The following is a 228501-nucleotide window of genomic DNA, read 5'->3' on the forward strand; positions in this document are numbered from 1 at the left end:
TCTGAAGATATCACCAAAAAACTATTTGGAATTGTAGGAGCTGTTCCTGATGCTAAAGTAGTATTCTTCCAGCCGCCAAGTGTACCGGGATTTGGTAACAGTGCAGGTTTTGAAATGGTATTGCTGGATAAGTCAGGTGGAGAATATGCAGATCTGGATGCTAAAACCAATGAATTCATCGGTAAGCTTATGCAGAGACCGGAAATTCAGTTTGCGCAGACTTCATTCAATACTAAATATCCTCAATATCAGATGGAAATTAATGTTCCACTGAGCAAGCAACTTGGAGTTTCTGTCAATGACATCCTGGCAACCATGCAGGGATATATCGGAGGTATTTATACTGCTGACTTTACCAAGTATGGAAAACAGTTCAGAGTGATGGTTCAGGCTCTTCCTGAAAACAGAAAGAACATTGAAAATCTGAATCAGCTCTATGTAAGAACAGGATCAGGTATCATGTCTCCGATCTCTCAGTTTGTAACATTGACAAAAGCATACGGACCACAATCCGTTAGCCGTTATAACCTCTTTACCTCAGTAAAAGTAACAGGAGCAAACTCTGACGGATACAGTTCCGGGGATGCAATTGCAGCGGTACAGCAAGTAGCGGATGAAACCCTGAATCAAAACTATGCCGTAGAATTTACAGGGCTGACCAGAGAAGAATTAAATTCAGGATCTCAGACCCTTCTGATTTTCGGGTTAAGTTTGATCTTCGTTTACTTTATCCTTTCTGCACAGTATGAGAGTTATATCCTTCCGCTGATTGTTATTATCTCTCTTCCTCTTGGGGTAATGGGAGCTTACTTCGGACAGAAAATCATGGGACTGGAGAATAATATTTACTTCCAGATTGCCCTGATCATGCTCGTTGGACTACTTGCGAAAAATGCGATCCTTATAGTCGAATTTGCTGTTCAGAGAAGACACCATGGAGAAACCATTGTAATGTCAGCCATCAATGCAGCGAAAGCAAGGGTGAGACCTATTCTAATGACATCATTCGCCTTTATTTTCGGTTTATTGCCGTTGGTTCTGGCCAGTGGAATCGGAGCAGTAGGTAACAGATCTATTGCTACGGGTGCGGCCATCGGACTATTGATAGGAACTGTTTTGGGGTTATTTGTAATTCCGGTTCTGTATGTGATCTTTGAAACACTGCAGGAAAAAATTAAACCTATCAAAAAAGAAGATATCAATTTAGCAGAATAAAATTAATTAGAGAAGCTGGAAGTTAGATCTTAGACAATTACTCTAAAACCATATCTAACTTCCGGTCTCTTACATCTAATTTCTAATTTTTTATAATGAAGAGTTTATTAAACATCATAAAAGGAATCACTTTTTCAGTTTTCATACTCGGGGCCATCTCATCCTGTATGGCAAGAAAAGAATATGAAAGACCGAAGAACGTGGTAGACGAAAAACTGTTTCGTACAGATATGCTTCCTTCAGACAGTACTAATATTGCGAATGTTTCGTGGAAAGAAATTTTTACGGATCCCTTGCTGCAAGGACATATTTCTAAGGCTTTAGAAAATAATCTTGATATAAGAATTGCATTACAGAACATTAATTCTGCAGAAGCTTATCTTAAGCAGAGTAAAGCAGCATATGCCCCAACTGTTACAGTAGGACCCGGTTATACTTTCCAGACTCAGTCTTTGAATACCCAAACCGGGAGACTATTTGGAGACAGGAGATACATTAATCAGCTTGATATTACTGCAAGTATAGGTTGGGAGGCTGATATCTGGGGAAAACTGAAAGCTCAGGAAAAAGCTCAGTTAGCAACTTATTTGGGAACAGTGGCAGCACATAAAGCCGTTAAAAGTGACCTTGTTTCTTCTATTGCTTCTGCATATTATCAATTGCTGACTTTTGATGCGCAAAAAAGAATCATCAATGAAACGATTGCTGTTCGTGAGAAAAATCTTGAGACCACAAAAGCTTTAAAAGTTTCAGGAACTGTTACAGAAGTAGCAGTACAACAGAGTGAGGCTCTCGTTTTCAATGCGAAATCTATGCTGATTGATATTGATACTCAGATCCAGCTTTTGGAAAATACAATAAGCCTGCTTATGGGAGAGCCATCACATACGATTGAAAGATCAACGTTGGAATCTCAAAATGTTCCGATTGACTTAAAATTAGGATACCCTGCCCAATTACTGGCCAATCGTCCTGATGTAATGAGAGCGGAATATAGCCTAATGAATGCTTTTGAGCTTACCAACTCGGCAAAAGCGCAGTTTTATCCAACGTTGAAGATTACTGGAAGCGGAGGAATTCAGTCTCTTGATATTGATCACTTATTCAGTGTAAATTCATTATTTGCAAGTGTTATCGGAGGATTGGCCCAGCCTATTTTAAACAAAAGAACGATCAAAACAAATTATGAGGTGAGTCTTGCCAATCAGGAAACTGCTTATCTTAACTTCAGAAAGACCGTTCTTACTGCTGGTAAAGAAGTTTCAGATGCTATTAGAGTTTTCTCTGTGCAGGATTCTTTTATTGAATTAAAGCAGCATGAGCTGGATGCCTACAAAAAATCGGTTGACTACTCTCAGGAACTGGTGAACTATGGTATGGCCAACTATCTTGAAGTGTTAAATGCAAGTGTGAATTCATTGAATGCTGAACTTAACATCTCGAATGCGCGATACAGTAAAATGAAGGCTGCCGTAGAGCTTTATCAGGCTTTAGGAGGAGGCTGGAAATAACTGTATTCTGCAGTATAAACGATAAAACGTATGTCAATAATGGCATACGTTTTTTTATTGGGATTTTTAAGAGTTTGTAAATGGCTGTTATAGGGTAGACAGTACTTCCATGGTTCTTTTTTCCTTAGCTGATATTGTTTTGAGAATATCTGAAGCCTGTTGAATAGGTTTCATTTCCTTTGTTTGGCTTATCTTTTCAAATAGCCGAGATACAGTAGTCCAGAGTTCTGCAATTTCAATGAACCCTTCGTACCCTGTTTTTAACTGATCCAGCTGGAGCAATTCATAGCTTTCTTTCAAAAAATCACGGTATAAATTCCTGAACAATGCACCACCTGTTCCTGCTTTTTCCATTAACAGGGCTGCTTGCTTAAATTCTCCTTCAATGTTTTTACTTGTATTGAACCATTTTATGATTTCAGTGCTTGTTTTCAAGATCCCTTTGTAAGATATATTCATAATGGGAGGACTCAGATATTCCACAGCGTTATTTTTGATTGCTGTTAATATTGCTTTTTCCAAATCGAATTTTTTGTTTGTTTTTTGGATTGTGTAATATAGATTTTTAGAAGACATAGGTCCTTTTTCAGCACGTGCCATTGCCAGACTTTTTAAAGAAGTTTGTACCTGGCCGCCCTGTTGTCTGGTATCCACCAGAAAAGCATTTTCACTATCATAACCGTAAATGGCAGCATAGTGTCCTGCAAAATGAAAAGGATTTGAAAAATATTCCAGATGGTAGCAATCCATTTTCAATCCTACTACCTGCTTATTATCAAGAAGTTCTTTTACCTGATCCCAGGCCTTTGATTGTGAAGAAGTCTCTTTAACCGTTAATTCAAGATTTAGATTTTGGGCTAAATTTTTTGTCAGTACATCAGGCTTTACCCGCCCACCAATAAATGGAAAGTCCATTGTTTTCATATTCCAATAGATAAAACCAAGTCCTTCACCCAGTCCGAAAAGCATGGGTTCGGAAAGTTCAATTCCAAGTTGCAGCAATAGAGTTCCTGTGGTTGTAGTTTCGCAATGCTGCCCTTCAAAAGGTTTTAGATTTTCTATTTTCATTTTTAGATTATTAATTTTTGATGAAAGAAAATTGCATAAATGTCATCAAATATAGAAATTCCTGTTTTAGAATTAAGTTGTGTTAAAATTCTTTAAAAATTAAAATCAATTTGCATTTATGTATTCAACTACGTAGTTTTGTACTTTAAAATTCAATCACTATGAAATTACAGATACAACCCATAGGAAATTCTTATTCGGAGCAGGCTATTGACCTGATCCTGATCATCCAGCAGAAGGAATTTAATATTCCGATTACCATTAAAGATCAGCCTGACCTTTTACAGATTGAAAGCTTTTATACGGAAGCAGGAGGCAACTTTTGGGGTGCGTTTGCAGATGATGAGTTGATAGGTTCTATTGCATTGGTTAAATTTGATGAAAGGGCAGGAGCGATCAGAAAAATGTTTGTTAAAAAGGAATTCAGAGGTAAAGAACTGAACATCGCTCAGGAATTATTGGAAGTTTTAATCTCTTTCTGCCGCGAAAACGGAATTGATGATTTATATTTGGGAACCATAACGGTACTGAAAGCTGCACAGCGTTTCTATGAAAGGAATCACTTTGTGAAGATTGAAAAAAGAAATCTCCCTGTAAAATTTCCTTTAATGAGTGCCGATGATATTTTTTACCATTTAAATATTGACTGAATATGAATGTGATCAACGAAGCAGGAATTCTTGCCATATCAACCAGATTGCACCGTTTGAGTGAACAACTGAGGAAAGATGGAGCGCTTATCTATAAAGCCTTCGGAATTGATTTTGAACTGAAATGGTTTCCGGTGATCTTTACCATTTATAAAAAAGAGATAGCAAGCGTTGTCGAAATTGCCAATGAAATAGGGTACACCCATCCATCCACGATCACTCTACTCAAAGAACTCGAAAAGCTGGAATTGATACAGTGGGAAAAGGATAAACAGGATGAACGGAAAAGACTGTTTAAGCTCACCTTGAAAGGCAACGAGCTCATTGAAAAAATGAAACCCGTTTGGGAACTGATGTCTCAGATTTTAGGTGATATTGCTGACAATAAAAACAATCTATTAACTGCTATTGATGAAGCGGAAGAGAAAATTGCAAGCCAGTCTTTTTATCAGAGGGCATTGCAGGTGAAGAATTCAAAATAAGTAGATTTTAGTTATATAAAAAACAGTTGTACTAATGCTATAGCTGTTTTTTATTCTATAATAATATCAAGTGATTCTTTGAAAGGATGTATACTTTTCAGATATTCTTTGTCTTGTTCTGTTAATTCATTTGTTCCAAGAGCAATATCTTCCCACGCTTTTCTATCCTGGCGTTTAAGAACAAATTCAATAGACTCAATTTTGATTTTTTTATTAAGTCCCAGTATTCTCAAATCTATCCGTTGCCCTTCTTTGATTTCACCCTCTATAATTTGTCCTGTTAAGAAAAACTGTCTTTCTGTAATCTGAATAGTATCATTAAGCTTAAATTGGGCAACAGTTAAATGATGCCAGCTATATCCACAAAATCTGCATTGCTTTGCCTGTGGAGTGCGGGCAAGTTTGTTACATTTAGGACAGTTATTAAAAAAAACTTTTTCAGGAGTTTCAGTCATTATACGCGTTACAATGTTTTGTTTAAAGACCTCATAATCATTTTCTAATAGATTTGTGATTTCAGGGTCGGAACTTATCCAGCCTTTATCTATCATTATCTTTCTGAATTGTGGATTTTCATTACTCTTGAAAGAAGATATTTGATGTTTTAGGGCTAACTTTTCATTTTTAGTCATTAAGTTACCAAAATAGTTGATAATATAATCTGTGGTTTCCTGATCCATATCTGATTGAAAAGAGTTAAATGATTTTAAATGTCTAATGTATTATTTATTTCTTTAAAATAATCATATAATACAAAAGAACCCGCCAAATCCTGGCGGGTTCTTTGAATTCATTATTGAAATAATATGATCTTAGAATCTTAAAGTAGCAGCAACAGACCACGTTCTTCCAAAACCAAGGAATCCTGTGTTACCATCGGCAATACCCTGATAAACTCTACCTGTTTCCTGGTATGTTTTTCCGGCATTTGGACCGCTGGCAATTTTGTCGCCTGCAAAAATATTGGAGCTTAATTCAGAAATATAATATTTGTTGAATAAGTTGTATACATTCGCTCTCAATGTTAAAGACTTTTTCGCGTCAAGCGTAAATTTGTAAGAAGCACCTACGTCAAATAAATTATAACTTGGCAATTTTACAATTCCTTTTTCTCTTGCAGCCTCAGTAAGGAAATTGATTGGGTTAAACTGTGCATATAGCTTGTCATAATATTCCCAGTTAGCATCAATACTGAAAGCTTTGGTAATGCTGTAATCAACTCCCAGACTTGCTGTAGTTTGTGCAGCATCCCCAACTTTTAAATCTTTGATGTTGATAACTCCTGTAGCTCCGGCAACTTCCTGATTGTTCTGAACATCAAGAATGTTGAAATTTGCATTTCCTTTGTACTTCCAGTTTCCTAATGATAACATTCCTCTCAGCCTAAGGTTGGCAAATGGTCTTGCCTTCGCTTCCAATTCAACACCCTGGTGTATTTGTCCAACATTCAGAGCGTTGTAGAAATAAGCATTTCCAAGTTGTAATTGAGAGAAGTTAGCTACATCTGCAGCTCCTGCATTGAAGGTTCTTGAAATAAATCTGTCATCCCACTGCGTTCTGTAAGCATTGATATTCACATCTACATAACGGGATTTGAAACCATATCCTAACTCTACAGAGAAAATTCTTTCATTCTTTGCATCGTTGTAAATATTCTGGTTGGAAGGGAACAGCGCGTTGAACAATGGCTGCCTTGAAATAACTCCTGTATTGAAAAATACATTATGATGCTCATCTATATTGTAGTTGGCACCTCCTTTTACAATATACCCCGTTTTGTGATACCATTTTGTTTCCTGGTTTCCTGGCGTATACAGCATATAATCCCTTCTTTTGTAGTATTGTTCAGAAACTGATCCCTGAACAGATGCACTTAGTTTTTCAGAGCTGTATTCAACCATTCCGTATAAACCTGCCCATTTTACAAGACCTTCGTTGTGTACAGATACTTTTTGAGCATCTTTAAGTTTAGTAAGAGGCTCCGGTTTTACTGTATTGTTGATATAGTATCCTTTTGGAGCATTTGCTGTACTGGAAACAAATAGTGCATCAGATCCCAACATATCGGTTACAATATCGTAAAGTGCTCCTTTATAAGTTTTAAGATCAATACCTCCGTTAAAGGTCCAGTTATTTTTTTTGTAATTAAGGTCTGCAATTACTCCATACCAGTCATGAGCATTGATACTTTGCTTTCTTACGATACCGCTGGTTCCGTTCAGAGTAGCTACATATTGTCCGTTATAATCACCAGGAGAACCTGCAGGAGCAGTAAAGGTTGATTTCTGGAAAGTGTTTCCGTTATAATCGGTTACCATACCCCCTCTGTTATATCTGTAAATCATATCCCAGTTGATAGTACCGTCTCCGCCTGCACCGTAATTCATGAAATTCATGGTTTGGCCGCTGCCGTTTTTGATAGAACCGTTCAGTCCGGTACCACCGCCACCGCGTCCCCATGAACCATAAAGAACGGTAGATAGCTTCAGGTTATCATTCATTGTCCAGTCCCAGTTCAATGATGCAATAGGCTTATGATAGAAGTTAGGAGCCAAATTAAATTGAGAACCATTCAACATTCCTGTCTGAGGATTGTATCTTCTTCCATAAGTATCCAATTGCTGTAGAGTAGCCACATTAGCTCCGGTTGCAGAAGACCTTCTTGTATCATGTACCTGAGGTGCTCCGGTTGCGATTAAATTGAATGCATGTTTTTCATTTGGCTTAAATCCTGTTGAGAAAAACCAGGAATAACCTTCTCCTTTAGTTCCATTGATATAACCGTCACCTTGCCAACGGGAAAGCAATACAGTTGTTCCCCATTTGTTTTTTAATCCGGAAGAGTACATCGCAGATATTCTGGAGTAGTTATCATTACCTACTTCTCCTTTGATCATTGCTTTCTGCTCAGAATCGGTAGCTTTGGTCACAATATTGATGGTTCCCCCTACAGAAGGAACTACAAATTTGGATGCTCCCAAACCTCTCTGGATCTGAATGTTGCTCGCAATGTCTGCCAACCCGGTCCAGTTAGACCAGTATACAGTACCTCCCTGCATGTCATTCACCGGCTGTCCGTTGATGATCACAGCAATGTTAGCCCCATCAAAACCTCTCATGTTGATTCTGCTGTCTCCAAAACCTCCGCCCACTTTGGTCACATACACGGATGGAGTAGACTTCATAATCTCAGGAAATTCTCTGTTTCCTAGCTTCTCCTGAATTTCCGCAGCCTTGATGGTGGAAACTGCAACAGGAGTTTTTCTTTCTTTGGCTGTTTGGGAAAGGTTTCTACCTACCAACATCACCTCATCAAGAGATTTTGATTTCTCTAAAGAATCCTTCGTACTCTGCCCATAATAAAGGGCGGCCGTTGGTAAAACAAGCGCTATAAATAGTCGCTTTTTAAAAATAATGCTCATGAAATAAACTAGCGTTTTTGAATTTAAGGCTGCAAAGATGGATATTTATTTTTTAATAAAGTATTAAATCTTTGTTACGTGATTTCATAAAGCATGCGGATGTTCTATTATTGCTCGTTTTTTTGTGTGTATTAATTAATTCAGTTCATTAATTTACAATTTGTTATAGAAGTGAATTATCATAAAACAGAATATATATTTAGATGCATAAAATAATTATGTGTTTCATTATATTTTTCATTACAGCGGCTGTTGTTTGTTTAAAATATTCTAATTATTCATTGATTTGATGACCTAACGTTTGGTAATTGACTAGAGTCATAAACTTTATACTGTTGTTTTGATACCTTGTATTATCATTTATTTAAAACCGTGATTATTATGAAAAATAATTTTTTTGAAAGGTTTTCAGATCGTGTTGTTTATATTACCGGAAGTCCCGGGGCTTTTATCGGTGCAAGTCTGCTTGTTGTTATCTGGGCAGTTTGCGGGCCTATTTTTAACTATTCCGAAACCTGGCAGCTGGTTATCAATACCGGTACTACTATTATAACTTTCCTGATGGTGTTTCTGATTCAAAAGACTCAGAATAAAGATTCAAAAGCAATTCAGATAAAGCTGAATGAGCTTATAGCATCCTATGAAAAAGCCAGCAACCGGCTGGTTGATATTGAAGATTTAACGGAAGAAGAACTGGACCAGCTTCATAAGTATTATGAAAAATTAGGTAAGCTATCCAATAAATCAAAGCCATCTTCTAATTCTGCAGGACAGCAGCACCGATATAAATAATAACAATTTGAACTTTATTGTGAGTATATAGGTAAAGGAATATCAGCCTTAAAATAACTATACTCTTCAAGGATTTTAGATACCACATCTCAGCATTTAAGGCAAAAATGGTCTTATAGTTGCAGATTTATCACCAATCAAACACTAAATTATTATATTATGGAAACTAAAACAGCAGCCAAAAAATCACCGGCTAAAAAGACAACACCTGCGAAAACATCTGCAAAAACTCCGGCTAAAAAAAATGCAGCCAAAAGTTTGGAAGATCTTTTTGAAGATGCACTGAAAGATATTTATTGGGCTGAAAAAGCATTATTGAAAGCATTGCCGACAATGATGAAAAATGCTACCAGTGAAAAACTTAAAACAGCTATTGACAAGCATATTACTGAAACGGAAGGTCATGTTGAAAGACTGGAAGAATGTTTTAAAGCTTTAGGAAAAAAAGCCCAGGCAAAAAAATGCGATGCCATGCAGGGATTATTGGATGAAGGAAAAAGTATCCTGGAAGAGACAGAGCCGGGAGCAGTAAGAGATGCAGGAATCATTGCAGCAGCACAAAAAGTTGAACATTACGAAATTGCCACATACGGTACCCTTGCAGCTTTTGCAAAAGTATTGAAAGAGGAGGATTGCCTTAAACATCTTTTAAGCACATTGGAAGAAGAGAAAAAATGTGACGAGCTGTTAACAAAAGTTGCGGATACCAATCTCAACAGCAAAGCAATGTAAAAAAAGTATGTATTCATTATAAAAAAGGAGACCGGATTTATTTTTGGTCTCCTTTTTTATTGTTGAAATCTCAGGAGATTTTAAAAAAAGCTGTTTTAGCTTTTTGGTTGATTTTGTATCAATTTTAATATATTTGCAGATATTATTTGTATCAATATTATTTTCTCCTATAGCGTACAATTCAAAGAACAATAAAAATTTATCTGGTAGGAAAATCGAACGCGAGTAACAGCTGTTATGCTTTAAAGAGAAATATAATTCAGGTATTTAAAAAATTAAAAAATATGACCCAGCTCAGTTTGTTCGATTCAGAAGACTTGTACGAATTTCCAAAAGATCTTCTGGAATACAGAGAACATTTCCTGACTCAGGAAGAAGCTGACCGGCTTAAGGCTCATCTGCTTGAAACAGCTCTCTGGAAACAAAGAACCCAGAAAATGTATGATAAGATGGTGCTGACACCACGTTTAACGGCATGGTATGGTGACCAGGAGAATGCTTATCCATCCGGTAATGGTGAGCTGGAGACTAATCCATGGACTCCCGAGCTTCTTTCTTTAAGGCAAAGAATAGAAAAAACATTTGGCTATCAGTTTAATTCCGTATTGCTTAATCTTTACCGGGATCATAATGACTCTGTTGCCTGGCATCGGGATAAAGAAAGCAGATATGGAAACCGCCCGGTGATTGCATCAATAAGTTTAGGACAGACCAGAAACTTTGATTTCCGGAAAAAAGATCATCACCAAAGTAAATACAGCCTGCCTCTTCCTCACGGTTCATTACTGATTATGAAAGGAGATCTGCAGGAGAACTGGGAACATCGGATTGCTAAATCTGTAACCTCTATGAAGGAGCGGATCAATCTTACTTTTCGGCTGGTTCGTCAATTGTAGGATGTTAATTCATAATGTTTTATGATGAGTGAAGTGTGTTTGCAATATCTCTTTTGGCAGATAAATTGTTGCATGTATAAAAGAAGTCTTATTGGCTTCATTTATATCACCACTTAAAATTTATTATTATGAAAAATCTTGTAGTAACACTTTTTGCGGTGGCTGCTTTGACGGCCTGCAAAAAAAATGAACCCACATCGTCCAGCCAGTCCCCGGAAAGCACAACAATGTCTCCTCCTGCTGAATCAGGAATGACGGTAAGCGACTCCACCAAGACGGGAGAACCAAAAGACCAAACCACTTCTCTCAGTGATCAGGATAAAAAGTTTGCAGATGCAGCAGCAAAAGGAGGACTGATGGAAGTTATGATGGGAGATCTGGCAGCAACAAATGCTGAAAATTCTGCCGTAAAATCTTTAGGTGCTATGATGGTAACAGATCATACCAAGGCGAATGATGAGCTTAAGAAATGGGCTTCGGGAATAGGTTATACCTTACCTGCAGGTCTGGATGCTGAAAAGCAGAAAATGTATGATGATCTGAAAGCCAAAAAAGGAAAAGACTTTGATAAAAAGTATACTGATCTTATGGTCAGTGATCATAAAGAAGACATAGAAGAATTCAAAAAAGAAGCAGCGGAAGGAAAAGAATCTTCTCTGAAATCCTTTGCAAGTAAGACGCTTCCTACATTGGAGCATCATCTGAAAGAATCAGAAAAAGCTAAAAATGCTGTGAAATAATATGACCTGCATCATAAAACGGACACAGTATATTTGATAATTTTGAAAATGATTAAATATATTATTTGTTCTTGATTAATAAGCTCCTCTTTTGTAAGGGGAGTTTTTTTATTAATTATTCTTTCTTTTTATATTCTTCAATTTTCTTAAACTGGCTGTAAGAGCTTTTTAGATTGCGAAGCTGTTCGGCTACAATTTTATTACTATTTTCACTCAGATTACCACCGCCCAGGGCATTCTGATAAGTTTCTATGGCAGCTTTTTCTCCAAACACTACATTTTCCAATGTAGACTCTACCAGATTTCCCATAGTAAATGAATTTTTAATGTCAATCCATGTTCTGTGTACAGCTCCCGCGATGGAAGATGAGTCCTCCGGAACACCCTTTTTTTCTGTAATCAGATTAACGAGTTCGTTTTTCATGATTTTTGATTGGGAAATCATATGGTCATATTCATCCTTTACATCAGGATACATTTCCCATACTTTTCCTTCAACCTTTTCAAAACCTTCAATTCTGTCATTGGTAATGTGAAGTAAGTCGTTCAGTACCGATATTTCTTGCCGATTGTCCATAATATATACTTTTAGATTAAACATAATACTGCACTAATTTATCATTTACTCAGCAGTATTTTTATAATCCTGGTCATATCGTCAGACGGATGATTTTCTTATATAAGCTTATTTATTTTTTTATAATGAAAAAATGGGTCAACAGGTATAAATAAAAGTCCGATGTTCTTTCTTTTTAAGGAAAAAAACAGGACCTTTGCTCCAACAATGGGGTGCTGCCGGTAACAGTAGCTGAGATGATACCCAGGAATGTACTTCCACACCTGATCTGGATAATACCAGCGTAGGGATTGCTTACTTATCATCTCATCATTTGATTTTTAAATTAATATGATGCAGGAAATTTTAAAACAGATTACCTTGCCTGAATGGTTCGGAGTCTTATTTTCAGTAATTCAGGTCCTACTGGCCCGTAAAAACAATGTCAATAACTATCTTTTCGGAATTGCCGGTATTCTGCTTACATTATATGTGATGCTTGCCTCAAAACTGTATGCTGAATTTACCTTAAACCTTTATTATCTGATCATGAGCATCTACGGATGGCTGTATTGGAAATTTGGGAAGCAGAAATCTGAAATGAAGATCTCTGTCACCTCAACTTCTGAAAAGTGGATTGCCGGAGGGATTGTGCTGGGAACTTTTAGCTTATTCTGGTTTTTTCTTACTCATTTTACAGACTCGGATGTTCCCGTTTGGGATTCTTTGGTAAGTGCTTTTGCCTGGGCAGGAATGTGGCTCATGGCAAGAAGAAAAATTGAAAACTGGATCATCCTCAATATCAGTAATATGATTTCCATACCCTTGCTGCTGCATAAAGAATTGTATCTCTATGCGGTATTAACATCATTCTTATTTTTAGTAGCAATCTCCGGCTATATGGAATGGCAAAAAATCATTAAAACAAAAGCCAATGCTCAATACTAAAGAAATCAGAAAAGAACTTCAGGGTGCTTCAGAAATTTCTGATAAGGTGATAAAGCATATTCGTGAAGAAGGATTGCTGAAGATCTGGGTACCGAAAAAATATGGTGGCTTAGGCTATCGTTTTGAAGAAGGACTTAAAGCATTATTTAGCTGGGCTGAAACCGACGGAAGCTTTGGCTGGATGCTGACCCTCTGTGCTGGAGCCAATTATTTCTCAAGGAATATAAAACCTGAAGTAGCTCAATTACTGTTTACCAATTCTAACACTTGTTTTGGAGGAAGCGGAATGGTGGGCGGAACTGCAGAAAAACAGAATGATAACACCTATATCATTAATGGATTATGGAATTTTGCCACTGGAGCTCCTCATCTGACGCATTTTACACTGAATGCCAGTATTACAGAAAACGGCAAACCTGTATTAGACCATGAAGGCAACGAGATGATTCGTTCTTTCATAGTTCCGAGAGAACAGGCTGAAATCATTCCCAACTGGAAATCTATGGGAATGAAAGCCAGCGGTACCTATTCCTTTACCATTGAGAATGTTGTGATAAGCGAAGACTACAGCTTTGTGTATGACCATTTCTTCACGGATGATATTCTGGACAGCGTTCCGTTTCGGGTTTTTGCTGATCTGACCCTTTTGGTGAATTACCTGGGAATGGCTTCTCACTTTATTGAAGAGTCAAGGCTTATCCGTCCTCATATTCACTTCAAAAGCTTTGCAGAATCTGTTGAAAATCATTTGGAACAGGTCTTAAGTATTGCCCGGAATATTGAAAATATCCTTGCTGATAACAAAGAGATTTCAGCGGATCAGCAAAATGAGATTCATACCTATGGAACAGAACTAACCAAGCAATTATCTCACCAGATACTTACTGTTTACACACAGCTTGGAATCCGGGCAACGGCTATTGATTCTGCAGTTTATCAGGTGTTCTGTGATTATTTTACGGCAGCGATGCATTCTAATTTCAGACCTTCTGCCGATGATTTAGATTTTTCTTTTTGAGGTAGATCTAAGTCTGTCAAAAGTCAAACTGTATTTTGGTCATGAATTTAAACTTAATATGAATTTAATATGATTGACATCCCTTTTAGATACTTTTGCATCATTGAGTTATAGATTCAAAGACATTTAAAGGATGGATCATTTTAAAGAAATATATTCCGGTTACAAGCACAGGGTGTATTTTTTTGTGGCAAAATACCTTTCGGAAGAAGAAGATATTGAAGAAATTGTTCAGGATATTTTTATGCACGTCTGGAAATATTTGTCCAAAACCAACTCACCTTCAGAAATTGAAGCACTCATTTTTAAATCTGCCAAACAGGAAATCTCCAATTTCTACCGTAAGAGGAAAATGATCTACGTTCCGCTGGAAAATTCCCCGGAAAATCAGGATGAAGAAAGCTCTGAAATCGAGAAGCAGCTGCAGCAGGAAGATCAGATCAAAAAGATAGAAAACCTTCTGGAGCAGGTTCCCGAAAAGAGCCGTGAGTTCTTTATCCAAAACAAAATCCAGAATCTCAGCCTTTTTACCATCGCTCAGGAAAATCATATTTCCAAAACAGCCGTTGAAAAACATGTTAATAAGGTGTTGAAATTTCTAAGGACCAACTTGAATTTTTGGTTTTAACCTTGTTTGTTATATTGATAACAAGTTTCATTTCAAATCTCTTTCTGAGGGAGTATATCTAATTGTTTATTGTCATTGACTACGTCGAATCTTCGATGAAGAATCATGTAAAGCCTGGATTCTTCATTTCACTGCGTTACGTTCAGAATGACAGAGTCATAATAATAGATAGCAGGATTAATTTAAAATCGTATATAATTACCTTAATTAATTTAAATAAAATAAATTTCAACTTTAACGGAACATCAACCTATATGAACAAATCGTTAAATCAAAAAAATAGAGGTTGACGATTCTACACTTCCTGCGTATTCTCTAATAAAGATCAAAAAAGAGTTTATGGATTTCGACAATCAATGGAAATCAGTTAAAGAAGAAAACCGGAAAATGAAAGATTCGGCAGATCAGCGAATCTGGAATGGACTTGAGAGCAAAATCAGATTCAGAAAGAATACAAAACGGGTTTTATGGGCTGCGGCTATTCTTTTGCCCTTATTTACACTTATTACTTTGTTTTCTACTGGAAATGAAATGAAATCTCCGGATCATCAGCAAATGGTTTTCAGAACAGAAAAGGGTCAAAAAGAATTTATACTATCTGACGGAAGTATCATTACACTGGAACCTGAAAGTGAATTGAAGCTGACGGCTGATTTCGGAAAGAAAACCAGAAATGTCTCTTTTAAAGGGAAAGCATTTTTCAGTGTTGCTAAAAATAAAGCGCTGCCATTTATCATTGATGCCAATGGATTTAAAGTAAAAGTATTGGGGACCCAATTTTTGCTTGATCAGAGATCTACAGACAAGAAAGTCTATCTGAAAGAAGGGAAAGTAAAAATTGATTACAAAGGGAATACAACATTCCTTCTGCCCAAAGAAACCTGGCTTGCTGACAAAGACGGAGCCGAGAAACATTTCTACGATCAGGATGTGGTAAGAACATTTGATTTTAATGAAATGAAATTCGGGGAGGCCATTTCTCAACTGGAGAAGACCTACAATGTTTCCATCGCCTATCCGCAGCACTACAAAGAGAATGTAATAGATGGAAACATCACCGGAGATCTGAATAAAGTTATTAAAACAATAGGATTTCCATTTAATCTTACCGCAGGAAAACAATCAGCAAATCATATCATTTTAGAAAAATAATGCACCAGTAATTGGGGTTACCGATGCATTGAAAATAAATCAGTCAATAACAACTAATTTCAGCAAAGCTATGAAAAAAACAACAATTAGCATGATGTTGTTGGGTCTTTTGTGTGCGCCACATTTTACCTACGCAGAGGCTAACAAATGTTTTCAACAGTCCGTTATTCAGCGGAAAACGCCTTTGATTAAAATCTTTGAAAAACTTTCAAAAGAGCATGGCGTAAAATTCTTTTATTCGGTTTCAGACCTGAAAGATATCCAGGTGGATGAATCACAGGTCAATTATCAGTCATTATCAGCATCTTTAGACTATCTGAAAAAGAATATCGGTCTGGATTTTAATGTAGACCAAAAAACGGTGACGGTTCGTCTCAATGCAAGAGCGATGGCAAAAATTCAGAGAACCAATGTTCAACAGTCTGCGGAGTATATAAATCCAATTAAAGACACGGTAAAATCAAGAGAGAAAAACATTGATGAGGTTGTTTTGGTAGGGTATGGGAAGCAGAGTAAGAAAAACAATTCCGGTTCTATTTCTTCTATTGATGAGAAGCAGATGAAAGGAGTGGCTTCCAGTAATTTTGGAGATATTATTGCAGGAAAAGCAACGGGAGTTCAGATTACTCAGGCCAATGCAAGTCCGGGAAGTTCGCCTTCAATACGGGTAAGAGGTATCGGAACGCTGACGGCTGGTTCCAATCCTTTGATCGTTGTAGACGGGCTACCATTAACTGAAGGTTCTAATCTGAATGCTATTGACCCTAATTCCATTGCCAAAATTGATATTTTAAAAGACGCCGCTTCAGCCGCAATCTATGGTTCCAGAGGAGCAAACGGAGTGATTATCATTGAAACAAAGCAGGGGAAAAAGGGGAGAATGGCTGTTTCTTTCGATTCCTATTACGGAATGCAGATGAGAAGCGATAATGTGAAATTGGTCAACGCTTATGATATGGCCACTTTTCTGAAGGAAGCAAGAGACAACAATTATCTTTCTAAAGGGAGTAACAGAAGTATTTCCGATAATAATGCCACAAGAATAAGCAAAGGAGCTTCTTTAAGAGAATTAATTCCCGATTATTTAGCACCTTACCTCGCAAAGGAGCCGGGACTAACAGATACCGACTGGTTGAATACTGTCATGAAACCAGCACCCATCAGCCAGACTTCACTGAATATTACCGGAGGAAGCGATAAGAGCAAATATGCTTTTACCATGAGTTATTTTAAACAAAAAGGACTGGTTATCGGGACAGATTACGAAAAGTTTTCTACCAGTATCAATCTTTCAACTGAGCTTACAGATAAATGGAAAATTGGGGTAACAATGACGCCGTCTTATGCAACGGGTACGATCAATGCTGCAGAAAATTCAAGAAGTTATAATCCTTTGCAGATGGCTACAGCGATGTATCCTTTCTTTAAACCTTACAATGATGACGGAAGTCTTGCCATTTCTCAGCAGATCTTAGGAAATACGGCAACGGACGGAGCTTTGGTAGAAAATCCTGTTGCTGTTCAGGAAATGACCAATAGAAAATATACATTATTTAAAACATTCGGAAACATCTTCACTGAACTTGAATTGTTAAAAGGTCTGAAATACAGATTGTCCGTAGGCGGAGATTATTCCAATTACGAATACAATTTCTTCGACCCTTCTTCGGTAGGAGCGTACAGGGCAGCAGCTCCGGATGTGACTTTTGCCAACAGAACAGAATATATCCGCAAAAATTATTTAATAGAAAATTTACTTTCATTTGATCAAAAATGTGGTGCCCACCGGATGGATGCCATTGCCGGGCAGTCTTTCCAGCAGGAAGATAATACACAGCTTTTAACTGAAGCTACCGCATTTCCTGATAACAGCATCCGGAATATTGCAGGCGGAACTTCATTTAAAAATACATTAACGCAATACAAATGGCGGCTGATGTCTTATTTTACCAGAGTTAATTACACGTTTGACAATAAGTATAACCTGATGGCTTCCTATCGTAGAGACGGTTCTTCACGTTTCGGGAAAAACTCTAAATGGGGAAATTTCTATGCATTTTCTGCAGGCTGGACAGTCAGTAATGAAAATTTCTTTCCTGAAAATAATGTCGTGACAGATTTGAAATTTCGATACAGTCTTGGAAGTAACGGAAACAATCAGATTCCTAATTTCGGAGCCCTTTCATTGATGAATCCGGATAATTATAATTTTGGAGGAATGTTAGTGCCGGGATATACAACGGCAACAGCTCCCAATCCGAATATTTCCTGGGAAAAGTCCAGATCAAACAATTTCGGGATCGATTTTTCTTTGTTTAAAAATATCCTGAACATTTCTGCTGACTATTATATCCTGAACAGAGACGGTTTGTTATTGGATGTTCCTGTTCCTCAGCAATCTGGTTTCAGTACCTCACTTCAGAATATCGGTAAGATCAAAAATTCCGGTTTTGAATTACAGATTGCCTCAAAAACGTTTACTATTGCTAAAGATTTTACGTATTCCGGGAGTTTTAATTTTTCCACCAATAAAAATGAAGTGTTAGCGCTTGCAAACGGCCAGAACCAGATTATCACGGGTGAGAATAACTTCTCTGTAACCAAAGTAGGAGGTTCAATAGGTGAAATGTACGGCTACAATATCCTTGGAATCTATAAAACTCAGGATCAGATTAACAATTCGCCACATATTACCGGAACGATGGTGGGGGATTATATTATGGAAGATCTGAATGGTGACGGAAAAATTGACGTCAACGATAAAAGAAGCTTTGGAAGCGGTGTTCCGAAATACATTATCGGCTTTAATAATAATTTCAGATACGGGCTTTTTGAGCTGAGCTTTTCATTGTACAGCGAAATTGGTAAGAAAATCTATAATGCGGATGCCGTAACCACTTTAGAATCAGGAGAAGGCTTCGGAATGGCTTCACAGTATTATTTTGACAACCGCTATAACGCAGTTACCAATCCTGATGGCTTTTTCGGGATGCCGAATATGAACTTCTCCAACAACAGGAAAGAGGCCAGAACATCAAATTTATACTTTAAAAATGCAGATTATGTGAGACTGAGATCGCTTCGACTGGCTTTTAATTTCCCTAAATCTATGCTTGAAAATATCGGGATAGAAAACGCACAGATTTATCTGGTAGGAAACAATCTTTTCACGCTGTCAAAATACAAGGGAATGAACATCGATGCTACTTCGGACAATGTTCTTACACAGGGATTTGATCAGGCATATTATCCGGTCGCTAAAATTTATTCTATGGGCTTTAACCTTAAATTCTAAAATCATGAAAAAAATATTCATTACAATATTCAGCCTTTCGGTGATGTGCTCGTGCTCATCTGATCTTTTGGATGTCAACCCTGAGGCACAGAAAGTTTCATCGCAATTTTATACCAATTCTTCTGAAATTGAGCAGGGTATCATTTCAGTTTACAGCGCTCTTCAGTACACAGGACAATATCAGCTGGCAATGCCGGCTTTGGGTGAATTACCTTCAGATAATACTTATGATGAGGTTCCTGCCAATGATTCTTTTACGTATGGTGAACTTGATTTTTTTACAATTCAACCTAATAACAGTCTTATTGCAAGCGCGTGGAAGGACCATTATATCGGTATTCAGCAGGCGAATATTATTCTGACGAGGATTGGAAAAATTCCTGATATGACGGATGCCCTGAAGAATACAAGGATTGGCGAAATGAAATTTCTTCGGGCGTTGATGTATTTTAACCTCGTAAGAATTTATGGTGATGTTCCGTTGGTTTTAAAAGAAACTACGAATGTTAACGATTATTTCGGGCAGCCAAGAACTCCTGTTGTTGAGGTGTATTCTGCTATAGAAAAGGATTTGAAAGAAGCTATTGATCTTTTGCCTGCAACAACCTCACAAAAGGGGAGAGTAACTAAAGGAGCTGCGTTGGGAATTATGGGTAAAGTGCTTTTAACACAGAAGAAATTTGCTGAATCATTGACTTATTTAAATCAGATTGAATCGTTAGGTTACCAGCTTTTACCGGATGTCAATAAAATTTTTGATGTTACTAATGAAAATAATGCTGAAATTATTTTTGATGTACAGTTTACTTCCGGATTGAACGGAAATTCGGAGGGTAGTACAGCGTTTCAGATGTTCAGCCCTTCCGGATCGGTTTCCGGGGCCAAAGGACACAATCTTCCGACCAAAGAAGTCTACAATCTTTACTCAGCCGGAGATACCAGACGTTCGGCATATATCGGACTTACTTCAAACGGAATTCCTTTTAGTAAGAAATTGGTGAAAACATCGAATACCATTGCAGATGGAGGAAGCAATTTTGTGGTGCTGAGATTAGCCGATGTGTTCCTGATGATGGCAGAGTGTTTTGCAGAGCAGAATGACATTTCCAATGCGAATTTATATCTGAATAAAATTAAAACCAGAGCAGGAATTGCTGCTGTAAACCTTTCAACAAAAGACCTTCTCCTGAATGAAATTGACCGCGAAAGAAGACTTGAGTTTGTAGGAGAGGGCCACCGCTGGTTTGACCTTTTGAGAACAGGAAAGGCTATTTCTGTGATGACTGCTCATTTTGCTAATAATTCGGGTTACAGTACCGCACAGATTAAACCCTATCATCTTCTTATGCCTGTTCCGCAGGGGCAGATTAATACAGATCCTGCCATCAAACAAAATCCCGGTTATTAAAATTAAACATTTGAAATTATGCTAAACAATAAATTATTACAAGTATTTCTTCTGAGTTTTTCTTCACTGTTCATTGCGCAACAAAAGAAAATTTCACTTTCTGAGTTTCCTCATGATAAAGTAATGGTGGTTGCCCACCGCGGTGATTGGAGGGAAGCTCCGGAAAATTCAGTATGGGCCGTAAAAAAGGCTATCGAAAAAGGAGTGGATATGGCTGAAATAGATCTTGCCATGACCAAAGACAGTATTTTGATCCTGATGCACGATAATACGATCGACAGAACGACAACAGGAAAAGGAAGACCGTCTGATTTTACACTGGAAGAAATCAAAAAACTGCATCTGAGAGACGGACTTGGAGTGGAAACGCAAATGAAAGTTCCCACGTTACAGGAAATTCTGGAAATCTCAGACGGAAAAATTCTTCTGAATCTGGATAAAGGTTTTGATTACATTAAACAGGTATATCCCTTGGTGAAAAAACGAAATATGTTTGATCAGATTTTGTTTAAAGGTCATGAATCCTACATGGAATTCAATCAGAAATATGGCGACATTAAAAATGATATTCATTATATGCCGATTATCCAGTTAGGTAAAAGTGAAGATCTTAAAAAAATATCAGATTATATCAAAAACTATAAAATCTACGGCTTTGAATTTACAATAGGAACAACTGAGAAGAATCTGATTGATTTTAAACCTTTAAGAGAAAAAAAGATCAAAGTATGGGTCAATTCATTGTGGCCGCATCATAATGCCGGAAATAATGATGATCAGGTCCTGGATAATCCTGATGTTTATGATTGGTATATTAATAAAGGAGTCAACATTATTCAGACAGACCGTCCGAAAGAGCTTATCAATTATCTGAAACGTAAAAACCTTTATTATTGATTAATAAGGTATGGGACAAAAAGATTATAATATGACAAAAACAAAAGGTGGACTGCAATAGTCCACCTTTCTTTATAATAGGTATGTTCTGTTATTAAGACTGGATAAATTCCAAAAGATCTTTATTGATAGTTTCATGCTCTGTAGTTGGCATTCCGTGAGGAAAACCTGGGTAAGTAATCAGTTTACCGTTCTTTAATAATTTTGCTGATTTTATAGCAGAATTTTCGATAGGAACAATCTGGTCATCTTCTCCATGTAAAACCAAAACCGGAATATCAACGGCTTTCAAATCTTCTGTAAAATCAGTTTCAGAAAATGCTTTAATGCCGTCGTAGTGAGCAACAATTCCACCCATCATTCCTTGTCTCCACCAGTTTCTCTGAATTCCGTCTTTGATGTTGGCTCCTTCTCTGTTGTATCCATAGAAAGGGAAAGTCAGATCAAAATAAAACTGGTTTCTGTTGTTCAGAGTCTGCTCTCTGATACCATCAAAAACTTCCATTGGAACACCGTCAGGGTTGCTCTCACTTTTTACCATTACCGGTGGAACAGCGCTGATTAATACAGCTTTTTTAGCTCTTCCGTTAGAATATTTATTCACATATCGGATTACTTCACCACCACCTGTAGAGTGTCCAATATGAACTACGTCTTTCAAATCAAGAAATTCCACAAGTTCCGCAGCATCAGATGCATATTGTTCAATAGTATGGTTGTAGATATTCTGGCTAGAACGGCCGTGGCCTCTTCTGTCATGGGAAATTACTCTGTAACCTCTCTGTAAGAAAAAGATCACCTGTGCATCCCAATCGTCAGATGATAATGGCCAGCCGTGATGAAACATCAGTACTGGTCCTTCTCCCTGGTCTTTGTAAAAAATCTCAGTTCCGTCTTTTAATGTAAATGTGCTCATAGTTTTAAATTTTTAATGTTAATGATTAATTTATGTGATAATTTTTTGTTGTCTTATTTCTTTAGCAAATGTATGACAGTTTGGGTTCACTGAAATTAATCTAGTTTAATTTCGTTCATATTTAATAAAAAATTTTTATTGGGATATCTGATCTGTTTTTTACCAGCATTCTTTTGGATAGCCAAATTTTTACAGAAAAGGCACTAACCAAAGATAGTTAATGCCTTTTTGTTTGTTATCACTTCAATAGATCGTTCTCCAGAACGGGTTGTTTGACTATTCAGCTTGATTGGGATTATATTATTCTATCCACAGATGTCCCGTGGAATAAGTTTTGGCTTTACCTGCCACAATAACCCTTTCATTTTTATTTTCGCAATAGAGCTGTCCGCCTCTTTCAGACAGCTGACGGGCAAACAGTTTATCTTTTCCTAATTTTGAAGACCAGAACGGAATGAGCGAACAGTGTGCAGAACCGGTTACAGGATCTTCAAGAATAGAAGACTGCGGAGTAAAATACCTTGAAACAAAATCACTGTCTGTACCGGCAGCTGTTACAACGAGACCGCCGGGATCCAGATTGATGAGGTCAAAAACAGATCTTTCAATATTGATATTTTTGATGTCGTTTTCAGAATCATACAGCAGGATATAATCTCTTGATTTGAAAACTTCTTTGGGCTGGATATTGAGCGATCTGGACAGGATTTCCGGAAGAGTCGCTGCTTCAGGCATTCTTGAAGGAAAATCCATATAGTAAACACCATCTTTAACTTCAACTGTTAATTCACCGCTTTTAGTTTCAAAGATGATTGTATTACTCTGGTAGTTTAAGATTGAGATCAGGCAGTGCGCTGTAGCAAGGGTAGCATGTCCGCATAAATCCATTTCTATTTCGGGTGTAAACCATCTCAGGTGAATCGTATTGCCGTTATCGATAAAGAAAGCTGTTTCTGCTACGGCATTTTCTCGGGCAATTTTCAAAAGCAGCTCATCGGGTAACCAGTTTTTTAAAGGAACGACACAAGCTGGATTTCCATGGAAAATTTTCTCAGTGAATGCATCTATTTGATATAATTCTAACTTCATGATTGATAAAAATTTCTCTAACGAAGATACTCTATTTTTCAGATAATTGTTGACAGATTCATCATTCTGCAGTTTTTTCTTTTTTCAGCTGGCTGATAAAATACGAAGGACTTACTCCTGTTTCTTTTTTAAAGATAACTGCAAAAACTTCTCTTGAAGAGAAACCGCAGGCCTCTGCCAGGTAGCTTATTTTATATTCTCTGAAGATAGGAGTGTCATATAACTTGTTCGTAATGAATTGAATCCGAAGCCCGTTAATATAATTATTGAAGCTTTTATTTTTATATTGTTTGATAATCTCTGAAAGATATCTTGGGTTGGTAGCAAGTGAATTGGATAAAGAAGTTAGGGTCAGATCTTTTTTCAGAAACTTTTCAGATTTTTCAAATTTTGAAAGTTTATGTAGTAATAGGGCTGTAGTTTCTTCTGAGATGCTTAGATTATTTTCTGTTCCTTTATTCTCTGTTTTGATTTCAGTGTCTTGTTTTTCAGTAATTTGAACTTCTTTTTTGAGGTTTTCAATAATTGTTTCATATCGTTTGTGAAGTTTGTTCTGATTTCGTTTCCAGTACCACCATCCTCCTGCAGCAAGAATCAAGGCAATGATCAAAAAAATAGCAGCAAACTGTAAGATATTATCCTGATGAATTTTATCTTTTTGCTGGCTTATCTTTTTTATAGTTTTATCAGCAGACATCTTATTTGAATGGGCTAAACTATCGCTGAGGTTTGAATAAAGAGCCATATATTTGATGGTAGAATCTTTATTTTTAAGACTTTCAAAAGAATTTGTCATAGTAGCATACGCAGCCACTCTGCTGGCAGGAGAATGGGTTCTCTTTTCTAATTGTAAGACTTCCCGTGCATACTCAATGGCTTCTTTATCTTTACCCTGTTCCGAATAGAAGTGTCCCAAATAATTTAATATAGGAATTTTATCAACTTTCATCTGGGTAAATTTCCTTTGATTCATAATGTTTAATGATTTCTGCAGGTATTCTTCAGCAATATCCAGTCGTTTGGGCTTTGAGATCATCGCATAGTGCATTCCTATATTCATATAAAGATAGGAGATCATATCATACTTTTCATCTGTCTGTCGTGAATTCTCAACATCACTTATTTTTTCTGCTTCCTGCAGGCTTTTTTTGAAATACAATAAAATAGTGTCCTGATGCGCTTTTTTAGGAATATAATAACCGGCTGTTAAACCTTGGTAAATATGTGCCCTGTTAAAATGTTTTTTGTTCTCATCAGTAAGTTTATTGACATAATATTCTGCCTTATGGAGTTCTTTGTAATTTTCATCAAAAAGACCCAGTACAGAAAGGGCAGTTCCTCTCTCAATATATGCCATAGCAATAGATTCGTTATCGTCAGTTTCTTTGGCTGCCTTTTCTACTTCATATGAGTATTCAATAGATTTTTCATTTTCACCGGTATTATGATAGAGCATCATTAAATTCTTTCCGCTTTGGAGGATAAATTCTCTGTCATTAATATCTTTCGCATCTTTGAATGCCTGTAAATAAAGCTGAATCTTTTGCCTGGGATCAAGAGATGTATTTTTAGCTGATGCTAATTTCTTTTCTATGCTCTGTTTTGTGATGCTCTGGTTGTTGATCTGTGCGTGATAAAAACCGAAAATGATACAGGTGAACAAAAGAATAATGTTGTTTTTCATCCTAATTAAGTTGTTTTTTCTGTTTGCAATTTTAGCGTTATTTTAAGTATTTATCTGTTATTTAAATGTAATTATTTCGGAAATTATAATGCTGTTTTTTAATATAAATATTTGAATATTAATTGCATCCGTATTAATAGATGTTTTTATATATTGTACTTTCCTTTTGTTCTATTATGTGTTTTTAACCTTGGATTTCCCCTGTTCCGATCATGTAATATTTTTTCTTTAACAAATTTCCAGACATTAAAAGTTGCTGAATACAGGAAAAATGAATTGCTGAATTGCTGAAAAAAAAGTGTGATTACTGTTCAAAATATTCTCAGTCATAAAAGTTAAAGAGCATCAAACGCTGTATGATATGAATATTTAAGGCAACATTTTTAAGTAATATAAACCGAATTTCTTACCATATACTCTCATTTGGTCTATGTCAATCATCTACATTTGTGATTGAAGAATTGCTTTATGCTGTGACAAAGATTTTAAAATTGTATCAGTTAAATCTAAATAGATATGGAATAAAACAACCTTTGATTTGAACACAAAACTTTAAACACAAAAACTGAATGATGAAAAAAATAACTGTAAAAGCTTTAGGCCAATGATCATTGATCTTAAGAACATTCATATAGGATCTCTGATAAAACTGCGTATAGAAGAACGGAATATCAATATACTGCGGATATGTAAATTTCTAAAATGTACAGAAGGCGAATTGAATTTCATGCTATCCGAAAAGTCTTTGGATTCTGAAATCATACTGAAACTAAGTACACTGCTGGAATATGATTTTTTCAGACTTTATTCTCAGTACCTGATCCTTTATGCTCCGCAAGCGATTTCAAATGATTCTGAAAAGAAAACCTCTCTTCCTCAATACCGGAAAAACATCTATACAAAAGAGATGGTAGACTTTATTCTGGAACAAATTGGAAATAGAAATAAGACACAAATGCAAATTGTACAGGAGTACAGAATTCCGAGATCTACTTTGTACAAATGGGTGAACAAGTATGCACAATCAAAAAAGAAAAATTAATTGAATGAAAAATACGCCTGATTATAAAAAGATTTTTAATGATATCATCAATATAAAATTCCCTGAAAAAAAAGAAATATGCAGCCATTTATTAGATAAATCCAATTTAACGGTGCTTGATATTATTGACCTTAATGAGCTTCTTTTCAGAAACAGCTCAAAAGAAAACAGCGTTTTTAATCAGAAACACCGCTCTTATAATGAAACCGTGATTTATCAAATATTAGAATATCAAAAGAAAAACAGACTGAACAATTCCCAACTTGCAGGGCATTTTAAATTAAGCAGGAATACCGTTACTAAATGGAAAAATCTCTTTCCTATCTCATAGTTCTCAACCTTCTGAAAGATCTGTCATGGATCATAATTCAATTAAAAATATGCAACAGATGAATAAAAAAATGATTATTGTAATACTGGGTGGCATGCATGGCCTTTTTTCTTCCTTGGAGGCCCAAACAGGTATTGGAACCTCAAATCCTCAGGGTATTTTGCATGTAGATGGTGCCAGAGATAACGCTGTGACCGGAACACCAACAGTTGCTCAGGCCGCAAACGATGTTATTATCAACAAGACTACAGGTTTTTTAGGCTTAGGAGTTCTTGATCCTAAGGTAAAGCTTGATATGAGGTCTGCAGGCCTGGAAAATGCAATGGGTTTAAACACAACCACGATGAGTGCTGCTGAGGCAGGAGCGGGAGCTGTACGGTATGATGTTGTCAATGTACCTGCAGGGCCAAAGATTGAAGTATCAGATGGTTCGGTATGGAGCAAGGCTTATGTTGCTCCTCAGAAGTCGGTTGTTGTGGCGCGTAAAATTACAAGCCAGTCAATAACACAGGGCTCAGCGACCAATATCGGTAACTGGAATGTGGTACGTGATATGAGCAATAGTTTTGATGGTAATTTAGGAGTCTTTACAGCTCCCCGTGATGGTACATATACTTTCTTATTCACCTTTAATTTTAATGGAGTCGTTATAAATGACGGTTCCAGAGTTGAATCCCAATTTTACAATACAACAACAAATACTGTGCTGGCAAGTGTGTACAAAACCTTCGGACAATCGATGACAGGTACTCCGGATGATGCTAATGCAACCCGGTCTACCCAGGCCGGAGGATCAAGTACCGTTACTCTTACATTAAGTGCAGGCACAAAAGTAGTGACGAGGCTTTGGCATAATCTCATCACGAGTGGTGCTGTTACCCTCAGGGTCACAACTAATTCTACAGATCCCACCAATCCGGATGATGGGTTTAATAATTTAACAATTATCGAACATTAAAAAAATCAATATGATGAAAAAGAATAGGAGTATACCCTATACACTGCTTGCATATATTTTATGCTTTTCCTCAGGTAACATTTTTGCGCAGGTAGGTATTTTTACTCATAACCCCGCACAGGCTTTACATATAGATGCTGGAAAAGACAATGGTGATTCCCCGGATGCTTTGAAGACATCTAATGATATTGTGGTAAGTGCAACAGGAAACCTGGGAATAGGTCTGCTGAATCCGGTGACTAAACTTGATCTTCGTTCTGCAGATAATAAAGGAATTATCGGGGTAGGGACAAGTGTACAAACGCCAACTGAGGCTGGTGCCGGTGCTATACGTTATAATACAAGTGGATTTTTAGAATACTCAGATGGTGAACAATGGATTGCGCTTCCCCTTAAAGCTCCAACCAAAGCACTCGTTAATGCCAATAAAACCTCTGCGCAAAGTATTGCAAACAATACAACCACTTTAGTTTCAGGATGGAATGAGACTGTTGATTTAGGTACAGCAGTTCCCAATGGAGACTTTGATCCTTCCAATGGTACTTTTACAGCTCCCCGTGACGGATTCTATCTGGTGTCATTTAATATTACGTTAGCTAATGGCAATATCCCTAAGAATACCTTTATAGAAGCGGCAATAGAAAGTAATCAGAGCACTGAGAATATTCCTGTATTTAAAACAGTAAATTCTTATCCTGCATTTCAGGCAGGAGCCGTAAACAATTTTATAAGCGGAAACTGTAATGCCATTTTCAATCTCAAGACAGGTAACACGATTCAATTCAGTGTTAAACATAATCTGGGTACAGCAAGAAATACCTTAAATGATGGAAAATTAAATAATCTAAGTATTAGTGAGCTATAAAAATATAATGATGACACAGCTATATAAAATCAAAGAAGCACCCTTAATTTTTACTCTTCTGCTTTTAGGAGTGCTCCGTGTTAATGCACAAATAGGATTTGGGGTAGGAAACCCGACCAATCCCGTTGAAATCAATACTGATGCTGGTAAAGTTGTTATAGACAATACAGGAAGGTTGGGAGTTTTGGTTCCCAATCCCAAAGTTGCTGTAGATTTACGCAGTGGAAATAACGGTTCAGTAGCGATAGGCAATACAGATAAAACCGCTAGTCAGGCTGGGGCAGGAGCTTTACGATATGTTGCAAGTCCTGCCATTGGGGTAAAAGGCTATTTAGAATTTTCTGATGGTATAAACTGGGTGAGTTTTTTTCCTAAAGGTAAACCCCGTATTGTCGTAATGGCCAATAAAATAACCCAGGATACCTATGTGTTTGAAAGTGCAACACCCTCAGAAATAGGAACTAAATCCGGTATTGTACAACGTAGATCATCTTATTTAACCAATTGGGTAGAAAAACTTGACTCAGATTCCGGAGTGCCTACAAACAATTTTGACCCGGCGACAGGAGAGTTTATTGCTCCCCGAACCGGTGTATATTTTGCGACCTTTACTTTTGCACTGCAGTCCAGCCAGGTGAATACCGGAGGAAATAATCAGACAGAAGCCATTTGGGAGGTCAGAAATCCGGGAGGCACAATCACTCAAAGGGTAAAAACTAATAACGGATATGCTTCAGATACAGGAGCTAGTCCCAATGCCGTACCAGTGGGTTCTGCATGTACCGTAAGTGTTTATTTGAACAAAGGAGATAAATTAAGGCCATTTACCTGGATCACAGTAGCATTTGATGGTATAATAAGCCAATTTGATGTATCAGGAAGTGGAGCATACAATTCTCTGACGATCGTAGAACAATAATAATGTTGACTCATAAGTATGTTCTGAAAATAATGATCGGGAATCCTTCTGTCTTATTTGACAGACAAAAATTGAGTGGTACTTCAAACTTGTACGAGATACACAAATGTCTTAATATATGCTGGGAAGCTCCCTTTTGAGGGGGCTCTCAGATTTTTATCTGCTACTGAATTCCTGTTTTTTAATAAAATATCTTTCTGTTCTGAACTTTTATTAAATGAGCATTATGCATTTTTTTTATTGTTCTGATAACAGTTTCCACGCGCAACCCGGTTAAATTAGCCAACTGCTATCTCGTGAGAGGAATCTGAAATGAATATTTGTTATTGTCATTGTTACCCTTAAGATAATCCATTACTGTTTTGAGTTTATTTAAGGGATCTGGTTAAGAAACATTAAATAACATCACATACTTATAATATAAACGCTCAGCCAGACATTTAAACATTTTGGAAGAAACTTCCGGATTTTGATCCAGTAAGTTGAAGAAATCCGTTTTGGATAATTTGAGAACAGTACAGGCTGTTTTAGCTGTAGCATTAGTAGGATAGGCTTTTTCATCAAAGAGAAAAGATTCTCCAAAACTTTCTCCGTCATGCAAAATGTTTTGAATAAATTCTTTGCCGTCTTCGTGATAATTGTTTAGTTCAACAATACCATTAATAATCTGGTAATAAAACTTAGGCAAATTTCCTTCATGAAAAACCGTTTGATTTGCTTCAAAACTTTCATAATTTGCACCGTAGGCTAATAATAAATCTTCACTTATTATCATGTCTTCAAATTTTATAAATTATTACTGAATAATTTTTTATAAACTATGAAACGCACAACAAAAAACAAACCATATTAAACAAATTTTATAAAAAAAAGTACCACATTTTTTGATTGTTTTTTAGCTCCTCCACTATTGTATACAATTGAAAACTCCCTGTTAGAAATGGTTTAAGATATTTTAACATAAATTTTATCATCTAAACCGTCATAATAACACTTGTATTTCACTATATTTGGAATAATAAAACTAACCCATGAATAAGGATAACATAAAAACTTGTTAAACTAAAAATTATTAAAGATTATCAAAGGTTATGAAAGACTTATTTTCATTAAAAGGAAGGAGGAAAGATCATATTATGAGGTATTTTAAAAAAAAGATGTACCAATTGATCGAAAAGGGTGACTGGATTACTTTTACAATTAAAAAATGGTACAGGACTATAACTATATCATGTTTGATATATAATGATTTAGTTACTTTAGTTATTGTAAAGGCAAAAGTTACTCCATTTTACGAAAGATATACAGTGTTGTAATGTTTGGTAGGTAGTCCAATACCTCAATGCTACTGGAGAAAAATAGAATATCCATAATTAATATATTAAAGTTTTCCGTTACACCTTGGGTATGGGATGCTTTTTTCGCAGGCTTTGCACTGATTGCTAAAAAATTGTATATTTGCCCAGCAAAAAAAGAAAATGATATTGTCTAACTTAAAAAAAGGAAAGAAACAGTACTTACGCCGAATGTCGTGAGTCATTTTCCTATTGGTTAGAAATCAAATACATCAGGAGCTTGTCATCACGACAGGCTCTTTTTTTTTGAAAAAATTTTAACAATTTAATATATTATGAAAGTATTGAAATTTGGCGGGACTTCGGTAGGAAGCCCGGAACGAATCGAACAGTTATTACCAATTATCAGATCTCAGGTGTCAGACAAACACTTGGTTGTTTTATCGGCTGTTTCCGGTACTACAAATGATTTGGTGAAATTATCGGAGCTATATGAAAGTAAGGATATTGAAGGAGCCTACAAACATATTGATGTGCTATATGAGAAATATAAAAAATTTGTAAATGAATTGTTTAAGACAGAAAAAGGAATCTCTGAAGCCTTGGCTTTTATTGACAAAATTTTTGATCTTTTTTACCAGTTCAAACATAAAAACTTCACTTCCAGTGCAGAGCGTATTATACTTGCGCAAGGTGAGATTATTTCAACAACTCTGTTTCATTTGCACTTAAAGGAAAAAGAAGTTTCTTCTGTACTCTTATCAGCATTAGATTTTATGCTGATTGATGAAGATAAGGAACCCAATATTGATGAAATCAGAAGACTGGCAGCTATTGAAATAGCAAAATATCAGGAAGAAACCTTGTTTATTACTCAGGGATATATATGCAGAAATGCCCAGGGTGAAATTGATAATCTGCAAAGGGGAGGTTCAGATTACACCGCTTCATTACTGGGTGCCGCATTACAGGCAGAAGAAATCCAGATATGGACAGATATTGACGGGTTCCACAATAATGATCCGAGATACGTACAGAATACAAAGTCTATAGCCAGGCTAAGTTTTGATGAAGCAGCAGAATTATCCTATTTTGGAGCCAAAATTCTTCATCCCCAAAGTGTATTCCCTGCAAGAAAATATAATGTTCCTGTAAGATTATTAGATACAATGAATCCTTCTGCAGCGGGAACATTGATCTCAGGAGAAACAACCAATCAAAATCAGATTGTAGCCATTGCTGCTAAAGATGGCATTACAGCAATCCGTATTCAGTCTTCCCGCATGCTGATGGCGTATGGCTTTTTGAGAAAGGTTTTTGAAATTTTTGAACGTTATAAAACTCCTATAGATATGATTACTACTTCTGAAGTGGCAGTTTCGCTTACCATTGACCAAACGGATAATCTTTCTGAAATTGTAAGAGAACTAAGTGCCTTTTCATCAGTTGAAATTGATAGTGAGCAGTCTATCATATGCATTGTTGGGGATTTTAGAAAAAATAATCATGGCTATGCAACTATTGTCTCTGAAGCGGTAAAGCATATTCCAATACGAATGATTTCCTATGGAGGAAGTGAAAATAATATTTCATTATTAATTTCATCTGTTTTCAAGATAGAAGGATTAAGGTCTCTGCATAACAGATTATTTTAGTAAATCAATAGTTAAGGCTGTAAGGTTGTCAAAAGATACCACAAAAAACCGGATTTCTATAGATAGTGATGTATATGGCATGTACATTGTTAATATGAAAGCAGTTTTTAAGAAACTTTGTTTAACACCATATCACTTTTATATAAATTTCATTAATAACCTCCTCTTTTAGGAGGTTTTTTTGTTAAGTAATGAGAGCAATACCATTTAAGCATTATGATTCATTAATAAACCAGTTTTATATTGGCTGGTATGTTTTTCAACCTGTCTATTTTTAAGATAGGTTTTTTCTTTGTCCAGTTGCCGTCTGTGCCTTTATAGTAGGGTGTTAGATACTGTTTAATATAATTATAATTAAAATAAAAATAAAATATAGTTTATTTATAAACTTATATAAGTATATTTGTATACTAATATGTTTGATATGAATTTTGATCTTATAAAATCAGTTGTGGAACTCGTTCAGCAATTTATGGAACAAAATGAAGGTAAAGCTATATACAGTAATGATCTTCATGGTTTTACAGAATGGATCAATGCTGCCCATCAACAGGATCTTGAAAATCCTCATTGGGCAGGGAAAGAATTAGGAAGAAGCTCAGATAGTATTATTAATACTTTATTGATCAGGATGAATAGATATGCAAAATCTTACTCCAGATCAGCAGTCGGCAGTTCTGTTTTTTCCAGTCAGGATGACTTTATTTTTCTTATCAACCTGAAAAGTATGGGAGCTATGTCAAAAATGGAATTGATAAGGCATAATGTACATGAGAAATCTTCAGGTATACTTACTATTAATCGGCTGCTCCGTAACGGCTGGATTGAACAGGCGGTTTCTCCAAAAGATAAAAGAATAAAAAATATACAGATAACACAGAAAGGGCTTGCTGTACTGGATGATCACATGGATGAAATCCGCAGGGCTTCAAGGGCTGTAACAGGGAATCTTACTCATTCTGAACAAATGCTGCTCATTGCGATACTTTCTAAATTGGATGAATTTCATGATTCTTTTTATCGGATGAATCTGGAAACGGAGGATCTGCTGAATGCCATATATAAAAAGTTGAACTGAGTTCCAAATGAAAAGTGTCTCTAAAAAAACTATTAAATAAATGATGATGAATACTGAAAGCTCAAGAAAGAGAATAGCGGTGATAGGTTCCGGATTTTCCGGACTCTCTGCTGCTGCTTATGCAGCAAAGTCGGGACATGAAGTGCATGTTTTTGAAAAACACGATCAGCCCGGAGGACGTGCAAGGCAATTTAAAACTGAAGAAGGATATCTATTTGATATGGGACCTAGCTGGTACTGGATGCCTGATATTATCGAAGGCTTTTTCAATGATTTTGATTGTAAAGCAGCTGATTATTTTAAACTGGTATCCTTAGATCCTCAGTTCGAGATGATTTTTTCAAAAGAAAAGGTTTCAGTTCCGGAAAAAAATGAAGACATCCGAGAGATATTTGAAAAAACTGAACCAGGAGCGGGTAAAAAGTATGATCAGTTTATGCAGTCTGCTCAGTTTAAGTATGAAACAGGGATGAAAGATTTTGTGACAAAACCTTGTTACTGCTGGCTGGAATTTGCTTCTTTAAAAATAGCAGGAAGCGCACTGAAGCTTGATCTTTTAAGTAATTTCAGAAAATATGTCTCAGGATATTTTTCTGATCCGAAACTTAGATCGCTGATGGAATTTCCGGTTATATTTCTTGGTGCTTCACCCCGAAATATTCCCGCGCTTTACAGCCTTATGAATTATGGAGGGTATGTGCTGGGAACAAAATATCCTATGGGAGGATTTTATCAGCTCGTTATGGCGATGAAAGATGTAGCCCAAAAACAGGGAGCCGCTTTTCATTTTAATCATGAGGTCCAGAAGCTCAATACGGAAAACGGAAAAGTAGTCTCATTAACAGTAGATGGTAAAGATTATGAATTTGATGCCGTTATTGCATCATCAGATTATCACCATACAGAAACATTAATTCCCAAATCACTTAGAAATTATAATGACGCCTATTGGAAAACAAAAACCTTTGCCCCTTCATGTCTTATTTATTATCTGGGAATCAAAGGAAAAATTCCTCATTTGAAACATCATACTTTATTTTTTGAAAATGAACTTGATCATCATATAGACTGTATTTATATCAACAAGAAATGGCCGGCTAAACCCCTTTTTTATGCTTGCTGTCCTTCAAAAACAGATCAGGATGTAGCACCTGAAGGCTGTGAAAATCTCTTTTTGCTGCTGCCTCTCGCACCGGGAATACATGATGAGGAGGCTGTAAGAGAAACATACCTGAAGGAAATGCTTGAAAGAATTGAAAAACATACTGGAGAAACCGATCTTGTTTCCAGGATTGAGTACAAAAGAAGCTATTGTGTCAGTGATTTTATTTCGGATTACAATGCTTATCAGGGAAATGCCTACGGATTGTCCAATACTTTATCACAGACTGCCGTCCTGAAACCTAAAATAAGAAACAAGAAGATTAGTAATCTTTTTTATACCGGGCAGCTGACTGTTCCCGGACCTGGTGTTCCGCCGTCAGTTATTTCTGGAAAAATTGTAGCGCAAGAGGTTAATAAACTAAAATAAAATAATATGAAAAAATTGTTTGATGAGTTGTCTTATGAGGTCAGTAAGTACACTACTCAAAAATACAGTACCAGTTTTTCATTAGGAATATTGGCGCTGAAGCCTTCTATCAGACCTGCTATTTATGCTGTTTACGGGTATGTACGCCTTGCTGATGAAATTGTTGACAGTTTTCATGGGTATGATAAAGAGAAGCTTTTGAAAAGATTAAAGTCCGAAACTTACGACGCGCTGCAAGACGGAATATCACTCAATCCGATTCTACACTCATTTCAGGAAACTGTGCGTCAGTATGATATCAATATTCATTTGATAGATCAGTTCCTGCACAGTATGGAAATGGATCTGCAAAAAATAGACTATAATTCAGAACTTTATAACGAATATATCTATGGCTCTGCAGAAGTAGTGGGGCTCATGTGCCTGCAGATATTTACAGGAGGTGATAAGCAGCAATTTGAAAAACTTAAACCATTCGCGATGAAGCTGGGTTCAGCTTTTCAAAAGGTTAATTTTTTACGTGATTTGAAAGAAGATTACCAGATTTTGGGGAGAACTTATTTCCCGTCTCTGAATATGGCTGCTTTTGATAACACCGTCAAAGCTCAGATTGAAAAAGAAATTGAAGAAGAATTTAAAGAAGCACTGCAGGGAATCAAAAAACTGCCGGGTTCTTCTCTGTTTGGAGTATATCTGGCATACAGATACTATCTGTCATTGTTTGAAAAAATAAAGAAAACAAGTTCTCAGCATATTTTACAGCAAAGAATCAGGATTGCTAATTCACAGAAATTATTGGTAGCATTTAAAAGCTATATAAGATACAAATCTGCTTATTTCTAATCGCTTCTTTGTTTTAGAAGGTCGTTTTAGAATTTATAAATCAATAAAAAAATAAATGATGTACAGATTATATAGAGAACAACATTTGAATTGTGATATTGAGACGGCATGGAAATTCTTTTCCTCCCCTCATAATTTATCTGAAATAACGCCTAAGAGTATGAACTTTTTAGTGCTTTCAGATATACAGGATGAATCTATTTTTGAAGGAATGGAAATAGATTATACAGTTTCTCCGGTATTGGGAATTCCGATGAAGTGGAAAACTGTTATCAGTCAGGTGGAAGACTATAAAAGCTTTACGGATTTTCAGAAAGAAGGTCCTTATAAGCACTGGAATCATTTTCATGAGTTCATTCCTGATGAGAATGGTGTATTAATGAAGGATACTGTAGATTATGAACTCCCGTTGGGAATTTTAGGAAGGGTAGCGCACAGGTTATTTGTTAAAGAAAAACTCAGAAGTATTTTCGATTTCAGATACAGTGTATTGAATGATCTTTTTAACCGCAAACACAATTAATATGAATTTTCTGATCGTTCTGCTTGTTTTTATTTCCATGGAAGGAGCCACATGGCTTATTCACAGATATATTATGCATGGTTTTCTGTGGAGTCTGCACAAGGATCATCATGATCACAGCAACGAGGGGAAACTTGAAAGAAATGATCTGTTCTTTTTCATTTTTGCCAGTCCTGCTATTGCATTATTATATGCAGGGGTAAGACAGGAATTCAATTATCTGTTTTTTGTCGGATTGGGAATAAGCCTTTACGGAATGGCCTATTTCTTTGTACATGATATTTTTATTCATCAGAGAGCAAAGATTTTTACAAAAACAAAGAATCCATATTGGCTTGCCATAAGACGTGCTCATAAGCAGCATCACAAGCATTTGGGAAAGGAAGAAGGAGAGTGTTTTGGATTTTTATGGGTACCTGTTAAATATTTTAAAATGTATTTCAATAAAAAATGATGCCTTATACTTACATACTGATTAACTTTTTCACGGTCATTATTTGCTTTTTGGCTTCTTTTGACAGGAGAATACAGTTCAATAAACTTTTCGGGAAGTTTCTGCTGTCATCTACCATCGTGGCAATTCCTTTTATTATCTGGGATGTATGGTTTACTTCAAAAGGAGTGTGGTGGTTTGATCTCAATTACACATTAGGCTTTACAATAGCAGGACTGCCTATTGAAGAATGGCTGTTTTTTTATTGCATTCCGTTTGCATGTGTTTTTACTTATTACTGTCTGGAAAAATTTTTTAGCCTCAGAGGAATTGATGGTTTAAATAATCTTATTGTATTCACAGCTGTTATTGTTCTCAGTGTGACGGGACTTCTTTATCATGAGAGAATATATACTTTGCTCACTGTGATTGTAACAACATTTACACTTTGTTATCTGCATTTTATTGTTAAAAAAGATTGGATAGCACGAGCAAGCTTTGTATATCTGGTATTGATGCCCGGATTTTTCGCAGTGAATGGAATCCTGACGGGATCTTTAATTCCTTCGCCTGTGGTAAACTATAATCCTGATGACTTTTTAGGGATCAGAATGAGAACCATTCCTGTTGAAGATGCTGTTTATGGGTACAGCCAGTTTTTACTCAATATTTATTTCTTTAAAAAAATAACTAAAAATGAAAAATAGAATCATTCTTACATTATTACTAAGCTTCGGACTGTTAAATGGTTTGATTTCTTGCTCTTCTATGCCTGAGAAAGCACGGCCTGTTGGTCAGTTTGATGTCAACAAATATTTAGGGACATGGTATGAAATTGCCAGGTTTGATTATCGTTTTGAGAAAGATCTTGATAATGCAATCGCTCAGTACAGCCTTAATGCGGATGGAAATGTAAATGTAGTCAACAGCGGATATAATTTTAAAAAGAACAAATGGGTTTCTGCTAATGGTACTGCTAAATTCAGGGGAGAGAAAAATGTTGCAGCGCTGAAAGTGAGTTTTTTCGGACCTTTTTATGCCGGATATAATGTAGTTGCACTGGAAGAGTACAAATATGCACTGGTTGCCGGGAAAAATTTAGACTATCTATGGATTCTTTCCCGTGAAAAAACGATCCCTGAGAACATAAAACAGAAATTTATCAGCAAAGCGCAGGAAATAGGGTATGATACCTCAAAATTAATATGGGTGAAACAGGATAAGAAAAGTCCTTTTGATAAATAAATTTTCAAATTTAAATTAAAATCGAAACGTATGCTTACAATACAGGCACAATCAAAAATACCTACAGATTACGGACTATTTACTATATATGCATTTTCAGAAAATGAAAAAGACTGGAGCCCGCATTTGGTTCTGGTAGCAGAAAATACAGATTATAATAAGACTGTTAATGTCCGCTTTCATTCTGAGTGCATTACCGGAGAAGTTTTTCATTCAAAAAAATGCGAATGCGGTCAGCAGCTTGATGCAGCGATGAAATATATGTCTGAAAAAGGAGGAATGATCGTTTATCTCCGCCAGGAAGGAAGAAATATTGGGATCATCAATAAGCTGAAAGCATATGCGCTTCAGGAACAAGGATTAGATACGGTTGAAGCCAATCTCAGACTGGGCTTGCCGGCTGACGGAAGAAACTTTGATGTAGCCGTGGAAATGCTGAATCTGTTGGATGTTAAGGAAATCAATCTGTTAACCAATAATCCTGACAAGCTTAAATCTGTTGAGAACAGCAGAATCATTCTCAAAAGCAGGATTCCTTTGGAAATTGATTCCAATGAGATTAATGCAGGCTATCTTGTTAAAAAGAAAGACTATTTTGGTCATTTTTTAGAAAAAATATAATAGACTTCAGACGGTCAGGATATTTATTGATCCGTTTAATCCAATAATTATGGAAAAAATACTGCTTACAGGAGCTACCGGCTATATCGGTAAAAGAATGATCAGTGTGATTGCCGCGCAGGGATATAAGGTCGTTTGCTGCTGCAGGGATACCGGTCGTTTTACAAGAGACATGGATATCGACGAACAGCTCATTGAAGTTATTGAAGTTGATTTTCTAAAGCCGGAAACACTTAAAAATATTCCGGAAGATATTGCAGGGGCTTACTATCTGATGCATTCCATGAGCAATACTACTGATTATGAAGACTCAGAAAAAAAATGTGCCACCAACTTTTCCGGTTATATCGAGAAGACGCAATGTAAACATATTGTCTATCTGTCAGGGCTGGTGAATGAAAAAGAACTGTCAAAGCATTTGAATTCAAGGTTCGAAGTTGAAAAAATTCTGATGGACTGCAGGGTTCCCACAACAGTTCTTCGCGCAGGAATTATCATTGGGTCAGGAAGTTCATCATTTGAAATTATAAGGGATCTCGTTGAAAAACTGCCTGTCATGGTAGCTCCCAAATGGCTGTATACCCAATGTCAGCCAATAGGAATTGCCAACGTGCTGGATTTCCTGATTTTTGTTTTGTTTCAAGAAGCTGCTTATCAGAAAAATTTTGACATTGGATGTGATGATGTACTGACTTACAAAGACATGTTGTTGCAGTTTGCACAAGTAAGAGGTCTTAAAAGAAAGATTTTTACACTGCCTGTAATGACGCCCAGGCTGTCTTCGTACTGGCTCTATTTTATTACTTCAACTTCTTACAATCTGGCCAAAGCATTGGTTGGAAGCATGAAGGTAGAAGTGGTCTGCCGTCCCGAAAGTCTTGCTGAGGTCAAATTAATTACCGGTGTGCAGCCGTTTTCATATGATACAGCATTGAAGAGAACTCTTGCAAAAATTCAGGCCAATGAAATCATTTCCAGCTGGAAAGACAGTTTCATCAGCAGCCGTAATGATTCAACCTTGAAACAATATCAGGATGTACCGAAATACGGTTGTTTTACGGACCTGCGGAGTGAAGAGTATGATGACAGGGAAGCCTGTATGAGCCGGGTCTTTCAGTTAGGAGGCGATCATGGCTGGTATGGGCAGGATCTTTGGAAAATAAGAGGACTTTTTGATAAACTTGTTGGCGGTCCGGGACTGAGAAGAGGGCGCAGGCATCCTTCAGACCTTAAAGATGGTGATGCATTAGACTTCTGGCGGGTTTTATATGCTGACCGTAAGGAAGGCAAACTTATATTATTGGCTGAGATGAAGCTGCCCGGAGAAGCCTGGCTGATGTTTAAAATTTACAGAAATAAGATCTGGCAAAAAGCTGTATTTCGTCCAAAAGGCCTTTGGGGTAGATTGTATTGGTTCATGGTGCTGCCATTTCATGGCTTTATCTTCAAAGGAATGATCAGAAACCTCAGTGGAAAGGAAAAGTGAAATTCTTATTAACCTTAATTTTAAGAAAATTTTAACATGAGCTTTCTTTTTTAGGCATGAACATTGTTTATTTATATACCAAATACCTAAATATTATATTATGAATAATTCAGATTACAACAAAGCGGAAAATGCAGTAGACCAAACAGAGAACTCTTTAAAAAATGCAGCTGATAATGCCAAGTGGAAGATCAGTGAGTTAGCAGATAAGGCTAAAGATTATATCAATGAAAAAAGAGATAATGATCAGGAGGCAACTCAGGAAGATTGGTTGGATAGAGTAAAATCCAACGTTTCCGATGCATGGGAAGACATTAAGGATAAAGCTGATGAAGCATGGGAAAAAACTAAAGATGCCGCTGAAGATGTGAAGGCAGAATGGAGAAAAAAAACAAATTAAAGTTAGTTTAAAAGCTGGCCGGAATTAAAAATTCCGGCCAGCTTTTTTGTTTTTATAGTTTATTTGTACTCTATTTTTTGAAAAAATAGGATAGGTTTATGAAATGAAATCCTACTTGCATTCTAATATAAAATCCTGCGGCCTTCAAGTTTTATCATTTCATTCTTTACCATTTTTTTTACCGTTCTGATGACCGTTTCAACTCTCAGTCCTGTAAGATCAGCAATTTGCTGGCGGGTAAGTTCTATAGGAAAACAGTGTTGGCAGTCTCCGTCATGATAGCTTTTCAGATAATCCATTACCCCTTTCAGCCTTTGAATAGGATCTGCTAATGCCAGATTCCGGAGCATTAAGTTGTTATAATACAGTCTTTGTGATAAACACATATTCATTTCCAGGGAAAGTTCCGGATTACTTTTAAGCATTTCCATGAAATTATCTTTGGGCATCTTGATGATTTCTGTGGTCTGTAAACTTATCGCATTGGTAGGGTAAAGCTTTTCAATAAAAAGAAGAGGGTCCCCAAAACTTTGATTTTTGCCCAGTATGTTATGAATAAATTCTTTTCCGTTTTCAGTAAAGGTGTTTAGTTTTACTTTTCCACTGATAATCTGAAAATAATACTGTGAATGATCACCTTCTTTGAAAATAAACTCGTGAGCCTTATAGATGGCATTTTCGCCTCCGAATGAGTGAAGGATTTTCTCATCGATGTTCATGCAGCTTATTGTTTTTTTCATAATTATGATTTTTCTGAAAATTATAGAGATTTTTTAAGACTATAAATAATTTCAATCCTTATGCCATTGATGTTTTTCTTGAAAAATGTGGTATGAATTCCTTATGCATAAACCTTTAAAAATTACTGTTTTTTCAAATATTGTGAGTATTTTTGAGGCTAAAGTATCCGTAACTAATTATTGATTTTAACTTCTATGATTTTAATTGTTGATGACAACCAAAGCAATCTTTATTCACTTCAAAAATTGCTTGAATCTAAAGATTTCCAGGTTGAAACGGCCGGCTCCGGCGAAGAGGCTCTTGGTAAAGCATTGAAAAATGACTATGCCTTAATTATTTTAGATGTTCAGATGCCTGATATGGATGGCTTTGAAGTTGCAGAAACGCTTGCAGACTACAGTAAAACCAAAGATGTTCCTATTATATTCTTATCCGCTGTTAATACCGATAAAAAATTCATCACTCAAGGTTACGCTTCTGGGGGTAAAGACTACGTAACGAAGCCTGTAGATCCTGAAATCCTTCTGCTTAAAGTAAAAACTTTCTATAATCTCCAGGAGCAGAATATTGCAATGAAAAAGACACAGCAGAATCTGGAACTGGAAGTGAAAGGAAGAAGGGAATCCCAGGTAACAATGAAATCCCAGATTGATCATTTTCATCTCATGCTGGAATCTCTTCCACAGATTGCATTTACCCTAAATGAAGAAGGAATTGTTGATTTCGTTAACGGTAAATGGTATCAGTATTCTGACAATGAGCAGGATTTCCCTGAAACACATCCCGATGATCATAATATAATCGAAGAACTGGAGAGGTGCAGGAAAAAAGGAAAAGCCCTGGAACTAGAGATCAGAATTAAAAATATTATTTCAGGTCATTACCGGTATCATTTGCTTAGAGTAACCCCTGTATATGATGAACACCGTATTAAAAACTGGGTGGGAACATTTACAGATATCGATGATCAGAAAAAAGTGGAAAAAGAAAAAGATGAATTCTTAAGTATTGCAAGCCATGAATTAAAAACTCCTTTAACCAGCATTAAAGCCTATGTTCAGCTACTGGAAAGAAAACTGAAATTAGATAAAGAAAGTCCCGAAGCAGGATTTGTTACAAAAGTTCAGACGCAGATTGAAAAGCTGAATACGCTGATCACCGATCTTCTGGATGTATCAAAAATTGAAAACGGGAAACTGAAAATCAATAAAAAGCCGGTTAATCTGGAAAATGTGATCAGTAATGCGATTGAAACCATATTACAGACTCATGAGCAACAGGTAAAAATAGAGCGCCACGGAACAAAACCTGATATTTTAATTCCTTTGGATGAGATCCGTATCGAGCAGGTACTGATTAATTTTCTCACCAATGCTGTCAAATATTCACCTCATAATAATCAGGTGATCGTTACCACTTTTGTAGACCATGAAGCTCAGGAAGTGAGAGTCAATGTAACTGATTTCGGGATTGGAATTCCTGATTTTAAGCAGGATGCGGTATTCAAGAAATTCTATCGTGTGGAAGAATCTTCACTGCAGTTCCAGGGGATGGGAATCGGACTGTTTATATGCTCTGAAATCATCAAACAACACCACGGAACTGTTGGTGTTTCCAGTATCGTAGATGAAGGTTCTACATTTTATTTTACCCTACCATTAAATTAATTTTCATGCCGAAAAAAATTATACGAAATCTCCAGTTTGGAATAGGTCTTTCGCTTCTGATATTGATAGCGAGTTCAGTAGCCTCTTACTGGAGTATTCAAAATCAAATGAGTCACCGTGAGAGCCTTTCCAAAAGCAGGCGTTCTGTAACGGCTGTTAAGGATGTTCTGGTAGCATTACTTGATGCCGAAACAGGTAACAGAGGCTATCAGCTGACCGGAAGAGAAGATTTTCTCGAACCTTATAAGCGCGGATTAAGAGAATATTCCAAAGCTTTGGTGCTTGCAGAATCATTAGGGGTGCAGGATAAAAACCAACAGGAAAGACTTGCCGGATTAAAAGTAGCAGTCGGCCAGGTGATGGATAACCTTAAAAACCTGGTGGAAAACAGGCGGAAGGGCGTTGTGATGACCCAACAGCAAATCGTTACCGGCAAAGCTTATATGGACGAATGCCGTAAAATTGTAAAAGATTTTATTCAGTATGAAGAAAGTCAGGTTGAAATCAAAAACAAGGATTTAACACGCTCATCAGAAACAACAGTTCTTTTTATTGTTTTTTCTGCATTGGCTGCGGTAGTAGTTACTACATTTTTCTATTTTAAAATGCGTGCCGACCTGATCAGGAGGGATGAACTGGAGAAAATGCTCAGAGATAAAGATCAGGAAATGACACGCCGTGTCAGCGCCATTCAAAAAATAGCAAACAGAGTAGCCAATGGTGATTACAGTGAGAAAGCCGTGGATAACTCGGAGGATGACCTTGGAGATCTTGTAGAATCCCTGAACCACATGACCGAATCTCTGAAAACATCTTTTGATAAAATTAATAAAAGCGATTGGCGTCAGAAAGGACTTGCTTTACTGAATGAATCCCTTGTCGGAAATAAATCAGTAAAAGAAGTATCTAATAAAGCTTTAAGCCAGCTGATTGAATACGGAAACTGCATCAACGGTTCATTGTATCTTTTTGACGAAGGCATTTTAAAACTTAACAATGCATTCGGGCTGGAAGCGAATATGAAAAAAACGTTTGAGCAAGGGGAAGGAATGGTAGGGCAGGCTTTTAAGAATGCTAAAACGCAGGTATACAATAATCTTCATGAAGATGATTTTGTAGTAACTTTTGCCAGCAGTACCATTAAGATCTATGGAATCATTCTGATACCTGTTTTTGCAGACGGTCATGTGATAGGAGTTATAGAATTAGGGTCTACCTCTAATTTTGAGGAAGACAGAATCAGCTATTTTGAAGAATGCAGCGTGAATATAGGAATAGCCCTGAATGCAGCAAAAGGAAGAGAGAAAGAACAGCAGCTGCTGGAAGAAACTCAGGCGCAGTCTGAAGAACTGCAGGTACAGCACTCAGAACTTGAGAATCTCAATACCGAACTGGAAGCACAAACGCAAAAGCTTCAGGCTTCAGAAGAAGAATTGAAGGTGCAGCAGGAAGAACTGATGCAGGCCAATGCAGAATTGGAAGAACGCTCACGATTACTGGAAGAAAAAAATCATTTGATTGCTGAACGTAACAATGAGATTCAGAAGAAAGTGGAAGAGCTGGCACTCAGTACCAAATATAAGTCTGAATTTCTTGCCAACATGTCTCATGAATTGAGAACGCCTCTTAATTCAATCCTTCTATTATCAAGATTAATGACAGAAAATCCTGATGAGAATCTTAATGAAGATCAGATAGAATCTGCAAGAGTTATTCAAAGCTCAGGAACAAGTTTACTAACGTTAATAGATGAAATTCTTGACCTGGCAAAAATAGAATCAGGAAAAATGACCCTGGAATACCAGGAAGTTATTGTTGAAGATATCATAAAAGATCTGAAAAGTCTTTTCAGTCCTGTATTTCAGGAGAAAACACTTCCTTTCAACATTGAGATTGATTCAGAAGTGCAGCCCGTTATTGAAAGTGACAGACTCCGTATTGATCAGGTACTAAGAAACCTGCTGTCCAATGCTTTGAAATTTACCACAAAAGGAAGCATTGATTTACATGTTAAAAAACACTCTGAAAAACCTGATTTTATTATATTTTCAGTGAAAGATACCGGTATCGGAATAGCAGAAGACAAACAGAAAATTATCTTTGAAGCATTCCAGCAGGCTGATGGATCTACAAAAAGAAAATTTGGAGGTACCGGGCTGGGTCTTTCTATAAGCCGTGAAATTGCGAGACTTTTAGGAGGCGAGCTGACTTTGAAAAGCGAAGTGAATAAAGGCAGTGAATTCAGTTTTACTATTCCTGTACATCCTGTAGCTGAGATTGTTCAGTCTGAAACCGATCCGGATCTGGTAGAAATTATTCGGGAAGATGTTGAGGAAATTCAGAATATCCTTGATGAAGGCGAAAGTAAACATATAAACACTTTAGAAATTCCTGAAGATGTGGCAGACGACCGGGATAATATTCAGGAGGGTGATAAAATTATTTTGATTATTGAAGATGATACCAATTTTGCAAAAGCTTTATTGAAATATGCCCATTTACAAAACTATAAAGGTATTGTAGTGGTAAGAGGAGATTATGCTCTGTCAGCTGCCCGGCAGTATCATCCCCATGCTATTTTACTGGATGTTCAGCTTCCCGTAAAGGATGGGTGGGAAGTGATGGATGAACTGAAGTCTGATACCACTGTAAAAAATATTCCGGTACATATGATGTCTGCCCTGCATGTGAAAAAAGAAAGCCTTATGAAAGGAGCGGTAGACTTTATCAATAAACCTGTTGCTCTGGATAAAATGACCGATGTATTCAGGAAAATTGAAGAAGCATTACAAAAAGGGCCTCAAAAAGTTTTAATTGTTGAAGAAAACGCCAAACATGCCAGCGCATTGTCTTATTTCCTGAGTAATTTTAATATTTCATTATCAGTAGAACATAATGTAGAGGATAGTGTAAAAGCGCTCACTTCAGATCTTGTTGACTGCGTTATTCTGGATATTGGAAGCACAAAAGGAAATGATTACCACGTCATAGAATCAATCAAAAGTTATGAAGGGCTGGAAAATCTGCCGATCATTATTTTTACTGAACATCATTTGTCTAAAGAAGAAGAGCTGAAAATAAAACAGTATGCAGATTCTATTGTTGTGAAAACAGCACATTCCTATCAGAGAATTTTAGACGAGGTAGGTTTATTCTTACATTTGGTGGAAGAAAAAAACAGTTCGGCTGAAACTACCACAAGCAGAATGCTCGGCTCTTTAACAGAAGTTCTGAGTGGTAAAAAAGTACTCATTACTGACGATGATGTCCGAAATATTTTTTCCTTAACCAAGGCACTGGAAAAATATAAAGTTGAAGTCATTGTAGCAATGGATGGAAAGCACGCTTTGGAACAAATTAGCCACCATCCTGACATAGACGTTATTTTGATGGATATGATGATGCCGGAAATGGATGGCTACGAAACAATAAAGCAGATAAGAAAAATGCCGGCCTATAAAAGATTGCCTATTATAGCGGTAACTGCCAAATCTATGATTGGAGAACGTGAAAAATGTATAACAGCAGGAGCTTCGGATTATATCTCAAAACCGGTAGATATTGATCAGTTATTATCACTCCTTCGTGTTTGGTTGTATGAAAGTTAAACAGATAAAATTCTGATGAATAAGAAAGTCTTAATTGTGGATGATGATCCACGCAATATATTTGCATTAAAACTAACCCTTAAAGCCCGTGGGTATGCAGTTGAATCCTGTACAATGGCTCAGGAAGCTTTAGAAATTCTGAAGTCAAACCCTAAGTTTTCTGTTGTTCTTATGGACATGATGATGCCTGGGATAGACGGGTATGAAGCTGTAAGAATGATAAGAGATATTCAGGAAATCAAGCACGTTCCGGTTATTGCTGTCACCGCGCAGGCTATGCCTGAAGACCGCCAGAAATGTCTGGAAGCAGGAGCTGATGATTACGTCTCAAAACCAATTGACGTGGATCTTTTAATAACAGCAATAGAAAAACTATCATAGATGCTGGAACCAAGTATCATAAAAGATGAAGAAATAGAATATCTCATCAGAGATGTTTATGATAGGTATGGCTATGACTTTTCCGGTTATAGCAGAGCTTCATTTAAAAGAAGAGTGAACCGTATATGTCTTTTAGACAGGTTTACCAGCTTTGCAGAGCTCAGATATAAAGTTATGAATGATACTGAGTACTTAAAACGTTTTGTAGAAGAAGTTACAGTAAATGTTACGGAAATGTTCAGGGATCCTTCTTTTTTCAAAACACTGCGGGATCATATACTGCCTCAGTTAGGTACCTATCCGCTGATCAGGATATGGATTGCAGGATGTTCAACCGGAGAAGAAGCATATTCTATAGCCATTCTGCTGAAAGAAGCCGGTCTTTACAGTAAATCTCTGATTTATGGGACCGATTTGAACCCCGCCGTTCTTGAAACAGCCAGAGCCGGTATTTTCCCTTTGCAGCAGATGAAACTGTACTCGGAGAACTATATGCTTTCTGGTGGGTTAAAAGACTTTTCGGATTATTATACTGCTAATTATGATAGTGTAAGATTTGATAAAAGCTTACAGGAAAAATTGATTTTATCAACACATAACCTTGTTTCAGACAGCTCTTTTAATAGTTTTCAGCTGATTGTGTGCAGGAATGTATTGATTTATTTTGACAGAGAGCTTCAGGAAAGGGTGTTCAGGCTTTTTGATGATAGCCTGGAGAATTTAGGTTTTCTCGCATTGGGAGCGAAAGAAACCCTTCGTTTTTCTGCTATTGACAAAAATTATCATCAGGTTGAAGATCAGAAAATCTGGAAAAAAATTGATCACCATTAATAATTACGGAATGAAATCACCAACCAATACAGAATTAATTGTTATCGGAGGATCGGCAGGAAGTTTACAGGTTATTATAGAAATGATCAAAAACCTCGGTAATACCATCCCTGCTCCCATTGTACTTGTGATGCACCGCAAAGCTCAATCCGGAGATATTCTGCGGACTTTACTGCAGCAGTTTACGGAAATACCGGTCATAGAGGTTGAAGATAAAACTGCAGTTGACGATAACACCATATATATTGTTCCTGCAGATTATCATTTGCTGTTTGAGAATACTCAATGGATGTCATTGGACAGCTCGGAAAAAATGAATTATTCCCGGCCGTCTATAGATGTTACTTTCCGGTCTGCAGCAGAAATTTATGGAGACAATCTGATAGGTATCCTTTTATCGGGAGCCAATGCTGATGGGGTAGAAGGATTAAGCTATATTAAGAGGAATAATGGGCAGGTCTGGATTCAGGATCCGGAAACAGCAGAGGTGGAATTTATGCCCAAACATGCCATAGAAGAAATTGAATATGATTTAATTATCACCCCCGCGGATTTAGCGGATTATATAAAACAATTATAATATTTAAGAATAGATAATCTACATAATATGAGTAAAAAGAAAATTTTAATTTTTGATGATGAAGCGGCTATTTTAGAAGTCATTACCATCATATTTGAAGAAAACGGATATGATGTTAAAATCTCAGAGACTTCACACGATATCCTTGAGAAAGTGGCAGACTATCAGCCGGATGTTATCCTGATGGATAACTGGATTCCTAAAATAGGAGGGGTAGAAGCTACAAAACTTCTCAAAAGCACCGAAGAATTTAAACATATTCCGGTCATTTACGTTACAGCTAATAATGATATTGTTGCTTTGGCATCGGAAGCAAAAGCGGATGATTATGTTTCAAAACCTTTTAATCTCGATGATCTGGAAGCAATGGTAGCAAAACATCTAAAAGAACAGGTATAAATCTGATTTATATTAAAATAAAGATCTCTCAAAACCTTTGAGGGATCTTTTTATTTTTCCAATGCTCTAATGATTTGTCCTTTTGTTAAAGGACGGGTATTAATATCATGTATGAGATAAGCCAATAAAAGATAAAGGTCGGGATTTCCCATGATAACCTCTGAAAATGTTTTAACCAGGATTAATTTTCTGGACACAATGTTTTGTGCAGCAATATATTCATTGCTTACATCGATGTCAATATTCAATTCTTTTTTTATAGTTAAACTGAAGTATTTATCAATAAAATTTTTATCTCTTACCAAATCTATTGGTTCAGTTTCTATATGATCCATACGCTTATTTTACTCCTGTTTATTTTCCAACAATTATTATACCGTATTGCATAGGAATATCACAGAACGGATGATCGAAAAACTTTGATTACCAGATGTTCAGATTATCGTCTGTTTTCATTCCAGGCTAGAAAAAGACAAAAAAAAAGAACGTTATACAGCTCATGCATGGCCGACAATTCACCACCGGATCAATTCTATTTACTGTAATCTTGCTTATATATGCGGTTGATTTAGTATATTTGTAAACTATTTAACAGAGATGAATTACACGCTTATTAAAGATTATATTGACCTGCTGGAAGAGTTTGAAACTGAAGTCAGCACCAGTCCGGAATCGTATCCGGTAACTATTCAGGGCTTTAAAGCATGGATTTCTGATAAAGAAAATATTGAAGAAAATCATACTGAAGAACCTTACTGGGAAGGAAAGGAGAATGGAAGAACACCGGAGAGTGCGATCAGTACATTACTTGTACATCTTAACCGGTATGCAAAAACCTACTCAAAGTCTGCCATCTCAGATTCTGAATTTTCGACTCAGGAAGACTTTATTTATCTGATTAATCTTAAGGCTTTTGGTGAGATGACAAAAATGGCTCTTATCAAAAAAAATATTCATGATAAGCCGGTAGGTATGCTGATTATTGCCAGGCTTTTACGACAAGGACTTGTTGAACAGACAGACTCTGATTTAGACAAACGCAGTAAATTAATCCGTATCACCGGAAGAGGATTGCAGACCCTGGAAAATCAAATGGAAAAAATCCGTCAGGCAACCAATATCGTTGCAGGAAATCTCAATTATTACGAGAAAATGGAACTTATACGTATTCTTAATAAACTGGACCGTTTTCATTATCCTATTTTTTCACGAAATATCAATCCTGATGAGCTTATCAATACAGTGTATGATGAGTATACATTTAAATCATAGGTTAAACGAGCTATACAAATATTTCTATATCTTTCAATGGCAAAATAATGAATGGGGTTAATGCTGTTGTATTAGTCAAATCATCTATTAAATTTTTATATCCTGGACATAGCCTTAAACTCGGTAGGTCTCATATTGGTTAGTTGGTGAAAATTATTGCTGAAAGCTGCAATATTGGAATAGCCGACTTCATAAGTAATTTCAGTCATATTCAGGTCGGTATCTTTAATTAATTCCATAGCCCTGATAATCCTAAGCATTTTTATATACTGAATAAAAGTGATATGAAGTTTTGTTTGAAACAGCCTCGTCAGACTTCTTACACTCATTCCTGATTGTTTTGCTGTATTTTCTAAAGTAAGCTTTTCATTTAACTGGCTTCTGAGATGATCTGTAACAGCATTAAGCCGATGATCATCGGTTGTAGGAAGCTGAATGGAAAACTTTTTGAGATTTTCTTTCGATATAAGGATCTTCAGTGTGATAAGAAATTGAAATTCCCAGGAACCTTTATAATAGTCTCCCTGCCATTTTTCGCTGAAAGTAAGCATTTCCGATAATAGCTTGCTCACCGGATAAATTCCCAGTTCACTATAAAATCCGTCAGACTTTTCTTCCGGAAAGTAGATGTTAATAATATACAGATCCTGAGTATTAAACATCAGATTATGGGGATATTTTCCAGGTATCCAGATGTAATGGCTTGACGGAATATAAAAATCCTTCTCAGCGGTCTTTAGATAAGCAATTCCCCCAAAAACCAATAACAGCTGTGCCTTATCATGCTGATGGGGAGGCATTTGCTGTTCAGTTTGCTGTCGTACCACCAGAATAGAATCCGGGTTTTGGTCTACACTGTCTAAAAGCTGCTTAAGAATTTCCATATGGCCAAATATAACAAATCTTAGGCTAATTATATTAAAAGATAGTTTTTGCTCCTGAATAATTTTGCTACAGTAAATAATAACAGAATTATGATGAAACATACAATAGCAAACCCAGATCAGGAACCCCAAATTGAAACAAATAATAAAGCTTTCGATCATATTGGCTTTCATTCGGCTTATTATCCTATCGAACCAATTAATTTCAATCGATTTGCTTATTCCTATCCTTTTGTACCTATGTTCGATTTGACTTTAATTTTTGATGAATTAGGAAAAATGATAGCAGATTTTTTTACAAAAAGAAAAAATAGAAACACCCACAAAAATAAACTTTCATGAAATCTTATAAATTAATTTCAATATTGGGAATAGTCGTCTTTCTGCCCATATCATATCTCCATGCCCAGGGTACAGCAGATTCTAAGATGAGTCTGGAAGAAATGTGGAAAGCTGCCGAAGTGAATAACCGTCAACTGAAACTATCTGATTTACATCTACAGCAAAGTAAACTAGAAGTACTTCAAGCCAAAGACAATCTCTTGCCGGAACTTTCGCTGGATGGAGATGTGAAGCTCAATTCCAGATTTCTTCTTTATAACGAAGGCTTATTCTCCTCTCCACAGAATGTACCGGTTAAAAGTTATGGTTATGGAGCAGGATATAGTTTAAATTTTAATCTCTTTAATGGTGGAAAAGAAAGGATAAATATCAGAATGAAGCGGGAAGGAGAGGTACACAGGCAATATGAAGTTCAGCTGGAAAAGCATGGTGTGAAATATAATATTGCAGTTGAGTATTTTGATCTGTACAAATTTATGTATTTCCGTGATTTTCTCTATGCAGAAATTGCTGCAGAAAATAAGCAATTATCACTTATCGAGAGCTTGTACCAAAACGGAGTTGTACTAAAAAGCGATGTGCTCCGAACCTCTGTAAAATTATCCCAGCTGGAACTTAATCTGTCCGATATAGAAAAGAAAATAGATATCAGAAAACAACGGCTGAATATGTTGATGGGCCGGGATCAGACTCAGCAACTGGAAATCGATTATAAAAGAAATCAAGAGATGGAAAGCCTTCACGGCGGCGATTATACCGGTTATCTGGATATAGCGCTCAACCAGTCACCTGAGCTTAAGCTGATGGAGAGTGATATTAAATGGAGTGAATTGAATATCAGCCAGGTCAAAGCAGCACGTTTGCCTAAAGTGTCATTGTATTCAACTTATAATTATACCTATCCCCAGATCTCATTTTATCCTTACTCAAATGATGTATGGGGATTCGGGCAAACCGGAATTAAAATACAGTTTTCCATAGATAATTTATACAAAAGCAAACATTCCATTGCCCTGGCCCGGATTATCAGCGGCGAGGCTAAAGAAAAAGCTGATAGTAAAAAAGAGGAAGTTTCCCTGCAGATAAAAGAAGCTTACCTCCAGCACGAACAAGCTTTGGAAAGCGTAAATACCGCAGAGAAAAATATCTTAAAAACTACAGAAACTCTACGGGTTATCAGAAACAGCTATCTCAACCAGGAATCCCTGCTAACCGATCTTCTGGAAGCAGAAAATGCCTTGCTGGAAGCAAAATTTAATTTAACAACTGCACAAACAAACGTAAAACTTAGCCATATCCGGATACTGGCAATCGCAGGAATTCTTTAAAACCAATAATTATGAACAAAAATAAAACAGATCAATTGATTGTAAACGTAACTAAGTGGTTGGGAGCCGTATTATTAACAGGTATCCTCATATGGGGAATCTTATATTTCATAAGGCAATATCACTTCGAAGAAACCAATGATGCACAGATAGATGCCTATTTATCTCCCATCAATGCAAAAGTAGGTGGCTATATCAGCAAGATTTATTATAAAGACAATCAACAGGTACAAAAAGGTGATACACTTGTCGTTATTGAGCTTGATGAATATGGTTTAAAAAGAGATGTTGCTTCAGCGGAACTGGCCGGTTCATATGCTAAACTGCCTATTTTGGCGGCCAATGAAGAAACACAAATAAAAAGTATTGAGGTTATAAAAGCTCAACTGGCAGGAGCAGATGCAAAGCTGAAGCAGCAAAAAAGAGAATTTGAACGTTACAAAAATCTTCTGGCTGACGAGTCAGTCACACCTCAAAAATTTGATAATATCAGCACTGCTTTGTCTGTCACACAATCTGATTACGCACAGACAATGGCCACTCTGAGGGTTGCCAAATCAAAACTCAATGATCTTCATGCACAGCGAAATGCAGCAGAAGCCGAAATAAAAATAAAAAAAGCCATGGTGAAACGTCAGGAACTCGACATTAAATATACTATCATTACTGCGCCTTTTGACGGGCAGATCGGCAAAAAGACCATTCAGGAAGGACAATTGATACAACCGGGCCAGACGCTGGCATTTTTGGTTAATAGATCAGAAGAAAAGTGGGTGATTGCCAATTTTAAGGAAACACAGGTTGGCAGCTTCAAAACAGGGCAGGCTGTAACGGTAGAAGTAGATGCTTTTCCGGATGAAAAATTCATTGGAGTTATTGAATCACTTGCTCCAACAACGGGGTCCCGATATTCATTATTGCCACCAGATAATGCCACCGGTAATTTTGTGAAAATCATACAGCGCATTCCTGTACGCATCAGGCTGAGAGATACACCTGAAAAACTGATGAAACTTTCTGCAGGAATGAATGCCAATGTTTATGTTTTAAAAGGTTAATTATGCAGGCACATAAAATTCCGGTTTTTAAAACTTGGGTTCCCGAATGGCTGGCAAGATCCGTAATATTTGCCATTCTGATGACCTGCCTCTTTAGTTTTGCTTACTATAGCAGTCCTGCTTCAGCAATGGGTTTTTATGGTGTACAGGTTACCGATGTTCAGTATGGCATGGTAGTTATTTATGGCTCAACTGTAGCCTTTTTAGCGCTGGATTTTCGTATTGTAAAATATTTTGCTCCGCGAAAATACTTGTTTACAGCATTTTCAGCCAATATTATATGTTCTCTGATCTGTTTTTACACCAAAGACTGGACATTGTTTGTGATCTGTCAGTTTATGCAGGGAATTACCTGTGCGTTGATCTCCGGGATCGTCTTACAGCTTATTTTTCCAAGATTACAGTCCACACGTGCCCGGATAATCGCATACAGCCTTCTATATGGAAGTATACAGATCGCTGTCCCGTTCTATTCTATCTATTCCAGTATTGTGCTTTATTTTTATAATTTTAACTGGCTTTTTTACGGTCTCATTATAATACTTATTTTACTAGTGTTGATTGTGTTGGCAACAATGAATGGTAAGGCCAGATTTACTAAAAAAATACCTCTATATCAGGTAGACTGGGCTGGTTATTTGTTTTATGTCTCTTTTATTTTGATTCTGGGATATATCCTTGTATATGGACGGCAATTAGGCTGGTGCGATAATTCGTTAATAGTTTTGCTTAGTCTAGGCAACGTAACCATTCTTGTACTTTTTGTTGCCAGAGAATTGAAGCTTAAACGTCCATTGATTAATTTGCAAATTTTCAGGACTAAGAATTTTGTAATCGGGTTGCTGTTACTTTTTCTGTTTTATATTTTCAAAGGAAGTACAGGACTTGCTTATGGTTATCTTGAAGCTGTTTTAGGTAATGACCCGCTTAGTACTATACCAATTTGGATAACCGTCATTACGGGAACTACATTAGGCATGTTTGTTACCTCCCGATTGATACTTATGGGGTTTAATCTGATTAGGATTATTATTACAGGATTTGGTTTTATGGCCTTGTACTATGTATATATGCTGATTTTTATCTCAGTTCAGGGGAATACAACAGATTTCATTCTGCCTATGTTTATTTACGGTACAGCTACAGGTATTTTATTTGTTCCTATTGTTTCATTTACTATATCCGCTGCACCACCAAAAATTGCAAGTAATGCATCACTTATAGGAATATTGGCAAGGTTCATCGGTTTTACCGCCAGTCTGGCTGTTAATAATGAACTTCAACTATTTGCTAAATCGGCTGTCAGGGAAAAAGCAAGGGAAACATTGACCGAAACCAATATCCAATTGCCTGTTACATTAATGGATATTCAAAACCACTACATGAATGCAGGTAATGATATGTATACTGCAAAAGCTGCTTCAGTCGCCCAGTTCAATATATTAATCCGGCAACAAATTTTGGCGCGTGCTACCAGGGATTATTATGACTGGATGCTGGTAGGAGTGATGTGTGTTATTATGATGCTTCTTTTACTTCCACAGATTCAGCAAGTATTGCTTAGGCTAAGAAAAGGAAATATACCTTATTAGAATATGATCAATTTATGTAAAATTACATATTCTTAGGTTCAATATTGTGAAAATATAAATCCTGCAAATTCAATTTTTGCAGGATTTATCGATCTTTTAGTGTATTTTGAAGATTTCATAATGATACTGAGCTTAGGTATTTTATCAGTGAAAAATATTCAATGATATCAGTAAAATTTGAAGACGATCCTCTCTATAAGAACAGATTCAGACAATATTTCGGGAAATAAATGAGTATTGCTCACCACCTACTTTTGGGATACCATTGAGTGATTATATGAAAAATAAATGAGGATTAATTATTGATAACTTGGTACATTGTTATTGTGGCATTACCGACTCTATAATGAGGAAGGGCTAATTTATTTATAACACTCATAGAAATATTTTCTTAATCAGTCAAAGAATATTTTTATCCAAACGGCTTAATTTTTGCAATTTTTTTAACCGCTGGGATATTAATCATATGATGGTAGTTAACAAATTAAAAAGATAGGAAAGGGAAGTATATTTATCTCTAAAGTTCGGAGTATAGTTTTTTTTACCTCATGTTACAGTTTACATGAATACCTGAAAACTGTTTTGAGGCTGTATTGATAATCTAAAAAAAATATCAGCTTAACTGATAAAATTATAGAATACTATTATTTAACATAAAAAAAAATACTGTTATGAACGTTAAACGCACATTTGGAACAATACTGACTATTTTAGGAATCGCAGGTTTGATTTATACAGGATATGAATTGATTAATAAAAGCTCGGCTTATACAACATTAGGTGTCATCGGGGTTCTCGGACTGATATTCTTTTTTTCGGGGATAGGTCTTGTCAAAAATACCAAAGACGAAGCATAATTATTTTGTTTTAAAGAAGATGAGAAGCAGCAGGTTTAATTTCGTCGATTTTTTTTAGACCTTTTAACCAACATAGTTACTAATGACCGGCAATAAAAAATCAATTTACAGTGCTCTTGCTGCTAACCTGTTAATCGCATTAACAAAGTTTATAGCAGGTTCAGTTACGAACAGTTCTTCCATGATTTCCGAGGGAATCCATTCAACAGTTGATACTGCTAACCAACTGCTGCTTTTATATGGATTGAAAAGGAGCAAGAAGTATGCTGATCAGTCTCATCCATTTGGATATGGCAAAGAACTGTATTTCTGGTCTTTTGTTGTATCAATCTTAATATTCGGACTAGGGGGTGCTTTATCAATCTATCAGGGAATTGCGCATATTATTGAACCTGAACTTATGAAAGATCCATTCTGGAACTATATTGTACTCTTCCTTTCTCTTATTTTCGAGGGTACTTCTCTGTTTATCGCCATCAGAGAATTTAATAAAATCCGTAATGGACTTGGCTGGTGGGACGCAATTGTAAAAAGTAAAGATCCTTCCAGTTTTCTTGTGGTTTTTGAAGACGGCGCAGCAGTTGCAGGGTTGATTATCGTAATGATTTTGATGTGGGTAAGCCATTCACTACAAATTCCAGAATTGGATGGATTGGCATCGGTGATCGTAGGATTGATACTGGTTTTTGTTTCGTTTATACTGGCGAGAGAAAGCAGAAGTCTATTGATGGGAGAAGGCATAGCTCCCGATATGAGAGAAAAAATTGCTCAGCTGGCAGAAAGAGACGGGACTGTGGTGAAAACAAAAAATATTCTATCAACTTATCAGTCGCCAGAGGAAGTTGTATTGATGCTCATTATAGATTTTGAAGAACACCTCGATACTGAAGAAATCACTGAGGCAATACGCCGTATCCGTGCGGATATAAAAAATGAATTTAAATTTGTTCACTTTGTGATTATACAGCCAGAATAGATGTTTAAATAGGTAAGTTAGCATATAGATTCGATTGTTTAATTATTGCATGAAGTAAGCTTCTTCTGTTTGCTGGTTAAAGAATCCCAGCTGTACATATTAGAAAAAGTGTTAATTGTTTTTAATCGAATAATTATTCGATTATATTTGCAGAGTGAGATTAAAAGATGACAAAAAGGAATTGATCATTCGGCAGGAAGCCATAAAGATGATCGTCGAAAATGGCTTTGATGGGTTTAGTATGCAGAAACTGGCAAAAAAGGCTGCAATTTCTCCATCTACTATTTATGTTTACTTTAAAAGCCGTGAAGATCTGGTAAATCAGCTCTATATTGATGTGCATAACAGATTTGAAAAGGAAGCATTAATAGGGTTTGATGCTCATCTGAAATTTGAAGAAGGATTGTGGCTTCAATGGAAAAACCGACTTGAAAATATTTTACGAAATCCCTTGGAATACCGTTTCCATGAACAATTTAGGAATTCTCCACTAATCAATATGAATGGAATGCAGCAAACTGTTTTCAGGAAAATAATGAATGATTTTGTTCAAAATGGAGTTATGCGTAAAGAGATACCGGATTTACCAATTGAAGTGTTTTGGACTGTCGCTTATGGCCCTTTTTATACACTCATCAAATTCCATCTTGATAAAGCTTCAATGTCTGGTAAACCATTTTCATTGACTGTCCAAAATTTACGTCAAACTTTCGAGCTGGTTGCAAAAGCATTACTGCTATAAAAATTTTAAATCTTAATCGAATGAATGTTCGATAATATAAAGCCTTAAATTGATACTATGACAATTAATCATTTAAATCTCGTCGTTACCGATGTAAACAAATCGGTTCTTTTTTTTGAGAAATATTTTGAGTTCACTTGTGAGCTTATAAAAGGAGAGCACATCATTGCGATATTAACCAATAAAGAAAGTTTTACGCTCGTTCTAATGAACAGTAAAAATGGAGATACCATATATCCAAAAGATTTTCATATAGGTTTTATGTTAGATGATCTAAAAACGGTTGATGATCTGCATCAAAAACTGATTAAAGGTGGTATAGCAATAAGCCAGTCTCCTAGAAAAATCAGGAACAGTTATGCTTTCTACTTCTGGTTCGAAAATATATTTATTGAAGTAGGACATTACCTTTCTTAGATTTGCAGGATTCAAGAAGAATTTACGCATTCGAGAGCTAAATCCATGATTAATGAATAGTCATCATTAACAAGCAAAGGTAATGTAAGCAGTGTACCTTCGGGTTTTGTATAGCGGTAAATATTTGTATAGAGTATTTATGCTCCTTTTTTATTTTGAGGGGTTAATTTTCAGATTCCGAAAATAACCATCTGTTCCTACATCGACAAATAAGCCGACAGCACCCTCTACATCCGGGCCGTGTTTAAGATCGTTCACAATAAGGGAAGGGTATTTGTTCTTATTTAAAAATAGTTTTGCCTGGCCGCCTTGGATTTCAATTTTCATCTTGATCCATTCATTCAAACCCATATCGGTATACGACTCGTACTTCTCGGGAGTTTCTTTTCTTAGACGTTCATATTTGTACTCCGGAAAAGAAAAATATTGAATGGAGTGATTGCGTCTCACCTGATCTTCGGCTCTGCCATTCGCAGGGCGTATATATATGGATTCAAATTTGGAATTCATGTCATCGATTCTGAATGCCAGCCCAATAAACCCACGGTCGGTTGAAGCAGCCGTAGAAAGCAGCCGACTTAGAACTTCTACCTCTATACTACAATTTTTGAATTTCGTATTATTTATCTTAACAAATGTAGGTTCGTCCGCATGTTTCACCGTACTGTCTTTTATGACCCTGACAACTTTTTCACCTTTTAGGTCGACAATTTTCATGTAAACTTTATGAGGTAAAAGATTGCTTTCGTCCAAAATTATCTTTTGGCTGTATGCGTGTTCTGAGACTAATAGAAAAAGAAATAAGATTATTCTTAATTTTTTCATACTTCTTATTATAAAAAGTTATGACTCTTGATTAAAAAATTATTTTTTAAAAAGTCCGGCATTCAGATTCGAACCCACTGAGCCTTCCGCCAACTGTAGGTAACTGCGTTTACTCTGATCCTTTTCAATGATCACGGTTCCGGTAGTCTGTACGTTTTTCATTTCCAGAAAATCTGTAGGGGTAGCATTACTGTCACTTAACGGCCCGCTTCCGTATCCTGCCAGTTTATTATAATTCACAAAAATGCAGTCAGAAGCTTTGTACCGGCGTGTGCTTCCTTTTTCTCTGATCCACACTGTGCTGGTGTTGGCGATAATGTTATGATGAAAATCGAAATCATCGCCGTTGGTACCTTGGGTAGTCCAGACTCCGCAGAAATAGCCTCCATAAACCAACGAATGCTGCATGGCACTGCGGCTGCCGGTCTTTCCTTCATTTTTCCAGAAGACAACAGGAATTTTACAGTTGAAGAAAACACAATGGTCAATAACCAAACCATAACCATTGGCAATTACTCCTACATGTAATGGCAGTACTTCTTCATTCCCCGCGAATAAACATTGTGTTACAAGCAGATCGTCCAGTTTTTTTCCGTCGCGCCAGATGGGATATGAACGTCGTAAATTATTGGCATCAAGATACGTATAATCAGGGCTGCCTGTAAACCGTAGACCTGCAATGGTAACGTGGCTTACCTCTGGTTGAATACCTCTTGCTTCTTCTCCTCCCACACCGGGTTCAGTAGGTACAACGGTCATAACAACCGGCATTTTTTTTGTTGTCCAGTCTGCATCATCGGGCATTACTTCAGCACGGATGGTTAGACGGTTGGTAAAAGTATATTTATCATTGTTAAACAGTACCGTTTTGGTGATTAGATGTACACCTTCTGCAAGGATTATTGTTGTTTCTCCCTGATCTTTATTTAGATTAATGCGTCTGGCGGCTTCTGAAAGAGATTTTAACGGTTGTGTCTTTACTCCTGAATTCATGTCATTGCCGGTTATTGGATTAACATATAATTGTTCTGCCTTTACCAAAAGTAGGTTCATGATGAACAATAGAAGACTAAGTGTTGCAGATTTGATCATATTCTTTTTTTGGTAAAATTAGAAATATTCATACGCTGCAAAATGGTCATTTTATCTTCAGAATGGTCAATTCATATATTCTTTCGGTATTGCTGGGGTGTAGTACGGGTAAATTTCTTGAAAAAACGGTTAAAGTTGGAGGGGTCCGAAAACCCAAATTCATAACAGATTTCTTTGGCAGATTTCTTCTGGTGCAACTCTTTCTTTATTTCTGAAATGAGTTTGTGATGAATCATTTGTTGTGCTGTTAATCCGCTGAACTGCCTGCAGACTTTATTAAGAAATCCAGGACTTACATTAAGCATTTTAGTATAGCTTTCAACGGTTTGATTTTCTAAAAATTTCTTTTCCAGTAAAGAGCGGAATTTATAGAAGTCTGCATGGATGTAAGTATCCCTTTGAACTTTATAGATCTGAGCATAATAGCGGTTGAGAACGATAAGCAACTGATAAAGTACGGACCTGATCAAATGATTACTGTCATTCTGAATTTGCCCGAACTCCCGTTCTATTTCCTGTAAAAGCTCAAGGCATTTCCCAAATGATCTTTCATCGATCTTCATGTCAGTGGAATGAGAATACTGATGAAAGTATTGAAACCGATAGAGGAACAACTCATCTGAAAAAAAGAGGTGAAGGAAATCTTTTTCAAAGAACAGCGTGTAGCCTCTTATCTTATCTTTAATTTCCCAGCGGCGAACCTGTCCTGGACTGATAAAAATGATGGTTCCGGGAGTTATAGACGTTATCTTACCGTCTAGTGAAAATGTTCCCGATCCCTCTTCAATGAAAACAATTTCGTAAAAACTGACTTGATGTAAAGTGTGATCCAGTACATAATTTTTCAATGTTTCAATACGTCCAAGATCCAGCAATAATTCTGCCCCGTATTTATAGGGCAGAAAATGATACGTTTTAATTGGGGCTGCTTTTACCATCTTTGAGAATTTTTACAATAGAAGGCTCACGCTATAAATACAAGCTTATGTTTTTTGCTCTTCAAATATAAATAGATTTTAGTTTCAATACGTTATTGCTCTTTTCTAGTTTAATATTTTTAAAAGCTAGTGATATACTTAAATATGTCGCTCTGTGGCTGGTAAAAATTATAAGTCGTTAAGCAGCTTTATGTGTTGAAATTCAAAATCTTACAATTGAATCTATTATTTTTTTATATTTTTCAACGTTGCCACGATTTTGCCACAAACTTTACGAGTTTATTTGAAAATTTTGCTATTTCATATATAAAAAAAATCCTGCAAAAATTGAATTTTTGCAGGATTTATCGATCTTTTAGTGCATTTTGAAGATTTTATCAGATACACAAAGTGGAGAATACGGGATTCGAACCCGTGACCTTTTGACTGCCAGTCAATACTCCCTTTCTTTTAGTAATTGTAATGCGCAATTAATCAGACTGTTAGTTAAATGCAAGGAGATGCAAATTAAGCCCTTTTTATGTGCTGGTACACGATCGAGTACACGATTTTACACGGCTAAAATATGGATAATTTTAGTTTCTCGAAACCACTTTTTCTGGAAAGCTCACATTAAAGAAAATAAAGGGACTTAAATAGTCCCTTTTTATATTCTTACAATTTTCATTTTCAATCCCAATTCCTTGGCAACTTTTATCATGTTCAATGTTCCTTTGCTTTCACCATCCCAGAAAGCAATAAGCGCATCTGTGTATTCTGCCATCTGTCTGTTACGAATAGGACCAGCTTTCGGACCTAAATCCCAGTTAGCAAGAAATTTAGAAAGCTTGTAACCACTTTCAACAGCGTATCTTTCCCCTAGAAAATCAGTCCCTTTAGCTCCTCCAGAAACAATTTCGATTTCATGATAGTTTTGCAAATAGTAATCACACCGTTCCTTTAGTAAAGAGTAGTCTTCAAATGTTCGGGTTCCGGCAATGATTACTTTGAACATAGTTTATTTCTTTTTTACCAAAGCTTGAAAAAATACTTTATCCCCAGCAGAAATTCCCCCTTGTGGTATCCATCCCAAATCTAATAAAATATTCACAGCTTTTTCAAGTTCGTGTGGGGAATCTGCACTAACAATTTTGTATTTCACTTTATTACTATTTCTTAAGATATCCTATAATTATTTCATTCCCCTTATCGTCCTTGCGGTAGATGGGCTCTCCTTCATTTGGATTCTTTTCAAATAATTCTAGAAAAGGAACACCTAATGCTTCAGCGATTTCAATTAACCTTTGCAATGTAGGGTTTCCATTAAGAGATTTAGATAATCCAACTTCAGTAATGTTTATTCGTTCAGCTAATTCTTTTTGCATTATGCCTTTTTCGTCACAAATTTCTTTGATTCTTAGTTTCATAATTATACTAATTATATAACTGCAAATATATTATAAATTATACTATAAGTGTAATAATATGACTTAAATAAACAGATTGTATAAATTTTAACAAAACATTAACATAAATAAATTTACAAGTGGTTAAACTAATAGTATATTTGTGGTAGAAAATTAAACAATCAGTATAATTAAATAAAACAAACAATAATATACATTATGATAACACTTAATAACTCAATAGAAATTAAAGCTAAGTTCAATACATACTTAAAGGCTTTAGAATTAATAAGAGAACATGGCTATACAGACTTCGATGATTTAATGACTGTGATATTCGATGAAGAATTAGAGGGGTTCAATGCAGCTGTTTTAACAAGTGAAGAGAAAACAATTGAATTCATTATAAACAATTAATATAAATAAGATGAAAACATTTAAAGAAAGAATAGTAAATCTTTTAGAAATGAGAAATAAAGAAGATATAGCGCAATCAATTAGCGACCTTCTAGAAGATCACAAAGAATTCACGGTATTAGAGCTTTATAGAGAGTATATCTTCATAGATCATGAAACGAGCGAAGACGTAGGTGGTTACAACTTCATAGTACCACCAGCAAAAGGTGAGTTTTTCGTAACTCATAAAGGCATTTACGAAATATTGCAGGTAACAAGCGTTTATGACCCACAGGCAAGGCCGGGCACAATACATGTAAGAAAAGCAAGAGAATTCAAAACAGCGGGGTAAAACCCGCTTTTGGTGGTAAAAGAAAAAAGTTATGAAAACGCAAAATATATCTTTCAGAAAAACAGTAATGCTAAGAGCATATCACATAATGACAGAAACGGGCAAAAATTGGGCTGATTGTCTTCGCAAAGCCTGGCAACTGTACCGAATTAATAAAGAGATGCATCAGGGTGAAGTTACGTTCTATTTCGAGAAAAAAGACGGCGAAATTCGCAAAGCTACCGGCACTCTGAAAATTGAATATGATTTCAAAACCCATAACCAGCCTAACCCGAAAATTTTCACTTACTTTGATGTAGATGCAAATGATTTTCGTTGTTTCAAAATCGCTAACTTTATCGGGCTGGCTGCTGTAGATCATTTTGCACCTTTAACGACCGAATTGCCAACTGGCAGTAACTATATCAAACCGAAAGCTCAGAACCTACGAAATAGAAGAAAAACCATTAAAGCGAAATAATCATGATTACTATTGAAAAAAGAAAAATTGAAATTTCTATACCTGAATTTAAAGAAGAAATTAAAGAACTTTGTCAGTTATTAAAAAGAAATAGCCGAAATCGATAGGTATAAACGAAAAGACACTAAACAATCACTTCAAAACAAAGCTCACTGCAACCGATTTTTATATCTTAACTGAACAATTAGAGTATAGATTATATTCAACAAGTAAAGGTAAATATTGGGCTATAGAAGATATTTTAAAAAACTAAAATATGAAAACCAGAAAATTAATACCAACTGCAAATAGAAGAAAGATGAAAGTTTCTTCAACACCTCGAATTATCAGAGAATACCCTGCAGACGAAAACGAGCAGCAAAAACCGCTTTTTTTAGTAATGCAGAAGATTTACTTTGACGATATTGAAAAGGGCAAAAAATTACATGAATATCGAGACGGTTCTACGTTCTATAAATCGAGGCTATGTAATATCGATAAAAAGACCGGCGAAATAATCAGCATTAAAAATTACAAAACTGTTGTTCTTCAGGTTGGGTATCATGCAAATGCAAAACGAATGATTGTCGAGATTAAAAAGATCGATTTAAAGCGTGACTTTACAATTCACCTTGGGGCGATACTCGAAAGGCAAAATTTCTAATTAAAATCAAAACAAGCATAATTCGCCACTCTATTTGATAGGGTGGTTTTTTCATGTGTAATAAAAACGGTTTTTAAAACAATTAATATTTAAGTGTTGCTTTATATAGTGTATTTTATGTTGTTATAAATCAAAGTAATAAATATTTTTGCTTATAATGGTGACGGCCGAAATACGAAGTAAATATAAAGGCAAAAGCATAGAGGCTTTAATTGAGACTTTACAGAAGCTTGTTAACGCAAAAGTTCGAAAACGAGATAGTAAAGATGGGTATTTCATCTGCATATCATGTGACGAGTTAAAGCCGGTAAATCAGATGAATTCTGGGCATTATTTCGCCAAAGAATTTTATAAATCTGTTCGGTTTGATCTCGATAATATGCACGGGCAATGCGTAAGATGTAACAAGTATTTAAGCGCGAATTTGATACCGTATAGGTCGAGTTTACTTTTAAAGATAGGTGAGCATCGTTTACGTCAATTAGAGCAAAAAGCAGCCTTAAAAAACTTCAAATTTAGTCGTGACTTTTTGATAGAACAAATAGAAAAATATAAGCATGAAAAATACTAAAGAACTTTATTTAGTTCTGACGAAAAAGAACTTTGTTGATATTCTGAAAGGAGAGAAAAAAGAAGAGTATCGTGCTTTCTCAGACTATTATATTGATCGTTTAGGCGAAGTAGATAAAGAAGGCGAGCTAATCGGCACCGTAGCACCTGAAACAATTCGTTTTCAAATGGGCTACAGTAAAAACGCTCCGCAAATGGTTGTAGAGTGTAAAGACGTTCTTATTGAAGTTGATAAAGATGTCGAAGAAGGCGAGGACCTGACAACCGAAAACAGCAATTTCGCTCTTATACTCGGTAATATACTCGAAAATACCAACTGTGAAAAATTAATTGTTTAACCCTAAATATAATTGCAATGTCAGAAGCTACAGCAAGAAGTGCAAGAAGAGCGGTAAGGAGATCTTTCGCTAGAATTGCACCAAGAGTAATCAGACGTAGAGGATAATGGATTTATCAGCTACATTAAAAAGTATCATATCCCTGTCAAAGAAACATGACAGGGTGATACTCTTTCATTCCGGTGCAGGAAAGGATAGTATTGCGCTGCTGAATATGATGGCTCCACATTTCCGGGAAATTGTCTGTGTTTATATGTACATGGTTAAAGACCTGGAACATATAAACCGGTATATCCATTGGGCAGAAAAGAAATATCCAAATTGCAGATTTATACAAACACCACATTACGCCCATTACAACAATAAGAAGCATGGAGCTTTCGGTGCTGATCCTGTAAAGTATGCAGAATGGAATGTTTCCAAGATCAATGATAAAGTAAAAGAGGATACCGGTATTGAGTGGGCGGTTTTAGGTTTCAAAAAGAATGACTCTCTGAATCGTAGACTAATGCTGAATTCATATCCGGATAGTATGACAAGTGTATCCGGACAAAAGCTTTATCCGCTGGCTGACTGGAACAACAAGCAGGTATTGGCCTATATCAAGAAAAACCGATTGATTGAGCCTATTAAGTACGGGAATACCGGGAACACCAGATCTCAAGGAACTGATGTAACGGATTTGGCTTTTCTTCTTTGGTGTAAACAACATTATCCAAGGGACTTGAAAAAGATCATTGAAGAATTCCCAGACGTAGAAAGAATCTTATTCGAGTATAACCATTCACGAAAACAACATGCAGAATAAAGTAAAACAAAGTGAAACAATTATCCTGAAGCGTTCAGAAATAACACCGGCAGACTATAATCCCCGGACAATTACCGAGGATGCTCGAAAGGCATTGAAGAAAAGCATCAAAGAGAATGGCATTATAGGTGGTATGGTATGGAATAAGCAAACTGGAAACCTGGTGTCGGGCCATCAAAAACTCAGTATTGCTGATGAAGTAAATAAGTATGAAGCAGGAAACGACTACGATATAAAAGTAGAGGTCATTGATGTGGACCTTAAGAAGGAGAAGGAGTTGAATATCTTCTTCAATAGCAAGGCTGTACAAGGCGAAATGGATTATAAAAAGCTCGCCCAGATCTTTCCGGATATCGACGCTTCTCTGGCCGGTCTCGATGATGTAGATATTTCCATGATTGAAATTGAATTGCCAACAATGCAGGATATCGAAATTCCTTCATTCGAGCCTCAGGAAGAAAAAAAGATCAATGCTGAATACGAGAAGTCGATCACCCAAGAACTGAGCAACGTGAAGAATGTTCCAGAAGCAAGTATTCACGAAATGGAGCGTAAAGAAGCTGCAGAAGAATTAACCCCTGAAGAAAAGAAAGCCAAGATCAAAGAAATTAAGGAAAAGGTCAAAGAAGGAGCCAGGTTAGATGGTGAGCCATACTTTACGGTATCCTTCTCTGATTATGATTCCAAAGTTATGTTTCTCGAATACCTAGGGTTCAATCCTGAAGATAAGTTTATCAAAGGAGAAGAGCTGCAGGAGAAAATAGATGAAGTCTATGCGAGTTGATACAACAAAAAGCCCATGTGGTAAACTAATGTATACTCATGAGAGGGAAGCAAAAGAGATCATCACAAAATGTAAATCAGCCAGTAGCAGAAGTAAGATTCCAAAGAGACACTATTACTGCAAAGAATGCGGAGGATGGCATGTAACAAGTCAGAAAACAAAATCAAAATACAACTAAAATTAAAATGAAAAAGGTAAAATTCATACATAACGAAACAGGGCATCAAATAGAGTGTCTTTGCGAAAAAGTTGAAGCGGATTATGTAAATAATGTCATTTATTATTTGTGTAAAGTATTAAAAGAAAACGAATATAAGACAGTAGGCGTGTTTTCATTCCAGCACTTTTCTCAATGTTATAGTGATGAATTTATTAAATCAAAAATTCAATAGTATGTTTTTAGAAGTAAAAGAAATCAAGTTTGCTAATCACGAAGAAGCACAAAAGAATAAGAATTATCCAGACAGTGGCTTTTACATTGTTGAAATAGAAGAAATGCATACGGATTTAAGATTCGTAGACAAGTCTACAAGTCTAAATCTAATGATTTGCCCAAAATCAGTATTTGACGGATTGCAATTTATAGCAGTAAATCCAAATCACTACAAAGAGCCAGAAGTATTAACAACATTAGAAACAGTTCCACCGACAGGATATGCTTCAGAAACTTTTATTTTGGATTTCACCAAAATATTACTAGGCTCAAAAAAGTAAGTTATGGCAACAAGAGGTAGAAAGACAAAGTACGATCCAGATCAACATCCTAAGAACGCATTGAAGTATTCTTTGCTAGGATTGACGGATGTACAGATGGCAGGTGCTATGGATATCAACCCAGATACTCTTTATCAATGGCAAAAGAAGTATCCTGATTTTTCCGAGGCCATAAAAAAGGGTAAGATAGAAGCTGATGCCAATGTTGTTTCCACCTTGTATAAAAGAGCGCTAGGGCATACACAGAAATACAAGCAGGCATTCAAACTGAAAAAGGTAGATGAGGAAACCGGAAAGCTATACGATACAGTTGAAATTGTTGAAATTGAAGATTACTTTCCGCCTGATATGATTGCAACAATTTTCTGGCTGAAAAACAGGCAACCGGAACACTGGAGAGATAAGAAAGAAGTTGAAATCGATGATAAGCGTGAATTAAATACTTCTGTGCTTTCCGATTCTGCTTTAGAAGAATTAGAACAGGCGTTAAAATCTGATGAAAAGTGATAGACTTAAAATTTCCCAACTAAAAATACAGCTCTTTGAAATCTATGTAGAGAAATTCAGAAGGGGAAATTTTGATTTTATTACAACACATCAAGGGGAAAAGCATTTAAAGCAAGAAGAGGCACTACAGATCCTATGTGATAAAGATACAAGAGAGTTCCTTTATGGTGGAGCAGCCGGGGGCGCAAAATCCTGGACCGGTGCAAGCTGGTTACTTTTCATGTGTCTCCTTTATCCCAATTCTAAATGGTTCATAGGCCGTGAGGAATTAAAGCGAATTCGTTCTTCAACATTAATCACTTTCCAGAAGGTTTGCAAGGCATACAGTATTCCGGCAAGCGAATGGAGGTACAATGGTCAGGATAACTATATTCAGTTTAAAAACGGTTCCCGTATTGATATGCTGGACCTGCAGTTTAAACCTAGTGATCCACTATATGAAAGGTTCGGTTCCTTAGAGTATACCGGTGGATGGATTGAGGAAGGAGGAGAAATCAATTTTGGAGCGTTCGATGTCCTAAATACAAGGGTAGGACGACACCTCAACAAAGAGTTTGGTTTAGTTCCGAAAATGTTTGTCACCTGCAACCCGAAGAAGAATTGGATGTACTCCCATTTCTACAAGCCATTCAAAGAAAATATTCTGACTCCAATACAGAAGTTTTTACAGGCATTTGTTCAGGATAATCCTTTCATTGATAAACTCTACATAGAACAGCTGGAGAACACAAAAGATAAGGCAAAGAAGGAAAGGCTTTTGAAAGGGAATTGGGAATATGATGACAACCCTTACAAGTTATGTATCTATGATAAAATTCTGGACCTGTTCAGGAATGACCACCTTACAAATGAGAAGAAGAAATACATCACTGCTGACGTTGCCCGATTCGGGTCTGATTTAGCGGTTATTGGTGTATGGGAAGACTGGGAATTGATGGAAGTTCACGAATTTGAGATTAGTAAAACAACCGAAATTCAAGCATGCATTAAGGCTCTGCAACAAAAGCACTCAATTCCTAAAGATCAATGTATAGCTGATGCCGATGGTGTAGGAGGTGGAGTAGTTGATAACCTTGATATTATTGGATTCCACAACAACGGCAGACCATTCGAAGAAGACTTAGGAGACGAGAAAGACACACCAAAGTATAAGAATGCTCAGACACAACTTTTAGTTTATCTAGCGGAAAAGATAATCAATAAGAATAAAATGTTTATTTCCGCGGAATTATCAGAAGAACAGAAAGAGCGAATCAAGGAAGAGCTTGACACAATAGAACAGGACCCGGATTATGACATCATAACCTTGGTAAATAAAGCTACAATCAAAGAAAATATAGGAAGATCCCCAGATTATCGAGATATGATCCTTATGAGGGCTTATTTCGATTTCAACAAACCAATCAGAAACAATTTGAACAGAATAGCATCTTTAATATAATGGACGAGAAATATTACCAACTACAGACCATCGGAGAGAAAATAGCCTATCTTAAAGATAACGGAATTCCTCTGCCAAATATAGAGCAGTTTAATTCTGAATGGGATGAAACACGACACCGTATCATGACGGACCTGTACAATTATCCGGATCGTATTGTTGAGTATGAATATACCGATGAAAAAGGAGAGAAGAACGAAGGAAAACGTATTGAAAAGCTTAACCGAATTCCGTTAGCGTATCAAAAAGATATTGTCGCAAATGCTGTCACTTTCCTTTATGGTAACCCTGTAAAGTATACAAACAATATTGAAGATACAACGCTGTATGATGCTTATTTGAAGTTAGTCGATAAAGAAAAGCTAATGTTTGTAGACAGGGAAATAGCGAAAACAAACGGACGGTTCACCCAATGCGCGGAATTGTGGTGGGTTGATGATGAGCCAAACGAGTTTTATGGATTTCCTTCTCAATTCCGAATGAAAGTAACATTACTTTCTCCGGATAAAAACAAAATGTACCCATATTTTAACGACCAAGGCGATATGATAGCTTTCCTCAGAGAGTATGAGAAACGTATCGATGGCATAAAAGTCAAATATTACGAAATCTATACTGCAGAAAGAATTGCTATCCTAAGAGATTCCAACGGTGGAATAGAACTTGTCTCTGAGACCGCCAATTCAATTGGTAAAATTCCGATTGTTTGGTATTCCTTTGAAAATGTAGAGTGGTCCAAGGCACAGAAGGCGATTGAAAGGCTGGAGGAAATTGCCAGCGATACAGGTGAGGTTAACAAGAAGTTCTCCGCACCAATTTTAGCACTAACAGGTGAGGTGACCGGAAGTTTTTCTAAAGATAAAACCGGAAAGGTACTGCAGCTTAATGGAGATAAAGCCAGTGCTAACTTTGTTCAGCCTCCAAATGCTAGTGAATCCCTTTCTAACGAGAAGGAAAACCTGGAAAGCATTATATACAAAATGACAAACTCTGTGAATATTTCCCCAGAAGCTTTAGAAGGCTTAGGAAATATGTTGGCCACAGAAAACGCTGCATTCCTCTTCATGTTGCCACATCTTAAGGTAATGGATAAGATGAGCGTATATGTACCTGCCCTGAAACGTAGAATGTCTATCGTTAAATCTTTCTTCCAATTAATGAATACGGGTTTCCGCAATAGCGATTTGGACGCAGAACCTGTAATAACTCCTTACATTATAAACAACGAAGCTAAGTTCTATGAAATGCTAATGTCAGTAAACGGAAATAAGCCGTTGTTCAGCCAGAAAGCAACAATGGAGAAAGCCGGAATCAAGGACGTAGATAAAATGCAAGATGAAATCAAGAAAGAATCTCCAGCGCCTCTTAAACAGGGAATTCAGTAAGATATTGTAGGATACATTTGATTGTGGTATTTTTAGTGCAAAATATTATAATATGAGTAAGAAAAATATACCCCTTTCAGTTTTAAAGGCTTTAGAACCATTTGTAGGACTAAAAGATAAATTGTTTACTATTGAAAATAGGGATAGAAATATATTGTTTGTAAGAGATATTGATTCAAGTTCAAAATTTTATTATACTATTGAATCAAGTGAAATAAGTGATGGAGAAGAGCTCTTTACAATAATTCAAGCTCCAAAAAACGAAAAAGAACTAAAAGCTTTTGCTGTAAAAATTTATAGTAAGGATTTAAAAGATAATTTTAATTCTTGGATACAACTTCTTGAAAACTATAATAAAGTAAAATCATTCTTTGATGATCCAATACTTGAATCTTATGAAGAAGAATTCTATACAAACTTTGAATTAGTTGATGAAGATGCTGATACACGTCCTTTTAGTACTACTCAAATTTTGCAATTAGACTACCTTTTAGAGCAAGTAAGCACTAGATTGATTAATATGGCTGATGGTAATAATAGAGAACAGATTGAAACTATTATTACAGATATTACTGAAGTAAGGGAAAGTTTACCAACAAGGCCTCAAAAGTGGATTGCAGAACATATTTCAAAAATATTTGCAAAGATTGCTAAACAAGGAATAAGTTTCATCAAAGAGTTTTGGGCTGAAGGTAAAAAGGAATTAATAAAAAATATTGTGAAAGGCCTAGTTGAAGCAGGAACGGAACTAATAAATTAAGTTTTAGCCTTCTCTTTGAGAGGGCTTTTTGTTATATTTGTGGGAAACTAATTATGCATGAAAGAATTTCTACAAACAATTTTAAAGAGTACAGAAGATAGAATTAAAAATCCCTTTATCGGTACATTTATTACCTCGTGGGCTATTTTTAATTGGAAACCAATTACATTTATAGTATTTTCAGATAAGAGTATTGAGGAAAAGATAAAATTTATAGGAGATAATTACAGTGATATATGGTGTTATCTGTGGCTGCCTCTAATGTCAGCGATATTTTATATTGCTATACTCCCATATATAAGTTTTGCTTTTGAATACATTACCAAATTTTCGCATGGACTGCGAAATAAAGTAAACTTGGAAGCCAGAAATGCTGCCTTAGAATTACAGATCGGCGTTGCACAAAATGAAATAAAATTAGAAGAGGAAAAAACGACTTTTAGGGAAAGGAATAGCCATAATTTAATGGTGGAAAGCTTACAAGAGCAAAATAAGTCTTTGAGCGAGGCGTTAGAGGAAGCAAATAAGACGCATTTAGAAACAGTAACAGAGCTGCAGAAAAAAAGTGAAAATGCAAGTAAGGAGTTTAGTGTTTTAGCTGCTAATTATGATAAGCAACTGGAAGAATCTAACACGAATTTAATCGAAGAAAGGAATAAGATATTGAATTTGAGAAAAGAAGTGAATGAGTTAAATAAAGAAAATAATCATTATTTCAATAATGCTTCTCAGTTAAAAAGGGAACTTGAAATAGAAAAATTTATATCATTTAGACTTAAAAATCCTGTCAATAAAATCCTGTCAATAGAAGGATACAATATACTAGAATTTTTCAATTCACAAAAAGAGGTGTTTTATTTTGATATAAAGGCAGATAAAATATTATCTACAAGTGCTGTTTATGATTTTACAAAAGGGAAGGGCTATAGTGAAATATTAGATGAAGAACAGCTAAGACGATATACTGATAAAATGTTTAGCATCCTCCCTTTTGAAGATGAGAATAATTGATACGTTAAATTTTAAGTTAAAAATATTCAATTTTATTTAGAAGAAAATCCGCATCATCTTTCTGTTCTGGCTGAGGAATCTGTTTAAATACTATTCCGTTCTTTGGTGATGTGCCTGTAATTGTTTTGTCCTTGTGGACCGTCAGAGAGTTCCAAATATTCTCTGTAAGTTCTTTCTGGTAGTTGGTACAGAAAGTTATTCCGTTTGCTTCCCGGATAGTCTCTTTTTGATATCCGTTTTCTTCTAGGAAGTTGTAGAAATTAAAGTTGCTCATAATTTGGTTTTATTTTCGGTTTTAATGTCTATGAAAATTGAACGTATCAGGTCATAAAAGTATGCAACAACGCATATAGTTAGGATTATCAATATAATTGTAAGACAGCCTGTAATTGTAACAATTAATCCTTGCATTATGCAGTTAAATATTTCTTTCATCGTCTTTTATTTTTTAAGCCACTCAATTACCTTATGAGTGTGGAACATTAGTTTAGTTTTCTGTTTTCTATTTTCATAACCTCCTATAATCAATTCTTCAGGCAAAATTTTATTATCAATTAAGGAGTAAACACGTCTTCTAGGCTTTCCTATTATCTGGCAAAACTGATCTAAAGTCAGAGATATTGACTTTGATAATTCTACCAGGTGAGACGCTTCCATAACATCCCGGAGCGTCATATCTGCCATTCTTTTATTCAGCAATTCATTCATATGGTAATTAAAACGGTTTATTAAAGTAATACTTTATATAACTATGCTAAATTACAATATTACTTATTGTTATGCAATAGTGACTTAAGTACTTTTGAACATAATAATTAAATCTAAGTAATGTTTGAAAAAATCCTAAAAGAACTTAAAACCAAATATGCAAATCTGGGGTTAAGTGAAACAATTTTAAAAGCCAAAGCAAAGCAAATTGAAAAGGCGGTTAAAACAGAGGAAGAAATCGCAGATGCAGTAGCAGGGGTTGAAGATGATCTGGCAATATTCCAGTCATTCGCTGACCAAAACAGAACGTTGGCAAAGAAGATCGAAGAGTTGGAAAAAGGAAAAGGGGCAGATCCAAAGCCTGAACCTACCGATCCAAAACCTGAAGATCCGAAACCGACACCAACGGGCGACGAAATTCCAGCATGGGCAAAAGCTATGATCGAAAGCAACAAAACGCTTGCTGAAAGTCTTACAGCTATGCAACAGAAGGAAGCGCAGCAAACCAATGCTCAAAAACTGCAATCAAAACTAGACGAGCTAAAAGTATCTAAATCTTACTTGGATCTTCTCCCACAATCACCAACTGAAAGATCATTTCAAAATGATGAGGAAATCGCTGCTTTTGCAATCGATTTGAAAGCCAAATCAGACGCTTATGAGCAATCGGTAGCCAATAGCGCTTTAGGTTCTTCAGTAAAGCCGTTGTTCGGAGAAGTTGCAAAAGAAGGAGATGTTTCAGCCGATGTTCAAGCATTCATTAAAACCAACTACAATAATGAAACAAATACAAAAGCCTAGTCCAGCAGGATTTCAAAAGGTGGTTTTTGATGAAATCACGGCTCATTATCCGGGCGGAGTTCATGTAGATAAAACATCTGCGTCCGCAAGGTTTACAAACGGTGTTCTTCCAGCTGGAACTCTTCTAGTTCCAGGGTCAAATGGAATGTTCAATGTAGTAAATGCTGATTTCACCGCTACAAACGTGAAAAATGCTATCGGGCTGACTACTCACGATATCGTTATTGACGATTTCCCGCTAGTTGCTGTTGCAATTGCCGCGACTGCAAGATTAGAAGCTCTTCCGGATAAAGAAGCAGCTGGTGTTGATTTTTTAAAAGCCGTACTACCAAGAATCACTACTTACTAACATTAAAAACACAAAACAATGGCAGAAATTAATGCACAAAATGTAGTACAGGAGTTCAAAACCGATGATTGGAAAGCAATTGTACAGGCATATCCTTTAGGGGCACTTTATTATAGAGAATTTTTCCCGCTTGAATTCAACACTGGACTTGATTACACGATGCTTGAAAAGGCAGCAGGAGCAAAAGTAATGGCTGATGTTGTTGCTTTAGGGTCAAGAGCAATCAGAAAAGGCCGTGATTTCGTAGAGAAGTCAATGGGACAGATCACTAAAAAGGAAATCGCCAGAGATAAGGACGAATATGATATGTTCAAGATCAGAGAATTAAGAACTGCTGCAATGGCATATCCTAATAACTCATCTGTTAAGAACCAAATGATCAATATGATCTATGATGATGTTCCTTTCGTAATCGATGGTATTAATGCACGTTTGGAGTTTGAAGCAAAGCAATTAGCATCCACTGGAAAAGTAACTACAACAGTAGCAAATAACGAAGGTGTTAAAAACATTTCTCTTGACTATGGCGTTGCTGTCCAGAATGCACAAAAAGACTGGTTTGCAGATGCTACAGCAGATCCGATAGAGGAAATCCAAGCATTGCAAGATGAAGCAAGGAAAACCGGTAATCGCTACATGTCTGTAACCCTGGAAACAGACACACTGAATAAGGTCTTAAGAAATCAGAATACAAAGATGTTTGTATTGGGTATTCCGGTAACTCCTGGAACCGTACTTCCTTCGGTTACTCTTGCACAGCTAAATGCTGAGTTATCAGCTAAAGGACTTCCTGTATTTAAAGTTTGGGACTCATTTGTTCAAACTGAAAGTAAAGCAGGAGTTAGAACCGCTGTTTCCGGATGGGCACAGGGAAACATTACATTGACAATTTCACCAATCATTGGTGTTACGAAATACACTGTATCTGACGAGTTTAATATCAAGACAGGAATTGAAATCTCAAAAGAGGTAAAAGACGATTTCCTACTTGTTAAAACATGGGGGACGGAAGATCCACAGATTATGTCAACGAAAGGAACTGCCTTTGCTATTCCGGTATTCAATGACGTGAAAAAATCTCTAATTCTGAAAACAAAATTAGCATAATGACTATCGGGGAGTACATACAAGAAAAATTTTCTCTTTGGTCGGTTGAGTATTCCGATGGAATGGTTGCGGCTGAATTGGCTCGCGTGAACCTTAACCCATCCGAAACCATAACGAATGAAACAAACCTTGATAATTTCTTTTATAACGTAATCCCCGATCTCATTAATATGCCTTCCAGTATTTCTGAGGGTGGTTATTCTATCTCCTATGATAAAACCGCTCTCTTGAAATACTACTCAATGGTTGCACGCAAGCTCGGTAAACCTGATTTGCTCTCAGAAAATACAATTACAGATATCACTTCAAAATGGGCATAAAGCAATTTCCATACACGCTGAAGGTATTCAAAAAGACAGAAGCTCAACAGGATCCTGACAATGGTAGCTGGATTCCTGGATCTGAAGAATGGATAACTATTTCTAAGTGTAGAGACGAAGGAAACGGGGGAGGAAATAGAATCGTGACCACAGATGGAGAAACATATGTCTTTGGAGCGGTCATTTATATGTCAAAAAACAGCCCATCTGTTGAATTGGGGGCAAGGGTCAGAGTATTGGACAAAGACGGAAATACAAGGCTGGAAGGGGACAATAAGCTATTCAAAAAAGAACAACTACACGCAAGATTATGGGTTTAACACTGGACAGCTCCGGATTTGAAAGACAGATTCTACATGCAATGTTGGAGCTAGAGGCAAAAATGGTTCAGATACTATCTGATGCAGGTCGTGTAATAGCAGCTGCAGCAAGAGCCAATGGAAACTATAGAGATGTTTCCGGAGATCTTAGGAATGCAAACGGGTTTCTCTTAATGATTGATGGTGTGATCAAAGCTGAAGGTTTTCTTTCAGGTAATGGAGCAACAAAAGCAAGAGTATTAGCATTACAGGTTTCCAATAGTTCAAGAGGTATGATAAGTCTAGTTGTAGTTAATGGAATGGATTACGCTGCGAAGGTGGAAAGTAGAGGTCTTGATGTTCTTACGTCGGCTGAGCAATTCGCTAAAAGAGCAATTCCACAAATGATAAATCAACTGAAGCAATGAAGACGGTTTTAGAAGCAAAACAGTGGATTTTTGAACTGCTTACACAGTCAAATATCAGATCTGTGATTTCCGGGAATATCTACAAAGACAAAAGACCATCCGGAAGCAAGAAAGAAGATATAGTCATCAATGATATTTCAATGGATAATTCATTCTTACAAGATGGTGTCTTCAATGTGAATTGCTATGTTCCCATGCTATCGGTAAGTCTTAATGGGATAACTCAATATATGCCAGACAACAATAGGCAGTTAATAATTGCTCAGGCAGTAAGCCCCGTGTTTCAGAACATTTTCCGGCCTCAATTCAACCTTACAGTGGAAAGTCACAAAACCTTTGAGGAAGAGGTAGAGAAAGCGAATTACATCAATTTCAGAATCAATTTAAAAGCATATAACAACAAATAATAAAAACAATGGCAGGACAAATTAATATCGGGGTTGCAGAGATTGCAATTGGTGCAATCGCAGCCGATGGAGATATGGGAACCACCTTAGCCCCACTGGGCTATACTGAAGAAGGTTCCGCACAGATCAATTGGGATGATCCCACAGAAACTGAATTCAAAGTTGAGGAGCTCTCAACACCTATTCATATTCAGTCAACAGATGGAAAAAAAACAGTTGTGTTTAAAGTAGCAGATCCAGACCTTGATACATTCGTTGAAGCATTCGGAGGGACAAAGTCAGGAACTGGAGCAGACGAAGTTTTCAATTTCCCATCAAAAACACCAACAATAGAGAAATCTTTGAAGTTTACACCGGAACAAGGTATTGGACTCAAAATTCCAAGAGCAAAAATTACTGCGAAACTTTCTTCTAATATTGGAAGAGCTGCATTACTGGGAGTGGAAATATCCGCAACGGTATTACAGCCTAAGAAAGCAGGAGTTGCTCCACTGATTGCATTTACGGTATAACTGAAAAGCCTATCTGAGGGTAGGCTTTTTAAATAAACATTCATATGGAAAACATTGAATTAGAGAAGGAGGAATTAGAATTATTGACCGGTCAAGGATTCAGCTTTGAAACATTGTTGTTTGGTAAAAAAAGAGAGTGGCGAATTGGTAGACTTTCCATGGGGAAGATGCTGAAAATAGCAGCAATTTCCATCAAAATCAAAGTAGATGAAGAAGCTCTTTCAAATAGTGATCTTTCGGTCCAGCTTCCGGCACAATATGAAGCAGTTCGAGATAATGCAGAATTATTAGCTGAAGCCGTTGCAATTGCAGTTGAAAGTAAACTTCCTAAATGGCTTCTTAAATGGCATTTTCTAAACTCTCTTAATAGCGAAGAGATAATGAAATTCTCGCTCGAACTATTGAAATTCTCAAACTATCAAAATTTTATGACCTCTACGGTATTAATGAACGGGAACCGTCCGACCAAAGCGATGCCGATAGAGAAAGCGGTCTAAAAACAATATACGGAGCTATGGGGCAAATATGCCACCACTTCGGATGGACTTTAGATTATCTGCTTTGGGAAATAGACTGGCGAATAGTACAGCGAATGCTCATTGACGCCCCTAAATACGAGTCGAAAGACGAAAAAACAGCCAACAAAACTTCCATTAATCTGTCTGAACAGACTTCAGAAGATTTCCTAAACAAGCTATTTAATAAGTAATGAATACCAATAACGGAGCCTTATATTTTGGAGCAGGAATAGACACCACTCAGTTTCGTAGAGATATCGACTCTATGAGAAGAGATATTTTAGGACTAAGTCAAACTACTGTTCAGGCAACCCAGAATATGGATTCTGCTTTTAAAAATGTATTTGCTGGGATTGCTGGATATTTCTCTGTAAGTGCGATTAAACAATTCGTTACTGAACTGATTAATGTAAGGGGAGAATTCCAAAAGACTGAGATAGCATTTGCTACAATGCTTGGTGATGCTGGAAAAGCACAAGCCTTAATGGGGCAAATGGTCGATCTAGCAGCAAAAACGCCGTTCTCATTACAAGATGTTTCCTCTGGAGCAAAACAATTATTGGCTTTTCAAATCCCAGCAAATCAAGTTGTAGATACCTTAACAAGACTTGGTAATATTGCAGCAGGATTATCCGTTCCTTTAGCTAGAATCAATCTTGTTTATGGTCAAGTGAAAGCAAAAGGTAAATTGATGGGTGATGACCTAAGACAATTTACTGAAGCTGGTATTCCAATGGTTGCAGAATTAGCTAAAAAATTCGGAAAAACAACCTCTGAAATCTCCGCAATGGTTTCCGCCGGTAAGATTGGATTCAAAGACGTGAAAGATGTTCTATTCTCTATGACGAATGAGGGTGGGATGTTTTTCAATCTAATGGAAAAGCAATCCAAGTCTCTATCCGGACAAATTTCCAATTTAGGTGATACCTGGGATCAAATGCTAAATAAAATTGGAGAAAGTCAAGAAGGAGTACTTTCCGATGGTATTCAAGGCTTAACCTATTTAGTTGAACACTATCAAGATGTAGGTAAGGCGATAATGACACTTGTTGAAATCTATGGTGCATATCGAGCTGCATTAATCGTTACAAGTATTCTTCAGGGAAATCTTGCTTCAACAGCAATTATCCAAGGCTTTGCGAATCTTATAAAGATGATTCGGGGTGCTACTGTCGCTCAGGAAGCTTTAAACGCTGCTTCCCTTAAGAATCCGTACGTATTACTTGCCACTCTCATAGCAGCATTGATTGCTATAACGTATAACTACAGAAATGAAATTGGTGAGCTGATAGGCATAATAGAAAAGCAAACTACAGCACAAAAAGCACAAGAAGCTGTAATGTCATCATATAATAACAGCTTTGGTAAAGGTGTCTCACAAACAAAAGCAAACATAACAGAATTAATCAACATTATTCGTAATGAGAATTCTTCCTTAGATCAAAGAAAGCAGGCATACGAACGATTAATTGCAATAGACCCAACATTTAGAGGAACTCTCGACGCTCAATATCAAGCGACTCGTAAGCTTGGTGAGGCAATGGATTATGTAGTAGGTAAAATAGATGCTTTCGCAATGGCACAAGCTAAAGCAGCTGCGGCCAGAAAATATCTGGAAGAATCTTTTGAGGAACAATTTAAAGCCGGTGCTTTAAAGACACAGGTCATGGACGCAGATGCTGAAGCAAAAAAATGGAGAAAACTCTCAGATGCAGCTGAAAAAGCTGGAAAGGCTAGTTTAGATCTTTTGCGAAAGGCTACTGCTGCAGAAAAGAAGCGAGATGAACTGGCTAAGAAGTGGAGAGAACAGCAGGATATTGCCAATGAAAAAGGCTCTATTTCAAATACTATCATACGAAATAATAATGCTGAGATCGCACAAGATGAAAAAAGAGTAGCCTTCCTTAAAGAAAGAATAAGACTTAATAAAGATAATGGGGAACAGATTGCATTGTACAATAAAGAGCTTGAAAAGCTTGAGTATAAACTATCTGGCTTTAAACCTGAAGTTGTTAAAGATGATGAAGAAAAGTCTGCATCATTAGGTTATGTTGAACAAATTGAAGCTAAAATTTCAGAATTAAAGGATGCTTATAAAAAAGCCTTAACACCAGCGGCGGCAAGGGCAATCAACGTTGAAATTGCCAAATGGCAGGCTAAATTAGATGCTCTAAATCCTAAAAAAGACAAAAAAGACAATAAGCAGTTAGCTGAAATTCTTCCTTTTGGCTCTCCAAAACAAATTCAGCAACAAATGCAACTTCTTAAAGAGGCAATGGATCTTGTTGAAAATGGGATGGTTAAAATAAGAAAGTTGGATAAATATGGCAAAGATAAAGACAAAAAAGGAAATCCATATTTAACTGGTGAAATTATTACCCTGGAAGAAGCTGGCAAAAGGTATGAAGAATTAGACTCAAAACTAAAAGCTGTTCAGTATAAAAACTTTGAGGAAACAATTGCTGAGACAAAACGTCAAATTGAAGTCCGTGATAAATTATTGAAGTCTGGCTACAGCAAAGAAGTGGTTGATGAAATGTTCCCTGCTGTGAAAGATAAATCTTTCCTTCAATATCTAAATGAGACCGGTACTGCATTAGAAAAATTAAAAGGAAAAGACTCAGCGGAGAATTTGGTTAAACTACAGGGTGTATTGTCTGACTACACTCAGTCAGAAACTTTCATTGAAAACGTAAACAAGCAAATTGACGATTTAAAAGCGAAGTTTTCAGGAAACGAGTTGATTGATAAGTTGGAAAAATTCAAAAAAGCCAATTTAGAAGGCACAACTGGAGATGAAAAAAATGCAAAAAATATTGCTATCACTAAAGCGCAACAAGACGAACTACAAAAGCAAAAAGATTTCCAGAACACATTCATAAAAGATAAAGAGACTTTTGAGCAAAGGAAATTAGAAATAGAATCAAAATATAATGAACTAAGAAAACGAATTCTGGAATCCCGTGCTTCTGACGAAGAAAAATCAAGACTTACTAAAGAAACCAACAAAGATCAAGCTAAAGAAATTTCCTCCCTGTCATGGGAAATGTTCCAAAAGACTGATGCATATGTTAAGGCTTTCGGAGATCTTGAAAAAGTGGGGCCACGTGCTTTAAAAAAGATCCGTGAGCAATTTAAAGCTTTCATTGAATCTGAAGCTGGTCAAAAATTAGGTATTCCAGAAATGAAAGCATTAATGGAAGTCTATGAAAAGCTAGATGAAACTTCACGAAATCGAAATCCCTTTGAAGCTATTGGTATTGCAGTAGATAAGTATAAAACGAAAAGAGATGAATTAAATAAAATTGAAAAGGAATCTGGGAAAGGAAGTGATGCTTATCAGCAAAAATTAGATGAAACCAAAATCACCTTTGAAGAAATTGTTGATGCCTCGTTTGATGCCTCAAAAAAAATGACAAGTTATTTTTCAGGGATAACAAGTGCTATCGGTGGAATGTCAGAAGAGCTTAGAACAACAATAAGTGATGTTGAGCAACTTGTAGAGGGCGTTTACAATGCATTTAAGGGATTTTACGGCAACAAAGGCCAAATGATCACCGGGATTATTCAAATTGTTGGATCATTATCCAAAATAATGAATGGTGATAATCAAAAAGAAGCAGTTATAAAAGGATGGCAGAAGGATATTGAAAACCTTAAATTTTTATATGAGCAGCTTAATAAAGAAATTGAAAAAACGGCAGGAGAGGCATCAATAAAAAAATATAGTGAGTTAATTGCCAATCTTAAAAAACAACAGCAGTTACTTATTGATATGCGTACTAAGGAATCTGAAAAAAAGAATCCAGATGTCGATAAAGTAGATAATTACAGCAATCAAATAAGAGATATAAGCGCTCAGGTTGAGGAATTGGTCTATACTTTTAAACAGACTGTTACTACGGTTGAATTTAAGGATCTATCAAAAAAATTAGCAGATGCATTAACCGAAGCATTTGGGCAAGGTGAAGATGCTGCAAAAGCTTTTGACAAGGTAGTTGATGACGTTATGCGAAATGCTGTTCAGAATGCTTTGAAGGTTAAAATCCTTGAGCCGGCTGTACAGAATATGGTTGATCAACTATATTCTTCGATGGGATTTGGCAATTCCAACACATCTGCTGTTCAATCAGAGATATCAGCTGTTGAAAATAAACTAAAAGAAATTGAAGAAAAGCTCAAAACGGCGGGATTTCAAGAAAGTCTGTTTTTAAAGGATATTCAGAAAGAACAGTTAGAAAAGTTGAAATTATTACAACAACAATTAACTGAAATATATTCTAACGGAAGCTTTGATGGATTAACTCAGGAAGAAAGAGATAAGATAAAAGCAATGGGAGAGGATGCCATGAAGAAATACATGGAAGCCCTTAAGCAATATCAGGATCTTTTCGGTCAGTCTGCAGAAAATGCCCAAGGTCTTAAAGGTGATATCAAAGGAATTACTGAAAAGACAGCGGGAGCATTGGAAGGGCAATTCAATGCTGTAAGAATAAATATTTCAGAAGTATTAAAAATAATGAAAGGAAATCAGACTGTAGCCAATGCACAAACGGTCCTTCTATCCAAGATTGAAAGTAACACGAGTAATTTAATACAGATCAGAAAAGATATGGCTGAATTAAACAATAAAATCAAACCCGGTCTTGCCGGCATTCCATAATCATGAATCTACAAGAAATATATACCGAAGCAAAAAAGATTGGACTTTCCCGCAAATGCGATGTTAGAATGAGTTCTGATTTGTCGATCAAAAACCTCTGTTCCATGTACTTTGATGGTGATGATTGGTCTATGGAGTATGACTTTCCCAAGTTGGAGATTCTGAGAAAGTTCCGGGGAAAGAGTGAGGTGTACGGAATCTTTACGGATTATAAGGGAATGCCGAACAATATTGCAAAAGCAGCCTTTTTTGGAGATTCAAATATTCAGATGATCTACAATGGCTTTTCTGTCTCTCAGTTGGTTTTGAGACACAGTACAAAAGCAAAGATTACAGCAGCAGAAAACGCAATTCTAATAATTAATATCCTAGATAATGCAGAGGTTGATATTAACTGTATCGAAAATGCAAAAGTAAAAGTCTTTCAGTACGGTGGAAAAATAAAAAGCACAGGAGATGTAAGAATCACAAAAACAAGTTTCAAAAAATGAGTGAAGTAAAATATTCTTTAAACGGTAAGAGCTTTAAGGATTTCGGAGTTTATGTTTCGGATTCGGTTGGTCTTGTCGGTTTATTGGAGTCAAAAAATATCACTCAATATGATTGGGCAGAATATCATGGTATTGCTCCGGATCTCCGAAAGCCTAAATTCAAAGAAAGAACTATAGAATTGAAGTGTTTCATCCGGGGAAATAATTGGGAAGAGCTTTTCAACTCTTTCATGGTATTTGTGATTGGTGAGTTTTCAAGGCCTGGTACACAGAGAATACACATAGAGCCATTTGGATTTAAAACGCTTCCATATGAGGTGTATATGAAAGATGAGGTAAAGCCGGAAAAACAATTCTCAGACGGAGAAATGTTTGCTACTTTCTCGTTGAAGTTCATCGAGCCAAATCCAATAAAAAGAGTTCTTAAAACAACACTGGACACCTTTAAGCTTTCTTACGAGATTGATTCAGAAACAGGGATCTTCTTCGGAGACGGCACCAAGCAAACCGGTCGGGGGAATGTTAGCCTTACAAAAGACTATTCAGTACCGTCATATGAGAATTCCGGTTTATCGCTTGTAAGTGTAAGCGGTGTGAATGATCTATATTTTGAGGTATACCCAGTTCCAGAAAAATCTAACGCTTATCAATTCTCCGTTGAAGTAACTATACAAACTCCGAAAAACATAAAACTGTACGTAATCGGTAGAAAGCCTAACAATACATATGAAGCCGTGGCAATAAGTGCGATTTATGAAGGCGTTACGGGTAAAAATACAATATCAGTAATTCAGGAAGTTAATATGCCGGACTACGGGAAATTCATTTATAAAGTTTTGGATTCAGATGGAAATGAGGTTGCGGGAATAGTTTACAGTATCCCTAGAATTGAAACCGCTGAGGTCGTAGGAGAGTGGCAAAACATGTTAGGAAAAGAGAAAATAATAATAATCGCTGGCAATATTGAAGATATGAAAAACCTTCAGACTCCAGCCGAAATAATTTGGGAAAAAATATAAAAAAATGGGAGTAAATACAGTAAATGCGCAGCAGGTCACAATCAATGTAAGTGATACTATTCCACCTGAGAATTTAGCAACAATCGATAAAGATGGTTTAGTAGGAAATACCAAGTCTAAAGAGCAGTTGGAAGTTTGGCAGACAGAGGTTGAGGAAAAAATTGACAAGATTTCAACGTCTGCTGTAAAAGGAGAGGCGACTCCATCAAGTTCACCAACGCCATACGATCCAACATCATATCCCAAAGGCTTATATGAGAAATGGGAGGTTAAAACAGCAGGAACTTATACGAATTTTAAAGATGCATCTAACCAGCCTATTGTTATTTCTGCACCGGATTTAGATAAGAAGCTTGCTTACATTAACGTAACAAACGGAGTGTCCAAAAAAGATACAATAGACATTCCAGGACTTACAGCCCAAACGATATTTGATCCTGCAAACAATGAAGAACCTTCGGTAATGAAGGCAACTTATGATTCCTCGGATAAATTAGTTAAAAAAGCGCTGGAAAGCCCTGGAAGCACTTATTCTAAATTTGGCTGGGACGTAAATAACACTGCTTCCTCTAGCTCTCCTTCGTTAGTATGTAATCTTTCTCCACTTACACAACCAGGAAAGATTGGAAGAGTTACAATTAAGCCGCCTGTTGCAGGAAATTTTGAAATTTATAAAGTCAATGCCGGATCTAATCCTGTTGTAGGCAATAGTCTGACAAGGACGCTAATAACTACAGTAGCACTTACGGTAGGAGTAAATACGGTCGATATTGATGTTAACGGGGTTGCTGGAGATATGATTGCGATTAAAAATCTATCTGGATCAATTGGATATACAGATGGAGGAAGCAATAAATATTTTGATGCTTCAGGTAGTACAATTGCCAATATCAATTCTGGTTATATCGCTTATTATTTTGAAACAGTTGCACAAGGTACGGTTCAGTACCCGTTAGATAATCTACAGGAAATTGTAAAAATTGGGACATCCGATTTTAAAAAAATTATTGACGGTACCGGTTCTGCCTCTAGCCATGCAAGAATAACTATAGAAGGACAATCAAATGCTTTAGGGGTAGGACTATCTTCGGGTTTATCTTCTCCACCATACAATACTGCATTGTTTAACTGGTCTATAGATTTTTCTAGAGTATTTATTTGGAATCCTAAAACTGATCAGTACGAGAATATAAAGATCGGGGTTAACAACATGGCTTCATGGGACCCATTTTATATAGCATCTGGAGGAACACCAACAGCATCTTCATTTGGTCCGGAGGTTGGAATTGCTTTAGCGTGGCTACAGACACATAATTTTGGAAATCTATACATTGATAAAAACGTCGGTGACGGTAAACCTATTTCATATTTTCAAAAAGGAACAACCTATTATACAGAAAAAGTAAATAGAAAAACAAAGGCCGATCAATGGTTAAAAGATCGGGGTATTGTTGTATCCGAAATAGGATTTGTTTGGGTTCAGGGTGAAGGAGACATGGCACAAACTAAAGCTTATTATAAGGATCAATTGACTGCGCTAATTGTCGATAGGATTAATGATAAGTTTATTGACTCAAAAGGAAAATTAATAATTACTCAAATTCCTTCAAATTCTGCGAATTATGGACAAGGAGTTGCCGATGCGAAAACTGAATATGTTTCAGGAAATAAACTAGCCGTATTAGTTCCTTATACAAATAATTTCAATGGAGATAATATCCATCTTAACACAACTGGACAAATTAATTTAGGATTAAAGGCCGGAACAGTTTTATTATCAACAGATAGTTTTAATTATGCTGATTTGGACACAAAAGCGTACTGGAATAAATAATTTATATAGTTGATGAACAACATAGCATTATACAGAAACGGATCACCCTTGTTCAATTTAATTGAGCGAGGGAAACGTTCTGTGGAATCTGCAACGCTTAATCGGGTTATGCTTTCGGATGATTCAGTTTCGATAAAACTTAATTCCATGGAAAAGCTGGATATTCTGATCAATGATTATTTCGTATTATTTGACTCAGTTTATCGTATTAATGCGTTGCCATCCCTCGTTAAGAATAGTAATTCCTCATATGAATACAATATAGTTGCACAGGGGCTAATGTTCGATATGCAGCGTTGTAAGTACTTCAATGCAGATGCAACCGGCTTCGGGCCTGATCTGGAATTTCCTTTAATTGGGACCATTGAAGTTTTCTTATTGGCGCTTAAAAACAACATGAAGCGTTTCGCTGTCAATTGGGAGCTAGGAAACTTTACCAATGGAGAGACTAAAACAATCACTTTTGGAGATGATACTTGTCTTTCAGCAATGCAGAAGATATGCAATGAATTCAAGACTGATTTCTGGATTAAGTACGAAAACGGCAAGTATGTTATCCACACCGGAGACTACGGCAAAAAAGTTCCGATCAAATTCGAGTATGGAAAAGGCAAAGGGCTTTATTCTCTTTCACGGAATAATGTTGATGATAACGATATAGTAAACCGGCTTTATGTTTTCGGGGGAACAAATAACATCCCGAACGAATACAGGAATTTCAGCAAGAGATTAAAATTACCAAGTGCCGACTTTTTAGAGGACCAAGGCTCAATAGCTTCATTTGGGCTAAAAGAAGGCTCAATAACATTTGATGAAATTTACCCACACAGAACTGGAAAAATAACTTCTTTAGGTGATACTAAATTCAAGTTCTCTGATGTCGCCATGGATTTTGATCTCAACGAGAAAGAAGCTGATGGGGTAACGACTAAATATCTTGTTGCCGGCACATCTGCTAAAGTACACTTCAATACAGGTAATCTGGCAGGATATGAGTTTGAGATCAAAAAGGGTGGATACAATCATTCAACAAAAAGTTTTGAAATTATTCCGTTCAAAAACGATCAGGGTCAGAGTTTTCCGGATGAAAATTCAACCGCATTTCAATTTGCTGTCGGTGATGAATATGTAATACTGGATATTGTAATGCCGAAAACCTATATAGACAATGCTGAGAACGAACTTCTGCAGAAAGGCCTGGAACAATTTGAGCTAAACAAAAATGCGAAAGTTTCCTACGATCTAAATGTCGATCCGGCTTACATGGAAAAAATAGGAGTGGGGAAGTTTGATATTGGAGATTACATTCAGGTTTATGATCCGGTTCTTGGTATTGATAAAGTATTGAGAGTAAACCAAACTACAATTGATTTCATTCAAAGTGGAGATTATAATCCATATCGTACAAAAATCGTTATTGCTGACTCTTATGAGATAAATTACGCATCACAAATTGTACTCGATATAAAGCAGATAAAGAATGTAATGTCTATTACAAATCTTGGACAGATTAATTATTCAAAGCTCGGTTTAAGGACGACAGAAGAACTTAAGAATCTTGTTTTTGACACAGATGATTACTTTGATCCGGAAAACATCCGACCAAATTCGATTGAAACGAATATGATTTCAGTTGGTGCCCGCTCCCAGCAAATAAGCTGCAGCGTTGTTTTCTACGTAATGTTTGAAAATGATAAGAACAAAGTCAAAATAAATCCTGGAATCATCTATTCTCAGACTTTTGATAAAGAGTGGAATATTCCAGAAAACGTGGAAACGATTCCAGACGATCAGTTCAGATATGTTTACGGAAAATGTTCTAAAACCGATCAGACCGGTGCAATAGTTTTCAGCCAGGAACAAATAAAATTCGATGCAGATGCGAACGATTACTATTTCCTTATTGGAGTGCTTCATTCTGTGGTCGAAAACGTTCGTGTTCTGTCTATTACAGTTGGAACAACTACAATCAATGGCGGGTTGATCAGAACCGGTATTATTTCTTCTCTTGACGGCCAAATGACTATCAACCTGGATACTCAGGAAATAAAGGGAAAGATCAAATTCACGGACGGTTCAGACGGGTTTACATCTATTGATAACGGCTTGCTGATGTCTCAAGTGATCGAAGTCGGAAATAACACAGAAAGAAACGCCTTTATCTCTTCAGTAACAGATGCCGGTTCAGATAGTATCCGATTTGGAGCCGGAGCAGATTATGCGCATAAGAATGACGCTGTGTTCAAAGTGTTGCAGAACGGTAAGTTGATAGCTCAAAATGCAAATATTAAAGGAGTAATCGAAGCAGAAACAGGTACAATTGGCGGGGTTAATGGTTGGCAAATCACAACATCAACATTAACCAGTACTACCGGAAAAATTCTTTTCGGAACGGTAAATACAAATGGAGACCTTACAGATGGATTGATGATTTCTAATGACGTTCATCCGAACAGCCAATATATAGGGAATTTCATAATAAATTCTTCTAAAGATGCTGGGAATGTCATAAACACAGGAGCGTCAATTTCGGCATCCGGGAATAATGTTGGTAATACGGCCCTTGAATTAAGCGCAACAGGACCGCAGGGGAATAATAACGCTTTAACTATCAATGATGGATATGTTTTCTTAAATAATATAGGTGGTGCCGGATTTAAAGGCTTTAAAGTTTATGTGCCAGCTTTAGGAGGACAATTATTTGAGGGGTTTACAGGACAAAAAACAATAGGAGGGACTATTTGTATGTTTCAAAATGGTCTGTTCATAGGATAAATATAGAATAATGAAAGAATTTATATCAAATAACCTAATAGCTATACACTCCGGAGGAATCGGAGGAAAAGTTTGGGCATCCTTTCAGCTGGCAGCAGTTCCAGCAGTTGGGTTTTCTATTTCAGAACGGCTTACCGGGTGGTATATTGAAAGCTATGTTTTTATTTTCGTTTTAGGTTTCGCGCTTATTGCTGATTTAGTGGCGGGAATATGGAAGCACATGAAATTGGAGACATTTTCACCGAAAAAGATGATAACTGGTTTCTGCCAAAAGATAGGGCTGGTTATTCTCGTATATTTTTTAACCGAAGCATTCATACAGATAATATCTGATGCTGATCTCGATAGTGTATACTTCAAAGTTGCAAGCAAGATCATGATTTTTATTTACCCTGCCGGAAATGCTTTAGTGAACATTGGAATCATAACGGATGGTAAATTTCCTCCGCTGGCTTTTCTAAAGAAATTTGAAAAGTTCAACAAGACATTAGACATCAGAGATTTGAATCTTAAAAATAAAAGTGATGAAACTGAAAATTCTGATAATAATCCTTCTGAGTAGTGTCTTACTCGGATGTAGGACCAAGCATAAAACGTCTTTTTATTCAAAAGAAGGAAGGATGGAGATTGAGCGTGTGCGACTTGATTCTGTAAAAGAAAAGACTGTAAAAGAGTCTACTAAAAAAGTGACCGATCAAACAGTTAAAAAGCAGATTCAGGATTTTTCCGGGGATATTATCATTAAAGGTAAATCAGATACCCTGAATCCTTTGGTCTTTCACAATGTAGTTTCCGGGGATACACTTCAAAGTATTTTAATTCGCGGAACCGCGGAATACTATATCAATAATCACTACCAGAAGGCTGTAGAAGATAAAAAAGAATCTTCCAGCGAAGAAAAGACAAACATAATTCAGGACCTGGCAAAGACAGCCGTTTCAAAAGAAACTATAAAGAAGGTTGCTGCAGAAGTCGAGAAGAAAACTACTGAAATAAAAGCAACAGGATTTCAGGCCGGAATATGGATTGTTCTGGCTGTTTTGGGAGCCGTTGGAATCGTAATATTTGGAATTTATAAATACTTTAGAAAATGAAAACATCAAAAAAAGGAATAAATCTAATTACGTCATTTGAGGGATTCAGTGCTAAGCCTTATCTGGATTCTGCCGGAATTCCAACAATTGGATATGGTAATACTTACTATCCCGGAGGAAAAAAGGTGACAATGAAAGATCCAGCGATCACGAAAGAAAAAGGAATAGAGTTATTTTCAGCTGTTCTACCGACTTATGAAAAAATAGTCAACAGTAAAATTAAAGTGATCCTTACTCAAAATCAATTCGATGCCCTCGTATCGCATACTTACAATACCGGAGGTTCCGATGGTTTATTCTCATTGATTAATAAAAAAGCAGATGAGCAGGCAATCAGAAATTGGTTTACCACGAAATACATTACCGCCGGAGGGAAAGTTCTGAATGGTTTGATCCGGAGAAGAAAGGCCGAGGCTGATTTGTTCTTTGCGAAATAACTAATCCCCACCTAACAGTGGGGATTGTTTTAGTTCAAAAGCTTGGGTAAATAATCTAATGCTAATGGATCTTTTGCCTTAAAATATCCTGGTCCTCTTTCCGGGATCCAAACATCATAAACAAATTTTCTAAATGTTGGTAATGCATCTATTGGGTACATTCTAGCATCTACATCAGGTCTACCATCTGGAAATGAATGTGGATATGTTTTATGAGTACCATCGTGAACAGAATCAGTGTCTTGAAGATATTTTGAAAACAATCTACCTACCGAAATATCTGGGTACATTCCCTTTCCGTCAATCCCTTTGTCTGGAATAGAATACCCTACTTTTTCCAACTCGGCATTTAGAGTTACAAAAAGCTCGCTAATTACTGAAAAGTAATTTCTATCAATTTTATGAAAATTACCTTGATACCGTATATAAAAGTTAGGAGCTTGTGATCTATCTATCTTGCCATAAAACCCCTTCTTTCTTATTGAGGGAACTACCTCTTCAAATAGCCATGTTTCAAAAGCCTCTGCAGAAGGTAATTGTGATTTAATAATTAACCTATAAACATTTGGTTCATTGATTAATAATACCTCCTGTTCTCCACTTTTTGTAGGGATACGGTGTTTTACCGTACCCCTTTCTTTACAATGTTGTCTAACGGCTTCCGAAGGTCTTTTGTATCCTAGTGTCTTAGCTACATCAGATGCTGCAAACCATATCTCTCCATCAATTTCAACTGTTTTTATTTCATTTAACATTTGTTCTTCATCTGACTGATAATTGAAAATCTCTAATTGCATGTCGTTTAATTTATTTCAGGTTTTTATGCCCGAATATACAAATATGCTACCACACTAAATTACGGTTTCCCGTAGAGTTATTACTACATCATATCCATAAAATGTTTGCTTAAATAACTGAGCAAAGTTTTGTATCTTTACAATTAAATAAATACAATGAATTTAGATCAACACATAACATTGACTTGCGAAAATGGGTTGTTAGATAAAACAGAATTCGTTAAAGTTCAAGATCAAATACATGAAAAGAATTTCATGAACATGGAAGACTTCCATAGATTGTTGTATATCGGTTTTCCAATTGGAAGAGAATTGAAAAAACTAAAAGGAACTGAATATATTTCTGAAGTTCTACAACTTGTTAAGGATAAAAAAGTATCTGCAAGAAATTTTGTAGCTATAATTAAAAGTAATGTTTTCAATGATGGAATTTCAACAATACATCCATTAAATTGAGCAATAGAGATATAAAAATATCATCATTTATTCTTATCCTCGGAGAGATCCGGGGATTTTGTATTTTTATAAAACTTGAACTTTAGAGTTCTACTTAATTTATGTTAAGCCTCCTTCGGGAGGTTTTTTTGTGGATAACTTTTTTAATGCGTCAAGTTCTGTCGCCAAGCGGGTTTTGCTTTGCTGTTTAAGTGTTGGTACAAAAAATATCAATTTATTTTTTTATTGTTGGTTAAAAATATATCTAATTTTGTCAAATGGAACGGTCGATTGTACATATGGATCTGGATACATTTTTTGTATCCTGTGAGAGGCTTGTGAACTCAGAACTCAACGGAATTCCGCTGATAATAGGCGGTGGAGATAGGGGAGTTGTGTCTTCATGTTCCTATGAAGCCCGGAAATTTGGTGTGCGTTCTGCTATGCCAATGCGAATGGCTTTGAGGCTTTGTCCTCAGGCTAGAGTGGTCAAAGGAGATATGGAATTGTACTCTAAAATGTCACATACCGTAACAGAAATTATCGAAGAAAAAGCTCCGGTTATGGAGAAGTCATCCATTGACGAATTTTATCTTGACTTGACTGGGATGGATAAATTTTTTGGAGCCTACAAGTGGACAAATGAATTGGGAGCAAAAATTGAGAAAGAAACAGGCCTTCCAATAAGTTATGCACTTTCAATTAATAAGACGGTAAGTAAAATCGGTACCGGAGAATCAAAACCGCATGGACATCGGGAAATTCCTTCCATTGGAGTACATTCGTTTTTAAATCCTTTACCTATTAAAAAAATGCCGATGGTCGGCGATGCAACCTTTAGACTCCTTTCCAGAGTCGGGATAAGGACTATAGGAACACTTTCTGAAATGCCTATTGAAGTACTGCAGCAGATGATTGGTAAAAACGGAACTGATCTTTGGAAGAAGGCAAATGGAATTGATGAATCTCCAGTTGTTGCTTACTCCGAAAGAAAATCTATTTCTAAAGAGAGAACGTTTAGCAGTGATACAATGGATATTATCGAAGTGAAGAGATTGATTTCAGGAATGGCTGAACAATTGGCACACCAGCTACGCCAAGAGAAATGGCTAACTGCTACAGTAGTGGTTAAGATTAGATACGCCAATTTTGATACAGAAACGAAACAATGTCGTGTCGCTTATACTTCTGCAGATCATACACTTTCCCGAGCAGCTTTGGATCTTTTTGATAAAATATATTCACGACGTATGCGCTTAAGGCTTGTTGGATTGAGGTTCACCGATTTGGTACACGGAAGCTACCAAATGAATTTATTTGAAGATACCGCCGAGTTAATGAGCCTTTATCAGGCAATGGATAATATAAAGAACAGATTCGGAAGTGCTTCTGTTGGTAGAGCGGTAGGGTTTGATTTTTTACATTAATGCACAAGTATGTATTTGAATTGCCATTCATATCATAGTCTTAGGTATGGTACATTATCTATAGATGATTTAGTATCACAAGCATCATACTTGGGAATAAATGAGCTTGTGCTTACTGATATTAATACAATTACCGGCGTCTATGAATTCAAAAAGAAATGTGAGTCAAAAGGGATAAAACCAATTGCAGGTGTCGAAATCAGAAAGGGCAGCGATCTATTATATATTACTATAGCAAAAGAGTTTGCTGGACTCGGAGAAGTAAACAAGATATTAACAGACTACAACTGTGATGGCATTGATTTACCCGAAAGACCAGACCTTAAACATAATTTTATCATTTACTCTCTGCAAAAAAAGCCAGAGGTATTAAAGGAGAATGAGTACATTGGGTTAAGACTAGAGGAGTTAAATGTATTGATTCGGCCAGAATATAAGAAGCTTGTTTCAAAAATGGTAATCCTGCAGCCGGTTACATTTGCCACAAAAAAGGAATATAATTTACATTGTATTTTAAGGGCTATTGATAATAATACACTGTTGTCATTATTGCCACAGATGGAAACTTGTGAAAAATCTGAATACTTTAGATCTCCTGTATCAATCATGGATAGTTTCAAACACTATCCACAAATAATAGAGAATACTCAAAAAATCTTAGCAGACTGCAGTTTTGAATTTGAATTTTCTACTCCACGAAATAAAAAACATTACACAGGCACAAAGGCCGATGATTTAAAGCTTTTGACAAGGCTAACGCATGCCGGCTTAGAAAGAAGGTATGGAAGGAATCATCCAGAGGCAAGGGCTCGTGTTGAGAAAGAATTAAAGGTAATTGATGAGTTAAATTTCAGTGGCTACTTTCTTATCACTTGGGACATTATCCGGTACAGTAATAGTATGGGATTTATGCATGTTGGACGGGGTAGTGGGGCGAATAGCATTGTGGCCTATTGTCTTGGAATTACTGATATATGTCCTTTGGAACTAGATTTATATTTTGAAAGATTTCTGAATCTTAACAGGAAAAGTCCACCTGATTTTGATATAGACTGGAGCTGGCAGGAACGAGACATAATCTTAGATTACATTTTCAACCGATATGGAAAGAATCACGTAGCGTTCTGCGGGACAAATGTCGAGTTCAAATACCGTTCAATTATCAGGGAGGTCGGAAAGGCATACGGGCTTCCGAAAGAAGAGCTGGACGAACTGAGCAAAAACCCCGAAAGAGTATTTCGCGATGAAATAGTTCAAAAGGTCCAGAAGTACGGGAAATTATTGGAAAAGTTTCCCAACCAACGAAGTATGCATGCTTGTGGTATTTTGATTTCAGAAGAGCCATTAACGAATTTTACTGCGTTGGAAATGCCACCAAAAGGGTTTCCGATTGTTCAATGGGACATGCATGTGGCAGAAGAACTAGGGTTTGAAAAATTTGATATTCTTTCGCAACGAGGACTCGGTACTATTAATGATACAGTAAAGCTTATTGAAGAAAAGCGAGGAATTAAAGTTGATATTAAAGACACTACAATTTCCAAAGATGAACAAGTATGTAATGAGTTCTTAAGCCAAGGACGAACTATAGGCTGTTTCTATATTGAATCTCCGGCCATGCGTGGTCTTCTAAGGAGATTAAAATGTGATAATTACAAAGTTCTGGTTGCCGCATCATCAATTATTCGTCCAGGAGTCGCGCAATCCGGGATGATGAGAGAGTATATTTTCAGACATAACAATCCGAATCAATTTGAATATTTCCATAAAGTATTCGAGGAACAGCTGGGGGAGACATATGGGATTATGGTTTACCAGGAGGATGTAATAAAGATTGCGCTGCATTTTGGTGGCTTGTCCGCCGCAGATGGTGACATTCTAAGAAGAGCGATGAGTGGGAAATACAGATCACTGGAAGCACTTCAGAAAGTAAAGGATCACTTTTTTGAATCCTGTAGGGAGCTTGGTCATTCTGAAGAGTTGAGTAGGGAAGTATATAGGCAGATAGAGTCATTTGCCGGATATTCTTTCTGTAAAGCACATTCAGCATCATATGCAGTCGAAAGTTATCAGAGCCTTTATCTTAAAGTTTATTATCCGCTGGAGTTTATGGTTTCAGCTATCAATAATATGGGAGGTTTTTACAGAACAGAAGTGTATGTCCATGAGGCTAAAATGTCCGGAGGAACTATACTTACTCCTTGTGTGAATAAAAGCGAATATGAAACAACAATCTATGGAACAGAAATATATTTAGGGCTAATGCTTTTGGAAAAAGTTGAATCAAAAATAGCTCAGTTGATACCGGAGGAAAGGAGGAGAGCTGGAGATTATAAATCAATGGAAGACTTTATCAAGAGAATTCCAGTAGGTATAGAAACATTACAGATTCTTATATTCATCGGAGCATTTCGATTTACTGGAGTTCCAAAGAATGAACTGCTGTTAAAAGCTAGAGTACTTCTTGGGGATTTTAAACCAGAGCGAAGGTTTCAGACACTATTTGAAGAACCTGTAAAAGATTTTAAGTTTCCTGAATTGAAGCGAAATGTTTTTGAAGACGCTTTTGATGAAATTGAAATACTAAGTTTTCCGGTTTCCTGTAATCCTTTTGATCTTCTGCAGACAAAGTACAGAGGTCGTGTTATGGCTAAAGATTTAGTCAAATATCACAAAAGAGAGGTTAAGATGCTTGCATATCTGATCTCAAGAAAACACGTGCCTACTAAGAGAGGAGCAATGTATTTTGGTACATGGATAGATGTAGAAGGAAATTATTTTGATACGGCGCACTTTCCGGATTGCCTTGAAAAATATCCATTTCAAGGTGGAGGATGCTATCTGCTGTTGGGCATTGTAGAAGTGGATTTCCATTTCCCAACTATTACTATCACAAAAATGGCAAAAATGCCATTCATACCAGATCCCAGATATTCTCATGATGAAGAAAAGAAATATGAAGCACAGCAGCGCATCAAAGAAGATGTTAGCATGACTTTCCGCGCACCGTACCCGCAAGATCATGAGATCGGACTCCCGAGAAAAAGTGGTAGTACATAATATGTTTTTTAAAGTGATGTTGGAATAATAATATGATAATTAACACTGAAAAGATAAGGCATATTATTTTAAAATAATTTGTTAGATCCATAGAAATAGTATTCTTTTGTGATAAATATATACCATGGACGAAGCATTAGAATTAATAAAAGAATTTAAACAAATTATTCACGACACATACGGTATGTATCATGATGCATATTCTGGATATCGGTTAATGTACCAAAATGTTATTGCTATGCAAAGTAAAGCCCTTTCAATAACTGGTCTCTCAATTGATGAATTAGATCAGTCATCATGGATGTATGGCGAAGGAGAGCCACCGGAAGGTACCTTTCAATCTCTTCATACGGTAAGTCAAGGTGAATTAAAAGAGAGATTGCTGCCAGAAGGGCAAAATCATATAATACTTGGACATGTTGTGATTACACAAATTTATCAATATTGGAATGATAAATATAGAGGCGAAATAGAAACGGCTCTAAGTATGAAAAAGAACGATTTGAAAGCTAATGTATTTGGAGATATAAGATTAATGAGAAACTCAATTGTTCATCATAGAGCTATCTCCCTTAAAGAGATTGAGAAATGCAAAATATTCCAATGGTTTAAAGAAGGTGATCAAATTTCTTTTACGTCCGATCAAATAAAATTAATTATTGTTGGCTGTTTACAAGTTTTAGAAAAATTATCCATAGATATAGATGAACACAAAAACAACCCCTGTTAATTCAGGGGCTTTATTTTGGCAGCGTATAAGTGGTTCCGTTAAGGTGATTTAGTTTTACAATTTTATTTTTGCTTAAGAGGTTTTTGATTGCTTCATGAACAGCTTCATTGCTAACCCCTAATTCCTTGTCAAGTCCAAAAACTAGAAGTCCATTTGCGTAACCGCTTCTCTTATGTTGCTCTATAACTTTTTCCAGTATTTTAGCTTCTATTTCTTCCATGTTTTCCATGGGCTCAAAGATACGACACTTTGTATATAAAATTAAACTTTAAGCTTCCGCATTCTTAGGTTTAAAATTCTTTCCAGCGCCTTGTCTTAGAAAGGTTATTTTACCTTGTGTTTGCTTTGCTTTTTCAAGAACTTCCATAGCTCTTGTACGTTCATTCATTCTACCTGCATGTGTGATACTACCTTGATTTTCAATTTTCTTCATGTTACAAGATAGTGAAAATATATGAGAAAAGCAAATCCTAAGTCAGACAGAAAACATCCAGTAGAACAAAGCTATCATTCCTATTAAGCTAATCCAGGATACTACACCTATAATTCGCATCTGCTTGTCTTTATGCCGGAATAACAGGCAGTCGTTAATAAATTCTTTCATAGTTCTAATCTAATTAAGGTGAATAAATTATGCTTACGGAAATCCGTAATAATTATTTTATTATGTTAAATCTCCAACCAGAGAATAATTATTATATTTGAGCGTTAACAATTAAAACTAATACAATGAAAAACTTAAAGAGAATCTCTAAGGAGAAATTAAAAAGCATTAATGGCGGTCAAAAATTATGCCCCCCTGGTTCTAAACCAATGCATTGTCCAGGTTCTGATAATCCTCAATGTTATTGGGATACCAATACACTAGAATGCCCAGATTTTTAGATTTAATCCCTCAATTAGAGGGATTTTTCTATTGTGGGTTTCCGTAATTAAATTAATTCAAAAACATGGAAAACAAATTCATGCTTTTGATAAGTCCCTATAAAAGTCATGGGGTTTTCAGGTAACGGATGCCCTGTTCCAATTAAAACAAAATTCCTCTCTACGATTTTACCATCAGTATCTACTTTGACCCAAATACAAGGAACGCCAAATTGAGTTTGTAAACTTAGTATTTCAGCGCCTTCTGGCATTTTTATTATCTGCTGACTAATGTTTTTTAATTGATATTTATAAATTGTTTTCATATTTACAGTATTTCAAAGTTTACATTTACTTTTATGCACTTCCAGCCAAGCTTTCTGCATTCATTCCAAGTCATAGAACCGCCTTCAAGAAAATTAGAAATACAAGACTTTCTTTCAAAGCTTATTGTGTGAGGCAATATTTCCCCTTTAGGATGCTGTATTAAATAGTAATTTTTAAATGTTGTTTTCATAATTAAACTATTTCGAATATTATCGTTTTCTCAGGGTTGAAAGTCCGGGATTCCGCTTCCATCCATTTATCCAAATCCTCGTAATATTCTTTTTCATCCCACTCCGGTGGATCATCCAAAATGTTTATATTATCATGATAACCATAGCTTTCTTTATCGGGATATTTAACCTTATTTCCACCCCAGATAAAGCCTTTTGATTCTATGGCGGAAATGAAGGATTCTAAAGCAGAAGTAAAATGATTATCTTCATTAACATAGTCTTTTGCTCCCCATGTCGGCATCCATTTAAATTCAATAAATCCCTTCGCAATATCCTCAGTAAGATCGGGGCCTAAGCAGATTAATTCATATTTCTGTGTATGATTTCCGCCGGTTATATCATTTAATTGGTTTTCTAATTCAACCGATTGTAAAACCTTTCCGGCATATTCTTTTAAACCATATTTTTTAATGACATAATTTCCATACTCCACAATAAGGAGTCTTTTATTTAAATTAAGTTCTAACTGTTTCATGATTGTTATTTTATTGTTAGTTCCTCGGCAAGTAAGTCTATTTTTACATCTAATGTCATCAACGCTAAGTTTGCTATATCAGCGCAGTTTTCCTTTATTCTTTCAGTATCCTCATTCATTAGAGCGGACTGAAGTTTACCAACATGGTAATACAATTCTGAAATCCAAAACTTATTATCTTTCACCTCTAACCATCCACCTGGTCCAGTACGGTCGCCTTTTTGATAATTAGCCTCAAGTTCTTTCTTCATATAATTCACGAATTTTTCTGTAACGTGATCATACATTTCATAATCAGGTTTTATTTTCATGATTCTTTAATTTTAAAACAAACCGCTTTTCCGGTAATATCGTAAGTCATTCCAAAAGTCATTTCGCATTCGCATTTAATTGTCGTGCATCCTGACTTATTTTTATTGCATCTATCCAAATAAACATCTTCAGAATCTTTATAAGGTTTTTCGCAATAGGGACATTTAAAATCTATTTTTGCGTAGCTTACATGAACTACAAATCGTTGATGCTTCATAATTTTCTTTTAAAGTGCCACCCTAAGATGGCACGGGATTAATCCATCCACAGAAAAGCTGTGCCTTGTTTAGTGTTTAATAAATAGTCATCCTGAACGAATTCTTCTCCATGGAGTTCTTTTAATTCCTCAAGCGTTCCACAATCTTCATAGTCTTCTTTATTGACATAAATATCCTGAACCGAAAAGAAGGGCTCATTAAGATCTCTTGCAGGAGATTCGTCACTAACTAATATTGATGCGTTGTTAGATAGTTGTTCTTCTGGAATAGAATTCACAAATTCTTTTAATTCTTTCCAAGTGATTGATTTTGGTTTTTCCATTGCTTTATTATTTATTGGTTAAAGTTGCTTTTCGTTCTTTTTGTAATTTCAGAATCCTGACTATTTCTTCTTGAGGATCTTTTTCAAGTCTGCGAAGAATCCAATTATAATTTTCAATATCTTCCATTTTATCCTCAATAAAGTCTTCTAATAATGACTCAAAAAATAGTTTTAGGTTTATAGATACCGGCCCGGCAGAATACAGATATACACCATGCTCATTTTGAATGAAAGTATCTGGTTCATGCCCATCCATCCATTCCTCCACGTACTTTTTAATTTCGTCTGTTGTCATATGTTACTATTTTAAAGTTGCCCATCATTTCGGATTCCTATTAACGGGAAAACTCCGTTTTTATAAGTGTCTTTCGCTGACAATTGGACGTTTAGATTATACGGCAGATAAGCTGAGTAAATTTTTAATAGTTCGTCTTTATTCATTGTTATTGTATTTTTACTTTTTTGTAAAAAGAACGAATCAAAGCTATTTGCTTTTCTGCCCAATCCGAATATTCCTGATCTGAACCTTCAGAGCAACTTCTAATTTGCTCTTCCCCTGCTAAAATAGCATTCAACTCATCTTTAGTGATGTTAAAACATTTATACTTCTTTTCTTTTTTATCTTTCATTGTTTTGTTTTTTAATGGTTAATCTCCCGGGTTAGTTCTTCTAGTTCTTTCATTCGCAAATATTATAAACTGATTTACATCTAAACTGAGGTTCATCCTTAAACAAATCTCCAGTCGCCTTTCTATCCTTTATATACCTTATCACATCTTCAAATGTTGCATAAGTTTTTCCTTCTTTTGTTTTTTTTGAATGGTATCTTTTAGGAATCTTATCTGGCGGGAAAAATGATGAATCAGCTTGCTTTTCAGCGTAGATAATTCTTTCAACTGTTGATGGCGAATTTTCAACCATAATAGAAATTTCGTCTATTTTTTCCATCACGCACGGATCACAACCAACACGAGAATAACCACGATAATATCTTGGATTTATATCATAACCTCTGTTTAGAGAATAATATATTACTTCATCTGCTGTAGCGTAAAAGTGAGGTCTTATAACTGAATCATCATACTTTTTACACCATTCAAAAACATCCTTTTTCCTATATGTAAAATATTTAGCATCTTCCTTTCCTGTAGCTAGCCTTTTTAAAGCATGTTCATATTTTTTTCTTTGCGACAATGTTGGATTTTCCAGCAATTCATAATCACTTACTATCATTGAATTCGTCAAATAAGGCTCAAAATAATGTTTAAAATATCTACAATTAGGTTGCATTTTTGAACGTCTTGCTGATTCATCTGCTCTAATTCCATCAATTAGAATTATATGATCTTCTATTGATAATACATAATCTATCATCGGTTTAACTTTTAATTCCTCAGTACAGAACCGGGCTTTTGTTGATGGAAATCGACCTTTCTTAATTGCTAAGTCAATCATTCCATCGTACTTATTTGATGAAAGAATCTTAAAATTTACACCTGATTTTTGAACCAAATAATTAATATGCACATAAGTCTCATCAGCTTCCCATTTAACATCACAGAAGCACGCTGTCAGACTTTTTAATCCAAATTTTTCAATCGCCCAAAGTAATGCAGCCTGTGAATCTTTTCCTCCAGATGTTGGCACTAAAACTTTCATTTGATTATATTTTCGGGATTAATTATTGAGTCTTTTTCTACTGAATATTCAACCCAGGAGCCTACCCCGTATTTAGACCCATTAGGGTATTTTCTCTCAGATTTCACTTTTGCATTCTGCGAGATTCTCTTCTGCTGTTCCTCCTGGACTAAATTGCAGGCTTCATACGTAAAAATGATTAAATCTTCTACTGGAATACTGTATGTTAAAACTTCCCAACTTTCAATTCCTTTACTCTTTGCGTATCGATCAAAGATCTCTTGCTTCTCTTGGTGGGTACTCATGGCTAGTTTTCTTTAAGTTCAAGCCAAACATCATCATCAGAACATCCAGGGCTAAAATTTTCTAACTGTTCCCAATATGTCAATTCTGAACCTTCTGAATTCACTACCTGAATCCCATTTGGGATGTCATCCATTGAAATTCCACGGAACTTTTTACCATTGTAAGCTGTCAATGTTCCGTACATATCCCAAAATTCTACTCCTAATTTTCCAGCTTTTCGCATTGCTGAAAACACTGATCTTGCAGCTTTCTTTTGCTCAGTATTTAAACCATACTTTTCGAGCATTTCTTCTGAATTATATTCTATTGCCATTGTTATATTTTTTAAATTTGACATAAGACGGGTGCGTTCGCTGTTTTTTACGAACTGTTTTTGCACTGAAAATTTTTGTTGTTTTTCCCGGAAAGAATCGGTCCGGGGTTCCGTTTATTTTAGTAGCTCCGGATTGGAGTGAATGTTGCCGATAATGGTCATACCACTGGCCCTATCCCATGAAGGATATTGTATATTTGGACTCACCCTTGTGCAGTCTAGACTAAACTGGCAAGAATTTTTAAACCATACAACTTCATATCGTGACCAAAACGTTCCGTCTCCTTCATGTAGAATATCCCCCTCGTATATCTCTACTCCGTTTTTGTCCTTCAGTCCGGTGTACTGAGTCACTACAAATCTTCCTCTTTGAGGTTCTCCATTATGACATTGATCGCCTACATATTCTAAACAATTAGGTATAACTTCCCATCTTGTTTCTCCATAATCTTTAAAAACTATTTCTCCTTGAGGGACAAAGGTTTTCTTTTCATTATCCCATGCTCTGAACTTTATTTCTCTCATGATTCTGTTTTTAGATTGGTTAGTAAATCTTCGGCTTTATCATTTAGCCAATCTGGTACTGTATGACCACAGGTGTGGCAACCTACAAGTTGTAGTAGAACCTCCTTCATCTCATCCTCATAGTCTGGAACTTCCCTAAACCAATAATTCGGAAATAGATCATTTGCTTTGTCGTTATGTTCAAAATGTTCTCTGAATTTATTATAAAAAACCTCTCCTAAATTTGAATCATATGTTCCTGGCTTCTCCGGCAGTCGATCCGATACGGATACTTTAATGTATTTAACTTTTGTCATGATTTTGATTTAATTTTTAATATTTATAATCCATCTATTAAGACAGTCTGTTTGATTATATACCTGAACTTGATGGACTAAGTTTGTAGTCTCATTGAATGTTAATAAATAGAAGTTTGAACCAGAGGTGCTTATCAATTCTATGTAGATAAAGTTTGTGCTGTAACCATCACCACCCATGCAAAGCACTTTTAAACTATACCCTTCAGGAAGAGGCAATCCAGCTTTAACCTTTAAGCATAAATCAATTATTGTCTGATCAGCTGAATTTAAGATTACACCGCCTTCTTTTACCGTCCCTGTTGCAAAATTTACAGTGATCTGAAATTGAGAATTTCTTTGATCGCATTCCATATCGCTGGAACATGAAAAGAGGGTAAATAATAAAATAAGACTAACGATTATTGATTTCATGATTGTTTGTTTTTAGGTTTGTATTTTATCTTTTTGTAGGGGTATTGGGTTTTTTCATCCCTGTTTTTCTGGTAAATCCTTATCAGACTTTGCAATTCTGGTTTCATTTTTCTTAATTTCTTTTTTTATCCAAGAGTAGACCAGATCATTTTTTACTAGAGTAGTGGCCATTGCCTGCAGGCGATCAAAAGCAAATTTTACTTCTTGATGCAGAAACTCTTTTGGATCTCGGAAGTATTCTGACAGATGTTTTATTTCAAACTGATTAAACATTGCAGATTTTGTTTTCATGCGTTCAGTCTGCAGGATTAAAAACATTTTCTTCTTTATCACAATTTTTTGGGCAATTGGGTCCGAAATAAATTTTCTTAATCCTCCCTTCTTTAAAACCATTTCATAGAATAAAAAAGCGTGATCACAAGGCTTATTCTCTTTTGCGGAATGGATTAATGCTTCTAAGTTCTTCTTCTTCTCTGCTTTGGCTTCTTCTGGAGTTCTTTCTGTTTCCGGATTGATCAGCCTTTTCAATTTTTGCATTCCCAAAGTATGCTGCTGACTCTCACATTTGAAATCTTGGTATGCCATCAGAATTTTACCAGCCTGTGCAGTTTTCAAATTTGGGTAAAGTTCAATAGTGTTACCGAGAAAGTCCTTCAATTCACCACGTGATGCCATCCTGTACGCTTCAAGAATTTCTTCACCGGTTAAATGATATGGGAAGGTTCTCAGATATGCTCCGAATTCCGAAATTGCCACCTCAGTAGGGTTTAATCCGTTTTCATATACAATTCCTTCAAGCTTTGGAAAACTCATCTGAAATGCAGCAATAAGCTTTCTACTGATCTTCTCTCGTTCCGCCATTCCAAAAACTTTGTCTTTGACTGATGGATATAAAACCTCTTTCTTGACAATGTCAGGTAGCTTCGAAATAACGGATTTCTCCATTAAGCAGTTGGGTTGTCCCATCAACCTTATTTCCACCTGATCGGATGTTGCTAGGTCCGTTGTTTGAGTTAAAATTATTTGATTGTCCATTGCTTGAATCTTTATTGTTGTAATTGCCCTCGAGGATTTTTACAAAGTTTGCCGGTTTTAAAATCCAGTCGAAATCTGCAGCCCATGTATTTCTATTTTCGCCTGCAAGAAAATTTGACTTTCCGGCAATTTCAATTACCTCTTTTACTTTTTCTAATCCGTAATCACTTATTCTTGCTTTTATTGTCGATTTTCTTGCTTTACTTACGACTTGAACCTTTGGGAGTCTTGAACAGCTTTCATGAAAGTATTCAACTACATCTTTTTCAGTGTTCTCTTCACCCTTAATTTCTTCTGGAAATAAATCTTCTTGGTTTGGGGGCAAGTGGGGAGTACTTTTACTTTCTTCTTTTACTTTATCTTTTACTTTTACTTTCTCTTTAGGTTCTTGTTTGGTTATGCTTTGGTTATCGTTTGGTTTTGGTTTGGTTTCTTCTAGGTTATTGTTTGGTTTTTCTTTTGGCGGTCTTCCGCCGCTTTTACCATTAATAAACTTCTGATTATTAGCGTCTATTTGAGGTTTTATCAAAGTAAATATAGCTCGGGCTACGGGCTTTAGATTTTCAGTTGTTACTCCGTTTAAGCCATACTCCATTATGGCTGTAAGCACTTCTCCCTGAATATCTCTCGGCAAATCTTTGATGCCTTCATAGAAGCTTCGGTAAAAAACAAATCCGTCTCTTTCCATTCTTCTATAACTTATAAATTCAATTCAATTTTTACCAGGCACGGTAAGCCTGTAGGGTATTATCCGGACTTTTACAACATTCATTCAATTTTGCCGGATTAAGTGTCGTTCACTCCATACTTAAACATCACTTCTTTGTATGGCTATACTATTTCAGTAAAAAGATTTACTCCTTGTTCGTCTAGTTCTGTTTTTGCAAATCCGTATTTATCAATGTCTTTTTTTCTTTGAATTGTTTTTTCTAGCCACCCTTTAGCCTTTGGAAAGAATTCCTTGTCAATTTCAAATCCGAAAGCTTTACGGTTTAATTCAATTGCTGCAACTAGGCTACTTCCACTACCAGCACATGGGTCTATTACAACTTCATTTTCATCAGTGAATAATTCAATTAGTCTTTTTAACAGTCCAACAGGCTTTTGAGTAGGGTGTAATTTGGGATAATTGTTTATATCTTCATCTGCAACCCATTCAATGCAATTCATTACCATTTTACCTTTATTGTTGAATTTTGGCAGCTTGTCACGGTATAGTAGAAGGCCATATTCGCAATTGCCGACAATCTTCATATTTGCCTTTAAAACCTGAGCAGAAAACTTCTTTCTAAATACTAAAGGAATATGATTTTTTAACCCATAGCGTTTGGCTAGTTCAATCACTTCAAATAATTGATGGAATGCACAGAATATTATCATTGCTGGCGCAGTTCCTTTTTCTTTCGGCTCAGGCTTGAGCATTTTCGAGCAGAAGTGCATGAATTCTGCAGGTTTAAAATTTTCATCTGTTTTAAAAAAGCTTGTTCCAGCAAGCGCGCTTTCTCCATTCTTATTATCACCGTCAATGTACCATGCTGGATTAGATGCAAAAGCCTTGTTTCCCAAATTATACGGTAAGTCAGCAATAATTAATTGTGCCTTAGGCAAGTGATACTGCTTGTAATTTTGATGATGATCTCTGTAAATCATACATTTAATTTTTTATAATTTCATAAACTAGAGGAATAACTGTAACTATTGAGACATTTAGCCTTTTAGACTCGTCTTTAAAAATCCCTTTATGTGGTCTTGTGGTAACAACTTCAGTAATTGACATTAATTGAAAATTATAAGTATTAATAGTATTGCCAATTTCTGGGACTTGATCATTAGTATGTACAATTGAATGAGTATTATCCGGATATTTGAATAATCCTTGGAATGATTGCTTTCTTATTATATTCTGCTTCTGTTGAATATCAATTTCGGTAAAGCCTTGTATTTTTACTGCTGTGCTTGTTTCCATAATTTTATATTGTTTTTATTGAGTTTAAATTTCTTCAATTATGCATTTTTGAAGATTTTCAGAATCATTCTTTTCGGAGAATGTTTTGTTTATGAAGTCCAATTCTTCTTGGAAAACAAATGGAGAGCGCAATTTCAAAAACCGATGCCATTTACCATTTACGAAAGCATATCGATGAAAATCCAGATACATAAAGTCAGTTTGTCTGTTGTGGAATTGCTCCATTGCTTTGTAAGAATTGAATTCTTTGGTTTTTAATTCGCTTCCGCCTTCGTAGTACTCTAACTTGAAATTCGTTGCATTTTCAATGTTTATTCGTTTTTTGAACTTCTTCATATTGGAGTCTATTTGATGAATATCCCATTTCCTTGGCCCAACTTGGATTTTCTTCGATTTGACGATGCCCGTCCCGGGAAACCGCCAACCAAAAGCGAGTATCGAGTAGGAGAGTAATATTATTTATACGTGCCCACTGATCTGCGAATCCAACTCTTCCAATTTTGTGATGAACATCAGTTGTTTCTTGACCGGTTACAGGACATATTTTGTTTTCCGGCTTACTCATGAACTGAATTTTCGCAACCGTGTATTTAGCATTCTCTACAGCTCTTTTCTTTGACACCTTTGGAAGAGGCTTTCTGATTTTAACTTCTTTGGGCTTTTTTTCAGAATTAACCTGAGTTCGATATGTTTTATAGTGTGTCTGGCATCTTTTTGCAATCAGGGGCCGGTATGGAGCATCTTGTGGACAGTCGATACATTTGCCGGTTTTAATTTTTATTGTACTATTCATGGCGAATTTTGGAGGTTATAATTTTGTTATGTTTTTTGAGATCTTCTTTAAGAACTTTTAGGATGAGCTTGTTTTCCTGTATTACTTCACAGGTCAAATTGAAACATCTCTTCTTTCCGTTGGCTTTGTGCTTATTGGCAGTCTCTTGCAGCCAGTCAATATGCCCACGGACTTCTCTTATTCTTTGGTGTAGGTTCATGGTTAAATTATTTCTATGTGTTTACTAGGATTCGGAAGTGACAGGTAATAATCCATGTCGTAAGTAAAATTCTTTCGTGTGCTTTCCATTTCGGATTTCGTAAGCTGTCTGTGAGTTACTTCTAAATACCAGAGCCAGAATCGGTGATGATCTTCTTTGTCGTAGACCTTTGGGATGAAGTTGTCCCTGTAAAACTTGTCTGCTTGTTCTCTGAACTCGCTTTTATCCTTGATTTCTTTGGTTGACATGATTTTTCATTAATGGTTTTTAGGATTTGTTCTTTGTATTCTTTGCCGTATTTGGACTTCTCCAAAAGCTTTTTTATGTACTCTTCATCACGTGGAATTAACACTGAATGATAATGATGCTCAGGATTGAAGAAACGATCATCGAAGCTTACAAAAAGGCACTTATCGGTATTTGTCAAAAACATATTTAATTGCATTTGACCGTAATGTTTTTTTAAAGAATCTTTTGATGATGGCGATTCGTCTTTACTTACTTTGAAAAAATCTTCTACTGATTTAATCATTAAGTATTTAAGATGTGTTTTAGATTTCGGACACTTAACCTCGCAAATCATTTTATTAAGAATAATTACATCCGGGGTGCTGCCTAAATTGTATTCATCATTATAGAAGAAAATTCTTTCGCCGACTGATGTGTAAATAAAATCATCATCATTAATAGTTTTGCCTAATTCTTTTGCAATTCGTTCTGCTACTCTAGGTTCAACTTCATTACCTCTTTCCATTGCTGAATTATAATATTGTGGTTCTGGCGGTGAAAGCATTTCAGCAACACAATCGGAAACGTAGGATTTTGCACCAACACTGAGTAATTTCTCAAAATTTGCAGTTTCTCTATCAGCTGCACTTATTTTCGGCTCTGAAAGAAGTTTATAAATCTCGCTTGCTGTAAAATAACTTGCACGGAAATTCAACCATTCTTCATCATTTTGGAAGCCTTTATAGTTGACCATGAGCTTGCATTTTTTCTGTGTTAGACTTGCCCGTAGTAATCTCATCAACTACTTCAACATCTTTAAAATCCTCAGGACCATAAACGTCCTGAGCAATTCCAATTTCTGCAGCGCATTTCTTAAGCGCATCTGTAGCAGCCGCTTTTAAGTCATTACCTATTGATAGAGGGGTTTTAGTGCCTTTTTTGAACATTATATCTTTATTGCCGTATTGCATCTTAACAATTGTTTGGCCGTTGGATCTACAGGTTAATTTGCCCTTAACAACGACTTCACCTGCGTCAACTAAAATCTGCTCTGACACGATCTCGAAATCCCAATTCCAACCGAACAAAATATTTAGTTGCTTTTTCATGTAAGAGCCAGAGACATACGTCCATGTACCGCCACCTTTAGCAGGTCGAACTTTCTTTGCTTTTTCTGGTGTTTTGCCAATCACACCGTTCAACTGGCCGATAGATAAGATCAGGTCATTAGACTTGCTAATGTCGGCCGTGGTTATCATTTTAGGATCTGCCATGTCTTAAGCGTTAAAGTGGTCAATTTGCTTTCTGATCATGACAATATCATCACCAATCATGGTTGTTTTTGCTCTTTTTTTGGCCTCATAATATTTGAATTGAGAACCAAAGGATTCGATAACCCAGCCTCTGTAAGTTTCTTTGTAATTTTTCATGATTCTAATGTTTATGTTATTTTAAATTTTGCTCTTGCCATTTTTTCAAAACCAGCAGACGACTTACGCCCTGTGCGCCCGCTGGACTCTTGTAATTGTATTTTTTCTAGTGCTATCATTTCAGAAACTTTTTCAAGCTCTTTCAGCAACCTTGCTTTTTTGTCTAGTAATTTTTCAAGCATTTGTGAGTTTTTTACGTTCGAATTTTGCCAATGTGCATATGACTGATGATCTGAAATCATGCGCAGAAAACCATTCAATCCATTTTTCATGTGAAACGAATCGGTTTTTAAATCTGTTTTTGAGTCTCATTGTGGTTTTGTTAAATATTCAACCGATTGTCTGTAATACAGTCTGAAAAACCCGAAGAAAACAAGGCCGCCAAGGCCATAAATTGAATTCGAGTAATCTAATGCAGTTCTACCCGCATTTACTTCGCAATCATTCATCATAACAAGTATAGATGACGCAATAATTAAGTTTAAGATGGTTTTCATATCAGTATTCTTTTTGTAGTTTAATTCTCAAATCAGCATAATCATACTCACTTTCATCTTCATAGGTAGAGTAGTTGTACGTCAAGTAGCATTCAACCGCTCTTTCAAGTTCTGGGCTTATTTCGGCTATTTTTTCGCCTTCTTCTGCCAAACAGAACTTCGAGTCGGTGAAATCAATACATATTGTGGGTGTTATCTGCAAATAGCCAGTGTAAACCCCATAAGTTGGATTGAAGTCAACTTCACCAGTGATGAAATTCTCGTTTTCAAGTCTTTGAAATGCGATATTTTCGAGTGTTGGTATTGAGACAATTGTTTGCATGGTTTTGAGAGTTTTTGAGTTAAATACAGTCAATGACCTTTTTCACTTCTTTTTTGCAGCTTCTAGCTTTTTGAATTTTAGCCTCTGCATTTTCACTTGCCTTTAAAAGCAATAATTTCACTGCTGGTAGGTTGTACTCTGAAACAGAATTTCTGCGGTACATTACGTCTCTCAATGTTGAAGAGCTTACCCCATTTACCTTACTTATAATATCAGCCCGATCATCTTTTGTAGTAAATTCTTTCAAGTACTCAGATAATAGGGGCGAAATCGCTTCTCTAATTTTTATCATTACTTATATATTTTGTATTTTCGTAAACCAATTACTAGCAGTTGCGTTGTAATTGTAGTACAATATTACATAACAAATGTTAAGTAAGCAAAACGTTTGTAAAGTATTTTTACTATACAAATGTAAAGTATTGATAACCAGTGAGAAAAATTTTATATGAGAGAAAGAATATGGCACGAACTATTTGATGCTAAGTATAAAATGATATACTGTAACTTATTCTTAGCTAAGCAAAGGATTATAAATAAATGGTTCAATTTGGTCATTCTAATATTTTCTACATCGGGAGTTTTGGGCTGGCCATTATGGAAGGATTTACCTTTTGCAACAAGTATAATCATTGCTATAATGTCATTGGTTAAGCTTTTGGGTACAGAATTAATACCTAATGATAGCATGTTTCGAAAATCAGAGGTTGCAATTGAAAAATATTGTGATTATTATAATAAGTTAGAAAATCTGTGGTATGATTTTGAAAGAGATGAAAACGAAATTAAGGCACAGAAAAAATTCTATGCGATAGTTGCGCAAGAAAAAGATATTAGTAAAATTGTCAACGAAATAATTAAAAAAGGAAATATTGCGCTGCAAAGCAAAGCAGAATCGGAATGTGATAATTACTTTAAAAATATATTTAATACTAACAATAATGGCTAAACAAGAACAAAGACCATCGCCGGGGCCAAGCCGCCCACAGACTAATCCAGGACCAAGTCCAGATAAAGGAAGTAATAATATACCTACGCACAGAAACCCGCCACCTCCACCTCCTAAAACAAAGTAGGACTATTACTTTTCTATTGCTAAAGACCACTCAAAAACTTTGATGTAATGAGTCATGATGAATTTTTGAATAATATTATTCGCGAACAAAAGGCTATTGAATCAGAAAAAGTAGCACATGATTTAAATATACCTAATCACAAAGTTGTATCATATGTATATGATATTAAAGACCATGATAGCACATGGTTCTCAATGTGTGAACGACTAGGAGATAATTTAGTGTTTAGGATAAACGATGAAAAGAGAAGTTCTATATTAAGATTTTTGCAGGATGGCGGATTTGAAGCAATAGCAAAAAAAGATCAAATCAAGACACAGATTGATCAAGAGACTTTATTATTGATTAAAAAACAGCAGATTGAAATAGATGATAGTAGGAAAGCAAGTAAAATTGCAATCGTTGTTTCAATATTGTCTGCAATTTTGTCGACTGCTATTTCTATTTGTGCTCTTTTAAAGTAGCTATTTCAAATAGAACAAGCTCAGATTGGTTGACTTTGCAAATTTTTCGCAATGCATTGTTTTTATTAGAAATAAACCTTGCTGTTGCTTGATAAAGGTTGAAGAACTGTTCTAGGCTATACTCATGTCTATAGCTGGGGTATAATTTTAGTAATTCGATAGATATTTCTCTGTCGTTCATAACCATCTAATATTTTTACAAATATATGAAAGAAAAAGAAAACAATAAACAAATGTTAAGTATTCCGGAAGTTAATGCAAGATTTATGCAGGTTCTTTCATATTATGAATATAGTGGATATAGAATAGCAAAGGAAGTTGAAATATTTTCTGAAGCTAAGATATCTCATATTAAAAATGGCAGAAATGAGCCGGGCTTAGATCTAATTGCTGCATTGTTGGAAAAATTTCCGGAAATTAATGCGAGGTGGCTTATTTTAGGAAAAGGAGAAATGCTAAATCGCCAAACAGTTGTAGGGCAAGATTTAACAGATGAAATTTCTGATAAACTTGTTATTGAAAAGTTGGTTAATGCAGGTGTTAAGGATATACAAGATCGAAAAATTCTAGTACTTACGGAAAAGATTGAAAATTTTATGAAAGAGCTTAATGAATTTAAAAATTCAATTAAGAATTAATCTTTGAAATTTGTAATTCTTCTTATTGCTAAATATATTTTTGCTTTGAATTAAAATATACCCAAATCTTTTAGACAATTCTTGCATGTCTAAAAGTGTCACTTCCGATATTGAATTGAATTCTCTTCTGATTTCATCAGCTTTAGTAAGATATTCATCAGCGGAAATATGTCCTGATTTGTAATCATACCATAATTGATCGCTAATAGATATTAATATCTTAAGCCTTTCCTTTGTCTCCATATACCCCATACTACTTTTTCTCTTTGATTATTGAAGAATATCTATCTAAAGTATTGTTCAGGAATTCATTTTGAGCTTCCATACTTGTGTAATATCTTGCTTTTTTTAGTAAGAGTAATGCAACGGTAAGGAAAATGATGAAAACGGCAATTTGGGTTATAAGGTATGCCACGTTAATGCCTAGGAAAATAAAGTTCACAACTATTACAACTTGAAAATAAGCAGACAAGTATACTGCATAATAACTTTTTTTATGGGCTCCAAATCTACCACCATACGCTATAAAAAGGTAGCTGATAGGCATTGCAAAAAAGAAAATAGCACTATCTAAGTCAAGAGCTTTTGCACCGGATACGTCTAAAACTATAGAAGGAGTATTGAATATGTGTTTTAGAATATTATTAAGAAAAGGTAATATAGAAGACAACAATACGAGTATTGTTGCCATTCTTTGTGTTATTGCCTTAGTCTTACCAAGGTTTATCTGGTTTTGTTGGGTCGACGACTGGATCTGGGTCTGTTCCTGTTCCATCAGTTGGATCTGGTTTATAAGGTCCGCTAGAAGTAGAGTTTTGGCCTTTAACAGAAATGGTATCTGTCTTTGCCTCGGCTCCATCTTTAGCGGTTAGTCCTTTCTGGTTTAACTTAAATTCGCGGTTACTGTTTTTTACATCCTCGATGGCTTTTTGTCTTGTTTCATCGTCTCTGTCGTTAGAACATGAGTAGGCTAGAGTAGCAATTGCGATTCCGGCAATAATTAATTTTAATGTCTTCATTGTTAAAATTTTAAAGTGAATTCAAAAATACTAATTATAAAACCGGTGGTACAACAAAACTTTATATCATATCCTAAATGCTAATATAATAATATATTTCAAATTTGAATGAATTATTTATACCACATAGCAAAACATTTTTATTGTGCAATCCGTATAAATACGGGTTTCCGTAAAAATGTGTATTTAGAATATTTCTATATTTGTGGGAAAATTAATACGTGAAAAAGTTACTATTTTGTTTTTCTATATTGGTGTTTGGTTTTTTTCATTCTCAGATGGCTAGTGTGAGTACGTTTGTTGATGTTTGTTATTTGCCAAATGGTGAAAAATGTCCCAAAGAATTTTACAAGAAGAACATGACTTATGGACAGTTTCAGAAAAATTTTGAGAAAAAAGGAAGAGTATGGGATGCTTATGTAACAGATAAATTAGTAACAGTAATGTTTAAATCTTTTACAAAAATTCCTTTATGTGTTATGGTGTCGGATGATAGCGATTATTCTTCTGATAGGATAAAGGAGTTTATTAATATGGTTAATGATAATAATGTAAGTTATAGTTATTATTTTGGAAAAGAAAAGTACGGAATGAAGGCTGACATAAAAAGTTTTATCAAAGAGAAAGTTTTGGACAAAGCTTTCTTAATAGATACTTTAGGAAATCCAACAGCAATTAAGGCTTCATTGTTTGGTGGAAAACCTGCTGATTGCTTTATTTATGAGAACGAGGGTTTTAGGATTTACTTTATTAACGATATAGCTGTAGGATATGATGAAATATAAATTTTTATTTATGAAAAAAATATTATTTGTATTAGCCATTATTTTGGGAGTATTAGTTTTTTCTCAGGAGCTAAAATATGAAGAAGTAGTACATGTTGATTCAACTGCCACGAAGGAAGAATTATATAATAGAGCAAGGAGTTGGGTAAGAAAAACTTTCAATAAAAAAAATAGTATAATTGAAGTTGATAATAAAGCTTCTGGAGAAATAATAGCAAGTGGAATAGTTGATTACAGAAAACGTAAAAATTACTTTGGAGCTTCATGTGTCGAAGGCCCTGTAAGGTTAACTCTTAGTATTTATGTAAAGGATGGTAGATACAAATACGTTTTTCATTCATTCGATCACAAGGGGTCTGGAGGATCTGGCTGTAGACATACAGATTATGGCATTATCACTTTAGATGATAAGGCTCCTAAGCCAAGCTGGGGAGAACCTAGGGACAAAGCATGGAATGATATAAAAGCGTTTATAAGTGAAACTGTACTGCTTAATGTAAGTGATCTAAAAAAGGCAATGAATATACAGTCTGATATAAGTAAAGACTGGTAATAAAAAGGGACTATTTAAGTCCCTTTGTTTTCTTTAATGTGAGCTTTTTAAGCAACTCCAATTCCCTTTTCTTTCTTAAGGTTGTGTAAATTTCTGTCGTTTTGCCTATAAGGTGTCCAGCCATTCCTTGAGCTGCCTGAGATCCGTACAATGCATCAATTCTATCTAAAAATAGATGTTTTATTTTATAAAAAGTAGTGCCTGTATTGTAAACGCTGTTTACATTTCTTTGCCAATATTCATTTGGTGACTCTTTACGTAAAGGCTTATCTCTTGCTTGTGGAGAGAATCCCTCGCCGAACAAGTAATCTTCATTTGATCTACACAAACTTAATTGGTATTTCCAAAATATATATGCATCAGGAATAATTGCCCTTACTTCTCTTACGTAGCCTCTTCGTTTTTTTACAGTTATTGTAAATTCTCTTTTTCTAAGATTTACATCCTTCTTCTGAACCGCTAAAAGCTCTGTAGATCTACATGCAGTCATGTGGAAAATTTGGCAATAAGTGGCATAATCGGTGTGCGATCTTTCTAAGTATTTACAGATCGACTCAAACAATGCTGTCGTAAGAATTTTAGGCTCCTTCTTTACATGTATTTTTGTTGGAATATATTGACAAGGATTTTGTATTAAACAAGAATTTGCGCATAAGATTCCGAATAGTTTTGAAAAATGCTTTCTAAATTTATTATATGAATTATTGGAAAGATTTGAGTTGTCTAAGATTTTCTTCACATGTTTCAACTCCGTATCTTTTATTTTAAGAGTATCTAACTGTAATTTAAAAATCACCGGCTTGATTGTCATTAAGTTTGATTGTATGGAACTTGCATAACCCGGGCTTATATTTTCCTTATGATCATTAAAAGCCATTTCTAATGCTTCAAACAAATAAAGGTCAGGATGAAATTCAGTATCGACGACCTCTTGGAATTGACACACGCCTGGAATCGGATTGTAACACCTATTAAGCGCTCTTTGCATTTCATCCAAAAGTATTTCGGCAGCCGCTTTCCTTTCTTCGTAGATTTTGTAAACAGCTAAATGTTTCTTTCGCCAGAAATAGCCTTTTGAGTATTTCTTTGATTGAGGATCGTAAAATTTGCATCCCACATACCACTCTTTAGCCATAGCGTCATTAATGGTAATTTTCTTTGCTAAGATGTCTTTTTCAGACAGAACTTTCTTGTTGGAAATGTTTTCCGGATTCGGATAAATGAACAGATCAGAATAACTGCATCCGTTCGGCATTTGATTTTTGAACATATATTGTATTAATTATTTGGTACACGATCGAGTACACGATTAATACAATTACAAGAGTGAAAAAACACGGCAAACCGTTTATTGGGCGTGGTTTGCCGTAGTGGAGAATACGGGATTCGAACCCGTGACCTTTTGACTGCCAGTCAAACGCGCTAGCCAACTGCGCCAATCCCCCGTACTTTCTTTTATTGCGAAGCGGGTACAAAAGTAAGTATTTAAATAATATATGCAACTATTTTGTAGTTTTTATTTGATAAAAATTTGAAACAGGATACATCTGAATATTGAGTATGCGCAAAATTTAGATGCAGAATATTATTTATTGTATTCATAACCAATTTAGAACATTCTTTTTACAAATTGCAGAGCTAACTTTTTTATCCTAATCTAAAATACCGCTTTAAAAATCATTATTATTGTAAGAAAATAATATTCTACAATATTTACGGAGCATTGGACATTTTTTTATCATCAAAAGAATGACTGTTATCCTAAATGTTTTATATCATATTGTTAATCAGCTAAAATTAAAAATGAAACTCAAAATATTAGCATTCGGAATAACGAAAGACATTTTCGGAACCCCGGAAAAAGAAATAGAAATAGATGAAGGTGCAGATATCAAAGCACTGAAAACACTGTTGGAAAAAGACTTTCCGGAACTGAAAAAACTTAAATCCTATTTTATTGCCGTTGATGATGAATATGCAGAAGACAGCCACATTGTAACGGTTTCTAACGAAATAGCAATAATTCCTCCGGTAAGCGGCGGATAACAGATATGATAGATATAAAAATAACAGATAATCCACTGGATATCAAAGAATGTTTTACCCTTGCTTCCGATCCGGCATGCGGGGGAATTGCGTCATTTGTAGGAACAGTACGAAATCATACCAAAGACAAAACTGTCACCAGGCTGGAGTATGAGTGCTATGAATCTATGGCCGTTAAGGAGATGCGGAAAATTGCAGATAAAGCTATTGTTTTGTTTTCGGTAAAAAATATTGTAGTTCACCATCGTACCGGAACTTTATTTCCCGGCGATACAGCGGTGATAATCGTCGTAAGCGATGGGCATAGAAATGCGGTTTTCGATGCGTGCAGCTATATTATTGAGACGATCAAGCAAACTGTTCCCATCTGGAAAAAAGAAGTGCTGGAAAACGGAGAAGAATGGGTTTCTGCACATCCCTAAATTTTGTACCTTTACTAGACCAGTTATTAAATTATGAAAGCCGATCTGTTATCCAATAAATCAGTCAAGCAGTTAGAAATTGTCAAAGTCAATGGAAACAACAGTTTCCTTTTTACAGATGATATTTCTATAGAAGAACCTTTGGAAATAAGGGTTTCATATCTGGCAGCGGATCAAAAAGAATCTAAAAATATATCCGTAACCATGCGGACTCCCGGAAATGATGCAGAGTTGGCAGCAGGTTTTTTATTTACAGAAGGAATCATTTCCAACCGGAATCAGATTAAAAATATACATTACCCGGAATCAGAATGTTCCAGAAACAATGAAAATGTTGTAATCGTTGAGCTTGTCGATAATTTTGTTCCTGAACTTAGGAAAGCCGACCGGAACTTTTACACGACTTCCAGTTGTGGCGTATGCGGAAAAGGCTCCATAGAATCTATACGAACCGTAAGCCCTTTCCTTCATCAGAAAAAAGAAAATACGATTGTTTCCCTTGAAATCATCTATCAGTTATCCGAAAAATTATGCTCTTTCCAGAATAATTTCAGTGCTACAGGAGGTATACATGCTTCCGGTATCTTTGATTTGGAAGGCAACTTGCTTGCTTTACGAGAAGATGTAGGAAGGCATAATGCATTGGATAAACTTATAGGCCATGCATTATCAGCGGATTTGCCTCCCCTTACGGATAAAATTCTGGTTTTAAGCGGCAGGGCCAGTTTTGAACTTATTCAGAAAGCGGCAATGGCAGGAATTACGATTGTTGCAGCAATAGGCGCACCTTCCAGTCTGGCGGTAGATCTTGCAAAAGAATTTGATATTACCTTATTGGGCTTTCTCCGGGATAACCGTTTTAATATTTACCATAACGGGAGCCATTTTAAAATTGAAAATTTATTATGAAAATAAGAATTAAAGACAATTCAGTAAGATTTCGTCTTACACAGTCTGAAGTTGCAGAACTAGGGAAGAGCGGAGTCATTTCTAGCTTTACAGAATTTATAGACCGTCCGTTTATTTATACTATCGAAAGAACTGATGATACAGAACTTTCTGCATCTTTCATCGAAAATAAAATTGTTCTGAAAATGCCCGAAACAATGATCACAGAATGGATTTCCACAGACAGAGTTGGTTTTGACGGACAATCCGGACTGGTGAAGATTTTAATAGAAAAGGATTTTGTATGCATTGATAATACATTGGAAGATCAAAGCGATAATTATCCTAACCCAAGTTTAAAGTGCTAATTTTTTAAATTAAAAACTCATGGAAAACAGAGATGAATTCAATACAATAAGAGAGGACAAAGGTCAGTTACCTTCAGCAGAGCCTCCTTATAAATTGCTGGATTTGAAATTGAAACCACCAAAACTCTGGGCAGCGGGGGTTCCGGCTGTTATCCATTCATTGGACCAGCTGGTGCTCAATGCCTCTGTTCTCCGTGGAGGAAGGGCACTTTTCAGTATGAATCAGTTTGACGGTTTTGATTGTCCGAGCTGTGCCTGGCCGGATCCGGATGACGAACGCTCCAAATTAGGTGAATACTGTGAAAACGGTGCAAAAGCCCTGGCGGAAGAGGCAACCTCAAAAACAATTGGGGCAGAGTTTTTCAGAGACAATTCAGTGTATGATTTAGCAAAACTTACAGATTTTGAAATCAGCCAGTTAGGAAGAATTGCAGAACCAATGTATCTTCCTAAAGGCGGAACCCATTATCAGCCAATAAGCTGGGATGATGCTTTTGCAAAAATTTCAGAAAAACTGAACGCTCTGGATTCTCCTAATGAAGCCATATTCTATACCTCGGGACGAACCAGCAATGAAGCCACATGGGTGTACCAGCTGTTTGCCCGTGAATTCGGAACCAATAACTTTCCGGACTGTTCCAATATGTGCCACGAAACCTCTGGTTATGCACTTTCCAGAAGCATTGGGATTGGAAAAGGAACGGTAAAGCTGGAAGATTTTTATGATACCGATCTCATTATGATCATAGGGCAAAATCCCGGTACCAATTCACCGAGAATGCTTTCTGCCCTGACAAAAGGGAAAAAGAACGGGGCAAAAATTATGGCCATCAATCCGCTTCCTGAAGCTGGTTTAAAAGGTTTCAAAAATCCTCAGGAAGTTCGTGCTTTGCTGAATAAGCCTTATGAATTGTCAGATTTATATCTTCCCGTCAGGATTAATGGAGATATGGCACTTTTAAAAGCCCTGCAGATTCTGGTATTGGAAGAAGAGACTAAAAATCCAGGAAAAGTTCTTGATCAGGATTTTATAATTAATAAAACGGCAGGGTTCAACGAATTGGTTGAAGAATTGAAACGCTATGACCTTAATTTCCTATCAGAAGAATGTGGAATTTCGGTTGAAGATCTAAGAGACGCCGCACAGATGATTGCTTCAAAAAAACGTATTATTATTTGTTGGGGCATGGGAATTACCCAGCAACATAATGGCGTGGAAATGATTTATAATATTGTGAATCTCCTGTTGATGAAAGGAAGCATAGGAATTCAGGGTGGAGGAGCGTGTCCTGTTCGCGGCCACAGCAATGTGCAGGGGAACAGAACATTATTGATTAACCATCATCCTACGACTGAACAATTAGACAGATTAGAAGAATATTATGGCTTTAAAGTTCCCAGAGAAGGCGGTTATGATGTTGTAAACGCATTGAAAGCAATGCATCAGGAAAAGGTGAAGTTTATGTTCTGTATGGGTGGGAATTTCCTTTCGGCAGCACCGGATACAACCTTTACCGCAGAAGCCATGCGAAAACTGGAAATGTCTGTGATTGTCTCTGTAAAACTGAACAGAGGCCATCTTATCCATGGAAAAGAAGCTTTGATCTTACCGGTAATTTCCCGAAGTGAAAAAGATATGATTAATGGAGAACTCCAGCATGTAAGTACAGAAAATTCAATGGGTGTTGTGGAATGGTCAAGAGGTGTTCTCGATCCTATTTCAAAGCACCTCATCAACGAAACGCATGTTGCCTGCAGAATGGCAAAAGCTGTTTTAGGTGAACGTTCTGTAGTAGATTGGGATCAATTTATTAATAGCTATGATGCCGTTCGTAATGATATTGAACAATGTATTCCGGGATTTGAAAACTATAACGAAAGAGTAGTGCAGAAAGGAGGCTTTTACCTTCCGAATGGGCCGAGGGATGGCATCTTCAACAGTGAGTTTTATCCGGGAAAAGCAGCTTTCAATATAACCGCTGTGCCTGACAATTCGCTTGCTGATGATGAATATCTGATGGGAACCACCAGAACACACGACCAGTTCAATACAGTTGTTTATGGCTTGAATGACCGTTACCGTGGGATTTTCAATGAAAGAAGAATTGTCATGATGAACGAAAAAGATATTGAGAAGGCCGGCCTTAAAGAAGGAGACCACGTAGACCTTTTCAATTATGATGATGGAATCGAAAGAATAGCTCCTCTTTTTATTGTCGTAAAATATCCTATTCCACAGAAAAGTACCATGACCTATTTTCCGGAAACCAATGTTTTGGTATCCATCAATAACGTAGTAAATGGCGCCAATATGCCTGCTTCAAAATATGTCCGTATCAAAATCCGGAAACACAGTCCTGATATTTTTAAAAAGATTGATGATCACGTAATTGCAGCAGCCGGAACAGGTCTGGAACCATCTTAAATGCAATAAATTATAATCATGAAGAAACTTTTTTTTGCGGTCATAATTTCTTTTTATGGCATAGTATCAGCTCAAACTGGATTTAAATTAAAAATTTCCGGAGAAATTGTACAACCTTTGGAATTAAGTCTGTCCGATCTTTCACAAATGCCTCAACAAGAAGCAATATTGAAGGATAAAGAAGGAAAAACACACGCTTATACAGGAGTTTCTATTCAGGATATTCTTACTTGGGCTAAAGTTCCTTCAGGGAAAGATTTACATGGAGAAAATCTGTCGAAATATCTTCTTGTAAAATGTGCAGATGGATATCAGGTTTTATTTTCTCTGGCAGAACTTGATTCATCAATTGCTGATAAGAAAGTAATTGTTGCGGATATGATGGATGGAAAACCTTTATTAAAGGAGAAAGGTCCGTTACGTATGATTGCCGAAGGAGAAAAGAAACCTGCGCGCAGCAGTTATCAGGTTACGGAATTGATCATAGGATCAGTGAAAAAATAACTGTCGAAATAATATTTTAGAGTTTAATAATGATCATAAGAAAAAAGGAACACTGGTTCAGAATGCTTTTTGTATGGCACGGTTCTGTTTTGCCTGCATTGCTTCCCCGTTTGGGATTGCTTTTAATGCTTTCTTTATTGGTGACCTATTTCCATGGAACCATTCTTTCATTTAAGGTGCCGTTAAACCCTGCACCCCTTACACTTTTCGGTTTTGTATTGGCCTTATTTCTCGGATTCAGAAACAATGCCAGCTATGACCGCTTCTGGGAAGGACGTAAATTATGGGGAGCTTTGTTGAACACGGCCCGCGCATTGACCCGCCAGGCACTCACCTTGAAAAATTTTAATAATCAGGTTTCAGTTCATCATTTTGTTCAGCTGCTGAGTGCTTTTGTCTTTGCGCTGAAACATCAGCTGAGAGGAACAGATGCCTATGAAGATTTACAGGTAAGGCTTAATGAAGACGAACTGAAAATTGTAGCAGCATCCAAATATAAACCGGCAGTTATTATGAGATTGCTTGCAGAATGGGTTCAGAAAGCAAAAGAGGAAGGCGGTATGGATTCTATTCAGCAGGCACGCTTTGATGAAAATTTTGATAAGCTTTCTGATATTTTGGGAGGATGCGAAAGAATTATTTCAACACCCATTCCTTATAGCTATAGAGTTTTGCTGCATCGGACGGTGTATATCTATTGTTTCTTGCTGCCGTTTGGACTGGTAGATTCATTAGGATGGTTTACACCGCTTATTGTGGTATTTGTAGCTTATACCTTTGTTGCTTTTGAAGCGATAGCGGATGAGATTGAGGAGCCATTTGGAACAGATGCCAACGATTTGGCTCTTAATAGTATGTGCATAATGATTGATGAAACAATTCATGAGATGGCCGGAGAACAGATTGCTGCTTCTCAAAAAATAACTCAGAATATTATTGATTGACAGAGCTAAAGATAATTGTATGAAGGTTTTAGAAAAAAATATGATTTATACAATTGGACATTCTGTTCATTCATTGGAGTATTTCATTGAAATGCTTAATTCGTTTAACATTAAATTTTTAGCAGATATCCGGAGATTTCCGGGATCAAAAAAGTATCCGTGGTTCAATAAAGAAAATCTGGAAAAGATACTTCCTGAAAATACTATTGAATATATCCATCTTGAAGAATTAGGAGGGAGGAGAAAGGTACAACCCGGTTCAATAAATAGCCGATGGCGGAATGAATCTTTCCGGGGATATGCTGATTATTTGCAAACCTCAGAATTTGTAACCTCAGTTGAAAAGCTGGAACACATTGCCAGGGAAAAGACAACAGCTTTTATGTGCTCTGAAGCGGTATGGTGGCGCTGTCACAGATCTATGGTTTCTGATTATCTTAAAGCAAGAGGCTGGAAGGTAGAACATATTATGAATATAGGAAAAATAGAAGAACATCCCTATACCTCACCGGCAAGAGTATATGATGGAAAGGTTTTTTATTCAGATGAAAGTTTATTTGATTAAAAGATAAATGGAAAGAATCTGCGTTCACAAAAATTTAGTCTTTAATCCTAAGGCTGTATGGTATTAATACCGCCTTTTAATGAAAACACTTCTTTGTCAGGGAAAACCTTTTTTATCTTTCTTACAGCTTCTGCACTACGCTTCCCGGATTGGCAATACACCAAAAGAGGTTTTGACAAACTGAAAAAGGAATCTACATGATATTGTAGTTCTTCCACAGGAATATTGATTCCGCCGATATTGAAATGTTGGTGCTCTTCCACAGAACGTACATCTATAATTTCAAAATAATCCTTCTCCTGCATCAGCTGTTCAAACGTAATAACCTGAACAGTCTGGGGCAAAGCTGTAATTTGTACAGATGTTTTTCTTAATTTAATAACCTGGGTTTTGCCGTTCAGAACATTCATCAGCCATAATTTTCCTGCTAATACATCCTGTGGCTGCGTAAAATATTTTATAACTTCATTGGCCTGCATACATCCAATGATGCCTGCCAATGTAGGAATTACACCGCCTTCTCTGCAGTTAGGAACCTGAGATTCTTCCGCATCAGGGAAAACATCCCGGTAATTGGGGGAGTAGGTGCCGTCTTGCTGTAAGACATTCCAGATGCTTACCTGGCCTTCATATTGATAAATAGCACCATAAACTAAAGGTTTTCCAGCCAGAACACAGGCATCATTCAACAGACATTTCGTTTCAAAATTATCTGTTCCTTCCACAATAAGATCGAATTCAGAAATCAAATCCATAACATTGGAGGAAGTTACTTTCAGACGATAAGGAATTATGGAAACAGCTGGGTTTTGCTGTTGAAGTTTTTTTGCAGCAGCATCTACTTTATACGTTCCGATATCCTGGGGAGTATATAGAATCTGGCGGTGCAGGTTGCTTTCCGAGACGAGATCATCATCCGCAATAGCAATTGTTCCTATTCCTGAAGAAACAAGATATTGTGCCGTGGGGCAGCCAAGACCTCCCATACCCACAATCAGAACTTTAGCATGATGAAGCAATTCCTGGGAAGAAATACCAAAACCCGGTAAAGCAATCTGGCAGTGATAGCGTTCAAAAGGATCACTCATAGGTATGTTTTTATGATTTCTTTAAAATTTCCTTTGCTTTTGTCATTTCTTCCGGTGTATTCACATTCATTAAAGCATCAGGGTTATTGGGTTTCAGAATCAAAGTATCACTGTTTATCAGAACTTTTCTGGGACAGGTATTTCCTAAGCCTAAAAAATTAAGGAGTAAGGGGTAGCTTTTAGGTTCCCAAATGGTGATCAATGGTTCCGGTAAACCGTCAAAAGGACTTTCGTAAGTTGTTGCCGCCTTTTCAGCATCTCTGGACCGGATCAGAAATTCTAATGAGTTTTTATCCAGCAGAGGAAGGTCACAAGCTACCACCAGCCATGCTTTATCTCTTTGGGCACGCAATGCCGAAAGTATTCCACCGAAGGGGCCCATATTTAAAAAAGTATCGGTAAGGGCGTTATAATCCGTATCGAAATGTTCTAATTGATCCTGTCTGCAGGAAATAAAAACATTCTCACAAAACGGTGCTAAAAGATCAGCTGCATAATACCGCTGTTCTTTCCCGTGCCAATTGATTTTATCTTTAGGATTTCCCATCCGAAGACTTTTTCCTCCTGCAAGTACCAGCCCGTTTAATTGAGGGAAATCAGTCTCTTTTGAAATCATTTTTTCCACCTGATTTTTCGATTAGTTTTATCTCTTTGATCACAATATCATGGCTCATCGCTTTGCACATATCATAAATGGTAAGGGCGGCAACAGATGCTCCCGTAAGAGCTTCCATTTCGATACCTGTTTTAGCTTCAATCTCAGCAGTGCAATAGATTTCAATCTCATTTTCAGCATTGATGTCAATATCTATTTCACAGTTATCCATGCCAATTGGATGACATAGTGGGATTAATTCGCCTGTTTTTTTAGCGGCCATTATTCCGGCAATAATAGCGGTCTGAAATACCGAGCCTTTTTTTGTTTTGAAATCATCCTGTTGAAGTGCGGTAAGAATATTTTCAGGAAGTATTACAACCGCTTTAGCCATCGCTTTTCGGTGCGTAATCTTTTTCTGCCCGACATTTACCATGCCCGGTTGTTCTTTTTTATTAAGATGTGAAAAATTTGTCATGTGTAAGATTAAAAATTATATTTCCAGATTTTGTAGACTTCGCCCTTCCTGAATTCAGTTTTTTCCATAGGAAGTTCTATAAATGCATCGGTTTCCGCAAGGTGGGAAAAATCTCCGGAACCATTGGTATTGACAGATTCTGCAATGACCTGCCCTGATGGGTTCACATTGAGTTTTACCTGTGCAAAATACTGCAATGGAAAAGGGAAATCAAGATCATTCTGCAAAACCGCATATTGGGCTGTTTGCGGAATCTCTAAAGATCTTTCCAGCCAGGGAATAAAGTACCGGTGAAGACACATAAATACGGAAACAGGATTCCCGGGAAAGGCAAAAACAAGTTTTTCATTCCGGCTTTTTCCAAACCAAAAAGGTTTTCCGGGTCTTTGCTTTATTTTGTGAAAAAGTTTTTCTATTCCCGCTTCTTCGCAGGCTTTAGGCAGATAATCAAATTTTCCCATAGACACTCCGCCGCTCATCAGCAAGATGTCATATGTTTCAATACATCGCGAAAGCTCATTTTTTATTAATTGAAAATCATCATTCCAATGCAGCAGGTCTGCACTAATCTTATATTTTTCCAAAACGGATTTTATAGTGATTCCATTGGAACGTCTTAGCTGGAATGGAGTAGGGTGATCTTCAGGGGATACCATTTCGTCTCCGGTGGAAATAACAGCAACTTTAGGAAGTTTTTTTACGGTTAACAAAGTTTTTCCGACTGATGCAGCAATTCCGAGAATGGAGGGGGTGATGAGCTGATTCGCTTTTACCAATATTTCTCCTACCTTTTTATCTTTTCCTTTAATATGGATATTCTGCCCTTTTTTTATCGGAATCGTAAAGCTCGCCAGATTATTATTAATCGAAATATCTTCATAACGAACCACAGTATCTACAGAAGAATCTAAGGCGGCTCCGGTCATGATTTCAATGCATTCGTCTTCAGTATCAATAGAAACAGGAACTTCTCCGGCAGCTTGTACAGCTTTTATTTTATAGGTGTGACTTCCATTTTCATGTGAATTAAAATCTATTGCAATTCCATCTACCGTAGACCTGTTAAAGGGTGGCAAATCGGAATCTGCTGTAATATTTTCAGCTAAAATTCTTCCTAAAGCATTTTCATAGAAAACCTCTTCCGTTCCAAAATTTTTGATTTGGGAAAGTATAATTTCTTCTGCCTGTTGTACACTGATCATTTCCATAATTATCCTCCGATTGTTGCCATAGACTGATGAATTTGTGACGCGCTAAGACTCTCTTTTTGAGCTTCCCAGCCGTCCTTTGGTTTATTTTGTATGCTGTTGATTATGATATCTTTAAGCTCTTCATCTGTTTTTCCAAGTCGGATCTCATCTTTGAGATTTACGCCTGTACCTTCGTAAAGGCAGGTTCTGAGAATACCGGAAGGTGTGATTCTTATTCTGTTGCAATCTCCGCAAAATGAACGCGTATACGCTGCAATGATTCCTATATTTCCTGTAAAACCGGGAATATTATAATTATATGCCGTTGAATTTTTAGGATCTTGAATCTTTTGTATTTCAGGGAAATATTCTTTTATATAGCGGTAAATCTGTGAGAAATTCCATTTCAGAGAAATATCTGTATCACCGCCATTGAAAGGCATTTCTTCAATAAAACGCACATCAACGGGAAGGTTTTTCGTAAGTTCCACCAAAGGAATAATATCTTCAATATTTTCATTTTCCATCACTACCGTATTGATTTTTACTTTGATATGATGCTGAAGGAGACCCTCCAACGTTTTCATGACCTTATCAAAGCTGTTTCTTCTGGTGATTTTGAAAAACCGGTCTTTATCAAGGGTGTCAAGGCTTAGATTAACAGATTTTATCCCGAATTTTTTAAGTTCCGGAATATAAGGTTCGGTAAGAAGACCATTGGTTGTTAAACTGAGATCAGTCAGACCGTCTAATTCTGATATTTTCCGGATAAGTTCAATGCTGTTTTTTCGTACAAACGGTTCTCCTCCGGTGATTCTGATTTTATCTACTCCCATTTTTGTGAAAACGGAACAGATTCTGAGCATTTCATCATCAGTCATTAACTCATTTTGCTTAATCCAGGGAAGACCATTTTCCGGCATGCAGTATGTACATCGGAGGTTACATCGGTCTACAATTGCAAGCCTGAGATAATTAATATTCCTTCCAAATTTATCTGTCAACATTTTAAATACGATGAGTCTATTACAAATATACTGAATGTTTTTCGTGGTAGTGATCAATTTTATATTTATTGCTTAAATAATAAAAGATGAGCCTCTAAGGCTCATCTTGGTATAGGCGTAATAGAAAATCAGGTTAAGATCTGATAAACTCCAGAATATCTTTGTTAATTGTTTCGTGCTCTGTAGTAGGCATTCCGTGAGGAAAACCTGGGTAGGTAATCAGTTTTCCATTCTTTAATAATTTTGCTGATTTTATAGCAGCGTTTTCAATCGGAACGATTTGATCATCTTCTCCGTGCAGGACTAAAACGGGAAGGTCAACGGCTTTTAGATCTTCGGTTAAATCTGTTTCAGAAAAAGCTTTTATACCGTCATAATGTGCTACAATACCACCCATCATTCCTTGTCTCCACCAATTTCTCTGAATACCTTCTTTGATATTCGCTCCTTCTCTGTTGTAACCGTAGAAAGGAAATGTCAAATCAATATAAAACTGGTTTCTGTTGTTGAGGGTCTGGTCTCTGATATTGTCAAAAACTTCAATCGGAACCCCATCAGGATTGCTTTCACTTTTTACCATTACCGGTGGAATGGCGCTGATCAGAACTGCTTTTTTAGCTCTTCCGTTAGAATATTTATTCACATAGCGGATTACTTCACCACCACCTGTAGAGTGTCCGATGTGAACTACGTCTTTCAAATCAAGAAATTCTACCAGTTCGGCTGCATCAGAAGCATATTGTTCAATGGTATGATTGTAAATATTCTGGCTGGAACGTCCGTGTCCTCTTCTGTCATGGGCAATGACTCTGTATCCTTTCTGTAAGAAAAAGATCACCTGCGCATCCCAGTCATCAGATGATAAAGGCCATCCGTGGTGAAACATCAGTACTGGTCCTTCTCCCTGATCTTTGTAAAAAATTTCTGTTCCGTCTTTTAATGTTAATGTGCTCATTGTTGTTATGTTTTTAATGTTATGAATTGATTTTATTTTAAAAATGATTTTGTTTAGCTAATGGTATTTTCACGTACCAGCTGAAAAAGATCTTCAGCGCTGCCATTGAATTTATTTCCGTTAATGAAAAAAGAAGGAGTTCCGTTCACTCCGCTGATAACACCGCTTTCAAAGTCGGTATCTATTTTTTCCGCCAATGCCTGTTTCTGAATATCTGCTTTAAATTGGGAGATATTTAAATCCAGGTTTTCTGCCAGGTTTAATAGCAGGTTTTCATTCAGAAATTGCTGATTTTCATAAATAGCATCATGCATTTCCCAGAATTTTCCTTGTAGTCCGGCCGCTTCTGCTGCCAATGCTGCAGGTCTTGCATACTGATGCATTTCTGACAGAGGAAAATTTCTGAAAACAAACCTGATCTGATCTCCGAATTCTTTCATTAATTCTTTAAGAACTGGATAAGCAGCTCCACAATAAGGACACTGATAATCCCCGTATTCTACAATGACTAAACCGGCATCCAAATTGCCCTGGGTATGGTCAGCATTGCTGACTGATGGTTTTAATGACATAATTATTTTGTGTTAAAGGTTTCTAATGCTTCTAAAATTCCGTCCGCACCTGGGTTGATCGCCGTGGGTGACAGATAACTCCATTGGATAATGCCGTCTTTATTAATGACAAAAAGAGCTCTGTTGCATTCACCTTCCTCATCGTTATAAACGCCATATTTCTTTGCAATTTCTCCTTTCGCTTCAAAATCTGCCAGCAAAGGAAAGTGCAGGTTTCTGGATTGTGAAAATGCAAGGTGGCACCATTTACTGTCTACAGAAATTCCGAAGATCTCGGCATCATATTTTTTGAAATATTTCAGCATTTCGTTATACAATGCCATCTGATCACTACAAACCGGGCTCCAGTCTGCGGGGTAAAAGGCAAGGATGACATTTCTGCCTCTGAATTCGGATAAGGTGATTTTCTGATCCGGAGTTGCAAATAATGTAAAATCAGGAGCAACTGTATTTTTTTGTAACATTGGATTAGTTTTTAATAGTTGAAATTGGTATTGTTAATGCGCAAATCAGCAGTAAAGCTGCCGGGAAAATCAGAGCCCAGTTTCCTGAAAATGAGAGTAGGAAAGGAGCTGCCGAAGCACCCGAGAGAAAACCCAGCCATAAGAATAATAGATGAAAGATATTCGCCTTGTATTCATTGCGTTGGTCTTTATTATCATTCATTACAAACAGAGCTGCTGCTCTTGCGAGGCTGTTTAAAGTTCCTGTAACAAAATCGGTATTGATCTTTTGACTGCCGACTGATGTTACAATCGTATTCATAAGGCCCATCGAAAAACCGATCACTGCGATAGATACCACATTCGGAATATGTTCATAATAATCAGCTATACTGTAAAAGATCATTATTCCTGAAACAATGTAGAAGGTAATATTTTTAATCCTGCATCTTTTCCATAATGATAAACAGGTACCCGTATAGATTCCGGTCAGAAAAAATAAGATAACTGTAACAGAAGTAATGATTATACCGGAATTTTCATTGAAAAAAGCGGCTCCCAGCTGCGTGGTATTCCCACTCATAAAAGAAACATAGGTTTTCCATTGAATCAGCCCTGTGGCATCGGTATATCCTGCGATAAAAGCCAGGAATATTGCAAGTTTTTCCTGTAATCTGACAGAGTTGTCAGAAATAAGGGATTGTGTTTCCGGAAGCAAAGTATTTATTTTCCAGGTTTGATGAATACTTTCTTTTCAGGAAATTTTTCTATTTCTCCTTCTTTCAGTCCGAAATTAGTTGTGACTACATCCTTCGGGTTTCCTGCAAGCCATTCGCTGATATCAATAGATTCATAGGTACCGTTATTAAACCCGATCAGTACTTTACAGACCGTGTCACCTGTATTTTTGATGTAATGTCCTGCTCCCATAGGCACGTAACCCACATCACCGGCATTGAACTGCTCTGTAACAGAAACACCTTCTGCCAAAAACACCGACATTTCTGCCTGTCCTGAAATGAAATACTGCCACTCGTCCGCATTGGGATGCCAGTGCATTTCTCTTAATGCTCCGGGCTGAAGTTCCAGTACAGATCCGGCCATTGTTGTGCTGATGGGAAACTCTTTACGGGTAACCAGTCTCTGAAGACCTCCGCCGGGAATTATTCTTGGCTGCTGAGAATGCAAAGGGTAACGATGAAGACTTGTCAGTTCAATATCTGACTCTTCAGGGCGGGCTGCTGCATTAGCGGATAATTCGTCTGGAACAATTCCTGCAGCGAAGTACACCTCTTTCTGAGGAAGTGCTGCTACTTCTTCTAGACTCAAGCCTAAATTTTGTGCAACAATTTCAGGGGGCATACTTGAAACAAAATCTGTAACGCTGAACGTATGGTCTTCCGAAAAATTGCCATTATCAAAAATCAGGATAAAATGACATTCTTCTGTTCCTGTAGCCTGGATAGAATGGCCATAACCTTTTGGAAAATACCATACATCGCCGGGCTCAAAATTATCTGTATAACTGTGTCCGTCTGGATGAATGATCGTTGTACGTACCGTTCCTGAAACCACATAAGCCCATTCTGCTGCGTTGGCATGCCAGTGAAGTTCTCTCATGCTTCCAGGCTGTAGTCTCATGGAAACTCCGGCAATACCTATAGACGCAGGAAATTCTTTTACAGAAGCTCCTCTTGTTGTACCGCCATCATTGGTACGCGGTTCTTTTTTTTCTAATTCGTATCTGAAACTTAATGATGTTGAGTTCATATTATTATTATTATTATTTTTAGTGATTAATTTTCTTTGTTTTTGCTATTGTAAAGCTACCCAGAAACCCTATTTTTTTTAGGTGTCATTCGGTGAAAAGGCAAAAAGTGTCGTTGAAAAAATATGGAGATGCCACCAGTGTTAAAAAGGCTGGTTATATTTACCTGTTAATGCTTTATTTTCAATGCTTTTTGAAAAATTTGGAGTTTCTTCATGATTGTGAGCGTCAGAAGCAGCTTGTCTTGATGCAGCAGCATCTTTAAGGTTTATGCCGTGTTCTTTAAGATATTCAAACATTTCAGGAGTAGCTGTTGCATGAATTTCATTGGTATAAAGGCAGGTGCTTTCATCAATCTTTGTCACTTTCAGTTCCCATAAAACCTGAACTTTTGTACGTCCGTTTTTGGTAATGGAATCAGAGATGGAAAGCATTCGGCAATAATCAGGACGGTGAACATCTGCAACATAATGCTGAACCATTAGTGCATCTCCAATGGTTTCGACATTTAAAGATACTGGCTTACCATCAAAAGTAGTTGAAATTGCGGCGCCGATATGCTGGGTTGAGCAACGTTGATATTCGGCATCAGGCAGATTAAGCAGCCAGTCTGCGATATTCACTTTTTCAATGGGTGCATTGATGATAGCACTTACGCTTGAATGAGATAGTGCATTTTCGGGTGTTTGTAAGATTTCCATAGCTGTTGGTTTTGATTGTTTATTTTATTGATGATGTAAAGCTACAAACCGACTGTTTTAATTTTTACTGCTGTTCGGTAAACAGGCGAAAAGTATCGTTGAATAAGCCGGGGAAGTTCAAATAGTAACAGGATGGATGGTATTGAAAATAAAAAAATCACTGTGGGTTACAGTGATTGATAATAAGTAATTTTAAAAATTGGTTATTTATACAGCCATTTTTTGATCAGTCTGGTATAATTAGGCATGACTACGAATACCATCAGAAAAACGATGATCCCTGAAATGATAAATCCGTCAGAATAATGATTGGCCGGGATTGAAATTATTCTTAAAAAGGGTAGGACGACAACAGGAATGAGAATTGATAACGGGTAAATGGCAGACCAGGTAACCAGAAACTGTTTCCAGCGGACAGGAACTTTATTACCTTCATTTTCTGAATTAAAAAGGAAATCCAGTCCGGATTTTATCTGGTAATTGTCATTTTTTGTGAATAATGGATTGGCTTGTTCAATGAGTTTTTTCCGATCATCTGATTCCATCCAGTTTCTAAGGTTTTTAATGGTATCAAAACGGATAATAACAGTATATACAAAAGTCAGATCAGGAATAGGACGTACAATCTGCAGATCAATAAACCCTTCTGAATGCTTTGTAACCGGAACAATTTCGTTCAGCCATTTTTCGTATTCCTGCTGTTTTCCATCCTGAATATGATGAGTAATAACAACGGAGGCGCCGTGATTTTCCATAACTGATATTTTTTTCTGTTTGATTTAATACGCTCTTTTATACTGCCATGGGATCTCTGTTTCAATACCTAATGCTTTCGCAGAATGAATTGCAAAATAAGGATCCCGCAAATGCGCTCTGGCAATAATAACCAGATCTGCATTTCCACCGGCAATAATATCATTGGCCTGTTCTGCTTCTGTAATCATTCCAACAGCTCCGGTCATCACACCCGTCTGTTCTTTAATGGATTTTGCAAAAGGTACCTGATATCCGGGAAACACCTTGTCCTTGCTTACATTGGTAAATCCGCCGCCGGATGCAGTAATGAAGTCGACACCATTTTCTTTGAGTATTTTTGAAAGTCTGATACTGTCTTCCAGGGCCCATGCTTCATCTGATTCTATATAATCAACTGAAGAGATTCTAACGAACAAAGGCATTTCAGCAGGAATAACTTTCCTGATTTCCTGAACTGTCTCTATCAGGAACCGGATTCTGTTCTCAAAACTTCCGCCATATTGATCCTGCCTTTTATTGATCACGGCGGAATAAAACTGGTGAAATAAGTAACCATGGGCTGCATGAAGTTCTATGGTGTCAAAACCTGCTTCAACAGAGCGGAGTGCTGCTTTTACGAATTTAGCGGTAAGTTCCCTAATTTCATCTATAGTGAGCTCTTCAGCAAAAACGCCATTAAATTCTCTTGCAGAAGATGATTTTACAGTCCAGCCTCCGTCTTCCGGTTTGAGAGGCTTCATTCTTTCATTGGGATGTTTCAGGCTTCCTTTTCCTCCTGCATGCCAAAGCTGAATGCCTATTTTTGCATCTTGCTCGTGAACGAAATTCACAATGTTTTTCCATGCACTTTTCTGTTCTTCATTCCAGATTCCTACATCAGATAATGTGGCCAGCCCTTCTTCTGAAACAGCAGTACATTCTGTAAGGATTAGTCCGGCTCCGCCTACAGCCCGGCTTCCCAGATGAACGAGATGCCAGTTGCCTGGAATTCCGTTTTCAGCACTGTATTGCTGCATAGGAGATACTGCAATCCTGTTTTTTAGCGTAAGACTGCGGATGTGTATAGGTGAAAATAAGTTCATTTTTTAGGTTTTTAAAGTGATTTTGAAAATGATTCGGCTTCGGAAACAGCCTGTAGCAGAACTTCCTGTACCTCTGTCAATATTTTTTGCAATTCAGGATCTTCTGCCGAAGCTGTTTCCAGAATATCCAGTTTTTCTTTTAATAAGGGGTGTAATCCCATTATGGAAATACTTGATTTCAGGTCATGAGACCACAGTTTCATGGCTGCAAAATCCTGGTTTTTATATGCTGTTGCCAGCTGTTGTAAATGATTGGGAATATTCTCAATAAACTGTTGGGTAACCAGTTTTTCAAAGCTTTTGTCGCCACCGCTTACAGTGTGCATATAAGTTAATTTGATGTACTGATAATCAGATGGTGTATCTTCGGTTTTCTTTTCGGATCTGTTGTTTTCTTTCAATCCTAATTTTGAAATCAGCGTAAACAGTTCTTCTTCCTTCACAGGCTTCGGAATATATTCATTCATACCACGACTCAGGCATTTTTCTCTTTCGCCTGGCAGAGCGTGGGCGGTCATTGCGATGATTGGAATATTCAGTTTCAGTTCCTCTCTTATTTTTTGTGTGGCAGCATATCCGTCCATTTGTGGCATCTGTATATCCATTAATATCAGGTCACATTCATTACTGCTGAGATAACTGACTGCTTCAAGACCGTTTGACACCACATGAAAATCAATATTCCATTGAGAAAGCAGATGTTTCATCAGGCTCTGGTTGATCGTATTATCGTCAACCACCAGAACTTTCAAAGGAGTATTGGATGTATCTTTAAAATAATCTGGATCCGTTGCAGGAACTATTGTGAGCTGTTCTTCAGCAATTCCATAAGGGATATAAAAATGAAACGTAGTGCCTTTGCCCTGTTCGCTGGTCACTTCAATGTCTCCATTCTGCAATACAATTAAACTTTTCACGATAGATAGTCCTAATCCGGTTCCTCCGTAATTTCGGGTTGTAGAATCTTCTCCCTGATTGAATCTTTCGAAAATTTCACTGAGCTTTTCTTTGTCAATTCCGATGCCGGTATCTGAAATTCTGAATCCGACTACAGCTTCTTTTTCAGTTTGCTGTTTATTATAAATTTCAATGGTGATATTTCCCTGCTGGGTAAATTTTATAGCATTTCCGATTAAGTTGACCAAAATCTGGGTTAATCTTGTTGCATCTCCCACCAAAGTATCAGGAATCGAGGAATCAATTGTACTGGATAGGGTAAGACCTTTTTCTTTTGCCCGTTCTGTAAAGAATGTCTCAACGGAATTGACCAGTCCATTAATACTGAAAATTCCCGGTGTGATGCGCATCATTCCTGCTTCTATTTTTGATAAATCAAGGATGTCATTAATGATGGTCATCAGATTTTCCCCGGAACGCTGTATAGAAGAGACAAACTCTGCTGAAGTTTCATCCAGCGGACGTTTTTGAAGCAGATTGGTGAATCCCAGAATTCCACTTAAAGGAGTTCTGATTTCATGGCTCATATTGGCCAGGAAATTTTCTTTGGTCTGTGCGGCAATCAACGCCTTTTTTTCAGCAATATCAAGTTCGCTGATCAATAATCTCTGGCGGTTGAACTGACGAAGAATATGATATCCTACAACAGATCCGCTTAATATGAGCAAAACCAGTAAAGAAATATCATAGAACCTTGCTTTCTGTCCCATTTTTCCACTTCTCTGGCTGAGTTCAACCATATTCAGTCTTCGGCTTTCATAGATCTTGGCGGTAATCCTGGTGATTTCATTAGAAATATTTCTCGCACGTGGATTGGCGATTGAGGTATTGTCATCCATATTTCCTAAAGACCTGTAACGCTGCATTAATTTGTCTTTGGTGGTCTTCTTTTCCATGGCAAGAACACTTAACCTGTGGATCAGCTTTTCTTCTTCGGCATTTACATTGTCTCTGGAGAGAGAGTCCAGGAAATTTTCAATCTGATTGATTTTTTGATCAATCCCTTCCAGATGCGATATGTCATTCGTGGCGATTGAAGCTCTGATTCTGCTTTCCACTCCCAGAATATCACGGTCAATCTCTCGTAAATGGTTGCTTGAACGTAATTCATTCAGAAGGGTATTGTTATTTTGAATAAGAGCTTTGGTATTTCTTGCCGAATTGATCTGAACAATGATCAATAGGAGCGAACCCGCGATAAATGCCAGGATAATGAAATAACTGAACCGTTTACTATTCATTATTGAAGATGTTTTTTTCATAAATAACGATCTGATTTAAGGTGGAAGTATCGGTAAAAGAAGAAGATAACCCTAATTTTATTGAGGGATTAAGATCAAAAATAGAGTAGGAGAAAGGTCAACGATCTCCGGCTGCTAAAAAACGTTCATTCTTGTATTGAGTGCTTTACGATAGGCATCCGCTACGGGAATGAATTTACCGTTGATCATGATCCCGCCATCCTGAAGGGTATCAATCTTACTTACAGAAACAATATAAGAGCGGTGAACTCTTATAAAATGATCTTTAGGAAGACGTTCTTCAGCGGTTTTCATTTTACCGTGAATGGCAAACATTTTTTCCTTTGTATAAAACTTCACATAATCACCCATGGCTTCTGCGTAAAAAATATCATCCAGCTTTAAGCGTCTGGTAACATTGGAATCTCTTACAAAAAGGAACTCATCTCTGGTTACTTCCACATTTTCTTTTCTGCTTTCGAGAATGGTTTGTGCCTTGCTTACCGCCTGCAGGAATCTTGCCGGCATAATAGGTTTTAAAAGATAATCAGCAATATTGAGCTCAAAAGCTTCAAGTGCATACTCTTTTTTGGAAGTCGTGAAAATAATAATAGTATCTTTACCTGAAAGTGTTTTCGTGAGTTCAATTCCTGTCATTTCAGGCATTTCTATATCCAGAAAAATTAAATCGACCGGATTGGACTGCAGGTAATTGTAAGCGTTAATCGCATTGGGAAATTCATCAATAACCGTGAGATTAGGTATCTGTTTTGCCAGATGTGCTAAAGTTGTCCTTGCAATGTCGTTATCATCCACGATTAAAGCTTTCATAGGTATAATTCTTTCTGTTTACACAAATATACTACTTAATTATTTTCTGACATTCTTTCATTATGCTTGAATTTGTAAACTAATATGATATTATGTGTATCAAATTTTATTTACTTCCATGAGCAGCTTCAATAATCAGTTCAGCAGCTTCTTTAGGATAGGTCATGAAGACACAATGGCTTGCACCTGCTATTTCTATTATTCTTTTACTATTGGCCCGTTTTGCATAGAAACGTTCCAAATCTGGATTTATAATTTTATCTGCTTTAGCAACCATGTACCACACTGGTTTTGATTTCCAGGCCGGGTTATGAATAATGGCGTGAAAAACTGAGTCTTGTGTAGGCGTTTGTGAGACGGCCATAAAATCAGCTTTTTCTTTAGCTATGCCTCCGGCAAAATCCGTCGGAAAGTTGGATGGGTTTATATAATCAAATCCGTCATTTCCTTTAATCAGAGATTGATATTCTGACGGATATTTTTTTCCGTTGTCAGCCTCAGATTCTCCTTCATCAGGAGCGTGGGCAGCAAGATATACTAGTCCGGCAACTTTTGGATTGTTTCCTGCGGTGGTTATAATGGCTCCGCCGTAACTGTGACCCACCAATATGCAGGGACCATCCTGCTGGTCAATAATTCTGTTTACCTGCTTCACATCATCCTCATAAGAAAGTAAAGTCTGTTGAGTTACAGAAACATGATAGCCCTTTTTGACAAGTTCTTTATAGATTCCTTCCCAGCCGGAGCCGTCTACAAAAGCTCCATGAACCAAAATAATGTTTTTGATGGGTGCTTTTTGCCCATACATAAAATTTCCAAAGATTCCTGTAATGGTAAACAGGATGGCTATAAGTTGCTTCAATCCGGTTTTCATAACTAACTTTTTAAAATTAAATATCTTGTTTTATCTGAAATATGAACGGATCATCCATGCCATTTCTTCATGGGTTTCCATTAGACCTGTTATAAAGTCACTGGTTCCGTAATCTTTATATTTTTCTGCAAAAGGAGTGATGTTTCCACGGAGAAACTCGATGATGCTTTCGTGGTCGCTCAAAAGGTCTTTCATAAAGCCGGGTCCGTCATTGGTTCTTTCACTATCTTCAGTTAAATGAGTCAGTTCCAGAAAAATTTTCATGGTTGCCGGAGCATAATGTCCTATTTTTCGCATACGTTCTGCAACGCTGTCCATCATTTCATCCAGTTGTTTGTACTGTTCTTCAAAGAAAATGTGGTTAGCGTGGAAGTTGTCTCCGGTAACATTCCAGTGTGCATTTCTTGTTTTGATGTAAAGCAGTGTCTCATCAGCTAATAATTTTGCCAGTTGTTCTGCAACAGCTTCTGTGTTTTTTTCTGTAATTCCGATTTTTGTTTTCATAATAATGGTATTTATAGTTGAGTATTATTGCTCTTTTGCTGATGTAAAGTTCATTCATAATACCGTAAAACAGTCTTGATTTTCGACAAACAGGCAAAAACAATCGTTGAAAAGCTCCGTTTCTCAAATGATGATCAATAGCTGTAAATTCAGCTGCTTATAATGATGCTGTTATCAGGAGATATTAAATAATTTGAGTCAATTTCCGACCAGCTTTTTTGTATTTTGTATAAATTTGCTTACTGACATAATTAAAAAATACAAAATGGAATTTTCACCTTTTAAGAACGTTATCAAGCTTTGCCTTCAGGGGATGAATATGGAGGATAAGAACATGCCTGAGGAGGCGAAAAGGCTGTTTTTGCAAGCCTGGGAAGAAGCGTCAGACGATCATGAAAAATTTCTGGCAGCTCATTATGTATCACGTCATCAAAAAACACCTGCCGATCGTTTGAAATGGCTTGAAACTTCTTTAAGTTTTGCTTTAAAAATAAATGATAATACGGTTAAAAGTGCACTGCCTTCTCTTTATTTGAATATTTCCAAATGCTATGAGGAGTTAGGGGATATTGAAATGTCAAAAAAGAATGCCGAGCTGGCATTGTTATTACAAAATCATCCTTCTGATAAAGGACCTTTTTACCATGGAACAAAAGCCGATTTACAGATAGGAGACCTGTTGACGGCTGGTGGAACGTCAAATTACAAGTCAGAATTAAAAATGAATCATATTTATTTTACAGCTTTGATGAACGGGGCAGGGCTGGCTGCTGCTTTAGCAAAAGGCGATGGAACAGAGCGTGTATATATTGTGGAACCCACAGGTATTTTTGAAAATGATCCCAATGTAACAGATAAGAAATTTCCGGGAAACCCGACCCGTTCTTATCGTTCCGAAATACCTTTAAAAATTGTCGGAGAGGCTAAAGAATGGACAAAACCTAACCCTGAAGATCTTCAGAAGTTTCGTGAGAAATTAGATGACAACAAGGGAGAGATCATCAATTAGTCTCCTTATTTGTTTTTAATTATTTAGTTTATAATCCCTTGCGACTTTTATTAAAAGAGAAAAATATACATACTCATGCTTTTGCTATGAGTTAAATATTAACAGCAATAGAAAATATTTGACTTTAAAACCCCAATGACCCATATTTTAGCAAATAATTTATTTAAATAAATTATCTTTACACTATTGGTAAAAATGATTGGTTTGTGTAGAAATATTCTTACAGTTGGTTTTCTGTTTGCTTTTCTTTTGATTTACTCTCAGCAATATACTGTGCAACTGTTCAATACAGATAACGGACTTCCTCAGAATAGTGTAAAAGATATTATAAAAGATAAATACGGCTTTATCTGGCTAACGACAGAAAATGGAATCGTAAGATATGACGGGCTTAATTTTTTTGTTCATAAAAATCTCCCATTGAATAGCCAGCGGTTTACTTATTTTTACGGTGATTCTAAAAAAGACAGCATTTTTACAGCAGGAGATTACGGAAAAACAGTTTTAATACACCAGAAAGTTCCCAAAGTAATTAACAATATAAAAAAATATCCAACAATTATTGTTAAAGATAATATCAATTATCATTTGTGCATTTCAAACTACACGTACAGTCCGTCTCCGGGAGTCTGTTTCTTTATGGATTTCAAGAAAGGAAAGTATTTAATAACACAAAATTCTTTTGTTTATGAAGACTATCATTCTAAATCCCGGATCAAAGTAAATGTAAAACCGCTTTATAAAAATAATCCCAATGCCTTTACAATAGGAGATATTTTGTTTTATATTGACAGAAATGCTAAAAAAGTAAGAAAAATAGAGGAAGGAAAAATTACAGATTCTTATGATCTGCCCATTGTAGCGGATCCCATGAGCAAAATATTCTGGAACAGAATAAATGGGCAGGGATTTGTATTGAACAATGATATTCTTTACAGGTGCATCTACAAGGATGGAACACTCAAGCTATTAAAACTGGCTCAGCTGGATCATATAAGCGAAAGCAACCTGATGAGCGTTTATTATGATGAAAAATATAAAAAGCTTTATATTGGGAGCAGCACAGACGGACTCAAAATAGTGAGTTTAACAGATTTTATTTCTTCAAAAAGGGGTACTCCAAAATCATCAGTTGTTTTTTATGCGATCCAGCCTTATAATGATTCGTGTGTAATTAATCCGGCAGGAGAAATCTACAACCGGAACGGACTGGTTAAAAGCAAAAACTTCGAAAAAAATATATCCTATTTTTTAAATTTTGACAAGCAGGGAAATATTGTAACCCGAAGAGAACAAACTCTTTTTGTATACAATAAAAATTCTGATTTTACTGATTTTCAAAGTATTTCCACGGGAGAAGATACTGTAAAAGATTTTTTCTTTGCCGATGGAAAATACTATGTACTGGCAGTGAAACAAAAAAAAGGAAATACAGAGTTCACAGGTACACTAAGCATTTATAAAGATTTACCCTATAAGTCTCTAAAGAAAAAATATCTGTTTGCAAATGAGCCTACCAAGGTTATATTAACAGAAAATGGTGATATTTTGGTGGGTACAATAAAAGGATTGTACAAAATATCTGTTAAGCATAATAAAATCTATGATTTAACCGGGAAAAATGAATTGTCAATTCGTGATATTGTGCATACTGCAGATGGAAATTTATGGGTAACCACTCTGGGAAGAGGCTTTTATCTTATAAAAAATAATCAGCTTATAAAAATGCCCGGTGATCCGGAAGGGAATCTTCTATCTCCACACACACTGCTGGAAGATCAGAATGGTTATTTCTGGATTCCAACAAACAATGGTTTGTACAAGATAAGAGAAAACATGCTGTTGAAATATGCGCAAAACCGGAATTTCAAACTGAACTATTACAGATATTCAAAAGAAGCAGGCTTTAACACCAACGAATTTAATGGCGGAAGTAATGTAAACGGCAACAAATTGAAAAATGGCGATTTTGTTTTACCCTCATTAAATGGACTGGTATTTTTTAATCCTTTGAAAGTTAAAAGTTATTATCCCACAGAGATGTATATAGAAAGGGCTTTGGTTGATGACAAGGAAAAATTGTTTACAAATACCTTAACGCTGAGCCAGGAAAACAGAAGGGTTGAGTTGTTTATTGATGTTCCTTACTACGCAAACCCTGATAATATTCTCATTGAAACAAAATTGGATGATGATGGAACCGGTAAATGGATGTCAGTAGGGAAAGACCGGAAGTTTTTACTCAATAATCTTGGTCATGGTACGCATTTTCTTATCGTCAGGATGCTTGTTTCTGATAAGCATGAATATTTTTATAAAAAAATTAAAATTATCATTCCTGCTTTTTTTTATCAGACGTTATGGTTTAAAGTCTTTATCATTTTCCTGTTACTTTTTTTACTTTATTTATCCGTAAGATGGCGGACGAGTGTTCATAAAAAGAAAAACCGCGAATTGGAAGCTATCATCATGTTAAGAACCAAAACGCTGTCAGAAACTGTAGAAAATCTGGAAATTACTCAAGCCAAGCTGGGAAGGGAAATTGAACAGCAGAAAAAGCTGATCGGGACCATTACTCATGATATTACCACACCATTGAAATTTATTGCTTTAACCAGCAAAGAAGCGTTGGATTATGATGAAATGAATGCATACCGTACAGAAAGAATTCTTAATTCTATTTATAAATCATCCAATCAGTTATACAATTTTACGAAAACACTGAAAGAATATGCTGATATATACAATGAATACAGAACTGATGAAACAGAATTGTATTCCTTCTATGATCTGGTGGAGGAAAAGAAAGTCCTTTTTGACGAGATTGCAGCCAATCATAATACGACAATTATTAATAATATAGACAAAGAGCTGATGATCCAGATCAGTAAAAATATCCTGGCTGTTATTATTCATAACCTGATGGATAATTCCGTAAAATATACAAGAGACGGGATTATTACCATTACCGGATCATATGAGGAGGAAGGTATTATTCTGCAAATTACAGATACAGGAATAGGCATGGATGAGCACAAGATTGAATACTATACCAAGCTTCAGGAGAATATTGAAAATGAAAAGCTCTTATTACAAAAATATGGCATGGGACTTCATCTGATTCTTCAGCTGCTCCAAATGTTAGAAAGTAAAATTATAATCAGAAGAAACGAAACAAAAGGGACTTCTTTCCAATTAATTCTTAAAAAATCTAAAAAATGATTAAAAAGATCCTTATAGCAGATGATCATGATATTGTATTAACAGGAACCGCCATCATTTTAGAATCACGCATTCCTGATGTACTGATAGATACGGCTTCAGATTATCCTGAAGCTTTCGATAAAATTTCAATGCAAAAATTTGATCTGCTTATTCTGGATATTAATATGCCTGAAAGCAGAAATAAGAAAATGATCTCAGAAATCAAACTGCTTGATCCTGACTTAAAAATACTTGTTTTTTCAGCTTATGAAGAAGAGATTGCCATACAGTATATCAAGGAAGGGGCAGATGGATATATTAATAAACTAAGTAAGGTAGATATCATTTCTGAAGCTGTGATGAAAATGTTTTCAGAAGGAAATTATTATCCAAACGGTATTGTCAGTAAACTTTTACAGCCTTCCACCCTTGATGCTATAAAGAGTTTATCAGAAAGAGAGTATGAAATTTTTATGCTCATGGTAAAAGGGAACGGTAATCTGGAAATTTCAAATGAGATGGATATTCAGATGTCCACAATCAGTACTTATAAAAAAAGAATCCATAAAAAACTAAAAACAAGTAACCTGGCAGATCTTATTAAATTATATGAAGCTTATATGTCATAATACTTATTTCAGACAATAAAAACACTCTTTTTGAATGTAGAAAATTTTCTACAATTTGCTTAGTTTTTTTCTACGCATGGTGATGTTTTCTGTAGAATTTATTCTGATATTTTTACATTATGTTAAACAATCGGGTTTCTTAATGTAAATAAATTAATGATAAATGGTTAAAATTTCTACAAAACTAATCTTTGCAATAATAGCTCTAAGTCCGGCTATTGCTTTTGCCCAGGCAGGAAATGTTGGGGTCAACACAGTGAATCCCGGTTCTACGATGGATATTAACGGATCATTGGCGGCTAATTATAAAGCGGTTACTACAGCCACTTATAATTTAGCATTATCAGATTTCCACGTTTCATACAATGGAAGTTCAGATGCTGTATTCAGTTTACCGCCTTCCATCAGTGGGGTTGGAAACTTCAAAGGGAGGATTTACAGAATTAAAAACAATACAAACTTTAAGATCACCGTGAATACCGTGGCTCCGGAAACAATTAACGGAAATGCCAGTATTTCAGTACCAGCCAATCAGAGTGTAGAGCTGGTGAGTACGGGACTTACCGGAACGAATTCTACATGGGAACTTCTTTCAACGGGAACATCTGCTACAGGGGATTATATTATTGTGAAGCCAAACGCAGCCCAATCCGTATCTACAGGATCAGATGTGACATTCGGATCTGTTATTGCCTCCAATAATATTACTTATAACGCAGGTGTTTTCAATCTGAAAGCAGGTAAAACCTATGTGCTCCGTTGTCAGCTGCATGCTACTGATTTTTCGCTGGCAGGAGGATTTTTCGTGTATGAGTGGGTAGACGCTTCCAATAACTCTGTTCTTCCTTCCAGTACAACAGGAGTTGTGGATGCCATCAATAATTATCCGGCAACATCTATTGGCGGCCAGCCGGAAGCCTATGCTATTTACAGGCCTACGGTTGATACCTCTGTAAAAGTAAGGCTGGGAGGTGCCGGAACTGCACAGCTGAACCCGGGAATAGGATTTATGACGGTTACCGAGCTTGCCGGAGGTAATGGAAATGGAGGTACAACAATCATTAATAATAATATCACAGCAAGTAACGGTCTGACATTATCCGGTACAGATGTAAAATTGGGCGGAACCCTTTCACAGGCAACGGATATTGCAACGGCAGGTAATAATTTAAGTATCAATGGCACAGGAAAAGTTCTGGTAGGAACCAATACAGTACCGGCAGGAGCAGCCAGTGCAAAGATTGTTATTGATAACGGAACTACCAATGGGGCTCTTCAGATCAAAGATGGTACCCAGCAGCTGGGCTATGTACTGACCAGTGATGCAAACGGCTTGGCAACATGGTCATCCACTGTTACTACTGCTTTTGCCAACAACTGGACATCTTATACCGGAACATTGGTAAATCCTTTTACCGGAAATTCAGGTGGAGATAATTTACCAACTGGAATCTCTGTGAATATTCCTGCCAAAGGATGGTATTTTTTCCGTTCAGGAATCACCATAACTTCTACCTGTAATGATTACTGGTTTTATATTCCTGGAGTAGGGGAAGTATGGAAAGCATATTGTGGAACGGCAAGTCCTGATCCTATTAATTTTGTGCCTAGAGATCAAACCAGAGTATTATATTTTGCAGCCCCTGGAGTTTACCCTATAGTTGCTCATAAGACCAATCTTGTAGTTCCGACTGGATTTAATGGAGGAAATCCTCCTTTTTATCTGGATTTTGTAAAGTTCCAAAACTAATTCCGGATAGTTATCAGACTATAAAAAAGATTCTAAAAACATACTATGAAAATGGAGCTGTAAAGTTGATTCTTTACAGCTTTTTTATTGAAAGGATATATTAATGATATCATTCATTTCAAAGATTTTATAATTTGTTTCATTCACTAATCTCTGATTATGATTGTACGCATAAATGGCAGAATGAATATTCCATACATTTGGGATAAGTTTTTCGTTTAACCAATAGTTTTAGGCTCCAATGGGAGCTTTTTTATTTCATTCTTACTCATCAATCGAGTCGAATGTTACATGAGCATAGAGAATGTTTTCATTATTTTCTCTGGTCCAGGTTCTGCCATTAATCATTCCAAAAGCCAGCTTATTGATTGAATATAAATACTTTTCTATTTCCTGCCACAGGATTTCATCTACATAAGATTCTATATTAACCCAGTCACCCACAACGGGTAATATTTCAAATTCAACCGCAGGAATAGTGATATCAATTTCCTTTAAATCATCTGATATAAAAGCTACTTTCATATTTTAATATTTAAACCAAATATAATTAATCTGAATATCATTTACACCCATTTCAGATTGTTTTTAGGAAGAAAATACAAGATATCTATCATTGTTCATGTAAATATATTTCCATAAAAAATAAACTCTAATCCCTCTGAAAAAGAGGTCTTATTTTAGCAAAAAACAGCCACAATTCAATTGTGGCTGCCTCTTTTGAAATCAAATATCGACTATTATAAAGATCTGGAACGGGCGATGTTGATAAGATACACAAGATGTGCAAACATGCTTCGTTTTACAGACTCTACTTTTATATCTCCGGTGGCCTGGTTGATGGTAGTGACCAGATCCGTATTACATTGACCCGCAAAGTTTCCACTTCCTAAATAGTTCACTGTATTGGTACTTGGGTAAGAAATTCTGGGATAGTCAGGCGCTGTCTGGTTAGCAACAGGAGTTGTGTTTGCAAATCCTTTATTATCAACATATCGGGCTGTCCATGTTCCTAGAAACTGTCCATTTCCTGTGTTAATTCCTTGCCCTACTATAATTTGAGTATCTACGGGATTACTGAACCCCGCACAAGAGGAGTAATGGTTGACAGAAACGGTACAGGAAGAAGCATTATCGCCAGGTTGGAAACATTTTCCTTCGTAAACTGTGAGTCTTTGTTCACTGGAAGAGGTTGAAGTGTTCAATAAAGCTTTCGGTGCGAAGATTTCTTCAGGAGATATAAGGGTTAAAACTCCTTGTGCATCTGCCGCAACAATTTTTTTTTCAGCATTTGAAAGTCCTCTTACTCTCACCAGACCATTAACATCTAATGTATGGGAAGGAGTAGAAGTATTAATCCCAACCTGTGCTAATAGAGTCCCACCCATAGCAAGTGCTGCCAAAAAGAATGTTTTTGTTTTCATGTTATTTTTGAAAAAGGTTAAATTTTTCACTAAGATAGGAAATAACTTTAAAATGGATGTGAAATTCGCCTGAAAAATCATATAAACTAATTGTAAACGGATATTGAAGAGAGTAATATCAGATTTCAGGGATCAATTTTTTAAATAACTCAAAAATTATACACCTTGTATTTGTTTGAAAAATATTTGTATTTTAGCCGAAATATGTTGTTTTTTAATAAACATATCGGGTACTAATTAAAATTCAGATAATTTGAATGAAAAAATTAGTAGATTTGCACGGAACAAAAAAATAATAAATATTAAGCACTATTCTCTGTGACTGAATTTTTAGAAGAGAAGTACATTGAGAATAACAGGATTTTAGGTTATAAAACTACTGAAACTATGAAGAAACTTTTTTTACTTTTATTTACGGCGTTTTTATTTATCGGCTGCAGCTCTGATGATGATACTATCTATGATTATGTAGGAACATGGTCAGGTTCTTACGAAGGAAATGATAAAGGAGTTTGGAACTTCGTGGTAGATGAGAGTGGTAAAGTGGTAGGAACAATGCATTCCGATGTTAATAATGAAAACTACAGCATTACCGGGAATTTAAGTGAATCAGGAGATCTTAACGCAAGAGTAGGACTTCCTTCACAAGGAGATTTCAAGGGAACGTTAACAACGGAAAAAAAAGGAAACGGAAACTGGTCCAACTCACTTCCAACACCTGCAACATCAGGAAGCTGGAAAGGAGAAAAGAAATAAAACAAGAAAGTCTGCAGAATCTGCAGACTTTTTTATTTAAACAAATCCCATGTGGGTAATCTCATTATGATCATTCTTCAGGACTATAAAATAAAGAAGAAGATCATTTTCTGAAAAATACTTTTTAAAAGGCTTTTGATGCTGATCCCAACTGATTATTTCCTCAGTATATTCTGTGCTGTAATTTTCAGAATCTAATTTTATAGTTAAAATTACGGTTTTATCAGCGACACAATCACCATTTTTATAGAGGATCTGATCCTTAATTCTGATACAATCCATAATATTAGGAAGCGTACCCAGCTGAAATTCTCTCATAAGCTTTCTTCCTTCTTCAGTCTTTAAACCATTTTCAACCGTTCGTTTTCCTCTTTCGGAAATCATATCCAGGTCTTTGATCATTGTCATAACCTTTGCAAACTTCTGGTAGAGGAGGGGATCGCCTGCTTCTTTGATATAGAGATTCAGAGTATTCCTGATAACTTTCCCAATTTTAGAGCAATGCCCGAATTCCGAACTGTTCTGCCGGACTTTCTCATACGAAGGATTTTTTTTAAAAGCAGCTTTATTGAACCCGCTTTTCTTCCGAACCACATTCTTACCGTTCAGATTATAAAATACCAGGTCACCTACAGCTCCCGTGATCTTGATGAGACTTTCATATGTTGCCATATATTCAAAATAGAAATCAAATATACCAATAAATAAATGAAAACAAAATTTTAACATATATTTATCATATAGTTGTAGTATAGTTATATTGTAATTAAAATATAAAATGTATATTTGTTGGATAATTACTTAACCGAGTAAAAATCAGACGAATATGGGATTGGGATTATTTGAACAGAAAATGAGAATAAAGCAGTGGTCTGTTTTACTGATTGCATCTGCTTTTGTAGTGTCCTGTGGATCATCAAAAAGTGTTTCCGGCAGTAAGAAATCAAATACAAAAACAGTTGCAAAATCTGAGAACCTCAGAAAACTGGATTCAAAATTTAACGGAAGTGTATCCAGATCAATTAATGATATTCTGAAGGATGCTGAAAAATACATCGGAACACCCTATAAATTCGGAGGAAATACATCATCAGGCTTTGACTGTTCCGGATTTACTGTAAAAGTGTTTGAAGAAAATGACTTTAACCTTCCAAGAAGATCTTCTGATCAGGCTGAAGCCGGAAAAAATATTGATATCAGAGATGTAAAACCCGGTGACCTTTTGTTTTTTGCAACAGCAGGAGGAAGCAGAGTATCTCATGTTGGAATTGTTCATGATATTGGCCCTGACGGAGAAGTGAAGTTCATCCATGCTTCTACCTCAAAAGGAGTAATGATTTCATCCCTGAACGAAAAATACTGGAACAAAGCCTATCTTCATGCCCAAAGAGTTCTGTAAATCTTTAAAACGCATTAAATTAATATTTTGTCTGCAGGGAAGAGTTGAAATTCAATAGGAACGGGCTTTAGCCCGTTCAATAAAAAAAAGAAACAATCAACTGACTTTAGCCAAAACTTATATAACAATATTCTTTAACCACCCCGTCAAAAATTCTTTGAATTTTCGCCACCCCTCCGGTGGAGGGGAATTCTAGGTTTCTAATTGAAAATTTCTGAAATCCCAATAAAGGGCGTGTCATTGCAATAGGATTGCATTGCAAAACTGCGGTAATTTGCTCAAAACTATTATCAATGACAGACTTTATCAGATTTTTTATTCCCTCGTATTTTATAATATTCTTTGCAGTTTCCTTTGTAGGAATCAGTTATAAAGTGGCAAAACAAATTGGTAAAAACCCTAATGTCCTTCCTAAGGATGATTCTGCTTATGGACTTGTAGGATTCTATTTTAAGATTGTGCTGTCTGCACTTTTTATCTATACAATGCTTCTTTTGTTTTTTCCGGAAAACGTCTTTAATGTGTTTAAAATTACCATTCTGGAATATAATTTTGTTCAGTACGCAGGATTTGCTTTAATGATTTTTGCTCTGATTTGGGTCATCACAGCCCAGCTGCAAATGAAAAACTCCTGGCGGATCGGGATTGATAATACAACAAAAACAGAATTGGTGACCCATCGATTGTTCAAAATTTCCAGAAATCCTATATTCCTGGGAATGACGATAAGTCTTGTTGGTTTTTTTCTTGTTGTCCCAACGGTAATTGCTCTGACATTCCTTTTGATGGGAAGTATTTTGATGCAGATTCAGATTCGGCTTGAAGAGGAATATTTGATGAAAGAACACGGACAAATTTACCTTGCCTATAAAAATAGGGTTAAGCGTATGCTGAGCCTTTATTAAAAGCATAACGTTAAAAACCGTTTTGCTGAACTTTTTTGTATCTTTGGCCGGTATAATTTTAAATAAGAAACATGTCGTTACAACAAACTATTGAAAATATCTGGGACAACAGAGATTTATTGCAGAATGAAGACAGCCAGAAGGCGATTAGAGAGGTTATTTCTTTGGTTGATAAAGGTGAACTTCGTACAGCAGAGCCTACTGAAAACGGATGGCAGGTAAATGAATGGGTGAAAAAAGCAGTAGTAATGTATTTTCCGATCCAGAAAATGGAAACTATTGAAGTAGGTCCGTTTGAATTTCATGACAAAATGCCTTTAAAGAGAAATTATGCTGAAAAAGGGGTGAGAGTTGTACCACATGCAGTGGCAAGAGAAGGAGCTTATATTGCTCCGGGAGTAATTTTGATGCCATCTTATGTAAATATTGGGGCTTATGTAGATTCAGGAACAATGGTAGATACATGGGCAACTGTAGGAAGCTGTGCACAGATCGGTAAAAATGTTCACCTGAGTGGTGGTGTAGGTATTGGTGGAGTATTGGAGCCGTTACAGGCAGCTCCGGTAATCATTGAAGATGACTGCTTCATCGGTTCAAGATGTATCGTTGTAGAAGGAGTTCACGTAGAAAAAGAAGCCGTATTAGGTGCAAACGTAGTATTGACAGCTTCAACAAAAATTATCGATGTAACAGGAGATACACCTATCGAAATCAAAGGAAGAGTTCCTGCGCGTTCAGTAGTAATCCCTGGAAGCTATACAAAACAGTATCCGGCTGGAGAATATCAGGTTCCTTGTGCATTGATCATTGGTCAGAGAAAAGAATCTACAGACAAGAAAACATCTCTGAATGATGCATTGAGAGATAATAATGTAGCGGTTTAAAATTAATATTGTAAGCTAATACCACAATCTTGAAAGAAAAATTTCTTAAAATACTATTAAACCCTAAATATATATTTGGGGTTTATCTTATTATATCCGTTGTTACAGCAATTTCCAAATACCTGAGAGGAGATTATGCGATCAATAATTATCTGATTTTTAAAAATGTATTCTTTAATACCATTCATCAGAAAAACTTATTTATCCATTATCCTGATCTTTATTTTGATTTAAACCATTATGGCGTGTTTTTCAGTGCATTGATTGCTCCGTTTGCCATGATGCCGGATTGGCTGGGAATTTCACTCTGGAATATTGCCAATACTTTTATCTTCATTTATGGTATTTACAAACTGCCGTTTTCAGACAGTAAGAAAGCAATTTTCGGACTGCTTTGCCTTCAGGAGTACATTACCGCTGCTTTAAGTTTACAGTTTAATGTAGCACTGACAGGCCTTTTACTGTTATCTGCAGTCTACATTTACGAAAGAAAAGAAGTAAAATCTGTAACCGCAATTTTAATAGGAATATTTGTGAAAATCTACGGAATTGTGGGGTTGACACAGTTTTTCTTCATTAAAAATAAAACGAAATTTATTCTTTCAGGAATTGCTATTGCAATATTATTTTTCGTTCTTCCAATGGCGTATTCAAGCCCGCAGTTTGTGATTCAGTGTTACTCAGACTGGTTTCAGTCTATTGTAGAAAAAAACAGTGAAAATCAGGTGTTGGGAAATATGCAGGACATTTCTTTAATGGGATTTGTAAGAAGAATCTTAGGAGATGCCTCCATTTCGAATCTTGTGTTTTTAGCAGGCGGATTGCCACTTTTTGCTTTGCCTTACATCAGAATTAAGCAATATAAGCATTATGCTTTCCAACTGATGATTCTGGCTTCAACATTACTGTTTTTGGTATTGTTCAGCTCAAGTTCAGAATCTCCAACTTATATTATTGCGGTTGTAGGAGTGCTGATATGGTTTTTCCTTCAGAAAGAAAGAACACCGCTTATCATAGGATTGCTAGTTTTTGTTATTATTTTCACGTGTTTTTCTACTTCGGATCTATTTCCGAAATTTGTAAAAGAAAACTATATTATCAAATATTCATTAAAAGCTGTACCTTGTATTGTAATCTGGTTGAGAGTAATTTACGAGCTTCTGACTAAAGATTTTGAGAAAAATTACAGCCTGAATTAATAAATATGAAGAAAATTTCAATTGTAATTCCTGCCTATAACGAAGAAGGAAATGTCGCAATGATCCATCAGAAAATTAAAGAAGTTTTTGATGGCTTACCTAATTACGACTTTGAAATCATATTTGTAAATGATGGAAGCAGAGACAATACACAACAAAAATTAGAAGAGCTTTCCAACCAGTATGATGAAGTGAAATTCATTGAGTTTTCGAGGAATTTTGGACATCAGCCTGCGGTAAAAGCAGGAATGGACAGCGCTCTGGGAAATGCAGTTATTTCGATGGATGGAGACCTTCAGCATCCGCCGGAGATTATCCCTGAAATGATTCAGAAATGGGAGGAAGGCTATGATGTGGTTTTTACTTTCAGAACTTATCCTAAGGAGATTTCCTTCTTTAAAAGAAAAACATCAGACTTATTTTATAAGCTTTTATCAAGTCTGTCAGACGTTAACCTAACAAAAGGAGGCGGCTCAGATTTCAGATTACTGGATGCCAGAGCAGTGGATGTAATGAGAAACTTTAATGAAGATGACTTATTCCTCAGAGGACTGACAAGCTGGATGGGGTTTAAACAGATTGGAATTGACTTTACCGCTGCAGAAAGACTTTCAGGAAAAAGCAGCTACAATCTTAAAAAAATGTTCACCTTTGCCTTTACGGGAATCACTGCTTTCAGTGTGAAACCATTGTATTTGGCAGCTTATCTGGGCTTTTTATTCTCAGCACTTTCAGTAATCGGATATGGTGCATATGTGGTTCATTCCTTCATTGCAAAAACAGAGATCTCTGGTTGGGCATCATTGATTATGACTATTGTTTTCTTCGGAGGGCTTCAGCTGATCATCCTCGGAATCATGGGGATTTATTTAGGTAAAATATTTAAACAGGTGAAAGACAGACCTAATTATATTATTAAAAACAAAAATTTTTAGAATGGTTTTATTGAGTTTTGATATTGAAGAATTTGATATGCCATTAGAATATAAGGGTGAAATTCCCTTTGAAAAGCAGATTTCAATTTCACAGACAGGATTAGAGAGAATACTCGATATCCTTAAAAAACATAATGCAAAAGCTACTTTCTTTTCTACCGTAGTTTTTGCAGAAAACAGCAAACATCTTATTGAAAGATTATTGAGCGAAGGTCATGAACTGGCTTCTCACACGTGGTTTCACTCAGAATTTGAAGACAAACATCTCAAAGAATCAAGAGAAAAACTGGAAGAATTATTTTCTACCAGGGTAACCGGATTAAGAATGCCGAGAATGATGCCCGTAGACGAAAAAGAAGTTGAAAGGGCAGGATATTCATACAATTCATCCATTAATCCAACGTTTTTACCGGGAAGATATAACAATTTAAAAGTTTCCAGAACCTATTTCAAAGAAGGAAATGTAACACAGGTTCCGGCCTCTGTGTCACCGAACTTCAGAATTCCACTGTTTTGGTTAAGTTTCCATAATTTTCCGTTGTTTTTGTACAAGAAACTGGCTTCGGACACCTTGAAAAAGGATAATTATCTTAATATTTATTTTCATCCGTGGGAATTTGCAGAGATTAAAGATGAAGCCTTTAAACTTCCTGGATTTACAGTAAAAAACTCAGGAAAAGAGATGGTGGAAAGATTTGATTCGTTCGTAGGCTGGCTGAAAGCGAAAGGGCATACATTCGGTACATTTCAGGAATTTCAAAAACAGATACAACGATGAAGATTGCCTTTGATGCAAAACGGTTTTTCCACAACACATCCGGATTGGGAAATTACTCAAGAGATCTGGTAAGAATACTTTCTGAGTATGAACCGGGTAACGAGTATCTGCTGCTTAATAAAAACAAATCAGAGCGCGGAAAAGAGATCCTTGAGCGCCCGAATGTTCATTTTATCGAAAACTCAAAAGGAAACTTTTCACGCCAGCTGAAAATGGGTAAAGATGCCCAAAAGCAAGGAGCTGATATTTTCCATGGTTTATCCGGTGAACTTCCTTTAAAATGGGATTCAAAACCTATTAAAAAGGTGGTTACCATTCATGATCTAATCTTTGTGAGATATCCACAGTATTATTCTTTTTTTGACAGGAGAATACATTTCTGGAAATTTAAAAAAGCTGCTAATATTGCCGATAAAATCATTGCTATTTCAGAACAGACCAAAAGAGATATTATCCGGTATTTAAAAGTTCCTGAGACTAAGATTGAAGTCATTTATCAGGGATGTCATCACGCTTTTAAAGAACAGCAGTCTCCTGAACTGATGGAGGCTGTAAAGGACAAATATAACCTTCCTGAAAGATTTATCCTCAACGTAGGAACCATTGAAGAACGTAAAAACCTTTTGAATGTCGTAAAAGCAATCAAGGGTACAGAAATTCCTCTTGTAGTAGTGGGAAGGAAGACCAAGTATTACCAGAAAATAGAAAACTTCCTGAAAAAAAACAAAATGGAAAAGCAGGTATTGTTCCTGGAAGGAGTTTCTATGGATGAACTTGCCTGTCTTTATAAACAGGCAGATATTTTTGTCTATCCGAGTTTCTTTGAAGGCTTCGGAATCCCTGTCATTGAGGCACTTTTCTCCAAAACTGTTGTGGTTACAAGCAATACAAGCTGTCTGCCGGAAGCAGGAGGAAAAGACTCTGTCTACATCAATCCGGATAGTGATCTTGATATTAGGGCCAAACTCAAATTTCTCTGGGAAAATGCATCTGAGAGAAAACGCCGTGAGGAAAAGGGTTACGAGTTTGTTCAGAAGTTTAATGACGAACCCATTGCAAAACAGTTGATGAATTTTTATCAAAAAATTATCTGAAAAAAGTTTGCATTTTAAAAATAAATCCTACATTTGCATCATAATTCTATACAATGAAACCAACTTTTTTAGCATTACATCATTATCATCATCATCTCTGTTAGGCGGAATTGATTGATATAAGTATGTGCTAAAATCAAAAATAATTAAAACCGTCTGAGTAAATAGGCGGTTTTTTTGTTTCCTGAATTCTCCTCAGAAATCTCAACAGATCAGTTTTTATTTGCTCGGACCCAAAAAAGGCAAAATGAGTAAATTAAAAATTGCAATCCAAAAAAGCGGCCGGCTTTATGAAGAATCTTTACAGCTTCTCAAAGACTGCGGAATCTTCGTCAACAACGGGAAAGACCAGCTCAAAGTTTCAGTAGATAACTTTCCGATGGAAATCATGTACCTTCGCAATTCAGACATCCCGCAATATCTGGAAGATGGAGTGGTGGATGTTGCTATTCTAGGTGAAAATCTCCTGATAGAAAAAGGTAAAAATATAAAAACAATCCAGAAGCTTGGATTTTCAAAATGCCGTGTGTCACTGGCTGTTCCCAAAGAAGTGGAAACCGATGAACTCTCTTATTTTCAAGGTAAAAAAATTGCCACTTCTTATCCAAATACCCTTAAAAACTTTCTAGAAAAAGAAGGAATCACTTCAGACATTCACGTCATTTCAGGTTCCGTAGAAATAGCACCGAATATTGGTCTGGCAGACGGGATATGTGATATTGTAAGCTCCGGAAGCACATTATTCAAAAACGGGTTGCGTGAAACGGTTACTTTACTGAAATCAGAAGCTGTTTTGGCTCAAACACCTCAATTATCCCCAGAAAAAGAAGCAATTCTGGAAAAATTCGTATTCAGGATCAAAGCTGTTTTAAAAGCAAAAAACTCAAAATATATTCTGATGAATGTTCCCAATGAAAAGATTCAGAAAGTATCAGAAGTTCTTCCGGTATTGAAAAGCCCTACAGTTATTCCTCTTGCAGAAGAAGGCTGGAGCAGTATTCATTCTGTTATTGATGAAGAACGCTTTTGGGAAGTCATTGATGAACTGAAAGATAACGGTGCGCAGGATATTTTAATCATTCCAATTGATAAAATGGTTATTTAAAATGTTGGTCAACGCAAAGACGCAAAAGAATAAAAATTAAGACTGTTGTAAGGCGCAAAAATTTTATCTGCGATAAAATTGAATACTCAAACACTTGCTGAAAATCTTTGATTTTCTTGCGCCTTAAAAGCGATATAGGAATTAAAAACTTTGCGTCTTTGCGTCAAAAACAATTGTAAATCAATAGCTTAATAGTTTGTTAAAATTAAAAATACTACAATGAATATATATAGATTTCCCACAAAAGACAACTGGAAAGACCTGGTAAAACGTCCTGTTCTGGAGCAGCAGGAAATTTCAGGACTTATCTCAGAAATTTTTACAGAAGTTGAAAAAAACGGAGACAAAGCTTTAATACAGTTCAATAAAAAATTCGATAAAGCAAATACTCAACGTATTTCGGTTTCCAAAGAAGAAATTGAAGATGCACAAAAGCAGGTAAAAGATGAACTGAAACAGGCAATTCAACAGGCAAAAGAGAATATTTCAGTATTTCACGCTTCGCAAAAACAGGAAATTCAGAAAACAGAAACTACTCAGGGAGTTGTTTGCTGGCGTGAAAACCGTGCAGTAGAGAAAGTTGGAATCTATATTCCGGGAGGAACAGCACCTTTGTTTTCTACTGTATTAATGCTTGCGGTTCCTGCCAATCTTGCCGGCTGTAAAGAAATTATATTGTGTACACCTCCGGATAAAAACGGAAATATTAATCCTGCGATTCTTTATGCAGCAAAGCTCTGCGGAGTTTCTGAAATTTTTAAAACAGGCGGTGCCCAGGCTATAGCGGCTATGACTTTAGGGACAGAGAGTATTCCTCAGGTTAATAAAATTTTCGGACCGGGAAATCAGTTTGTCGTAGCAGCTAAAGAATACGCCCAGCGTTTTGGGGTTGCGATTGATATGCCTGCCGGTCCGAGCGAAGTTCTCGTCATAGCAGATGAACAGGCTGTTCCTGAATTTTGTGCCGCAGATCTTCTTTCACAGGCAGAACACGGGAGTGACAGTCAGGTTGTTTTTATTACTACTGATCTTAAAGTTTTCAATGAAACAATCAGTGCTGTTGATCAACAAATCAAAGAATTACCAAGAAATGAATTTGCCGCCCAAGCCTTGGAAAACAGTTCTTTTATTTTGGTGAATTCTCTGGAAGAAGCTCTTGAATTCAGTAATCTTTACGCTCCTGAACACCTTATTCTGGCTATCAATGATTTTGAAAAATATATTCCGGAAATTCAGAATGCGGGCTCGGTTTTCCTTGGAAATTATTCCTGTGAAAGTGCCGGAGACTATGCAAGCGGGACCAACCACACGCTTCCTACCAATGCATATGCAAAAAACTATAGCGGAGTCTCATTGGATAGTTTTGTAAAGAAAATAACCTTCCAGCATCTTTCAAAAGAAGGTCTTCAGAATTTAGGGAAAGCCATAGAGCTTATGGCTGAAGCAGAAGGTCTCTTGGCCCACAAAAATGCAGTATCCATAAGATTAAAATAATAAATGTTGGAAAACGCAAAGACGCAAAATAATATTGAAAAAAGCAAAAGGATTAAAAAACTTTGCGCCTTTGCGTTTAACAAAAAAGAATTGAACCATTAAGAAAATGAAGTTTTTAAGTAGAGTTAAGATTCCAATAGATTGGAATTCAGCCCATAGCTTAATAAAGATCTGAAGATATTTTCTTCAATATCCTTAATTACTCGCTTCATCTTAATGGTTTAAAAATACTTTTAAATAAACAATACAATGAAAAATAACAGTATCAAGACTCTGGTAAGAGAAAATATATTACAATTACAGCCCTACATCAGTTTCAGGGATCATAATGAATTTAATGCACCCGTTATGCTGGATGCGAATGAAAGTCCTTTTGGGGAATGTAACCGCTACCCGGATTCCACTCAGAAAAAGCTTAAAAACAGGCTTGCAGGACTTAAAAATATTTCACCTTCACAGATCGCCATAGGAAACGGAAGTGATGAGCTGATAGATCTTATCATTAAAATTTTCTGTGAGCCTAAAAAAGATGCCATTCTGATGATGAATCCGTCCTTTGCGATGTATGGTTTTTATGCAACAATCAATGAAAATAAAGTATTGAAGCTGGATCTTGATGAAAGCTTTGAAATTGTAAAAGAGAAATTTTTAAAAGTTGCGGATGATTCATCTCTTAAAATTTTCTTTTTATGCTCTCCTAATAATCCTACCGGAAACAGCGTTGATGATATTGAATTTTACCTTCAGAACTTCAACGGTATCGTAGTAGTAGATGAAGCTTACATAGAATTCTCTGGAAAAAAATCAAGTATTGAGCTTTTGGATCAATATTCGAACTTAATTGTACTGCAAACGTTTTCCAAAGCATGGGGAATCGCCGGAGCAAGAGTAGGAATGGCTTATGCATCCGAGGAAATTATCAGCCTGATCAATACGGTAAAAGCTCCTTATAATGTAAATGTATTGAGCCAGGAACTGATTTTAAAAACATTGGATGATGAAAGCAGTCTTCAGGAAAATGTAAATCGCATTTTGGAAGAAAGAACATGGCTGAAGCAGCAGTTTGAAGGAATTACATGCATTTTAGAAGTATTTTCCACAGATGCGAACTTCTTTCTGATCAGAATGGAAAACATAGATAATGTATATGGAAAAATGCTTGAAGAAGAGATTTTGACCAGCAGAAGAGATCCTGCCATTCCAGGATGTATCAGGATCAATGTAGGAAACCGTGAAGAAAATGAAAAATTAATTAATCTTTTAAAACGTATCTAAAAATGAAAAAAGTACTCTTTATAGACCGTGACGGAACATTGATTATTGAACCGCCTACGGATTTTCAGGTAGATTCTCTGGAAAAGCTTGAGTTTTATCCGGGAGTCTTCCAATACCTGTCAAAAATTGCCAATGAACTGGATTATGAACTGGTAATGGTAACCAATCAGGATGGGCTGGGAACGGAGAGTTTTCCCGAAGAAAATTTTATAAAACCACAGGAAAAAATGCTGCAGGCATTTGAAAATGAAGGAATTGTTTTTAGTGATATTTTAATTGATAAAAGCTTTGAATCCGAAAATCTTCCTACCAGAAAACCAGGAATCGGAATGCTGGGAAAATACATCTATGGCAACTATGATCTTGAAAATTCTTATGTAATTGGTGATCGAAGTACTGATGTTCAATTAGCTGTAAATTTGGGTGCTAAAGCTATTTATCTTAATAAAAACTTTAATGAGGAGGCACAGCTGTCTACAACGAGATGGGAAGAGATTTATCAGTTCTTAAAATCAGGAATGAGGAAGGCTAAGGTATCCCGGAAAACCAATGAAACCGATATAGAAATTGAAGTCAATCTCGATGGAAACGGAAAATCAGATATTTCAACCGGACTTCATTTTTTTGATCATATGCTTGACCAGATTGCAAGACACGGAAATATGGATCTTAAAATTAAAGTTAATGGAGATATTGCCGTAGATGAGCACCACACTATAGAAGATACCGGAATTGTGCTGGGAGAGGCTATTGTAAAAGCTTTGGGAAAGAAAAAAGGGATTGAAAGATATGGATTCCTGCTTCCAATGGATGACTGCCTTTCTCAGGTGGCTATTGATTTCGGTGGAAGACCATGGCTGGTTTGGGATGCTGAATTTAAAAGAGAGAAAATAGGGGATGTCCCAACAGAAATGTTCTTTCATTTCTTTAAATCGTTTACAGACTCCTCAAAATCCAATCTGAATATCAAAGCAGAAGGAGATAATGAACACCACAAAATTGAATCTATCTTTAAAGCCTTTGCGAAAGCTATTAAAATGGCAGTAAACCAATCAGATACTAATTACAGTTTGCCTTCTACAAAAGGAAGTTTATAAATATGATTGCTATAATAAAATACAACGGAGGAAACGTTAATTCTGTTCAGAATGCGCTCAACAGGCTGAATGTTGATTCTGTGATCACAGATGATCCTGAACAGATTTTAAAAGCAGATAAAGTGATCTTTCCAGGTGTTGGAGAAGCTTCTTCAACGATGAAACTGTTAAAGGAAAAAGAACTTGATCTCTTGATTCCTGGCCTTACACAGCCTGTTTTAGGAATATGCTTAGGTATGCAGCTGATGTGCAAAGCTAATGAAGAAGGAAATACCGAGGGAATGGGGATTTTTGATATCAATGTCAGAAAATTTCCATCAAGGGATATTGTTCCGCATATGGGTTGGAATACGCTTTCAGGGAAGACTTCACCATTGTTTTCAGGGATAAATGAGGACAGAGATGTTTATTTTGTTCACAGCTATTATTGTGAATTGTCAGACTTTACAACGTCTGTTTGTGATTACATCCTGCCATTCAGTGCTTCATTGCAGAAAGATAATTTCTATGCAGTGCAGTTTCACCCTGAAAAATCAGGAATGGTGGGGAATCAGATTGTCAGAAACTTTATAAATTTATAATGATGAAAATAATTCCGGCTATTGATATTATTGACGGGAAATGTGTCCGTCTGTCAAAAGGTGATTACAGCACAAAAAAAATATACAACGAAGATCCTGTAGAAGTGGCAAAAGAATTTGAAAGCTTTGGAATTCAATATCTTCATTTAGTGGATCTTGACGGGGCGAAATCGAAACACATTGTCAATCAAAAGGTTTTGGAAAATATCGCTGCTTCAACTTCACTGCATATTGATTTTGGAGGAGGGTTAAAAACTCAGGAAGATATTGAAACGGCCTTTAATTCCGGGGCAAAACAGATTACTTTGGGCAGTATTGCTGTTCAGGATCCTGAGTTCTGTTTCCAAATGCTGGAAAAATACGGTTCCGAAAAAATTATTCTGGGGGCAGACTGCGAAAACAGGAAGATTAAAACCTCCGGCTGGCTGGAAGAAAGTAATCATGATATTGTTGATTTTATTCTTCAGTATCAGGAAAAAGGAATGCAAACCGCAATATGTACCGATATTTCAAAGGATGGGATGCTGCAAGGTCCGTCCACAGGACTGTATATTGAGATTTTATACAAAACATCCGTTCAGCTCGTAGCAAGCGGAGGCATTTCAGGCATCGCTGATGTCTATAAAATGAAAGATATCGGCTGTGCCGGGACAATTATCGGAAAAGCAATTTATGAGGGCAAAATAAGCCTGCAACAACTTCAAAACTTTATTGAAAATGCTTAAGAAAAGAATTATTCCATGTCTGGATATAAAAGATGGATCTACAGTGAAAGGAGTCAATTTTGAAGACCTTAAAAATGCAGGTGATCCGGTTGAATTGGCCAAAAAGTATGAACAGGAAGGTGCTGATGAACTTGTTTTTCTGGATATTACGGCAACCATTGAAGATAGGAAAACATTTGCAGAGCTGGTAAAAGATATTGCGAAAGAACTTAGTATTCCTTTTACAGTAGGAGGTGGTATTTCATCTGTAGAAGACGTCAGAAAGCTTTTGGAAGCGGGTGCAGACAAGATCAGCATCAACTCTTCGGCAGTAAAAAATCCAGGCCTTATTTCTGATCTGGCCAAAGAATTCGGAAGCCAATGTGTTGTGGTAGCTATTGATACAAAGCAGGTTGGTGATCTTGATCTTGTGCATATCAAAGGTGGAAGAGAAGCCACTGAGCTTACTACTATAGAATGGGCACAGGAAGCGGCGCGTTTGGGAGCAGGAGAAATTCTGCTGACTTCTATGGATGGTGATGGCACTAAAAACGGGTTTGATCTCAGGATCACAAAGCTGGTTTCTGAAGCGATCAGTATTCCGGTGATTTCTTCAGGAGGTGCTGGTGCTGTAAATGATTTTGTTAAAGTATTTAATGAAACAAAGGCTACAGGAGCGTTGGCAGCCAGTATTTTCCATTTTAATGAAATAGGAATTCAGGATTTAAAACAACAGTTAAAAACGCAAAAAATTGAAGTACGATGAAAATAGATTTTAATAAAGATAACGGCCTTGTTCCAGTGGTCATTCAGGACAGCAGAACATTGCAGGTGCTAATGCTGGGCTATATGAATGAAGAAGCTTTTGAAAAAACAAAAAAAGAAGGTATTGTTACCTTTTTCAGCCGTTCTAAAAACAGACTCTGGACAAAAGGGGAAGAATCAGGTAATTTTTTAACGGTAAAAAGTATTGATATAGATTGCGATCAGGATACGATATTAATCAAGGTTGTTCCTAAAAATGTGGTTTGTCACACAGGAAGTTTTAGTTGTTTTGGAGAGAAAAAAGCCAAAGGATTTCTTTATGAGCTGGAAGAGAAAATATCTCAGAGAATAGATACCAAGGCAGAAGACTCTTATACGTACTCACTCTATCAGAGAGGAATCAATAAAATGGCTCAAAAAGTAGGTGAGGAAGCCGTAGAACTGGTAATAGAAGCAAAAGATAATAATGATGACCTCTTTAAAAACGAATCTGCAGATTTGCTGTATCACTTCTTGATTTTATTAAAAGCGAAAGGGTTTTCAATGGAAGAGATAGAGGAGATCCTTCAAAACAGAAATAAATGAAACCTTTGAAATAGAAAACAGCAGGAGACTCCTCCTGCTGTTTTTTATTCTGGAAATGAAGATATGTTATCTTTCAATCATGATATTTTTAACAAGAGTCTGATCTCCTACTTTTAAAACTCCAATATACACTCCGTTCTGAAGGCTGGAAACATCAATCTTTCTTTCATTAGTTGTTTTCAGTATTGATCTTCCCATAGAATTACTGAGTTCAAAACTGAAGTTTGTTTCTTTGGAATCCGGCAATTCAATGTTGAGAACATTGCTGGCAGGATTGGGATAGATTTTTGCTGTTTCTAGAGCGTTTTTAGATGCTGGTTTGCTCAGTGTAGTGGAAGCTGTTGCAAAGTGCTGTAAAGCTCCCACAGTGGCCTTTCCAATATTATATACATAGACAGGATCCATGTTGGTGAAAGTATCTTTGGAGCTGTGAGGATAAGTGCTTCTGATTCTTTCAAAAAATCCCGTAATCACTTCACCTTTCTGTTCAAAAGGAATATAATCTGTGTCTTCAGCCGGATCTACGGCAGTTTGAAGAGGAGAGTAGAGTGCTGTACAGTTTCTCAGCTGTTGAGTTACTGCTGCAGAAGCTGCATTATTACTGGAAAGACCTCCCTGATCTTCATCACAATACACCGTATTATTATTGTTTCCTTTTACTCCGCCTACTTGGTCCAGATTAAAGACCAGCTTTATATCTAATTTTCGTACACCTCCCTGGTATACAACATTATTTACATAGTGGCTGCTTCCTTTTAATCCCTGTTCTTCACCGGAAAAATGGATGAATTTAATAGAATATTCAGTTGGTACATTTTTCAGAATCCTTGCCGCTTCAAGAATAATAGAAGTTCCGCTTCCGTTATCATTCACTCCAGGGCCATAAATGGTGTCAAAATGCCCGCAGATAATAACATATTTGTTGGGATAAAGTGTTCCTGTTTTAGTTATAATCAGGTTTTTAGAACTAGTGCTTCCAAAAGTAAACGGACTTTCTACGATCTGACTGGCAGTATAGCCGTAGGAAAGATACTTGTTTTTAATCCAGTTCAATGTATTGGTGTTGGCTGCCGAACCCGTAGTTTTCACTCCTAAATTGCTGAATTCCTGAAGATTTGTAGTGATGTTGGCCTGGGTAACCATATCCGCTCTGTCTTTATAAGCCTGGATAAAACTTTGAGCCCCTATACTCTGCATCATCAGTGCAGTGCATAAAACTGTTGTAAATTTTTTCATATATGATATTATTTTGGTAACACGAATGTAGTAAATAAATCACAACGAAGTGTTTAATGTTTTAAAATAAAATGAAATTTTTACTATGTTATCAATAGATTTCGCATTGAAAGGTAATAATGTGTTGCAGATGCTTAATATGTGCAGTTGTCTGAAAAGTAAAAACCTTTGAACAGCTTCAAAGGTTTTATAATTTAATGATAGGTAATACGAACTATCTTTCAATCATCACTTTTCTTACGACAGTCTGATCTCCGGCTTTTAAGATCCCAAGATAAGCGCCATTTTCCAATCCTGAAGCATTGATTTTGGTTTCATTGGTTCTCTTGAAAATAGATCTTCCCTGGAAATCAGTCACTTCAAAAGTAAAATTCTTAATTCCTGAATCAGGAAGTTCAATATTGATGATATCCTTTACTGGATTTGGATAAATTTTTACAGTTTCCAATGTATTTTTTAATACAGCTTCATGCGTTCCCAATGTACCTGTAGCAACAGCGAAATGCTGAAGTGCCCCCACAGATGCCTTTCCTATATTATAAATGTAAACGGGATCAGTATTGGCAAAAGTGTCATTTACCGTATGCGGATACGTACTTCTGATTCTTTCAAAAAATCCTGTGATCACTTCACCTTTCTGCTCAAAAGGAATATAATCTGTGTCTTCAGCCGGATCTACAGCAGTCAGAAGAGGAGAATAAAGTGCTGTACAGTTTCTTAATTCCTGAGTTACAACAGCAGAAGCAGCATTATTAGAGGTAAGCCCTCCGAGATCCTGGTCACAGTAAACTGTATTGTTGTTGTTTCCCATCACACCGCCCACCTGATCCAGGTTAAAGACGAGTTTGATATCCAAAACACGGTTATTTCCTTGATAGGCAACTGTGTTAGCGTAATGTGTGCTTCCTAAAAGACCTTGCTCTTCCCCGGAAAAATGAATGAATTTTATAGAATATTCCGTCGGTACATCTTTCAGGATTCTGGCTGCTTCAAGAATAATAGAAGTTCCGCTTCCGTTATCATTAACTCCCAGACCGGTAATACTGTCGAAATGCCCGCAGATAATAACATATTTATTAGGATATACCGTTCCTGTTTTCGTAATTACCAGGTTTTTAGAATTATAACTTCCTGCAGTAAAAGGATCTTCAGCTATTTGGTTGGCAGTATATCCATAGGAAAGATATTTGGTTTTAAGCCATTCAAGAGCATTATTGTTTGCTGCTGTACCCGTTTTTTTTACTCCTAAATTGGCAAACTCCTGAAGGTAAGTGGTAATATTGGTCTGGGTTACCATATTCGCCCTGTCCTGATAAGCCTGAATGAAACTTTGAGCCCCAAGACTTTGCATGGCGATGGAAGCCAATAAAAAGGTAGCGATTTTCTTCATTTTATGATTGTAATACTGAAGTACAGATAAATCTAACATCCATCCGTATTTCAAGCCTGACATTATTTATTGATGATTATTTTCTTTGTTGTATTTCCTTTATCGGTCTTGATAGTAACCATATAAACTCCGTTTTTAAGACCGGATGTGTTTATTTTTTTCTCATTTTCAGCATTTAAGACTATATTTCCTACCATGTCATTAATCTCAACTTTGAATGGTGTTACTTCTTGCTGAAACTCTACCGTTATAAGGTCTTTTGCAGGATTAGGATAAATTCTGATTTCTTCTGCTGATTTCTGTGCTGTGTTCTCATGGGTGCTTAAAAGATTACTTGATGTTGTGGCAACGGCAAAATGCTGTAATGCTCCCACAGCCGCTTTTCCTACATTGAGAATATATACAGGATCCAGATTCGCAAAAGTATCGCTTACTGTATGTTCGTTTTCACTTCTCAGATATTCGTAGAATCCTGTAATCGTGTATCCCTTAGCTTCAAAAGGCATATAATCTGAGCTGTAAGCATAAGAAAGATTCGTTTGTAGAGGAGAGTAAAGGGTTGTACATGTCATCAATTCCTGAGTCACAGTGTTGGATGCTGCGTTATTGGAAGACATTCCTCCTGTATCTCTTTCGCAGGTAATGGTATTGTTATTATTTCCTATAAGACCTCCAACCTGGTCAATATTTAAAACCAGCTTTATATCCAGAACTTTTGTGCCTCCCTGATATGCTACATTGTTTACATAATGATTACTTCCTACCAAACCTTGTTCTTCCCCGGAAAAATGAATAAACTTGATAGAATACTCTGTTGGAATATCTTTCAGAATTCTTGCCGCTTCAAGGATAATAGAAGTTCCACTGCCATTGTCACTTACCCCAGGTCCTACGATGGTGTCGTAATGTCCGCAGATAATGACATATTGGTTAGGGTATAAAGTACCGGTTTTGGTAATGATCAGGTTTTTTGACGTGTTACCTCCGTAGGTGAAAGCATCTTCAGAAAAATCATTGGCTGTATATCCATAAGACAGGTATTTGTTTTTGAGCCAGTCCAGTGCATTATTGTTAGCTGTTGTACCTGTTTTTTTTATTCCAAAGCCTGCAAATTCCTGAAGGTTTGTGTTGATATTGGCTTGCGTGACCATATCAGCCCGGTTTTTATAAGCCTGAATAAAACTTTGTGCACCCATATTTTGCAGTGCAATGGAAGTCAGCAAAAAAACTGCAGCTTTTTTCATTTTCGATATTTTATTTAGAGATTGTAAATATAGCAATAAATCGTAATTTATTATTAATAATTAAATCTGTTTTGGTGTAATTGCTTGTTTTTTTAATAATAATATAACTTTTTATGCAGTTTATTGTTACGCTAGGCTTATATTCATTTAAAGAACTGGTTTTGATGTATATTTTTCTGTTATTTAAAGTATTTTATGTGGGAAATTCAGCATTATAAATTGTGATTTGATGAATTTTATTAATGATATTTCAAATGCCCCTGAAGTCTGAAGATGTTGAAACTGAATTTTACCTTGAAAACACACAAAACAGAAAAGTATAAAACAAAAAATCCCGGGAAAAACCCGGGACTTATATTGATAACAAAATCTATTCTACATTATTTTACTTGATCTACAACAGCTTTGAAAGCTTCAGGGTGATTCATTGCTAAATCTGCTAAAACTTTTCTGTTAAGTTCGATGTTGTTCTTTTTAAGAGCTCCCATAAATTGAGAGTAAGACATTCCGTGCTCTCTGGTTCCCGCGTTGATACGAGTGATCCAAAGTGCTCTGAAGTTTCTCTTTTTCTCTTTTCTACCACGGTAAGCATATTGCATTGCTTTTTCTACCGCGTTTTTAGCTACAGTCCAAACGTTCTTTCTTCTACCGAAAAAACCTTTAGCTTGCTTAAAAATTTTCTTTCTGCGAGCTCTTGAAGCTACGGCATTTACTGATCTTGGCATAATTTAAATTGTTTTTTTGAAAAGGGCGGCAACTGATGTTACTCTTATTTGCACCGTTTCAGGGTTAAAATGTTGAATTTGTTTTGAATTCTTATAAACCGAATATAGATTTATAAAAACTACTTAATTGCTAATTGACGTTGTACGCTTTTCTCGTCCACTTTAGCTACGTAAGAAGTAGTAGTAAGATTTCTCTTCTGCTTAGTTTCTTTCTTAGTTAAGATGTGGCTTTTGTAAGCGTTTTTTCTTTTGATCTTACCAGATCCGGTAAGAGCAAAACGTTTCTTAGCACCTGATTTCGTTTTTAATTTTGGCATTGTTCTGCTTTTTTATTGTTTTTGTTATCAATATCTGTTTTGGTTACTCCTAAAGACATTAGGAATAATAGTGTGCAAAATTAGGAAAAAAAAGTGAGATGTGAAAGTAATTTTTAATCTAACCGAATAGGACTGTCTTTTTCTATAACCTCTTTCTATCAGTTCTTACTATACTATGATTTGAAAAAGGACAAAAAATCTCTGTTGATGGCTGCAGCTTCTTTAAATATAGCTGATAATCGGGATTGCAGTGTTCTTCAATTCTCTCTAATATTGCTGAATACGATGAATAAGATTTCATTATAAACTAATTATATTATGCTTTCATCTGCAGATTTACACCTGGAAAGAGCGTTGTTTCTTGCTGTTTTGATTCTGTTTTTCGGAACAGGATTTTTATATACGCTCATCATTTTTATTATCAATTCTATACTAAAGAAAAATAAAACGGGACGATATTATATCTTCGGATTTCTTATTTCCGGGCTTATTGGAGTAGTCTTAACCGCGTTTTATTGTTACATGATATTATTTGAACAGGCTGAAGTCTACAGGCCTTAAAAAATGTGATGGAGTATATTCTAAATAAATAAACTAAAAACCACTGTTATCAGGGATATTTTCATGCAATCCCTTTTATTACCTTTAATCCGGAAAAATATTAAACTAATCCGATGAAAAGCCTCGTGATTTAAAGTCATTTTCACATCACTTATAATATTTTTATAACTTTTATAGCTTTCTTTTTCACGCCCAATTAACAAATAAATTCTTATTTCGAGCAAACACTAAAAACGAATGGGTAAAAACACTAGCCAAATAAAATTGAGTGAAAAAGAAGCTGTAAAAGTTAATAGGGCTGAGTATCTTTTGGTAACGTACACCAGGGAGTAAAAACAGATGTAAAGAAAGCCATTAAGTATTTTGAACAGGCCAATGCCTACAGTGTTTACGAATATGCTACTCACTGTTTACTGCATTACTATGGTGAAGATCCGGCCTTTAAAAACGAAAAGAAATTTCAGAAATGGAGATCTTTCGCTGAAAAGCATGGTTTCGAAATAGATTAGAGGGGATTTGCCTATATTTACGCTCCTTAATGGAATGCAATTTAATAAAGATAAGGATTTGATGCACAGGTTATTATTTATATTTACTTTACTTATTTGTCCGTTTTTTGTTCAGGCGCAGGATGTTTTAAGCAAATTAGAAAGAGAATACAGCCATGCATCAAACAATACTGCAGAACAGCTCAATCTGGCTCCTAAATATGCGACTGCCTTATTTTTTCATGACCTTAAACCTAAATCTTATCAGATTTTAGAAACCAATATTTCCATTGCTGCAAGACAGGCAGATGGAAAATATGCCACAATTTTATACGCGGTGCAAGCCATGAACTATCGGCTGGATAACAAAACAGCAGAGTCTTCAAAAAGTCTTGACATGGCAAAGGCATTTAGCTTAAAAACGAATAGTAATGAAGCAAAAGGTTATGTACAATATGCAAAAGGCTGGATTCTGACCCGTAATAATAAAACGACTGATGCTGTTGCCGCTTACCTGAAAGCTATCGAATATTATGAAAACTCACCAACCACTTCCACACTATATGGAAGATTGGGTAATGCAGCCAAAGAATTATCTGCCATTTATTCTGACCTGAATGAATATCAGCTGGAAGAAAAATACAGCAAACAATTTCTATTGCTGGCTTCCAAACAAAATGATCCCAATCTTATCTTTGATGCTTACATGCGGATGGGGTACGTATATGAACAGAAATATACACAGGATCCATCCAATACAATGTTTCGAAATAAAACAGAACAGTATTATTTACAGGCTATTGCTACTTTCAATAAAAACAAAGATGCTATGCTTAGCGGAAACAGCCTTTCATATGCTGCCATCAATTTAGCGAATTTATATACTGGGTTTGACAGTAATAAGGCAATGCAATATGCCCAGCTGGCTAATAAGGTGAGTATTGAAGTCGGTGATGCTATTCACATTGCTTCCTCATTTGGGATTTTAGCAGAATTGGCATTACAGGATAAAAATTATGATTTAGCTAAATCTTATTTTCTGAAAGCTTCTATGGAAATTGGGAAAAGCCCGGTAAGAAATCATATGATAGAATTGTCTATCCTTGAGTCTCTATCCAGAATTAGCGAAGAGCAGGGCAATTATAAAGAAGCACTGACTTATTATAAAAGCTATGTAGATCAATACAAAAGTATTTACGATCAGGAAAAACTGGATATTACCAAAAGATTAGAATCGCAGTTTGATAAAGAACGGCAGGAACAGAAATACATCAAATTACAGCTGGAAAGCGACAAAAAAGCACAGGAAATTAAGTTGATTAATATTTTGCGTGAACAGCGTGAACAGGTCTATAACAACTTAAAACTGGTAGAAGAAAACCAGCGTGAGCGACTGAAATTTTCAGAACTTGAATCAGAGAAAAAAGAACAGCAGCTTCGTTTGGCAAAACTGGAAACCCGGCAGAAAAATAATGATATCAACAACTTTAAAAAGCTGTTGGCATTTAAGGAAAAGATCAATACATACTACATCTTTTTTATTATCTTTTTCATTGTTCTGATCCTCTTATTGCTTTATGCTTATAAACAGCGTGCGAAGTCTATTAAACGAAGAGACGAGCTGCATGCTTTGGCCATGGAACAAGAAAAACAAAACTCAAAAATATCCACACTTACCGCATTGCTTGAAGGGCAGGAGCAGGAGCGTGGCCGTCTTGCCCGTGATCTTCATGACGGATTGGGAGGATTGCTTTCAGGAACGAAACATCAATTATCTTACTTAAATCAGTCCGAGAACATAGAAGAAGGAATTTCAAAATCGATTGACCAGATTGATGGAGCGGTAGAAGAGTTAAGAAGGGTAGCGCATAATTTAATGCCTGATTTATTAATGAAATACGGATTGGAAATAGCCATTCAGGAATTTGCTTCCCGAATATCCAATAACGCATTAGAGATCCATACAGAATTTATCAACTACAGCAATTCCATATCAAAGGAAAAGCAGCTGATTATTTACAGAATCATTCAGGAATTGGTCAATAACGCGATAAAACATGCCGAGACTTCAGAGATTATTGTTCAGGTAAGCGAAGAAGAAAATCTGTTGAACCTTACGGTAGAAGATAATGGTAAAGGTTTCGATCATACCAACCTGCACGTTAGAAAAACAGCAGGTTTTCACAATATAGAATTAAGAGTCCAATTTTTAAAAGGAACAATGAATATCACCTCCGAATTGAATATTGGTACCAGTATAGAACTTCAAATTCCTATTCATTAAACATGATAAAAGTAGCCATAACAGATGATCATCCACTTCTCTTAGAAGGACTGAAAAATATTTTAGGAAACAGCGATACAATAGATGTTGTAGATTGTTTCAAAAATGTTTCAGAAATGAATGCAGGCCTGGCAAAACAAGCGGTTGATATATTACTGCTGGACATCAATCTGGCAGATATCAACAGCATCGAGCTGATAAAACCTTTAAAGAAAAAGTACAGCAACCTTCAGATTGTTATCCTAAGTGTTCACAATGAGCTGCCTGTCATTAACAGTACTCTGGCAGAAGGTGCCTTGGGATATATTCAGAAAAATGCTTCAGTTTCCGAAATTCTTGAAGGCATCACAGCCGTAAATGCAGGCAATCGGTTTTTATGCTCACAAACCAGGTCTGTTCTGGAGAAAAAATCCGCAGATGGATTAAACCATGTCCCGAAACTGACCCGAAGAGAAAAGGAAATTTTAGCCGAAGCAGCAAAAGGACTTACCACTAATCAAATGGCAGAAAAGCTCTTTATCAGCCCGCACACAGTAGAAAGTCACAGAAAAAATCTTATTGAAAAATTTCAAACCTCTAATCTTAGTTCTGCCATTAAACTGGCTATAGAATATGGTTTGGTAATCGAATAACATATTCATCCAACAAAAAGGCCTGCTTACATCGTAAAAGCAGACCTTTTTTTATATAATCAAATAATCGGGTGTGTTCTCTTAATCTTTGAATTTCAACGCTGCCTGAAACAGGTTTTTCTTTCCTATTAAATCATATTCATCATTATATTCAGGCTGATACATCAACATATAAACGCTGCCGTTAAAATCTTTCAGGTTGATAGGCTGATCTATCATAATATCATAAAACCTTGTAATTGTACGGGTAGCTGTCCATTGCTTGGCGTTACCTTTAGGGTTTTTATCAAATCTATGATCCTTTGCATCTGTATAGTACCAGTATGAAGGCGCAGAATCCATCAGAAACATCTCTTTATCCTTATTATATAGTTCTTCCGCCATACCTGTATTCTGAAACCATGGCACTTCCGTATTCAAAACGCCTAAAGCTCCTGCATAAATGTCTTTATTCGTAGTGGCTCCTACTAAAAATCCTTCCAGGTTGGTAGATGTAATCTCAAATTGGAAAGTAGATTTCTTCAGTTCATACACATCATTCACAGGCTGAATCACTTTCCCATCCTGTTTAATAACGACTTTCAGCGATTGTGCGAAAGTCATAAAACTTAGTAAACAAAAAAGGAAGGTCAAACTTAATTTTTTCATTGTATCTCTTTAAATATTGCAGCAAAGATATTGGACTTTATCCCCATAAACACTGGCTGATTTCAGGGGTTTTTTAATTTATCCTAAAACAGATCAGCCTTCAACTGTATTTTTATATAAGCCGTTTTCTGCTTTTTACCATTAACAGAAGCAGAATTGAGCGGATAGACTTCTGCATAAAAAGTATCATGATCTGTCCAGAATGCCTTTTTATCATCTGCTATTTTGAAGTTGGTGAAATTCACGTACAAAAGATTGTCCTGTTTTTTGGTTTGTGGAAAATATTTGTAAATCACAAAATTACTCCCCACATCATTATTGGATGAGACAAAGGTAACCCAGCCTTTGGAAGGAAGGATTTGCGGATAGCCTTCTGTACTCAGCTCAAATATAACTGCATTTTTTAAGCTGAAAAAGGAATAATAGGAATCTACAACTTCATCAGAATTTTCTTTGAATACCTCAAGGTTTAAATAAGGTGACCTTCCTATATATTCATTGGCAAGCGGCCCGGTCTCTGTAGAAACACTTTCATGTTGTGTAATCACGTCTTCTCTGCCATTTTCTTTGTATACCCAGTTATCTGCCTGCAGTTGTATATTCGGGTTTTTGACGAGTGCTTCCCCGATTTGTTTTTTAGAATTTGCTTTAAATTCCTGTTCTGAAATCTCAGCAATAGTTCCGAATTTTTTAAAAGATTTATTCTTAAAATCACTCGCTTCCTTAAATGTGCTGCTTCTGATCTCATAAAGATCCACACCTTTTAAAGTAAGTTCATATGCCGGAGTGAATTCTGACTTCAGGACAAACGCTTCAATACTGTTCGAAATATTGTTATTAATGCTGTAATGGATAGAATAGAAGTCCTCAAACTCTTCAAATCCGTAATAGTTATCAAGCTTATTATATGCCATTTTCAAATGAGCGGCATCTTTATTCGGTGTTACAAAAAACTGTATAGAATCCAGCTTGGTAAATAATTGAAACGGTACTTCCTGAACGTTATCCACACCTTTTATTTTTTTGAAATTGGATAAGGTTATTGTTTTTTGCTTAACTTCAGTTTCTGGTTTGTTTCTCTCTGATGTTTTATTCTTTTCATTACATCCTGCAAGAACTACTATTGACGATATAAAGATTTGATTAATGATTTTCATTTTTATATTTTTGGGCAAATGTATCGGTATTCGGACCAGCAGCCAACAAAACGCCTGAATATGGGCAATAAATGGCTGAAAACAGGGATAGATGAAGTGGCAGAATTTGGACAATTTTACAAAATGATAACCTCAATATTGTAATTTACTTTATAAACATGAAAAACTTAATAATCAGCCTTTCAGTGGTGGCTGCTTTACTGGCATCCTGTTCACCCGCTACAGACAAAAAAGTGGAAAAAAATACTTCTCCGGAAGCCTCCAAAAAAGTTGTTACATCTAAATCAGAACCAGTGAAGATTGATCCGGCAACATTAGAAATACCAGATGTTTTTTCCACGCTAGTTCCTATTGATTTGTTGAATAGTAAAAGCACCAATGTACATGATAAATATGGTATAGAATTCTCCGGAAACTGTTATTCATGCGATCTGACAAGCCTGTCTATAACAAAGAAGCAAATCAGATGGACGAATGTCTGTGATGAAAAAGATACTTTTGAAATTGATGATTTTTCATACTCTAATGAAGGAAACAAAACTATCTTTAAAACAGCGGAAAGAATCTATATTTTAACCCAAATAGATAAAGCACCTGTTTATGAACTCGTGATAGAAGGCAAAAAACTGGAGCTAAAAAACAAAAGAATATCCAAATATTTTACCACCAAAAAAACTTTGCCTCTTTTCACAGAGCATGATTGCGGAGATTTTGAGGGATAGAAGGTAGAGTAGTACGGAACAACCTCTTCTTAAAATTAAGCATAAAAAAACCTCAAAGTAATTTGAGGTTTTTTTATATTAAAATAATGACTTAATTATTTTGCTGGTTTTTTAGGACTCATCATCATAATCATCCTTTTTCCTTCAAGTTTAGGAAGCTGGTCTACTTTCCCTACGTGCTCTAGTTCCTGAGCAAGTTTTAAAAGCAAAATTTCTCCCTGGTCCTTAAAGATAATCGAACGTCCTTTAAAAAATACGTAGGTCTTTAATTTAGAACCTTCTTCAAGGAATTTTTCAGCATGCTTCTTTTTGAATTCGTAATCATGGTCGTCAGTCTGAGGTCCGAAACGGATCTCTTTTACTACCACTTTTACTTGCTTAGCCTTAAGTTCCTTTTGTTTTTTCTTTTGCTCGTATAAGAATTTCTTGTATTCTAATACTCTTGCAATAAAAGGTTCTGCTTTATCAGAAATTACTACTAAATCCAATTCCTGATCTGCAGCAATCTGTCTTGCCTTGTCAATTGGATAAATTCCTGGCTCTACGTTATCGCCCACCAAACGAAGCTCTCTCACACGAATTTTATCGTTGATCAAGTGTAAGTCCTCCTGTACAGGACGTCTTTGTGGGCCCCTGTTGTTAAATCTTTGTGCTATTGTATTATAATTTTATTGGTTAATTACTTAATTTAATTCATTCAAATATTTAAAAATTGAAAGATTCTGTTATTGCATTAACTTTTGAATCCTTCAATCTTTAATTAAATTTATATGGCTGCTTCTTTTTTAAAGTAAGCAACGAAATCCTCCATTTTCATGACTCCAAGATCTCCTTCTCCACGTCTTCTTACAGAAATCGTGCCTTCATTTTCTTCATTTTCTCCTACAACAAGCATGAAAGGAATCTTATTCAATTCAGCATCACGGATTTTTTTACCCGTCTTCTCGTTTCTGTCATCAATCTGACCGCTAATATCGTGATTTTCCAAAAATTGTGAAACTTTTTTTGAATAATCTACATATTTTTCACTGATCGGTAGAATAATAAACTGATCCGGGCTTAGCCATAATGGGAAATCACCTGCTGTGTTTTCCAGCAAAATAGCAATGAAACGTTCCATAGAACCAAATGGTGCTCTGTGGATCATTACCGGTCTGTGCTTTTCATTATCATTTCCGATATAGTGCAGATCAAATCTTTCAGGAAGGTTATAATCTACCTGGATAGTTCCCAACTGCCATTTTCTTCCTAAAGCATCTTTCACCATGAAGTCAAGCTTAGGACCGTAGAATGCTGCTTCACCGTATTCCACAACTGTTTTTAATCCTTTCTTCTGAGCTGCATTGATGATGGCACTTTCTGCTTTCTCCCAGTTTTCATCAGAACCGATATACTTCTGTTTGTTTTCAGGATCTCTCAAAGAAACCTGAGTTACAAAATCTTCAAACCCTAAAGATTTGAAAACATAAAGTGTAAGGTCTATTACCTTTTCAAATTCTTCAGAAAGCTGATCCGGAGTACAGAAAAGGTGAGCGTCATCCTGAGTAAATCCACGAACTCTCGTTAAACCATGAAGTTCTCCACTTTGCTCATATCTGTATACCGTACCGAATTCTGCATATCTTTTTGGTAAATCCCTGTAGCTCCATTGTGAAGTTTTGTAAATTTCACAGTGGTGAGGGCAGTTCATTGGCTTCAGCAAAAATTCTTCCCCTTCATTCGGAGTTTTAATCGGCTGGAAGCTGTCTTCTCCATATTTATCCCAGTGTCCTGAAGTTACATACAGTTCTTTTGCCCCGATGTGTGGAGACATTACAAATTCGTAACCTCCTTTTTTCTGAGCATCAGAAAGGAAATTCTCTAGCTTTCTTCTTAAAGCAGTTCCTTTTGGTAACCAAAGTGGCAACCCGGCACCTACTTTTTCAGAGAATGCAAAAATTCCAAGTTCTTTACCTAATTTTCTGTGGTCTCTTCTTTTAGCTTCTTCCAATCTTTCAAGATATTCAGTAAGATCCTTCTGTTTAGGGAAAGAAATACCATATACTCTTGTCAATTGAGGGTTCTTTTCATTACCTCTCCAATAAGCTCCGGCTGCATTTAAAATCTTAACCGCTTTTACGATTCCAGTATTTGGAATGTGACCACCACGACATAAATCTGTGAAGTTATCGTGTGTTACAAAAGTGATTTCTCCATCATTAAGATTAGAAATAAGTTCCACTTTGTACGGATTGTCTGCATAGGTTTTCAAAGCATCTTCTTTAGAAACCGGATAAAGAGAGAAGGTAGAACCTTTCTTCGCGTTTTCCAGGATCTTTTTCTCAATCTTTTCAAAATCTTTTTCAGATAAGCTTTCATCCCCGAAATCTACGTCATAGTAGAATCCACTTTCGATAGCAGGACCAATGGTCAACTTAGCATTAGGATAAAACTCAAGGATAGCCTGCGCCAAAAGGTGGGCAGAAGAGTGCCAGAAAGCCTTCTTTCCAAGATCATCATTCCAGGTCAAAAGCTGTACCGTAGAATCCGTGGTTATAGGTGTGGTCGTTTCTACTTGTTTGTCATTAACAATTGCGGAAATGGTGTTTCTAGCCAATCCCTCGCTTATAGATTTTGCCACATCTAGAGGAGTCACTGCTCCCTCGAATTCTTTGACACTATTGTCTGGAAGTGTAATTTTTATCATTGTTTACTAAGAAATTTTAAGATGCAAAAATACGCATTTTTTAGATAAAATACTATATCCATATGTATTTAGAATGAGAATTAATATCGAAAATAGAAAGATTTTTAACGTTTGGGAGTTGTATACTTTATATTACAGTGTTCTCAGAAAATTATTCTGTTACTTTTATTGCCTTAATGGAGCTGGAATTCATCACTTTTCCGGCCTTTTTTTAAGTAGATTACAGAAAAAGCAATAGATATTTTAAATCTCACAAAAAGATTAAAAAATACAAGTTTTAAAAATTAAAATTAATACCTTAATACAATGAATACAGGATATTGATACCATAATAAAAGTTTGAATAATTGAAAATATGAAATCCCTATTCAATCAGAATCCAATAAAATATTAAATTTCAAAAATTAGAATCCCTATGAGCAGGATAAACATTGATTTACATTGTGATCTTCTATATTATCTTCTAAGATCAGATTCAGCGCTTGATGATAAAGAACTAGGTTGTTCACTGCCTTATTTACAGGATGGAAATGTAAAACTTCAGGTGATGGCGATGTATGCGGGAACAGGAGCTAACAGCACAGCTCACGGACTGGAACAAAGCAAATTGTTTTCAAAACTGATCAAAAACGAGAATTTCTTCCTTTTTAATCATGATAATTTCAACGCTCCGGAAAATAAAAACCGGGTAGGAGTCATTGCTTCTATTGAAAATACATCCTCTTTCTGCGATGAAAACCAAAGTCTGGAGTCCGGATTCAAAAATCTGGAGACCATTATTGAAAACACTGAAAAAGTCTTTTATATTGGGATTACCCATCACCTGGAAAACCGTTTTGGAGGCGGAAATAATGCTACAGTGGGATTAAAAGATGATGGAAAAGTGCTGATCGACTATATTTCTGACCGGAAAATCGCTATTGATTTAGCCCACACAAGTGATCAGCTTGCTTATGATATTTTCACTTATATCGATCAAAGAAATTATTCAATTCCTATTCTGGCAAGCCATTCCAACTACAGAACTGTTTACAAAAATAATAGAAACCTTCCTGATGAACTGGCGAAAGAAGTTATTCGCAGAAAAGGATTGATTGGCCTGAATTTTATCAAAGATTATGTTGATATTGAACATCCGGAAAGACTCTATGAACATATTCAATATGGGCTGGATCTTGGTGGAGAAGACAGCATAGCCTATGGTGCAGATTATTTTTACTGGAAGGATCACCCGGACAAATCCCGTCATCCTTTTTTCTTTCCCGAGCATTCTAACGCTGCAGTATATCCGGCAGTCAATAAAGAAATTGAGGAACGGTTTTCATCTGAGCTAGTAGAAAAGATCAGTCACAGAAATGCCTTGAATTTTATAGAAAATATGTATAAATAAACCTCGCGTTTTAAGTTAATTTTATTCTGTCGCAGATGAGCAGATCAAGCAGAACTTTTATGTTATCTGCGAAATCGGTTAATCTGCGAGAGATTATTTTCTATAGTAAGCAAACTTATTTTTAATGTTTAATTTTAGTTTAAGTATTAAATATTAACTCATTAAATTGTAATGTTTTAAATATTTTTATTTAATGTTTTCTTTTATATCTGACTTTCTGCTTGATAATCTCGATCACATCTACATTCTGAACTTTAGATTTGATCCATCCATGAATGTCAATATAGAATAATGACCGCCTGTAATATTCATTTTTAGAATAGGCTTCCAGCTTTTTATCAAAACTTTCAAATGCTTTCTGCCTTTGATCCAATACCTGATTATTAAGATTTTTAAAAAACTGAATACTTTCAAAATGGAACTCTTCCGGCTTTTTCATTTTTTTAGCAAACTTTAAAGTAGAAGCAATAAACTCATCATAATCTTCATCATTCCCGGACTCATATTTTGCCATTAAGATCAGAATTCTGGTATGAAACAGCAAATCTTCCTGTACATTTCCTTTAGATTCTATGACCCTCATAGAATACTCAATAGATTTGTCAAACATCTTACTACCGAAGAACATGGCTGCCATTTTCAGATAGAGAATCATAAAATGGTGTTCATCTATTCTTTCTCTGAGTTTTTCCATTTTTAATTCCACTTCAGGAATAAGCTTGGTTCCTGTGAAAAATTCCCCTTTCACAAAGTGAATATTCATCAATGTATTGTAATGGGTAAGAAAAATAAGAGACTGAAGGTTTTCATTCTGCACAAAATTCTCTGCATGTACCATTTTATTAAAATTTGCGAAATGCTCCTCCAGAATATCAATATTTCCGTACAAAAACAGGATCTTCAAGAGATAAGTATTCCCTTTGATATACCAAACCGGGTGGCTGTAGATCATTTCAGGCTTTTTATGGAAAAGATCTACCCACTGATAAGCATATTTCAAGGTGTATTTATAGTCCTGTAAAAGCTGATTTTTCCAGACATGAGCCTTATAGTACCATAGTTTTTCTGTGAAGTTTAGCTTCTCAGGGTTTATATTTTTAATCTGGGCATTAAAAACATCCATCACTTCCTGTCGGTCTGCATCATTTTTCACATAGCCATGAGTAAGCATTTCACTGTATAATTTCAAAGAAAGATTAGACAGTTTTGTGGTATATCGGTTCTGTTTACTGATTTCCTGCGATTGCTTGATCAGCTCTTCGGCACGGCCTTCAATACTTCGGGTAATGAATTGTGATTCAATTACTTTTTCAAGGTCAATAATTTCTGAAGCAATACTTTTTTCATCCAGTTCCAGTGCAGATTGCTTGGTTTTGTCCAGTATCTTCAGAGCCTGTTTGTAAAGACCTTTCTGATACAGAATATTAGCAAAATCCAATTGTTCACGAAGCTGAATTCTATAGTTCTGATGACTCGGGTTCATACGAAGGCTTACCAGGATCTGTTTGTAAAGATGGGCTTTAAGATTGGAAAGCTGCTGTTTGGTGGAAATTTTTTTCTCAATAATCACAGTTTCATCATATTCCTTCATTTTATCCATTTCGGAAAAGAGCAGCAAAAATTTGGCATCTACGTTAATTCCCAGACGGTTCACATATAACTTAAACTGTCGTTTTTCAGAGGTGGTCAATGACTTTACCAATACAAACAAAAAATCTTTCTGCAATTCTGCCATTGTAAATTTTTATAAATTAAAATACTGATTAATAAACGAATACGATTGTTTTTTCAACTGTTGAATATTGTAATTTTCAGAAAAAGTGAAAATGGAAAAATATTGCAACCCGTAGTTTTGAACCAAAATTAAGTAAAAATCTTCACTTATGAATTCCGAAAAAATTGAAATTTTTGATACAACACTAAGAGATGGGGAGCAGGTTCCGGGATGTAAACTGAATACGGAACAAAAACTGATTATTGCAGAAAGGCTTGATGAGCTGGGGATTGATATCATTGAAGCGGGATTCCCGATTTCCAGTCCGGGAGATTTTGAATCTGTTTCAGAAATTTCAAAACTGGTAAGAAAAGCTAAAGTATGCGGGCTGACAAGAGCTAATAAAAAAGATATTGATGTAGCCGCAGAAGCACTGAAGTTTGCAAAGAGACCAAGAATACACACCGGAATCGGAACTTCTGATTCTCACATTAAATATAAATTCAACTCAACAAGAGAAGATATTATTGAAAGAGCAGCCGAAGCAGTAAAATATGCTAAAACTTATGTAGAAGATGTAGAATTTTATGCTGAAGATGCCGGACGAACGGATAATGAATATCTGGCAAGAGTCTGTGAGGCTGTTATCAAAGCCGGAGCAACTGTTCTTAATATTCCTGATACCACAGGCTATTGTCTGCCGGAAGAGTATGGCCAGAAAATAAAGTATCTGAGAGAAAACGTAAAAGGTATTGAGAAAGCGGTGCTGTCATGTCATTGCCATAATGATCTGGGGCTGGCTACAGCCAATTCTATTGCCGGAGCTATCAATGGAGCACGCCAGATTGAATGTACCATCAACGGATTGGGAGAAAGAGCTGGTAATACGGCTTTGGAGGAAGTTGTCATGATTTTAAAACAGCATAAAGATTTGAATCTGCATACGGATGTCAATTCAAGAATGCTGAATGAAATGAGTGCGATGGTATCTGATCTGATGGGAATGTCTGTACAGCCCAATAAAGCTATTGTAGGAGCCAACGCTTTTGCTCACAGCTCAGGAATTCATCAGGATGGAGTGATCAAAAACAGAGAAACCTATGAAATCATAGATCCTGCAGAAGTAGGGGTGAATGCTTCTTCCATTATTCTTACTGCCAGAAGCGGACGTTCAGCACTAGCTTACCGTTTCAAACATATTGGCTATGAGGTTACCAAAAATGAACTTGATTATTTATATCAGGAATTTTTGAAAATCGCTGATCTTAAAAAGGAAATAGGAAACGATGATCTGAGTATGATGATGGATTCTTTCAACAGAAAAATAGGATAGGTTTGATTTTAAATCAACATAAAAGTAAAATGAACAACAGTAAAAAGACACTTTTTGATAAAGTATGGGACGCTCACGTGGTAGAAACCATTCCTGACGGACCTCAGATTATTTATATAGACAAACATCTTATCCATGAGGTAACCAGTCCTCAGGCTTTTGCAGAACTTGAATCCAGAAATCTGGAAATTTTCAGACCGGAACAGATTGTAGCAACAGCTGATCATAATGTGCCCACTCTGAACCAGGAACAGCCTATCAGGGATGAACTTTCAAGAAACCAAGTAGAACAGCTAACGGAAAACTGTAAGAAAAACAATATCGAACTTTTCGGATTGGGACACCAATATCAGGGAATCGTTCATATCATCGCTCCTGAATTAGGAATTACCCAGCCGGGAATGAGTATTGTTTGTGGAGACAGTCATACGTCTACCCATGGCGCATTTGGATCTATTGCTTTTGGAATCGGAACCAGTCAGGTGGCACAGGTATTTGCCAGCCAATGTCTGTTATTGAATAAACCAAAATCAATGAGAATTACAGTCAATGGTACACTGAACGAAAATGTTCAGCCCAAAGATGTGATTCTTTATATCATTTCAAAAATAGGAACTGATGGAGGAACAGGATATTTCTGTGAGTATGCAGGCAATGTATTTGAAGAAATGTCTATGGAAGGAAGAATGACAGTCTGCAATATGAGCATTGAAATGGGTGCCAGAGGCGGAATGATTGCTCCCGATGAAACGACTTTTGAATATGTTCAGGGAAGAAAATTTGCCCCGCAAGGAGAAGAATGGGAAGAGAAAGTAGAGTATTGGAAGACTTTGAAAACAGATGAAGGAGCTGTTTTTGATAAAGAACTCAGTTTTGATGCTTCTGATATCTACCCAATGATTACTTACGGTACCAACCCTGGAATGGGTATTTCAATCCGTGAGGTGATTCCGGCTCCGCAGAACGAATCGGAGGAGAAAGCATTACAATATATGGGATTGGAAGCCGGACAGACCGTTAACAGCATCAAAGTTAATTATGTTTTCATAGGAAGCTGTACCAATGCAAGAATAGAGGATTTCCGTTCTGCAGCTCAGTATATTAAAGGGAAAAGCAAATCCGAAGCTGTAAAAGCTCTGATTGTTCCCGGATCTCAACAGGTAGTTAAACAGATTTATGAGGAAGGTCTGGATAAAATATTCAATGATGCAGGATTTCAGATCCGTCAGCCGGGATGCTCAGCGTGTCTGGCGATGAATGATGATAAAATTCCTGAAGGTGAATATTGTGTTTCCACTTCCAACAGAAACTTTGAAGGCAGACAGGGACAAGGTTCAAGAACGATTCTTGCCAGCCCGCTTACAGCAGCAAAAGCAGCAATAGAAGGCAAAATTTCAGCCCTTGAAAGTTTAAACTAAACAGATTAACAGTACATGCAAAAATTAGTAGTTTTAAAATCCCGTGCAGTTCCATTGCCGGCAGAAAATATAGATACAGACCAGATTATTCCGGCAAGATTCCTGAAAAGTATAGACAGAAAAGGCTTTGGGGAAAACCTGTTCAGAGACTGGAGATTCAATATTCATACAGGAGAACCCAATCCTGATTTTGTTTTAAATAATCCTAAATTCAGTGGTGAAATTTTGGTTGCAGGAAACAATTTCGGTTGTGGAAGTAGCCGTGAACACGCAGCCTGGTCACTGACAGATTATGGATTTAAAGTAATTATTTCCAGTTATTTCGCTGATATTTTCAAAGGAAATGCATTAAATAACGGACTTCTTCCGGTAAAAGTTTCTGAAGAATTTTTAAAAGAAATTTTAGAAGGAATTAATGAAAATCCAGACAATGAGATCGCGATTGATGTTGAATTACAATCCGTAAGCTTTAAAGATACAACGGAGACTTTTGAGATTGATTCCTATAAAAAGATATGTCTGTTGAATGGTTATGATGACATTGATTTTTTAATCAGCAGAAAACAGACGATCACAAATTTTGAACTAAAGACACAAAAAACAAATGAGCAACAATTATTTTAAAATCGCGGTTCTTCCCGGAGACGGGATTGGCCCGGAAATCATCAGTGAAAGCATTAAGATATTAGATGTTATTGCTGAAGCTTTTCAATGCAAATTCCATTTTGACTATGGATTAATCGGGGCAGAAGCTATTTTCAAGACAGGAAATCCTTTGCCTGAAGAAACATTAAAGATCTGTAAAGAATCTGATGCCGTACTTTTCGGAGCCATTGGTGATCCGGTTTTTGATAATAATCCTGAGGCGAAAGTAAGACCGGAACAAGGCTTACTGAAACTCCGCAAAGAACTGGGTTTATTCGCCAATATCCGTCCTTTGAAAACATATCCGTCCCTGATTGACAAGAGTCCGCTTAAAAGAGAAATTATTGATGGGGCTGATATTCAGATTTTCAGAGAGTTGGTAAGCGGAATATATTTTGGCGAAAAATTTACAGATTCCGAAGGAGAGTATGCTTATGATGTCTGCAAATACAGCCGTGAAGATATTATTCCAATTGCGCATATGGCATTTCAGGAAGCTCAGAAAAGAAAGAAAAAGCTTACCCTTATTGATAAAGCCAATGTTCTTGACACTTCAAGATTATGGAGAAAAACATGTCAGGAAATTGCACCGGAATATCCTGATGTACAGCTTGATTATATGTTTGTAGACAATGCCGCCATGCAGCTGATCCTTAATCCTAAACATTTTGATGTTATTTTGACGGAAAATATGTTTGGAGATATTATTTCAGATGAAGCCAGTGTGATTGGTGGTTCCATCGGACTGCTTCCGTCTGCTTCGGTAGGAGAGAAGAATGCTTTATTTGAGCCTATCCATGGATCTTACCCGCAGGCCAAAGGAAAAGGTATTGCAAATCCTGTGGCTTCTATTTTAAGTGTTGCTATGATGCTGGATCATCTTAATTTACATGCTGCTGCTGAGAAATTAAGACAATCTGTAGAACATGCTATTGAGAACAAATATGTTACTATTGATCTTAATACCAAGCAATATTACTCAACAAGTGAAGTGGGAAGCTTTATTGCAGACCATATCAGATATTCCGAAAAATTGTATTATAATTTAGAAAATATAAAGATCGGAAAATCAACCATTGTATAGAAAAACAAAAAGTTCAATTAGATAGTTAGAAAGAAAAGTTCCGCCTCGTATGAGACGGAACTTTTCAATTATAAAGGCCTGATGGCTCTTTTATTTTTTTGTATTATCCGTTTTTCCTGATTTGTTCTTTGAAGATTTCTGAATATCTTCTTTGTCAATATCAGGCGGATTAGACTTTTTCGATGCAGCAGGAATGTTCTGGAAATCCTGATTTTGCTTTTTAGTTTCTGCAGTATTGGCAGATTCCTTCTTTTTGGTGTTTCCTTTTGTATCCATGACTTAAATTTTTAATTTCAAGAATATGGATAATATCATTCAAAGTGTTTGCCAAACGAAAATATTTTATCCTAAAGTCCTAAAATACCAATTTTTCCGGTTTTATCCTCAATAGTATAATTCAGAGCTTTCGCCAAAACAAAAACATTATTCAGGTTTTCCATCAGCTGTTTACGGCCCTCATTTCTCAGCTGATTCTGATCAATTGATTTTTCTGCCGTTTCTTTAGCTTTTGCGGTAACATTCTTAATATCTTTTTCCGAAATTCTGTTAATGAAAGAATCATCTAAAGATTGAATTTCAACACTCGGTGTGATTCTGATTTCAGCGTCAGGAAGCTCTGTAATAACCAGTTTTTTGTTGATGGAATCTACTACGATCTTCATTTTATTAAGATCATAAGAAACCTGAGCATTGGTCTTTGTATATGTAATAATGCTGTTGCTGGAAACTTCTTTCCCGAATACTTCATAGCCCATTTTGGTTTTCTGCATACTGGAAGTGTTCTGTTCCAGCACCACCATCTTATTCATTTTGGAAATCTGATTGGTCAGGATATAATAATCCGACTGTTCAGTTTTAGTTCCAAGGTTCAGACAGGACTTCAGGCCAAAAAACAGAAGCACCATAGCTCCGGCACCGGCTGCAAAGGACAGTATTGTTCTATAATTTCTCAAATCTATTTAAAAATTTCTTTAATAACTGAGGAATCGTTCTTTTTAAGGATTTCAACCAAATCTCTTTCAATATAACCTGTAGTAGGCATTTCTACGATTCTTCCAATCTCTTTTCCATATCTTTTAAGAATAATGGTAGGGACTTTCTGAAGATTATAAAGACTTTCATCCCCGGTAGGAGATTCTTTCTTACGGTTGACGGCAATAATGTTTAATTTATTTTCCGGATAGTTTACGGCTTCCAATATTTTCATCAGTCTTGGAAAATCTCTGTGGCTGTCTTCACACCATGTCCCCATGAAAACAATCATATCATAGGTCCCGATTTTCTCTTTTTTCAATTCACTGACTGCTTTTTGGTCAAGGGCATAGTCATCATGCTCCTTTACATACCAATCTGCATAAGGAGCTTTTAAAAACTGCTCTTTCAGTTGGTTTCCCAAAAGCATTTTGCCGTCTTTCTGAGTTTCAACTTCACGGTTTACCACTACTTTTTGAGCGCTAAGCTGTTGTGCAGCTAAAAATAAGCTTGAAAAGGCAACAATATTGGTAATAAATTTTTTCATAATTATTTCTCGATAATTGATTTTAAATCAGCAGGAGAGTAGTATTTGTTTTTTAATACTTTATGATCGGCCTGTCTGTAAACGTTAAATTTTTCTCCTGACTTTTCATAAAAAGATTCTACTTCCTTCTCTTTGTAGAATTCAACGGTTTCCTTTGCCTGCTCTTCATTATCACACGCCTTCGACATATTGGAACGCTGAACTTCGTTGAATAGCTCTACAAATTTGCTGCCAAGTCCGAATTCCAGCACAGCACCACTCAAAACATACTGAAGATCACATAATGCATCTGCAATTTCTACAATATTATTGTCCGCAATTGCCTGCTTCAGTTCATTTAATTCTTCCTGTAAAAGTTCTACTCTAAGATTGCATCTTTCCGGAGAAGGAATTTGCGGGGTATCTAAAATAGGGGCTTTGAAAGTAGTATGGAATTCTGCTACTTGGTTCAGACTATCAATTTTATCCATGAATTTTTTTATTTCCCACAAAGATAGAAAAGGATTTGTAAAATGTGAAATGTACAGAAGGAAATGTATGAATAAAGAGGTGGGGAGAATTATGATATCAGATTTTGTTCTTATTTTTTTTTGTATTTACATAACCACAGATGACACAGATTTTCACGGATGTTTGTGTTTAAGCAGAATGATATATTTAATTATGTTTTGAAAATTAAAATCCTTTTATAAATCTAGGGGTTATCTGTGGACAAAATTGAATCTATAAAAATTAAAAACCACAATTTAAAATTGTGGTTTGTTTTGAAGTATTTTAATTCTATTCAATTATTTTAATTCTTCATATTTCCAGATGCCTGAAATACTTAATATTGTCAATCCCGGCTGTTTTTCACCATAGCTAAATACACCAATGTATTTTGAATGACATGATGTGCAGTCAGTACCAAAGTATAAAGTTGGCTGATCATTGACTGTCAGTTCTCCGAAATGAAGCATTCTTTGGGAAGTTTCATTAACAATTCCATGTTTTAACAATTCACTTTTGGATACTATTTTATCTTCATTGTACAACTGAAAGATGGGAAATCCTGATTCATAAGGCTTTATCTCAATGGTATTTTCATGACCACAATTACAGCAGGTAAAAGTAGTAATGGCTGAGGGAATAGCTTCATCATTAATGAAAGTGCTTTTTGTAACAGAAGCTTTTTTAGTAATACTTATTTTATTTGAAATTGAATGCATCAGAATAATTTTATGGCTGAATAACTGTGCCTACTAAGTTAGGATATTTTCCGCTTGGACTTTTCTTAATGGTCACTTTTATATAACCTTCTTCTGCCAGCTTATTCCATGTTTTCTGATAACCTGTATTGATGTCAATCGGAATTTTCCACATGGTTTGCTTTCCTTTACCCGCCTGGCTGAACCATGGAATGATATCTGCTGTCTGAGTTTTAAACTGCATTGAATTATTCAGAACATCAATCTCATAATAGAAATCGTATTTGTCTTCAGGTTGGTTTAATGCTCTTTGGGTAAACGTATAGGTATATCCGTTGATGATAGGACTTGTAAAACTTCCTCCCAAAGTAGGAACACCTGTACCGTTGTAACTGCCTACAGCTCCGCTGTATCTGTCAAATTTCTGCCCAACCTGTAAAGCAACATCATCAACAATATTGTAGCCTCCGTTGGCAGGCGGCCATCCGCCATTTAAATTATTAGCCTTAAAAAGTGATTCCAGCTCGCTCCATTTTCCTCGTTTGTAAAGATCGTATGCCTGATTTCTGATGGATTGACTTACGCTGTTGTTCGTATCATAAGTTACTGCCAGTTCATCTGCATTTTTGTAGAATACCGTGGTGACATCGGGATTGATGTCTATTACATCATCATTGTCTGAGCTACAGGCAACCGAGAACGAAGTAATGGCTAAAAAAAAGAGGTACTTAAATAAATGTTTCATATAAAAAATTTTAAATTGTTTAAAATTATAGAGGTATTAGAAGGGATACCTTTTGAAACATTATTTTCTTTATAAAGATCTTAAGTGAAATATTTATATGAATATTATTAATGATTAGTCTGTAACAGGTGTTTCAGAACTTAAATTTGCTTTAATAATACCCTTTTCAGACAGTAAATTATCGAAATATCAATTCACGCCAAAATAAATTCAAAAGAAGCAATTGCATCAGGTGTCTGAAAAACGGCCTGGAACTCCCTTAAATACAATCTGGGTAAACGGTACAATAAAATATTGTTATGCGATAAATTTAAATTAAAAAACTTTAATATTAGTTATTTTGTTTTAAATAAAATGTTTTTATGAAATTAATTACAATAATAAATGTATTTAATATAATATTTTACATTTAAAAAAATAAAACTGCCCTGTAAAGGGCAGTTTTTTCACATCGTTTAATTTTAAAAGTTATTAATTTTTAATAAATCTTTTAGATGATTCTCCAATTTGGATCATATAAGCCCCTTTGATAAGGTTGCTTACGTTCACAGAGCCTCTCTGAAGTTTTCCTGAATCAATTAGTTTTCCACCCATATCGAAGATTTTATAGTCTTCTGAAGTTGTGTTGGAAATATAAAGGATATCTCTTACAGGGTTTGGATAAAGCTTAATATCTGTGATCAGATCTTTCGTATTCTGAATATCTCCTTTTCCTGAAGAAACGATATTAAGGGTGTAATCTTCAACCTGGCCATAAGTGAAAGCTTCACATGATGAAGTAGGGATTGAACTGTATTTCATCATTACTCTCATTCTTGTTGACCCAACAGTTGAAGTAGCCGGAATGGTGATAGAACCTGTAACCGGGCTTGTTGTAGATCCGGCTTTTGTCCATGCTAATTCTCCACTATCTGTAAAGTCTCCATCACCGTTGTAGTCAATATAAACAGCGTATGCTTCGCTATATTTTGTTGATGTCCAAACCGGAGTTATAGAGAGTGTATAAGCGCTTCCTCTGGTTACATTGGTAGAAACTGAAGTGAAGTTTTCATAACCTGCAGTTCCAGTAGAAGTATTATTAATAGATCCGAACGTTACATTTCCAATTCTTTCATCAGCGGTGTTGGATGCCGAAGAAGAGCAATATGAAACGCTTCCTCCTGCAAGAGTGGTAACACTTACTGTATTGCTGGAAACAGAAGCATTTCCTGCTGCATCTTTTGCTTTAACAGAGAAAGAATACGTTGTTGATGGAGTAAGTCCTGTTACAGTATAGGTAGTAGAAGCCGTAGAACCAATTAATGAAGCCCCCTGATATACATCATATCCTGTAACACCTACATTATCAGTAGCACCTGACCAAGAAAGGTTGGTTGTTGTAGCAGTAGTTCCTGAAGCAGCAAGAGTAGGAGCTGTAGGAGCAACGGTATCAGGAGTTCCGGAACCTGCATTTACAGAAATGTTAGCATTGTTAACATCAAAGAAAATGTGGTTTGATCCTTTTACCATAATTCTTCCTGTCGATGTATTGGCATTAGGAATGGTCACTGCCTGTGAACCGTCATTTGGAGTTCCGGCTAATAGAGTAGTCCATGTATTTCCGCTGTCTGTAGACCAAAGAATGTCAACATTGGCTGTATTTACTCCGTTTGCAGTAGTTCCTGCTACATCCCATGTAATGGTTTGAGAGCTTCCTCCTGCATAGGTAGTTGCTGAGTTTTGTGAAGTTACCAGGAATGGACCTGCTGTTGAGTTAACTGTAATTACAGCGTCATCGGAATTGTTTCCTGAACCTCCAGCCTTGTTATCACGAACCGTGAATCTGAAATTCAATGTTCTTGCTACTGAAGAAAGAGCTTCTACAGTGATTTCGGAACCTGCCGTAGTGGTTGCACCTGCTAATACAGAAGCCATTCTTGGGAAGTATCTTGCAGGAGAGGTTGTTGGAACCCATGATCTGAAGTTCGGTCCTGAAGCTTTTGTTGCACTGGCTGCTGAACTTGCTCCTGTTTGAGAAGAAGAAGCATTGTCCATTTGTTCCCAGATATACGTTAAAGAATCTCCGTCGGCATCCGTTCCTGTACCTGTAAGTACAAATGGAGTTCCTTTTGGAATTGTATAGTCTAAGCCTGCATTTGCTGTCGGAATTGAATTTCCTGTATTTGTATTGACAGAACAAGTTTTAGCTTTGATATTATTGGTGATCTGCTGAATGCTTATTGCATGGAAAAATGCATCAGAATGCGGCTGAATATCCTGGCTGGTAATTCCTGCGTACCCCATAATGGTTGATCCTGATCCCGGTTCCATATTGGCACCTGTTCCTTCATTATTCATAGAGAATGTGTGATTTCCACCGAACTGATGTCCCATTTCGTGAGCCACGTAGTCGATATCAAAATTATCTCCTGAAGGAATAGCATCTGCCGGGGAAGTATATCCGCTTCCTTTTGATCCGTTTGTACAGATACAGCCGATACAACCTGCATTTCCTCCACCTCCTGAAGCTCCGAACAAGTGTCCGATATCATAGTTGGCTTCACCAATTACAGATGTTAAAGTACTTTGTAACTGTGAATTCCAGCTGCTCATTCCTGAAGCGGCGGAATAAGGGTCTGTGGAAGCATTGGTGTAGATTACAGCGTCATTGTTGGCGATCAAAACCATTCTTGCTGCGAAGTCTTTTTCAAAAACACCGTTTACACGGGTCATTGTGGTATTCATTGCAGCTAAAGCCTGAGCTTTTGTACCCCCGAAATAAGTAGTGTATTCTCCGGTACAGGATAGGGCCAGTCTGAATGTTCTCAGTTTGGCATCATCTGCATTAGGTCTTGCCGCAAGAGCAGAATTGGAAACTCCTTTCTGTGCAGCATCTACAACAGTACATTCAAACTTGTTAAGATCATCTTTTTTGTCAGACTTTCTGTATACTACATACGTGGAAAGATCTTTGGTGTAAGGCTCAATGAAAACGGCAGATTTATCACCGTAGATTTCCATTGATGACAGTCCAAGCGGAGAAACGCTGAAATAGACTGTAGAATTAGGATCATCCAGACCTTGTCCTACGTAGGATTTGATATCCGGATATTTTGCTGCCAGTTCAGGGGCAAAATTGGAATTCTCCCTCACTTTAAAATTTTCCATTCTGCCTTCAGAATTTGGAAAAGAAATGATGAGTTCTGATTTTTCGCCTGCAGCCAGTCTTTTGGGAGCTTTTGATAAAGCATTTTTCAATCCGTCGATGTTTAGGTTGTAAACTTTAGGATTGCTGATACCGGTTTTGTTTTCAAAAACCTCTGATGAAGTTTTTCTGGAACCTTCAGACCAAAGACGGTCAGTCTGTGCGAAAGAAATACCCGAGATAAGGAGCATTCCAATCAGCGTTAATTGTTTTTTCATATTAAATACTAAATTTGATTGTGGAATATCAAAGCTAATGAAAAATATATTATGAAAAACAGAATTTTTTAAGAAAAATTTGGAATATTGCCTTAAAATATTATGCAATACATTGAATGTAATTGAAAAAGCTTATTAATAAAAGAAAAGTGAAATTGATGAAATGAATTTTAATTGTAAAAAAAATGAAATAGGTGTATTTTTTTATTAATTCATTAAAATGAGACAATAAAATTTATTAATTATTTAATTATGTATGGATATTAATAGTGAATTGAATTTATAAATGTTATACATTTTGTTCACAAAAAAGCTGTTTCATTTTTTGAAACAGCTTATTATATTTATATGATCCTCAATACATTTTATCATCACTAGTAGGGGCATAAAGTCCATGAACTTTATTCCTCGGCTGACCATTCGTATTGGGATTAAAAGATTTATTTTGTAATATCTCTTCCGATAACTAGTCTCTGGATCTCAGAAGTACCTTCACCGATTGTACAAAGCTTAGAGTCTCTGTAGAACTTTTCAGCCGGGAAATCCTTTGTATAACCGTATCCTCCGAAGATCTGAACAGCATTGTTAGAAATTCTCACACAAGCTTCAGAAGCATACAGTTTTGCCATAGCTCCTTCTTTTGTCATTTTTTGTTTTGCATTTTTCAAGGTAGAAGCTCTTTGAATAAGAAGTTCAGCAGCATCAATTTCTGTTGCCATATCTGCTAACATAAAGTTGATCGCCTGGAAATCTGCAATAGGCTTTCCGAACTGATGTCTCTCTTTTGCATATTTCAAAGCAGCTTTGTAAGCTCCTCTTGCAGTACCTAAGCTTAGAGCAGCGATAGAAATTCTACCACCATCCAATACTTTCATAGCCTGCTTGAAGCCTTCACCTACTTCACCTAAACGGTGAGAATCCGGTACGCGTACATTATCAAAGATCAGTTCTGCGGTTTCAGAAGCACGCATTCCTAATTTATTTTCTTTTTTCCCGGAAGTAAACCCAGGCATTCCTTTTTCTAAAACAAAAGCTGTAGAGTTGTTCTTAGCACCTATTTCTCCTGTTCTTGTCATTACTACGGCAATATCTCCTGAAATAGCATGAGTGATAAAGTTTTTAGCTCCGTTGATAACCCATTCGTCACCATCTTTTACAGCGGTAGTAGACATTCCTCCTGAATCTGAGCCTGTATTGTGTTCTGTAAGTCCCCAAGCTCCGATTACTTTTCCGGAAGCCAGCTGAGGAAGCCATTTGTGTCTCTGCTCTTCATTTCCAAATTCATAGATATGGTTGGTGCAAAGAGAGTTGTGTGCTGCTACAGAAAGACCGATAGATGGGTCAACCTGAGAAATTTCATCCAGAATAGTCACATACTCATGATAACCTAAACCAGAACCTCCATATTGTTCAGGAACAACAATTCCCATAAAACCCATCTCACCTAACTGGTGGAATAAGTCTTTTGGAAAAGTCTGGCTTTCATCCCACTCCATAATGTTCGGTCTGATGTTCTTTTCTGCAAATTCTCTAGCCGTCTCCGCTATCATTTTGATGTTGTCAATAGTCTCTGTATTCATATAATAATAGTTAGTGCCCAAAGATAACCAAATTGATGGAATGCTAAAATAAATTATTTCATTCGTAATATTTAAGCAGTAATGCGTTTAATTTTCAATTTTTTATATTTTCATAATTAATGTTTTCTTAATAAAATATTCAACCTTTTCCGTTTTTTATTTCACTATTTTAGTTCCCCAATTTTTAAGGCATGAAAAAAATTTTACTTCCTATCATTTTAATTTCATCATATATTTCTGCTCAGGCACCTGCCGGATATTATGACGGAACAGCTGGATTGACGGGGTACGCCCTGAAGTCGAAGCTGCACGATATTATTTCGTATAAAATGATCAACTGGCATTATGATGATCTGAAGATACTTTATAATCAGACTGATCTCGATAAATATTATGATCATGATGCTTCTAATACACAGTACATGCTGGATATTTATTCGGAAATACCTGCGGGACCTGATGCTTATGAATACAAATCAGATCAGTTAATAGCTGGTGCGTCCGGAGAAGGATTGGGTTATAACAGAGAGCATATGATGCCTCAAAGTACATTCAGTACAAGCTCTTCTGTCAGTGATTACCCTATGTATTCGGATCTGAACTTCATTATTCCTGTTGATGCCTATATCAATCAGCGAAGGAATAATTATCCTTATGGAATAGGAAATAGTACCAATCATTATATTTTCAGCAATACTTCGAGGATGTCCAATGCTGCAATTCCGAATTATCCTTATACCGGAAGAGTTTACGAACCTATTAACGAATTTAAAGGAGATATTGCAAGAACCTTATTATATTTTGCCGTAAGATATGAAGGTAAACTGGGGTCGTTTAATACAGCTTATACTACATCAGCCAACTTAACACCGGCTACAGATCAGTGCCCGCTTGACGGAACCGAAGAAAGAGCTGTTGATCTTCCCTATGTTGCCATGCTGAAGCAATGGAGTGCTGCAGATCCTGTTTCGCAGAGAGAAATCGACAGGAATAATGCTATCTATACCATTCAGAAAAACAGAAATCCATTTATTGACCATCCTGAGTGGATTGATATGATCTGGTCTGAAACTCCTGATAATGTTGCTCCCACAGCTCCCGGCTCCCTGGTTTCAACGCAGCAGAATGCTTATTTTGTGAATCTGAACTGGACAGCTTCTCCTGATACCGATGTTTTAGGATACAGAATTTATATGAATGGCTCAGCAACACCTGTAGCTGTTACAAAAGGAACTTCCATAAGCATAGACCACCTGAGCCCGTCAACAACTTATACTTTTACTGTGAAAGCTTTTGATAAAGCATATCTGGAGTCTCCATTCAGTAATACAGTTACAGCTTCAACAATTGCTTCGGATTCATATGCTCCGGATCTTATGATTACAAAATATATATCAGGGACCAATACAGATTTCATTAAGAATAACGCTCTGGAAATTGTTAATAAAACCGGACATGAGATTAATTTAAATAATTACAGAATTAATATTCAGTTTAAAAACAATTCTTCAGGAGCTATTTACAATGGGGACACCTATGAACTGGAAGGTAAAGTTGGAAATAATGAAACTTTTGTTATTTTGAATCCAAAAGCTGCTTTATCATGCTATACCAATGGTCAGGCAAGATTTGTAACGGCTTCTGATCCTATGCTGTTTGCAGGACAAAACTATGTGGAACTTGCTTATAATAAAACGGTTACTATAGATGCTGTAGGCGTAAAATATACTACCAATAATAACGGAAATGTATCTTTATATAGAAAAAATACGGTTAATCAGCCGGCAAGTACTTTTAATATCAGTCAATGGGATTCTTATCCCTCCAATTACTGTCAGGATCTTGGCGGTACATTGTCGTCTTCGGAACTGATTACTTCTGCCAATGAATTTAAAATATACCCGAATCCGGTTTACGATGATCTCTATGTAAGCGGAGCAACTGAACAGATAAAAACAGCTCGAATTATAGATCTTTCCGGAAAAGTAATTTACACAGAGAAAGATCCGTTCAGAAAGAAGAAAAGTATTTCAGTGCAGGGGATTCCGGCGGGAATTTATTTCTTGCAGCTTGACGATAAGGCCCATCAGTTTATTAAAAGATAGAGTATGAGTGGATAGCAGAAAATAGTTTCTTGCTTAAAAATAAAGTGAAAAATGTAGAGTTAAAGTAAATGTAATGATAAAAATTTCATCAGTTTTTTGCATTTTCATAAATTTAAGTTTTTCATTAAAAGCCTAAAAACCTTATGGTTACTGCATAATCGATATAAGCAGATTCACTAATAATCAATATCTATAAGTGTTTCTGCTTATATTTTTTATTTATAAGTAATTATGCTTATATTTGCAGTATGATAGCGGTCATTACCGGTGATATTATAAATTCACAGCATGCGGACACTGAAGTTTGGATTACCAGACTTAAAAATCTTCTCGAAAGATGGGGAAGCGCTCCTGGCACATGGGAAATCTACAGGGGAGATGAGTTCCAGTTCAAATGCAATATTGATGACGTTTTCTGGCGGTTTCTAGCCATAAAATCTCTTATTAAAAGTCTGGAAAATTTAGATGTAAGGATGGCCATAGGTATTGGTGAAGAAAGTTTCTCATCTGAGAAAATCACAGAATCCAATGGTACGGCCTATGTACATTCCGGAAGACTGCTTAATGACCTTAAAAATGACGGGCACACTGTTGCCATCAAAACATCCAGCGACCCTGTGGACAGGGATCTTAATATCCTGTTGAAATGGTCTTCCAAAGATTTTGACAACTGGACTATGGCTACGGCAGAGATCATTCATGAAATGATCATGAATCAGGATATTACCCAGGAAGATCTTGCTAAAAGATTTGCTATTTCACAGTCTTCTGTAAGCCAGAGGCTGAAGCGAGCCAACTATGAGCTCATCGTGGAAACCAACCAGTATTTCAGAAAGAAAATCTCAGAACTATAGGCATGATCTTTATCAAACTCATATTGGCACATCTACTCGGAGATTTTATACTTCAGCCAAATTCATGGGTTGCAGATAAGGAGAACTATAAACTAAAAAGTAAGTTTTTATACCTTCATGTTCTGATTCACACAGCATTAAGCCTTATTTTCCTTTGGGATCTGAAACTTTGGTGGGTAGCCGCTTTGGTGGGGATTACTCATTTCATTATTGATGCTGCCAAACTGACATTTCAAAATGTAAAGACTAAAAAAAGATGGTTTTTCATTGATCAGTTGCTGCATGTTCTTGTAATTATCGGAGTTTCATTTTATTTCCAGGAATTCAGCTTTGGATTTTTACAGAATCAGGAATTTTTAAAGATACTTATGGCAGCGTTGTTTTTAACGAAACCCGCATCTATTTTTATCAAAATCTTATTGTCATCATGGACACCTGCTCCGGATGGCCCAAACACTATTCAAACCGAATCTTTATCAAGTGCCGGAAAATATATCGGAATTTTAGAACGTCTGCTGGTCTTCACTTTTATCATGGTGAACCACTGGGAAGGCGTAGGTTTCATGGTGGCTGCCAAATCTGTTTTCAGGTTCAGCGACCTTGCACAGGCAAAACAGAGAAAACTTACAGAATATGTATTAATTGGTACGCTGCTGAGTTTTGGACTGGCTGTCTTAACGGGAATAATTATAAAATAAATCAATAAATCTAACTACAATTTAGAAAGTAAAATTATGAGTCAAAAGAAAGAAATGTTGTACGAGGGGAAAGCAAAACAGGTATTTGCAACCGATAATCCTGATGAAGTAGTAGTACGTTTCAAAGACGATGCTACAGCATTTAACGCTCAAAAGAAAGGTCAGGTTGATCTTAAAGGGGAAATGAACAACGCCATCACAACCCTTATTTTTGAATACTTAAATGAAAAAGGAATCAAAACTCATTTCATCAAACAATTGGACGAAAGAGAGCAGTTGGTAAGAAAAGTATCTATCATTCCTTTGGAAATGGTGGTAAGAAACTACTCTGCAGGAAGCATGGCACAAAGATTAGGAGTTGAAGAAGGAATCAAATCTCCGGTAACCATCTTCGATATTTGCTACAAAAAAGACGAATTGGGAGATCCGCTTATCAATGATCACCACGCTGTTTTCTTAGGAGCTGCTACTTACGAAGAGCTTGACGAAATGTATGAATTGACTTCGGATATCAATGAGATCCTTATCGACCTTTTTGATAAAATCAATATCATCCTTGTAGATTTCAAAATCGAATTAGGTAAAACTTCTGAAGGTGAAATTATCCTTGCTGACGAGATTTCTCCGGATACCTGCAGACTTTGGGACAAAGATACTATGAAGAAGCTTGACAAAGATAGATTCAGAAGAGACTTAGGAGAAGTTACTGAGGCTTATGTAGAAATCTATAACCGTCTTAAAAATCTTTTACAGAAATAAGCTTTCAGAGAAGGGTTATTATTCTGAAAACAATTTGTTATTTAAAACAAAAATTAAAAACTGAAGTTAACTTAGACTAATTTCTAACATCTAATATCTAACTTCTAATCATTAGAAAAAATAGAAATGAAAAGTTTAGACATTCATAAAAGTGAATATTTAAAACAGTTTGAAACCCAGACTTACGGAAGAAATCTTTTCAGAACTCAGGAAGAGGAAAGACTGGATGCTCCCAACGAAGAATGTGGGATCTTCGGATTGTATTCGGATAATGATCTGGATACTTTCTCTCTTTCACAGTTCGGGCTTTTTGCATTACAGCACAGAGGTCAGGAAGCTTGTGGTATCTCCGTTTTAAAAGACGGAAGAATCACCAATATGAAAGATGAAGGGCTGGTTTTAGATGTTTATAAAGAAATTCAGGAACCTGAAACTTTTATGGGAAATTCTGCAATTGGGCATACCCGTTATACCACTGCAGGAGATAAAAAGAAATATAATTTCCAGCCATTTTTCGCGAAAAACGAATATGACCAGATTATACTTTCTATAGCACACAACGGTAACCTTACCAATGCGAAAGAATTAAAAGAGGAATTAGAGGCGGAAGGCGTAGTTTTCAGAGCTACATCTGATTCTGAGGTAATCCTTAGACTGATCCAGAAAAACCTTGATTTAGGCCTTCGCGGAGCTATTAAAGCAACGATGGAAAAGATCGAGGGAGCTTATTCCGTGGTGGGAATGACAAGAAATAAGTTCTTTGCATTCAGAGACTTCAACGGAATCCGTCCATTAGTTTTAGGAGCTATCGATGAAAGATCTTATGTAGTAGCTTCAGAATCTGTGGCATTGGATGCTGTAGGAGCTCAATATGTACGTGATATCCTTCCTGGTGAGATCATTTATACCAATGAAAACGAACCTGGAAAACTTCATTCTTATATGATGGATGAGGCGAAAGGAAAGCAGAGAATCTGTTCTTTTGAATATATTTATTTTGCAAGACCTGACTCTACTTTAGAAAACATCAATGTATACGAAATCAGAGAAAAATCTGGGGAGAAAATCTGGGAACAGGCTCCTGTAGAGGCTGATCTGGTTATTGGAGTTCCGGATTCCGGAGTTCCTGCTGCCATTGGGTTCTCTAAAGCTTCAGGAATCCCTTTCCGTCCTGTTTTGATTAAAAACAGATATATCGGAAGAAGCTTCATTGTTCCTACACAGGAAATGAGAGAAAGGGTAGTGAACCTTAAACTGAACCCGATCATCTCTGAGATGAAGGATAAAAGAGTAGTGATCATTGATGATTCTATCGTTCGAGGGACAACATCTAAGAGACTTGTTAAAATTCTAAAAGATGCAGGAGTAAAGGAAATCCACTTTAGAAGTGTTTCTCCCCCAATCATTGCACCATGTTATCTGGGAATTGATACTCCGTCTAAAGATGATCTGATCTCTGCCAACATGACGACAGAAGAACTTAAAAATTATTTAGGAGTAGATTCCCTGGAGTTTTTAAGCATAGATAACCTGAAAACCATTTTAGGGTCTGCCAATCACTGTTTCGGATGCTTTACAGAAGAATATCCTGTAGGAAAAGGAGAAGAGGTAGATTTATTCAATTAATCTCTTTATTAAAATCATAAAAAACAAAAGAGCCGGGTATAACCTGGCTCTTTTTTCTTATAAATGTAGCAGAAGCTTAATATTCCTGTATCATACAATATACAATAGAGTTTTAATTTTGTCTGATTAAAACTTAGGATATGAAAAACGCATTTTTCACGGGTATTTTTCTGGTATTTACCCAGTTTTACGCTTCACAATCTTTCGATAAACAGGCACATCGTGGAGGGAAATCTCTTTACCCGGAAAATACCATCCCGGCAATGAAAAATGCTTTAAAAATGAATATAACGACCCTGGAAATGGATCTGGCTATCACAAAGGACAAAAAGGTTATTCTTTCCCATGATGCTTTCCTTTCGCCAGAATTGGTTACCAAGCCGGATGGAACCTACATTCCAAAAGACTCAGGTTTTTATTATAAAATCTATGAAATGTCTTACGCAAAGATTAAGACATTTGATGTAGGTTTAAAAAAACTGAGCAATTATCCTGATCAAACGAAAATGAAGGCTCAAAAACCTTTGTTTTCAGATGTAATAGATGCATGTGAAGCCTATGCCCGTGAGTTAAAAAGACCATTACCTTTTTATAATATAGAAACAAAGACACGTCCTTTCTCTGATAACATATTTCATCCTGAGCCCAAAGAATTTGTAGATCTGATGATGAAGATTATTATAGAGAAAAAGATTCAGGACAGATTGATTATCCAGTCTTTTGATCCCAGAACACTGGAAATCCTTCATAAAAAATATCCTAAAATAATGACCGCTCTTCTGGTTGAAAAAGTAGATGATAAAAAGCTGGCTCAGCAACAGTCTTATTTTAAAAACATTCCTGTTGAGAAATTCAAAATGTATCCCGATCATTTGAGCGGAGTAGCAGGAGATATGAAATTTTTGAGTTTTACCCCTGACATTTACAGTCCCGAACATAATCTTGTAACACCACAATTAATACAGGAATGTCACGCATTAGGAATGAAAGTGATCCCATGGACCGTAAATACAAAAGAAAGATTGAAGGAATTAAAGGATATGGGAATAGACGGAGTAATCAGCGATGATCCCAGAATATATATTTGAATAGATTCTTTTTAAATATAAATAGCCGGAAGAAAAATCTTCCGACTATTTTATGCGTGCAGGTTAATGCACTTAGGTTAAAAAATTGGTTTTTAATTAGAACTTATAGTTCAAACCTAACTGAAATACTCTGTTGTTGTTTTCAGCAGCAGGTCTGCTCTTATCAATTTTAGTTAAGCTGTTTACGTATCTTGCACTTACACCAATGTTGGAAGTGATATCATACCCTAAACCAAGACCCAATCCGAAATTGAATTTGTTGATCATATCTTTGTCGATATCCTGAGAGTTTGAACTTGCAGTAGTTGTAGTAATACCTCCTGTAGTACTTGCTACAGTAGATTCTGATTTGTTTTTACCATTAAGGAAATAACTGAATTCTGGTCCTGCTTCAATATAAAACTTATCGATAGGTCTCATTTGAACCATTAATGGAACTGAAATGTAGTTCATTTGCACTCTGCTCTGTACTTTAGTCTTTACGTTTGTAACGCCATTGTCAGTTTCTGTAGAATACATTACATCTTTAGCCCCCATTTGGTTGAATAATACCTCTGGTTGGAAACTGAATTGTTTTGAAATTGGAATATTAACGAATGCACCTGCATGGAAACCTAGTTGCTGAGTATTGATCCCAAATTTCTGCTGACTGAAGTAAGAAGAGTTTCCCCCTGCTTTAATCCCGAATCTAACGGGTTGAACATCGTTTTTTAGTGGTGATGCATTTACTGTTTTTGTTTCTGTCTCTTGAGCGAAAGCTAATGTACCAGCAGTTAATGCTAATCCTAAAAATAACTTCTTCATAATTTTATTTTTTTAATTTTACTATTTGTGTGTCGGATGATTTCTCAATCAGACTCCAATTATTTTGCAAATTGCTTGCCAAAGTTGAAAAATGCCTGTTTAAAGGGGTTTTGGAGAGGTTTTTCAGAAAGTTTTTTTTAATCATTTATCCCTTTTTAATGAATAAATGTATTCCAAACGGACTATTTTATGAAAAGAGTTGAAGAGTTAAAAAAAATTACTGTAGATAATTGAAATGATAAAAAATTTAAAAGCAGAAGCTGTTTTATAAATAAAATAGAGTAGTAAAACCATTCCAGAACCTGAAATTAAAAATCAGACCATTATAAATCTGGTATCGTTTTGAAAATAATAAATATCCCCATTTAAAGTTTTATTTTTTATTTATGGTGAGAAAACATCTGCCATAAAGGGAGGAGTGTTAAAAATCATACAATAAGCGAAAAAGTCAGGCTTAAACTAATAAACCTGACTTTTTCTATTGAAATCAAAATGTATCTAATTATTGAACAAAATACATACCTGTATGCTGCCTTGCATTCTAGTGTTAACCAACTCAATGCTGTTCCCGTTAAAAGTTTATAATGGTAATAGTTACGTTTGAGTATTAAAATTCAATTGATTGATCAACTGAACCAATACCTGTTTCATTGTAAAAACGGAATCATACGTTGGATTTCCGGAATAGAGTACAATCATTACTCAATACGCAAATTTCTTGCCAAAAAACATCTGCCAAATAAAAAACCCGGATTAAATATAATCCGGGTTTGTATTGATTAAAAATTGTTAATCTTGTTTCTTAGAATTTATAAGCTAAACCTACCTGGAATACTCCGTTTCTAGAAGCATCACCAGGATTATTTTTAGGAACATCAGATAATCCTGCGGTATATCTTAAATTCACTCCAATATTTTGTGTGAAATAATATCCAGCTCCAAGACCAATTCCGAAATCAAAAGTTTTCAAATTATCTTTAACATCTACAGATGAACCATTAGCTTTTCCTTTAGCGCTGATAAGGAACCCGAATTGAGGACCTGCTTCTACATATAGATTAGGAATCAGATTGTACTGCAACATTACCGGTACTGCGATATAATCCGTATTTAGTTTTACATTGCTGTTAGACTTAGCTTTACCACCCATCCCACTATATAATACTTCCGGTTGTACAGAGAAATCCTGTGCTACTGGAATGTTTGCAAAAACACCACCGTAGAATCCAGCTTTTGAATTCAAATCACTGTTCGAAATAGTAGAGATATTAAGACCTGCTTTTACACCAAATCTAACTGGAGAAGATGAAGCTGTTGAAGTCTTTTGAGCGAAAGTGAAAGTACCTGCTACCAGGGCAAGACCTAAAAGAATTTTTTTCATAAGTTTTATATTTTAATAGTTATTAAGTTTTATTTAACATTTCATTAAGAATCAAACTGCGTGCCAAAGTTAAAACATATTGTAAATCCAGTGTTTATACTATAAATTGAGGGAAGTATATCTTTAATTTTTACATGAAAAAGCCGGATTAAAATTAATCCGGCTCCACTTTAATTATAAAAACTTAACAAGAAAAGCTAAATAAGCTTTAGAATTTGTAATTTACACCAATCTGGAATACACCATTCTTCACAGATCCAGTTCTGTCATATCCATACAGATATCTGTGACTTTTATTTACAATATCAGAGAATCCTGCAGTATATCTTACGTTCACACCAATGTTTTTGGTGATATCATAACCTGCTCCCAATCCGATTCCGAAATCAAAACCTCTGGTTGCATCTTTAAGGCGTAAACTCCCTACATCATCTTTTAATCTGGCATCCATTAAGAAGCTAAATTGTGGTCCGGCTTCTACATAAAGATTAGGCAATACTTTATATTGAAACATTACGGGAATGGAAATATATTCTACTTCAAGTTTTGCATTACTGTCTCCTTTCTGTTTAGCTCCGGCATTACTGTATAATACTTCAGGCTGAACCGAGAAATCCTTAGCGACAGGAATATTCATAAAAACACCACCATAAAATCCAGCTTTTGAATTCATATCCATATTGGAAAGATTGGAAACATTAAGTCCTGCTTTCAAACCGAATTTGATTTTAGAAGAAGATGTGGATGGAGGAGTAGCATCAGTTGAAGAGTTCTGAGCAAAAACAAAAGTACCTGCGATAAGGGCCAGGCCTAGAAAAATCTTTTTCATAGATTAGTTTTAATTTAAGTTGTTTAACGCTCGGAAATCAACAAACAATATGCCGTGAACGCCCTTCAATAAAGACTTTATATATCTTTAACAGATTGAAAAATCAACTTTTTGGGATATATACATGATGGTTTATCAAAGGATCAATGCGTTACCATAAAAAAAGACCAGATTAAAAATTAATCTGATCTTTTCTATTGAATATAAAATTTGTTAGTGAATGTGTAAGCTTATTTGAATTTATAAGCTAATCCTACCTGGAATACGTTGTTTCTTACTGCATCAGAACCGCTAGGTCTGTTTTTTGCGATATCTGTTAAACCTGCAACATATCTTGCTGTAAGTCCAAGGTTCGGAGTGAAATAATATCCTGCACCAAGACCAATACCAAAGTTGAATGTATTGAAGTTGTCTTTGTAGTTGTCTGATGTAGTAGAGTTTCCGTTAGACTCATTTTTTAATTTGTTTTTAGCACTTACCATGAAACCGAATTCTGGTCCTGCCTCAACATATAAATCAGGGATTAAGTTATATTGGAACATTACCGGTACAGTAATATAATCTAACTTGGTAGAAGCTGAATATTTTGTTCCAAGTGTAGTAAAGTCTGATTTATTACCATATTGTGAATATAATACCTCAGGCTGAACACTGAATGAAGATGCTAACGGAATGTTGGCAAATACACCTGCATTGAATCCTATTTTAGATTTCTGATCATCAAGACCACTGTCTTTTGAAAGTGAAGATACGTTCATTCCCCCTTTTACCCCAAATGCTACTGGATTAGAAGATGTGTTACCTGTCTGTTGAGCGAATGCGAATGTTCCTGCAGTTAACGCTAATCCTAAAATTAACTTTTTCATAACTTTAATTTTTTTAATTTTACTCTTTCTTAATTTTAAATTTTACTACTGTTCAGCATTTTCAGTTGAACGCAGAGTATCTTTCAAATTGCTTGCCAAAAATATTTTTTATGATTAAAATCAATAAAAATACCACTTAGACAGCAAGTGGCATTGAAAATATATAATTGATTTGCAGTTTATTACGTATTTAAATAAACATTTGTTTAGAAGAGGTCTAAATTGACAATTTTGTTAAAAATAACCTTTCAAACCAGGTTTATCTTTCCAAAAAAACGTTAAGCATTATTCAATTTTCTATAAAAAGACAGCGATTCAAGGATATTTTCCTGGCTGCACTGATGGTCATAGGTACAAGAACCTATTCCAGAAAGTAATGAAAAGTTGATTTTACTGTCTGTATTCTTTTTATCATTCAGTAATAATGCAGTGATATCTTCATCCTTAAAATCACTGATATCAAGGTAAGGATAGTATCTCTGAACATTTTCGATGACCGTATCTGCATCTGTTTCAGAAATAAGATTTTCGAGATATGCCAGATGAGCTTCTGCAATCATTCCCATGGCAACCGCCTCCCCGTGAAGGATAGGATTTCCTTGTTGTAAGCATAAACTTTCTACAGCGTGCCCTATTGTATGCCCGAAGTTCAATGTTTTTCTGATATTCTGTTCGTGGAAATCTTTATCTACAACGTCCTGCTTGATATTCATAGAAGTCTGAATATGTGGAATTACTGTCTCAACCTCCAGTTTACGAACCTGAATCAGCTGATCCCAATGATTTTTATCAGCTATTAATCCGTGTTTCAGCATTTCAGCGAACCCACTTCTCAATTCTTTAAATGGCAATGTTTCAAGGAATTTAGGGAAAATAAAGATCTGTTCCGGGAAAGCAAAAGTTCCCACCATATTTTTATAATGCATCAGATCAATACCCGTTTTTCCTCCTATGGAAGCATCACACATGGATAAAAGGGTAGTAGGGATATTGATGAACTGTATTCCTCTTTTGTAAGTAGATGCCACAAATCCGCCCATGTCAGTAATCACGCCGCCACCAAGATTGATAACCAATGCTTTTCTGTCCGCCTGCATTTCCGTAAGAATTTCCCAAAGCTGATTGGCAGTCTGGATATTTTTCATTTCTTCTCCGGCTTCAATCTCTAAAATTTCAAAGCCAAGGTCTGTTTCCATATTTCCTAAAAGAATAGGAAGACAGTATTCATGAGTATTTTCATCAACAAGAATGAAAATTTTACTGAAAGTTTTTTCATGAAGAAACTCATTAAGCTGAGAAAAATTATCGTTTAATATTGTTATCATCTTCTAATATTTGTAAAGTTAAAATGTAAACTATAGTGCAAAGTTATGATTCTTAATTTTTAACTCGTAACTAAATTACTATCTTTGCAGAAATTTTTAGAATGAGCAGAGATAATAATAATTCAGACAGATCAAAGAGACCAAGAATTTCAACCAAGAAAAGTTCTGATGATTCTCGTGCTTCCAGATCTGGAAATTCTTCAGGATCAAAACCTTTTAAAAAACCTTTTTCTAAAGACGGAGGCAGAACAGCTCCGGAACATAGAGGGACTAACTCAAAATTCGATAAAAAACCTTTCAAGAGAAATGCAGACAGTTCTGAAGGTTCCAACGAAGATATGGGTTCAAAATCTGAAAGAAAACCATATATCACGAATAAAAGTGAGAGTTTTGAGAGAAAATCTTTCGGAAAACCAAAAAGAGGAGGAAAAAGCTTTGATACAAGAGATAAGTATGAAAGAGGTAGTCTGAAATATGGCAGAAGACCCTCTAATGGAGATGAAAGAGATGACAGAGCAAAATCTTTTGTACAAAAAAGAAGGTTAAACAAAATTGACAAAGATGTTCATAAAGACACTATCCGTCTCAATAAGTATATTGCCAATTCAGGGATTTGCAGCAGAAGAGAAGCGGATGATCTTATTACCCAGGGATTGGTAGAGGTAAACGGAAAAGTAGTTAACGAAATGGGCTATCAGGTACAGAAAACAGACAGAGTCGTTTTTGACGGACAGAATATTACTCCTGAAAAACCGGTGTATGTACTTTTGAATAAGCCAAAAGGTTATATTTCTACAACGAAAGATGACAAAGCGAGAAAAACAGTAATGGATCTTGTAGCTAATGCTTCTCCTTACAGAGTTTTCCCGGTTGGAAGATTAGACCGTTCTACAACGGGGGTTATTTTATTGACCAATGACGGACACATGACCAAGAAATTGACGCATCCATCTTTTGATGCTAAAAAGATTTATCATGTAACGTTGGATAAAAAGCTTTCGGGTGAAGATCTACGTCTTATCGCAGAAGGAATCCGTTTAGATGAAGGAGTAGCCGTTGTTGACCAGATTTCGTACATTGAAGGAAAGCCTAAAAATGAGATCGGAATTGAGATTCATATCGGATGGAACCGTGTTATCAGAAGAATATTCCAAAGATTAGGATACGAAGTGGAAGCTTTGGACAGAGTAATGTTTGCAGGATTAACGAAGAAGAATATCAAAAGAGGACACTGGAGAATCCTTACAGAACTGGAAGTAAACAACCTTAAAATGCTTTAATAATGATAAATTATAAGTTATAAATGATGAATTACAGATTCAGGGTTATAACTTATTTCATTCTTTAAAAAGTACATTTAAGTGTAAAATAAAAAAAGCGCAGAATTCTTTTCTGCGCTTTTTTTATTAAGTTATGAGCTCTAAAATTCATAACTCATAATTTATAATTCATCATTTGCCACATTATCCCAAAACTGTCACTCCTTTTTCAATCATCTCGTAGATGGCATCTCTGGCGTTGTCTGGTTTTACGTTTACAGCACGTGTTCCGTTGAAATGAAGGCATGTTACATATCCGTTGGCTACAGCATCCTGAGCAGTGAATTTCACACAATAGTCTAATGCCAATCCAACGATTTCTACCAATTGGATATCATGATATTTTAAGAAATCATCCAGTCCGGTTTTCATAAAATGATTATTATCCTGGAAACCGCTGTAGCTGTCTATCTCAATATTTTTACCTTTTTGTACAATGTGGGTTACTTTGTCTCTGTTCAGATCTTTATGGAATTCTGCCCCGAAAGTTCCCTGAACACAGTGATCCGGCCACATAAACTGTGGAACACCATTTAAAATAATACTTTCTCCTACCTGTCTGCCATTACTGCTTGCAAAACTTTTGTGGCCTGCAGGATGCCAGTCCTGTGTAAGAACCACCTGATCATATGCATTTTCCTCCATCAGAAGATTGATATACGGGATAATTTCGTTGGATCCAGGGACTGCTAGTGCTCCGCCTTCACAAAAATCATTCTGTACATCGACTATTATTAACGCTTTTTTCATATTTTGATTTCTCGAATTTTTGATAAATTTACAAAACTAATCTTCAAAAATTTGTCCAAACCCTAATTATCGGACAAATCGGCAAAAAAAATAACGGCCTTTACATAACAATTCTTTTAAAATGATGAAAGAGAGAGTATCATTGTTCCTTTATACCTATCGTTACTTCCATCTTCCATCTTCAGGCTTCTGACCTTTTATCTGAAACTAAATCTCAATAGCTTATCTTTGCAGTAAATAAGTATTTTTATGTCATTTGAATCGTTAGGATTATCACACAATATTATTCGTTCTGTAAACAAACTGGGCTATTTGAAACCATTTCCAATACAGGAGCAGGCGGTTCCTGTTATTCTGCAGGGAAAAGACCTGATGGGAATTGCACAGACAGGTTCCGGAAAAACGGCTTGTTTTGTCATGCCGATTTTAGAAAAATTACAGAATTCGGAAGTTAAAAAAGACCGTAATGTTCAGGTTTTAATATTGGTTCCTACCCGTGAATTGGCTATTCAGATCGATGAAGTTTTCAGAGCTTTTACAGAAAATCTGAAGCGGGAAATTCGTACAATGGCTGTTTATGGAGGTGTGTCTATCAATCCGCAGATGAAGGGGATGTTTGGAGTAGAAGTCCTTATTGCCACTCCCGGACGTTTATTAGACTTAATTGATCATAATGCTTTGAGTATTTCAGGAATCCAGCATTTGGTGATTGATGAAGCGGATAAAATGTTTCAGCTGGGCTTTGGTGAAGAAATGAATAAACTTTTCGCAATGATGCCTGTGGTAAAACAAACGACTTTGTTTTCAGCGACTTTGAATGATAAGGTTTCTGAAATGAAAGAACGCCTGTCTATCAATCCCACTATTATCGAAATTAAAAAAGAAGAAGTTGAAATTGATAATATCGAACAGCTGGCATATCATGTTTCTCCGGAAAACAAAGGTCCATTTCTGCGTTATTTAATTAAAGAGAAAAAAGTGGAAAAGGCTTTGATCTTTGTTTCATCTACAAGGTCTGCAGACAATCTGGTGGAAAAGCTTAAAAAGAATAAAATTAAAGCGGTGGCTATCCACAGTCAGAAATCGCAGGGCGCTCGCAGAAATAACCTGGAAGAGTTCAAAGTAAACGGAGCTCAGATTTTGGTAGCCACAGACCTTATTGGCCGTGGAATTCACATTGAGTCATTACCATGTGTCATCAATTACGAATTACCACGTTCTCCTTTAGATTACATTCACCGTATCGGAAGAACGGGGCGTGCCAATGAAAAAGGAACAGCAATCAGTATTCTGACAGATGATGAATTGCAGCATTTCAGAGTAATCCAGAAGAAAATGGGGAAAAAAGTAACCCTGCAAAGAACAGAAGGTATAGATCTGCATGGTTATTAATCCTTCAATATAATGTATAAAAAGGCTTCAGTTGATCCGTGAAGCCTTTTTTGTGAACAATTGGTACCACAAAAATTGTTATCTCTACAATTAATGCTTTATTCACCTTAGTTTCTTGAATTTTTGATAAATTTACACAAGCTGATATTGATACATTGTCCTTACCTATAATAATCGGACAAATCGGCAATCATTACAAATTAAAAACCTTGAGCAATGAGTGATTTAGAAAATAAAAAGTTTCCAATAGGTCCGTTTGAAGTTCCGGAAAACATCTGCGATACCACATTGGATACTTACATCAAAGTGATCAAAGACTTTCCCGGCAGGCTAAAAAATCTCATTGAACATTTTACGGACGATCAATTGGACACTCCTTACAGGGAAGGAGGCTGGACTGTGAGGCAGCTTGTCAACCATCTTTCTGACAGTCATATGAATAGTTTTATACGTTTTAAGCTGGCTCTTACTGAAGATAATCCTACCATAAAACCTTATGATGAAGCCAAGTGGGCAGAGCTTCAGGACAGTTTCCATATGCCTGTAAAACCGGCTATGAGAATGCTGAAAGGAACACACCAAAGATGGGTTGTACTCCTTAAAAGCCTTACGAATAAACAGTTTGAAAGAACTTTTCATCATCCGGAGCATAACAGAGATTATAATCTGAGAGACAGCCTTGCTTTATATGTCTGGCACTGTAATCATCATTTTGCCCATATTGAAAATCTGAAGAAAGAAAAAGGTTGGTAAGGAAGAATCTTAATAACCCCATATATTATAAGGAAATTGTAAACCGGATTTCCATGTTATCTGAAAATTCTCCTCGAAAATGGGGAAAAATGAACGTATGTCAAATGCTAAAGCATTGTGATCTGGTTCTTCAGGTAGCCTTGAAAAAAGTGCAACTTCCCCGTATCAATGTAGTGTATAAGAGCATAGGGATACTCACGAAAGCAGAAATGTATGTCTTCAATAATGGAATTCCCAGAAACATGCCTACTTTTCAAAAACTAATCGTTAATTTTGAGTGTGATTTTGATGAATCAAAAGCCAATCTTCTGAAAACGCTGGAGGAATTCCGGGAAGCTTGTGAAAAAAACAGCCTGCCGGATCATCACAGCTTATTCGGTAAAATGACTGAAAAAGACTGGACATTTTTAGAATACAAACATCTTGATCACCATCTAAAACAATTTAATGTATGAGTTTTTTTGATAAAATATTCGGTGGAAAAAACGAAACCCCTGACCAAAAAACATTCTGGAAAAAAATAGAGTCTGAAGAAGACCTTACAAAAGCTATAGAAGACTCTTTTCAGAATAGGATTGCTATATTTAAACATTCTACAAGCTGTTTTATCAGCAGAACTGTACTGAAAAACTTTGAAAAAGAAGTTGAAAATTCAGATCAGCTGGTCAATGTATACTACCTTGATCTGTTGGCCCACAGACCTGTTTCCAATAAAATAGCCGCAGATTTTGAAATAAGACATGAAAGTCCACAGCTGATTGTAATAGAGAACGGAAAGCCTATAAACAATGCTTCACACCAGGATATCTCTTTAAGCCAGATTGTATCATGAAGAATATAAATGATTATTTAGCCAAAGTTTTAAATGTTCCCCTCCAAAATGTGAACACCTGCAGCCTGCACTATGAAGTAAAGAAAATTCCTAAAAATCAGTTTCTTCTTCAGTACGGCGAAATATGCCGCCATATATTCTTTGTAGAAAAAGGGCTGTTGAAGATGTATTCCATTGATAAAAACGGGAAAGAACATATTATACAGTTTGCCCCTGAAAGCTGGCTGATTTCCGACCGGAGCAGTCTTTATTTCAATGAAAAATCCATTTATTATATAGAAGCGGTTGAAGATTCAGAAATTCTGTTTCTGCATCCGGATTTCTTTAATAAATTGGTGGAACAGTTTCCGAACAGTATTGAAAGAAGTGATTTCCTGCTTCAGAAACACATCAGAAGCCTTCAAAACAGAATCAACTCTTTGCTTGGTGAGACTGCAGAAGAAAGATATATGAAATTCATTAAAATGTATCCGGATTTACTGCTTAGAGTTCCGCAATGGATGATTGCTTCTTACCTTGGAATCACTCCTGAGAGTCTTAGCCGTGTGAGAAAAGAACTGGCAAGAAAAAATTTCGTCCCGGATAATAAATAAAAAAGGCTGGGAGATGGGAGAGGGAAGCTTGAAGTTCTGGTAAACACAAAAAGAATCTGATCGTTATTATTTAAACATCCTTAAGCTATTCTTAAACTATAGTAACTTCCATCTTCCAGCCTCTATCTTCCTTACTTCAAATAAATCTTTTTGGTAAGCTGTCCAACCTGTCTGAGCTTTGCCTGTGTATCTTCTGACCAGGGAAGTCCTATACAGAGTCTCATACAGTTTTCAAACTGGTCCTGAAAAGTGAACATTCTTCCGGGAGCAATACTTATGTTTTGCTTGATGGCCAGATCGTATAGCTCTGTGGTCCGTATCTTCCTGTCAAATTCTACCCATAAAGACAATCCTCCCTGTGGACGGCTGGTCTTAGTGCCTTCCGGGAAAGATTCTGCAATGGTCTGAACATAGTTCTGATAATTGCTCTGCAATGTTCTGCGAAGCTGCTGAAGATGTTTTTCATACTTGCCGGATTTCAGAAAATTGGCCACAGCTTCATTCACAATTGAAATAGAGGATGTGGAATGCAGCAGTTTAAGCTTCATGATTTTATCTTTATACCTTCCCGGGGCAATCCAACCTACACGGTATCCCGGAGCCAACGTTTTTGAAATAGAACTACAATACAGCACATTCCCGTCTTTATCAAAAGATTTACAGCATTTCGGACGGGTAGAGCCGAAATAAAGATCTCCGTAGACGTCATCTTCAATCAGCGGAATGTTGTTTTCAGAAAGTATTTTTACAATTTCCTTTTTATTTTCATCAGGCATACAGCTTCCCAAGGGTGAGTTGAAGTTGGGAATGAGCAGGCAGATGTCTATTTTGGGTATTACTTTTTTTAAAGCTTCAATTTCTATTCCCATAGTTGGATGCGTAGGAAGTTCCAGTACTTTTAAACCCAATCCGTTGGCCAGCTGTAAAATTCCCGGATAGCAAGGGCTTTCAATAGCAATTGTATCACCTGGTTTTCCTAAGGCCATTAAGCAGAATGATAGAGCATTCATTCCGCCATTCGTTGTAATCAGGTCGTTTTCGCTCAGATTTCCTCCCCATTGCAGAGAACGTATGGCAATCATTCTTCTTAGCTTCAGATTTCCCTGAAGCTCCTCATATTCTGTGCCGCCATCTTTTAATTCTCTGATGGCATTTACGATTTCTTTTTTGAGTTTTGCCTGGGGAAGAAGATCTCCGGACGGAATGCCGATAGAGAAAAAAGTAATATCCTTCTTGCCCATATTTTCATATACCTTGCTAATCAGTTCATCCGGTTCATCATTATTGGCGATCAATGACGGACGGCTCACTTCCGGCAAAGGAAGTTTTGCGGATAATAACTGACTTACAAAATAACCGGATTGTGGCTTGGATTCTACCAAAGACTGGGATTCCAGTTCCAGGAAGACACGCTTGGCTGTATTCATACTTACCCGATGTTCCTGGCATAGCATTCTTACCGAAGGAAGCTTGTCTCCGGCCTTTAAAATACCGTTTCTGATCTGGCCTGCAATACCGTCTGCAATTTCTGTATATAAAAATTCTTTGTTCATATTCTAAACTGTGCTCGTGCAAATATACAAAACTGATACTGTGTTTATCGAATTATCATTTCTAATTTTGAACCATCAATTAAAAGCTTCAGTACAATGATAACAAAACAGATATCAAAAGATGAAAATATAAGCGGATGGATCAACGGCTTTATAGGAGTTGTATTATTTAGCGGTGGTTTACCTGCTACCAAATTAGCGGTAATGGAGATGAGTCCTACCTTTGTAACGATTGTTCGTGCAGCTGTGGCGGGAATATTAGCTCTTATTGTATTGTGGCTGGGTAAAGAAAAGCGTCCCGTTAAAGAGCAGTTAACTCCTTTGCTCTTGGTTTCCCTTGGTTGTGTGGTAGGCTTTCCTCTTTTGTCGGCATTGGCTCTTCAATACCTTACTTCGGCCCATTCTATTGTATTTCTGGGAATGCTTCCGTTGGCAACTGCTGTATTTGGAGTCATGCGTGGTGGTGAAAGGCCTCATCCTGTATTTTGGCTTTTCTCTATTGTTGGAAGTCTTTTAGTGATCGGCTATGCTATTTCTCAAGGGATATCAGCATCTCCCATTGGCGATATTCTGATGCTGCTTGCCGTTATTTTATGCGGTATGGGCTATGCTGAAGGTGCCAAACTATCCAAAACACTAGGGGGCTGGCAGGTGATTTCCTGGGCATTGGTACTGGCACTTCCTATTATGATTCCTTTATTTTTTATTTATTTTCCTGATGATATTCAAAATGTGAGTTTTCAGGGATGGTTTGGAATGGCTTACATTTCCCTTTTCAGTATGTTCATTGGTTTTATATTCTGGTATAAGGGATTGGCGCAGGGTGGTATTGCTACGGTTGGGCAACTGCAGCTCCTTCAGCCTTTCTTTGGATTGGCATTGGCTGCCTGGCTTCTTCATGAGCAGGTGAGCATGGGAATGCTGGGGGTAACGGTAGGAGTAATCTTATGTGTTGCTGGAACTAAAAAATTTGCAAAATAATTTAAATTAAAAATCCATATAAAGGCCTATAGGAAGTCTCATTTCAAATAGAAATGAGGCTTTTCGCTTTCATAATCAAAGTGTTGCAACAAATTTTTGATTATGAAATAATAAATATAAAATGGATTTGTTGTTAAATGTAACCAGAATAAGAATAAAAGAAGTGAAAATTAATAAAAAAATTAACATTATTTAACCTTTTTATTGATTATTAAGGTTCGGTTTTTGCATACGACTTAGAAGTTCCATAATATTTTTACTAAGAATAAGAAGAAAACAATTTCAAAAACAGCTATTATGGTAATCGACGAAAATATTTTGATTTCAGCGGGAGCAGAAACGAGACACTATAGCCCTTCAGAAACAATATTCTTTGAAGGAGATATCCCCAACTATTATTACCAGATTATTAAAGGAGAAGTGAAACTTAATAATTATAATGAGGAAGGGAAAGAATTTATCCAAAATATTTTATCCGACGGCGAAAGCTGTGGTGAATCTATACTTTTCGTAGATAAGCCTTATCCTATGAATGCCGAAGTCATTACAGAATGTACTGTTTTAAGACTTCATAAATCCATCTTTCTTGATCTGCTGAACCAGAATCCGGAATTATGCATGGAAGTTAGCAGTTTTCTTTCTCAGCGTCTTTACTATAAATTTATCATGATGCAGAATCTCTCATCTCAAAATCCGTCTATACGGCTTCGGGGATTGATGGATTATCTTAAGAGTTTTCAAAAGGATATAACTCCTTATTCTTTTTTGATCCCTTTAACGAGGCAGCAGATGGCAAGTCTTACCGGTCTTTGTGTGGAAACCGCTATAAGGACCATCAAACATATGGAAAGGGATAAGATCCTAAGAATTGAAAATCGCAAAATCTTATATTAGAATCATTTCAAGTGTACGATTTTGTGATTTTTCAATTAAAATCTTATAAGTTTAGGAAAACAATAAGCTGTATGAATATTGATCAAAGTCTTCTGTACTCCTTTCGTGCAGAAGACAGGTATCACAAAAACCCCATGCAAAGGCTGAGAGGATTACTGGATTATCTTAAAAGCTACCATGATTGAGACTGTCATCACTGCTTACATATAGCATTTAGAAGACAAGCAGATCAGAAATTTTACAGGTCTGAGTGTAAAAACTGTCATCAGAACCTTAGAAAATGGAGAAAGAAGGCCATATTACTTTATAAGACCGAAAAATTTTGTATTAATCTGCATTAACATGACTCAGGTCATAAAAAAGTGAATTATTCTGACGTACATTTGATATATAAGTTTTCAATCCAATTCCTGACACCTTAGTAAAAAGGAACGTAAAAAAGCATTTTGCTTTTATTATCATTTTAAATTACCGACACCCCCAATTGCCGTCTAAAATTAGTCACGGGCTGCAATACACATCACTAAATAGCAATAAAAAACAGTTATGAACACTATAAATTCAGCAAACTGCGACCTAAGATATTTTCACTCACAAGAAAATTGTGAGGAGCAAACAAACAGAAGAAAACAAGCATCCACTGAGCACGGAAAAATTTCGGATTATTCCGGATTCGGTGGCAGACGTAATTCATAATTCTTTTTCCTGGATTGCCTCTTTAGACCTATATAAAGAGGTAATCCCTTTAATTACAAAATCAATCATACCATGCCAAATAAAATATTAGAAACCAACAGTTCAGTTTCTGCCACCCCAAAAGGAGCTGCAGATAAGACGACTATCAACAAGGATGAAATGAAAAATGCACCCCTTCACAAATTCTTTGTAAGTGCCCTGAAAGATATTTATTATGCTGAAAATGCTATTCTTGATGCGTTGGAAAAAATGCAGGAAGCTGCAACCACCGAAGAATTGAAAGATGCCTTTGAAGATCATCATCTTCAAACCCAAAAGCATGTAAAACGTCTGGAAAAGGTTTTCAAACTTATTGACGAAAAGCCCGAAAAAAAAGAATGTAAGGCTATAAAAGGAATCATTGAAGAAGGTGAGGAAGTCATCAAATCTACTGAAGATGGCTCTGCAACAAGAGATGCTGCATTGATTATTGCTGCACAAAAAGTGGAACATTACGAAATAGCAACCTTTGGCGGACTTGCACAGCTTGCAATTACGATGGGACATGATAAAGCGGCAGACCTTCTTGAAAGAACGCTTCAGGAAGAAGAAGAAACCGATTCGCATCTTACAGATATTGCAGAAACATCCATCAATTTTGATGCAGAGCAGGAAGATTAAAACAACGTAATAAGCCATGCAGCTTGTTCTACATGGCTTATTTTAACCATGAAATCAAAATATATATGGACGGTCAGAAAATAATAAAAACGCTGAGAAACAGAGATTTTATAAAAATACCTCATGCAGGGGAATGTTTTGAGGACGGGGCAGCGATCTATGCCAAAGAAATCAAGGAAAATATCTTTCTCTTATTCATTATCCTTAAAGATATTGATATTGAAAATATACAGGCATTAATCGCTCACTTTGACTGTTTCAACAGTATCGGATTAAAAGAGCCGGAACAGATCATGTTTTATCTGTCCATCAAGGATAAAAACGACCTCCACTATTTTGAGCAATATTTAAAAGCTTCCCATAACTAATACCCTTTTTGAACATGATATTTGAAAACGACACTTTACAACATTCCGGACTGAACGATAAAAATAACGCGATAGAGAATGAATCTTTATTTCCTCTTATTATCAATTCTTACGGAGTGACTGCTTTTCTGATCAAATCATTGGAAAAGATTAAAAATAATGCTCAATGTGAGGTTTTGAAAAGAGTAATAGATGCTTACATAGAAGAATATATCCTTCATATCCGTGAGTTTCATACTAAAAACAGCACAGAAACTACTGATATGGATGCTGAAATAAGATTTGAATCCCCGGATTTTACTTTGTATGCTAAAACGGCTTACTATAAAGTGCTGAAGGAAGAAGAATATATCAACAGGCTTTTGGAAGTTCTGGAGAAAAAGGCAGATTAATTCCGCGTAATATTAACTGCTTTGAAAATACACCAACCACAAAAAGATTATGAATATGAAAACCAACGAGCACAAAAAAAGCAGAACAGATACACAGGCTCTTTACCATAATTCCAATGTATCAGCCAAACAGCATGATGATCCCGGAATCATTACATGGGAAGATGAAAATCCTGCAGATAAATTTATTAATGTTATTGCCAAACACAGAGTCTGGGATCTTGAAATAGAGAGAAACACATCATCATAGCACCTTTCACACCAATTTAAATATTAATGTTAAGCTGCTGTATTCATTCAGCAGCTTTTTAAACCTCTTTTTTTCGTTTTTCCCAATTCATTTTAAACCTCATTCAAAATATTAATATTATGAATTTTCAACAAAATCTCTTAGAATATATAAGTCAGTCCCTGATGACTACAGATGAGACCATTTCAATTGCTGAAAGTGTCACTTCAGGATGCCTTCAGCTGGCTTTTTCACAGATGCCCAATGCTTCAATGTTTTACAAAGGAGGCATGACAACCTATTCTTTACCGGAAAAAGTAAGATTATTAATAGTCAACCGAGAGGAAGCGGAAGAATGTGACTGTGTTTCAGAAAATATTGCAGAAACCATGGCATTAAACGTTGCCAGACTTTACGAATCCGACTGGTCTATTGCTACAACTGGCTACTGCACACCCATCCGGAATTCCGGCTATAAAATTTTTGCATATTTTTCATTTTCATATAAAGGAGAGATCATTCTGACTAAAAAACTTGAACTGCATCCCAAAACACAAGCCCTGAATGCCCAGCTCTATTATACGGAATTCATTTTAGGGTGTTTTAAAAGTGAACTTAACAGGCTTTTAATCCTAAAATAAATAGAAGAAATACAGAAACCTACAGAGAAAGAATAAAAGGCTTATGAAATGGGAAAACTAGAAAACAAATCTGTTTTGATTACAGGAGCAGACAGCGGAATCGGCAAAGCTGTAGCCCTTCTTTTTGCCTTGGAGGGAGCAGATATAGCAATTATATATCATTCAAGTGATAATGATGCTGAAAAAACAAAAGAAGAAATCGAAAACCTGAATAGAAAATGCATCATCTTTCAAGGGGATATCAATGATTATGAATTTTGTGAAAAAACTGTGAAAGATGTTATTTCAGCATTCGGAAAAATTGATATTCTCATCAATAATGCAGGTGTTCAGTTTCCCGCAGAAAGTATTGAAAAACTTGAAGAAAAAAATATCAGGCAGACCTTTGATTCTAATATCGTAGGGATGATTTTATTAACGAAAGTTGTGTTTCCTTATTTAAAAGAAGGAGACTCTGTCATCAATACCACCTCAGTTTCTGCCTATCAGGGACATCCTGAACTGATTGATTATTCCGCTACAAAAGGCGCTATTGTTTCTTTTACCCGTTCATTGGCATTGCAGGCAAAACCAAAAGGAATCCGGATCAATGCCGTTGCTCCCGGACCTGTTGCGACTCCGCTCACTGAAGAAACATTTGATGAAGAAGAAGAAAATCCCAACAAACCACCTCTGGAGAGAAATGCTACTCCGGAAGAAATAGCCTTCAGCTTTCTGTTTCTGGCAGGTACTGAAGCCTCACAAATTACGGGGCAGGTGCTTCATCCTAACGGAGGACTGATTGTAAACGGCTAAAATAATAAACCCGGCAAAATTTAGAATATGAAAACTACAGCACTTATTTTGGGAGTTCTAAGCCTATTTGCTTTTGCTTCCTGCAGATGCAATATTGACGAAGATGAAAATAAAAAAAAGAGACCCCAAGAATAACCCGGCCAATGCTGGTAAAACAGGTCTTCCCGAAAGCGATACCCTGAGTATCAGATAAGTTTAACAACAAAATATTCTGGTTATGTACAGAGACGGAGCAAGAAAAAGTATATGGCAGGAAGAGGTCAGAAAATTTTCTACAGAAACTGATCTCAACCAACTATTTGATGTTGCCATAGTAGGTGGTGGAATTACCGGAGTTTCAACAGCGCTGAAGCTTCAGGAATCCGGACTGCGATGTATTATTCTTGAAGCAGCCAATATAGGATTTGGTACTACAGGAGGCACAACAGCCCATTTAAATGATTTCTTTGATACCACTTTTAATCAGGTTATCAGTGATTTTGGTTTGGATAATGCCAAACTCTATGCAGAATCCGGAGCTGATGCTATTAAAATTATTGAAGATAATATCCATCAATACAAGATCAGCTGTGATTTTACACGGAAGTCAGCCTATCTTTTTGCGTTGGACGAAAAACAGGAGGACCGTTTGAAAGACATCGTGGAAGGAGCGGCCAATGTAGGCCATGAGATGAGCTATGTGAACGAAATCCCTTTTCCGATCCCATTCAAAGAAGCAGTGCTTATTCCGGGGCAGGGGCATTTTCATCCCATAAAATACATCAAAGGACTTTGTGATGCTTTTATAAATCTCGGTGGATCTATTCAGGAAAACTGTCTCTGTGAAGATCATGATGAGAGGGAAGATTATGTAATTTTAAAAACTTCAAAAGGGGAGATAAAAGCAAAAAATGTAGTATATGCCACCCATATTCCTCCCGGTGTCAACCTTCTTCACTTTACCAATGCTCCTTACAGAAGCTATGCCATGGCATTTACAATGAAAAATGATAAATATCCCTGGGAACTTGGTTATGATCTCTGTGAACCTTATCATTATTACAGAATTCAGAGCCTCAATGGGGAGAATTTATTGATTGCCGGGGGTGAAGATCACAAAACAGGGCATGCAGATGATACAGGAGTATGTTTTTCAAGACTTGAAAACTATGTAAGAAAATATTTTGAGGTAGAAACAGTATATTACACCTGGTCCAGTCAATACTATGAACCTGTGGACGGTCTGCCGTATATAGGAAAGCTTCCGGGAGCTAAACAAAGAATATTTGCTGCAACAGGCTTCCGGGGTAACGGAATGATATTCGGGACCTTTCCTCACAGATTCTGCATGATCTGATTGTTACCGGGAAAAGTAAATACGGTGACTTATTCAATCCTTCAAGAATCAAACCCGTTGCCGGATTCTCAGATTTTGTGAAAGAAGCAGCAGCAGTAGCTTTTGATTTTATAAAAGATAAGATTGTAACCGAAAAAATTGACTCTTTTTCAGAAGTAGGAGAAGGAGAGGCAAAAGTGATCCGTTACGAATCAGAATCCTATGCACTTTATAAAGAAAATGACGGCACTTTACATCTGTTGAAAAGTACCTGTCCGCATGCAGGTTGTGAAGTCCGGTGGAACAGTGCTGAGCTGAGCTGGGACTGTCCATGCCATGGATCTCGTTTCAATGTCAACGGAAAAATTCTTACCGGACCAACCACAAAGAGCCTGCAGAAAGTATTTTCTTACCAAAAACGTGATTCCTAAACCTTGAACCTTGAACTTTGTCTTTAGCTTCTCTTGTTCTTTTACCCCTGATTTTTATTGAGTTTGGGTTTTACTTGCATGATTGCGTAGTAGGATGAGGTGAATGCCGAAAGACTTTGATATCCTACCTTATAAGCAACTTCGCTCAAGGTGTACTGTCTGGTGTCTATCAGTTCTATGCTTTTTAAAATTCTTGTTAGCTGCAGGTATTTTTGCAGGGTAATTCCCGTTTCATTTTTAAAAATTCTCTGAAGGCTTCTCACAGACATTTGGGCTTTTTCAGCTAACGAATCTATATCCAGATTATACTTAAAATGAGTATTGATATCATTACATACAGGAATCAGTCTGATATCTGTAGGAACAGGAATTTCCAGGCCGCTGCTTTCTTTGCAGAAATTAGGAAGGCTCTTTAATATCGCTTTAAAGAAAATATCCTGTTCTTCATTTTCATCCAATGATTGGTTCCATTTTGAAGCATACAAAAGCATCTCCTTTAGAACAGGAGGAACGGCAAATACCTGTACATTCTGGTAAAATTCATCATCAAAAACGGTTTTAAATAGAAATACCATTAGATTCACCGTTTGTGCTTCGGAAGTTATTTTATGGGCTTTTTCTGACGGAATCCAAATGACATGATGTTGTGGGACAAGGTAGATTTTCCTATCGATATGGAAATATTGATATCCTTCTTCCACAAACGTAAGCTGGGCACGGTTATGCTGGTGTTCATACTCGTCATGTTTCCAGTTTTTCTCACACCATACATAGGCTTCTTTTTCGATGGAATCTACAAACTGGCTTTCCGTTTTTTCAATCAGTCCACATTTCATGTTGTCGTTTTGTATATATATTTTGGCAAATTTAATAAAAACGACAATAGTAATTTTGTATAATCAAAGATAACAGACATTAAAAATCAATGGTGTCAACAAAAAATATTAACTTATATCTTATTCTGAATGAAAAAATTATGTCTTTTTTTTATTTTAATTTTATTATCTAATATCACCAATATCATGGCACAAAATAAAGCTAAAATACTGGTTCTTATCCATTCTGATAATGGTGGAACCTACGAACTGGCCAAAGAGGTGGCCAAGGGCATTGAAAGCGAAAATTATGCGGTTCCTTATATCAAATTAGTCAAACCTTCCCAACATCCCAATCTGAAAAATCTGCCTGTAGCAACAGCAGATGAACTCACAAACTATGATGGAATTGCTTTTGGCTCACCGGTTTATTTCGGGAATATCAGTACAGGAATGAGTGAATTTTTATCCAAAACCGTTCAGCTTTGGACCAGTCACGCTTTGGAAGGAGTTCCGGCTACTGTTTTTATGTCAGCAGGAAGCGGGGCAGGAAAGGAACTTGCCCTTCAGGCATTCTGGAACAGCCTTGCCGTACACGGGATGGTATTGATACCCAACGGAATTCGTGGAACAGAAGAGCTAAACAAAGCTATTCCGCAGGGAAATAGTGTTTTAGGAGTAACAAGTATGGCTTCTTTAAAAGATGTTGAAAGACCTACCAAGGGAGAAAGAAATATTGCTGAGCTTCAGGGGAAAAACTTTGCAAAAATTGCATTGGCGCTGAAAGATACCCGCCCGAAAAAAAGTACACCTATCGTTGAAAATCATCAGAACTTCAATGAAATACTGAAACAGAAAAATATTCTGCTTCCTCAGGTTCCTAAACCCGCAGGAAACTATCAGCCGTTTGTACGTTCAGGAAATCTTGTATTTATTAATCAGGTTGCTTTGAAAGACGGGAAAATTCTCAATCCTGGAAAATTAGGTGTTGAAGTGAATGAACAACAGGTAAAAGACGCTACAAAAGTGACCATGCTGAATGTTATTTCTGTTTTGAATGAAGCGGTAGGAGGAGATTTGAGCAGAGTAAAACAATGTGTGCAGCTTACAGGAATTTTCAATACAAAAGATGATTATACAAAACATGCAGACTTGATGAATGTTGCTTCAGACCTGGCTGTTGAAGTTTTCGGAGACAAAGGAAAGCATGCGAGAGCAACTTTTGGAGCCTCGTCAATTCCGGTGAATTCTTCTGTTGAAATCCAGGCGGTTTTTGAAGTAGAATAGATTTCAAAAAAATAAAATCTGTGGTTACTATTTGACCACAGATTTTTTCATTTTATACTATTCAAATATTAAAAAAACTGAGCAAAAACTTCTGAAATAACAGGTATACTTTGTTCCAGTTGTTCTTCAGAAAGTGCTCCATAGCTCAATCTGAACCCATTTACATGATGCTGACTGTACTGTTTCGGGGGAATGATTTTTATATTTTTTTCCAATAACTGAGCAGTTACAGCATCCCAATCTAATTTTACTTTAGGCACAATCCAAAAAGCAAGTCCGCCCTCAGGCAGCGTAAAATCTGCAATCCCATTCATATGCTTTTTCAGCAGCTCAAAAACAAAATCTCTTTTATGTTTGTAATGAACGGTTGCTTTTCTGATGTGTTTCTTTACAGCTCCTTCTTTTATCAGCTGAAGAACGGCCTGTTCCATAATGACATCTCCGTGAACATCAATAATCTTTCTCAGATCTCCTATTTTTTTCAATAATTCCTGATTGGCAGTGGCGAGATAGCCAATTCTCAAAGCAGGTGCAACCACCTTACTCAAAGTTCCGATATAAACATAATTCTGAAGCTCCGGAAAGCTTGAAATTGGCAGGATAGGGCGGTACCCGAAATGAAACTCATTATCATAATCATCTTCAATGATCGTGATATTGTATTGGTTTGACAATTCTATTAATCTTAATCTTCTGGATAAACTCAGAGTAACAGTAGTAGGATATTGTCTGTGAGGGGTAATGTATATTGCTTTTACATTCTGATGTCTTGCTAAAAGCTTTTCAATGGCTTCGATACTGATTCCTTCATGGTCTACAGGTGCAGGCAAAAGTTGTGCTCCCGCATACTCAAAAACCTGCCACGCAGGCTGATATCCCGGATCTTCTACAATAACAGCATCACCGGAAGTAAAAAGAGTCTGAGCGGTCAGAAACATTCCCATCTGGCTGCCTCTTGTAATAGAAATTTCATCTTCATGAATATGCATTCCGCGCTGGTGATTAAGCATTTGAGAAATCATTTTGCGGAATTCCCTGTCACCATGTTCATCTCCGTAACCCATCATCTGCCACTTCGCCTTAATGCTGAAAATCTGTCTGTATGCCCTTGCCAGTTCCGTTACAGGGGCAATCTTACTGTCGGGATGACCATCATCAAAATTAATTAAAATAGCACCTGTTTTTCCGGGTTGATGGTGAGAGTTATGGATTATTTCAGCATTTCTTTCATGCAAAACAGGCAGTCTTTCGGATACAAAAATGCCTTTCCTTTCTCTCGAAATCACCCATTCTTCATTGATCAGCACCTGATAAGCTTCTACTACAGTATTTCTGTTGATTTTCAGGGTTTGTGCAAGATTCCGACTTCCGGGAAGTGCATCTCCGGCTTTTAATCTTCCTGAGCGGATATCACTGATAATGGTATCTGCAATCTGTAGATAAACAGCTTTGTCAAGCTTTTTATCAATTTCCAATTCTAATTTCCAAGGGCGTAACATCTGGACTATCTATTTATATAAAAACTGAATCATTTGAATGGTCCAAATATAAAATAATTTTGTCATGCAATAAAGCACAAAACCATAATAATTTTAAAATCATGGACAAGAAACAATTCAGTTCTAAAGATTTCCACGAAACTTTTGCAAGACCCAAGTATGTAAAACCAAGCCATTTGATTCATAAAAATGTTGAAAATGCAGGAGAACACAACCAGTTTTCAACAGAAAGGAAACATCCCGTTTTCTTTGTAGATCTTCCAAGTAAAAATGTCAGTATGACGATTGGCGGACTTACTCCCGGACAGCAAACCAACAGACATCGCCATACCTACGAAACCGTATTATTTGTGATCGAAGGGAAAGGCTGGACAGAAGTAGAAGATGAAAGAGTGCACTGGGAAGCAGGAGATGCCGTATATATTCCTTCATGGGCGTGGCACAAGCATCAGAATCTCAGCGATACTGAACCCGCCAAGTATATCGCCTGCGAAAATGCTCCTCAGCTGCAGAATCTGGGGGTTGCTTTGAGAGAAGAAGAAGGCAGGGACCTTTAATATCAGAGATTTAAACCATTAAGATATTTTTCATTGTTAAATGATATTGATACGGATATGATTTTCCCTTTCCATGCGAAGCTTACTTAATATTCTTAACAACTTAAGTTTTCTTAATGGTTTAAAATTATTTTAAATTTAAATCAGTAAAACATGAAAAATGTTCCATTTAAAGGGATTATTGCCTATCCCATAACACCTTTTGATGAAAATGAAAAAGTAAATATTCCTCTTTTCAAACATCTGGTAGAAAGACTGGTTATTTCCGGAAGCCATGGAATTGCTCCGTTGGGAAGTACCGGGGTAATGCCTTACTTATCTGATGAAGAAAAAGAAGAAGTAACGGAAGCTACTTTACAGCAGGTAAAAGGAAGAATTCCAACGCTTGTTGGGGTTTCCAATCTTACAACGGAGAAAACTATTCATCACGCTCAGTTTGCAGAAAAAGCAGGTGCTGATGCGGTTATGATTATCCCGATGAGTTATTGGAAACTTACAGATGATGAAATTGTAACGCATTATGATGCGGTAGCACGGAAGATTTCTATTCCGATTATGGCCTATAATAATCCGGCAACAAGTGGAGTAGACATGTCACCGGCCTTGTTGAAAAGACTCCTGGAAATTCCTAATGTAACCATGATCAAAGAAAGTACAGGAGATGTTCAGAGAATGCACTTTTTGAGAAGAGAATTGGGCGAAGAAGTGGCATTCTATAATGGTTCTAATCCTTTGGCATTGGCTGCGTTCTCTGCCGGAGCAAGAGGCTGGTGTACCGCTGCCCCGAATCTTATTCCTGAACTCACCATCAGCCTTTATAATGCAGTTGAAGAAGGAAATCTTGAAAAAGCAAAAGCTATTTTCTACCAACAGTTCGATCTTTTAAAATTTATTGTCAATAAAGGATTGCCAAGAGCAGTAAAATCAGGGCTGACAATTCTGGGGGAAGATGGCGGAAATTTGAGAAGTCCTTTAAAACCTCTCAAGGAAAAAGAAACTGAAGAATTAAAAAATATTATTAAAACCCTTGTTAATTAATACAATCTTATGAAAAAATCCATTTTTTATCACGCAGGATGTCCTGTATGTATCAGTGCAGAACATGATATTATCAGCCTTATAGATTCGGGAAATGTTGAAATTATTCACTTAGGAAATGACAAAAACAGAATTGAAGAGGCCGAAAAGGCAGGCGTAAAGTCTGTACCTGCTTTAGTGACACCCAACGGAAACGTACTTCATATCAATTTTGGAGCATCTATGGAAGATGTGAAAAAATAGAATATTAATCTTGTTGTATAAACGAGGCTGTCTTAGAAGTGTCATTCTGAACGAAATGAAGTGTAGTGAAGAATCTCGTGTATTTAGTTACTAGTAAGATTCTTCCTTCGTCAGAAATCGAAGATTCGACGTAGTCAATGACAAAAGCCAATTATTTGACTTTCTGAAACAGCCTCGTTTTTTGTTTTCTCCCTCATAACATTTATCTGTAAAACCTTTGAGAGAATTTATTACCTGTTCAGAATTTTCTAAATGGTTGCATTTCCTTCTACACCGTCAGAATTATTAGTTTTAATTCCTGTGATTGCAGAAGCGACAAAGCTAAACAGGCTGACAAGTTTTCCAGCTTTGGTATCCCAATAATACGTTTCCTTAGGCTCTACACGGATAATGGTAACATTAGGATCGTCTTTTCCATCGAACCAGGCTTTCGCTAAAGGAGACCATTTTTCTTCAATGGTAGCCTTATCCTTATAAACAGAAGCTTCTCCGTACACCGAAAGATATTGGGAATCGCTGTTATTCATGAAAAACAACTGTACTCTTCTGTCTTCTTTGATTTCAAAATTCTTGTTACTGGTTCCGCTGCTGATAAACCAGAGATTTCCACTATCATCCGTTTCCTGAAGAGTCATAGGCCTTGAATTGACAGGAACAGTTTCCAATTCTGTACAGAACATACATATTCTTGCACTTTCTGAAAGTTCCTTGATTTTTTTGATCGCCTCGAGATGGCTAAGATTCTGTGTTGACATAATATAATATTTTAAATGATTGGTGTAAACTAAATTATTCAAATACCTGACCAAAAGGCAATAAAATGTGGTACCTGGAATAGATTTCTTTTCAAAAACTGATCGCATTTACTGGAAATCGAAAAGATGCAGGATATTTTTTTATAGTATAAAAGGAGCAAGAATTTTATCTTCGATAAAGTTGATTATTAAAACAGTTTTCTTTTTCTGCCAATAAGTTTTATGTACATTTGGTACATGCAGATCTCACCGCCTGAACATTTGGCCCCTTTTATAAGGCATTATATCTTTTTGGAAAATACTGAAGAGAATATAAGGAGTTTAAGGCTGTTTACAGATGGCAGTTCCGGGCTTATTCTTTCCGGAGATATGAATCTTTATTCTGGTATTTCTGAGGATCGGATGCCGCTTTCTTTTTTTTATGGAACTCTAAATAGCTATAAAGATTTCTTCTCTAAAGGGAAATTTTCTTTGATTGCTATTGTATTCCAGCCTTATTTTTTAAATATCCTTTTAAAAACGTCCGCTAAAGAGGTTAGAAATCAGATTGTTTCTGTGGAAGATGTTTTAAAAGATAAACTGGAAGTATTTCAGGAAAAACTTTTTAAGAAAGCCAATCCTCTGACTATTATCAATGATCTGAATGTCTTTTTTACCGAATTTTTATCTGAAAAAATAAACATGGATCATCATATTATAGCGGCCACACAGCAATATATTCTTCAAAATAAAGGAGCTGTATCCTCCAAAAACTTAGAAAAACTCACAGGATATTCTGAACGTCATCTGGAAAGAAAATTTGAATTTCATATGGGAATATCACCTAAAAAATATGGAAATATTATCCGTCTTCATTACTTTTTAAGCCTTATTAATAAAAGGTTTGATGATAAAAATATGACAACTCTTTCTTATGAAGCAGGTTTTTATGACCAGTCCCATCTTATCAGGGAATTTAAAAACAATATCGGGCTTACTCCAAAACAGTATTTGAAGACAGAAAATAAAATGGCTGTCAATTTCATTCAGCTGTAAACAAGCATGTCGGTTTTATACAATTTTTGATAAGCAGAGTCATCTAGTTTTGCTTAAAAAAACAATGGATATTAAAATTTCAACGGCACAATTTGAAAATAAGAGTGGAGATAAGGCGTATAATCTGTCGGTCATAGAAAAACTGGCCAGCCAGGCTGCTTCCCAGGGGTCTCATGTCATTGCTTTCCATGAATGCTCCATTACAGGGTATACTTTTGCCCGGAAACTTTCCAGGGAACAGCTTCTTGATATGGCAGAACGTATTCCGGAAGGGGAGAGTATTCAGAAACTACAAGAAATTGCAGCGCAGAATGACATCACCATATTAGCCGGGCTATTTGAAAAGGATGAACATGATCATCTTTTCAAAGCCTATGTATGTGTTGATAAAACGGGACTGAAGGCTAAATACAGAAAATTACATCCTTTTATCAATCCCCATCTTACACCCGGTAATGAATATTGTGTATTTGATATCATGGGCTGGAAGTGTGGTATTCTTATCTGCTATGACAATAATATCATTGAAAACGTCAGAGCTACAAGACTTCTTGGTGCAGAAATCATTTTTATGCCTCATGTTACGATGTGTACCCCTTCTACAAGGCCTGGAGCAGGTTTTGTAGATCCTAAGCTTTGGGAGAACAGGATAGCTGATCCTACATCTTTACGTTTAGAATTTAATGGAATGAAAGGCAGAGACTGGCTGATGAAATGGCTTCCGTCAAGAGCTTATGATAACGGGGCTTATATTGTTTTTTCAAATCCTGTCGGTATGGATGATGATCAGTTGAAAAACGGATGTTCCATGATTATAGATCCATTTGGAGACGTCATTGCAGAATGCCGGTCATGGGAAGACAGTTTTGAATCTGCGGTTATTACTTCTAAAAAGCTCAGCCAGTCAGGAGGATACAGGTACATTAAGGCAAGAAGACCTGAGTTGTACAGGAATATCATAGGACAGGAGCATTCATCTGAACAAAAAGTGGTATGGCTGGATGATAAAACGGTTTAAAAATATAAACCCTCTTCAGACTCTGTCGCGAGGGTTTATTTTCTTATGGATTAATTGTTTGTTGAAGATCGCTCCATGCACCGCCATTGTAAATATTTTTGAAACCTTTTTCTTTCAGGATATTTTCTGCTTTTACACTGCGAAGTCCATGCGAGCATACGGTGATATATGTTTTTGCCGGATCCAATTCTACATACCGCTCTCTGATTGTTCCTAATGAAATATTAACCGAACCTTCTATATGCCCCGTTTCATATTCTTTTTCAGTTCTTACATCAAGAATCACTGCTCCTTTTTTGATCAGTTCAGGCAATCCGTTATCTAAGGTCTGAAACCGGTAAACCCTATATACAATATACATTATAAAAGCTATTCCGCAGATTATAAGAACACTTTTCATAGTTTACTCAGAATTTTTTTGTCAATATAAAATGTTCCAAAAGGAATAAAACAGGCAAGAATCACTTTCCATGTAATCTCTTTAAATTTCCAGTTCTGTTCTACACCAATGCTCAGCGTATTAAACAGAAAAAGCAGGAATAAAGTTCCATGAACGGGGCCTATTAATCTTACAAATAAAGGGTTTCCCATCCAGTATTTCATCGGAACGGCAATACACACTAAACTTAATAATGAAATGCCTTCCAAAATAGCCAGAATTCTTAGCCGGCCGATTTTTGTTTTGAATAAATCCATCATAATTATCTGAAATAAGGTCTGTTTGCTAAAGGAGAAAAAGGCCATGGAACAGCAATGAAAATAATAATCAGTGCGATAGAATACCAGATGCCCATAGTTTTGAATTTGTCTTTATCTGAAAGCTTTCTTTTGGCTAAAGCGGAACCGATAGTGATCACTACAACAGCTGTAATCATCAGTGAAATATGAATCAACCCGAAAAAGAGGTGTTCAAAAGATTCTTTGGCCTCATTAAAATTTTTCCAGAAATATTGGATCACCGGACTTTTGAAATAGAATATCATCCCGATAATTAATTGTACATGAGCTATGGTAGCTGTCCAATGTCTTACAGAGTTATCTGTTCCGGTAAATTTTCTGTCTGAGGAATATCCTTTATAAGAACGGAAAATAGCGTATATCAAGCTTATTAAAACCAGCCATCGGGTCTGTGAATGTAAAAAAGTCAGGGTTTGATACATTGTTTATTTTTTTGAACACAGCAAAGGTATAATAAAAACATACTAATTAGTATGTTTTTAATCAAAAAAATTATTGAAGAGTATTGAAATAAGATTTAAGTCCCTTTAAATAAACAAGATAAACCTCTTTGGAATTTTCAACTTTTCCAAGATTTCTGACACCCCAATACCCGGAAATAACAAAAATGCTTACTTCTCTGGCATTGACATCTTTCTTAATGATTCCTGCTTCCTTACCCTTTTCAATACTTTCTGAGAAAACATTTTCCCATTCTTTTGAAAGTTCATGCAAAGCCTGGGTAAAGGCAGTATGCCAGGGTGCCATTTGCTGTACAAAATTGGAAGTAGGGCAGCCGTATTCAACTTTTAAAAAGTCAGTTTCCATCAGAAGATTGTAGATGATATCATAAATATTGTCTAATGGATTGTTGTTATTCTGAAGAGATTCGATAAAATTGCGTCTAAAATTGGGCTTCATCAGTTCATTGATAATAGCCAGACCCATTTCATCTTTGGTTTTAAAATGATAATAAAAAGCACCCTTGGTTACCTGAGTCGTTGCAATAATCTCATCAATGCTTGTGGTCTGGAAACCTTTCACATAGATCAGTTCGAACGCTTTCTGGAGAATAGTAAGACGGGTTGCTTCTGATTTCTTCATTAAAAATAAGTACTATTGTACAAAGGAACAAATTTTAAATCGAAAATAAAACTATCATTATTCTGATATATTGATACAATTTAAATAATTTTTATAATACAATTATTCGTCGGAAATTTGCCTTGTCAATATCAACAAAATACAAGACAATGAATTATCAAAAAGAAATACAGATCAATACTGCAACACAGACTGCTAAAAAAGGTCTTCCTGCAGCACTATGGGCATTAACGATAAGTGCCTTCGGAATAGGAACTACAGAATTCGTCATTGTAGGTCTTCTTCCAACAGTAGCTTCTGATTTAGGGATCACGATTCCTTCCGCAGGGCTATTGGTAAGTCTTTATGCGATAGGAGTCGCTATTGGAGCTCCGATATTAACGGCATTAACGGGGAAAATTCCACGTAAGACACTTTTGGTTTCTATCATGCTGTTGTTTGTTATCGGAAATGGTCTGGCATCCATTGCTCCGGGTTTTATCACTTTAGTTTTGGCCAGAATTCTTACAGGATTTGCTCACGGGGTTTATTTTTCCATCGGTTCTACCATTGCAGCTTCATTGGTTCCTGAGGAAAAAAGAGCTACAGCAATATCTATTATGTTTGCCGGACTTACCCTGGCGATTGTAACCGGAGTGCCGTTAGGAACTTTTATAGGACAGCATTTCGGATGGAGAGCGACTTTCATAGGGGTTTCAATTCTTGGTATCATAGGTTTGGCAGCCAGTTTATTATTGGTTCCCAACACGTTGAA

Annotated in this window: 260 protein-coding genes and 1 tRNA gene (2 of these 261 only partly in view); 155 read left to right on the plus strand and 106 right to left on the minus strand. The window is 36.3% G+C overall.

The genetic code is table 11. The features are described from left to right. Nucleotides 1-1215 carry the 3' portion of an efflux RND transporter permease subunit gene (locus tag DYR29_RS03130; protein WP_213279248.1) on the plus strand. Its footprint begins 1932 nt before the window's first position, so the window shows 1215 of its 3147 coding nt (coding positions 1933-3147); its start codon lies beyond the left edge, outside the window; the stop codon is at nucleotides 1213-1215. Between the two features lie 95 nt (nucleotides 1216-1310). Then, on the plus strand, nucleotides 1311-2726 hold the full coding sequence (locus DYR29_RS03135; protein WP_213279249.1) for an efflux transporter outer membrane subunit: 1416 nt from the start codon (nucleotides 1311-1313) through the stop codon (nucleotides 2724-2726). A gap of 87 nt (nucleotides 2727-2813) precedes the next feature. Here the strand turns inward: DYR29_RS03135 and DYR29_RS03140 are convergent, their stop codons facing one another. Next, nucleotides 2814-3794: a BtrH N-terminal domain-containing protein gene (locus DYR29_RS03140; RefSeq protein WP_213279250.1), complete on the minus strand. Its 981-nt coding sequence runs from the start codon at nucleotides 3792-3794 to the stop codon at nucleotides 2814-2816. A 161-nt stretch (nucleotides 3795-3955) separates the two neighbouring features. Here DYR29_RS03140 and DYR29_RS03145 point away from each other — a divergent pair, with 161 nt between their 5' ends. Beyond that, nucleotides 3956-4444, plus strand: coding sequence for a GNAT family N-acetyltransferase (locus DYR29_RS03145; protein WP_213279251.1), 489 nt, complete (start codon nucleotides 3956-3958; stop codon nucleotides 4442-4444). Nucleotides 4445-4446: 2 nt separating this feature from the next. Then, complete coding sequence (locus DYR29_RS03150) at nucleotides 4447-4926, plus strand: MarR family winged helix-turn-helix transcriptional regulator (RefSeq protein ID WP_213279252.1); 480 nt, start codon at nucleotides 4447-4449, stop codon at nucleotides 4924-4926. Between the two features lie 50 nt (nucleotides 4927-4976). Here DYR29_RS03150 and DYR29_RS03155 read toward each other — a convergent pair whose 3' ends face one another. Both DYR29_RS03155 and DYR29_RS03160 read right to left on the minus strand, forming a co-directional pair. Next, the gene (locus tag DYR29_RS03155; RefSeq protein WP_213279253.1) at nucleotides 4977-5606 is read right to left on the minus strand and encodes a hypothetical protein; all 630 of its coding nucleotides are present in this window, start codon (nucleotides 5604-5606) and stop codon (nucleotides 4977-4979) included. A gap of 132 nt (nucleotides 5607-5738) precedes the next feature. Beyond that, nucleotides 5739-8348 carry a TonB-dependent receptor gene (locus DYR29_RS03160; protein WP_213279254.1) on the minus strand — a complete coding sequence of 870 codons (2610 nt, stop codon included), beginning with the start codon at nucleotides 8346-8348 and terminating at the stop codon, nucleotides 5739-5741. Between the two features lie 381 nt (nucleotides 8349-8729). Between DYR29_RS03160 and DYR29_RS03165 the strand changes: the two genes are divergently transcribed. From DYR29_RS03165 to DYR29_RS03180, 4 genes are all read left to right on the plus strand, one after another. Then, on the plus strand, nucleotides 8730-9140 hold the full coding sequence (locus tag DYR29_RS03165) for a low affinity iron permease family protein (RefSeq protein ID WP_249413597.1): 411 nt from the start codon (nucleotides 8730-8732) through the stop codon (nucleotides 9138-9140). A gap of 159 nt (nucleotides 9141-9299) precedes the next feature. After that, a complete protein-coding gene (locus tag DYR29_RS03170) occupies nucleotides 9300-9872 on the plus strand; it encodes a ferritin-like domain-containing protein (protein ID WP_213279255.1) in 573 nt (190 codons plus the stop codon). A 284-nt stretch (nucleotides 9873-10156) separates the two neighbouring features. After that, complete coding sequence (locus DYR29_RS03175) at nucleotides 10157-10768, plus strand: alpha-ketoglutarate-dependent dioxygenase AlkB family protein (RefSeq protein ID WP_213279256.1); 612 nt, start codon at nucleotides 10157-10159, stop codon at nucleotides 10766-10768. 128 nt (nucleotides 10769-10896) lie between these two features. Continuing rightward, nucleotides 10897-11508 (plus strand): DUF4142 domain-containing protein, encoded by a 612-nt coding sequence (locus DYR29_RS03180; RefSeq protein WP_213279257.1) that lies wholly within the window; start codon nucleotides 10897-10899, stop codon nucleotides 11506-11508. A 115-nt stretch (nucleotides 11509-11623) separates the two neighbouring features. Here DYR29_RS03180 and DYR29_RS03185 read toward each other — a convergent pair whose 3' ends face one another. Further along, the gene (locus tag DYR29_RS03185; RefSeq protein ID WP_213279258.1) at nucleotides 11624-12085 is read right to left on the minus strand and encodes a PA2169 family four-helix-bundle protein; all 462 of its coding nucleotides are present in this window, start codon (nucleotides 12083-12085) and stop codon (nucleotides 11624-11626) included. A gap of 330 nt (nucleotides 12086-12415) precedes the next feature. On the opposite strand from DYR29_RS03185, the gene pnuC reads away from it, so the two are divergent. The 7 genes from pnuC (at nucleotide 12416) to DYR29_RS03220 (ending at nucleotide 21410) form a co-directional block, all read left to right on the plus strand. Then, the gene (gene pnuC / locus DYR29_RS03190; RefSeq protein WP_213279259.1) at nucleotides 12416-13012 is read left to right on the plus strand and encodes a nicotinamide riboside transporter PnuC; all 597 of its coding nucleotides are present in this window, start codon (nucleotides 12416-12418) and stop codon (nucleotides 13010-13012) included. Next, on the plus strand, nucleotides 12999-14030 hold the full coding sequence (locus DYR29_RS03195; protein WP_213279260.1) for a hypothetical protein: 1032 nt from the start codon (nucleotides 12999-13001) through the stop codon (nucleotides 14028-14030). The genes pnuC and DYR29_RS03195 overlap by 14 nt, the downstream gene beginning before the upstream one ends. 133 nt (nucleotides 14031-14163) lie before the next feature. Continuing rightward, on the plus strand, nucleotides 14164-14658 hold the full coding sequence (locus DYR29_RS03200) for an RNA polymerase sigma factor (protein ID WP_213279261.1): 495 nt from the start codon (nucleotides 14164-14166) through the stop codon (nucleotides 14656-14658). 339 nt (nucleotides 14659-14997) lie between these two features. Then, nucleotides 14998-15810 (plus strand): FecR family protein, encoded by an 813-nt coding sequence (locus DYR29_RS03205; protein WP_213279262.1) that lies wholly within the window; start codon nucleotides 14998-15000, stop codon nucleotides 15808-15810. A 70-nt stretch (nucleotides 15811-15880) separates the two neighbouring features. Beyond that, nucleotides 15881-19105 carry a SusC/RagA family TonB-linked outer membrane protein gene (locus DYR29_RS03210; protein ID WP_213279263.1) on the plus strand — a complete coding sequence of 1075 codons (3225 nt, stop codon included), beginning with the start codon at nucleotides 15881-15883 and terminating at the stop codon, nucleotides 19103-19105. Between the two features lie 4 nt (nucleotides 19106-19109). Beyond that, nucleotides 19110-20513: a RagB/SusD family nutrient uptake outer membrane protein gene (locus DYR29_RS03215; RefSeq protein ID WP_249413598.1), complete on the plus strand. Its 1404-nt coding sequence runs from the start codon at nucleotides 19110-19112 to the stop codon at nucleotides 20511-20513. 18 nt (nucleotides 20514-20531) lie between these two features. Continuing rightward, on the plus strand, nucleotides 20532-21410 hold the full coding sequence (locus DYR29_RS03220; RefSeq protein WP_213279264.1) for a glycerophosphodiester phosphodiesterase family protein: 879 nt from the start codon (nucleotides 20532-20534) through the stop codon (nucleotides 21408-21410). Nucleotides 21411-21504: 94 nt separating this feature from the next. Here DYR29_RS03220 and DYR29_RS03225 read toward each other — a convergent pair whose 3' ends face one another. From DYR29_RS03225 to DYR29_RS03235, 3 genes are all read right to left on the minus strand, one after another. After that, nucleotides 21505-22326, minus strand: a complete 822-nt coding sequence (locus DYR29_RS03225; RefSeq protein ID WP_213279265.1) for an alpha/beta fold hydrolase — start codon at nucleotides 22324-22326, stop codon at nucleotides 21505-21507. Between the two features lie 300 nt (nucleotides 22327-22626). Further along, complete coding sequence (locus DYR29_RS03230; protein ID WP_213279266.1) at nucleotides 22627-23415, minus strand: PhzF family phenazine biosynthesis protein; 789 nt, start codon at nucleotides 23413-23415, stop codon at nucleotides 22627-22629. Between the two features lie 61 nt (nucleotides 23416-23476). After that, nucleotides 23477-25099: an AraC family transcriptional regulator gene (locus tag DYR29_RS03235; RefSeq protein ID WP_213279267.1), complete on the minus strand. Its 1623-nt coding sequence runs from the start codon at nucleotides 25097-25099 to the stop codon at nucleotides 23477-23479. Nucleotides 25100-25703: 604 nt separating this feature from the next. Between DYR29_RS03235 and DYR29_RS03240 the strand changes: the two genes are divergently transcribed. The 5 genes from DYR29_RS03240 (at nucleotide 25704) to DYR29_RS03260 (ending at nucleotide 29214) form a co-directional block, all read left to right on the plus strand. Next, nucleotides 25704-26141, plus strand: coding sequence for a helix-turn-helix domain-containing protein (locus DYR29_RS03240; RefSeq protein ID WP_342213462.1), 438 nt, complete (start codon nucleotides 25704-25706; stop codon nucleotides 26139-26141). A 4-nt stretch (nucleotides 26142-26145) separates the two neighbouring features. Next, the gene (locus DYR29_RS03245) at nucleotides 26146-26472 is read left to right on the plus strand and encodes a helix-turn-helix domain-containing protein (protein WP_213279268.1); all 327 of its coding nucleotides are present in this window, start codon (nucleotides 26146-26148) and stop codon (nucleotides 26470-26472) included. Nucleotides 26473-26542: 70 nt separating this feature from the next. Continuing rightward, on the plus strand, nucleotides 26543-27430 hold the full coding sequence (locus DYR29_RS03250) for a hypothetical protein (protein WP_213279269.1): 888 nt from the start codon (nucleotides 26543-26545) through the stop codon (nucleotides 27428-27430). 10 nt (nucleotides 27431-27440) lie between these two features. After that, the gene (locus DYR29_RS03255) at nucleotides 27441-28295 is read left to right on the plus strand and encodes a hypothetical protein (protein ID WP_249413599.1); all 855 of its coding nucleotides are present in this window, start codon (nucleotides 27441-27443) and stop codon (nucleotides 28293-28295) included. 7 nt (nucleotides 28296-28302) lie between these two features. Beyond that, complete coding sequence (locus DYR29_RS03260; RefSeq protein ID WP_213279270.1) at nucleotides 28303-29214, plus strand: hypothetical protein; 912 nt, start codon at nucleotides 28303-28305, stop codon at nucleotides 29212-29214. 181 nt (nucleotides 29215-29395) lie between these two features. Here DYR29_RS03260 and DYR29_RS22965 read toward each other — a convergent pair whose 3' ends face one another. Together DYR29_RS22965 and DYR29_RS03265 are read right to left on the minus strand one after the other, a co-directional pair. Next, nucleotides 29396-29476, minus strand: coding sequence for a hypothetical protein (locus DYR29_RS22965; RefSeq protein ID WP_342213466.1), 81 nt, complete (start codon nucleotides 29474-29476; stop codon nucleotides 29396-29398). Nucleotides 29477-29599: 123 nt separating this feature from the next. After that, nucleotides 29600-29989, minus strand: a complete 390-nt coding sequence (locus DYR29_RS03265; protein ID WP_249413600.1) for a Crp/Fnr family transcriptional regulator — start codon at nucleotides 29987-29989, stop codon at nucleotides 29600-29602. Nucleotides 29990-30844: 855 nt separating this feature from the next. On the opposite strand from DYR29_RS03265, the gene DYR29_RS03270 reads away from it, so the two are divergent. From DYR29_RS03270 to DYR29_RS03320, 11 genes are all read left to right on the plus strand, one after another. Then, nucleotides 30845-32164: an aspartate kinase gene (locus DYR29_RS03270; RefSeq protein ID WP_213279271.1), complete on the plus strand. Its 1320-nt coding sequence runs from the start codon at nucleotides 30845-30847 to the stop codon at nucleotides 32162-32164. 424 nt (nucleotides 32165-32588) lie between these two features. Then, entirely contained in the window at nucleotides 32589-33242 is a 654-nt protein-coding gene (locus DYR29_RS03275; protein ID WP_213279272.1) for a MarR family winged helix-turn-helix transcriptional regulator, read from the plus strand. Between the two features lie 46 nt (nucleotides 33243-33288). Continuing rightward, nucleotides 33289-34773 carry a phytoene desaturase family protein gene (locus DYR29_RS03280; RefSeq protein WP_213280568.1) on the plus strand — a complete coding sequence of 495 codons (1485 nt, stop codon included), beginning with the start codon at nucleotides 33289-33291 and terminating at the stop codon, nucleotides 34771-34773. A gap of 6 nt (nucleotides 34774-34779) precedes the next feature. After that, complete coding sequence (locus DYR29_RS03285; protein ID WP_213279273.1) at nucleotides 34780-35616, plus strand: phytoene/squalene synthase family protein; 837 nt, start codon at nucleotides 34780-34782, stop codon at nucleotides 35614-35616. A gap of 55 nt (nucleotides 35617-35671) precedes the next feature. Continuing rightward, on the plus strand, nucleotides 35672-36139 hold the full coding sequence (locus DYR29_RS03290) for an SRPBCC family protein (RefSeq protein WP_213279274.1): 468 nt from the start codon (nucleotides 35672-35674) through the stop codon (nucleotides 36137-36139). Nucleotide 36140: 1 nt separating this feature from the next. Continuing rightward, the gene (locus DYR29_RS03295) at nucleotides 36141-36593 is read left to right on the plus strand and encodes a sterol desaturase family protein (RefSeq protein WP_213279275.1); all 453 of its coding nucleotides are present in this window, start codon (nucleotides 36141-36143) and stop codon (nucleotides 36591-36593) included. Beyond that, nucleotides 36590-37279, plus strand: a complete 690-nt coding sequence (locus DYR29_RS03300) for a lycopene cyclase domain-containing protein (RefSeq protein WP_213279276.1) — start codon at nucleotides 36590-36592, stop codon at nucleotides 37277-37279. Before DYR29_RS03295 ends, DYR29_RS03300 begins: the two co-directional genes overlap by 4 nt. Further along, entirely contained in the window at nucleotides 37269-37817 is a 549-nt protein-coding gene (locus DYR29_RS03305; protein WP_213279277.1) for a lipocalin family protein, read from the plus strand. The genes DYR29_RS03300 and DYR29_RS03305 overlap by 11 nt, the downstream gene beginning before the upstream one ends. A gap of 30 nt (nucleotides 37818-37847) precedes the next feature. Next, the gene (ribA, locus tag DYR29_RS03310; RefSeq protein ID WP_213279278.1) at nucleotides 37848-38438 is read left to right on the plus strand and encodes a GTP cyclohydrolase II; all 591 of its coding nucleotides are present in this window, start codon (nucleotides 37848-37850) and stop codon (nucleotides 38436-38438) included. Between the two features lie 49 nt (nucleotides 38439-38487). Beyond that, nucleotides 38488-39924, plus strand: coding sequence for an SDR family oxidoreductase (locus DYR29_RS03315; RefSeq protein WP_213279279.1), 1437 nt, complete (start codon nucleotides 38488-38490; stop codon nucleotides 39922-39924). A 100-nt stretch (nucleotides 39925-40024) separates the two neighbouring features. After that, a complete protein-coding gene (locus DYR29_RS03320; RefSeq protein WP_047422835.1) occupies nucleotides 40025-40324 on the plus strand; it encodes a hypothetical protein in 300 nt (99 codons plus the stop codon). A 122-nt stretch (nucleotides 40325-40446) separates the two neighbouring features. On the opposite strand, the gene DYR29_RS03325 is transcribed toward DYR29_RS03320, so the two are convergent. Beyond that, complete coding sequence (locus DYR29_RS03325) at nucleotides 40447-41064, minus strand: Crp/Fnr family transcriptional regulator (RefSeq protein WP_249413601.1); 618 nt, start codon at nucleotides 41062-41064, stop codon at nucleotides 40447-40449. Between the two features lie 195 nt (nucleotides 41065-41259). Here DYR29_RS03325 and DYR29_RS03330 point away from each other — a divergent pair, with 195 nt between their 5' ends. From DYR29_RS03330 to DYR29_RS03355, 6 genes are read left to right on the plus strand one after another with little or no spacing between them, the layout of a single operon-like run. Next, the gene (locus DYR29_RS03330) at nucleotides 41260-42732 is read left to right on the plus strand and encodes a hybrid sensor histidine kinase/response regulator (protein ID WP_213279280.1); all 1473 of its coding nucleotides are present in this window, start codon (nucleotides 41260-41262) and stop codon (nucleotides 42730-42732) included. 5 nt (nucleotides 42733-42737) lie between these two features. Next, nucleotides 42738-46340, plus strand: coding sequence for a response regulator (locus DYR29_RS03335; RefSeq protein ID WP_213279281.1), 3603 nt, complete (start codon nucleotides 42738-42740; stop codon nucleotides 46338-46340). Between the two features lie 15 nt (nucleotides 46341-46355). Beyond that, the gene (locus DYR29_RS03340) at nucleotides 46356-46721 is read left to right on the plus strand and encodes a response regulator (protein ID WP_213279282.1); all 366 of its coding nucleotides are present in this window, start codon (nucleotides 46356-46358) and stop codon (nucleotides 46719-46721) included. Continuing rightward, the gene (locus DYR29_RS03345) at nucleotides 46722-47552 is read left to right on the plus strand and encodes a CheR family methyltransferase (RefSeq protein ID WP_213279283.1); all 831 of its coding nucleotides are present in this window, start codon (nucleotides 46722-46724) and stop codon (nucleotides 47550-47552) included. It abuts the gene before it with no gap. Between the two features lie 10 nt (nucleotides 47553-47562). After that, nucleotides 47563-48132, plus strand: coding sequence for a chemotaxis protein CheB (locus DYR29_RS03350; protein ID WP_249413602.1), 570 nt, complete (start codon nucleotides 47563-47565; stop codon nucleotides 48130-48132). A gap of 27 nt (nucleotides 48133-48159) precedes the next feature. Continuing rightward, nucleotides 48160-48531, plus strand: coding sequence for a response regulator (locus tag DYR29_RS03355; RefSeq protein WP_047422842.1), 372 nt, complete (start codon nucleotides 48160-48162; stop codon nucleotides 48529-48531). A 50-nt stretch (nucleotides 48532-48581) separates the two neighbouring features. On the opposite strand, the gene DYR29_RS03360 is transcribed toward DYR29_RS03355, so the two are convergent. Next, on the minus strand, nucleotides 48582-48866 hold the full coding sequence (locus DYR29_RS03360) for a hypothetical protein (protein ID WP_213279285.1): 285 nt from the start codon (nucleotides 48864-48866) through the stop codon (nucleotides 48582-48584). A gap of 262 nt (nucleotides 48867-49128) precedes the next feature. Between DYR29_RS03360 and DYR29_RS03365 the strand changes: the two genes are divergently transcribed. Then, entirely contained in the window at nucleotides 49129-49803 is a 675-nt protein-coding gene (locus DYR29_RS03365) for a MarR family winged helix-turn-helix transcriptional regulator (RefSeq protein ID WP_213279286.1), read from the plus strand. A 95-nt stretch (nucleotides 49804-49898) separates the two neighbouring features. Here DYR29_RS03365 and DYR29_RS03370 read toward each other — a convergent pair whose 3' ends face one another. Further along, complete coding sequence (locus DYR29_RS03370) at nucleotides 49899-50687, minus strand: AraC family transcriptional regulator (protein WP_213279287.1); 789 nt, start codon at nucleotides 50685-50687, stop codon at nucleotides 49899-49901. Between the two features lie 90 nt (nucleotides 50688-50777). Between DYR29_RS03370 and DYR29_RS03375 the strand changes: the two genes are divergently transcribed. The 8 genes from DYR29_RS03375 (at nucleotide 50778) to DYR29_RS03410 (ending at nucleotide 57999) form a co-directional block, all read left to right on the plus strand. After that, nucleotides 50778-51029, plus strand: a complete 252-nt coding sequence (locus tag DYR29_RS03375; protein WP_213279288.1) for a hypothetical protein — start codon at nucleotides 50778-50780, stop codon at nucleotides 51027-51029. Beyond that, entirely contained in the window at nucleotides 51026-52357 is a 1332-nt protein-coding gene (locus tag DYR29_RS03380; RefSeq protein WP_213279289.1) for a TolC family protein, read from the plus strand. The genes DYR29_RS03375 and DYR29_RS03380 overlap by 4 nt, the downstream gene beginning before the upstream one ends. 11 nt (nucleotides 52358-52368) lie before the next feature. Further along, nucleotides 52369-53415, plus strand: a complete 1047-nt coding sequence (locus DYR29_RS03385) for an HlyD family secretion protein (RefSeq protein WP_213279290.1) — start codon at nucleotides 52369-52371, stop codon at nucleotides 53413-53415. 2 nt (nucleotides 53416-53417) lie between these two features. Then, nucleotides 53418-55007, plus strand: a complete 1590-nt coding sequence (locus DYR29_RS03390) for an MFS transporter (protein WP_249413603.1) — start codon at nucleotides 53418-53420, stop codon at nucleotides 55005-55007. 671 nt (nucleotides 55008-55678) lie between these two features. Then, entirely contained in the window at nucleotides 55679-55864 is a 186-nt protein-coding gene (locus DYR29_RS03395; protein ID WP_213279291.1) for a hypothetical protein, read from the plus strand. Nucleotides 55865-55946: 82 nt separating this feature from the next. Continuing rightward, nucleotides 55947-56840, plus strand: coding sequence for a cation diffusion facilitator family transporter (locus DYR29_RS03400; protein WP_213279292.1), 894 nt, complete (start codon nucleotides 55947-55949; stop codon nucleotides 56838-56840). 154 nt (nucleotides 56841-56994) lie between these two features. Next, nucleotides 56995-57582, plus strand: coding sequence for a TetR/AcrR family transcriptional regulator (locus tag DYR29_RS03405; RefSeq protein WP_213279293.1), 588 nt, complete (start codon nucleotides 56995-56997; stop codon nucleotides 57580-57582). 57 nt (nucleotides 57583-57639) lie between these two features. Continuing rightward, the gene (locus DYR29_RS03410) at nucleotides 57640-57999 is read left to right on the plus strand and encodes a VOC family protein (RefSeq protein ID WP_213279294.1); all 360 of its coding nucleotides are present in this window, start codon (nucleotides 57640-57642) and stop codon (nucleotides 57997-57999) included. 150 nt (nucleotides 58000-58149) lie between these two features. On the opposite strand, the gene DYR29_RS03415 is transcribed toward DYR29_RS03410, so the two are convergent. From DYR29_RS03415 to DYR29_RS03440, 6 genes are all read right to left on the minus strand, one after another. Then, complete coding sequence (locus tag DYR29_RS03415; RefSeq protein WP_213279295.1) at nucleotides 58150-58824, minus strand: hypothetical protein; 675 nt, start codon at nucleotides 58822-58824, stop codon at nucleotides 58150-58152. A gap of 39 nt (nucleotides 58825-58863) precedes the next feature. Beyond that, nucleotides 58864-59916: a hypothetical protein gene (locus DYR29_RS03420; protein WP_213279296.1), complete on the minus strand. Its 1053-nt coding sequence runs from the start codon at nucleotides 59914-59916 to the stop codon at nucleotides 58864-58866. 71 nt (nucleotides 59917-59987) lie between these two features. After that, entirely contained in the window at nucleotides 59988-60854 is an 867-nt protein-coding gene (locus DYR29_RS03425; protein WP_213279297.1) for a helix-turn-helix domain-containing protein, read from the minus strand. A gap of 646 nt (nucleotides 60855-61500) precedes the next feature. Beyond that, nucleotides 61501-61848, minus strand: a complete 348-nt coding sequence (locus DYR29_RS03430) for a DUF2493 domain-containing protein (protein WP_213279298.1) — start codon at nucleotides 61846-61848, stop codon at nucleotides 61501-61503. Nucleotides 61849-61851: 3 nt separating this feature from the next. Then, on the minus strand, nucleotides 61852-61995 hold the full coding sequence (locus tag DYR29_RS03435; protein WP_213279299.1) for a DUF1737 domain-containing protein: 144 nt from the start codon (nucleotides 61993-61995) through the stop codon (nucleotides 61852-61854). A 7-nt stretch (nucleotides 61996-62002) separates the two neighbouring features. After that, on the minus strand, nucleotides 62003-62260 hold the full coding sequence (locus DYR29_RS03440; RefSeq protein WP_213279300.1) for a helix-turn-helix domain-containing protein: 258 nt from the start codon (nucleotides 62258-62260) through the stop codon (nucleotides 62003-62005). 198 nt (nucleotides 62261-62458) lie between these two features. Between DYR29_RS03440 and DYR29_RS03445 the strand changes: the two genes are divergently transcribed. The 14 genes from DYR29_RS03445 to DYR29_RS03510 all read left to right on the plus strand — a co-directional run bounded on the left by DYR29_RS03445 (nucleotide 62459) and on the right by DYR29_RS03510 (nucleotide 72408). Beyond that, on the plus strand, nucleotides 62459-62656 hold the full coding sequence (locus DYR29_RS03445; protein ID WP_213279301.1) for a hypothetical protein: 198 nt from the start codon (nucleotides 62459-62461) through the stop codon (nucleotides 62654-62656). Between the two features lie 10 nt (nucleotides 62657-62666). Next, nucleotides 62667-62987, plus strand: coding sequence for a hypothetical protein (locus DYR29_RS03450; RefSeq protein ID WP_213279302.1), 321 nt, complete (start codon nucleotides 62667-62669; stop codon nucleotides 62985-62987). A 31-nt stretch (nucleotides 62988-63018) separates the two neighbouring features. Next, on the plus strand, nucleotides 63019-63447 hold the full coding sequence (locus DYR29_RS03455; RefSeq protein ID WP_249413604.1) for an SH3 beta-barrel fold-containing protein: 429 nt from the start codon (nucleotides 63019-63021) through the stop codon (nucleotides 63445-63447). Between the two features lie 256 nt (nucleotides 63448-63703). Further along, on the plus strand, nucleotides 63704-64090 hold the full coding sequence (locus DYR29_RS03460) for a hypothetical protein (RefSeq protein WP_213279303.1): 387 nt from the start codon (nucleotides 63704-63706) through the stop codon (nucleotides 64088-64090). Nucleotides 64091-64247: 157 nt separating this feature from the next. Then, on the plus strand, nucleotides 64248-64661 hold the full coding sequence (locus DYR29_RS03465) for a recombination protein NinG (protein ID WP_213279304.1): 414 nt from the start codon (nucleotides 64248-64250) through the stop codon (nucleotides 64659-64661). After that, nucleotides 64648-64998, plus strand: a complete 351-nt coding sequence (locus tag DYR29_RS03470) for an ASCH domain-containing protein (protein ID WP_213279305.1) — start codon at nucleotides 64648-64650, stop codon at nucleotides 64996-64998. Before DYR29_RS03465 ends, DYR29_RS03470 begins: the two co-directional genes overlap by 14 nt. Before the next feature lie 106 nt (nucleotides 64999-65104). Beyond that, entirely contained in the window at nucleotides 65105-65806 is a 702-nt protein-coding gene (locus DYR29_RS03475; RefSeq protein WP_213279306.1) for a phosphoadenosine phosphosulfate reductase family protein, read from the plus strand. Continuing rightward, entirely contained in the window at nucleotides 65796-66590 is a 795-nt protein-coding gene (locus tag DYR29_RS03480) for a DNA methylase (RefSeq protein ID WP_213279307.1), read from the plus strand. The genes DYR29_RS03475 and DYR29_RS03480 overlap by 11 nt, the downstream gene beginning before the upstream one ends. 393 nt (nucleotides 66591-66983) lie before the next feature. Beyond that, nucleotides 66984-67304: a hypothetical protein gene (locus DYR29_RS03485; protein ID WP_213279308.1), complete on the plus strand. Its 321-nt coding sequence runs from the start codon at nucleotides 66984-66986 to the stop codon at nucleotides 67302-67304. Between the two features lie 3 nt (nucleotides 67305-67307). Next, nucleotides 67308-67811 carry a terminase gene (locus DYR29_RS03490; RefSeq protein WP_213279309.1) on the plus strand — a complete coding sequence of 168 codons (504 nt, stop codon included), beginning with the start codon at nucleotides 67308-67310 and terminating at the stop codon, nucleotides 67809-67811. Then, entirely contained in the window at nucleotides 67801-69252 is a 1452-nt protein-coding gene (locus DYR29_RS03495; RefSeq protein WP_213279310.1) for a phage terminase large subunit, read from the plus strand. Before DYR29_RS03490 ends, DYR29_RS03495 begins: the two co-directional genes overlap by 11 nt. After that, nucleotides 69252-70637: a phage portal protein gene (locus DYR29_RS03500; RefSeq protein ID WP_213279311.1), complete on the plus strand. Its 1386-nt coding sequence runs from the start codon at nucleotides 69252-69254 to the stop codon at nucleotides 70635-70637. The genes DYR29_RS03495 and DYR29_RS03500 overlap by 1 nt, the downstream gene beginning before the upstream one ends. A gap of 52 nt (nucleotides 70638-70689) precedes the next feature. Further along, nucleotides 70690-71397 carry a hypothetical protein gene (locus DYR29_RS03505; protein ID WP_213279312.1) on the plus strand — a complete coding sequence of 236 codons (708 nt, stop codon included), beginning with the start codon at nucleotides 70690-70692 and terminating at the stop codon, nucleotides 71395-71397. 57 nt (nucleotides 71398-71454) lie between these two features. Next, the gene (locus DYR29_RS03510) at nucleotides 71455-72408 is read left to right on the plus strand and encodes a hypothetical protein (protein WP_213279313.1); all 954 of its coding nucleotides are present in this window, start codon (nucleotides 71455-71457) and stop codon (nucleotides 72406-72408) included. 16 nt (nucleotides 72409-72424) lie between these two features. Here DYR29_RS03510 and DYR29_RS03515 read toward each other — a convergent pair whose 3' ends face one another. Beyond that, complete coding sequence (locus tag DYR29_RS03515; protein ID WP_213279314.1) at nucleotides 72425-72682, minus strand: hypothetical protein; 258 nt, start codon at nucleotides 72680-72682, stop codon at nucleotides 72425-72427. Between the two features lie 167 nt (nucleotides 72683-72849). After that, on the minus strand, nucleotides 72850-73116 hold the full coding sequence (locus tag DYR29_RS03520; RefSeq protein WP_213279315.1) for a hypothetical protein: 267 nt from the start codon (nucleotides 73114-73116) through the stop codon (nucleotides 72850-72852). 120 nt (nucleotides 73117-73236) lie between these two features. Between DYR29_RS03520 and DYR29_RS03525 the strand changes: the two genes are divergently transcribed. From DYR29_RS03525 to DYR29_RS03610, 18 genes are read left to right on the plus strand one after another with little or no spacing between them, the layout of a single operon-like run. Beyond that, nucleotides 73237-73917 (plus strand): hypothetical protein, encoded by a 681-nt coding sequence (locus tag DYR29_RS03525; protein ID WP_213279316.1) that lies wholly within the window; start codon nucleotides 73237-73239, stop codon nucleotides 73915-73917. Then, the gene (locus tag DYR29_RS03530; protein ID WP_213279317.1) at nucleotides 73895-74266 is read left to right on the plus strand and encodes a hypothetical protein; all 372 of its coding nucleotides are present in this window, start codon (nucleotides 73895-73897) and stop codon (nucleotides 74264-74266) included. The genes DYR29_RS03525 and DYR29_RS03530 overlap by 23 nt, the downstream gene beginning before the upstream one ends. Before the next feature lie 18 nt (nucleotides 74267-74284). Further along, a complete protein-coding gene (locus DYR29_RS03535) occupies nucleotides 74285-75373 on the plus strand; it encodes a major capsid protein (protein WP_213279318.1) in 1089 nt (362 codons plus the stop codon). Continuing rightward, complete coding sequence (locus DYR29_RS03540; RefSeq protein WP_213279319.1) at nucleotides 75373-75693, plus strand: DUF6706 family protein; 321 nt, start codon at nucleotides 75373-75375, stop codon at nucleotides 75691-75693. Before DYR29_RS03535 ends, DYR29_RS03540 begins: the two co-directional genes overlap by 1 nt. After that, nucleotides 75684-76013, plus strand: coding sequence for a hypothetical protein (locus DYR29_RS03545; RefSeq protein ID WP_213279320.1), 330 nt, complete (start codon nucleotides 75684-75686; stop codon nucleotides 76011-76013). Before DYR29_RS03540 ends, DYR29_RS03545 begins: the two co-directional genes overlap by 10 nt. Next, a complete protein-coding gene (locus DYR29_RS03550; RefSeq protein WP_213279321.1) occupies nucleotides 76004-76420 on the plus strand; it encodes a hypothetical protein in 417 nt (138 codons plus the stop codon). The genes DYR29_RS03545 and DYR29_RS03550 overlap by 10 nt, the downstream gene beginning before the upstream one ends. Then, a complete protein-coding gene (locus DYR29_RS03555; protein ID WP_213279322.1) occupies nucleotides 76417-76827 on the plus strand; it encodes a hypothetical protein in 411 nt (136 codons plus the stop codon). The genes DYR29_RS03550 and DYR29_RS03555 overlap by 4 nt, the downstream gene beginning before the upstream one ends. An 8-nt stretch (nucleotides 76828-76835) precedes the next feature. After that, nucleotides 76836-77339: a hypothetical protein gene (locus tag DYR29_RS03560; RefSeq protein ID WP_213279323.1), complete on the plus strand. Its 504-nt coding sequence runs from the start codon at nucleotides 76836-76838 to the stop codon at nucleotides 77337-77339. A 44-nt stretch (nucleotides 77340-77383) separates the two neighbouring features. Further along, on the plus strand, nucleotides 77384-77836 hold the full coding sequence (locus tag DYR29_RS03565; RefSeq protein WP_213279324.1) for a hypothetical protein: 453 nt from the start codon (nucleotides 77384-77386) through the stop codon (nucleotides 77834-77836). A 17-nt stretch (nucleotides 77837-77853) separates the two neighbouring features. Beyond that, the gene (locus DYR29_RS03570) at nucleotides 77854-78048 is read left to right on the plus strand and encodes a hypothetical protein (protein WP_213279325.1); all 195 of its coding nucleotides are present in this window, start codon (nucleotides 77854-77856) and stop codon (nucleotides 78046-78048) included. Continuing rightward, a complete protein-coding gene (locus DYR29_RS03575; RefSeq protein WP_213279326.1) occupies nucleotides 78048-82520 on the plus strand; it encodes a tape measure protein in 4473 nt (1490 codons plus the stop codon). Before DYR29_RS03570 ends, DYR29_RS03575 begins: the two co-directional genes overlap by 1 nt. Nucleotides 82521-82522: 2 nt before the next feature. After that, a complete protein-coding gene (locus DYR29_RS03580) occupies nucleotides 82523-83011 on the plus strand; it encodes a hypothetical protein (RefSeq protein ID WP_213279327.1) in 489 nt (162 codons plus the stop codon). Beyond that, nucleotides 83008-84030, plus strand: a complete 1023-nt coding sequence (locus tag DYR29_RS03585; RefSeq protein WP_213279328.1) for a hypothetical protein — start codon at nucleotides 83008-83010, stop codon at nucleotides 84028-84030. The genes DYR29_RS03580 and DYR29_RS03585 overlap by 4 nt, the downstream gene beginning before the upstream one ends. A 4-nt stretch (nucleotides 84031-84034) precedes the next feature. Further along, nucleotides 84035-85864 (plus strand): sialate O-acetylesterase, encoded by a 1830-nt coding sequence (locus DYR29_RS03590; RefSeq protein ID WP_213279329.1) that lies wholly within the window; start codon nucleotides 84035-84037, stop codon nucleotides 85862-85864. Between the two features lie 12 nt (nucleotides 85865-85876). Beyond that, a complete protein-coding gene (locus tag DYR29_RS03595) occupies nucleotides 85877-88639 on the plus strand; it encodes a hypothetical protein (protein ID WP_213279330.1) in 2763 nt (920 codons plus the stop codon). A gap of 10 nt (nucleotides 88640-88649) precedes the next feature. Further along, on the plus strand, nucleotides 88650-89201 hold the full coding sequence (locus DYR29_RS03600; protein WP_213279331.1) for a phage holin family protein: 552 nt from the start codon (nucleotides 88650-88652) through the stop codon (nucleotides 89199-89201). Next, complete coding sequence (locus DYR29_RS03605) at nucleotides 89164-89733, plus strand: hypothetical protein (RefSeq protein ID WP_213279332.1); 570 nt, start codon at nucleotides 89164-89166, stop codon at nucleotides 89731-89733. Before DYR29_RS03600 ends, DYR29_RS03605 begins: the two co-directional genes overlap by 38 nt. After that, the gene (locus DYR29_RS03610) at nucleotides 89730-90170 is read left to right on the plus strand and encodes a lysozyme (protein WP_213279333.1); all 441 of its coding nucleotides are present in this window, start codon (nucleotides 89730-89732) and stop codon (nucleotides 90168-90170) included. Before DYR29_RS03605 ends, DYR29_RS03610 begins: the two co-directional genes overlap by 4 nt. Nucleotides 90171-90199: 29 nt before the next feature. Here the strand turns inward: DYR29_RS03610 and DYR29_RS03615 are convergent, their stop codons facing one another. Next, nucleotides 90200-90967, minus strand: coding sequence for a BRO-N domain-containing protein (locus tag DYR29_RS03615; protein ID WP_213279334.1), 768 nt, complete (start codon nucleotides 90965-90967; stop codon nucleotides 90200-90202). A gap of 156 nt (nucleotides 90968-91123) precedes the next feature. On the opposite strand from DYR29_RS03615, the gene DYR29_RS03620 reads away from it, so the two are divergent. From DYR29_RS03620 to DYR29_RS03635, 4 genes are all read left to right on the plus strand, one after another. Next, the gene (locus DYR29_RS03620; RefSeq protein WP_213279335.1) at nucleotides 91124-91423 is read left to right on the plus strand and encodes a hypothetical protein; all 300 of its coding nucleotides are present in this window, start codon (nucleotides 91124-91126) and stop codon (nucleotides 91421-91423) included. A 257-nt stretch (nucleotides 91424-91680) separates the two neighbouring features. Further along, on the plus strand, nucleotides 91681-92829 hold the full coding sequence (gene dinB, locus DYR29_RS03625; protein WP_213279336.1) for a DNA polymerase IV: 1149 nt from the start codon (nucleotides 91681-91683) through the stop codon (nucleotides 92827-92829). A 9-nt stretch (nucleotides 92830-92838) separates the two neighbouring features. Then, nucleotides 92839-95889: a DNA polymerase III subunit alpha gene (locus DYR29_RS03630; RefSeq protein ID WP_213279337.1), complete on the plus strand. Its 3051-nt coding sequence runs from the start codon at nucleotides 92839-92841 to the stop codon at nucleotides 95887-95889. Between the two features lie 124 nt (nucleotides 95890-96013). Further along, nucleotides 96014-96619 (plus strand): hypothetical protein, encoded by a 606-nt coding sequence (locus DYR29_RS03635; RefSeq protein WP_213279338.1) that lies wholly within the window; start codon nucleotides 96014-96016, stop codon nucleotides 96617-96619. Between the two features lie 10 nt (nucleotides 96620-96629). Here the strand turns inward: DYR29_RS03635 and DYR29_RS03640 are convergent, their stop codons facing one another. Both DYR29_RS03640 and DYR29_RS03645 read right to left on the minus strand, forming a co-directional pair. After that, nucleotides 96630-96839: a hypothetical protein gene (locus tag DYR29_RS03640; protein ID WP_213279339.1), complete on the minus strand. Its 210-nt coding sequence runs from the start codon at nucleotides 96837-96839 to the stop codon at nucleotides 96630-96632. 48 nt (nucleotides 96840-96887) lie between these two features. Then, nucleotides 96888-97052, minus strand: a complete 165-nt coding sequence (locus DYR29_RS03645) for a hypothetical protein (protein WP_213279340.1) — start codon at nucleotides 97050-97052, stop codon at nucleotides 96888-96890. Nucleotides 97053-97348: 296 nt separating this feature from the next. Here DYR29_RS03645 and DYR29_RS23005 point away from each other — a divergent pair, with 296 nt between their 5' ends. Then, nucleotides 97349-97504 (plus strand): bacteriocin-like protein, encoded by a 156-nt coding sequence (locus DYR29_RS23005; RefSeq protein WP_425394606.1) that lies wholly within the window; start codon nucleotides 97349-97351, stop codon nucleotides 97502-97504. A gap of 47 nt (nucleotides 97505-97551) precedes the next feature. On the opposite strand, the gene DYR29_RS03650 is transcribed toward DYR29_RS23005, so the two are convergent. The 27 genes from DYR29_RS03650 to DYR29_RS03780 form a co-directional block, all read right to left on the minus strand. Next, nucleotides 97552-97809, minus strand: a complete 258-nt coding sequence (locus DYR29_RS03650; protein ID WP_213279341.1) for a DUF7352 domain-containing protein — start codon at nucleotides 97807-97809, stop codon at nucleotides 97552-97554. A gap of 2 nt (nucleotides 97810-97811) precedes the next feature. Further along, complete coding sequence (locus DYR29_RS03655) at nucleotides 97812-98000, minus strand: hypothetical protein (RefSeq protein ID WP_213279342.1); 189 nt, start codon at nucleotides 97998-98000, stop codon at nucleotides 97812-97814. Nucleotides 98001-98002: 2 nt separating this feature from the next. Beyond that, nucleotides 98003-98518, minus strand: coding sequence for a hypothetical protein (locus DYR29_RS03660; RefSeq protein WP_213279343.1), 516 nt, complete (start codon nucleotides 98516-98518; stop codon nucleotides 98003-98005). 5 nt (nucleotides 98519-98523) lie between these two features. Next, nucleotides 98524-98829: a hypothetical protein gene (locus tag DYR29_RS03665; protein ID WP_213279344.1), complete on the minus strand. Its 306-nt coding sequence runs from the start codon at nucleotides 98827-98829 to the stop codon at nucleotides 98524-98526. Next, nucleotides 98826-99047, minus strand: coding sequence for a hypothetical protein (locus DYR29_RS03670; protein ID WP_213279345.1), 222 nt, complete (start codon nucleotides 99045-99047; stop codon nucleotides 98826-98828). The genes DYR29_RS03665 and DYR29_RS03670 overlap by 4 nt, the downstream gene beginning before the upstream one ends. A gap of 38 nt (nucleotides 99048-99085) precedes the next feature. Next, nucleotides 99086-99370 carry a hypothetical protein gene (locus DYR29_RS03675; protein ID WP_213279346.1) on the minus strand — a complete coding sequence of 95 codons (285 nt, stop codon included), beginning with the start codon at nucleotides 99368-99370 and terminating at the stop codon, nucleotides 99086-99088. Nucleotides 99371-99377: 7 nt separating this feature from the next. Then, on the minus strand, nucleotides 99378-99665 hold the full coding sequence (locus tag DYR29_RS03680) for a hypothetical protein (RefSeq protein ID WP_213279347.1): 288 nt from the start codon (nucleotides 99663-99665) through the stop codon (nucleotides 99378-99380). A 148-nt stretch (nucleotides 99666-99813) separates the two neighbouring features. Continuing rightward, entirely contained in the window at nucleotides 99814-99999 is a 186-nt protein-coding gene (locus DYR29_RS03685) for a hypothetical protein (protein ID WP_213279348.1), read from the minus strand. A 49-nt stretch (nucleotides 100000-100048) separates the two neighbouring features. After that, the gene (locus tag DYR29_RS03690) at nucleotides 100049-101029 is read right to left on the minus strand and encodes a phosphoadenosine phosphosulfate reductase family protein (RefSeq protein ID WP_213279349.1); all 981 of its coding nucleotides are present in this window, start codon (nucleotides 101027-101029) and stop codon (nucleotides 100049-100051) included. Continuing rightward, a complete protein-coding gene (locus DYR29_RS03695; RefSeq protein WP_213279350.1) occupies nucleotides 101026-101313 on the minus strand; it encodes a hypothetical protein in 288 nt (95 codons plus the stop codon). The genes DYR29_RS03690 and DYR29_RS03695 overlap by 4 nt, the downstream gene beginning before the upstream one ends. A 2-nt stretch (nucleotides 101314-101315) precedes the next feature. After that, complete coding sequence (locus DYR29_RS03700; protein ID WP_213279351.1) at nucleotides 101316-101627, minus strand: hypothetical protein; 312 nt, start codon at nucleotides 101625-101627, stop codon at nucleotides 101316-101318. 114 nt (nucleotides 101628-101741) lie between these two features. Further along, the gene (locus tag DYR29_RS03705; protein WP_213279352.1) at nucleotides 101742-102152 is read right to left on the minus strand and encodes a YopX family protein; all 411 of its coding nucleotides are present in this window, start codon (nucleotides 102150-102152) and stop codon (nucleotides 101742-101744) included. Further along, a complete protein-coding gene (locus tag DYR29_RS03710; protein WP_213279353.1) occupies nucleotides 102149-102448 on the minus strand; it encodes a hypothetical protein in 300 nt (99 codons plus the stop codon). Before DYR29_RS03710 ends, DYR29_RS03705 begins: the two co-directional genes overlap by 4 nt. A gap of 9 nt (nucleotides 102449-102457) precedes the next feature. Further along, nucleotides 102458-102862: a hypothetical protein gene (locus DYR29_RS03715; protein ID WP_213279354.1), complete on the minus strand. Its 405-nt coding sequence runs from the start codon at nucleotides 102860-102862 to the stop codon at nucleotides 102458-102460. A 54-nt stretch (nucleotides 102863-102916) separates the two neighbouring features. Continuing rightward, nucleotides 102917-103723 carry a hypothetical protein gene (locus DYR29_RS03720; protein ID WP_213279355.1) on the minus strand — a complete coding sequence of 269 codons (807 nt, stop codon included), beginning with the start codon at nucleotides 103721-103723 and terminating at the stop codon, nucleotides 102917-102919. 52 nt (nucleotides 103724-103775) lie between these two features. Beyond that, on the minus strand, nucleotides 103776-104585 hold the full coding sequence (locus DYR29_RS03725; protein ID WP_213279356.1) for a DUF6291 domain-containing protein: 810 nt from the start codon (nucleotides 104583-104585) through the stop codon (nucleotides 103776-103778). Nucleotides 104586-104728: 143 nt separating this feature from the next. Then, the gene (locus tag DYR29_RS03730) at nucleotides 104729-105547 is read right to left on the minus strand and encodes a DNA-methyltransferase (protein WP_213279357.1); all 819 of its coding nucleotides are present in this window, start codon (nucleotides 105545-105547) and stop codon (nucleotides 104729-104731) included. A 4-nt stretch (nucleotides 105548-105551) separates the two neighbouring features. Beyond that, entirely contained in the window at nucleotides 105552-105863 is a 312-nt protein-coding gene (locus DYR29_RS03735; RefSeq protein ID WP_213279358.1) for a hypothetical protein, read from the minus strand. 24 nt (nucleotides 105864-105887) lie between these two features. Next, nucleotides 105888-106199 (minus strand): hypothetical protein, encoded by a 312-nt coding sequence (locus DYR29_RS03740; RefSeq protein ID WP_213279359.1) that lies wholly within the window; start codon nucleotides 106197-106199, stop codon nucleotides 105888-105890. Then, complete coding sequence (locus DYR29_RS03745) at nucleotides 106168-106656, minus strand: hypothetical protein (protein WP_213279360.1); 489 nt, start codon at nucleotides 106654-106656, stop codon at nucleotides 106168-106170. Before DYR29_RS03745 ends, DYR29_RS03740 begins: the two co-directional genes overlap by 32 nt. A gap of 320 nt (nucleotides 106657-106976) precedes the next feature. Then, a complete protein-coding gene (locus DYR29_RS03750; RefSeq protein ID WP_213279361.1) occupies nucleotides 106977-107837 on the minus strand; it encodes a YqaJ viral recombinase family protein in 861 nt (286 codons plus the stop codon). After that, nucleotides 107824-108357 carry a Rad52/Rad22 family DNA repair protein gene (locus tag DYR29_RS03755; protein ID WP_213279362.1) on the minus strand — a complete coding sequence of 178 codons (534 nt, stop codon included), beginning with the start codon at nucleotides 108355-108357 and terminating at the stop codon, nucleotides 107824-107826. Before DYR29_RS03755 ends, DYR29_RS03750 begins: the two co-directional genes overlap by 14 nt. Before the next feature lie 3 nt (nucleotides 108358-108360). After that, on the minus strand, nucleotides 108361-108513 hold the full coding sequence (locus tag DYR29_RS03760) for a hypothetical protein (RefSeq protein ID WP_213279363.1): 153 nt from the start codon (nucleotides 108511-108513) through the stop codon (nucleotides 108361-108363). Between the two features lie 11 nt (nucleotides 108514-108524). Further along, nucleotides 108525-108785: a hypothetical protein gene (locus tag DYR29_RS03765; RefSeq protein ID WP_213280673.1), complete on the minus strand. Its 261-nt coding sequence runs from the start codon at nucleotides 108783-108785 to the stop codon at nucleotides 108525-108527. A gap of 36 nt (nucleotides 108786-108821) precedes the next feature. Continuing rightward, a complete protein-coding gene (locus DYR29_RS03770) occupies nucleotides 108822-109010 on the minus strand; it encodes a hypothetical protein (protein ID WP_213279364.1) in 189 nt (62 codons plus the stop codon). Between the two features lies 1 nt (nucleotide 109011). Then, complete coding sequence (locus DYR29_RS03775; RefSeq protein WP_213279365.1) at nucleotides 109012-109332, minus strand: hypothetical protein; 321 nt, start codon at nucleotides 109330-109332, stop codon at nucleotides 109012-109014. Between the two features lie 19 nt (nucleotides 109333-109351). Beyond that, on the minus strand, nucleotides 109352-109624 hold the full coding sequence (locus tag DYR29_RS03780; protein WP_213279366.1) for a hypothetical protein: 273 nt from the start codon (nucleotides 109622-109624) through the stop codon (nucleotides 109352-109354). A 156-nt stretch (nucleotides 109625-109780) separates the two neighbouring features. Here DYR29_RS03780 and DYR29_RS03785 point away from each other — a divergent pair, with 156 nt between their 5' ends. The 4 genes from DYR29_RS03785 to DYR29_RS03795 all read left to right on the plus strand — a co-directional run bounded on the left by DYR29_RS03785 (nucleotide 109781) and on the right by DYR29_RS03795 (nucleotide 111510). Next, nucleotides 109781-110281, plus strand: coding sequence for a hypothetical protein (locus DYR29_RS03785; RefSeq protein WP_213279367.1), 501 nt, complete (start codon nucleotides 109781-109783; stop codon nucleotides 110279-110281). Beyond that, nucleotides 110274-110408 (plus strand): hypothetical protein, encoded by a 135-nt coding sequence (locus DYR29_RS22910; protein ID WP_274608406.1) that lies wholly within the window; start codon nucleotides 110274-110276, stop codon nucleotides 110406-110408. Before DYR29_RS03785 ends, DYR29_RS22910 begins: the two co-directional genes overlap by 8 nt. A gap of 47 nt (nucleotides 110409-110455) precedes the next feature. Continuing rightward, a complete protein-coding gene (locus tag DYR29_RS03790) occupies nucleotides 110456-110872 on the plus strand; it encodes a hypothetical protein (protein WP_213279368.1) in 417 nt (138 codons plus the stop codon). A 206-nt stretch (nucleotides 110873-111078) separates the two neighbouring features. Next, nucleotides 111079-111510, plus strand: coding sequence for a hypothetical protein (locus DYR29_RS03795; RefSeq protein WP_213279369.1), 432 nt, complete (start codon nucleotides 111079-111081; stop codon nucleotides 111508-111510). Between the two features lie 253 nt (nucleotides 111511-111763). Here the strand turns inward: DYR29_RS03795 and DYR29_RS03800 are convergent, their stop codons facing one another. After that, nucleotides 111764-112201, minus strand: coding sequence for a hypothetical protein (locus DYR29_RS03800; protein WP_213279370.1), 438 nt, complete (start codon nucleotides 112199-112201; stop codon nucleotides 111764-111766). A 22-nt stretch (nucleotides 112202-112223) separates the two neighbouring features. Beyond that, complete coding sequence (locus tag DYR29_RS03805) at nucleotides 112224-112529, minus strand: hypothetical protein (protein WP_213279371.1); 306 nt, start codon at nucleotides 112527-112529, stop codon at nucleotides 112224-112226. Between the two features lie 221 nt (nucleotides 112530-112750). Here DYR29_RS03805 and DYR29_RS03810 point away from each other — a divergent pair, with 221 nt between their 5' ends. Together DYR29_RS03810 and DYR29_RS03815 are read left to right on the plus strand one after the other, a co-directional pair. Further along, nucleotides 112751-113314 (plus strand): hypothetical protein, encoded by a 564-nt coding sequence (locus DYR29_RS03810; RefSeq protein WP_213279372.1) that lies wholly within the window; start codon nucleotides 112751-112753, stop codon nucleotides 113312-113314. 10 nt (nucleotides 113315-113324) lie between these two features. Next, on the plus strand, nucleotides 113325-113867 hold the full coding sequence (locus tag DYR29_RS03815) for a DUF4468 domain-containing protein (protein ID WP_213279373.1): 543 nt from the start codon (nucleotides 113325-113327) through the stop codon (nucleotides 113865-113867). Between the two features lie 10 nt (nucleotides 113868-113877). Here the strand turns inward: DYR29_RS03815 and DYR29_RS03820 are convergent, their stop codons facing one another. Together DYR29_RS03820 and DYR29_RS03825 are read right to left on the minus strand one after the other, a co-directional pair. Beyond that, on the minus strand, nucleotides 113878-115137 hold the full coding sequence (locus DYR29_RS03820) for a tyrosine-type recombinase/integrase (RefSeq protein WP_249413605.1): 1260 nt from the start codon (nucleotides 115135-115137) through the stop codon (nucleotides 113878-113880). Between the two features lie 101 nt (nucleotides 115138-115238). Then, nucleotides 115239-115312 (minus strand) — tRNA-Ala (locus DYR29_RS03825). Nucleotides 115313-115670: 358 nt separating this feature from the next. Between DYR29_RS03825 and DYR29_RS03830 the strand changes: the two genes are divergently transcribed. From DYR29_RS03830 to DYR29_RS03865, 8 genes are read left to right on the plus strand one after another with little or no spacing between them, the layout of a single operon-like run. Next, entirely contained in the window at nucleotides 115671-115913 is a 243-nt protein-coding gene (locus DYR29_RS03830; RefSeq protein ID WP_213279374.1) for a MoaD/ThiS family protein, read from the plus strand. 5 nt (nucleotides 115914-115918) lie between these two features. Beyond that, nucleotides 115919-116335 carry a molybdenum cofactor biosynthesis protein MoaE gene (locus DYR29_RS03835; protein ID WP_213279375.1) on the plus strand — a complete coding sequence of 139 codons (417 nt, stop codon included), beginning with the start codon at nucleotides 115919-115921 and terminating at the stop codon, nucleotides 116333-116335. A gap of 33 nt (nucleotides 116336-116368) precedes the next feature. Then, nucleotides 116369-117244 carry a formate dehydrogenase accessory sulfurtransferase FdhD gene (gene fdhD / locus DYR29_RS03840; protein ID WP_213279376.1) on the plus strand — a complete coding sequence of 292 codons (876 nt, stop codon included), beginning with the start codon at nucleotides 116369-116371 and terminating at the stop codon, nucleotides 117242-117244. Continuing rightward, nucleotides 117241-117591, plus strand: coding sequence for a DUF7009 family protein (locus tag DYR29_RS03845; protein WP_213279377.1), 351 nt, complete (start codon nucleotides 117241-117243; stop codon nucleotides 117589-117591). The genes fdhD and DYR29_RS03845 overlap by 4 nt, the downstream gene beginning before the upstream one ends. 19 nt (nucleotides 117592-117610) lie before the next feature. Then, on the plus strand, nucleotides 117611-120016 hold the full coding sequence (locus tag DYR29_RS03850) for an FdhF/YdeP family oxidoreductase (RefSeq protein WP_213279378.1): 2406 nt from the start codon (nucleotides 117611-117613) through the stop codon (nucleotides 120014-120016). An 18-nt stretch (nucleotides 120017-120034) separates the two neighbouring features. Then, a complete protein-coding gene (locus DYR29_RS03855; RefSeq protein ID WP_213279379.1) occupies nucleotides 120035-120520 on the plus strand; it encodes a molybdopterin-dependent oxidoreductase in 486 nt (161 codons plus the stop codon). 29 nt (nucleotides 120521-120549) lie between these two features. Then, complete coding sequence (locus DYR29_RS03860) at nucleotides 120550-121464, plus strand: bestrophin family protein (protein WP_213279380.1); 915 nt, start codon at nucleotides 120550-120552, stop codon at nucleotides 121462-121464. Nucleotides 121465-121504: 40 nt separating this feature from the next. Continuing rightward, a complete protein-coding gene (locus DYR29_RS03865; RefSeq protein WP_213279381.1) occupies nucleotides 121505-122029 on the plus strand; it encodes a DUF488 family protein in 525 nt (174 codons plus the stop codon). A 47-nt stretch (nucleotides 122030-122076) separates the two neighbouring features. On the opposite strand, the gene DYR29_RS03870 is transcribed toward DYR29_RS03865, so the two are convergent. The 17 genes from DYR29_RS03870 to DYR29_RS03950 all read right to left on the minus strand — a co-directional run bounded on the left by DYR29_RS03870 (nucleotide 122077) and on the right by DYR29_RS03950 (nucleotide 137071). Continuing rightward, nucleotides 122077-123117, minus strand: a complete 1041-nt coding sequence (locus DYR29_RS03870) for a HesA/MoeB/ThiF family protein (protein WP_213279382.1) — start codon at nucleotides 123115-123117, stop codon at nucleotides 122077-122079. A gap of 10 nt (nucleotides 123118-123127) precedes the next feature. Beyond that, nucleotides 123128-123733, minus strand: a complete 606-nt coding sequence (locus DYR29_RS03875; RefSeq protein ID WP_213279383.1) for an NTP transferase domain-containing protein — start codon at nucleotides 123731-123733, stop codon at nucleotides 123128-123130. Next, complete coding sequence (gene moaC, locus DYR29_RS03880) at nucleotides 123714-124190, minus strand: cyclic pyranopterin monophosphate synthase MoaC (protein WP_213279384.1); 477 nt, start codon at nucleotides 124188-124190, stop codon at nucleotides 123714-123716. The genes DYR29_RS03875 and moaC overlap by 20 nt, the downstream gene beginning before the upstream one ends. An 8-nt stretch (nucleotides 124191-124198) precedes the next feature. After that, nucleotides 124199-125398 (minus strand): molybdopterin molybdotransferase MoeA, encoded by a 1200-nt coding sequence (locus DYR29_RS03885; protein ID WP_213279385.1) that lies wholly within the window; start codon nucleotides 125396-125398, stop codon nucleotides 124199-124201. Between the two features lie 2 nt (nucleotides 125399-125400). Continuing rightward, a complete protein-coding gene (gene moaA / locus DYR29_RS03890) occupies nucleotides 125401-126387 on the minus strand; it encodes a GTP 3',8-cyclase MoaA (protein WP_213279386.1) in 987 nt (328 codons plus the stop codon). A 133-nt stretch (nucleotides 126388-126520) separates the two neighbouring features. Next, the gene (locus DYR29_RS03895) at nucleotides 126521-127342 is read right to left on the minus strand and encodes an alpha/beta fold hydrolase (protein WP_142716824.1); all 822 of its coding nucleotides are present in this window, start codon (nucleotides 127340-127342) and stop codon (nucleotides 126521-126523) included. Nucleotides 127343-127395: 53 nt separating this feature from the next. Further along, nucleotides 127396-127914: a DsbA family protein gene (locus DYR29_RS03900; RefSeq protein ID WP_213279387.1), complete on the minus strand. Its 519-nt coding sequence runs from the start codon at nucleotides 127912-127914 to the stop codon at nucleotides 127396-127398. A gap of 2 nt (nucleotides 127915-127916) precedes the next feature. Further along, nucleotides 127917-128378, minus strand: coding sequence for a redoxin domain-containing protein (locus tag DYR29_RS03905; protein ID WP_213279388.1), 462 nt, complete (start codon nucleotides 128376-128378; stop codon nucleotides 127917-127919). Between the two features lie 4 nt (nucleotides 128379-128382). After that, nucleotides 128383-129075: a YoaK family protein gene (locus DYR29_RS03910; RefSeq protein WP_213279389.1), complete on the minus strand. Its 693-nt coding sequence runs from the start codon at nucleotides 129073-129075 to the stop codon at nucleotides 128383-128385. Between the two features lie 5 nt (nucleotides 129076-129080). Further along, nucleotides 129081-130127, minus strand: a complete 1047-nt coding sequence (locus DYR29_RS03915) for a cupin domain-containing protein (protein ID WP_213279390.1) — start codon at nucleotides 130125-130127, stop codon at nucleotides 129081-129083. Between the two features lie 141 nt (nucleotides 130128-130268). Beyond that, a complete protein-coding gene (locus DYR29_RS03920; protein WP_213279391.1) occupies nucleotides 130269-130826 on the minus strand; it encodes a hypothetical protein in 558 nt (185 codons plus the stop codon). A 203-nt stretch (nucleotides 130827-131029) separates the two neighbouring features. Further along, nucleotides 131030-131581: an antibiotic biosynthesis monooxygenase gene (locus tag DYR29_RS03925; RefSeq protein WP_213279392.1), complete on the minus strand. Its 552-nt coding sequence runs from the start codon at nucleotides 131579-131581 to the stop codon at nucleotides 131030-131032. A gap of 24 nt (nucleotides 131582-131605) precedes the next feature. Beyond that, nucleotides 131606-132664 (minus strand): NADH:flavin oxidoreductase/NADH oxidase, encoded by a 1059-nt coding sequence (locus tag DYR29_RS03930; RefSeq protein ID WP_213279393.1) that lies wholly within the window; start codon nucleotides 132662-132664, stop codon nucleotides 131606-131608. Between the two features lie 11 nt (nucleotides 132665-132675). After that, nucleotides 132676-134862, minus strand: coding sequence for a hybrid sensor histidine kinase/response regulator (locus DYR29_RS03935; protein ID WP_249413606.1), 2187 nt, complete (start codon nucleotides 134860-134862; stop codon nucleotides 132676-132678). A gap of 135 nt (nucleotides 134863-134997) precedes the next feature. Next, nucleotides 134998-135693 carry a LytR/AlgR family response regulator transcription factor gene (locus DYR29_RS03940; RefSeq protein WP_213279395.1) on the minus strand — a complete coding sequence of 232 codons (696 nt, stop codon included), beginning with the start codon at nucleotides 135691-135693 and terminating at the stop codon, nucleotides 134998-135000. A 106-nt stretch (nucleotides 135694-135799) separates the two neighbouring features. Then, on the minus strand, nucleotides 135800-136567 hold the full coding sequence (locus DYR29_RS03945; RefSeq protein ID WP_213279396.1) for an alpha/beta fold hydrolase: 768 nt from the start codon (nucleotides 136565-136567) through the stop codon (nucleotides 135800-135802). 30 nt (nucleotides 136568-136597) lie between these two features. Next, complete coding sequence (locus tag DYR29_RS03950) at nucleotides 136598-137071, minus strand: Dps family protein (RefSeq protein ID WP_213279397.1); 474 nt, start codon at nucleotides 137069-137071, stop codon at nucleotides 136598-136600. Nucleotides 137072-137645: 574 nt separating this feature from the next. On the opposite strand from DYR29_RS03950, the gene arr reads away from it, so the two are divergent. From arr to DYR29_RS03970, 4 genes are all read left to right on the plus strand, one after another. Then, on the plus strand, nucleotides 137646-138080 hold the full coding sequence (gene arr / locus DYR29_RS23010) for an NAD(+)--rifampin ADP-ribosyltransferase (protein ID WP_425394629.1): 435 nt from the start codon (nucleotides 137646-137648) through the stop codon (nucleotides 138078-138080). 195 nt (nucleotides 138081-138275) lie between these two features. Next, nucleotides 138276-141302, plus strand: coding sequence for a sensor histidine kinase (locus DYR29_RS03960; RefSeq protein ID WP_213279399.1), 3027 nt, complete (start codon nucleotides 138276-138278; stop codon nucleotides 141300-141302). Further along, nucleotides 141299-141913 (plus strand): response regulator transcription factor, encoded by a 615-nt coding sequence (locus DYR29_RS03965; RefSeq protein WP_213279400.1) that lies wholly within the window; start codon nucleotides 141299-141301, stop codon nucleotides 141911-141913. Before DYR29_RS03960 ends, DYR29_RS03965 begins: the two co-directional genes overlap by 4 nt. A 163-nt stretch (nucleotides 141914-142076) precedes the next feature. Next, nucleotides 142077-143663, plus strand: a complete 1587-nt coding sequence (locus DYR29_RS03970) for a hypothetical protein (RefSeq protein ID WP_213279401.1) — start codon at nucleotides 142077-142079, stop codon at nucleotides 143661-143663. A 264-nt stretch (nucleotides 143664-143927) separates the two neighbouring features. On the opposite strand, the gene DYR29_RS03975 is transcribed toward DYR29_RS03970, so the two are convergent. Further along, nucleotides 143928-144188: a hypothetical protein gene (locus DYR29_RS03975; protein WP_213279402.1), complete on the minus strand. Its 261-nt coding sequence runs from the start codon at nucleotides 144186-144188 to the stop codon at nucleotides 143928-143930. Between the two features lie 215 nt (nucleotides 144189-144403). Then, nucleotides 144404-145087, minus strand: coding sequence for a hypothetical protein (locus tag DYR29_RS03980; RefSeq protein WP_213279403.1), 684 nt, complete (start codon nucleotides 145085-145087; stop codon nucleotides 144404-144406). 387 nt (nucleotides 145088-145474) lie between these two features. Between DYR29_RS03980 and DYR29_RS03985 the strand changes: the two genes are divergently transcribed. Further along, nucleotides 145475-145843: a hypothetical protein gene (locus DYR29_RS03985; protein ID WP_142716840.1), complete on the plus strand. Its 369-nt coding sequence runs from the start codon at nucleotides 145475-145477 to the stop codon at nucleotides 145841-145843. Between the two features lie 36 nt (nucleotides 145844-145879). Here DYR29_RS03985 and DYR29_RS03990 read toward each other — a convergent pair whose 3' ends face one another. Further along, nucleotides 145880-146515, minus strand: coding sequence for a hypothetical protein (locus DYR29_RS03990; protein ID WP_213279404.1), 636 nt, complete (start codon nucleotides 146513-146515; stop codon nucleotides 145880-145882). 154 nt (nucleotides 146516-146669) lie between these two features. On the opposite strand from DYR29_RS03990, the gene DYR29_RS03995 reads away from it, so the two are divergent. From DYR29_RS03995 to hisIE, 15 genes are all read left to right on the plus strand, one after another. Next, complete coding sequence (locus DYR29_RS03995) at nucleotides 146670-147242, plus strand: C40 family peptidase (RefSeq protein ID WP_213279405.1); 573 nt, start codon at nucleotides 146670-146672, stop codon at nucleotides 147240-147242. A 293-nt stretch (nucleotides 147243-147535) separates the two neighbouring features. Further along, entirely contained in the window at nucleotides 147536-148147 is a 612-nt protein-coding gene (locus DYR29_RS04000) for a methyltransferase family protein (protein WP_213279406.1), read from the plus strand. A gap of 71 nt (nucleotides 148148-148218) precedes the next feature. Then, nucleotides 148219-149031, plus strand: coding sequence for a 2,3,4,5-tetrahydropyridine-2,6-dicarboxylate N-succinyltransferase (locus tag DYR29_RS04005; RefSeq protein WP_142716844.1), 813 nt, complete (start codon nucleotides 148219-148221; stop codon nucleotides 149029-149031). 29 nt (nucleotides 149032-149060) lie between these two features. Then, nucleotides 149061-150230 carry a glycosyltransferase family 87 protein gene (locus tag DYR29_RS04010; RefSeq protein WP_213279407.1) on the plus strand — a complete coding sequence of 390 codons (1170 nt, stop codon included), beginning with the start codon at nucleotides 149061-149063 and terminating at the stop codon, nucleotides 150228-150230. 5 nt (nucleotides 150231-150235) lie between these two features. Further along, entirely contained in the window at nucleotides 150236-151165 is a 930-nt protein-coding gene (locus tag DYR29_RS04015) for a glycosyltransferase family 2 protein (RefSeq protein WP_213279408.1), read from the plus strand. 1 nt (nucleotide 151166) lies between these two features. Beyond that, a complete protein-coding gene (locus DYR29_RS04020) occupies nucleotides 151167-151943 on the plus strand; it encodes a polysaccharide deacetylase family protein (RefSeq protein WP_213279409.1) in 777 nt (258 codons plus the stop codon). Next, nucleotides 151940-153037, plus strand: coding sequence for a glycosyltransferase family 4 protein (locus DYR29_RS04025; protein ID WP_213279410.1), 1098 nt, complete (start codon nucleotides 151940-151942; stop codon nucleotides 153035-153037). Before DYR29_RS04020 ends, DYR29_RS04025 begins: the two co-directional genes overlap by 4 nt. Before the next feature lie 247 nt (nucleotides 153038-153284). Then, nucleotides 153285-154142 carry an ATP phosphoribosyltransferase gene (gene hisG / locus DYR29_RS04030; protein WP_213279411.1) on the plus strand — a complete coding sequence of 286 codons (858 nt, stop codon included), beginning with the start codon at nucleotides 153285-153287 and terminating at the stop codon, nucleotides 154140-154142. A gap of 219 nt (nucleotides 154143-154361) precedes the next feature. Next, nucleotides 154362-155636 (plus strand): histidinol dehydrogenase, encoded by a 1275-nt coding sequence (hisD, locus tag DYR29_RS04035; RefSeq protein ID WP_213279412.1) that lies wholly within the window; start codon nucleotides 154362-154364, stop codon nucleotides 155634-155636. Between the two features lie 249 nt (nucleotides 155637-155885). Continuing rightward, complete coding sequence (gene hisC / locus DYR29_RS04040; RefSeq protein WP_213279413.1) at nucleotides 155886-156911, plus strand: histidinol-phosphate transaminase; 1026 nt, start codon at nucleotides 155886-155888, stop codon at nucleotides 156909-156911. Nucleotides 156912-156913: 2 nt separating this feature from the next. Continuing rightward, a complete protein-coding gene (gene hisB, locus DYR29_RS04045) occupies nucleotides 156914-158008 on the plus strand; it encodes a bifunctional histidinol-phosphatase/imidazoleglycerol-phosphate dehydratase HisB (RefSeq protein WP_213279414.1) in 1095 nt (364 codons plus the stop codon). A 2-nt stretch (nucleotides 158009-158010) separates the two neighbouring features. Beyond that, nucleotides 158011-158589: an imidazole glycerol phosphate synthase subunit HisH gene (gene hisH, locus DYR29_RS04050; protein ID WP_213279415.1), complete on the plus strand. Its 579-nt coding sequence runs from the start codon at nucleotides 158011-158013 to the stop codon at nucleotides 158587-158589. Between the two features lie 2 nt (nucleotides 158590-158591). Continuing rightward, complete coding sequence (gene hisA, locus DYR29_RS04055; protein WP_213280573.1) at nucleotides 158592-159314, plus strand: 1-(5-phosphoribosyl)-5-[(5-phosphoribosylamino)methylideneamino]imidazole-4-carboxamide isomerase; 723 nt, start codon at nucleotides 158592-158594, stop codon at nucleotides 159312-159314. Continuing rightward, the gene (hisF, locus tag DYR29_RS04060; protein WP_213279416.1) at nucleotides 159307-160059 is read left to right on the plus strand and encodes an imidazole glycerol phosphate synthase subunit HisF; all 753 of its coding nucleotides are present in this window, start codon (nucleotides 159307-159309) and stop codon (nucleotides 160057-160059) included. The genes hisA and hisF overlap by 8 nt, the downstream gene beginning before the upstream one ends. Continuing rightward, the gene (hisIE, locus tag DYR29_RS04065; RefSeq protein ID WP_213279417.1) at nucleotides 160056-160643 is read left to right on the plus strand and encodes a bifunctional phosphoribosyl-AMP cyclohydrolase/phosphoribosyl-ATP diphosphatase HisIE; all 588 of its coding nucleotides are present in this window, start codon (nucleotides 160056-160058) and stop codon (nucleotides 160641-160643) included. The genes hisF and hisIE overlap by 4 nt, the downstream gene beginning before the upstream one ends. A gap of 66 nt (nucleotides 160644-160709) precedes the next feature. Here the strand turns inward: hisIE and DYR29_RS04070 are convergent, their stop codons facing one another. From DYR29_RS04070 to rpmI, 5 genes are all read right to left on the minus strand, one after another. Beyond that, nucleotides 160710-161879, minus strand: coding sequence for a M28 family peptidase (locus DYR29_RS04070; RefSeq protein WP_213279418.1), 1170 nt, complete (start codon nucleotides 161877-161879; stop codon nucleotides 160710-160712). A 214-nt stretch (nucleotides 161880-162093) separates the two neighbouring features. Further along, complete coding sequence (locus tag DYR29_RS04075) at nucleotides 162094-163332, minus strand: M28 family peptidase (RefSeq protein ID WP_249413607.1); 1239 nt, start codon at nucleotides 163330-163332, stop codon at nucleotides 162094-162096. Next, nucleotides 163332-164513 carry a M28 family peptidase gene (locus tag DYR29_RS04080; protein ID WP_213279419.1) on the minus strand — a complete coding sequence of 394 codons (1182 nt, stop codon included), beginning with the start codon at nucleotides 164511-164513 and terminating at the stop codon, nucleotides 163332-163334. Before DYR29_RS04080 ends, DYR29_RS04075 begins: the two co-directional genes overlap by 1 nt. A 380-nt stretch (nucleotides 164514-164893) precedes the next feature. Continuing rightward, on the minus strand, nucleotides 164894-165238 hold the full coding sequence (gene rplT, locus DYR29_RS04085; RefSeq protein ID WP_034694451.1) for a 50S ribosomal protein L20: 345 nt from the start codon (nucleotides 165236-165238) through the stop codon (nucleotides 164894-164896). Between the two features lie 119 nt (nucleotides 165239-165357). After that, nucleotides 165358-165555, minus strand: coding sequence for a 50S ribosomal protein L35 (gene rpmI / locus DYR29_RS04090; protein ID WP_002979658.1), 198 nt, complete (start codon nucleotides 165553-165555; stop codon nucleotides 165358-165360). A gap of 318 nt (nucleotides 165556-165873) precedes the next feature. On the opposite strand from rpmI, the gene DYR29_RS04095 reads away from it, so the two are divergent. The 3 genes from DYR29_RS04095 (at nucleotide 165874) to DYR29_RS04105 (ending at nucleotide 169520) form a co-directional block, all read left to right on the plus strand. Next, nucleotides 165874-166116 carry a hypothetical protein gene (locus DYR29_RS04095; protein ID WP_213279420.1) on the plus strand — a complete coding sequence of 81 codons (243 nt, stop codon included), beginning with the start codon at nucleotides 165874-165876 and terminating at the stop codon, nucleotides 166114-166116. A gap of 570 nt (nucleotides 166117-166686) precedes the next feature. Further along, entirely contained in the window at nucleotides 166687-168888 is a 2202-nt protein-coding gene (locus tag DYR29_RS04100) for a tetratricopeptide repeat-containing sensor histidine kinase (RefSeq protein ID WP_213279421.1), read from the plus strand. Nucleotides 168889-168890: 2 nt separating this feature from the next. Then, complete coding sequence (locus tag DYR29_RS04105; protein ID WP_213279422.1) at nucleotides 168891-169520, plus strand: response regulator transcription factor; 630 nt, start codon at nucleotides 168891-168893, stop codon at nucleotides 169518-169520. Between the two features lie 81 nt (nucleotides 169521-169601). On the opposite strand, the gene DYR29_RS04110 is transcribed toward DYR29_RS04105, so the two are convergent. Both DYR29_RS04110 and DYR29_RS04115 read right to left on the minus strand, forming a co-directional pair. Beyond that, a complete protein-coding gene (locus tag DYR29_RS04110; RefSeq protein WP_213279423.1) occupies nucleotides 169602-170168 on the minus strand; it encodes a hypothetical protein in 567 nt (188 codons plus the stop codon). Between the two features lie 83 nt (nucleotides 170169-170251). Further along, nucleotides 170252-171325, minus strand: a complete 1074-nt coding sequence (locus DYR29_RS04115; protein ID WP_213279424.1) for a resolvase — start codon at nucleotides 171323-171325, stop codon at nucleotides 170252-170254. A gap of 158 nt (nucleotides 171326-171483) precedes the next feature. Here DYR29_RS04115 and DYR29_RS04120 point away from each other — a divergent pair, with 158 nt between their 5' ends. Continuing rightward, nucleotides 171484-172047 (plus strand): hypothetical protein, encoded by a 564-nt coding sequence (locus tag DYR29_RS04120; protein ID WP_213279425.1) that lies wholly within the window; start codon nucleotides 171484-171486, stop codon nucleotides 172045-172047. A gap of 95 nt (nucleotides 172048-172142) precedes the next feature. Here the strand turns inward: DYR29_RS04120 and infC are convergent, their stop codons facing one another. Together infC and thrS are read right to left on the minus strand one after the other, a co-directional pair. Next, complete coding sequence (infC, locus tag DYR29_RS04125) at nucleotides 172143-172643, minus strand: translation initiation factor IF-3 (protein WP_185114236.1); 501 nt, start codon at nucleotides 172641-172643, stop codon at nucleotides 172143-172145. A gap of 170 nt (nucleotides 172644-172813) precedes the next feature. Next, complete coding sequence (gene thrS, locus DYR29_RS04130; protein ID WP_079241603.1) at nucleotides 172814-174733, minus strand: threonine--tRNA ligase; 1920 nt, start codon at nucleotides 174731-174733, stop codon at nucleotides 172814-172816. A gap of 415 nt (nucleotides 174734-175148) precedes the next feature. Between thrS and DYR29_RS04135 the strand changes: the two genes are divergently transcribed. Continuing rightward, complete coding sequence (locus DYR29_RS04135) at nucleotides 175149-176123, plus strand: dipeptidase (protein WP_213279426.1); 975 nt, start codon at nucleotides 175149-175151, stop codon at nucleotides 176121-176123. A 190-nt stretch (nucleotides 176124-176313) separates the two neighbouring features. On the opposite strand, the gene DYR29_RS04140 is transcribed toward DYR29_RS04135, so the two are convergent. Continuing rightward, the gene (locus DYR29_RS04140; protein ID WP_213279427.1) at nucleotides 176314-177858 is read right to left on the minus strand and encodes a hypothetical protein; all 1545 of its coding nucleotides are present in this window, start codon (nucleotides 177856-177858) and stop codon (nucleotides 176314-176316) included. A gap of 148 nt (nucleotides 177859-178006) precedes the next feature. Between DYR29_RS04140 and DYR29_RS04145 the strand changes: the two genes are divergently transcribed. The 4 genes from DYR29_RS04145 to leuB are packed head-to-tail and all read left to right on the plus strand — an operon-like array spanning nucleotide 178007 to nucleotide 182317. After that, nucleotides 178007-179170 (plus strand): 2-isopropylmalate synthase, encoded by a 1164-nt coding sequence (locus DYR29_RS04145; protein WP_213279428.1) that lies wholly within the window; start codon nucleotides 178007-178009, stop codon nucleotides 179168-179170. A 29-nt stretch (nucleotides 179171-179199) separates the two neighbouring features. Beyond that, entirely contained in the window at nucleotides 179200-180588 is a 1389-nt protein-coding gene (leuC, locus tag DYR29_RS04150) for a 3-isopropylmalate dehydratase large subunit (RefSeq protein ID WP_213279429.1), read from the plus strand. 15 nt (nucleotides 180589-180603) lie between these two features. Continuing rightward, nucleotides 180604-181212 (plus strand): 3-isopropylmalate dehydratase small subunit, encoded by a 609-nt coding sequence (gene leuD / locus DYR29_RS04155; protein WP_142716870.1) that lies wholly within the window; start codon nucleotides 180604-180606, stop codon nucleotides 181210-181212. Then, nucleotides 181193-182317 (plus strand): 3-isopropylmalate dehydrogenase, encoded by a 1125-nt coding sequence (gene leuB / locus DYR29_RS04160; RefSeq protein WP_213279430.1) that lies wholly within the window; start codon nucleotides 181193-181195, stop codon nucleotides 182315-182317. Before leuD ends, leuB begins: the two co-directional genes overlap by 20 nt. A 90-nt stretch (nucleotides 182318-182407) precedes the next feature. Here leuB and DYR29_RS04165 read toward each other — a convergent pair whose 3' ends face one another. The 8 genes from DYR29_RS04165 to DYR29_RS04200 all read right to left on the minus strand — a co-directional run bounded on the left by DYR29_RS04165 (nucleotide 182408) and on the right by DYR29_RS04200 (nucleotide 190750). Then, nucleotides 182408-182593: a hypothetical protein gene (locus DYR29_RS04165; RefSeq protein WP_142716872.1), complete on the minus strand. Its 186-nt coding sequence runs from the start codon at nucleotides 182591-182593 to the stop codon at nucleotides 182408-182410. 71 nt (nucleotides 182594-182664) lie between these two features. Continuing rightward, nucleotides 182665-183270, minus strand: a complete 606-nt coding sequence (locus DYR29_RS04170) for a DUF4230 domain-containing protein (RefSeq protein WP_213279431.1) — start codon at nucleotides 183268-183270, stop codon at nucleotides 182665-182667. Nucleotides 183271-183272: 2 nt separating this feature from the next. Next, nucleotides 183273-183836 carry a TlpA family protein disulfide reductase gene (locus DYR29_RS04175; protein WP_213279432.1) on the minus strand — a complete coding sequence of 188 codons (564 nt, stop codon included), beginning with the start codon at nucleotides 183834-183836 and terminating at the stop codon, nucleotides 183273-183275. 2 nt (nucleotides 183837-183838) lie between these two features. After that, nucleotides 183839-184306, minus strand: coding sequence for a nucleoside triphosphate pyrophosphohydrolase family protein (locus DYR29_RS04180; RefSeq protein WP_047374946.1), 468 nt, complete (start codon nucleotides 184304-184306; stop codon nucleotides 183839-183841). Nucleotides 184307-184624: 318 nt separating this feature from the next. Then, nucleotides 184625-185044: a hypothetical protein gene (locus tag DYR29_RS04185; protein ID WP_213279433.1), complete on the minus strand. Its 420-nt coding sequence runs from the start codon at nucleotides 185042-185044 to the stop codon at nucleotides 184625-184627. 10 nt (nucleotides 185045-185054) lie between these two features. Beyond that, nucleotides 185055-185768, minus strand: a complete 714-nt coding sequence (locus DYR29_RS04190) for a glycohydrolase toxin TNT-related protein (protein WP_213279434.1) — start codon at nucleotides 185766-185768, stop codon at nucleotides 185055-185057. 471 nt (nucleotides 185769-186239) lie between these two features. After that, nucleotides 186240-189170: a reprolysin-like metallopeptidase gene (locus tag DYR29_RS04195; protein WP_213279435.1), complete on the minus strand. Its 2931-nt coding sequence runs from the start codon at nucleotides 189168-189170 to the stop codon at nucleotides 186240-186242. A gap of 440 nt (nucleotides 189171-189610) precedes the next feature. Beyond that, complete coding sequence (locus DYR29_RS04200) at nucleotides 189611-190750, minus strand: acyl-CoA dehydrogenase family protein (protein WP_047422917.1); 1140 nt, start codon at nucleotides 190748-190750, stop codon at nucleotides 189611-189613. A gap of 191 nt (nucleotides 190751-190941) precedes the next feature. On the opposite strand from DYR29_RS04200, the gene DYR29_RS04205 reads away from it, so the two are divergent. The 6 genes from DYR29_RS04205 to DYR29_RS04230 all read left to right on the plus strand — a co-directional run bounded on the left by DYR29_RS04205 (nucleotide 190942) and on the right by DYR29_RS04230 (nucleotide 197880). Then, nucleotides 190942-192855 carry an endonuclease gene (locus DYR29_RS04205; protein ID WP_213279436.1) on the plus strand — a complete coding sequence of 638 codons (1914 nt, stop codon included), beginning with the start codon at nucleotides 190942-190944 and terminating at the stop codon, nucleotides 192853-192855. A gap of 248 nt (nucleotides 192856-193103) precedes the next feature. After that, entirely contained in the window at nucleotides 193104-193709 is a 606-nt protein-coding gene (locus tag DYR29_RS04210; RefSeq protein ID WP_047422919.1) for a SatD family protein, read from the plus strand. 2 nt (nucleotides 193710-193711) lie between these two features. Then, complete coding sequence (locus tag DYR29_RS04215) at nucleotides 193712-194407, plus strand: DUF3307 domain-containing protein (RefSeq protein ID WP_213279437.1); 696 nt, start codon at nucleotides 193712-193714, stop codon at nucleotides 194405-194407. A gap of 36 nt (nucleotides 194408-194443) precedes the next feature. Next, entirely contained in the window at nucleotides 194444-195166 is a 723-nt protein-coding gene (purC, locus tag DYR29_RS04220) for a phosphoribosylaminoimidazolesuccinocarboxamide synthase (protein WP_213279438.1), read from the plus strand. Between the two features lie 126 nt (nucleotides 195167-195292). After that, nucleotides 195293-196792: an amidophosphoribosyltransferase gene (gene purF, locus DYR29_RS04225; protein WP_047422921.1), complete on the plus strand. Its 1500-nt coding sequence runs from the start codon at nucleotides 195293-195295 to the stop codon at nucleotides 196790-196792. 140 nt (nucleotides 196793-196932) lie between these two features. Next, nucleotides 196933-197880 carry a glycerophosphodiester phosphodiesterase family protein gene (locus tag DYR29_RS04230; protein WP_213279439.1) on the plus strand — a complete coding sequence of 316 codons (948 nt, stop codon included), beginning with the start codon at nucleotides 196933-196935 and terminating at the stop codon, nucleotides 197878-197880. A gap of 96 nt (nucleotides 197881-197976) precedes the next feature. Here the strand turns inward: DYR29_RS04230 and DYR29_RS04235 are convergent, their stop codons facing one another. The 5 genes from DYR29_RS04235 to aroB form a co-directional block, all read right to left on the minus strand. Continuing rightward, entirely contained in the window at nucleotides 197977-198684 is a 708-nt protein-coding gene (locus tag DYR29_RS04235; protein WP_213279440.1) for a porin family protein, read from the minus strand. Between the two features lie 802 nt (nucleotides 198685-199486). Then, on the minus strand, nucleotides 199487-200065 hold the full coding sequence (locus tag DYR29_RS04240) for a porin family protein (protein ID WP_047422924.1): 579 nt from the start codon (nucleotides 200063-200065) through the stop codon (nucleotides 199487-199489). A 208-nt stretch (nucleotides 200066-200273) separates the two neighbouring features. Further along, entirely contained in the window at nucleotides 200274-200894 is a 621-nt protein-coding gene (locus DYR29_RS04245; protein ID WP_213279441.1) for a porin family protein, read from the minus strand. Between the two features lie 230 nt (nucleotides 200895-201124). After that, nucleotides 201125-201760, minus strand: coding sequence for a porin family protein (locus DYR29_RS04250; RefSeq protein ID WP_142716885.1), 636 nt, complete (start codon nucleotides 201758-201760; stop codon nucleotides 201125-201127). Between the two features lie 278 nt (nucleotides 201761-202038). Beyond that, the gene (aroB, locus tag DYR29_RS04255; protein ID WP_213279442.1) at nucleotides 202039-203085 is read right to left on the minus strand and encodes a 3-dehydroquinate synthase; all 1047 of its coding nucleotides are present in this window, start codon (nucleotides 203083-203085) and stop codon (nucleotides 202039-202041) included. A gap of 101 nt (nucleotides 203086-203186) precedes the next feature. On the opposite strand from aroB, the gene DYR29_RS04260 reads away from it, so the two are divergent. Next, nucleotides 203187-204365 carry a pseudouridine synthase gene (locus DYR29_RS04260; RefSeq protein WP_249413608.1) on the plus strand — a complete coding sequence of 393 codons (1179 nt, stop codon included), beginning with the start codon at nucleotides 203187-203189 and terminating at the stop codon, nucleotides 204363-204365. 183 nt (nucleotides 204366-204548) lie between these two features. Here the strand turns inward: DYR29_RS04260 and pncA are convergent, their stop codons facing one another. Further along, complete coding sequence (gene pncA / locus DYR29_RS04265) at nucleotides 204549-205154, minus strand: bifunctional nicotinamidase/pyrazinamidase (RefSeq protein ID WP_047374914.1); 606 nt, start codon at nucleotides 205152-205154, stop codon at nucleotides 204549-204551. Between the two features lie 249 nt (nucleotides 205155-205403). Here pncA and DYR29_RS04270 point away from each other — a divergent pair, with 249 nt between their 5' ends. The 5 genes from DYR29_RS04270 (at nucleotide 205404) to DYR29_RS04290 (ending at nucleotide 208724) form a co-directional block, all read left to right on the plus strand. After that, entirely contained in the window at nucleotides 205404-206546 is a 1143-nt protein-coding gene (locus DYR29_RS04270) for a DEAD/DEAH box helicase (protein ID WP_213279443.1), read from the plus strand. A gap of 216 nt (nucleotides 206547-206762) precedes the next feature. Beyond that, nucleotides 206763-207299 (plus strand): YfiT family bacillithiol transferase, encoded by a 537-nt coding sequence (locus DYR29_RS04275; RefSeq protein ID WP_142716889.1) that lies wholly within the window; start codon nucleotides 206763-206765, stop codon nucleotides 207297-207299. Nucleotides 207300-207388: 89 nt separating this feature from the next. Further along, nucleotides 207389-207754, plus strand: coding sequence for a DUF1569 domain-containing protein (locus tag DYR29_RS04280; protein WP_249413609.1), 366 nt, complete (start codon nucleotides 207389-207391; stop codon nucleotides 207752-207754). Beyond that, nucleotides 207751-208131, plus strand: coding sequence for a bacillithiol system redox-active protein YtxJ (gene ytxJ, locus DYR29_RS04285; protein ID WP_213279445.1), 381 nt, complete (start codon nucleotides 207751-207753; stop codon nucleotides 208129-208131). Before DYR29_RS04280 ends, ytxJ begins: the two co-directional genes overlap by 4 nt. Next, nucleotides 208128-208724, plus strand: coding sequence for a Crp/Fnr family transcriptional regulator (locus DYR29_RS04290; protein WP_047374905.1), 597 nt, complete (start codon nucleotides 208128-208130; stop codon nucleotides 208722-208724). Before ytxJ ends, DYR29_RS04290 begins: the two co-directional genes overlap by 4 nt. Before the next feature lie 131 nt (nucleotides 208725-208855). Here DYR29_RS04290 and DYR29_RS04295 read toward each other — a convergent pair whose 3' ends face one another. Then, entirely contained in the window at nucleotides 208856-210277 is a 1422-nt protein-coding gene (locus tag DYR29_RS04295) for a PLP-dependent aminotransferase family protein (protein ID WP_213279446.1), read from the minus strand. A gap of 96 nt (nucleotides 210278-210373) precedes the next feature. Here DYR29_RS04295 and DYR29_RS04300 point away from each other — a divergent pair, with 96 nt between their 5' ends. The 10 genes from DYR29_RS04300 (at nucleotide 210374) to DYR29_RS04345 (ending at nucleotide 217679) form a co-directional block, all read left to right on the plus strand. Next, a complete protein-coding gene (locus DYR29_RS04300; RefSeq protein WP_213279447.1) occupies nucleotides 210374-211258 on the plus strand; it encodes a DMT family transporter in 885 nt (294 codons plus the stop codon). A 297-nt stretch (nucleotides 211259-211555) separates the two neighbouring features. After that, nucleotides 211556-212152 (plus strand): Crp/Fnr family transcriptional regulator, encoded by a 597-nt coding sequence (locus DYR29_RS04305; protein ID WP_249413610.1) that lies wholly within the window; start codon nucleotides 211556-211558, stop codon nucleotides 212150-212152. 768 nt (nucleotides 212153-212920) lie between these two features. Beyond that, nucleotides 212921-213508: a ferritin-like domain-containing protein gene (locus tag DYR29_RS04310; protein WP_213279448.1), complete on the plus strand. Its 588-nt coding sequence runs from the start codon at nucleotides 212921-212923 to the stop codon at nucleotides 213506-213508. 65 nt (nucleotides 213509-213573) lie between these two features. Beyond that, complete coding sequence (locus DYR29_RS04315; protein WP_213279449.1) at nucleotides 213574-213876, plus strand: hypothetical protein; 303 nt, start codon at nucleotides 213574-213576, stop codon at nucleotides 213874-213876. Nucleotides 213877-213890: 14 nt separating this feature from the next. Further along, on the plus strand, nucleotides 213891-214268 hold the full coding sequence (locus tag DYR29_RS04320; protein ID WP_213279450.1) for a hypothetical protein: 378 nt from the start codon (nucleotides 213891-213893) through the stop codon (nucleotides 214266-214268). A 55-nt stretch (nucleotides 214269-214323) separates the two neighbouring features. Continuing rightward, on the plus strand, nucleotides 214324-214518 hold the full coding sequence (locus tag DYR29_RS04325; RefSeq protein ID WP_213279451.1) for a hypothetical protein: 195 nt from the start codon (nucleotides 214324-214326) through the stop codon (nucleotides 214516-214518). Nucleotides 214519-214637: 119 nt separating this feature from the next. Beyond that, nucleotides 214638-215138, plus strand: a complete 501-nt coding sequence (locus tag DYR29_RS04330) for a CinA family protein (RefSeq protein WP_213279452.1) — start codon at nucleotides 214638-214640, stop codon at nucleotides 215136-215138. 48 nt (nucleotides 215139-215186) lie between these two features. Further along, entirely contained in the window at nucleotides 215187-215933 is a 747-nt protein-coding gene (locus tag DYR29_RS04335; RefSeq protein WP_213279453.1) for an SDR family oxidoreductase, read from the plus strand. Nucleotides 215934-216150: 217 nt separating this feature from the next. After that, nucleotides 216151-217269 carry an NAD(P)/FAD-dependent oxidoreductase gene (locus tag DYR29_RS04340; RefSeq protein WP_213279454.1) on the plus strand — a complete coding sequence of 373 codons (1119 nt, stop codon included), beginning with the start codon at nucleotides 216151-216153 and terminating at the stop codon, nucleotides 217267-217269. Between the two features lie 77 nt (nucleotides 217270-217346). After that, nucleotides 217347-217679 carry a Rieske 2Fe-2S domain-containing protein gene (locus DYR29_RS04345; protein ID WP_213279455.1) on the plus strand — a complete coding sequence of 111 codons (333 nt, stop codon included), beginning with the start codon at nucleotides 217347-217349 and terminating at the stop codon, nucleotides 217677-217679. Nucleotides 217680-217720: 41 nt separating this feature from the next. On the opposite strand, the gene DYR29_RS04350 is transcribed toward DYR29_RS04345, so the two are convergent. Continuing rightward, nucleotides 217721-218515 carry an AraC family transcriptional regulator gene (locus DYR29_RS04350; protein WP_213279456.1) on the minus strand — a complete coding sequence of 265 codons (795 nt, stop codon included), beginning with the start codon at nucleotides 218513-218515 and terminating at the stop codon, nucleotides 217721-217723. A 129-nt stretch (nucleotides 218516-218644) separates the two neighbouring features. On the opposite strand from DYR29_RS04350, the gene DYR29_RS04355 reads away from it, so the two are divergent. Continuing rightward, nucleotides 218645-219781, plus strand: coding sequence for an Atu1372/SO_1960 family protein (locus DYR29_RS04355; protein ID WP_213279457.1), 1137 nt, complete (start codon nucleotides 218645-218647; stop codon nucleotides 219779-219781). 68 nt (nucleotides 219782-219849) lie between these two features. On the opposite strand, the gene DYR29_RS04360 is transcribed toward DYR29_RS04355, so the two are convergent. After that, on the minus strand, nucleotides 219850-221280 hold the full coding sequence (locus DYR29_RS04360; protein WP_213279458.1) for a PLP-dependent aminotransferase family protein: 1431 nt from the start codon (nucleotides 221278-221280) through the stop codon (nucleotides 219850-219852). A 101-nt stretch (nucleotides 221281-221381) separates the two neighbouring features. On the opposite strand from DYR29_RS04360, the gene DYR29_RS04365 reads away from it, so the two are divergent. From DYR29_RS04365 to DYR29_RS04375, 3 genes are all read left to right on the plus strand, one after another. Next, on the plus strand, nucleotides 221382-221837 hold the full coding sequence (locus DYR29_RS04365) for a cupin domain-containing protein (RefSeq protein ID WP_034698222.1): 456 nt from the start codon (nucleotides 221382-221384) through the stop codon (nucleotides 221835-221837). A gap of 153 nt (nucleotides 221838-221990) precedes the next feature. Next, on the plus strand, nucleotides 221991-222875 hold the full coding sequence (locus tag DYR29_RS04370) for a dihydrodipicolinate synthase family protein (protein WP_213279459.1): 885 nt from the start codon (nucleotides 221991-221993) through the stop codon (nucleotides 222873-222875). Nucleotides 222876-222884: 9 nt separating this feature from the next. Further along, nucleotides 222885-223118 (plus strand): thioredoxin family protein, encoded by a 234-nt coding sequence (locus tag DYR29_RS04375; RefSeq protein ID WP_213279460.1) that lies wholly within the window; start codon nucleotides 222885-222887, stop codon nucleotides 223116-223118. Between the two features lie 248 nt (nucleotides 223119-223366). Here the strand turns inward: DYR29_RS04375 and DYR29_RS04380 are convergent, their stop codons facing one another. Further along, nucleotides 223367-223873, minus strand: a complete 507-nt coding sequence (locus DYR29_RS04380; RefSeq protein ID WP_047422956.1) for a pyridoxamine 5'-phosphate oxidase family protein — start codon at nucleotides 223871-223873, stop codon at nucleotides 223367-223369. A gap of 291 nt (nucleotides 223874-224164) precedes the next feature. Between DYR29_RS04380 and DYR29_RS04385 the strand changes: the two genes are divergently transcribed. Both DYR29_RS04385 and DYR29_RS04390 read left to right on the plus strand, forming a co-directional pair. Continuing rightward, nucleotides 224165-224908, plus strand: a complete 744-nt coding sequence (locus DYR29_RS04385; protein ID WP_213279461.1) for a helix-turn-helix domain-containing protein — start codon at nucleotides 224165-224167, stop codon at nucleotides 224906-224908. Between the two features lie 64 nt (nucleotides 224909-224972). Then, complete coding sequence (locus tag DYR29_RS04390) at nucleotides 224973-225926, plus strand: nitrilase family protein (RefSeq protein ID WP_213279462.1); 954 nt, start codon at nucleotides 224973-224975, stop codon at nucleotides 225924-225926. 43 nt (nucleotides 225927-225969) lie between these two features. Here the strand turns inward: DYR29_RS04390 and DYR29_RS04395 are convergent, their stop codons facing one another. The 4 genes from DYR29_RS04395 to DYR29_RS04410 form a co-directional block, all read right to left on the minus strand. Continuing rightward, nucleotides 225970-226287, minus strand: a complete 318-nt coding sequence (locus tag DYR29_RS04395) for a rhodanese-like domain-containing protein (RefSeq protein WP_249413611.1) — start codon at nucleotides 226285-226287, stop codon at nucleotides 225970-225972. A gap of 35 nt (nucleotides 226288-226322) precedes the next feature. Then, on the minus strand, nucleotides 226323-226625 hold the full coding sequence (locus DYR29_RS04400) for a DUF3817 domain-containing protein (RefSeq protein ID WP_047422960.1): 303 nt from the start codon (nucleotides 226623-226625) through the stop codon (nucleotides 226323-226325). Nucleotides 226626-226627: 2 nt separating this feature from the next. After that, nucleotides 226628-227086: a hypothetical protein gene (locus DYR29_RS04405; protein WP_213279464.1), complete on the minus strand. Its 459-nt coding sequence runs from the start codon at nucleotides 227084-227086 to the stop codon at nucleotides 226628-226630. 70 nt (nucleotides 227087-227156) lie between these two features. Beyond that, entirely contained in the window at nucleotides 227157-227747 is a 591-nt protein-coding gene (locus DYR29_RS04410; protein ID WP_213279465.1) for a TetR/AcrR family transcriptional regulator, read from the minus strand. A gap of 149 nt (nucleotides 227748-227896) precedes the next feature. Between DYR29_RS04410 and DYR29_RS04415 the strand changes: the two genes are divergently transcribed. Then, nucleotides 227897-228501: the start of an MFS transporter gene (locus DYR29_RS04415; protein WP_052186409.1), read on the plus strand. 613 nt of this gene lie beyond the right edge of the window; 605 of the gene's 1218 nt are visible here — the first part of the coding sequence; the start codon lies at nucleotides 227897-227899; the stop codon falls past the right edge of the window.

This window comes from Chryseobacterium indologenes (genome assembly GCF_018362995.1).
GTDB classification, from domain to species: domain Bacteria; phylum Bacteroidota; class Bacteroidia; order Flavobacteriales; family Weeksellaceae; genus Chryseobacterium; species Chryseobacterium indologenes_G.

Bases quoted from the DNA above. Each gene is read 5' to 3' on its own strand.
- DYR29_RS03140 (WP_213279250.1), bottom strand. From the start codon at position 3,794: ATGAAAATAGAAAATCTAAAACCTTTTGAAGGGCAGCATTGCGAAACT.
- DYR29_RS03765 (WP_213280673.1), bottom strand. From the start codon at position 108,785: ATGAAAAATGGATTGAATGGTTTTCTGCGCATGATTTCAGATCATCAG.
- DYR29_RS03305 (WP_213279277.1), top strand. From the start codon at position 37,269: ATGAAAAATAGAATCATTCTTACATTATTACTAAGCTTCGGACTGTTA.
- DYR29_RS04015 (WP_213279408.1), top strand. From the start codon at position 150,236: ATGAAGAAAATTTCAATTGTAATTCCTGCCTATAACGAAGAAGGAAAT.
- DYR29_RS03495 (WP_213279310.1), top strand. From the start codon at position 67,801: ATGAAAAGTGATAGACTTAAAATTTCCCAACTAAAAATACAGCTCTTT.
- purC (WP_213279438.1), top strand. From the start codon at position 194,444: ATGAGTCAAAAGAAAGAAATGTTGTACGAGGGGAAAGCAAAACAGGTA.
- DYR29_RS03215 (WP_249413598.1), top strand. From the start codon at position 19,110: ATGAAAAAAATATTCATTACAATATTCAGCCTTTCGGTGATGTGCTCG.
- DYR29_RS04080 (WP_213279419.1), bottom strand. From the start codon at position 164,513: ATGAAAAAAGCTGCAGTTTTTTTGCTGACTTCCATTGCACTGCAAAAT.
- DYR29_RS03585 (WP_213279328.1), top strand. From the start codon at position 83,008: ATGAGTGAAGTAAAATATTCTTTAAACGGTAAGAGCTTTAAGGATTTC.
- DYR29_RS04095 (WP_213279420.1), top strand. From the start codon at position 165,874: ATGCTTTCATCTGCAGATTTACACCTGGAAAGAGCGTTGTTTCTTGCT.
- DYR29_RS03200 (WP_213279261.1), top strand. From the start codon at position 14,164: ATGGATCATTTTAAAGAAATATATTCCGGTTACAAGCACAGGGTGTAT.
- DYR29_RS03830 (WP_213279374.1), top strand. From the start codon at position 115,671: ATGAAACTCAAAATATTAGCATTCGGAATAACGAAAGACATTTTCGGA.
- DYR29_RS03730 (WP_213279357.1), bottom strand. From the start codon at position 105,547: ATGATTTACAGAGATCATCATCAAAATTACAAGCAGTATCACTTGCCT.
- DYR29_RS04350 (WP_213279456.1), bottom strand. From the start codon at position 218,515: ATGAAATGTGGACTGATTGAAAAAACGGAAAGCCAGTTTGTAGATTCC.
- DYR29_RS04250 (WP_142716885.1), bottom strand. From the start codon at position 201,760: ATGAAAAAGTTAATTTTAGGATTAGCGTTAACTGCAGGAACATTCGCA.
- DYR29_RS03550 (WP_213279321.1), top strand. From the start codon at position 76,004: ATGGGTTTAACACTGGACAGCTCCGGATTTGAAAGACAGATTCTACAT.
- DYR29_RS04355 (WP_213279457.1), top strand. From the start codon at position 218,645: ATGAAAAAATTATGTCTTTTTTTTATTTTAATTTTATTATCTAATATC.
- DYR29_RS03665 (WP_213279344.1), bottom strand. From the start codon at position 98,829: ATGAAAATAAAACCTGATTATGAAATGTATGATCACGTTACAGAAAAA.
- DYR29_RS03960 (WP_213279399.1), top strand. From the start codon at position 138,276: ATGATTGGTTTGTGTAGAAATATTCTTACAGTTGGTTTTCTGTTTGCT.
- DYR29_RS04260 (WP_249413608.1), top strand. From the start codon at position 203,187: ATGAGCAGAGATAATAATAATTCAGACAGATCAAAGAGACCAAGAATT.
- DYR29_RS03900 (WP_213279387.1), bottom strand. From the start codon at position 127,914: ATGTCATTAAAACCATCAGTCAGCAATGCTGACCATACCCAGGGCAAT.
- DYR29_RS03340 (WP_213279282.1), top strand. From the start codon at position 46,356: ATGAATAAGAAAGTCTTAATTGTGGATGATGATCCACGCAATATATTT.
- DYR29_RS03705 (WP_213279352.1), bottom strand. From the start codon at position 102,152: ATGAGAGAAATAAAGTTCAGAGCATGGGATAATGAAAAGAAAACCTTT.
- DYR29_RS03710 (WP_213279353.1), bottom strand. From the start codon at position 102,448: ATGACAAAAGTTAAATACATTAAAGTATCCGTATCGGATCGACTGCCG.
- hisD (WP_213279412.1), top strand. From the start codon at position 154,362: ATGAATATATATAGATTTCCCACAAAAGACAACTGGAAAGACCTGGTA.
- DYR29_RS03415 (WP_213279295.1), bottom strand. From the start codon at position 58,824: ATGAAAAAATTAAGAATAATCTTATTTCTTTTTCTATTAGTCTCAGAA.
- DYR29_RS04290 (WP_047374905.1), top strand. From the start codon at position 208,128: ATGAAGAATATAAATGATTATTTAGCCAAAGTTTTAAATGTTCCCCTC.
- DYR29_RS03570 (WP_213279325.1), top strand. From the start codon at position 77,854: ATGGGGCAAATATGCCACCACTTCGGATGGACTTTAGATTATCTGCTT.
- DYR29_RS03485 (WP_213279308.1), top strand. From the start codon at position 66,984: ATGTTTTTAGAAGTAAAAGAAATCAAGTTTGCTAATCACGAAGAAGCA.
- DYR29_RS03380 (WP_213279289.1), top strand. From the start codon at position 51,026: ATGAAATCTTATAAATTAATTTCAATATTGGGAATAGTCGTCTTTCTG.
- DYR29_RS03645 (WP_213279340.1), bottom strand. From the start codon at position 97,052: ATGAAGAAAATTGAAAATCAAGGTAGTATCACACATGCAGGTAGAATG.
- DYR29_RS03290 (WP_213279274.1), top strand. From the start codon at position 35,672: ATGATGTACAGATTATATAGAGAACAACATTTGAATTGTGATATTGAG.
- DYR29_RS03615 (WP_213279334.1), bottom strand. From the start codon at position 90,967: ATGCAATTAGAGATTTTCAATTATCAGTCAGATGAAGAACAAATGTTA.
- DYR29_RS03950 (WP_213279397.1), bottom strand. From the start codon at position 137,071: ATGAAAACAAAAATCGGAATTACAGAAAAAAACACAGAAGCTGTTGCA.
- DYR29_RS04390 (WP_213279462.1), top strand. From the start codon at position 224,973: ATGGATATTAAAATTTCAACGGCACAATTTGAAAATAAGAGTGGAGAT.
- DYR29_RS03360 (WP_213279285.1), bottom strand. From the start codon at position 48,866: ATGGATCATATAGAAACTGAACCAATAGATTTGGTAAGAGATAAAAAT.
- DYR29_RS04365 (WP_034698222.1), top strand. From the start codon at position 221,382: ATGGACAAGAAACAATTCAGTTCTAAAGATTTCCACGAAACTTTTGCA.
- DYR29_RS04380 (WP_047422956.1), bottom strand. From the start codon at position 223,873: ATGTCAACACAGAATCTTAGCCATCTCGAGGCGATCAAAAAAATCAAG.
- DYR29_RS03715 (WP_213279354.1), bottom strand. From the start codon at position 102,862: ATGAAATCAATAATCGTTAGTCTTATTTTATTATTTACCCTCTTTTCA.
- DYR29_RS03560 (WP_213279323.1), top strand. From the start codon at position 76,836: ATGGCAGGACAAATTAATATCGGGGTTGCAGAGATTGCAATTGGTGCA.
- DYR29_RS03545 (WP_213279320.1), top strand. From the start codon at position 75,684: ATGGGCATAAAGCAATTTCCATACACGCTGAAGGTATTCAAAAAGACA.
- pnuC (WP_213279259.1), top strand. From the start codon at position 12,416: ATGATGCAGGAAATTTTAAAACAGATTACCTTGCCTGAATGGTTCGGA.
- DYR29_RS04320 (WP_213279450.1), top strand. From the start codon at position 213,891: ATGATATTTGAAAACGACACTTTACAACATTCCGGACTGAACGATAAA.
- DYR29_RS04105 (WP_213279422.1), top strand. From the start codon at position 168,891: ATGATAAAAGTAGCCATAACAGATGATCATCCACTTCTCTTAGAAGGA.
- DYR29_RS03680 (WP_213279347.1), bottom strand. From the start codon at position 99,665: ATGACAACAGACGAAATTAAAAAGTACGTGGAGGAATGGATGGATGGG.
- pncA (WP_047374914.1), bottom strand. From the start codon at position 205,154: ATGAAAAAAGCGTTAATAATAGTCGATGTACAGAATGATTTTTGTGAA.
- DYR29_RS04325 (WP_213279451.1), top strand. From the start codon at position 214,324: ATGAAAACCAACGAGCACAAAAAAAGCAGAACAGATACACAGGCTCTT.
- DYR29_RS03285 (WP_213279273.1), top strand. From the start codon at position 34,780: ATGAAAAAATTGTTTGATGAGTTGTCTTATGAGGTCAGTAAGTACACT.
- DYR29_RS03270 (WP_213279271.1), top strand. From the start codon at position 30,845: ATGAAAGTATTGAAATTTGGCGGGACTTCGGTAGGAAGCCCGGAACGA.
- DYR29_RS03450 (WP_213279302.1), top strand. From the start codon at position 62,667: ATGAAAACATTTAAAGAAAGAATAGTAAATCTTTTAGAAATGAGAAAT.
- DYR29_RS04410 (WP_213279465.1), bottom strand. From the start codon at position 227,747: ATGAAGAAATCAGAAGCAACCCGTCTTACTATTCTCCAGAAAGCGTTC.
- DYR29_RS04370 (WP_213279459.1), top strand. From the start codon at position 221,991: ATGAAAAATGTTCCATTTAAAGGGATTATTGCCTATCCCATAACACCT.
- DYR29_RS03575 (WP_213279326.1), top strand. From the start codon at position 78,048: ATGAATACCAATAACGGAGCCTTATATTTTGGAGCAGGAATAGACACC.
- DYR29_RS04235 (WP_213279440.1), bottom strand. From the start codon at position 198,684: ATGAAGAAGTTATTTTTAGGATTAGCATTAACTGCTGGTACATTAGCT.
- DYR29_RS03320 (WP_047422835.1), top strand. From the start codon at position 40,025: ATGAATAATTCAGATTACAACAAAGCGGAAAATGCAGTAGACCAAACA.
- DYR29_RS03590 (WP_213279329.1), top strand. From the start codon at position 84,035: ATGGGAGTAAATACAGTAAATGCGCAGCAGGTCACAATCAATGTAAGT.
- DYR29_RS03685 (WP_213279348.1), bottom strand. From the start codon at position 99,999: ATGAAAGATAAAAAAGAAAAGAAGTATAAATGTTTTAACATCACTAAA.
- DYR29_RS04300 (WP_213279447.1), top strand. From the start codon at position 210,374: ATGATAACAAAACAGATATCAAAAGATGAAAATATAAGCGGATGGATC.
- DYR29_RS04335 (WP_213279453.1), top strand. From the start codon at position 215,187: ATGGGAAAACTAGAAAACAAATCTGTTTTGATTACAGGAGCAGACAGC.
- rpmI (WP_002979658.1), bottom strand. From the start codon at position 165,555: ATGCCAAAATTAAAAACGAAATCAGGTGCTAAGAAACGTTTTGCTCTT.
- DYR29_RS03365 (WP_213279286.1), top strand. From the start codon at position 49,129: ATGAATTACACGCTTATTAAAGATTATATTGACCTGCTGGAAGAGTTT.
- hisF (WP_213279416.1), top strand. From the start codon at position 159,307: ATGCTTAAGAAAAGAATTATTCCATGTCTGGATATAAAAGATGGATCT.
- DYR29_RS03520 (WP_213279315.1), bottom strand. From the start codon at position 73,116: ATGAATGAATTGCTGAATAAAAGAATGGCAGATATGACGCTCCGGGAT.
- DYR29_RS03650 (WP_213279341.1), bottom strand. From the start codon at position 97,809: ATGAAAACAATTTATAAATATCAATTAAAAAACATTAGTCAGCAGATA.
- DYR29_RS04245 (WP_213279441.1), bottom strand. From the start codon at position 200,894: ATGAAAAAGATTTTTCTAGGCCTGGCCCTTATCGCAGGTACTTTTGTT.
- DYR29_RS03850 (WP_213279378.1), top strand. From the start codon at position 117,611: ATGGAAAACAGAGATGAATTCAATACAATAAGAGAGGACAAAGGTCAG.
- DYR29_RS03610 (WP_213279333.1), top strand. From the start codon at position 89,730: ATGAAAACATCAAAAAAAGGAATAAATCTAATTACGTCATTTGAGGGA.
- DYR29_RS03250 (WP_213279269.1), top strand. From the start codon at position 26,543: ATGATTATTGTAATACTGGGTGGCATGCATGGCCTTTTTTCTTCCTTG.
- DYR29_RS03240 (WP_342213462.1), top strand. From the start codon at position 25,704: ATGATCATTGATCTTAAGAACATTCATATAGGATCTCTGATAAAACTG.
- DYR29_RS04025 (WP_213279410.1), top strand. From the start codon at position 151,940: ATGAAGATTGCCTTTGATGCAAAACGGTTTTTCCACAACACATCCGGA.
- DYR29_RS03735 (WP_213279358.1), bottom strand. From the start codon at position 105,863: ATGGAAACAAGCACAGCAGTAAAAATACAAGGCTTTACCGAAATTGAT.
- DYR29_RS03780 (WP_213279366.1), bottom strand. From the start codon at position 109,624: ATGATAAAAATTAGAGAAGCGATTTCGCCCCTATTATCTGAGTACTTG.
- DYR29_RS03325 (WP_249413601.1), bottom strand. From the start codon at position 41,064: ATGAAAAAAACAATAAGCTGCATGAACATCGATGAGAAAATCCTTCAC.
- DYR29_RS03805 (WP_213279371.1), bottom strand. From the start codon at position 112,529: ATGAAGACATTAAAATTAATTATTGCCGGAATCGCAATTGCTACTCTA.
- DYR29_RS04145 (WP_213279428.1), top strand. From the start codon at position 178,007: ATGAATTCCGAAAAAATTGAAATTTTTGATACAACACTAAGAGATGGG.
- DYR29_RS04205 (WP_213279436.1), top strand. From the start codon at position 190,942: ATGAAAAAAATTTTACTTCCTATCATTTTAATTTCATCATATATTTCT.
- DYR29_RS03555 (WP_213279322.1), top strand. From the start codon at position 76,417: ATGAAGACGGTTTTAGAAGCAAAACAGTGGATTTTTGAACTGCTTACA.
- DYR29_RS03260 (WP_213279270.1), top strand. From the start codon at position 28,303: ATGATGACACAGCTATATAAAATCAAAGAAGCACCCTTAATTTTTACT.
- DYR29_RS04140 (WP_213279427.1), bottom strand. From the start codon at position 177,858: ATGGCAGAATTGCAGAAAGATTTTTTGTTTGTATTGGTAAAGTCATTG.
- hisH (WP_213279415.1), top strand. From the start codon at position 158,011: ATGATTGCTATAATAAAATACAACGGAGGAAACGTTAATTCTGTTCAG.
- purF (WP_047422921.1), top strand. From the start codon at position 195,293: ATGAAAAGTTTAGACATTCATAAAAGTGAATATTTAAAACAGTTTGAA.
- DYR29_RS03445 (WP_213279301.1), top strand. From the start codon at position 62,459: ATGATAACACTTAATAACTCAATAGAAATTAAAGCTAAGTTCAATACA.
- DYR29_RS03980 (WP_213279403.1), bottom strand. From the start codon at position 145,087: ATGAAAACAAAAACATTCTTTTTGGCAGCACTTGCTATGGGTGGGACT.
- fdhD (WP_213279376.1), top strand. From the start codon at position 116,369: ATGAAAGCCGATCTGTTATCCAATAAATCAGTCAAGCAGTTAGAAATT.
- DYR29_RS03225 (WP_213279265.1), bottom strand. From the start codon at position 22,326: ATGAGCACATTTACATTAAAAGACGGAACTGAGATTTTTTACAAAGAC.
- DYR29_RS03395 (WP_213279291.1), top strand. From the start codon at position 55,679: ATGAACGTTAAACGCACATTTGGAACAATACTGACTATTTTAGGAATC.
- DYR29_RS03150 (WP_213279252.1), top strand. From the start codon at position 4,447: ATGAATGTGATCAACGAAGCAGGAATTCTTGCCATATCAACCAGATTG.
- DYR29_RS03795 (WP_213279369.1), top strand. From the start codon at position 111,079: ATGAAAGAAAAAGAAAACAATAAACAAATGTTAAGTATTCCGGAAGTT.
- DYR29_RS03390 (WP_249413603.1), top strand. From the start codon at position 53,418: ATGCAGGCACATAAAATTCCGGTTTTTAAAACTTGGGTTCCCGAATGG.
- DYR29_RS03535 (WP_213279318.1), top strand. From the start codon at position 74,285: ATGGCAGAAATTAATGCACAAAATGTAGTACAGGAGTTCAAAACCGAT.
- DYR29_RS04190 (WP_213279434.1), bottom strand. From the start codon at position 185,768: ATGAAACATTTATTTAAGTACCTCTTTTTTTTAGCCATTACTTCGTTC.
- DYR29_RS03815 (WP_213279373.1), top strand. From the start codon at position 113,325: ATGAAAAAAATATTATTTGTATTAGCCATTATTTTGGGAGTATTAGTT.
- DYR29_RS03860 (WP_213279380.1), top strand. From the start codon at position 120,550: ATGATCATAAGAAAAAAGGAACACTGGTTCAGAATGCTTTTTGTATGG.
- DYR29_RS03195 (WP_213279260.1), top strand. From the start codon at position 12,999: ATGCTCAATACTAAAGAAATCAGAAAAGAACTTCAGGGTGCTTCAGAA.
- DYR29_RS23005 (WP_425394606.1), top strand. From the start codon at position 97,349: ATGAAAAACTTAAAGAGAATCTCTAAGGAGAAATTAAAAAGCATTAAT.
- DYR29_RS04200 (WP_047422917.1), bottom strand. From the start codon at position 190,750: ATGAATACAGAGACTATTGACAACATCAAAATGATAGCGGAGACGGCT.
- leuD (WP_142716870.1), top strand. From the start codon at position 180,604: ATGCAAAAATTAGTAGTTTTAAAATCCCGTGCAGTTCCATTGCCGGCA.
- DYR29_RS03845 (WP_213279377.1), top strand. From the start codon at position 117,241: ATGAAAATAAGAATTAAAGACAATTCAGTAAGATTTCGTCTTACACAG.
- DYR29_RS03915 (WP_213279390.1), bottom strand. From the start codon at position 130,127: ATGAACTCAACATCATTAAGTTTCAGATACGAATTAGAAAAAAAAGAA.
- DYR29_RS03605 (WP_213279332.1), top strand. From the start codon at position 89,164: ATGAAACTGAAAATTCTGATAATAATCCTTCTGAGTAGTGTCTTACTC.
- DYR29_RS03170 (WP_213279255.1), top strand. From the start codon at position 9,300: ATGGAAACTAAAACAGCAGCCAAAAAATCACCGGCTAAAAAGACAACA.
- DYR29_RS03690 (WP_213279349.1), bottom strand. From the start codon at position 101,029: ATGAAAGTTTTAGTGCCAACATCTGGAGGAAAAGATTCACAGGCTGCA.
- leuB (WP_213279430.1), top strand. From the start codon at position 181,193: ATGAGCAACAATTATTTTAAAATCGCGGTTCTTCCCGGAGACGGGATT.
- DYR29_RS03175 (WP_213279256.1), top strand. From the start codon at position 10,157: ATGACCCAGCTCAGTTTGTTCGATTCAGAAGACTTGTACGAATTTCCA.
- arr (WP_425394629.1), top strand. From the start codon at position 137,646: ATGTCAAAAAAGAATGCCGAGCTGGCATTGTTATTACAAAATCATCCT.
- DYR29_RS03660 (WP_213279343.1), bottom strand. From the start codon at position 98,518: ATGAAACAGTTAGAACTTAATTTAAATAAAAGACTCCTTATTGTGGAG.
- thrS (WP_079241603.1), bottom strand. From the start codon at position 174,733: ATGATAAAAATTACACTTCCAGACAATAGTGTCAAAGAATTCGAGGGA.
- DYR29_RS03155 (WP_213279253.1), bottom strand. From the start codon at position 5,606: ATGGATCAGGAAACCACAGATTATATTATCAACTATTTTGGTAACTTA.
- DYR29_RS03835 (WP_213279375.1), top strand. From the start codon at position 115,919: ATGATAGATATAAAAATAACAGATAATCCACTGGATATCAAAGAATGT.
- DYR29_RS03580 (WP_213279327.1), top strand. From the start codon at position 82,523: ATGAATCTACAAGAAATATATACCGAAGCAAAAAAGATTGGACTTTCC.
- DYR29_RS03275 (WP_213279272.1), top strand. From the start codon at position 32,589: ATGAATTTTGATCTTATAAAATCAGTTGTGGAACTCGTTCAGCAATTT.
- DYR29_RS04020 (WP_213279409.1), top strand. From the start codon at position 151,167: ATGGTTTTATTGAGTTTTGATATTGAAGAATTTGATATGCCATTAGAA.
- DYR29_RS04175 (WP_213279432.1), bottom strand. From the start codon at position 183,836: ATGAAAAAATTTATTACCAATATTGTTGCCTTTTCAAGCTTATTTTTA.
- hisC (WP_213279413.1), top strand. From the start codon at position 155,886: ATGAAAAATAACAGTATCAAGACTCTGGTAAGAGAAAATATATTACAA.
- DYR29_RS03930 (WP_213279393.1), bottom strand. From the start codon at position 132,664: ATGAACTTATTTTCACCTATACACATCCGCAGTCTTACGCTAAAAAAC.
- DYR29_RS03315 (WP_213279279.1), top strand. From the start codon at position 38,488: ATGGAAAAAATACTGCTTACAGGAGCTACCGGCTATATCGGTAAAAGA.
- DYR29_RS03800 (WP_213279370.1), bottom strand. From the start codon at position 112,201: ATGGCAACAATACTCGTATTGTTGTCTTCTATATTACCTTTTCTTAAT.
- hisB (WP_213279414.1), top strand. From the start codon at position 156,914: ATGAAAAAAGTACTCTTTATAGACCGTGACGGAACATTGATTATTGAA.
- DYR29_RS04310 (WP_213279448.1), top strand. From the start codon at position 212,921: ATGCCAAATAAAATATTAGAAACCAACAGTTCAGTTTCTGCCACCCCA.
- DYR29_RS03480 (WP_213279307.1), top strand. From the start codon at position 65,796: ATGCAGAATAAAGTAAAACAAAGTGAAACAATTATCCTGAAGCGTTCA.
- DYR29_RS03160 (WP_213279254.1), bottom strand. From the start codon at position 8,348: ATGAGCATTATTTTTAAAAAGCGACTATTTATAGCGCTTGTTTTACCA.
- DYR29_RS03635 (WP_213279338.1), top strand. From the start codon at position 96,014: ATGGACGAAGCATTAGAATTAATAAAAGAATTTAAACAAATTATTCAC.
- DYR29_RS03295 (WP_213279275.1), top strand. From the start codon at position 36,141: ATGAATTTTCTGATCGTTCTGCTTGTTTTTATTTCCATGGAAGGAGCC.
- DYR29_RS03695 (WP_213279350.1), bottom strand. From the start codon at position 101,313: ATGAGTACCCACCAAGAGAAGCAAGAGATCTTTGATCGATACGCAAAG.
- DYR29_RS03885 (WP_213279385.1), bottom strand. From the start codon at position 125,398: ATGGAAATGATCAGTGTACAACAGGCAGAAGAAATTATACTTTCCCAA.
- DYR29_RS03630 (WP_213279337.1), top strand. From the start codon at position 92,839: ATGTATTTGAATTGCCATTCATATCATAGTCTTAGGTATGGTACATTA.
- DYR29_RS03875 (WP_213279383.1), bottom strand. From the start codon at position 123,733: ATGATTTCAAAAGAGACTGATTTCCCTCAATTAAACGGGCTGGTACTT.
- DYR29_RS04000 (WP_213279406.1), top strand. From the start codon at position 147,536: ATGACAGACTTTATCAGATTTTTTATTCCCTCGTATTTTATAATATTC.
- DYR29_RS03430 (WP_213279298.1), bottom strand. From the start codon at position 61,848: ATGTTCAAAGTAATCATTGCCGGAACCCGAACATTTGAAGACTACTCT.
- DYR29_RS03330 (WP_213279280.1), top strand. From the start codon at position 41,260: ATGATTTTAATTGTTGATGACAACCAAAGCAATCTTTATTCACTTCAA.
- DYR29_RS04075 (WP_249413607.1), bottom strand. From the start codon at position 163,332: ATGTCAGGCTTGAAATACGGATGGATGTTAGATTTATCTGTACTTCAG.
- DYR29_RS03565 (WP_213279324.1), top strand. From the start codon at position 77,384: ATGGAAAACATTGAATTAGAGAAGGAGGAATTAGAATTATTGACCGGT.
- DYR29_RS03185 (WP_213279258.1), bottom strand. From the start codon at position 12,085: ATGGACAATCGGCAAGAAATATCGGTACTGAACGACTTACTTCACATT.
- aroB (WP_213279442.1), bottom strand. From the start codon at position 203,085: ATGATAACAATATTAAACGATAATTTTTCTCAGCTTAATGAGTTTCTT.
- DYR29_RS04315 (WP_213279449.1), top strand. From the start codon at position 213,574: ATGGACGGTCAGAAAATAATAAAAACGCTGAGAAACAGAGATTTTATA.
- DYR29_RS03970 (WP_213279401.1), top strand. From the start codon at position 142,077: ATGGTTAAAATTTCTACAAAACTAATCTTTGCAATAATAGCTCTAAGT.
- DYR29_RS04305 (WP_249413610.1), top strand. From the start codon at position 211,556: ATGGTAATCGACGAAAATATTTTGATTTCAGCGGGAGCAGAAACGAGA.
- rplT (WP_034694451.1), bottom strand. From the start codon at position 165,238: ATGCCAAGATCAGTAAATGCCGTAGCTTCAAGAGCTCGCAGAAAGAAA.
- DYR29_RS03335 (WP_213279281.1), top strand. From the start codon at position 42,738: ATGCCGAAAAAAATTATACGAAATCTCCAGTTTGGAATAGGTCTTTCG.
- DYR29_RS04360 (WP_213279458.1), bottom strand. From the start codon at position 221,280: ATGTTACGCCCTTGGAAATTAGAATTGGAAATTGATAAAAAGCTTGAC.
- DYR29_RS03180 (WP_213279257.1), top strand. From the start codon at position 10,897: ATGAAAAATCTTGTAGTAACACTTTTTGCGGTGGCTGCTTTGACGGCC.
- DYR29_RS03165 (WP_249413597.1), top strand. From the start codon at position 8,730: ATGAAAAATAATTTTTTTGAAAGGTTTTCAGATCGTGTTGTTTATATT.
- DYR29_RS03455 (WP_249413604.1), top strand. From the start codon at position 63,019: ATGAAAACGCAAAATATATCTTTCAGAAAAACAGTAATGCTAAGAGCA.
- DYR29_RS03675 (WP_213279346.1), bottom strand. From the start codon at position 99,370: ATGGAAAAACCAAAATCAATCACTTGGAAAGAATTAAAAGAATTTGTG.
- DYR29_RS04230 (WP_213279439.1), top strand. From the start codon at position 196,933: ATGAAAAACGCATTTTTCACGGGTATTTTTCTGGTATTTACCCAGTTT.
- DYR29_RS03355 (WP_047422842.1), top strand. From the start codon at position 48,160: ATGAGTAAAAAGAAAATTTTAATTTTTGATGATGAAGCGGCTATTTTA.
- DYR29_RS04185 (WP_213279433.1), bottom strand. From the start codon at position 185,044: ATGCATTCAATTTCAAATAAAATAAGTATTACTAAAAAAGCTTCTGTT.
- DYR29_RS03740 (WP_213279359.1), bottom strand. From the start codon at position 106,199: ATGAAGAAGTTCAAAAAACGAATAAACATTGAAAATGCAACGAATTTC.
- moaC (WP_213279384.1), bottom strand. From the start codon at position 124,190: ATGACAAATTTTTCACATCTTAATAAAAAAGAACAACCGGGCATGGTA.
- moaA (WP_213279386.1), bottom strand. From the start codon at position 126,387: ATGTTGACAGATAAATTTGGAAGGAATATTAATTATCTCAGGCTTGCA.
- DYR29_RS03670 (WP_213279345.1), bottom strand. From the start codon at position 99,047: ATGAAGCATCAACGATTTGTAGTTCATGTAAGCTACGCAAAAATAGAT.
- DYR29_RS03785 (WP_213279367.1), top strand. From the start codon at position 109,781: ATGAGAGAAAGAATATGGCACGAACTATTTGATGCTAAGTATAAAATG.
- hisIE (WP_213279417.1), top strand. From the start codon at position 160,056: ATGAAAATAGATTTTAATAAAGATAACGGCCTTGTTCCAGTGGTCATT.
- DYR29_RS03205 (WP_213279262.1), top strand. From the start codon at position 14,998: ATGGATTTCGACAATCAATGGAAATCAGTTAAAGAAGAAAACCGGAAA.
- DYR29_RS03135 (WP_213279249.1), top strand. From the start codon at position 1,311: ATGAAGAGTTTATTAAACATCATAAAAGGAATCACTTTTTCAGTTTTC.
- DYR29_RS04240 (WP_047422924.1), bottom strand. From the start codon at position 200,065: ATGAAAAAAATTCTTTTAGGTCTTGCCCTGGTAGCAGGTACTTTCACT.
- DYR29_RS03385 (WP_213279290.1), top strand. From the start codon at position 52,369: ATGAACAAAAATAAAACAGATCAATTGATTGTAAACGTAACTAAGTGG.
- DYR29_RS03820 (WP_249413605.1), bottom strand. From the start codon at position 115,137: ATGTTCAAAAATCAAATGCCGAACGGATGCAGTTATTCTGATCTGTTC.
- DYR29_RS03655 (WP_213279342.1), bottom strand. From the start codon at position 98,000: ATGAAAACAACATTTAAAAATTACTATTTAATACAGCATCCTAAAGGG.
- DYR29_RS03620 (WP_213279335.1), top strand. From the start codon at position 91,124: ATGAATTTAGATCAACACATAACATTGACTTGCGAAAATGGGTTGTTA.
- DYR29_RS03530 (WP_213279317.1), top strand. From the start codon at position 73,895: ATGAAACAAATACAAAAGCCTAGTCCAGCAGGATTTCAAAAGGTGGTT.
- hisA (WP_213280573.1), top strand. From the start codon at position 158,592: ATGAAAATAATTCCGGCTATTGATATTATTGACGGGAAATGTGTCCGT.
- DYR29_RS04195 (WP_213279435.1), bottom strand. From the start codon at position 189,170: ATGAAAAAACAATTAACGCTGATTGGAATGCTCCTTATCTCGGGTATT.
- DYR29_RS03500 (WP_213279311.1), top strand. From the start codon at position 69,252: ATGGACGAGAAATATTACCAACTACAGACCATCGGAGAGAAAATAGCC.
- DYR29_RS04005 (WP_142716844.1), top strand. From the start codon at position 148,219: ATGTCGTTACAACAAACTATTGAAAATATCTGGGACAACAGAGATTTA.
- DYR29_RS04115 (WP_213279424.1), bottom strand. From the start codon at position 171,325: ATGAAAATCATTAATCAAATCTTTATATCGTCAATAGTAGTTCTTGCA.
- DYR29_RS03600 (WP_213279331.1), top strand. From the start codon at position 88,650: ATGAAAGAATTTATATCAAATAACCTAATAGCTATACACTCCGGAGGA.
- DYR29_RS03525 (WP_213279316.1), top strand. From the start codon at position 73,237: ATGTTTGAAAAAATCCTAAAAGAACTTAAAACCAAATATGCAAATCTG.
- DYR29_RS04395 (WP_249413611.1), bottom strand. From the start codon at position 226,287: ATGTATATTGTATATAGGGTTTACCGGTTTCAGACCTTAGATAACGGA.
- leuC (WP_213279429.1), top strand. From the start codon at position 179,200: ATGAACAACAGTAAAAAGACACTTTTTGATAAAGTATGGGACGCTCAC.
- DYR29_RS04295 (WP_213279446.1), bottom strand. From the start codon at position 210,277: ATGAACAAAGAATTTTTATATACAGAAATTGCAGACGGTATTGCAGGC.
- DYR29_RS03460 (WP_213279303.1), top strand. From the start codon at position 63,704: ATGAAAACCAGAAAATTAATACCAACTGCAAATAGAAGAAAGATGAAA.
- DYR29_RS03855 (WP_213279379.1), top strand. From the start codon at position 120,035: ATGAAGAAACTTTTTTTTGCGGTCATAATTTCTTTTTATGGCATAGTA.
- DYR29_RS03345 (WP_213279283.1), top strand. From the start codon at position 46,722: ATGCTGGAACCAAGTATCATAAAAGATGAAGAAATAGAATATCTCATC.
- DYR29_RS03760 (WP_213279363.1), bottom strand. From the start codon at position 108,513: ATGAAAAATTACAAAGAAACTTACAGAGGCTGGGTTATCGAATCCTTT.
- DYR29_RS03230 (WP_213279266.1), bottom strand. From the start codon at position 23,415: ATGAAGTTAGAATTATATCAAATAGATGCATTCACTGAGAAAATTTTC.
- DYR29_RS03770 (WP_213279364.1), bottom strand. From the start codon at position 109,010: ATGAAAACCATCTTAAACTTAATTATTGCGTCATCTATACTTGTTATG.
- DYR29_RS03870 (WP_213279382.1), bottom strand. From the start codon at position 123,117: ATGAGTGATCCTTTTGAACGCTATCACTGCCAGATTGCTTTACCGGGT.
- DYR29_RS03255 (WP_249413599.1), top strand. From the start codon at position 27,441: ATGATGAAAAAGAATAGGAGTATACCCTATACACTGCTTGCATATATT.
- DYR29_RS03720 (WP_213279355.1), bottom strand. From the start codon at position 103,723: ATGGCGGAACGAGAGAAGATCAGTAGAAAGCTTATTGCTGCATTTCAG.
- DYR29_RS03440 (WP_213279300.1), bottom strand. From the start codon at position 62,260: ATGAAACTAAGAATCAAAGAAATTTGTGACGAAAAAGGCATAATGCAA.
- DYR29_RS04135 (WP_213279426.1), top strand. From the start codon at position 175,149: ATGAGCAGGATAAACATTGATTTACATTGTGATCTTCTATATTATCTT.
- DYR29_RS03745 (WP_213279360.1), bottom strand. From the start codon at position 106,656: ATGAATAGTACAATAAAAATTAAAACCGGCAAATGTATCGACTGTCCA.
- DYR29_RS04405 (WP_213279464.1), bottom strand. From the start codon at position 227,086: ATGTATCAAACCCTGACTTTTTTACATTCACAGACCCGATGGCTGGTT.
- DYR29_RS03490 (WP_213279309.1), top strand. From the start codon at position 67,308: ATGGCAACAAGAGGTAGAAAGACAAAGTACGATCCAGATCAACATCCT.
- DYR29_RS03265 (WP_249413600.1), bottom strand. From the start codon at position 29,989: ATGATAATAAGTGAAGATTTATTATTAGCCTACGGTGCAAATTATGAA.
- DYR29_RS03475 (WP_213279306.1), top strand. From the start codon at position 65,105: ATGGATTTATCAGCTACATTAAAAAGTATCATATCCCTGTCAAAGAAA.
- DYR29_RS04275 (WP_142716889.1), top strand. From the start codon at position 206,763: ATGAGTGATTTAGAAAATAAAAAGTTTCCAATAGGTCCGTTTGAAGTT.
- DYR29_RS04400 (WP_047422960.1), bottom strand. From the start codon at position 226,625: ATGATGGATTTATTCAAAACAAAAATCGGCCGGCTAAGAATTCTGGCT.
- DYR29_RS04070 (WP_213279418.1), bottom strand. From the start codon at position 161,879: ATGAAAAAATTTACAACAGTTTTATGCACTGCACTGATGATGCAGAGT.
- hisG (WP_213279411.1), top strand. From the start codon at position 153,285: ATGAGTAAATTAAAAATTGCAATCCAAAAAAGCGGCCGGCTTTATGAA.
- DYR29_RS03725 (WP_213279356.1), bottom strand. From the start codon at position 104,585: ATGGAAAGAGACGGATTTGTTTTTTACCGAAGCTTCTATGAAGGCATC.
- DYR29_RS03245 (WP_213279268.1), top strand. From the start codon at position 26,146: ATGAAAAATACGCCTGATTATAAAAAGATTTTTAATGATATCATCAAT.
- DYR29_RS04270 (WP_213279443.1), top strand. From the start codon at position 205,404: ATGTCATTTGAATCGTTAGGATTATCACACAATATTATTCGTTCTGTA.
- DYR29_RS03965 (WP_213279400.1), top strand. From the start codon at position 141,299: ATGATTAAAAAGATCCTTATAGCAGATGATCATGATATTGTATTAACA.
- DYR29_RS03210 (WP_213279263.1), top strand. From the start codon at position 15,881: ATGAAAAAAACAACAATTAGCATGATGTTGTTGGGTCTTTTGTGTGCG.
- DYR29_RS03750 (WP_213279361.1), bottom strand. From the start codon at position 107,837: ATGGTCAACTATAAAGGCTTCCAAAATGATGAAGAATGGTTGAATTTC.
- DYR29_RS03350 (WP_249413602.1), top strand. From the start codon at position 47,563: ATGAAATCACCAACCAATACAGAATTAATTGTTATCGGAGGATCGGCA.
- DYR29_RS03775 (WP_213279365.1), bottom strand. From the start codon at position 109,332: ATGCAAACAATTGTCTCAATACCAACACTCGAAAATATCGCATTTCAA.
- DYR29_RS03995 (WP_213279405.1), top strand. From the start codon at position 146,670: ATGGGATTGGGATTATTTGAACAGAAAATGAGAATAAAGCAGTGGTCT.
- DYR29_RS03145 (WP_213279251.1), top strand. From the start codon at position 3,956: ATGAAATTACAGATACAACCCATAGGAAATTCTTATTCGGAGCAGGCT.
- DYR29_RS03790 (WP_213279368.1), top strand. From the start codon at position 110,456: ATGAGTCATGATGAATTTTTGAATAATATTATTCGCGAACAAAAGGCT.
- DYR29_RS03985 (WP_142716840.1), top strand. From the start codon at position 145,475: ATGAAGAAACTTTTTTTACTTTTATTTACGGCGTTTTTATTTATCGGC.
- DYR29_RS03280 (WP_213280568.1), top strand. From the start codon at position 33,289: ATGAATACTGAAAGCTCAAGAAAGAGAATAGCGGTGATAGGTTCCGGA.
- DYR29_RS03300 (WP_213279276.1), top strand. From the start codon at position 36,590: ATGATGCCTTATACTTACATACTGATTAACTTTTTCACGGTCATTATT.
- DYR29_RS03935 (WP_249413606.1), bottom strand. From the start codon at position 134,862: ATGAATAGTAAACGGTTCAGTTATTTCATTATCCTGGCATTTATCGCG.
- DYR29_RS03940 (WP_213279395.1), bottom strand. From the start codon at position 135,693: ATGAAAGCTTTAATCGTGGATGATAACGACATTGCAAGGACAACTTTA.
- DYR29_RS03420 (WP_213279296.1), bottom strand. From the start codon at position 59,916: ATGATCAAATCTGCAACACTTAGTCTTCTATTGTTCATCATGAACCTA.
- DYR29_RS22910 (WP_274608406.1), top strand. From the start codon at position 110,274: ATGGCTAAACAAGAACAAAGACCATCGCCGGGGCCAAGCCGCCCACAG.
- DYR29_RS04100 (WP_213279421.1), top strand. From the start codon at position 166,687: ATGCACAGGTTATTATTTATATTTACTTTACTTATTTGTCCGTTTTTT.
- DYR29_RS03700 (WP_213279351.1), bottom strand. From the start codon at position 101,627: ATGGCAATAGAATATAATTCAGAAGAAATGCTCGAAAAGTATGGTTTA.
- DYR29_RS04340 (WP_213279454.1), top strand. From the start codon at position 216,151: ATGTACAGAGACGGAGCAAGAAAAAGTATATGGCAGGAAGAGGTCAGA.
- DYR29_RS03920 (WP_213279391.1), bottom strand. From the start codon at position 130,826: ATGGAAATCTTACAAACACCCGAAAATGCACTATCTCATTCAAGCGTA.
- DYR29_RS03425 (WP_213279297.1), bottom strand. From the start codon at position 60,854: ATGGTAAAAGCAGCCCCAATTAAAACGTATCATTTTCTGCCCTATAAA.
- DYR29_RS03375 (WP_213279288.1), top strand. From the start codon at position 50,778: ATGATGAAACATACAATAGCAAACCCAGATCAGGAACCCCAAATTGAA.
- DYR29_RS03400 (WP_213279292.1), top strand. From the start codon at position 55,947: ATGACCGGCAATAAAAAATCAATTTACAGTGCTCTTGCTGCTAACCTG.
- dinB (WP_213279336.1), top strand. From the start codon at position 91,681: ATGGAACGGTCGATTGTACATATGGATCTGGATACATTTTTTGTATCC.
- DYR29_RS03905 (WP_213279388.1), bottom strand. From the start codon at position 128,378: ATGTTACAAAAAAATACAGTTGCTCCTGATTTTACATTATTTGCAACT.
- DYR29_RS04120 (WP_213279425.1), top strand. From the start codon at position 171,484: ATGAAAAACTTAATAATCAGCCTTTCAGTGGTGGCTGCTTTACTGGCA.
- DYR29_RS03465 (WP_213279304.1), top strand. From the start codon at position 64,248: ATGGTGACGGCCGAAATACGAAGTAAATATAAAGGCAAAAGCATAGAG.
- DYR29_RS03990 (WP_213279404.1), bottom strand. From the start codon at position 146,515: ATGGCAACATATGAAAGTCTCATCAAGATCACGGGAGCTGTAGGTGAC.
- DYR29_RS03755 (WP_213279362.1), bottom strand. From the start codon at position 108,357: ATGGCAGATCCTAAAATGATAACCACGGCCGACATTAGCAAGTCTAAT.
- DYR29_RS03235 (WP_213279267.1), bottom strand. From the start codon at position 25,099: ATGAAAAACAACATTATTCTTTTGTTCACCTGTATCATTTTCGGTTTT.
- DYR29_RS03505 (WP_213279312.1), top strand. From the start codon at position 70,690: ATGAGTAAGAAAAATATACCCCTTTCAGTTTTAAAGGCTTTAGAACCA.
- DYR29_RS03640 (WP_213279339.1), bottom strand. From the start codon at position 96,839: ATGGAAGAAATAGAAGCTAAAATACTGGAAAAAGTTATAGAGCAACAT.
- DYR29_RS04165 (WP_142716872.1), bottom strand. From the start codon at position 182,593: ATGGATACAAAAGGAAACACCAAAAAGAAGGAATCTGCCAATACTGCA.
- DYR29_RS04180 (WP_047374946.1), bottom strand. From the start codon at position 184,306: ATGGATAAAATTGATAGTCTGAACCAAGTAGCAGAATTCCATACTACT.
- DYR29_RS03975 (WP_213279402.1), bottom strand. From the start codon at position 144,188: ATGAAAGTAGCTTTTATATCAGATGATTTAAAGGAAATTGATATCACT.
- DYR29_RS04210 (WP_047422919.1), top strand. From the start codon at position 193,104: ATGATAGCGGTCATTACCGGTGATATTATAAATTCACAGCATGCGGAC.
- DYR29_RS04110 (WP_213279423.1), bottom strand. From the start codon at position 170,168: ATGAAAAAATTAAGTTTGACCTTCCTTTTTTGTTTACTAAGTTTTATG.
- ytxJ (WP_213279445.1), top strand. From the start codon at position 207,751: ATGAGTTTTTTTGATAAAATATTCGGTGGAAAAAACGAAACCCCTGAC.
- DYR29_RS03945 (WP_213279396.1), bottom strand. From the start codon at position 136,567: ATGAAAACCGGATTGAAGCAACTTATAGCCATCCTGTTTACCATTACA.
- DYR29_RS03410 (WP_213279294.1), top strand. From the start codon at position 57,640: ATGACAATTAATCATTTAAATCTCGTCGTTACCGATGTAAACAAATCG.
- DYR29_RS04375 (WP_213279460.1), top strand. From the start codon at position 222,885: ATGAAAAAATCCATTTTTTATCACGCAGGATGTCCTGTATGTATCAGT.
- ribA (WP_213279278.1), top strand. From the start codon at position 37,848: ATGCTTACAATACAGGCACAATCAAAAATACCTACAGATTACGGACTA.
- DYR29_RS03595 (WP_213279330.1), top strand. From the start codon at position 85,877: ATGAACAACATAGCATTATACAGAAACGGATCACCCTTGTTCAATTTA.
- DYR29_RS03925 (WP_213279392.1), bottom strand. From the start codon at position 131,581: ATGGAAAATCACGGCGCCTCCGTTGTTATTACTCATCATATTCAGGAT.
- DYR29_RS03540 (WP_213279319.1), top strand. From the start codon at position 75,373: ATGACTATCGGGGAGTACATACAAGAAAAATTTTCTCTTTGGTCGGTT.
- DYR29_RS03515 (WP_213279314.1), bottom strand. From the start codon at position 72,682: ATGAGCAACTTTAATTTCTACAACTTCCTAGAAGAAAACGGATATCAA.
- DYR29_RS03370 (WP_213279287.1), bottom strand. From the start codon at position 50,687: ATGGAAATTCTTAAGCAGCTTTTAGACAGTGTAGACCAAAACCCGGAT.
- DYR29_RS03895 (WP_142716824.1), bottom strand. From the start codon at position 127,342: ATGAGCACATTAACATTAAAAGACGGAACAGAAATTTTTTACAAAGAT.
- DYR29_RS04280 (WP_249413609.1), top strand. From the start codon at position 207,389: ATGAACGTATGTCAAATGCTAAAGCATTGTGATCTGGTTCTTCAGGTA.
- DYR29_RS04215 (WP_213279437.1), top strand. From the start codon at position 193,712: ATGATCTTTATCAAACTCATATTGGCACATCTACTCGGAGATTTTATA.
- DYR29_RS04330 (WP_213279452.1), top strand. From the start codon at position 214,638: ATGAATTTTCAACAAAATCTCTTAGAATATATAAGTCAGTCCCTGATG.
- DYR29_RS03470 (WP_213279305.1), top strand. From the start codon at position 64,648: ATGAAAAATACTAAAGAACTTTATTTAGTTCTGACGAAAAAGAACTTT.
- DYR29_RS03510 (WP_213279313.1), top strand. From the start codon at position 71,455: ATGAAAGAATTTCTACAAACAATTTTAAAGAGTACAGAAGATAGAATT.
- DYR29_RS03865 (WP_213279381.1), top strand. From the start codon at position 121,505: ATGATTTATACAATTGGACATTCTGTTCATTCATTGGAGTATTTCATT.
- DYR29_RS03220 (WP_213279264.1), top strand. From the start codon at position 20,532: ATGCTAAACAATAAATTATTACAAGTATTTCTTCTGAGTTTTTCTTCA.